Raw genomic sequence first — 182,978 nt, forward strand, 5'->3', positions numbered from 1 at the left:
ACGTCGAAGACCTGCTCGCACTGTGGCGACGACACGAAGTCAAACCGGGTCGAACGTGGCCTGTACATTTGTTCGTCGTGCGAATTGGTAGCCAACGCGGATTGTAATGGGGCGGAGAATATGCGCCAGAAGATAACTCTGAGTCCTCACGGTGAGGATAGGAGTAACGGCTGTGTGGCACAGCCATCGATACACCTGTTCGACCGCGAGAGCGGGACGTTTCAGACGAGAGAGCAGGTCGTGTTGTAGACCAGCAAATATCCCACCTGCGGTACGGGAAGCCGCGCCGTCGTCGGGCTTTGCCCGACTGCTTGAGGGATCTCCGATCCCTCTCCGTTTACGGCGCGGAGGATGTCACAGAACGCGACAAGGAGTCCGATCACCGCTAACCCATTAACGAGGAGCACAGTCACGTTCATCGTCAGGCTATGCCACTAATGGGTTTCCTGCACTCCGAGGATGGTAAGTAATTCTCTATACAGGATGCCTCACTGCTCGTCGGATTCGAGATAGAGGCATCACCGGCCGTTGGTTCGACGGGACCTTCGCTGGTAAACTCACCAGCACCTTCGATGGACATCATTTGAAACTGGTAGGAACCTCCACGGTATATTCGCACACATACTTATCGGCCAACGCTCCGTAGAAGTGGACGGAATTAACAGCGTGGAAAGACGCCTCCGACACCTAACTGCCACTCCCGCCTGCTACTCGGCGACGAGGTCACGCAGCCGGGGCAGGACGCTCGTCACATCTTCGCGAAAGACCAGATCGGCGAGGTCGTCACACGGCGTCGACTCGAGGTTGACGACCCCAACCGTCGCACCGCTCGACGCGGCGAGTCGCGGAAGCGAAGCGGCGGGTTCGACGACAAGCGAGGACCCGATCGCGAGGAAGACGTCGCTCTCGCGGGCGAGCGATCGTGCGCGCTGGATGACGGCGCCCGGCAGCTGCTGGCCGAAGAGGACGACGTCGGGCTTGAAGACGCCGCCACAGTCACAGGTCGGCGGCAGTTCGCCGTCGGCTGCGCGCTCGAAGATCGGCTCGCTGTCGCTGCGTCGTCCACAGTCCTGACAGCGAACCCGCTGTGCGTTTCCGTGGAGTTCGAGGATCGTCGTGTCGTCTGCGTCCGGTTTGCCATCGCCACCAGCGGCGATCCTGTCGGCGGCCGCGCCGTGTAAGCCGTCCGTATTCTGGGTGCAAATCGCCTCGAGGTCGCCGGCCCGTCCCATCGCGGCCAGCGCCTCGTGGGCCGCGTTGGGCTCGATCTCGCCGTCGAACAGCACGCGCTGGAGTTCGATGCGGTCCGCCCAGAACCCTTCAGGATCGCGCTGGAAGCGGCCGTAGGCGAACTGTCCCTCGTCGAATCGATCCCAGACGCCGTCGTCGCCACGGAACGTCGCCACACCCGAGGGGGCCGAGATGCCTGCACCAGTCAGGGCGACGACGGTGTCCGCGCGGCGGACGTCGTCGGCGAGTCGCTCGAGGTCGTCCATGTCGGAGAGTGCAACGGCCGATCGATAAAAGCGAGACGGATCGGACACTCGATCAACTCCTCGTCGATGTATACCGAGCAGCCAGCGTGGCCTCGATCCGCTGGAGGTGTTCGCTCACGGTGCCCGGCGCGAGATCGAGTTTCGCGGCTAACTCCCGGTGGGTCGTCTCGCGTGGCACCTCGTAGTACCCCTCGCTGACCGCGAGTTCGAACAGTTCCTGCTGGCGGGCGGTCAGCGTCGGCGCGGAGTGGCCGGTGCCGGGGTCGTACTCACCCAGCCGCTGGAGGTCGACGTCGATCCCCTCGGGAAGCGCCGCGGCAGCGTGCTGGATCGCCCGGCTTGTCCCGAGCGCCGTCACCTCGAGTCCGCGAGCCGCCTCGGTGTCGACGTAGGTCATCGGCCAGTCGAGGACGATTTCGTGCTCGCGGAGGATCGACAGCAGGTCGTCGACGGGCTCGACGATCCGACACTGCACGTAGGCGACACCGTGGCCGTCCGTGCCGGCGACATCGTACTCAAGCGCCACCGAGCAGTCGGCGAGCAACGCGCGGGCTCGCTCGAGATCGCCCCATAGCTCGAGGAGTTCGACGTATCGCCCCTCGTGAATCGGATTCAGATACCGGATCGCCTCGATCCCGACCGCGTCGCTGCGGCCGAAGCGGTCGTCGATCGCGTTGAGCCGACCGTCGGCCCAGGTCAGCACCATCGTGGCGTATCTCATCGCCGATCACCGCCGGCGTCGTCGGTCAGCGTGTTTGCGGTCGGATGGGCGGACGAACTCATAGCGGTCCGTATCGTCCGTCGACTTAAATACACCTAGCGTGCTCGGCTATAGAGAAAGGCGGCCGGCGTTCCTTCGTTCGACTACGAATGCGCCACGACACAGCTGCGACCGCCGACCGACAGCCGCCGGGGCCGGACGGGCTCCCACTGCTCGGCAATCAGGTCGCGTTTCTGCGCGATCCGTACGGCTTCATGACTCGAACGGCCCGTGAGTACGGCGATATTGCCTCTTGGGAGGATCCCAGCGGCCGAGTCTACCAACTGAATCACCCCGACTACATCGAACAGGTACTCGTCCAGAACAACGAGAACTACGTCAAAGGCGAACGGTTCCAGAGCGTCCTCGGGCCACTGACCGGCAACGGCATCCTCAACAGTGAAGGCGCAGTCTGGCGGCGCAACCGCCACCTGATCCAGCCCGCGTTCCATCCCGACCGGATTCAGGAGTACGCGACGATGATGACCGACTTTACCGAGCAGGCCCTCGAGTCCTGGGACGACGGCCAGACGCGGCTCGTCCACGAGGACATGATGGAGGTGACGCTGAAGATCGTCGCCCGGGCGCTGTTCGGTGTCGACGTCGACGACCACGTCGACACCATCGGCTCGGCCCTCGAGCGATTCATGGAGGCCTCCGAGAGCCTCTCGAACTACGTCCTCCCTCCGAACGTCCCGACGCCGGCCAGACGGCAAATCCAGCGCGCCCGGGCGGACCTCGACGAGGTCGTCTACCGACTGATCGAGCAACGGCGGGCCGACCCGACGGATCACGACGTCATCTCGAAACTGCTCGAGGCGATCGACGAACGCGACACCGGGATGTCGGACGACCAGATCCGGGACGAAGTGGTCACGCTGTTGCTGGCCGGCCACGAGACGACGGCACTGTCGCTGACGCTGACGATGTATCTCCTCTCGCGGAACCCGCAGGTCGAGCAACGGCTCGTCGCGGAACTCGAGGACGTCCTCGGCGATCGGACGCCAACGATGGACGACCTTGCTGACCTTCCGTACACCGAACGCGTCGTCAAGGAGTCGATGCGACTCTACCCACCCGTGCCGGGGATCGTCCGCGAACCGGTCAAACCCGACGTCATCGACGGCTACGAGATCGAACCGGGATCGACCGTCCGGATGCACCAGTGGGTCGTCCACCGCGATCCCCGGTGGTACGACGATCCGCTCGCGTTCCGGCCGGCCCGGTGGACCGACGACCTCGAAAGCGACCTTCCGAAACTGGCGTACTTCCCGTTCGCGGCGGGTCCGCGTCGCTGTATCGGCGACCGCTTTGCGATGCTCGAGGCGCGGCTCATCCTCGCGATGGTCTACCGTGACTACCACCTTGAGCTCGTCCCGGGAACGGATCTGGACCTGATGGCGACGGTGACCGCGCGGCCGAAACACGAAATTCCGATGACCGTCCACGAGCGGTGACGATACGGTCTGTTGTCTCGATTTCCCGGTGCAACTGCAGGACGGTCGCTGTTGCACCGGCAATGACTGACAGTAGTCCGTAGAGACCCGCGTCGTTCGCACACTCACGGACACCGGCTGCCGCGAGCCCGAACGGCTGCGTTTAAGTTCCGCCTGCGTGAATCGGGTGGTATGCAGGATAGAACCTACACTGCCGACGCCGAGCCGGGCGACGACGTCACCGTCGCCGGATGGGTCCACGAGATCCGCGATCTCGGTGGCATCGCCTTCCTGATTCTCCGAGACACCTCGGGCAAGATCCAGATCAAGTTCGAGAAAGACGAGATGGACGAGGATCTCGTCGAGACCGGACTCGGCGTCTCCCGCGAGAGCGTCGTCAAGGTCTCCGGCGCGGTCGAAGAAGAGCCGCGCGCGCCGACGGGCGTCGAGGTCACGCCCGAGTCCGTCGAGGTCGTCGCCCCTGCCGACCCCGAACTGCCCCTCGACCCCTCCGGGAAGGTCGACGCCGACCTCTCGACGCGACTGGACAACCGCACCCTCGACCTGCGCAAGGACGAGGTCCAGGCCATCTTCGAGATCCGCTCGGAGATCCTGCGCGCCGTCCGCGAGCAGTTCCGCGAGTTCCGCTGTACGGAGATCACCACGCCGAAGATCGTCGCGACCGGCACCGAGGGCGGCACCGAGCTCTTCCCGATCACCTACTTCGGCGAAGAAGCGTTCATGAACCAGTCGCCCCAGCTGTTCAAACAGCTGATCGCCGGCTCGAACGTCGAGCGCGTCTTCGAGATCGGTCCGATCTTCCGCGCCGAGGAACACAACACGCCCCGCCACCTGAACGAGGCGACCTCGATCGACTTCGAGGGTGCGTTCTGCGACCAGAACGATGCCATGGACGTCGTCGAGGGCGTCGTCAAAGCGGCCTACGAGGCCATCGACGAGAACTGCGGCGAGCAACTCGAGGCGCTCGGCCTCGAGGACGAATTCGAGGTTCCCGAGGGTGATTTCCCACGTCTCAGCTACGAGGAAGCCATCGAGCGCATCAACGCGACTGGCGAACTCGACGAGCAGCTCGTCTGGGGCGACGACCTGCCGACCGAAGGCGAGAAGGCACTCGGCGACGACGTTGGCGGCCACTACTTTATCACCGATTGGCCCAGCGAGATCAAGCCGTTCTACATCAAGGACCACGACGACGACTCCGAACTCTCGACCGGCTTCGACCTGATGCACCCGCGCATGGAACTGGTCTCGGGCGGCCAGCGTGAACACCGCCACGAGAAGCTCATCGAAGGCTTCGAACAGCAGGGCCTTGACCCCGAGCAGTTCGAGTACTACACGAAGATGTTCAAGTACGGCATGCCGCCCCACGCCGGCTTCGGCCTCGGTGGCGAGCGTCTGATCATGACGATCCTCGGGCTGGACAACATCCGAGAGGCTGTGTTGTTCCCACGCGACCGTCAACGTCTGAGCCCGTAGGGCAAAGACGTTGTGAGCCAGCGAGACGAACGGAGTGAGTCTCGACGGACCGGCAGCGACTGTCGCCCTGACGGTCCGAACCGATCGCTCCGATCGGTCATCGCATACTGATTTTCAGTTTCGAGGAACGATCACCGAAAGCTACGAGTCCTCGAGCCGTCTCTGTCGAGAGACAAGACCGGCTACTCGATTTACACGTCGAACGAGAGCCATGCGCTCGAGGCACTTTCATGAATCAAAAACGAACTCTCGGAATCGCACTCCTGGCTGTGACGGTCGTCGCCGCACTCTTGATCGGTGGGCTTGTCGTTCTCTCCGACTCGCTCGCCGAGGACAGTTACACGAGCGAGTACAGCTACGACGTCGAAATAACGACGAACGGGACGCTAACGAACGCGACGATGCTCGTCCCGGTGCCGGTTTCGGACGGTGAGGTGTCCGTCGCCGGTGCGCTCGAGGATGGCGACTACTACGCCCAGCCGGAGGCGTTCTCATCCCGAATCGTCGAGACCGACCGCGGCCCGATGCTTGAGGTGACCGTCGACGAGTTCGTCGTCGAACCCGAGTACTACCGGGTCGTCGAAGAGGGCGAGCTGGGGCGGACGGAACCGATTACAGCCGACGAGTACGATCCGGACGACCCCGACATGTTCGTCCGCGACACCGATCGATACGAACTGACCGTCAGGGTCGAGAGCGACGAACCGATCGAGACGCGCGAGCCGGTCGGCACCGAACCGGTGCTCGAGCCACGCGTCGACGCGACCGAGACGGACTGTCTCGATGGGCCGGAACGCTGTTACGAGTACACGGGCTTCGTCTACGCCGAGTACGACACTGATCCGTCTACCGACGTCTCGATCCGCGTCACCCACCACGGTGAGAACTCGTGGTGGGTCGGCGGCTGGAGCGGCAACTGGTACCGCGACGCGGTGGCTGTCGACCTCGCCGGGCCGCAGGCGGACTGGATTGCCGTCGACGGCTCCCTCGAGGCGGGCCAGGGATCGTACCGGTGACGACAACTGTGCCGAATCTTCACTGTTATATCGTCCCGGTCGCAAGGGTCCCCAATGCGTGAGGAGGCGACCGCGTTCGTACCAGGGCACATCACGGGCTTTTTCAGCGCACACCCGGACGAGAATCCGACGAAAGCAGGCTCTCGCGGGGCAGGGCTGACACTTACCGACGGTGTCGAGGTGACGGTCGAACCGGCATCCGGCGACGAGTCGACAATCGTTCTCGACGGCGACGAACTCGAGATCGACCCCGTTAGCACCGTTCTCGAGACGCTCGGCGTGACCGCTCGCGTCGAGGGCGAGTCCGACCTGCCGCTCGGTGCTGGCTTCGGCGTCTCGGGCGCGATGGCCCTCGGGACGGCGCTCGCGGCCAACCGCGTGTTCGCGTGCAAGCTCTCGACGAACGAACTGGTCACGATCGCCCACGGGGCCGAGGTCCAGGCCGGAACTGGGCTGGGCGACGTGGTCGCTCAAGCCCACGGTGGCGTTCCGATCCGCCTCGAGCCCGGTGGACCACAGGAGAACGTCCTCGACTCGATTCCGGCGCGGGCGCGCGTCGAGTACGTCTCCTTTGGCGAACTCTCGACGGCCGACGTGCTCTCGGGCGATACTGAGACGCTGACCGCTGCCGGACAGGACGCGCTCTCTCGCGTCGTCGAGGAACCGACGCTGCTATCGTTTATGTATGCTTCGCGGCGGTTCGCACGTGACGCAGAATTGCTGACGGAGCACGTGAGTGAGGCGATCGCTGACGTCTCGGCGGTCGAGGGACAGGCTTCGATGGCTATGCTCGGCGACACTGTCTTTGCGCTCGGGACGGGCCTGTCCGACGCGGGCTACGAGCCGTCGGTCTGTGCCACCCATCCGGCCGGTGCCATGCTGCGGTGATTGCAGGTAGACTGGTCCCGTGACAGTCCCTGCCGTTTCTTGAGAGCATCCCAGTGTGAACGATGCAAGTGCGGTACAGACGTGTGTGGATTCCTGACGGTTAGAATAAGGAGAAAACACTTATACGACGGGTTAGAAGTCGGCGATCAGCCCTGCTGGTCGCCATGCCTGCCTCCCATGCTCCATCGACGACCGCGACTGACGGTGATGCGGCGACAGCCACGTCGCTTCGAGGGCGCATCCAGTCACATCTCGGAATCGACCCGCGAGCGCTGGGCGCGTTTCGGATCGGGGTGGGTCTCGTCGTCATCGCCGATCTCCTCGTCCTTCGGGCGCCACAGTTGGGGACGTTCTACACGGACGACGGGGTCTTGCCTCGAGCGACACTCGCCGAGACGGCCCCGACGCTCGCGCGGTGGTCGCTATACGCGATCTCCGGCTCCCTATGGGTACAAGCCCTGTTGCTGGGTGTGACGACCATTTTCGCCGCGTGCCTGCTCGTTGGCTACCGACCCCGATTCGCAGCAGTTGGAACTGCAGTATTGCTCGCGTCACTGCACGCTCGCAACCCATACCTCGTCAACGGTGGCGATACGATCCTCATCTCGGTACTGCTCCTTGCGGCGTTTCTGCCGCTCGATGCGCGATGGGCGCTGCGCCGCCGTCAGCGACGGAACGACGATCGGGTTCTCTCAGTGGCGACCGCCACGATTCTCCTTCACGTCGTCGTCATCTATGCGATCAATGCAGTCCTCAAGTTCCAGAGCGACGCCTGGATGAGCGGCGTGGCCGTCCAGCGTATCTTTCACCTCGAGGACTTCGTGTACCTGCTGGGTCCGACCCTCGCGGAGTATCCCACAGTCCTCACCGGGATCAACTGGCTCTGGACCGCCGTGCTGTCCGCATCGGTGCTGCTCGTGGTCACAACTGGGTGGCTTCGGACTGCAACCGCCGTGGCGTTCATCGGCACACACCTTTCGATGGCGGCGACGATGCGGCTCGGCTCCTTTCCGTTCGCCATGTGTGCCGTCTTGTTGCTATTCCTCCCGCCGCGACGCTGGGACACCATCGATCGGCTCATCATCAAAAGCGGTGTTTCGTCTCGTCTAGAGCCCGTCCGCCGAGCAACCGGCGACTCGACGCGATCGGGGACGAGCCAGCACATTCGACGTGGACTGCGAGTGACTGCGACGGGTCTTCTCGTCTGCCTGTTCGTCGTGCTGGTCGGCTGGCAGCTCGTTGCGGCGGGTCTCGTCGAGTCGCCCTCATCGATGGCGGACAGCACGCTCGAGAGTGCGAGCTGGGCGTTTTTCGCGCCACAGCCGCCTGATTCGTACAGCTGGTACGTCGTCGAAGCCGAGCACGAGTCCGGAGCGTCGACCGATCTCGTCGACGGCAGTGATGTGACGTTCGACCGACCACCGAACGCCATGGATCGGTATCCAACGACGCTCTGGAAGCGGTACGGGGCGAAGACCCAGGGCGCAGGTGCTGTCGCCCAGCCGGCCACAGCGTACTTCTGTGAGCAGACGCCCGACGATGTCGAGTCGGTGACGATCTATCGCCTCGACCAACCCGTCGATGCGGACGGACCAGTTGGCAAACCGGTTCCACACGAGCGAGCCGCAGCCGTCTGCAACTGACGTGGTCGAGACGACCGACCGATTACATCGACCAGTGCTGTTTCGTCCTCTTCGGTCACGAACACGCGTATGGGTGGGGAGGGCACACCCGGTTCCGGCAGTTAAATACCCTCTATAATTATCAGCTAGTATAGGTTTCGTTCGACTGAACCGCAAGCAAGCGCGACGATACAGTTGGATTCGTCGCTCCTCTCGTGGATTCATCTCCGTTCGATCGATCACCGAGGTCGACACGCAGCCGCGAATCCTCTCGAGGTACCCATCAGACCACTCTATCGTTCGGCTGTCCGGCGTTTTCGATGCTCTCGGTTAATTCACGACGTTAACATAACCAATATGTTAATTATGCTTTTGATATATAACAACGATGGGACCAGTAGCCAGAACTTTATTATGATCCGTTCGAGTTATCCGGTCAAGTTTCGAAATGGCCTCCCGGACTGACATTCACCAAAACCTGTTTCAGCTGTACGAACATTACGTCGGAGAACCCGATTCGAGTAAGGACGTCTACGGCTATTGGCTGTTCATCGTCGGCTACATCATCGGGGCGGCGGGCGTGGCGACCTTCGTAATCGGATACGCGGGCGAGGCGAAATCCTATGCCCTGATCAGGATTTCTGGGGTCACGGCAGCAACGGGGCTCGCCCTCTGTCTGTTCGGTATCGTCCTCATGTTGCCGGTCCGAAAGCGGGGGATCCAGGCCAGCGTCGTCGGCTTACTCGTTGCGCTGGGAGGAGTCGGCTTTTTCGGCTGGGCGTATCCCTACAACTGGCGGGAACTCGGTACTGATTACAGCGTCGAGGTGATCTCCGTCTACACGCTCGGGATTGGGATCATTGCGGGCGTGACCGCACTCGTGCCCGTGCTCACGGGACGGAAAGGCATGTTCGTCGAGGAGGAAGGACAGACCGAGGACCCGGAGATCCTCACCGGCGACGCGATGGAAAGCGCTCAGTTCGCCGTCTTCCGCGACGAGAACGGCGACTGGAAGTGGCACGTCCTCCACCTCGAGGCGCTGGCCCGGAGCACCGACAGCGCCGTGACGCGGCCGGACGCCACGGAAAGCATCGAGCGCGTCAAATCCCAGATCAGCTCCGCGGGACTCATGGAGCTGACGACCTCGGCGTTTCGCCTCTACGAGGATCGCGACGGCACCTGGCAGTGGACGCTCGCGCGCGACGACGGCTCCGTCGTCGGTGCCTGTGCCGGCGAGTTCGACGAACGCGACGGGGCCGAGGAGTCGGTGAGTTTCCTCAAAGACGAGGGGCCCGATGCGGACGTCATCGAGATCGAGGACGCGGCGTTTACCTACGAGCAACGCCGCGACCAGTGGTACTGGCAACTGGTCGACGACGACCGCACGCCGCTGGCATCGAGCGAGACCGGCCACACAACCCAGGAACGGGCCGAGGAGGCTGCTCGGGCCTTCGCCGAGCGGTACGATCAGGCGCGGGTGCTCGATATCGAAAGCGTCGGCGTGGAACTGTGCGAGCGGGCCGCCGGCTGGACCTGGCGGTTCGTCGACGCAGACGACGAGGTTCTCGCCACTAGCACCGACGAGTTCGACACTCGGCGCGACGCCGAGAAGGCTGTCGAAGCGTTACTCCCCGAACTCGAGTCGGCGTCGGTCACCGTGGCCGGCGAACCGAGCTACGAACTCTACGCATCCGGCGAGGAGTGGCGCTACCGGCTGGTCGACGAAACCGAACACGTCGTCGCGTGCAGTCCCGGGGGGGCCGCCGACCGCGACGACGCGGCGGCGTGGACTGAGCGGTTCGGCGACAACGCCGTCGACGCGGAGGTCGTCGAGATCGAAGACGCGGCGTACGAGGTGTATCCGGCCGCGGACACCGCAGGGGACGAGTACACGTTCGACGAAACCGAGACGCTCCCGGCAGCGGTCGAAGGCCCCGAGCCGGCCCCGGACGGCGGGACGGTTGTAGACGCCGATACGGGAGTCGACGACAGCGGCCCGTGGAACTGGCGGCTCGTCACGGCCGACCGCGAGGTCGTCGCAGCGAGTACGGAACCCCACGCCGACGCCGAGACGGCGACGGCCGCGATCGAGCGCGTCCGCCAGCAGGCGAGCGAAGCCGACCTCATCGAGTTCGAAAACGCCGCGTTCCAGGTCTACGAGGCCGACTCCGGCGAGTGGCGCTGGCGACTCATCGACGAGGACGGTAACGTGCTGGCCGACAGCGGCGAGGAACACACCTCCCGTGGCGAGGCTGCCGAGGCGATGATGACGCTCAAAGAGCAGGCACCCGACGCCGAACTCCTCGAGATCGAGACCGCCGCCTTCGAGTTGTTCGTCAACGAGGACGACGAGTGGGGCTGGCGGCTCATCGACGAGGCCGGCAAACTCGTCGCCGAGGATCCGGCGACCCACCCGACCCGCGGGGCCGCACGACAGGCGATGAACCGTCTGCTCGAGCACCTCGAGTCGGACGTGCGGACGATGGATCGGGCGATCTTCCAGACGTACGCCGCCGAAGACTGGCACTGGCGGTTCGTCATGCCGGGCGGCGAAACGATCGCCGTCGACGACGAGGCGTCGCCGACCCGTGACGAGCTCCTCGACGCGATCGAGGACGTCCGCGAGACCGCTGCGTCGGCCCATCGTCACACGATCGGTGACGTCACCGTCCAGCTGTATGGCACCGACGAGTGGCACTTCCGCCTGCTCGACCGCGACCGCGAGCCAATCGCCGACTCGCCCGTCTCCTACGGCGACCGCGAGGCGGCAACAGACGGCGTCGCTGCCCTCAAAGCAAACGCGTCCGACGCGCCGATCTTCGCGATCGAGGACGCCGTGGTCCGTCTCGACGGCGACGACGGCTGGTCGTGGGAACTCGTCGACCGCGATCGTGAGGTGATCGCGGCGGCGGTCGACACCGTCACGAGCAAAGACGCCCTCCTCGAGGCGGTCGAGACGGTTCGTCAGCTCGCGCCGATGGCCGACCGGGTCAACTTCGACGTGGCCTCGTTCGAACTCGTCGCCGCCGAGGACGACCGCTGGCGCTGGCGACTCATCGACGAGGACGGCCACACCGTCGCGTCGGGCACCGAGACCCACGAGACGGCCGACGCTGCACGCGAGGCCCTCGCAGACATCCGCGAGTTGATCGAGTCGGCGAGCATCCTCGAGATCGACAGCGTCTCGTTCGAACTCCACACTGCCGAGGATGGCTGGGTCTGGCAGCTGATCGACGAGTACGGCGCGACGATGGCCGAGAGCACCCAGACATACGAGACCCGAACGGCCGCTCGCGAGGCGATGAACGACGTGAAAGCGCAGGCCCCAGACGGCTGGATCACCTTCACGGAGTGATAGACTCCCGGGTCGTGATCCGACTCGCGGTCAACTTGCCCCTCCTGTGACCGAGGTCGGCTTTCCGACCACGGTGGCCGCCGAACGATCGGGCCGCTTTTTATCGACCGATTCCAGTGATCGATCGTGAGCGACTACGACAGTGTCTCCGCCGACGTCAAGCACGAGGAGGAGATCCCGGAGGACCATCCCAGATATCAGGACCTGCTGACCCGCCATCGGATCGAGCAGGGCGTCGAGAAGGGGATTACACACCTTCAGGGGATGCACGCGGAGGGTCGGGGCAGCGCGTTCGATTACCTGCTGGGCGAGGAGACGATCCCGAGCGCCGACGAGGCCGAACGGGCGGCTGCGGCACACCTGCTGCTGGCAGAGCACCCAGTGCTTTCGATCAACGGCAACGTCGCGGCGCTGGTCCCCGGCGAGATGGTCGCTCTCGCCGAGGCCGTCGACGCCGACCTCGAGGTCAACCTCTTCAATCGCACGCCCGAACGGATCGACGCCATCGCAGACCACCTGCGCGAGCACGGCGCGGACGACGTCAAGGGACTCGAGGCCGACGCACGCATTCCAAACCTCGAGCACAAGCGGGCGAAAGTCGACGCCGACGGGATCTACGACGCAGATGTCGTGCTCGTGCCACTCGAGGACGGCGACCGCGCCGAAGCGTTAGACGAGATGGGCAAAACCGAAATCGTAATCGACCTCAACCCGCTGTCGCGCTCGCCGCAGGTGGCCGACGTGCCGATCGTCGACAACATCATCCGCGCGGTGCCGAACATGACCGAACACGCGCAGGAACTGGCGGATGCCGACGAGTCGGAACTGGAAGCGATTATCGCGGACTTCGACCGGGAGCAGGCGCTCGAGAACGCAGAGGAGCGCATCCGCTCGGGCGATCTCTAAGGCGCTCTTTCTACTGGTACCAAGTGGCGGCTCGCTCGAGTCCCACTGAAGTCCTTTCAGGAGGTATAAATTCCTCCTCCGGTTCCTGTCACACATGGACACCTACGAGTTACTCACGCGAAACGCCGAGGAGGTCGTCACTGACGAGGAGGTTCGCGACCTCGCCGACGATCCGGTGGGGAAACGCGCCTACGTCGGCTACGAGCCCTCCGGCGTGCTCCACCTCGGCCATCTCCTGACCGCGAACAAGCTCATCGATCTGCAAGAGGCCGGGATGGACGTCGTCGTCCTGCTGGCGGACGTCCACGCCTACCTCAACGAGAAGGGCACGCTCGAGGAGATCCGCGAGACGGCCGAGCAGATGAAAGCTCAGTTCCTCGCCTACGGCCTCGACGAGGATAAGACCGAGTTCGTCTACGGCTCGGAGTTCCAGCTCGATGACGACTACGCGCTCGATCTCCACTACCTCGAGCAGGCGACGACGATGAACCGCGCCCAGCGCGCGATGGCCGAACTGCAAGGCGACGAGACGGCCAAGGTGAGCCACCTCGTCTACCCGCTGATGCAGACCCTGGATATCGAGTACCTCGACCTCGATCTCGCGGTCGGCGGCTTAGATCAGCGCAAGGTCCACATGCTCGCCCGCGAGAAACTGCCCGAACTCGACTACGAGGTCCGGCCCGCGCTCCACACGCCGATCGTCGCCGACCTCACCAGCGGCGAGGGGAAGATGTCCTCGAGCGAGGGCATTACGATCTCGATGGAAGACTCGACCGAAGACCTTGAGGAGAAAGTCAACTCCGCGTTCTGTCCGCCAACCCGAGAGCCCGAGGACGACCTCGAGAATCCCGTCCTCGAACTCTTCGAGTACCACGTCTTCCCGCGGTTCGACGAAGTCGTCGTCGAGCGCCCCGAGAAGTACGGCGGCGATCTGACCTACGAGGACTACGAGCGGCTGGCCGAGGATCTCGAGTCGGGCGAACTCCACCCCGCCGACGCCAAGGGGACGCTCGCGACGTACCTCGACGAACTGATCGCACCCGGCCGCGAGAAACTGCGCGAACTGCGCGCCTGAACGCGACTGCTCGACCGGTTCCGAACCCCGGTTCTTCGCTCGATAGATCGGAACCGCATGATCCGAGCACACAGCCGCTGTGTTCCCAGCGTCGACCGCCCGTCAGAACTCGACCGCGCCGATCCACGTCTCCTCTCCACAGTGCCGACACTCGAAGGCCGTCTCGTACTCTTCGCACCGTTCGTGCACTCCCCGACCGCACGTCTCGCAGTATTTCACCTCCCGCCCCGATGCGCATGCCGCAGACCGTACAGCGGTCGCCGAGTTTCATGGTTGTTGCTAGGTCACCACACGCTAGATGGATGTCCAGTATCGGTCGAGAAAAGCCTAGAGATCGACAGGCGAGCCGATACGTCAGTGCGGCGTGACGACGGCTGTGGTGGTCCGACGCACAGCCGGACTACTGGAAGTCATCGTACGGGTAGCGATCGGCGATCCAGCCGATTGAAGTGTGAGCGACCCCCTTTGGAGGCTATGAACGAGACGCGACAGGAGATTCTCGAGGCGCTCGCCGACGGGCCGGTATCGGGGCCGGAACTGGCCGACGCCCTCGATATCTCGCGGGCGGCCGTCTGGAAGCATATCGAGGCGTTGCGTGAGGCTGACTTCGAGATCGAGAGCGGGTCGAACGGCTACGAACTCGGCGAGATTACGGCGTACAACGGGCCGGCAGTCGAGTTTGGACTCGAGGCCCCGTTCTCGGTCGAGTACCATGACTCCGTGAAGAGCACGAACGATCGGGCACGTGAACTCGCCGCCGACGGCGCGGCGGACGTGGCCGTCCTCGCAGATGAACAAGTCGGTAGCCGCGGCCGCCTCGAGCGCGAGTGGACCGCACCGTCGGGTGGTGTCTGGGTGAGCGTCATCTCCCGACCCGAGATCACACCCGCACAGGCGCCACTCTATACGCTCGCATCGGCGGTCGCTGCGGCGACGGCGGCTCGAGAGGCAGGCGTCGACGCACGGATCAAGTGGCCGAACGACGTGGTCGTGCCGGTCGGCGACGACGGCGACTACCGGAAGCTCACGGGGATTCTCACGGAGATGGAAGGCGAGATGGATCGCGTCGAGTGGATCATCGTCGGCGTCGGCGTGAACGCGAACATCGATGCCGACACGCTTCCCGAGGGCGCGACCAGTATTCGCGACGAAGCCGGCGACGTCGACCGGCGGCGCTTCGTCCAGCGCTTCTTGGAGGAGTTCGATCGCTACCGGAACGACCTCGAGGCAATCGTCCCGGCGTGGCGTGAGCTATCCCATACGCTCGGGCAGCGCGTCCGGGTCGATCAGCCATCGGGAGAGGTCATCGGGGACGCGGTCGACGTGACGGACTCGGGAGCACTCATAATCGAGACCGATGAGGGTCGAGAGACGGTTTCAGCGGGAGATTGCGAACATCTGCGTCCGGTGTGAACTACCCCACCCTACTCGCTCGCTCCTTGAGGGTGGGGCTTCCTGCTTCGATGACGTTGTCAGACTTCGTCTGACAGCCTGTCGAGGTTCCCTCGACAAACGCGCTTTGCAGGAACCGAAGTGGTTCCCGTAGGGAGCGCAGTCTCCACAGGCGGTGATTCGGAGCGTCCCGCTCCTAACTGCTTGATACCGCGAGAAAGAATGTTCCAAGCTGCATTCCAGTCCCTGTCGGCGGTGAAGCCGCACGAGGGACAGGAGTGTTCGCGAACCCACAGCGGTTTGTGGGTCGAGACACCGCACGCCGCACACTCTTTGGTCGTTCCGGCTGGATCGACCGCGACAAAATGCGTGCCTTCGCGTTCGCACTTGTACTCGAGCAGTCGAAGGAACGTTCCCCACGCTGCTCCGGCACGGTTCCGTGAGTTGCCGTCAAGTTCGACCAGACCTTTCGCGTCCAGGTCTTCGACCGCGACGAGATCGTACTCTCGTGCGTAGTACGCCGAGAGTTTGTGAAGGAAGTCGCGGCGCTTGTTCTTCAGATCGGCGTGGCATTCGGCCACGCGACGGCGTTGTTTCTCGTAGTTGCTCGACCCGTGCTCTTTGCGTGAAAGCTTCCGTTGCTCTCGCTCGAGTCGGTCGCGTTCGTCCGAGAGGTCGGCCGATTCGATCGCGTGGCCGTCGGTGTCGTGGGCGTACTTCAGAATACCCACGTCGATCCCGACGACGGTCTTCGGACGGTCGGGCTTCTCCGGCGGCTCTCGGTCAACTTCGACACCAAACGTAGCGAACCACTCGCCCGTCGGTTCCTTCTTGAGCGTAACCTGCTTGAGTGCGGCGTTGTCGGGGATTTCTCGATGGAGCCGGATCGGTATGTCCGCGAGTTTCGAAAGAGACAGCACAGTCTGGCCGCCCTTCTTGTCGAGCTTGAAGCCAGACTGATTGTACGTGAAACTGCGGAACTCGCGCGGTGGCTTCCACGTGAGCATCCCGACGCCGTAGCCGTTCTGCTTGAGCGCAGAAAGGCTACTGAGGTTGTTGAACAGGCGTTCGACGACGGTTTGGAGAACTTTCGAGTACACGTCCGAGAGTCCGTCCCACCACTTCTTGAGGTCGGGTAGCTCCGATCGAAGTGTGGTCATGGACGGCAGTTCGCCGTGGTTCTCTCGGTACTCGTTGAGGCGGTAGCGGGTATGGTTGTACAGTTGCCTACAGATATCGCGATGTCGGTCCAACTCCTCGCGTTGGGCGTCGGACGGCTCGAGACGATACTTGTAGGCGTAGTACATCAGCTCTCGCGTTCCTCAATGAGTTCGTCGAGTTGACCACGGACGAACGACGAGAGGTTCAGATGGTTCTCCTCAACCCACTCGGCTTGGTCCTCTCGAATGGTGATATTCTTCCGTCTCACGACATACGCACTATGCGTACAGATGCGCATAAGTCCTGCGGAACGTGGACCTGTGGGCCTGCCGTAGTAGAGTGTATGAAAAACGAGCGGCGCCGTATCCCCTCCCTGCTCGCTTCGCTCGCTGAGGAAGGGGGCTTAGCGCCTCGATTCAGCTAACTATAGTAGCCACTGAACGTCAATGCATACCCGATCGCACAGCCGTCGGGCGATCGGTGTGTAAGTCGTTTCAGTTGTTACTATAGCCGACGACACCTCCGTGTGGGCCCGTTGAGAAGGAACTGGCTCTCTGTCCATACGCACGATTAGGATTTATGCTTCGGTATCGATCGCACTGGATGCTGATGAGTGGTGCTCACGTCACTCGAGCGCGATCGGTGACCGTTCGGGTGATTCCTCGACACTATCCCGTTCGACCTGAACCGTCAGAACTGGGACCGGTGACCGACGGACGACCCGTTCGGTGACGCTGCCAAGCAGTAGCCGATCGATTCCGCCGCGGCCGTGTGTCCCCATCACCACCAGATCACACGCCACCGTGTCGGCCTCATCGACGATGACCTGGCTCGGAGCCCCCTTGCGTACTTCCGTCTCGACCGTCACATCCGCCGGCGCGAGTTCCTTGACGCGATCGACCGCAGCTTTCCCTTCGCCATGTAAGGCGTCGGCGATGCCCTCAAGGGCGGCTTCCATCTGTAGTCCACCGTAGCTGGCCGCGTTGATGACGTACAGCGCGCGGATCGTCGCGTTGTGCGTGGCTGCGAGGTCGAACGCATGTTCGAGCGCCTGCTCGACCTCTCGAGAGCCATCCGTTGGAACGAGAATGGTGTCATATGGTGTCATATGATAGCATACAACGGTCGCATATATTAACGTTATTCTGACATGAACGACGGTCAGTTCGGATGACGGCTTTTCGGTGGCTCGATGGGCCACACGCGGGAGGGAAACGCTGATACAGCCACCAGCCCAATCGGGAGCCATGAGCGACAGCCCGTGGACGGACCGGATCGTCGGCGAGCGGATGACCGTCGATCAGGCGTTCGCCGAGCGGATCCAGCAGTCGCAGTTCTCCAACCAGCAGTGGAGTCTGATCATGACCGCCACGGAGTTCGAGATCGAACATCCCGACGATCCCGACCGGGCACGGATCATCGCCAACACGGACAAACTCGACGGGATCATCCCTGAACTCGAGAACATTCAGTCGGGGATGGGCGCGATGGGCGGCTCTGGGGCTGGGAGCGGGAACTCGAACGCCTCGAGCGGCGGGCTCCTCAACTCGATCATGGGCGCCCTCGGGATGGGTGACGACGGTGGCTCAGACCACCAGGAACAGTTGGAGGCGGCCGAACGGCTCACACAGGAGTACGCCGACGAACTGCAGTCACACCTCGAGTCGAAGGGGCGATGGGAGATCGTTCGCGACGCCGCCTCCGACGGCCAGTAACGGGTTCGCCGGTCAGTCGCCGGCGTGAAACATCGTGAGTTCGCTCGCTTCGTGAAGCACCGCGGGGGCAAGCCCCGAGGCACTCTCGCTGTATCTCTGTAGATGTTGATGAGCTCCATGACGAGTTCGTCGTAGGACTCGTCCTCGACACGCAGTTCGTCGAGGCGCTCGGTCGTCTCTTCGTCGAGTTCGATGGATGGCATAGTCGGACCGTTCGCTGATCGACAAAAGTACCATGGCGGTGTGCCCTGCTCGGGATGGCAGCCATCCGGCGCAAGCCACAGCACCTTTACGGACGCTCCCCGACGGTAGGGGTATGACAGACGAAGTTCAGACGACGACCTTCTCGATCAGTTCCGACGACGGCGCGACCGACGATGTCACGGTTCCGACCGGCCTCGTCGACCTCGTCGCCGAGGGCGACCAGTCCGACGCTGAAACGGTCGGCGATCTCGTCCTTCTCTCCTTTGCCAGCCGTGCTCACCACATCGTCCACCACGGCGAAGACGCAGGCGAGGCGCTCCAGGCCCAGGAGTCCGAAGTAATGGACCTCTTCGAGGAGCGCTTCGGCGTCACGTTTGGCGAAGCGACCGGCCACCAGCACTGAGCGGCTGTCGACCAGCAATGGTGTGCTGGCGCTGATACCGCCGGACAACAGTCCGTGACTCCCCGCTCGTGTCTCGACACCGGTCGCCGCCGGCGGTGTCGGTAGCGCGATCGGTGTCCGAATCGTGTTGCCGACCGGATGCCTATTCAGTACCGGTCGTCTCGTTTTCACCGCCGATCGTCTCGTCGGCGGCTTCGGCCGTCTCTCCGGTAGTCGTCTCAGCGGTGCCGCCGTCCGTCGTCTCGGCTTGCCCCGTGTCCGGCGGGGACTCTACAGGTGGCTGCGGTGGTTGCGGCGGTTGCGGTTGTTCGGGCCCCGGCGGTTGCGGTGGCCCTGGCGGCTCCGGCTCAGGCGTCGCACCCCCGTCTGCTGGGACCGCCTCGATCGTCACCGATGCCTGATCGTCGTCGGTCGCGATCGTATGTGTCGACGTTCCTGGCGGCAACTGGGACGTGAACGAGATTTCCGTCGTTTCCCCAGCCGCGAGCGTCACGGACGACTCATCGACGACCTGCTCGTCGATCGCATAGGCGACTGTCTGGGTTCCCTCGCGGTCACCGACGTTCTCGAGCGTCGCGCTCACCGTTACCTCCTCACCGGGCTGGCCGGTCTCGGGCGCTGTCACGTCGGCGATGGCGAACGTCGCCGGCCGCTCGACGATCACCGTTGTCTCTGCTGTCTCGTTTTCGGTCGACACTGTAAGCGGGTACTCTCCAGGTTCGAGGGCCGCCGTATCGTAGTCGAGCGTGACCGTCTGTGACTCACCGGACTCGAGCGTCACCGCTATCGGCTCGCCGGGCGTGTCGTCGACGGCGATCTCGACGTCCTGTGTCCCTGCGCGGTCGCCGACGTTCTCGAGGGTGGCCTCGACTGCGAGCGGTTCACCCGGGATGACCGGGCTGTTGGTCTCGTCGATCGAGACACCGAAGGTTGCAGGCTCGCCCGGTTCCTCGACGGTGATCGTGGTCTCGGCCGTCTCGTTTGTAGTCGATACCGAGAGCGGGTACTCGCCCGGCTCGAGGTCATCGGTGTCCACAGTGAACGAGACTGTCTGGTTCTCGCCGGGCTCGAGCGAGACCTCTGTCTCGTTGACAACGGTCTCGTCGATCGCGAGCGAGACGTTCTGGGTCCCGTTTTCATCGCCGACGTTCTCGATTTCGGCATCGACCTCGAGTGGCTCACCCCGCACGACTGGGCTGTTCGTTTCTAGACTCGAGACGTTGAAAATCGCGGGCTCGGACGGCTCGACCTCGCCGGCGGGGGGCGTCGCGGCGGTGATCGGCTCCTCGTAGCCGAACGTCGAGAAGTCGGCCTCCCAGACGAGCCGTTCGTCGTCGCTTTCGGGTGTCCACTCGACGGTGAACGTGTGCTGTCCCGGTTCGAATCCGGACGGCGGTTCATCGGTCGTGGTTCCCTCGACGAACCGGCTGTACGACCCCATCGGAGCGTCGTTCGGGTTCTCGTAGCTGAACGTCACATCGATCCCGTCCGTGGTGGGCGTCGTCTCTTCGACGGCGATCGACGGCAGCTCGGGACGGGCTTCCTCGTCACATCGTTCTAATGGATTCGGATAGTCGATGCTGCCGACTTCGGCCGCTTCGGGCGAACTGATCCCGGAGATGTACGTCCCGAAGGTGCCGTAATCAGGCACCTCGACGAGCACCTGCTCGTCTTCAGTCGTGACGCGACGCTCGTCGCCGATCTCGAAGACGATCGTTCCATTATACGGTGCTGGAATCTCGTCACCGGCGGTGACGATGTCTTCCACGATGGTGTCCCCGGCACCGCCGGAGTCATAGAACCACGTGCTGGCGGCGACCCGATCGCCCTCTGCGAGCGATGCGGTGACGACTGCGCGCTGACAGCTCGGAAACTCCACGTCGAATCCCGGCGGTGGGCCGTCGACCGTGTATTCGACGCTCGCCGTCTCGATAGGCGTCCCGTCGTCGGCCGTGACGACCGCGACCTCGAGCGTCGTGTTCTCCTCGAGTGGCGGCTCGAGATCGAACTCCACGGGGCCGATCGTCTCGTTCGCAGCGAAAGGCTCGCTTGCCGCGAGCTGGGTGCCGTTCTCGTCGGTGACGGTGATGGCGTACTCGACGGACGCGTTCGCCCGTGTGACGGTCAGCGTCTCGCCGTCGCCGGTCTGATCGGGCACCGTGAGGTTTGCCGTCGGTTCGCCGGGATCCGGCTCCTCGACCGCGTACTCGATGGAGTCGTTTGCCAGCATCGCGTCGTCAGCCGCGGCACGAACGGCAACATCGACGGTCGTATTCTCCGTTATCGGTGGCTCGAGTGCGAGCGTCTCGTCCGCGACCGTCGTGTTCGCCTCGATCGTCTCGCTGTCGACGCGTTCGCCGTCGTATTCGGCCGAGAGAATGTACGGTACGGATGCGCTCGCCCCGTCGATCGTCAGCGTTTCACCGTCGCCCGTCTGGTTATCGACTGAGAGCGACGCCTCGGGTTCCGGCTCCTCGACTGTGTACTCGAGAGTGTCGTTTGCGAGCGCCTCGTTGTCCTCAGTCGCGACGACTGCGACCTCGAGGGTCGCGCTTTCCTCGAGTGGTGGCTCTAACTCGAGTGTCTCGTTCGCGATCGGTTCGCCGGCGGCGAACGCATCGCTTTCGGCGCGCGTCTCGCCGTCTTCGTCGGTGACGGTGAGCGCGTACTCGACGGAGGCATTTGCTTCGTCGACGGTGAGCGTCGAGCCGTTGCCTTCCTGGTCAGCCACGGTAAGCGTCCCACTCCGGTCGTCATCGGGCTCCGCTTCGACGGTGTACTCGACAGTCTCGCTCGCGAGCGTCGCCCCGTCTTCGCCGACCACGGAGACGTTGACGGTGGTGTTCTCCTCGATTGGCGGTTCTAACTCGAGCGAGAGATTCGTCACCGCCTCACCGGCCGCGAACGTGTCGCTTTCGACTGTCTCACCATCGTAGGTGGCGGTGATGATGTAGGGGACGGACGCGTTCGCCTCGTCGATGGTGAGCGTCTCGCCGCTGCCTTCCTGATCGGCGACCGACAGCGTCGCGGTGGCCTCGTCGGGTTCGTCCGTGACCGTCACGAACGCGCCGTCGATCACCGGCGCGCCGGCACCGGTGACGTACGGTACGTCCTCCTCGCCGCCCGACTCGGCGTACTCGAACTCCTCGTCGTCGTTCGTGTCGAGATGGACGGCTGCCACGAGCGGACCGCTGGCCGCGAGCGGCTCGTCGAGGTCGATCGTGACGTTCTGGTGATTACCCGGCTCGAGATATTCGGAGACGCCGACGATGGCAGCCGGGTCGGCGTCGACGGTGACGCCGTCGTAAACCGCGACGAACCCGCCCTCCGAGAGCGAGACGTTTGCGATGGTGACCTGCTCACCGTCCGACTCCTGATCGGGGAAGTCGATCGAGGCCGTCCCCTCTATCCGATCGATCGTTTCGATCCGCTGTTCGACGATGACCGTGACGCGCTGGGTGATTTGGGTCACATCCTCGGTGTCTTCGCTCACCGCGTAGGCGGTCGCCTCGGCTGCAGCCTCCTCGGTTAGCGTCTGTAGCTGCGTGATGCTGATCCGCTGGGACTGGACCACCCGGGCCGTCTCCTGACCGGCGGTTCGTGCCGCGGTCTGGATCTGCGTGACCGTGGCCGACTGTGACTGGACGAGGGCACCGCTCGCACTGCCCTGTGCGAGTCGCTGGACCTGCGTCACCTCGACGAGTTGCGTCTGGGTCACTGCGCCCTCGCCGGCACCGAACGCGGCCGCCTGGATCTGCTCGATCGACACCTCCTGGCGCTGGATCGCGGACGTGACCGCTCCCTCGGCGGCCCCGACCGCGGCGGACTGGATCTGCGTGATCGAGACCGACTGGCGCTGGACGAGTACGCCGCCCGCGCCCCCGTCGGCGGCAGCCTGAATCTGTTCGACGGTCGCATCCTGACTCTGCGAGATCGCGCCCTTCGCCGCGCCGAACGACGCCTCCTGCACCTGCGTGATCGACACCCGCTGGCGTTGCTCGAGACGCGTCGACTGGACCTGTTTCAGCGACCCCTGTCCGGCCCCGCGGGCAGCAGCCTGTGTTTGCTCGACCGACACCGATTGCTCCTGGACGAGCGCCCCCTTCGCCGCGCCGGCTGCGGCCTTCTGAATCTGCTTGATCGTCACCCGCTGGCGCTGCTCGACGTCGACGCGCTGTTCTTGCTCGAGCACTGCACGCGTACTTCCCGCAAGCGCGCCAGCCGCACCCCCGGCCGCCGCGTGCTGGACGTGCTCGAGCGTGACCTGCTGGCGCTGCTCGGCCGTAACCGACTGGTACTGCGTCAGCGCTCCGTAGGCCGCGCCCTGGGCGGCTTCCTGTACGTGTGGTGCCTTGCCGACATCTTTCGTGCCCGCTTCGTGTGCGGCACCGGCGGCTGCACCTCGACTCGCGACCTGAATCTGTTCGACGCTGACGCGCTGGCTCTGGGCAAGCGCGCCGTGTGCTGCGCCCCATGTCGCGCTCTGAAGTTGGGTTACGTTCGCGGACTGTGACTGTGAGAGTCCACCGTCGGTCGCCCCGCCCACCGCGGACTGGATCTGGGTCACGTTGACCGACTGGGACTGGATCAGCGAGCCGTGAACGGCTCCCGCCGTCGCTGCCTGGACCTGCTCGGCGTCGACGGTCTGATACTGCTGAACTGACGAGCGAGCGCCCTCGAGCGCTGCCGCTCGTTGTTCCTGTGTCACCTCGATGCCCTGGGACTGGGCGAGTTCGACCCCTTCTTCGACACCGGCTTCGACGGCGTCGTCGGTCTCCCCCTGGAGCGTCGCCTGCGCGTTCGCGTCGTCGTCTGGCCTGTCAGCACCGGCCGTCTCCTCTTCGTCTGCGAACGTGACGAGCTCCGACTCACCAACCGTGTCGGTGTCGTTCTGTGTCTGGACGGCAGTCGGCTCGAGCGCGGCCGCAGCCTGCGAGTCGCCTGGGGACGGCGGCGCGTCGCCCGTCTCGGTGGCAGCCTCGTCGATCGGCTCGGTTCCCCCGTCCAGCGCCGGCAGCGCGACGGCGCTGCCGACCATCGCGACTGCGATCAGCACGACGATTGCGGCTCGATCGCGTCTCATCGCGCGCCTCCATCCCGAATCGCCCGCCCGCGTGCGCGACGGAAGTGATCCGATGGTCCGGCCACAGGTATCGACAGCCTCGAATGCCACGTCCACCGTCCCGATTCGCCCCTGCCGTCGTGTGGCCGATTCCCCGGAGGTATCGCTCGTTCGCTCCGAATTTCGGCCGTCATCCGATCGCTTCGCATTTTCCCACCACGGGGCCGAATCAGTGCATAAGGTCGCCGGTCGTTTCGGTTAGCGAACCGAGACAACACGGAATTACTCGGGGGCCACGGCTGCAGTCGCCGGAGACGACCGATGTCCGAAGACAGCGACCGGCCATAGACCCGGAACGACTGCAACTGTCTCCAACACTGAGAGGAAGCGCACTGTTTCGACCCGTACAGTACTGCTCAGCGTCGCTGCTCGCCCACAAATGATAGACAAACGATGACGAATCTCGGAAACCGAAGTTTTGATCCCGGTTTACGAGAGAGCGAGGATATGGAAACGCAACGAAATTCGGTCGATGCCGTCGACGACACCGTCGTTCGGCAGTTCGCTCGAGCGGCCGTGCTGGCGGCGCTGATCGGTGCATCGGTCCTGGTCTCGATCCCGATCCCGCTCTCGCCGGCACCGATCACGCTGCAGGTACTGTTCGTCTTCCTCGCTGGACTCGTGCTAGGCCCGGTCTGGGGAGGGTTTTCGGTCCTGCTCTATCTCGTCGCGGGCGCCGTCGGGCTCCCGGTATTCGCCGGGATGAACAGTGGCCTTGGCGTCTTGGTCGGAAACACGGCCGGCTACCTGTGGTCGTACCCGATCGCCGCCTCACTGATCGGCGTCGTCGTCCACCGCGGGACGACGCTGCGAGACCTCCGTGACGTCCCGCTTTCGCTGGTCGTCGGTGCACTCGTCATGGCGACGATCCTTATCTACGGCATGGGGACGGCGTACATGACCTGGCTGCTTGACATGACGGCCTGGGAGGCGATCTCCGCCGGTGCGCTGCCGTTCATTCCGGGCGAGCTCCTCAAGATGGCTGCCGCGATCGCTATCGTCAGATCCGGCAGAATCACGCCAGTCCAGTCCTGATGTCGAGCCGATGATCGAGTTTCAGTCGGTCTCGTACGCGTTCGACGACGTCCCGGTCCTCCGGGACCTCTCGCTGTCGATCGACGACGGCGAGTTCGTCCTGCTGGCTGGCGCCAACGGAAGCGGGAAGACGACGCTGTTGCGCCACTGTAACGGGCTGCTCGAACCGGACTCCGGCGAGGTCCGCGTCAACGGCACGCCCGTCGCTGAAGATCTGATCGCCGCCCGCTCGAGCGTCGGCATGGTCTTCCAGCACCCACGCGACCAGTTCGTCGCCGCGACCGTCGGCGCGGACGTCGCCTTCGGCCCCGAAAATCTCGGCCTCGAGCGCGTGGAGATCGACCGGCGCGTGACGGCCGCACTCGAGGCCGTGAACATGGCTGGCCGCGAAGACGACCGCATCGAGACCCTCTCGGGCGGCGAACAGTCTCGCGTGGCGATTGCGGGCGCGCTCGCGATGGAGCCGACCCACCTCGTCCTCGACGAGCCCTTTACCGGGCTTGACGAGCCTGCGCGCCGCTCCGTTCTCGAGCGTCTCGAGGCGCTAGCGGCGGATGGCACCGGTATCCTACTCACCACGCACGATCTGCGCGACGTCTGTGGACTCGCCGACCGTGTGATCGCCATGCAGGACGGCCGTGTCGCCGTCGACGGGCCGCCCAAACGCGCGCTGGGGAAACTCGAGGGCCTCGAGGTGCGGGTCCCGAACCAGTGATGGTGATGGCCGACTCGAGACGACCGACGCCACACGCGGGGTGTGTTCGATGCTGACCTACGAGCCCGACGAGACGCTGGCCCACCGGCTCGATCCCCGGTCCAAGCTGGCGGTCCAGATCGGCTTTGCAGCTACTGCACTGGCACACACGACGCCGCGGGCGCTGATCGTCCTCTCTGCTGTGACGGCCGGGGTCTTGCTTGCGGCGCGTGTCCCGATCCGCCGAACCCTCGTCACCTATCGATTCGCACTGCTGATCCTCGCGCTCGCACCGCTGATCGCGGGCGTCACGTTCGGATCGCCCTGGTTCGACCGGCCCGACGCTGTCGCGTCGGGGCTCGCGAGCTACCGGGTCCTGCTTATCCTGCTCGTCAGCGCCGCGTACGTTCGATCGACGCCGGTTCGGGACTCCAGAGCAGCGATTCAACGGACGATTCCAGGAAAGCCGGGCCAGCTGCTCGGAATCGGCGTCGCACTCGTCTTTCGGTTTCTCCCCGTGTTACAGGGCGACCTCCGGACGATCCGCGAGGCGATGGCGGCCCGGCTCGGCACCGAACGGAGCGTCGTCGACCGTGCGAGCACGGTCGCGATTCTCGGCCTGACGCGGGCATTCGACCGCGCAGACCGGCTCTCGCTTGCGCTTCAGGCACGGTGTTTCGCGTGGAACCCCACGCTCCCGCCGCTCGCCTTCTCGCGACTCGACTATCCTGTCCTCGGTCTGGCTGTCGTCCTCGCCGTCACCGTGTTCTATTAACCACTCCGGAGGCGGCTCGGGCATGGGTGATCACCTGATCTGTAATGAGTGTCAGAATAGTATGTGAAATCTGCCACTATATCTTGTATCATATGTGGCTGACCGATGTAATTCATGGGTCTCGAAAATAGCATCTATACTATATGTTTGTTTTAATATTGGTAGTCAAAATATACAGATATAGTATAAATAGGCGGTCAATTCTTAATCCGAGACTAGTCCTTTGTATATTATACGTTATTGCCTATATTATTCAAGGAAAATAGAAAATATAGATTCTAAGCTGAGATTTGGTGTTTTACTGGCTTCTAGACTTGGGTTCGGAACAAGCGGCCCTGGACGCAATAGTGGTCGTTTTACATCTAATTAGAACCCTACCTATCTATTAGATATACATATATCAAAAATGTCTTTTCTGCCGACACGGCCGCCTAATTGGTGTTCGGCGGATGATCGTTTCCGGTGATTTTCCCTGGACTGATAACAGTCGCTGACACGAATGGTAAGATCGGATACGTTTTAGAGGAGGGGGAGTCAGCACCCGATAGTGCTCGAGCGATCAAGTTGCGGCAGCGGGGTTGAAGGGCATGATCCGTGACAATGAGCGACGAGCTACCATTACAATCGTATGGGTGTAATCCCATCAGCCAATCGAGTCATGTTAACTTGTGACGTCCCCTTACAGCTGTATGCGTGTAATGTTACCTCAGAACAGCTCGGCCGTCAGGGACTCGATCTCGTCGAGCAGCAATTGAACGATCTCGTCGGTCGTGCTTTCGTCGACAGCCATGCGATACGTCGGGCCGCCGACGGAGAACGCGCCGATGACCGCCCCGTCCGGGTTCGTCACTGCCGCACCGATCGAGCGGTATCCCTCGAGCAGTTCTTCCTCGTTAGTAGCGTAGCCGCGCCGTCGGATCGTCTCGAGTTCGTCGAACAGCGTCGATTCGTCGGTGATCGTCTGATCAGTCGTGGCCGGTAACCCCCATCGGTCGACGATCGCCCGGACGCGTGACTCCGCCATCGACGCCAGCATGGCCTTGCCCGAGGAGCAGTTGTGCATATAAAAGCGGTTTCCCGCACGAAACGGGCTCGATTCGGACAGTCTGCCGCGGGTCGACTCGCCGATCGCGTACTCGAGGGAGTAGGCACGGCCGTTCTCCTCGACGATGAAGTCGGCTTCGTTGCCCGTCTTTTCGGCGAGAGTGTACACACGCCGCCGCGCCGGCGCGTACAGCGGATTTCGTTCGCGCGCGTGTTCCCCGAACGGGAGAAACTGGAGGCCGACGTGGTAGGTATCACCATCGCGGACGAGAAACCCCTCGTCGACCAGCGTGTGCAAGTGATTGTACAGCGTGCTTTTCGCTGGCTCAAGGCGATCGGCTAGTTCGCTCAGCGTCGCGCCATTACTGTCGTGGATTTCGCGGACGACCGTGAGTGACGTCTTCGTCGTTTTCACCGGGCGAGGTTGATCGTCTGTCATGCTTCGGGTGGTTGCCTTACCGACGCATAAGCGTTCGGAATGTGTGAACTGATTTGTCGAGCAGAACCCACTTTTCGCGTCTCGTTCAGTAAATTCCGATAATTGAATTGTAAATTCATAGGGTGGGTGTATTGTCTTGTCCGAGCAGATGAATGTGGGCGATTGTCATTCATAATTAACCGTCTTCGACAGTCGATCGATACGTCTCTCGACGGAAACAGCGTTCGGAATACGTGAACAGCCGAAACCGACCGCTGTTTGTATTGACGGCCTCCGGTCGTGTACCGTGTTGCCACAGTTTGATCGCTGCCGACTCGTTCACGCATTCCGAACATCGCAGAAGCTGTTGTGATCGACTGCCGGCGACCGATTTCGCATGCGTGACCCTCGAGGCCGATCGATGACCGGCCCGATGGCCACTAATCGGCGCCGCAACGGAGCGTCCACCCGCAGTGTCGACACCACTCGCCCGAAACCGCGGTGGATCGGCCACAGAGGGGACAGTTCGTCTCAGTCATCGTCGGTCGTGATGTCTGCGGACAGCCCCTGGGCCATCTCGATGTCGTTCGAATTGTTCAGCGTCCAGGCGGTGCGTTCGGTGACGGCTTCGATCACTTCGCGGCCGCTCGGGTAACCGTTACCGGACTTCTTGACGCCGCCGAACGGCAGGTGAACCTCCGCGCCGATACACGGCAGGTTCCCGTAGGCGAGTCCGACCTCGGCGTTGTCGCGGTAGTAGTTGATCTCGCGGTAATCCTCGGAGATGATCGCGCCTGCGAGGCCGTAGGCGGTGTCGTTGTGGATCTCGACGGCGTCCTCGATATCGCCCGAGTACTTCAGCAGCGCGACGTGGGGGCCGAAGACCTCCTCCTGGGTACAGCGAAGGTCCGCGTCATGATCGGCCTCGTAAACGAACGGCCCGATCCAGTGGCCGTCCTCGTGGCCGTCCGGAATCTCGTCGTCGCTCAGATCGTCGCGGTCGACGAGCACGTTCACGTCCTCGTTGCGGGCGAGTTCGTTGTACTCGAGGACTTTCTCCTTGTGCTCGCCCTCCACGAGCGGCCCCATGAAGGTGTCTTCCGCGAGCGGATCGCCGACGGCGATGTTCGCGGCGATGTCGACGAAGCGTTCCTTGAACTCGTCGTAGACGTCCTCGTGGACGATCAGGCGCTCGCTCGAGACACAGCGCTGGCCGGTCGTCTTGAACGAGCTCATTACGGCCGAGTGGACGGCCGTGTCGAGGTCGGCCTCGTCGGTGATGACGACCGCGTTCTTTCCGCCCATCTCACAGGCCGCGAGCTTGCCGGGCTGTTCGGCGACGGTCTGGGCGACCTGCTGGCCGACCTCGGCGGAGCCGGTAAAGAGGACGGTATCGACGCGCTCGTCGTCGACGATGGCCGCGCCGGCGTCGCCGAATCCTTGGACCATGTTGAAAACGCCGTCTGGGATGCCGCTGTCCTCGAACATCTCGGCGACGATCTGGGCACACCATGGCGTCTGTTCGGCCGGCTTCCAGACGACGGTGTTGCCCTCGACGAGCGAGACCGCCATATGCCAGAAGGGGATCGCGACCGGGAAGTTCCACGGCGTGATACAGCCGACGACGCCGCGTGGTTTGCGCCGCATGTACGCGTCCTTGCTCCCGATCTCGGAGGGGACCACATCGCCGTGGGGATGGCGGGCGTTCCCCGCGGCCCACTCGACCATGTGTGCGGCCTCGACGACGTCGGCCTTTCCTTCGGAGATCTCTTTGCCACACTCCTTGGTGACGATCTCGCCGAGTTCGTCCGTCCGCTCGCGCAGTTCCTGGTAGATCTCCCAGAGGTACTCCGCGCGGTCGATGTGGGACAGCGATTGCCACTCGTCTTTGGCTGCGTCGGCGGCGGCGAGCGCCGCGTCGACGTCGGCGTCAGTTCCGCGATGGAAGGTCCGAAGCGTTTCGCCAGTCGCCGGGTTTTCGCTCTCGAACGTCTCTGTCCCCGCGCCGTCGGTCCACTCGCCGTCGATGTAGTGTCGGTCCGGCTGGGCTGTTGCCTGCTGACTCATACAGGAGAGATTACCGAACAGCATCGAATAATCACGGCCTCCCATGGTCGGGGCCGCCATAGAGGGAGTGACACACGTTTCCCAACTCCAGTATATTTATGCGACTGTCGCCGAAAGGATCGGGCAGAATCGACGCATGAGCAGCACGAGTTCGACGACGACAGCGGCGAGAACGACGGACGGAACGCGACTCACACTCGAGATCTGGCATCCGGACTGCTGGGGGTTGCAGGCGACGGAGTCGGTCGACGCCGGCCTGCTCGTCCACACGGTCCACCGGACCGTCGACGAAACCGTCAAGGGACACTTCACCGTCTACGCCGACACGACGGCACAACTCGACGAGTTCGTTGCGTTCACCGAAGCATCACCGCTGACCCACTCGACGGTCGAGGTGGGTAAGCGACCGGCCAGTACGGCACCGCACCCGGGCAACGCGGCCCGCGAACTGTTCGTCGAGTACGCGCCCGAACACAGCATCAGTGACACGCTCGTCTCACAGGGATTCATTCACGACGCGTCGGTTCGCGTCGAAGGCGGCGTCGAACACTGGCCGGTCTTCGTCGCCGACGACCGTGAGGCGATCCGCAACCGACTCGAGACCGTCCGTGCCGAGATCGACGCCGAAATCTCGATCAGCAAGATCGCCTCGGCCGACGGCGCCGCGCCGGATTCGACCGACCGGCTCGACCGTCTTACGCCACGCCAGCGGGAGGCGTTCGATCTCGCCTGCGAGCGCAACTACTACGCCTGGCCGCGCGAGATCAGCACGCGCGAACTCGCCGACGAACTCGGCGTCTCGAAGACGACGCTGCTCGAGCACCTCCGGAAGGCCGAAGCCAAACTCCTCAATCCCGACGACGCCTGATCGCACGCCGCCTATTATTCCCGGCATTTCGGCGCGAATCTTTTGGTCGGGTATCGATTTAGGGGGGATCCGTCCCAGCTAGCCGATATGATACCGCCGATCGCAAGCCGATTCGTCGCCGGAACGACCGCATCCGGCGCGCTGGATCACGTCACGGACTGTAACGCGGACGGAATGGGCGCCATCGTGAACCTCCTCGGGGAACACTACCACGACCCCGAGCCCGCTGCCGCTGACGCCGACACGTACTGTCACCTCGTCTCGGAATTGGCCGCTCGCAATCTGGACGGGTGTGTCTCGGTGAAACCGTCCCAGATCGGCATCGACATCGGCCCGGACGTCTTCGAGTCGAACTTCGAGCGCATCGTCGAGATTGCGGCCGACGAAGACGTCTTCGTCTGGTGTGACATGGAAGACTACACGACGACCGACACGACGCTCGATGTCGTCGAAGCGGCAGCTCAGGACCACCCCCATGGCGTCGGCATTGCCATTCAGGCGAACCTCAAGCGCACGCGCGAGGACTTGCAGCGGTTGGTCGACGTTCCTGCCGCAGTTCGGCTAGTCAAGGGCGCGTACGACGAACCGCCGTCGGTCGCCTACGAGACGAAAGCCGAGGTCAACGAAGCCTACGAAGACCACCTCGAGTTCCTGTTCCGGGAGTTCGACCGCGGCGTCGCCGTCGGAAGCCACGATCCGGCGATGCTCGAGCACGCAACCGACCTCCACGAGGAGTATGGGACGCCGTTCGAGATCCAGATGCTCATGGGGGTGCGTGAAGACGCCCAGCGCGAACTCGCGCGCAAGGGTTACGAGGTCAACCAGTATATCCCGTACGGCGACAAGTGGCTGCAGTACTTCTACCGGCGGGTTCGCGAGCGCAAGGAGAATGCGCTGTTCGCGCTTCGCGCCGTCGTTGGTGTGTAAGTTGGAACGCCCTGTTCCCCTCGATCCCGTGGTCAACCGGACGGCTGTCGTGCAATCGAGTGTGAACTGATCGACAGCGGCTGCCATCGCCACCCGCTCGTTTGTAATGATCCTGAACGGTTCTACATGAAAAACGCACAGATTCGGTATACTTATATGTGGAAAGTGAGCACACGGCAGTAATGCCTGAGAGTAGTTCGATGAACCTGCTCTGGTTGTTTGGACCGTTCGCCGTGTATCTGGTGATGCTCGGCGTGTACTACGTCTGGGAGGGAAAGCGCGAGAAAAAGCTTCAGGAACGGTACCAGGAGGCGGAGCATGGCCAGTAGCGGACTTGCCGGCTCGGCCGGTGCCTGGGTCCTCGGAACGTTCGCGACGTATCTCCTCATCCTGCTCGGGATCGGGCTGTACTCCTCACAGCTCATGGACTCCGTCGACGACTACGTCATCGGCGGCCGGAGCGTCGGCCCCGTCGTCACGGGCTTTTCCGAACGAGCCTCCGAGATGAGTGGCTGGCTCACGCTCGGCGTCCCCAGTGACGCCTTCGGCACGGGCGTGATGGCCTTTTATAACGGGCTCGGGATGATTCCCGCCGACCTGTTCGCGTGGGCCGGGCTCGCGAAACGCCTCCGGAAGTACACGGAGATCGTGAAGGCGGTCACGCTGCCGACCTTTTTCGAGACGCGCTTGCAAGACGATACCGGCCTCGTAAAGGGCGCCTCCGCGGTCGTGCTAATGATCTTCGAAGGCGGCTACGTGGGTGCACAGATCGTCGCCGCCGGGACGCTGCTCGAGGTGCTCACCGGTGTCGAGCCGCTGATCGGCATCCTCGGTGGTGGCGTCATCGTCGTCGGCTACACCATGCTCGGCGGCTACTTCGCCGTCGCGTGGTCCGACTACTTCCAGGGCGCGATCATCCTGATCGCCTTCATTATCCTGCCGATCCTCGCGTTTACCAACTACGGACTTCCGTTCAATGACCTCGCCTCGGTCGGCAGTTCGTACACGAGCGTCACGGCCGGGATGACCGGCTGGGCGGCGATCTTCGGCATCATCAGCTATGCTGCTATCGGGCTCGGTATCCCCGGCAACCCCCACGTGATGGTTCGGTTCATGGGGATCGACGAGGTCAAGAACATCCGTCTGGCGGCACTGGTCGCCCAGCTGTTCATGTTCGTCGCCTACATCGGCGCCGGTTTCGTCGGGCTGTACGCACTGGTCGCCTTCGGCCAGAGCGGCATCGACGACCCGAATAACGTCATGCCGATGCTCACGCTCGAGTTCTTCCCCGGTGCGATCGCGGGGATCATCCTGGCGGCCGCACTCGCCGCGATGATGTCGAGCGCCGACTCGCAGCTGCTCGTCGCGACGAGCGCCATCGTCGAGGACGTGTACCACGGCTACGTCAATCCGAACGCAAGCCAGGCGAAACTCGTCCGCTATTCCCAGCTCGTCACGCTCGCACTCGGGGCGGCGAGTATCGCTTTCGCCTACATCGCGAAGGATACGCCAATATACACGCTCGTCCTCGACTACGCCTGGGGTGGCCTCGGTGCAGCCATCGGTCCGACGCTGATCGCGTCGCTGTGGTGGAAACGCGTCACTGCCGAAGGCTCGGTCGCGAGCATGATCGTCGGCACGACGACGATGTTCGTGTGGACGCAGCTGTCGTCGCTTCTCGGCGTACTCGGGTTCCAGAGTGCGGTCGACGCGTCGCCGTTCCTCACGGGACTGGTGGGCGTCTACGGCCTCTTCCCCGCGTTCGTCCTTTCGACGACGACACTGATCGTCGTCTCGCTGCTTACGCGTCCGCCGGAAGGCGTCGACGATCACTTCAACGTGTTCGACAAACCGCTCTCGGCGCTCTCGAGCAGCGATCAACCGACCGGTGCGCCGGACTACGTCACCGACGGCGGTCGCGACGTCTCCCCGAAGGCCGTTACGGAGACCGACGCCATCCGTGCACACGTCGACGCGACCGACTACTGGGAAGAGGGTGACAACTAGATGGGCGAGACACGTCGTCCGCCGGCGTCGACACCGGATGTAGACGCCGCAGGCGGTCGCCGCGACCGGACCGAACTGTCGGTCATTACGCCGGCGATCGCACGCGAAGACGTCGACTCGAGCGGCCGTGTCGGGGTCGTCGCGTATCCGTACCGCGTCTACGACGCGGTCGCGACGGTCGAACGGCCGCTGATTGCGGATCGCGACATCGACTACGTCGTCACCGTCGATCGCACACGTCGGCTCGCGGTTCGGGCCGATACGTTCCCGGAGACGGAGACGCGAACGGTCGACGACGTGCTCGTGATCCCGTCGGAACTTTCCGACGCACAGACCCACCGGAAGGCCGAGGATGCCGTGTTCAAATGGACGCTCCGGAAGGTCGCGGTCGGCTCCGAGCCGGACGTGACCTTCGCACGCTCGGTCGACGCCTACAAACTCTACTGGATCGCGTCACGGCCCGACGGCGACGTGATAATCGACAGCGTCCGCGGGACCGAGTCGCCGCTGGCGGACTGACGGGACTCCGTTCCGCCGCGACGCCGTTTCTCTAGTGAGTAGTTGGTCTCCCGTTTTCGGACTCGAATGATTTACTGCCCCGGCGAGTTCACTAGCTTCCGCTCATTCCATTAGTTCATAATGGTTCTTAACTCGAATGGGTGTTCGGCTACTCTATTGATCGGTCAGTACAGGTGCTTACTGACCGGTGAGCGATGAATTACAGTGCTTACATTGATCCCGATCTAGTTTGTTCGGTGCACCACATTGCGAACAATTAATCCGAGCCGGTGGTTCATCGGTGTCGTTCCACGATAGAATCACCATAACGAGGAGAACGAGGTATACGAACAAAAACAGCTCTAATGGGCCGAATGGGAAGAGAACGAAGAAAACAGGGAAACCAACGAACGCGTATATCGGGAGGGTTGAGAGGCGATCCATGGATTCCATCTTAGAATGTAGGAACAAAAATATTGATACTCTAAATGAAGAAACCGTATTACTAACTACTGCTAACACAGTAATGGCTACGCCGTACTGATCGCTAACTCTTCGTGCTGTACCTACCGCAGAGGGTTCTGAGCCTATCACTACCTGAGGGTTTCAACAGAGCCAGTTACTCCTTAGTAAAGAACTCATCAGCCCCTCGATCAACCTCACTTCGTGAGCTGTTCGTCACATCTTCATCGAATGCATCGACATACGGGTCCGGATCACTACATCTGGCTATGGTTTCTCTGACATCGTCCACCCCTACTCACTTGATCAGCTCCCCTCCCCGTTCTCGACTTGTGCATGCATGTCCAGCATCGTCCGATACGCATGCTCCATCACTAACTGCTCTATCTTTCGAACAACGTACTGCCCCCGTTCGGTAATTCGGTATTGGTCACCGACTGAAGTTTTCTGTTCATCCACTCTTTAATTTCCTGTACGAGTGTACGATTAAAACGTCTGGCGGCTCGTCGATTTGCTGGTGAAGTTGGTGTTGCTGGCAGAGGCGGAATTCCGTTACAAGCCGCTGTGACTGCGGCCCTGTTCCTGACGATTGCGAAAGACTACGTCGGGTTCGATCCTCCCGACTGAAGATTTGTTTTCTGAGTCTGCTTATCCGTGAGTGGCAACACTCTCCACATCAGCTGATTTTCGACGTTCTTCCGCAATTTCAATGCTGACCGATAACTGAATCCGCACGCGGTTGATTGTTGCCGGTATAAACATGTGTAATTATGCCCAATGAGTCCTCTCTGTGCAGTTCTCTCGTGAAACTAGTGATCACCAACCGCTCCGTTTTGATATCGCACTATATAATTTATGATAGGGTTCGTGGATTCAGAGAGTGGTATCAAGAAGCGTAACACTCTGCCATCGGAGGCTTGCAGCACAGTTCTGCCGTCCTTATGGCTGAAATGACTCGGAAACAAACAGTTAGGATCTTTCACCACATCTCATATATTTCAACAATGTTTGAGTTTCCCGTTTCTTGTATCGGACCGGACCTCCACGTGGGCGAAGTTCGGTCTGAATTTATTTGTTTCCTCGACAAGAAACACGGCACATGATCGAATTCGTAGTCGTAGCGTTATATGAACGACTATTAGGCGATCTTAGTCTCCAAATGCAGCCTTATCTGATTTCAATTTATTTGTTTTGAATCAATATTGTATTGATAATAGTAGTGTTCACGATCGAGATCATAGTCCTGATAAATACATTGCAAGTCGGATTCATCAGCTACTGACTGAAAATCGCAGCTGTAGACTCAATCGTGGACTCTTTTCGATTGCGCTTGATACTAAACTCTCGAGATTCATAACAGTATCTGGATTCGATAATCTAGTACGCTGGAGTCGAATAGCCACTCCAGAGCCGGTGTGATACTCGACAATCCACAGCGATTCGGCCGCTACAACCGCTGACACGGGGTATACTACAGCAACTCGTCTCATTCCTGTTTCGCGCTATATCGACCACGAACTGCTGGTCTCACTCGAGTCTGGCTGGGCCGTCGGATACCAGCCCTGTGCGGGCAGCTAATATGACGGATTATTAAACTCTCTATCCGATAATATTCGTCGTGATTAACGAATACAGCGGTAGAGAACTACGACGGTATGCGCCGTCGAGAAATGCTGCTGGCAGGAGTGGGGATCGGGAGTTGTCTCGCAGGGTGTACCGGAAGCGAGACAGCGACGAACAGGACACGCAACGACTCGACCGTCTACGAACCGGCGACCGACGAACCGATCGATGATGCTCCCGACGACACCCAGCCCGACCGACCTGATCGGGCCACTACGCTCGACGATTTCGAGGACCTCTCGCTGTGGACCAGCTACGGTGGAACGCTGATCGCGGACGAATCGACGTACTACACCGGCTCGCAGGCCGCGCGAATCTACATTGGGCCATCCGACGACCGCGGGGTAATCAGCAGGACGTTCGACGAACCGGTCGACCTGACCGGCCAGGATCTGTCGATGGCACTCCGCGCGACCACGACCGTCTATCTTTGAACAGCGAGAGAATCCCGGCGTTTACGCCCGGCGTGAATCGCGTCACTCGACTACACAATCCACAGTCGATGGCAAGCTGGAGATGCAACGTGAATCCACACCTCTAAGTTGGATTATTTATATAGGCTATGTATGGCGATCCAGGTCACTCGCACCTCTGTTGGTTCCATTCAGAACCAGCGACAGGTCTGCGATGAGCTGGATTTGCTCGGAGACGCCGCCTCGAAGATCTGGAACGTCGCACGCTGGACAGCCGACCGCATCTGGGATGAAATCGACGAGATTCCCGATGAAGGGACGCTCAAAGCGTACATGAAGAACCAAGCGTGCTGGAAAGACCTAAACGCACAATCCAGTCAGAAAGTCATCGAAGAACTTTCTGACGCTTTCCAGTCGTGGTTCGATCTACGACAGAAAGACGGCACGGCGAATCCGCCAGGCTACCGCAAACACGGCGATGAACGACCACGTAGTACGGTCACGTTCAAAGCAGACGGCTTTAAACACGACCCCGAGAATAACCGCGTCCGACTCTCGAAAGGGTCGAACCTGAAAGAGAACTGGTCGGACTTCATCCTCTGTGAGTACCAGACCCGGCCAGACGTTGACCTCTCAGAAGTCAACAAGGTACAGAACGTTCGTGCGGTCTGGAACGGCGACGAATGGGAGCTGCACTTCGTCTGCAAAGTCGAACTCGAAACCGCGGATTCAGCAGGTGACGGCGTAGCAGGCATCGATCTCGGCATCACGAACATTGCCACGGTCGCCTTCCCGAACGAGTACGTCCTGTACCCCGGCAACTCGCTCAAGCAGGACAAGCACTACTTCACCCGAGCTGAATACGATACTGAAGGTGAGAACGGCCCATCAGAGAAGTCGATGTGGGCACGGAGAAAGCTCGCTGACCGTGAGACACAGTTCTACCACGTTCTCACGGATGCCCTCATCACTGAATGTATCGAACGGGGTGTTGGCAGGCTCGCGGTGAGTTGGCCTGAAGATGTGCGTGAGTCTGATTGGGGCAAGACCGGGAACAAGAAGTTGCACTCGTGGGCATTCGACCGCATTCACCAGTACCTCAACTACAAAGGCGAGATACGTGGCGTCGAGGTGCTGAAGGAGAACGAGTGGGACACGTCGAAGACCTGCTCGCACTGTGGCGACGACACGAAGTCAAACCGGGTCGAACGTGGCCTGTACGTTTGTTCGTCGTGCGAATTGGTAGCCAACGCGGATTGTAATGGGGCGGAGAATATGCGCCAGAAGATAACTCCGAGTCCTCACGGTGAGGATAGGAGTAACGGCTGTGTGGCACAGCCATCGGTACACCTGTTCGACCGCGAGAGCGGGACGTTTCAGACGAGAGAGCAGGTCGTGTCGTAGACCAGCAAATATCCCACCTGCGGTACGGGAAGCCGCGCCGTCGTCGGGCTTTGCCCGACTGCTTGAGGGATCTCCGATCCCTCTCCGTTTACGGCGCGGAGGATGTCACCCCGCATCGTCGTTCGTCAATCCGGCGAGTATCGGCGACTCCAGCGTCCTGAATCTCGAGCAGCTCAGCGAACTCCACGACCGCGGCTGGACGATCTGCAGCCACGCGTACCGACACGACTCTCTCGACGAACTCGAGCGCGACGCCCAGGAAGCGCGCATTCGCGATGCAAAGGAGTGGCTCACAGCCCATGGGTTCGCGGACGGGGCCGAGTACTTCGCCTATCCGTACAGCAATTACGACGCTACGACGCTCGAGCTCGCCGCCGAGTACCACCAGCTCGGATTCGCCGCCGGATGGCCGGCTGCTGGGCACGTCTCGAATCGCCTGCTGGCCCCCCGTCGTGGGGATCTCGAGCCGGCAGCTGCCGAACGGCTGCTCGATCTGGCAGTCCGCCACACTGGTGTCGTCACGTTGCTGTTTCACTCGATGTGGGACTTTGAGAACGCCGGCTACCACGTCGACTCCTTCGAGACGATCGTCGACGAGGTCGCCAAACGGGAACGCAAGGGCAACCTCGACGTGCTCTCCGTCTCGGAGTTCGACTCGCGGTTGGTCAAATCGACGCTGCCCGCCCCATACATTTAATGCGATTTTGGCGACGATGCGACGCCTCGCGTGGTCTGTCCGTCGCAGAACGGCTGACAGCGTCGATGTCGCTGGAAAGCACATCGGCAACGGGACCAAACGACCGAAATACGTCGCTCTCGCCTTCCGAGTCAGTTCGTCGCAGAAAGAGCCGGTGGAGGGATTTGAACCCTCGACCTAATCCTTACGAAGGATTCGCTCTGCCAGTCTGAGCTACACCGGCACACCGTTCGTGTGCGTTTATTCGTAGGGGCGATACCGGCCATAAGGGTTGCGAATCGATCCAGTTGTGACAGAGAGTTACGGACCCCGATCGCGTTACCGCTCGAGGCGCACGTCCAGACAGACGTTCAACTCGTGGGGGGCGTACGACCGGACGGTGTGGCGCGTCTCGACGGTTACGTCGTACTCGGGTTCGGCAGCCGCACGAATCGCGCGTTCGCCCGGCCCGAACGGGTCGTCTTCGTGCTGGATGTCGTAGTAGTGGAGGACGCAATCGTCGCCGGCGAGCGTCACGGCCGACTCGAGGAACTCGTCGGCGCTGTGGGGAAGGTTCATCACGATGCGGTCGGCCCAGCCCGCATAGTCGGTGGCGACCTCGCGGACGTCGTCGTTGATGGCAGTCACGCGATCGGCGACGCCGTTGCGGCGGGCGTTCTCGCGTAGGTACTCGATCGCGTCAGCGTTGATGTCGACGCCGACACACTCCGCGCCGCGTTTCGCGAACGGGACGACGAAGGGGCCGACGCCGGCGAACATGTCGAAGGCGTGTTCGCCTGCGTCGACTTGCTCGGCGACCCGGTGGCGCTCGGTCGCGAGCCGCGGCGAGAAGTACACTTCGGCGAGGTCCAGGAGAAACTCACAGCCGTACTCGCGGTGGACGACCTCAGTGTCTTCGCCTGCCAGCAGTTCCCAGTCGCGGATGCGCGTCTCACCTTTGACCTTCGAGGCCTTGTTCAGCACCGTCCCGACGGGAAGATCAGAGTCGAGGATGGCGTCCGCGATCTCACGTGCCCGCTCCGGATCGTCCTCGTCGATGAGTGCAGCCTCGCCGAGTCGCTCGTAGGACGGCTCGAACGAGAGGAGATCGGCGGGCGTCGTCTGCGTGTCGCGTTCGTCGACCGTTCGGGTGACGATCTCGCCGTCCTCGAGTACCGCTCGGACGGCGTCGGGATCGGTCACTGGAATGTAGAGCCAGCCGTCCTCGACGGCGATCTCGTAGTCGTCGTTGATCAGATCCGCGTCGGCGAGCGTCGCACGCGTCGCTTCGCCGGCTTCGCGCGCGACGCGGACGCACGGAACTTCCATACTCGCACTGGCCGGCGAACCGGTGTAACGCTGACGTTTCGGCGAAGCGAGCCACCGTGGTGTGATAAATTAAGTTACGCTATAGAAAATACACTGGCCAAAAGTTGAGGCTGCGTTGTTCACGGTGGGAGGAGGTCATTGACATCCTCCTCCGCGTTCACGCGGAGGAATTCCGAGCGGTGGGAGTTTCAGGTTTGCAACATGGACGCCGCCACTTCACGGGAGTTTGCATCTAACCCAGCCGTCGTGGTCGGTGGCTGACTGGCGGTGCCAAACCGCCGTTACTCCTATCCTCAGCGTCGTTGACTCCCAACTGTTGTTTTTGCCAGCAGGGAGTCGCTGACACGTTGACAGATTTGGAGTTATCGTCGTGCTTGCTCAGGCCGACGGGCACAAGACGAACCCTTCGAGGATTTGCGTTCACCGCGTCGGCGTTTCGGATACTACCTCGTTACGAGGGCGGACAGGCCGCCTCCGAAGGCCGTTCGGAATCCGCTCCGTTCCGACCTGACCTTGCCATTGTGTAGAGGTTCCTGTGAGTTGAACGTTAGGATTGGAAATTCGGACTATGCTATTGTCGGTGGAACGTATCACTGAGTGACGGCGCGTATCCACGGCGTGAACGCCGTGGTATTGCGCCTGTTCAGCGTATAAACACAGTGCCTTCTCTCGTGTAGGTTAGTTACATTTTTTGGGGCTATATTTAACTAATGCTGGGTTCAATTCTGTTGTAGTCACAAATGGCTCTCCAAGAGTTACCTGATAACGCCCCTGGACGTCTCGTCCCATATGATCGGCGTCCATATTATAAACCAGATCCCCTCCCACCAGATAACGAGTTACAGTTCGAGAAAGAGTTCTATGAGATGCTATCGGAGGCGACGTTTTGGCTCGGAAAACTCAGCGGATTTAGTCTGACCACTGAATTCGCACCTGTGTTGTACACATCGTTGCTTCGGAAAGAAGCAATGGAGTCCTCAGAAATTGAAGGTGCAGATATCGATTACAATGCGCTCTATAGTTTCGAGACCCGGTCGTTGGACCGATCCAATACGACTGATGAGCAAGCAACAGCTATAGACGAAACTAAAGACGTCCAAGAAGTTCTCAACTATGAGCGTGCCCTGAAAAGCGGAATCAACACACTCGATCACGGTGATGGAATCTCGATTGACCTTCTGCACACGCTCCATAAGATACTCCTGACCAACGTGCCTGAAGACCGTCGAGAAACGGACACTATCGGTGAGTTCAAGACCGTCCCGAATCACTTGGGTGAATTCGTCCCTCCCGTTCCAAGCGCCGTCGACGGACTGATGGATGCGCTGATGACGTACATCCGAACCGGTGGAAGCTACCATCCCCTTATCGATATTGCGCTTACGCATTATCAATTTGAAACGATTCACCCGTACGGGGACGGTAATGGTCGACTCGGACGCCTCCTGATCACATTACAGTTGTATGAACAAGACTATCTTGAGCAACCAACGCTCTACCTGAGCGAGTACTTCAATCGCTACAAAGAGACATATGTTGATCGTATGAACTCCGTCCGGAAGTACGGGGAGTGGGAAGCATGGGCTGAGTTCTTCGTGAGGGGTATCCGTCACCAGGCAGAAGAATCTTTACTCCGATCGCAAGAGCTGTACTCCTTGCAACAGGAATATGAAGTTACGTACGGTGACACCTCTGCTGCCTATGCAGAACTAGCGTGTAAACTCTTTGAGCGGCCATATCTAACTGCTAACGTTGCCAAGGAACTACTCAACGTAACGGGTCCAACAGCCTACCGAGCGATCGATCAGCTAGAGGATGAAGGAGTGCTCGAGGAAACGACTGGGAAGGAACGGAACCGTGAATATCGAGCACGGGAGATTTTTGAGATTCTTGAGCGGCCACCACGAACATATTGATACCCGAAGCAAGAACAGAGAACGATCGCTGGACCATAGAAAATATGTAATGGGGGACAACTAGGCATTACAGCCCCGCTAAACCAACTGTAATCTCAACTCCCCCACTGGCCGCCGAGAGCATTTTCCGGCCGACGTGTGTACGATCGTCTCGAGATGAACACGCGAACACGGTTGACGACCGTGGAAACGGTCCACGAGAAGCGATCGTGGCGGTTCACGGTCCGTGATCAGAGCGGTGAACCGGAGGAGGTGATTCTCGTCCCCTGCGGGGACGGTGTCGAGCACGGCTCGACAGGCAGTCGACCTGCGGCCGACAGCGTCAAAGCGTGGATCAATCGCTGCACTCACGAAGCCCAGCGATTCGATACGGGCCGCGGGGTCGCGATGCGTAATGGACAAATTATCTGCCCGAGACACGGCTCGATGTTCGATTCCTGTTCGGGCTACTGTGACAACGGCGAGGCAGCCGATACGACGCTTCCATCGATCGATATCAGCGTCGACGACGGAGTCGTCTACCTGATCGATGATGAGGTGAGGTTCGTCCACGAAGGTGGAATTGACGACGGGGACGATGACGACGACGGCAGTCCCACGTCGACGTCCCACATCGGGTTCTGATCGCCCGCGGACCGACGGACGTTCGTCTCGAAAGCGTATTCCGGCCGCTACGACTACGAGCGGCTATGCTCACCTTCATCGGTCTCGGTCTCTACGACGAGCGCTCGATCACCGTCGAGGGTCGGGACGCCTTGCAGGCGGCCGACCGCGTCTACGCCGAGTTCTACACCAGCCAGCTGATCGGAACGACGATCGACGACCTCGAGTCCTACCACGACCTCGAGATCGAGGTTCGGGATCGCGCCGGCGTCGAACAACACCCCGAAGACATGCTCGAGGCGGCTGAAGACGAGGACGTCGCCTTCCTGACGGCGGGCGATACGATGATCTCGACGACCCACGTTGACCTTCGGCTGCGAGCCCACGAGCGCGGCATCGAGACGCGGGTCATCCACGGCGTTACGGCCCAGACGGCGACCAGTTCGCTGACCGGACTTCAGAACTACCGGTTCGGTAAGGCGACGACCCTTCCCTTTCCCTACGCACACGGGGCCGACGGCCTCCCCGCGAGCGTGACCGAGACGATCGACGAGAACCGGGCGGACGGATTACACACTGTCGTCTACCTTGATATCAAGGCCGAACGCGAGGAGTACATGACTGCCGACGTCGGCGCGGAACTGCTCGCCGAGAAATATCCTGATCTCGTCGGCGTCGTCGTCGCTCGCGCGGGGAGTCCCGACCCGCTCGTCGAGGCCGGGACGATGGCCGAACTCGCACAGCGGGAGTTCGGCGACCCGCTGCATCTGCTCGTCGTTCCCGGTGAGTGTCACCTGCTCGAGGCCGACGCACTGGTCGAACTGGCTGGTGCCGATCGAGAGACGCTCGACATCGTCTGAGCTACTCGAGGACTCCAGTGACCTGTTCTAGGAAGTCGTTCGGAACCTCGACGTGAGGTGTATGCCCGACGTTGCTGAAGACGACTTCCTCGAACGTGCCACCCCGGTCAGCGTAACGCTCGAGGACGGCCCGGGTCTGATCGACCATCGGCTGGGGCGGGAAGACGTCCTCGCCTGGCCAGTCGGGAATCTGTCCCATCCGGCCGAGCGTCCCGATGTCGAAGACGGACTCGTTGGAGACGATCTGGTCCGAGTCGCCGCGGATCCACAGGACGGGCGGCTTCTCGTCGGGCTCGATGTCGGCGATCTCCTCAAGCGAGCAGTACTTCGGCGAGATGGCGTTGTTTACACCGTTCTCGCCGGGCGCGACGCCGGGCCAGTTTTGGCTTTCGGTCGCGTCGCCGGGGTAGTTCTCGTCGCCGGTGACGGTATCGAGCATCCCCTTCAAGTACGACTCCTCGCGTTCCTCATCGAACACGTAGCTCGGATCGACGTAGAACGTTCGCAGGACCTTTCGCGGCGAGGACTGCCCCTCCTCGCCGCGGTCCCGTTCTGCGAGTCCCGCGACGAACCCCTCGTTGCCCAGCCCGCCGCCGGAGCCGGCGTAGTCGCCGAAACACGGCGTCCCTTCCTTGTCTCTCGTCCCGCCGAAGCCGTACGGCGAGAGTGGATTGATCAGAACGAGGTTCGCGACCGCATCGGGGTTATCGATCGCGTATCGCATCGCGACGCCGCCGCCGTTCGACCAGCCGACCAGCGTCACGGGGTCGACGAGGTCGAGTTCCGAGAATAGCGCGCGAAGATCCGCCCCGAAGTCGCCGAGCCCGTTCGTCGCGTCGACCGGCTTCGTCTCCGAATCGCCGTACCCCCGAAGATCGGGCGCGATCGCGTGATATCCGGCCGGTAGGTCCGTCATCACGTCCTCGAAGAAGCGCGACGAGGAGACGTTGCCGTGGACGAAAACGACGGTTCCCTCGGAGTCGTCGGCCCCGTTCGGGGCGCCCGACTCGAGGTAGTGGGTCTCGAGGCGGTCGGTATCGACGAGACGCGAGTCGATGCCGGCGAGGGTGTCGTCTCGAGTCATGAGCCGTGATATCACGGCAAGTGTGATAGGTGTCGGTGTTGCAAAAGCCGCTCCAGCGGCGGATCGCCGAAACGAACGACGGCGATTGACCGACGGACCGGTCCCGCTCAGGAGAGGAGTCGCTTGAGTCTGGCGAACAGTCCCTTCGAGGGATCGCCGCCGCGACGCGGGGCCCTGGACTCGGCCGACTCGGCGTCGGAGCCGGTCGCGTCGGCCGATGCCCTCGGCTGGGCCGATTCGTCGATCGAGGCCGAACTCCCACCGTTAGCTTCCGCGATCGCTCGCTCGATGAGGTCCTCGACGTCGTTGACGGCGTCTTTCACCGGCGCCTTGACGAGGGGTTTGCCCTCGAATCGATCCCGGTTTACCGACGTGTCCGCGGCGATGATCACCGCGTCCGCCTCGGCGACCGCGTCGCTCGAGAGTTCGTTCTCCTGGCCCATGGCGCCCTGAACCTCGACGTCGATCTCGTGGCCGAGATCGGTCGCGGTCTGCTCTAAGTTTTCGGCCGCCATCTGGCTGTGTGCGATACCCGTCGGACAGGACGTTACTGCGGGCACTGTCTAGTTCAGCACCTCCTGGGCTGGTGTTCGGCCATTAAGCGCTTGATTCGGTCGATCGTGGTTGTAGTGGTGTCTAAACCGTCTCAGCCAGCGGCGAGCGCTGGCTGGACTGCCCCGCCAGAACGAGTGAAAGCGGTCAATCCGCATTGAGACCGTCTGAAACCATTTTTCGACGTGGTTTCGCTCACTGTAGTTGAGCTGACCGCTCAGGTCGTGACGAGCGAGGGCAGTCAGATAGCCGCCAGCATCGACAAGAAACTCTGTCTCGTCGGTTTCGTGTTTCTCAGTAAGTCGATGCAAGAACGTCGCCGCGGGATCAGTCCCGCGGCAGTTGAACACGTCGATTTCGAGCAAGAGCTTCGATTCCGTGTCGATCGCAGCGTACAGCCATTTCTTTTCGCCGTCGACCTCAATCTGTTTCTCATCGACCGCGACCCGCGACGGCTTTGCCGTCGGCGGGTCGCTCTGTGCTTCCGAAAGCGTGTGTGTCCAGTTCCAAATTGGCCGTGAGAACGGTCAATACCGAGTAAGTCGAGCACTGCGACGACCTCCCGAACTGACAATCCCATCGAATGCAGACGCACCCCGAACACCCTGACGGGTGTCGGGGTACGCTCGTTCTCCCAAACCTCATCACAATCCTCGTCTAAGGTCTCTCTGAGCAGGTCTGCGAGTTGCATGGTCACTTCTCGCTACGACCTGCTCGCTTCTCAAACACCCTCAACTAGACAGTGCCTTACTGCGACAAATTTCATTGGTCTGTGATAGTGTTGACGTGCTCTTGACATCCTCCACGCGCTAAAGCGCGAGGATTCCTCCGTTGGGGGTTCGGCTACCGGCCCACGGAGGCAACTTGCGGGTTTGTGCGCACTCCTTTGGGACTTTCGTGAGGGTGTGGTTTCCCCGACCAATCGTGGCCGTCCCACTCGAATCGCACGGGCCGTGCCATCGGCCTGACTTCCGCATCGCTGTTTTTTCGAAGGAACGTCTCTGACGCCGTGAGGTCGGCGTGGCCCTCGAATCCGCATGGACACGTCAGCGTATCCTCGTGGCGAACCGTTTCCTCGTGGTCGCCACATTCAGGACACGTCTGACTCGTCCACGCTTCCGACTCGGCTTCGAGGGAGATACCGTACTCCTCACAGACACACGCGAGACGGTGGATGAAATTCTTGAACGCCCAGAAGTTGTGCGTCTTCTCGTTCACCCTGACCGACCAGTGCGTTTCCAGCACGTCGGTCAAGTCGCCCATGTACACCGTCGCCACTCCCTCGTCGTACAGCCGTTCAACGAGGTCGCGCACCAGCGCGTTCTGTGCGTGGTCACGGCGCTTCGTCCGCTGTCGGTACAGCCGTCGAATCCGTTTGGAACTGTAGCATCCCTCTCGGAGCTTGGACTGTAGGCGGGCGATTTCGTCGGTCGTCTCACGGAACCGTCCGAACAACTCCCGTCCGTCGTAGAGGTACTGGGAACCAGTAGTCGTGGAACAGGCAACGAGATTGTTTGCGCCAACGTCGAGGGCGGCTTCGTGAGAAGCCAGTGGTGAATCCAGTCGAGAATCATCGACGGTGACTGGTTGGAAAGCCCTGAACGTGTCGCTCACTTCGTCGTACTCAAGTTCCAGACGACCTTGTTCGCCGTCCCATTTCGGGTTGCCTCGGACTTCGAGGCGGAGTCGTTCGTGGTAGCCGAGTCCGTATTCGTCTTTCAGTTCTTGCCCAACAGGAATTTCGAGACGGCTACGCTTGCCCCACTGAATCGTGTACTGGTTGTTGCGGATGTAGGTGCGGAGTTCGCGTCCATCCTCCTCATTGCCCCAGTACGACGGTGGGTTGGCGTCCTCGCCTTTCTCCTTGAGGGCGAAAAACGACCGCCACGCTTCGCTGTTCTTGCGTGTGACCTGTTGGACGGTCGCACTACCGACGACACCGTTGTACTGTCCACGGTAGTCGGAAGTGTCCCACACGTCGCCGTCTCCAAAATAGTTCTGACGACGTTCGTAGGTCAGCTCGTTCCACAGCGAAGCGGAGGCGTCGAGTAGTCGTAGAAGGCACTCTTTGTCATTCTCGGTCTGTGGAACCACCTTGAAGGTGTTGACGCGCTTCATGCGTCCTCACCCTCCTGTTCAGCGATGTATTGTTCGATGGCCTCCTTCGAGGCACTTCCCGCCGTACCAATGTAGTAGGAACGAGTCCACTTCACGCGGTCGTCGTACCGCTGGTTATACTTCCGCGCCGAGATGCCCTTGACCCAGTTGACGATGAGTGACGGGGCGTTCTTGGGTGGACTCCCGATGAACAGGTGTACGTGGTCGGGCATGACCTCGGACTCGGCCAGTTCGAGGTCTTTGTCTTCACAGATTTCCGCGAAGATGGTTTCGAGACGTTCCTTCGTCTTCCCCGTCAGGTATGAACGCCGATACTGAGCGGAACCCTGTTCCGCGAGGTCAGCGGAATCTTCGATTCCGCCAGACTTCGGCACGAACACTATGTGGTAGTAGAGTTCGTATTTCGCGTGACGGGTACTCTTTACCATCTATGCATACTATCACGGTAGAACGCCTTAACGATTGCGTTGGAACCCCGTCTCTGCCATCGTCGGCGGTTGAATACTATTGGTCGGCTTCATCCCAGTCCTGAAGGGCGAGGCTTTCGCCTCGAATTTTCCGTAAGAATGTGTTTGTATCTGATCGAATATGATCGATTCGCCGATTGGAACGATCGGATCCGTCTGCGTCGCCGCTACAGTCGGTCGATGACCGCGGCGGTCACGTCCTCGGTCGACGCGTCCCCGCCCAGATCGGGCGTGCGCGGCCCCTCGGCGAGCGTGGCTTCGACGGCCTCGTTGACGGCCTCACTTTCCTCGTGGTAGCCGAGGTACTCGAGCATCATCGCGGCGGAGATGATCTTCGCAGCCGGGTTCGCGACGTTCTCGCCGGCGATGTCGGGTGCGGTCCCATGGACTGGCTCGAACAGGGCACGCTCGGGGCCGATGTTGGCCGAGGGAAGCAGGCCGAGGCCGCCGACGAGTCCAGCAGCGAGGTCCGAGAGGACGTCGCCCGCGAGGTTCGGACAGACGACGACATCGAACTGTTCGGGGTCGAGACAGACCCGCGTCGCGAAGGCGTCCATCAGCACTTCGTCAGTGTCGACGCCCTGCTCGTCAGCGACCGACTTGACGGTGTCGCGGAAGAGCCCGTCCGTCTCGCGCATGACGTTGGCCTTGTGGACGATCGTGAAGCTGTCGTGCTCGTCGCTGTCGGCGACGTAGTCACAGGCGAACTCGGCGAGCCGTTCGGAGGCCGACTCCGTGACGACGCGGGTAAGCGTCGAGACGTCGTCGGTCAGTCGATCCTCGTGGCCCGAATAGACGCCCTCGGTATTCTCCCGGAGGAAGACCAGGTCAGTTTCGGGGCGAACGGCGTCGATCCCCGGATACGCCTTCGCAGGCCGAACGTTGACGAACGAGTCGACTGCCTCTCGGAGCGGCAGGATGACGTCCGCGGCCGTCTCGCCGGCTGCGCCGAACAGCGTCGCGTCGGCCGACGCCGCGAGGTCGTAGGTCTCCTGTGGGAGCGCCTCGCCGGTCTCTTCTTTGACCGCGTCGCCGGCGTCTGCTTCGACGAACTCGAAGCCGATGTCGAGCGACTCGAGGACTTCGATTGCAGCGGGTGTTACTTCCTGTCCGATTCCGTCGCCCGGAATGACGGCGATTTCGTGAGTCATGCCCAACCATCGTCGCGGGGCCGAAAAGAGGGTATCGATTGCCGGACTGGTCGTCGCTTAGGGACTCCCGATGCCAGTGCCGATTCCAACTGCGTTGGCGATCGCACGTCGTTTGAGCAACGCGAATCCGACGACGACCAGTCCGAATCCAGCGACCGTCACCGTACTGATCGACTCCTCGAGAAACACGACGCCAGCGACCGTCGCGACGATCGGAACCGCGTAGCCGACCAGCGCCGCCTCGAACGCGCCGTGTTTCTCGAGGATCCGGAAGTAGATCAGGAAGGCGATGGCAGTCGCGAAGACGCCGAGATAGACGAGCGCGCCGACTGCGGTGGGGACGACGAGCGACGGTGACGGAAACTCTCCAGCGGCGAGACTGGCGGCGTGTAAGACGACGCTGCCGATGCCCATCGACCAGCCGACCAGCGCCCCACGCTCGATAGTCGGGCCGGCACGCTGAATCAGAACCCCGCCGAGCGCGATACTGCACACCTGTCCGACGACGAGCAGTCGGCCGAGGGTATTGCCCGCCATCAGATTACTCGGATCGGGCTGGACGACGAGCGCGACGCCGAAAAAGCCGATCGCGGCCCCGACGGCACCGACCGGCGAGAGTCGCTCACCGAGCAGCACTACCGCCCACAACGCGGTGATGATGGGAACCAGTCCCTGAATGATCGCAGCGACGCCGCTCGGGACGGTCTGCTGGGCCAGAAAGAGCAAGCCGTTGCCGCCGATCAGAAAGATACCGCCGCCGGTCACAGCTGCCAGATCGTTCCGACGAGTCGGCAACCAGCCATCGACTTGAGTGGCAGCGTAGGCCAGGAGCAAAATTGCCGCGATGTCGTATCGAACGGCTGCAAACAGCAGCGGTGGGAGATGCTCGAGGCCGATCGAAATCGCTGGAAACGAAAGCCCCCAGAGAACGGCGAGGAACACAAAAAGGGGCACATCGAGGGAGCGAGACATACACGTTATTCCGGGCTATCGTCCGAAGTATCTCGCGATTCCGGGGCCTCTCACCGCGTTCGTAACAGCAAGTGAAGAGTGGCGACTCGAGGCCCGTTTGTGACTCGACTCAGAACGAAAACGGAGCGACCGGTCGAAACCGACTCCTTACTCTGCTTCGGGGATCGCTTCGTCCTCGACGTAGGGGAGTTCCTTCGCCTTCTCGCGGACTGCGTCGGCGTTGGACTTCATCAGCGCTGTCGTGTCCCAGACGCCTTCGACGAGAGCCTTGCGCTGGGCCTCATCGACGGTGACGTCGATCGTAGTGTCGCCGTAGGTCACTTCCTCGGCTTCGACGTCGATCTCGATCTCGCCGTCGGGGTTTGCGTCGACCCAGTCCTGCAGTTCTTCGATCGTCTCGCTGTCCGCCGTGACGGTCGGGATACCGAGTGCCAGGCAGTTGCCAGCGAAGATTTCGGCGAAGCTCTCGCCGATGATCGCGTCGATGCCCCAGCGCATTAGCGCCTGGGGTGCATGCTCGCGCGAGGAGCCACAGCCGAAGTTACTGTTGACGACCATCACCGATGAATCCTGGAACCGCTCCTCGTTCATCGGGTGGTCCTTCTGGTTGTCGTCGTCGTCGAATCGCAGGTCGAAGAAGGCGAACTCGCCCAGCCCGTCGAAGGTGACGACCTTCATGAATCGCGCGGGGATGATCTGGTCGGTGTCGATGTCGTTTCCGCGGATCGGGACGCCCGAGCCAGCGACGTAATCGACTTCCGGAATTTCGACTTCGTCGCTCATGCCAGATTCACCTCCTTCAGATCGCGCACATCAGAGACCTCCCCGGTGACCGCCGCTGCGGCGACCATCTGCGGGTTCATCAGGACGGTCCGTCCGTCCTTGCTGCCCTGCCGGCCGACGAAGTTCCGGTTCGAGGAGGAGGCACTGGCCTCGTCGCCCTCGAGTTGGTCTTCGTTCATGCCGAGACACATCGAGCAGCCGGCGTTGCGCCACTCGAAGCCAGCTTCCTCGAAGGTGTCTTTCAGCCCTTCTTCCTCTGCGGCCCGCTGGACGCGCTGACTACCGGGAACGACCATCGCACGGACGTCCTCGTCGACCTGCCGGCCCTCGATGATCTCCGCGGCGCGTCGCAGGTCCGGCAGGCGGGCGTTCGTACAGGAGCCGAGGAAGGCGACGTCGATGTCGTAGCCTTCCATCGTCTCGCCGGGCTCGACGCGCATGTGTTCCTGTGCGCGTCGGGCCGTGTCCTGTTTCTCCTCGGGCAGGTCATCGGGTGCCGGGATCGGCTCGGTGACGCCGACGCCCTGGCCGGGCGTGGTGCCCCAGGTGACGACCGGCTCGAGCTCGCTCGCGTCGATGTGGACGACGTCGTCGTACTCGGCGTCCTCATCGCTCCGGATCGACTCCCAGTAGGGTTTGAGCTCGTCGAACTTCTCGGGGTTTTCCTGGAAGTAGTCCGTCTCTTCGAGCCACTCGTAGGTGGTCTCGTCGGGGTTGACGTAGCCCGCGCGAGCGCCGCCCTCGATGGACATGTTACAGATCGACATCCGACCTTCCATGTTGAGGTTCTCGATGGCCTCGCCGGCGTACTCGTAGACGTAGCCGACGCCGCCTTCGGTGCCGAGTCGGCGGATGATCTCGAGGATGATGTCTTTGGCTTCGACACCCTCGCCGAGTTCGCCGTCGACCTGGATTTTGCGGACCTTCTGTTTCTCCATCGCGACGGTGCCCGTCGCGAGCACGTCGCGGATCTGGGAGGTACCGATGCCGAAGGCGAGCGCGCCGAAGGCACCGTGCGTGCTGGTGTGGGAGTCCCCACAGACGATCGTCTTGCCGGGCTGGGTCAGCCCCTGCTCTGGTCCGATGACGTGGACGATCCCCTGATCGCCCGTCGTCGGGTCGGAGAACTCGATGCCGGCCTCGCGGACGTTCTCCTCGAGTTCGGACATCATTTCCTCGGCCGCGTCCTCCTCGTAGGGGCGGGACTGGTCGGCCGTCGGGACGATGTGGTCGACCGTCGCGTGGGTCAGCTTCGGATAGGCGACCTCGAGGTCGCGCTCGCGAAGCATCCCGAACGCCTGCGGGCTCGTGACCTCGTGGATGAGGTGCAGGCCGACGAACAGCTGATCCTGTCCGGTCGGCAGCGTGGTGACTTTGTGTCGGTCCCAGACCTTATCGTACAGTGTTCCCTCGCTCATTCCTCGTCCTCTACTACCGTCTCACGGTCGGCTCGCTTCCCGTGTTCGGTCCCGCGCTCGAAGACGCGGTTCGCGTCGTCGGCCTCTTTCGGCGGCGTGTGGTCGACGTCACGCATCGTTCGTTTCGTGTCGGTACGTCCGTTCCCGTTGGCCTCTGCCTCGCCCCCGTCGGCGGCGACGATCGGCCCGCGGTTGAACAGCCGGCCAGCCGTCTCCCCGGTGTAGGGGTTCGTGTGGCTGACGTCGGCCATCGTGTCTGTCGTGTTCTCGGTGTCGTTCATGGGTGCTCGTGCTCGGTAGTCGTTCGTTAGTCGTCGGCCTGGACCTGGACGGACTCGTCTTCCGTCTCGTCGTCTTCCTCAGCCCAGGCGAACAGGTCGCGCAGTCGTTCGCCGACGTCTTCGATCTCGTGGTTCTGTTCTGCGTTGCGGAGTTGGCTGTAACTCGGGCGGCCAGCCTGGTTCTCGAGGATCCACTCGCGCGTGAACTCGCCGTTTTGAATCTCTTCGAGAATCTCGTCCATGTTTTCACGGACGGACTCGTCGACGACGCGGTCGCCGCGGGTGAGCCCGCCGTACTCGGCGGTGTCGGAGACGGAGTTCCACATCTCCATGTTGCCGCCTTCGTACATCAGGTCGACGATCAGTTTGAGCTCGTTGAGACACTCGAAGTAGGCGATCTCGGGCGAGTAGCCCGCGTCGACCAGCGTCTCGTAGCCGTGTTTGACCAGCGAGGTGACGCCGCCACAGAGGACGGCCTGCTCGCCGAAGAGGTCGGATTCGACCTCCTCCTGGAACGTCGTCTCGATGACGCCGGCGCGGGTACAGCCGATTCCCTTCGCGTACGCGAGGGCGCGCTCCTGAGCGTCGCCGGTCGTATCCTGGTAGACCGCCAGCAGACCGGGTGTCCCTTCGTCGTTCTCGTAGTTCCGGCGGACGAGGTGGCCCGGGCTCTTGGGCGCGACCATCGTCACGTCGACGTCTTCCGGCGGCTCGATCTGGTTGTAGTGGATGTTCAGCCCGTGGGCGAACTGGAGCGTGTCACCCGCCTCGAGGTTGGGCGCGATGGCGTTCTCGTAGACCGACGCCTGAACGGTGTCGGGGACAAGCACGGAGACGTAGGAGGCCTGTGCGACCGCGTCGCCGGGCGTCGTCACGGTGAGCCCGTCGGCTTCGGCGGCCGATCGCGAGGAGGAGTCCTCGCGCAGGCCGACGACTACGTCGACTTCACTCTCATGGAGGTTCAGCGCGTGGGCGTGACCCTGGCTGCCGTAGCCGAGTACGGCCACGGTCTCGTCGTCGAGCGTCGATACGTCTGCGTCGTCGTCATAGTAAATGTCGGTGGTGAATTCGTCAGTCATCGTCTGCTGGTTGGGTATAGTCGCCATAGTTCGCCTCGTCGGCGGACTGTGCTGTCAGGTCGACGCCAGCGGTCTGATCCGTGCCGCGAGCCATCGCCGTCAGCCCCGTCCGGGAGATCTCACGGATGCCGAACTGGCTGAAGGTGTCGACTGCGGCCTCGATCTTCTGGCGCGAGCCGGTGATTTCGAAGGTGGCCGTCTCCGGACTCGAGTCGACGGCCGTCGCGTCGTACATGTCCGCGACGGCGCTGACCGCTGCGGGATCCTCGGCAGCGACTTTCACGAGCGCCAGTTCGCGGCGCATCGCGTCGGGCTCGAGTTCGCGCACGGAGATGACCGGCACGAGCTTGCGCAGCTGTTTCTCGACCTGGTCGATTCCCGGGTCGGGCTCCTCGACGACGATCGTGATTCGCGCGCGATCCTCGTCTTCGGTGGGCCCGACGGTCAGGCTCTCGATGTTGAACTGCCGTCTCGAGAACAGTCCCGAGACGTCAGAGAGCACGCCGGGTTCGTGCTCGACCAGCGCCGAGATGACGGTGCGCCGGGGCTCGTGGGTCGCCTCGACTTCGGGGTCGATGCGAATGCCCTGTTTGTTGCGCCGTCCCGCTGGCGTCGGTCGCTCTTCCGGTGGTGGGCCTTCGAGTCCTCGTTTCATAGCTGATCCTCCGTCAGTGCGAACTGACCGTTGTCGCCGCCGCTTGGCACCATCGGGTAGACGTTGGCGTCGGGATCGATGTGGACGTCGATCACCGAGGGGCCGTCGTAGGCGAGTGCGTCCTCGATGGTCTCGGCGACGTCGTCGTAGTCGTCGATGCGGAAGCCACAGGCGCCGAAGGCTTCGGCGAGCTTGTCGAACTCGGGCATCCAGTTGTAGTCCGAGGCGGCGTGGCGGCCCTCGAAGAAGGCGTCCTGCCACTGCCGGACCATGCCGATGTACTCGTTGTTGAGCACGGCGACCGTGATGTCCAAGTTCTCACGGACGGCCACGGAGAGTTCCTGCAGCGTCATCAGGAACGAGCCGTCGCCGTCGATACAGACGACCTCCTGATCGTCGTCGGCCGCCAGCCGCGCGCCGATGGCGGATGGCAGGCCATAGCCCATCGTCCCGAGTCCGTGACTCGAGACCCAGGTGCGCGGTTCGGTGTAGGTCCAGTACTGGCAGGCCCACATCTGGTGCTGGCCGACGCCGGTAGTGACGATCGCCCGGTCGCTCGTGGCTTCATCGAGGGCTTCAACGACGAACTCCGGCTGGACCGGTTCGTCCTCGGGCGCGTCGTAAGCCATCGAGTAGTCGGACTTCCACTGCTGGCACTGGGCGCGCCACTTCGTGGCTGCCGGCGACTCGTCGACCGCCTCGGCGAGTTGCTCGACGACGGTTTCGGCGTCGCCGACCAGCGGATAGTCCGCGTGGATGTTCTTCGAGATCTCGGCGGGATCGATGTCGACGTGGATGAGCTCCGCGTCGGGCGCGAAGGTCTCGATGCCGCCGGTCAGGCGATCGTCGAACCGGGTGCCGATCCCGATCAGCGTATCACAGTGGGTGATCGCCATGTTGGCGTAGCCGGTGCCGTGCATCCCCGCCATCTCGAGGGACAGTTCGTGGTCCTCGGGGAACGCGCCGATGCCGGGCATCGTGGTGATGACCGGGATATCGTGTTCGATGGCGAACTCACGGCAGGCCTCGCTGGCCTCGCCTTTGATGACGCCGCCGCCAAGCAGCATAACGGGGCGATTGGCGTTTTCGATTCGGTCGGCCGCAGCCGCGACGATTTCGGGGTCGGCCCGTTCCTGCACCTGATAGGTGTCGGGCGTTTTCGGCTCGTCGGGCTCGCGGTCGGTTTCGCTTTTGGTGACGTCTTTGGGGAGGTCGACCAGGGTCGGTCCCGGTCGCCCCTCACGGGCGAGGGCGAACGCCTCGCTGACGTCGCTGCCGACGCGGTCCGCGTCGCTTGCGAAGGTGTTGTCCTTCGTGATCGGCGTCGTGACGCCGGTGGTGTCGGTCTCCTGGAAGGCGTCGTTGCCGACGAACTCCGTCGGAACCTGTCCCGTCAGCGCGAGCAGCGGATCGGAGTCCATGTCGGCGTCGGCGATGCCGGTGACCAGGTTGGTCGCGCCCGGCCCTGACGTCGCGAGACAGACGCCCGGTTCGCCCGAGACAATGCCGTAGGCGTCGGCCGCGTGGGCCGCGCCCTGTTCGTGGGCCATCGTCACGTGACGAATGTCCGAATCGTACAGCGCGTCGTAGACGGGCATGATCGCCCCGCCCTGCACGCCGAAGGCGTACTCGACGCCCGCGTTCTCGAGTGCGCGGACGACGGACTCGGCACCCGACGTGACGGGCTCGGTCGTCGCCTCGCCCTCGGACTCGGTCACCGCGTCGGGTGCGGCGCCGTCGGTGATCTGGTCGTCGTTCTGTTCGTCTTCCGGTGGTGTGACCTTTGCTGCGCGTTCGCTCATCGATTGCCTCCCGCCGGTGTGCGGCGATCGGGTGGTGTACGGTAGTGTGTCATCTGGTGGATTGCTGATCGCTCGGAGAACGATGCGGATGCCGGTCCGGAGCTGCGAGGTACTGAAGATGGGGCTAGAACGCCCCTACAATACGAATCGGAGCGAGCGCGCTGGTGTCGACTGTGCGAACACGAGCCGACAGGGGAGCGCGAACCGTCATTAGTGGTTACGTAGCTCTCTCGAGGATCATAATGCTTACGAGTCGCGCCAGCTTTCGGGAGCAAACGCGATAGCAGGGGCTCGCGGCCGGTGGCAAACGGGGAGGACATCCCTCAGACGCGCACCTCCTCTTCCTCGGACTGGCGTTCGACGCCAGCTTCCTCGGCGAAGCGCTCCAGGACGTCGACCGTGACGCGGCGCTTCTCTGCCCCGTAGTCTTTGACGCGGCGGGTGACTGCGCGTACCTGCTCGTCGGTGGGGTCGAAGCCACACTCGACGAGCCGTTCGCGGACCGAGTGAGTCCCGGTGTGTTTCCCCATGACGAGCTTGCGCTCGGCACCGATCATTTCGGGGGTCATCACGCCGGGCTCGAAGGTGTCGGAGTTTTCGATGACGCCGGCGGCGTGGATACCGCTCTCGTGGGAGAAGGCGTTGTCGCCGACGACGGGCTTGTTGCCCGGAGTCGGCATCCCGCTTTTCTCCTCGACGATTTCCGAGAGCTCGGTGATACGCGTCGTGTCGATCCCCGTGTCGGTCTGGTAGAGCGACTCGACGGCCATCACGAACTCCTCGTAGGCGGCGTTGCCGGCCCGCTCACCGATGGAGTTGACCGAGACCTGTGCCTGGGAGGCACCCGCTTCGATGCCGGCCAGGGCGTTGGCGGTGGCCAGCCCGAAGTCGTCGTGTGCGTGGACGTCGACCCGAGCGTCGGTGTGGGCCAGGACCTTCTCGATCATGGCCTTGAACCGGGTCGGGGTTGCGACACCGGTGGTGTCGGGAATGTTGATCCAGTCGGTTCCGGCCTCGGTGACCGCCTCGATGACCTCGATCAGGAACTGTTCGTCGGTTCGCGTCGCATCCATCGGCGAGAACATGCAGGTTGCGCCCGCCTCAGTGATGCGTTCGACCGACTCGACTGCGCGTTCTACGACCTCCTCACGGGTGGCGTGCATCGAATCCTCGATCTGGACGTCGCTGGTGGACACGAACGTGTGCACCATCTCGACGCCGGAATCGAGCGCCGCTTCGATGTCCTTGTCGACGACGCGGGCGAGGCCACAGGTCGTCGAACTGGTTGCCGAAGCGATGTCACGAACGGCCTCGAACTCGGCGTCCGAGTTGACGGGGAACCCGGCCTCGATGACGTGGGTTCCCATCTCGTCCAAGATGGACGCGATCTGCCGTTTATCGTCGTAAGAGAACGAAGTGCCGGGCGACTGCTCGCCGTCCCGGAGGGTCGTATCGAAGACACGTGCTGACTCTATTTCGTCAGTGGAATCTAACGTGCCCTGGAAGAACTCGACCCCCCTGACTGTTGTCAGAGGATGGGCTGTCTTGTGAAGACATTGTATCTGAATCCCAGGTGCGACGACATATATAAAACTACCGCTGTCTCCGACGGTGGCCGTCGATCGATACCATCACAATCGTTTATTGAGTTTCGAAAATCGCCAGACGGCGTCGACCTATTATCCGACCATACTTCCTAATACTGTATAGCATGAGTCCGCTGATCGCCGTGGTTCTCGAGCAGTAGCCACGAATTCTTACCCGCTTGGCCCCGATCGAGCTCACTCGAGCACTCGCGCGCGCTCGCTGATCGACGAACGGTCACCGTGTCCGATTGCGAGGGGACCGGATTGTGGCATCTCGCGATTTTTAATCCCGTTTCTGGATGAGCGTTCAGCACGCTGTAGCGCGGAGCCTCCTTCCTCAACGAGCGTCGGAGACGCGAGTAGGGAGGAGAGGAAGCGCGTTCGTACAAGAGTAATACACTCGGCAACGTACCTGGTGTTACTGTCGCCCTCGCACATGTCGGGGGCGAGAGGAGCCACCAGTAAACTGGTTCCTGTGGTGCGGGAGTACCGTACCCTATACTCGGGAACGACGACCGCGAACGTGACGCCACTGGCCTCTCCGTCCCCATTTTGGGGTAGAGCGAGAGAACACCGGGAATTAAATCGGCGGGACAATCCACGAAACAGGTTCGGTAAGTCCGGGCCGCAGCAACAACTTCGGCCCGCTGCCCACTTCGTGGACGATAAAAGGAAGTCGGGCCGCGTCCACGCATGGGGTCACGGGGCACAATGTCGTTGCGGTAAAGCCCCGTCCTCAAGGAGTGACCGACCGCCGCAAGGCGGGAGGGAGCGAGTAGGGCGGGGTAGTTTACTCATTGTGAGTTTTGTGGACCACGGGTTTATGGAATGCGATGAGTCAATGGAATGGAACAAGCATGTACACATGTCAATACTTTATACGTGGCCGCTGTAGAAGCGGCCGCATGACGACCGACGAGATCACTGACCTGCTGACGAAGGCGTATATCGACGAGTTCGAGACCGTAATGAACTACCAGACGAACGCGATCGTCCTCGATGGTATTCACGCCGAGGAAGTCAAAGAGAGCCTCGAGGCAGACATTCAGGAGGAACTCGACCACGCGCGAATCCTCGGCGAACGACTGAAACAGCTCGACGAGTCCCCGCCGGGCTCGGAGTCGTTCGAGGCCAACCAGCACAGCCTCCAGCCGCCCGAAGACACAACCGACGTCCAGTCGGTCATCGAGGGCGTCCTTGAGGCTGAGGAGGCCGCCATCGAGACCTATCGGTCGTTGATCGAGGCGGCCGACGATGCGAACGACCCGGTCACCGAAGACGTAGCGGTGACGATCCTTGCCGACGAGGAGGCCCACCGTACCGAGTTCCGCGGGTTCCAGAAAGAGTTCCCCATGGATTGACACGGTCTGCTGTCACTGTGTACCGGCGCACCCGTGTAGGAGGTCGCGGCTGGCCGGCACTGACCGACAGGAGTCCGTATGAACATCCGCGAGCGAACGGAGATGCAGCGCGCCGCAAGAAGGCGAACGGCGTAGTCGTGAGCAGTGAGCGAGCCGGCCGAGGAACCCTCGAAGCCGCGCCAACGGCGCGGCTGAGGGGGTAACGCTGTGCTTTTGATCGATCTTTCACCGAGCGAACGAGCAACGCGAGTGAGCGTCGCGTAACAGGTTGGAGGCGAACGTTTTTCTCATCGCGGTTCGACCCACCCGGTATGAGCGATTTCGACCTCGACCTTCGGGCCGTCGAGGAACACATCGACGAGGAACTCGAGATCGAAGGCAGCATCGTCCTCGGCGTCCTCGACGGAGAGACGCCGGCTGAGGAGTGGATCGAGGCGATCTCGAAGGGGAACGTGCTCGTCCTCAACGTCGAGGGGAACGTCAACGAACTGGCGTCGGGCTTCGCACGCGACGTCAAGGAATCGGGTGGGAATCTCGTTCACTTCCGTGGCTTTCTGCTCGTGACGCCGCCAGGCGTGGACGTGAGTACGAGCCGGCTGTGATCGCCTCGGAGAGCGAGCACAGTCAGGTGAACTGTTTCTTAGGCTGACTCGAGTTCGTCGAACAGCCGGCCGACTCGATGCTCGATCTCGTCACGGATCGTCGCGACCGCTTCGGGTGATTTTCCGTCCGGATCCTCGAGGTCCCAGTCGCGGTTCTCGCCGGCCCAGCCTGCTGGACAGACGTCGGAGGCCGAACAGCCCATTGTGATGACGTAGTCACTCGCCTGGAGGTCCTCGAACGTGACCTCGCGTGGCGTCCGATCGGCGATGTCGATACCCGCTTCGGCCATCGCGTCGACGACTTCGTCGTGGACGTGGTCGGCCGGTCGCGTGCCGCCGGTGAGGAGGTCGATCTCGTCTGCGAGGTCTCGCCGTTTCAGTTCCTGTTGCGCGAACGCATAGGCCATCTGTGAGCGGCCCGCGTTCTGGACGCAGACGAAGGCGATGCGAGTCGGGTCGGTGGAATCGGTGTGTGAAATCATTGGCGTGGTATCAGTCGTCGTCAGGGGTCGATCCTGGGGGTGATGTCTCGAGGCGGCCGGTCGTGGCACCGGTCCAGTCGAAGCGTCGCTGGAAGTACAGCGCAACGTTGACCAGCGCAAGTAGGACGGGGACCTCGATCAGTGGGCCGACGACTGTCGTGAAGGCGACGCCGGAGCCGACGCCGAAGACGGCGACCGCGACTGCGATCGCGAGTTCGAAGTTGTTCGAGGCGGCGGTGAAACCGATCGCAGTCGTCGTCGAGTAATCTGCGCCGATCCCTCTGCCCATCCCGAAGCTCACGAGGAACATGACGACGAAGTAGATCGTCAGTGGGACGGCGATCAGGAGGACGTCACCGGGCGATGCGACGATGGTCTCGCCCTGGGTCGCGAACATCACGATGACGGTAAACAGGAGCGCGACCAGCGTCACGGGATCGATTTTGGGGACGAGCGTCTCGTCGTACCACTCCTCGCCTTTGGTTCGCGTTCCGACGTACCGGGTAAGGAAGCCGCCGGCAAAGGGGATACCGAGGAAGACGACGATCGCCCTGAATACCTGGGTTGGCGTTACGTTGAACGTCTCGATGCCGGCAACGAGTGTCTCCATCCCGAGCAGTGGTGGGAGAAACAGGCCGAAGAACCAGATGTACACCCCGTAGGTGATGATCTGAAAGAGGCTGTTAAAGGCGACCAGCCCGGTGACGTACTCGGTCGAGCCCTCGGCGAGTTCGTTCCAGACGAGCACCATCGCAATACACCGTGCCATGCCGATGAAGACGAGCCCGAGGAAGTACTCCGGGCGTGCGGGAAGCCCGGGAACGAGCCCGCTGAAGAAGACGACCGCGAGCCCGAACATCAGTGTTGGGCCGATGAGCCAGTTTTGAATGAGGCTCAATCCGAGGACGCGCCAGTTGCGAAAGACGGTCGGAAGCCGCGAGTAGTCCGCTTTCGCCAGCGGCGGATACATCATCGCGACCAGCCCGATCTCGACGAGGTGGAATTCTCGGATCGGCCCGGTGACCGACGGCGCGACGAACCCGAGTCCGACGCCGACGGCCATCGCCCCGAAGATCCAGACGGTGAGGTACTTATCGAGGAAATCCATCGACCGCGGGTCACCACAGCTCTCGCAGCCACAGTTCGGGCCGTGTTCGTGCGCGTCGGCGCTACTCATCCGTGATCACCCCATCCAGTAGCGTCAGGATCGAAACCGCAGCGTTCGAGGCACGATACTTCCGCCACCGGCCGTCCTTTCGGCGTGTCACGAGACCGGCGTCGGTTAACTCCGAGAGCGCGTGGCTGATGGCGCTTTCGCTCGTCTCAACCATCGCGTTCAGTTCACAGACACAGAGCTCCCCGTCGGCGGCGACGAGCAGTCGAACGAGCTTGTACCGCGTTTCGTTCGCGAGCGCCGACAGCACGTTGAGGTCCGACTCGATCCGCTCGGTCGAGAGCACCGCTTCGAGCGTGTCGAGCTCGTCGATCCGTTTCTCGACGTCTTCGGGACGGCAGTCGTCGAGTTCGTCCTCGAGATAGCGGTGGAGACGTTGCGTCGCTGTTGACATCACTCTCAATTGAGAGTCCTCTCAATTAATGCTTCCGACCGCCGGCCGATAATACCGATTGTATCGGTGTTTGCGATCTAGTAACAGACTTGTGCGTGTCCCCCAACACTCCTATAAGTGAGGAGCTATTCAATCGTAGTGTGCAACAGTCGAATATCGATCAGCATCAGTTGCCGTCTCGTGCAAGCGTCTCGAGTCGCAAACAGCGTGCTGGCACCGCGTTCACCGGCGGCTACGGCACGAAGACCGGGGGTTCCGACCTCCTGTTTCTGGAAGGCCAACTCCCGACCGAGGACGGTGTGGTCGACGGCGATCAACCGGCGGCGGCACAGATGAACCGCGCGCTCTCGAACCTCGAGATGGCACTCGAAGAACAGGGCCGAACACTCGACGACGTGCTCAAAGTGACGGTGTATCTCACCGACCTCGAGCAGTACGACGCGGTCAACGAGGTCTACCGTGAGGCGTTCGGCGAGCAGCTCCCGGCGCGCGCCGTCGTCGGTGTTTCGGAGTTACTTGGCGGTGCAAGCGTTCAGCTCGACGCGGTTGCGGCGATCGAGTGAAGATTTCGTTCTCGAACGGTTCTCGTGGGATAGCTGAACGCTATCCGAGAAACAGTGTGCCGAAGTAAGTCGCCCGTGTAGACGGTGTTGATCTCTACATCGATATTTCTCGATTCAACCGAAGCTCGATTCGAGTCCAATCACACCCGGTATGAACCTGCGAGGATCATATGAGTACTTGCGTTTCCCGGATGTATTACCTGCTATTCTCTCGAATGAGCCAGCTATCCGCAATATTTTGTCTTTCCCGAACTAGTAATACATACCCGCTCTCGAGGACTACCTCTGAGTAAGCCCCGGCCGAACAAATCGGATTTTATCGAAACGTACTAATACCGAACCGGACTTTGTCGATATGTATGGCAGATCCAATGGTCGACAAGACCGCCAACGCGCAGGCTGGAACAGGTTTGACGGCAGATGACTCCCGGCGTTGGAGCGTCGAAATCGAAAAAGTCGGTGGTAACCGATGAAAATCACCGTTTACGGACCGGACGGTTGTAGCAACTGCTCGCGGCTCAAGGAGAAAGCGCAGAACGTCGTCGAGGAAAACGGATTCGACGCAGACGTAGAGAAGGAAGGAGACATGGCGAAGCTGGCAGAGAAAGGCATTATGTCCACGCCAGGCTTCGAAATCGACGGCGAAATGGTCTTCACCGGGTCGAATCCGCCTGAAGACCAGTTACAGGAGCTCATCGAGGAACGGTTGTAAGAAACCATGGTTTTCGAACAGATAGCCACGTACGTAGTCGACGCTCTCGGACTCACGGGTTCGCTGAGAGCGGCGGCTCATTTCTGGATCTACGACACGCTGAAGATCCTCTCAATACTCATCGTCGTGATTTTCGGCGTGACGTACCTCCGAACGTACTTTCCACCGGAGAAGATCCGGGACTATCTCGCCGGGAAGCGAGCAATAACGGGGTATGCACTCGCCGCGTTGCTCGGAATCGTCTCCCCATTTTGCTCCTGTTCGACGATCCCGATATTCCTCGGAATGGTCGGTGCGGGAATCCCGTTCGGGGTCACGATAACCTTCCTCGCAGTCTCACCGATGATCAACGAAGCCGCGCTCGTCGTGCTGCCGGGCGTCGTCGGACTCAAACTGACAGCTCTGTATGCGGTGAGTGGGATCGTGATCGGAATGTCCAGCGGCTACACGCTCAATAAACTGGGCTTTGACAGATACATCGAGGAGTTCAATTTCGGCGAGTCGGATGTCGAAATCGATGAACCCTCCCGGAAAGAGCGTGCCAGAGAGGCCTATGTCGAGGCAAAAGACATCATCGTCGAAATCGTTCCATACGTGATCGTTGGCGTCGGAGCGGGTGCAGCTATCCACGGCTACCTGCCCGGCGAACTGGTAACACAGTATCTGTCGGGGCCGCTTGGCGTCTTCGGCGCGGTCGCCGTCGGCGTCCCGATGTACACCGACATCCTCGGCGTCATACCGGTCGTCGAATCGCTGATCGGGAAAGGACTGCCGGTTGGGACGGGCCTGGCGTTCATGATGTCGGTCGCCGCACTCTCGTTCCCGCAGTTCATGATCCTGAATAAAGTGATGAAGAAGGAACTGATCGCGGCATATGCGACCACACTAGCGGCAGGTATCTTGACCATTGGATTGCTCTTCAATCTCCTACTCTAGATTCGCAGTCGGCTGTTTACCTGAAATCAGGCGCTAATGCCCCGTCCTCAAGGAGCAACGCAGGGAGCGAAGCGACCGAGTAGCGCAGTAGCGGGGATACAGTGCTTGATGACGGCAGCGTCCAGCGCGATGTCGGCACCGGAATTGACCGCACAGTGACTCTTTCCAGTAGAAGAGAACGATTCATCCGATATTGCATCCGGTAGTACGTTCCGAGATCGCCGTATCGTATCGGGAATCCCTGAATTGAAAAGACAACGTTCAACACTGGAATGAGCAACATTCAGCCCATATACCTCTCTCTGATCGAAACCTTTAGTGTTAAAACGACCTTTATCGATATGTATGGCTAATTCGCTGTTTGGCAAGATCGTGGCTGCACTGACCGGCGCAGGATCGACTGACGATGGAGAGTAATAAACAACGATGAGTGACTCAGTACCCGAATCGACGCGGCAGACGCTGGATCGACTCTACGAGGACCCTGAAAACCGACTGACGTCGCTGTTCGAACTCGCACCGGACGACGAACAGGTGGACGCACAGCTTGGCGTGTTCAAAGCGCTGGCGAACGAACACCGGATCCGAATCCTCGAGGCCCTCAAAGAGGGCGAACTGTGTGCATGTGAGTTACAGGTCGTCCTCGACGCGCCCCAGTCGACGGTTGCGAGCCATCTACGAGAGCTCAAAGACGCTGGGCTTGTCAAGACGCGACGCCAAGGCAAGTGGACCTACTACCGGATCGGTGACACCGCAGCCCTCCAGTTGCTCGAGATCGCACATGCGCTCGCGGGGGGTGAATAATCGCTAGTTGTCCACTCAACCAATCGCAGCGGCAACAAAAACTTCACCGTGGATCGACACCTACGAGATACTGACAAAATCAGCTGGGTTTACTGTGTGCCACGTACTTGTCGACCAATTCATCATAGAAGTGGATGTAATCAACATCGTGTGAAGAGGTATATGATTCCTTCCTGTCACTTCGATCTGCGAGACCGAAGCCATGGTTCGCCGGGTAAATGACTGCCACCGATCTCGATTATTCGGAATTTGTGAGCGAGTAGATAGACTGCGAGTGCGCCGAGGATCGTTGCGGGAGTGAATGAGAGGTGCCAGACGACCAACGAATCAATAGCGTACCCCATTGACTCCAGTGTCTCACGGAAAGCTCGAAGGAGTGCAAATACCATTGGATGGGTCACGTATATCCCGACAGCGTAAATGCCCAACGTGGGAAGCGGCGTATCGGTGAAAAGCGTCGGCCGTGAGAGAAGAAACAGGAACAGCGAGACACTTAGTAGCGCTGTGGAGATCCCGTAACTCGGGGCGTAAACGTACGACCCGAACGGCTCGTCGCGAAGAGGGTATCCCAGAACGTAGAACTCCGCGAATTGTAACACGATGAATAAGCCGACGAAACCGAGGAGGAGCCAGGCTTTGTCTGTCGATGGGGTCCAACTTCGTTTGCGAATAGTGTATCCCACACTAGTGTAAAAGAATCCGAAGAATAGAGCGTCTCGGGTCTCGAAGGGGATGTCGACGAACATCGTGTAGGTCCCGTCGAGAAGCCCTATGAGGTGAAAACACAGCGCAACTGGAAGTACGTAGGTCGGCCTTCCAAGTACCGTGACAAAATAAACGAAAAACAGCGAGAAGAGGAGAGCAGGAAGGAACCAGAGGATCTCAGAAACTGACGTACCGTAGTACAGGAGTTCGACTGGATCAAGGAACTCAACAACGCTGCTGACTGCTGTAGCTCGAAGTGACTGCCCGGCAAACTCTGCTTGAGCAAGGTCTTCTCCGAAGAACATCGGAACGACAAGCATGAGTCCAAAGAGGTAGAGGGATGTGAGTTTGACAATTCGCTCGGCGAGGTACGTGGTGGGATCGCGGTGGGCCGTTTTGAGCGCAAAAAAGTATCCCGATGCGATGAAAAAGAAGGGGACAGCGAACCGCGAGACCGTTTTCGTTCCAAAATTTATCATATTTCCGTATGTATTAACACCCTGAAACGGATCAGTGTGTACCAGTACGACGAACACGATCGCAATGGTTCGCATTGCATCGATACTGTGGATCCGATCAGTCATTACGGAGATTGTCTTTGATGAAGTCCTTATCAACCTTTTTTTGATTCCAAGTGTGTTAGGATCCCCTCTACAGGGCTTGATGGCCATCTTCTGCTCTCGTCATTCTCTCATTCGCTCAATAGAATTACTTGATAGTCGCTAGCTGCCCATTCAATCAATCGCGGCGGCAGCAAAAGCTAGGTCTCACTCGGTAGGGGCACCGAAACGAGACGAAGAATGACTCGAACGCTATCGAGTGTCGAGAAGATATCGAATCACTCACTTGTTTCCGCTGTGGCTGTCGCTCAGACCACTCTCAGAACACAGCTATCGCTACTCGCCAGCCTCGATTTGCCTGCGGTAGGCGGCTCAGCCGAGTCCGTGCTTGCATTCCACCGGTAGTCAAACGCCGTTCGTCCGATGTTTCTTTTCCCGCTTACGGCCGGTGCTCGAGTCGGAAACCAAAAGCATGGCAGAACGGTCAACTACTTCTCTTTCCGATAAACGGGTAGGCGGATCCCTATCCCACGAGATCGAAGGAACCACCCGAGTTCGGTGCTTCCCCAGATCAGTGCCGTGGCGAGGCCGACGATAATTGGGCCAAGGTCGGACGGAGTCACCCACGGGGGACTGGACTGGATAACGAACGTGACGACGTGAGACGGAGCGAGCGTTCGGACGCCATCGACGATCGGATCGAAGAAGTCGAGGTCGACATCCCGATGGCCGTCATTGTCGTCGGAACTGCTTCGTTGCGATGTGAGCCCGAGCGCCGCCGCGCTCTGCCCGCCGGTGCTCTCGTCGCCGGTCTCGAGTCGTTCGGCGTCGTAGGGATGGGGCACGTCGAGTTGCCAGACGATGTCGCCGCTCTGGTTGACCTCGAGGACGCGCTCGCCCCCGGTGTCGGTGACGAGCGTGTTGCCGTTGGGCAGCCGATCGGCGTCACGAGGCCACTGCATCCGGTCGTCGGACCAGACCCAGCTCCGATTCCAATCTCCGTTTTCGCGCTGGAATTCCTGGACGCGGCCGTTTTCGGAGTCAGCGACGACGACGGCGGGGCCGCCGCGTGACTCGGGGATGTAATCCGGATTGTGTTGTTCGTTCAGGATCGAGTACTCGTCTTCCGCCCCGAGCGTCCAGTCGTCTGCTAGTCCGGTTTCGGGATTGATGAAGACGACCTGGTCCTGATTCCGGAGACTGGCCATTACGCGCCCGTCCTCGAGGACTTCCACGTCGTTGAGATGCACCCAGTTGCCGGGGTAGGAACCGCCGCCCGTGACGGGAAAGTCACTCTGGGCGTCCCAGGTCCACTCGATCATCTCCGTTTCGGTGTCGACCATGAACACCTGATCGGCGGCGATATCGGCGACGACGATGTGTCGGTCGTCGATCCGGTCGGCGTCGTGCCACTCGCCGGCGGTCTCCCGGTGGACGTACTGGGCGTAGACCTCGGTCACCTCACCCGTCGAGAGGTTCGCTCGTTCGATGACGTTGCGGGCACAGGGGGGATCCTGACACCGTGGACTCTCGGCGTACAGCGTGTCCGTCGCGGCGTACTCGACGGTCATCGACTCGTTTTCGACGGGATCGACGTCGTAGTACTTCGTGTGCGTATCGTTGGAATAGACGAGGCTTCCGTTGGGCGCGTACGCGAGGATATTACCGACCCGCCCCGACTGCGTGATGACAGTGTAGTTGTCGGCCGCCGGTGCATCGGTCGGGGCGTCCGTGTACTCGGCCGCGGATTCACCGCCCGTCCCGTAGGCGATTCCCGCAGCACACGCCAGCAGCACCACGAGGAACCCGATTCGAAGGTGATTCCGGGTGAGCCGTTCCCGCACCGCCACGACTGTCGATCGAACCATTCGTGTCTCGCCGTCTGCCGTCCTTCCACGGGGCGGATAATAGGGGTACGGGCACGTTCACGGACCGATGAACGTCAGGAAGTGCCCGTCCGGATCGCGAACGACGATCTCGTCGTCCGTCTCCCGCTCGAGCGAACCGATTCGATCGCGCACGGCCGCGAGTGCGGCGGTCGGGTCGTCGGTCTCGAATCCCAAATCGACGTGGACGCCGCCGCGGGCGTCGGCGATCCCCAGATGGGGCTCCCAGAGCTCCAGCGCCATCGGGCCGTGGAGTCGTACCCGCGTTCGGTCGTCGCCTTCGTCGACGGTCTCGAACCCCAGGGCCTCGTAGAAGGCCATCGCGCGCTCGAGGTCCTCGACCTCGAGGACGACCTCGAAGATCCCGTCGATTCCAGGGCCGCCTACGTCCTGTTGGCCGAGCTCAACGCAGTTGCCGTCGGGATCGTACAGATACAGCGACCGCGCGGGGCCGAACCGGGCCTCCTCGAGGTCGTACGACTCCGAGAGCCGATCCCACCAGTCGTCGTACTCGGATTCGGGGATCGAGAACGCATAGTGGGTGTGCAGGCCACCCCGAGGGAGCCCGCTTGGCCGGCGGAGCACGAGATCGGTCTCGCCGGCCGCGGCGACGAGTTCGTCGTCTCCGCGCTCACGGATAGGCAGTCCCAGCGTCTCCTCGTAGAACGCCCGCGCTGGCTCGAGATATTTGACCTCGAGTGCCAGCCAGGCAAGCCCTGTTAGCATGACGCAGGCTACTCGAAGGAGGAATAAAGAATCGTCGGCAGTCGGCGATCGAACCAGACGATTCGATGGTTGGACGAACATTCGATCGATGGACGCGAAATGATAGATAAGCCAGTGAGCTATCTGCACCTGTCCCATGAGAATCCCAGTTCCGACGAACAGACTCGTTTCGCTCACGCTCGCCGGCGCGGTGTTGACCAGTGTCGTCGCGCTCTCGCTGGCGGCGCCCGGACTCGGCGTCGACTCGCTGGCCGATACCGAGAACCCGCCTATCGCGAGCGATGCACCGACACCGAACGAAGACTTCACACCGGCGGTCGGGACGCAAGGCGACGGTGAACACGAGGACAACGAGTACGAAGAACACGAGGACGACGAGTACGAAGACGAATACGAGGAACACGAAGAGGAGGACGACTAGCGATGGACGTGGCGGGCACCCTCACTGCCGCTCGCACGCGACTCGGTGATGCCAGACTGGAGTTTCGGTGCTGTGACACCGACTTCGTGGTTCGGACGACGGGCTACCGTGCCGATGTCGCGGCCGAGCGTGCCCGGGAAACCGCGCTGTCGCTCGAGACCGAACTCGACGCGTTCGATCCGGACAGCGCGGTCGCGCGTCTCAACCAGACCGGACGCGTCGAGAACGAACACGTCGCTCGCCTGGTTCGGCGCGGCCTCGAGTACGGCGAGCGCACCGACGGCGTCTTCGACATCCGGCAGGGGGCAGTCGAACACGACCTGAAGGCGTACCTCCGCGGTGATCGAGAGACGGTGTCGGCGACGTTCGAGACCGGATCGGTGCGCGTCGACGGTGACCGCGTCGTCACCGAGACGGAACTCGACTTAAACGGGCTCGCGAAAGGGTACATCGTCGACCGCGCGACCGCCGCGGCGGCGGGGCCGGGCCGGCGCGGCTTCGTCAGCGGCGGTGGCGACATGTCCCCGCCGACCGGGCCGATCGCCATCGAGAGTCCCTACGGGGATTCGCGTCCGCTCAAGATCCTCGAGACCGACTGGAACGTCGCCACCTCTGGGAACTATCGCCGGGCCCGCGACGGCGTCGACCATGTCTACGATCCGACGACGGAGCGACTCGGCGCACGCCACGAGTCAGTCACTGTGGTCGCACAGCGCGACTGTATGGAAGCCGACGCGCTCGCGACGACGCTGGCTGCACTGCCGTTGTCGGACGCGCTCGAGCGTGCAGCCGCGAGGCCGGAACTCGAGGCGTTCGTGGTTCACGACGGCGTCTTTCGGACGACGGAGGGATTCGATGAGCACGTCGCATAGCGGGACGATCACGGTCGTCGCTGTCGTGTTACTCGTCGCCACGGTACCGGTGCTATGGGGAATCGCGGACGTTCGCGAGGCGCAGGCGGTCGACCGCGAGCAGGCGGACCTCGTCGACTCGACGGTGCCGACGAGACAGGCACCGAACGATTACGACGGCGACGGGATTCGTGACAACGCAGATCAGTGCCCGACGCGACCGGAGACGACGAACGGCTTTCAGGACGGCGACGGTTGTCCGGATGTCGTCGAGACGACGGGGGCCTCGTGATGGAGATTATCTGGTATCTCGACCGTGGCGCGGCGCTCGTCGCCTATCCCGCACTGTATATCGCGGTCCTGACGGGGATTCTCTACACTGCCCGGTCGTTCGGCCCGCTCTACCGGCTCGCCCGCAAAATCCACATCGAAGTGTCGGTGTTCGCGATGCTCGTGACGCTCCTTCACGGCGTCCTCGGCGTCCTCGACACCTGGTTCATCGTCACCGGGTCGGCCCCCCAGCCCGCCTACTCGACGACCTACCTGCTCGCCGGCGTCGTGGTCGGCGTCGGAGCGCTGCAGGTACTCGTCGTCGCAGTGCTTGGCTTTCTCGATGCACAGCGGTTCGATCGTCCCTGGGGTCCACAGGTCGTCCACGCGTTCGCCTACGGCGGCTTCGCGTTCGCGACGATCCACGCCGTCGCCATCGGAACCGACGTCGCGGGGCTGATCCGTCCGGTCTTCGGCCCGGCAATCGCGTTCCTCGCCTACGTCCTGCTGTTGCGTCTGCTGGTGGCTAGCGGACGGCTGTCGACGCCCGCAACGACGAAGCAGTAGTTAGTAGCTGTCCCACAGGTCGAACAGCCGGTCGACGACTCGATCGGTGAACGTTCGCCGGTGGATCGTGTAGAGATACTGCACGCGCTCCGGATCGCGCAGCTCGTATTCGACGCTGCGACCCTGTCGCTCCTTGGTCACGAGATCCGCATCCTCGAGTTTCGAGAGGTGCCACGACACCGTCGAGGGCGAGCGCTCGAGGCGGTCGCTCAACTCGGCGGTCGACAGCGCTCCTTCGACGGCCAGGTGGGCGATGATCCGGCGGGCGTACTCGCGTCGCAGCGCGTTCATGACGGCCTGATCGGCCTCGTCGAACTCCTCTGCCGGGTAGTATCGTGTGTACTTCCCGTCGTCCGACTCCTCGAGCAACCCCTGGGCCTCCAGCCGGCGGAGGTGGTACTGTAGCGTTCCCTGGGCGTACTCGAGCGCCTCGAGGAGGGCCCGAAAGTGGATCCCGGGATTGTCACGGACGTGCTGGTAGATCGTTCGCCGCGATCGCAGTTCCAGCGCCGGGTCCGCGTCAGGGTCGGAGTCCGTCATGGTCAGTCCCGAGTCAACGCGACGAAGAACGCGAGCAGTCCCACGAGGATGAGTGCCGCCGCGCCGTGCTCGAGCAACTCGACGGTCCGCACGGAGAGATACGGGAGGAGGAAGTACTCGAGGAAGACGACGAACCCGTAGATCGCGAACATGAGATAACCGACGGCGACGACGGCCATGCGCCGGTCGCGTTCGCGTCGCCACGCCAGCGCGCTGAGCAGTGCCAGCGCCGCGCCGAGCACGAAGATCCCGAAACTGATCGTTTGCTCGAGTTGCTGGGCGAGCGTCAGTGCAACGGCCATCGTGACGAATCCCGGAACGAGCCCTGCCATTCGGTACGACTCGACCGAGGTGTCGGGAAAGAAAAAGGATTGTCGTCCAACCGTCGAATCGGTCGGACTGGTTCCGGCGTCAAGTCGGCGGGTACGATGTTGCTGTCGGCCGGCACCTTTCCTGCGGTCGGGACTTTATGACCACTGCGTTCCTAGACAGCGGTATGGCCTTTCGCGCCGACGAGCGTGCGACCGACTTTCGTGAGATCGACCGTTTCGAGGGCGGCGTCGGCTGGATCGCCCATCCCGACGAACGCATGCAACGCGCCAGCCACGCCCTCGTGGTCGACGGTGAAGTCTGGGTGATCGATCCCGTCGACGCCGAGGGAATCGACGAACTGTTCGCCGAGTTCGGCGACGTGGCCGGTGTCGTCGTCACGCTGGATCGGCACACACGCGACGCTGCCGCCATCGCGAAACGGCATCGCGTTCCCGTCTACCTCCCCGCGTTCTTCGACGGCGTGACCGACGACATCGACGCCGCAGTCGCCCGCTTTGGTGACGAACTCTCGGATACCGGCATCCGTGCGCTCACGGTCGTCGACAGCCGCTTCTGGCAGGAAGTCGCTCTCTACAATCCGTCCGACGGAACGCTCGTCGTTCCTGAAACAGTCGGGACCGTCGACTACTTCCTGGCCGGTGACGAGCAACTCGGCGTGCATCCGATGTTGCGACTGAACCCACCACGGGGAGCGTTTCGCGGTATCAGGCCCGAGCGCGTCCTCGTCGGCCACGGCGCCGGTGTGGTAGAGGGTGCTGGACGCGCCCTCGAGGACGCGTTCGACGGTTCCCGCAAGCGGGCCCCCCGGCTGTACGTTAAGACGGCTTGGGACATGCTGCCGATTTGAGCAGTGATGGCAAGCCAGCCCAATCGCTGGAGGATACTTCTAAAAGAGTACAGCGAGAGTTCCACGGGTCACCTGACCCGTGGGTGAATCGCGTATGCTTCCCGCCACAATCTACAGTTTTATTTTACGGTACGTCGTTGAATCAGGGAGGGACCGACGGTAACAGCCTCTCAAAACCCACGCACTGAAACATGGTAAGACGTGGTGAGATGGGCAGTGTCGGGCCGAGTAAAGCGGCCAGCCCTCACGGACACCAGCCTTGTGCTGGTGACGGGGCGGAATACTCCGTCCAGATAAGCCACACTCGCGTCGGCGGTGATAGCACCCCTATTACCGGGCGCGAATCGTTGTGGTGAACGTGTTCGGGTGCTACTGGTTCCACGCAAGCCCTACGGTGAGCGTGAGGGGAATTAACGCATCGTAGGAGCCATCGTCCGTTTCTGGACGCTGGCCAACCGCGAACGCCACGGGTCACCCGACCCGTGGTACTTTACTTACTTCCCACCCAAAGCAGACCTGTGGTCTACGTCACCCGTGCGCTCGTCGATGTTCTGCTGGATCTGGCCAGCGACGCAGATCCTGACGACGTGACGACGGGCGTCTCAATTACCGTGGCCGACGAACTCGAGGGTGCGGACGGCCTCGATCCCGAGACGCCGGTCTTTACCGACTTCTTTCTGCCCGATCCCGGCAACCCCGTCAACGCCGTCTTCGGCGTCGACCTCTCGACGCCCGTTCGCCAGGCGCAGGGGCGGTTCGTCTCCCACCCCGTCGGCGAACTCGAGGTGTCTCGGCGAGACGACCTTGCCGAGATCGTCTTCGTCGCCGTCCCGCCTTGGCAGGCCGACGAACGGTCGTTCGCCGCGTTCGATCGCAGCGGCGAGCGCCAGCCCCTCGAGATCGTCGACGCCGCGCCGCCGGACCAGTCGCTCACGGACTGATGCGACGCGACGGGAATCGCGGACGCAGCGCTGAGCGGCGGTGCGCGTTCTCAAAAAAAGCCGGCCGTGTGAGTCACCCGGTCGGAATGGGGACTTCATCGTCGCCGATGATCCGGTCGATGATACCGCCGGGGTTCCGATCACGTCCAGCGTCATCATCGTTGTCGGATGGGAAGTCCGGAATGTATGGCATGGTTCGCCCCCACGTGTAGGTATGATCTCGAGGCCGAAAAGCGCTGTTCCCCTTGAGTGGTCGCCGTCGGATACCGGTCAGGGCCTCGCTCGAGTCGGTCGCTTACTCGAGATAGCCCAGCCCGCGGAGCTGTTCGGTGATCTCTTCGAACTCGGCCTCGGTGAGTTGGCCCTCCTTCTGGTGCTGGATGACGATGCTACGCAGCAGGAACCGGACGAGATCGCTCGTGCTCTGGAAGCTCGTCCCCTCGATGGTCTCCTCGACGCGGTCGGCGAGGTCCTTCGGGATCGACACCGTGGTGTATTCGGTCATACGCCATACTCCGTCGCGGGCCCCAAATGCGTGTCGGCAGCGGTATCGATCGCGCGTGTGCATCACCCGCTCGCGGCCACCGTCTGTGATGGTTGACCACAGGTACCGTCCAGTGACTGTCGTCGACCGTCTCCACAGACATTTTTATATCCGGCTCCGTACCGAGAGGTAAGGCATGGGAGTCCGGCCACCATCGAGCGGAGACGACGAGGAACCCGACAGTATCGAGTTCGGCATCGCGGCCGTCGACGCTCATCTCAAGGGCGCTGACCTGTCCTTTCCGGCCACGAAAGACGACGTCAGAGCCGAACTCGGTCACGAGCGTATCCCCTACGACGTCCACGGGAACGACGTTGCGCTGGGTGAGATACTCGAGGACGTCCCGACGGACCGCTTCGACTCCCGACAGGAGCTCTTGAACGCACTCCACGAACCGTTTGAGGAGTACCGACGGAACCGCTCGGGGGGCGTCATCGGACAGGTCCGATCGCTGTTGCCGTTCTGATCGTGGGTTTGGTGGCGTTCGAGCCTCTTTTCCGCTGCTATCCAGCTTCAGTCAGCAACCGTCCGATCATGGACAGCTGATTGTCGCGTCACTCGTCGCGCTCTTCTCGAGCGATCCGTTCCAATCGACGGCGCTGCTCGCGGTGGAGGGTGACGAGCATATCCGAGAGCACGCCGAACATGAGTAACTGGACGCCGAGGATGATCGCGGCCGCCGAGACCACTGCCAAGACCTCGTGGCTCCGGGTGTACTGAATCCACTCCCAGAGGACATACATTGCAATGAGGGCACCGGAGGCGATACCGCTCACACCGAGGCTCCCGAAGTAGAATAGGGGGTTGTTGGTTTTGGCCAGCGAGTACAGCGCCAGCAGGATCGTGCCGCCGTCTTTGACCGGGTGCAGGTTGGTCTCGGATTCGTCGGGTCGCGCTCGATAACTGATCGGGACGACTGTCGTGTCGATCCCGTGTTTAACACACTCGACGGCGAGTTCGGTCTCTATCGTAAAGCCGTCCGAGTCGAGTGAGAGCCGTCGGAACGAGTCGACGGTGAAGGCTCGATATCCCGAGAGGATGTCCTGGTAGTTGGCCCCGTGGACGAACCCGAACGCGCGGTTGATCATCCGATTGCCGAAGCCGTTCAACGCCCGCATCGCGTCGTCGTCCATGTCCGCGAAGCGGTTCCCGATCACGTGGTCGTACCCGCGTGCGAGCGGCTCGATCATCTTGTCGGCGTCGGCTGGATCGTAGGTGCCATCGCCGTCGACCATCAACACGTAGGGCACTGTTACGTACTCGAGGGCCTCACGAACCGCCTGGCCCTTGCCGCTGCCCGACTGGACCAGTACCTCCGCGCCGTGTTCGCGGGCGATCTCGCGGGTGTCGTCTTCGGAGTCACCGTCGATGACGACGACGTTCGTATAGCCCTGCTCGTAGAAGCCCTCGATCACGTCGCCGATCGTGGCCGCCTCCTCGAGCGTCGGGATGAGTACGCAGACCTCGTCGGGCGAGATTTCGCGCGTCTGCTCGGTCACGGCGACGACGTCGCCACCGTTCGAGCGAGGGCTTGAGGCCGCGCGAACCGCGTCGTCTTCCATTGGGCATTACTCCCCCACCGAACCGCAAAAGGCTACTGATCGACCAGTGCTGGTTTTATACCGGCCTCTCCTTGTCGTGTCGCTACCAAGTCTGCCCCTCGTAGACCTCGAGTGTTTCTTTGTTGACGTCAAGCCGGCGACCGTCGACGAGCACCTTGTGGGCCATGTTCTCGAACGAGAGGCCGTCGAACTCGGGCCAATCGGTCGCGACGACGGCACCGTCTGCGTTCTCGGGTGCGTTTTTGGTTGATTCGGCATACTCGATGTCGGGATAATCAGGCCGGACGTTTTCGATTGCAACTGGATCGTAGGCGACGATAGCCGCGTCGCGGTCTTTGAGGTAGCCGATCACGTCCAGCGCGCGAGATTTGCGTATGTCGTCTGTGCCGGGCTTGGAACGACAGACCGAGGACGGCGATGCGGGCTCCCTCGAGGGCGACATGATTTTCGAGTAAGTTGATGAGCCGTCGTGGCTGTTCGTCGTTGACTGCGACGGTCGCATCGAGCAGTTCCGTCTTGTACCCCTGCTCGCGTGCGCCGGCCCGCAGGGTATTGACGTCCTTGGGGAAACAGGAGCCGCCCCAGCTCAGTCCGGAGCGGATAAACCTTCGGAGATTCGATCATCGAGGCCAACTGCTTCGAGTACCCCGTAGGCGTCTGCACCGTACTCTTCAGCGACTGCTGTCGCTATCCAGTGTGATGCCCAATAAAAGAAAACCGCGGAAATTGAAGGCCGGCGGAAGCCGGTAGTTCTACAGCTTAGTTCTGACGGCGCAGGGCCAGCATGGCAGCGCCGAGCAGCGCGACGAGAGCGAGACCGACACCGAAGCCGGGCGTGCTGTCGTCGCCGCCGTCGTCGGAGCCGGTGGAGTCGTCCGTGCCGGAGTCGTCGGAGCCGGTGGAGTCGTCCGTGCCGGAGTCGTCGGAGCCGGTGGAGTCGTCCGTGCCGGAGTCGTCCGTGCCGGAGTCGTCGCCCTTCTTCTCAGGCTCTTCGACGGTCAGCGTACCGGAGTCGACTTCGTCGCCGTCAGCGGTCAGCGTCCACTCGTAGTCGCCAGCGGAGGCGTTCTCGAGCAGCGTTTCGCCGTCGACGATGGTGTCGGAGGCAGCGCCTTCGAGTTCGACGGTGTCGTTGTAGACTTCGTCACCGTCGAAGGTGAAGACGACGTCCTCGGAGGACTCAACGTCGTTCGGGTTCTCGACGTCGACCGTGCCGGTCACGTCGTCACCCTCTTCGGGTGCCTTGGGCGCGGTGGAGACGTCGTAGTCGAAGGACTGGAGTTCGTCACCTTCGATGGTGGTTCCTTCGAGGTCGTCGCTTTTGTCACCGGCCTCGGCTTCGAGTTCGTAGTCGATACCAGCACTGTACTCGCTGAGGTCGTGCTGGATCGAGTAGGTACCGTCCTCGGTAACGTAGCCAGTCTCGGACTGGGTGAAGTTACCGGCCGAGCGCAGGCGGTCGCTGACTTCCGTGTGTGGTGCGAGGTTGGTCTCGCCCGTCACGGTTGCGTCAGCCGACGCGGGCAGCTCTTCGTTGCTGTCGTCGAGTTCGAACTCAGGCACCTCGAACTCGAAGGAGTCCGAAGCGACTTCGTTCTCCTCGTCTTCGTCAGCCTGTTCGCTCGCGTAGTCCCATTCGTAGTCGACGGTGAAGTCGACATCGTAGCTTTCGTCAGTTTCGATGCCGCTGATATCGTCTTCCTGGATGTTCAGGAGGACCACACCTTCGGACTGGTTAGCGCCGACAATCTCGACTTCGTCACCGATGTAGTCGGCATCGCCATCATCGTCTGCTTCAGCATCATTGGTGGTCCAGACTGGCGGGTCAGCGTTCGGGCCGCTTTCCTCACCAGTGATGTTGAGAGAGACAGTGTTCTTGTTTTGGAACTCGCTGATGTCGCCGAACGTGCTGTGCGTGTTGCCATCTTCATCCTCGAAGTAGGCGTGGAGACTGTCAGTTTCGACACTGACGAGCATGCCATCGCCGTCTGCGATGGTGTCGGCGTCACTGATGTTCTCCTCGGAGACGACATCTGCGATGGTTTCGTCGTCGTCGAGGCTGTCTGTGACATCACTAAGCTCGCCCTTCGGTGCGGTGTGCACCGTGGTGGCGTCCTCGTCAAGCGGCTGACGGTTCTCGAGCGTCAGGTACGAGGTACTTTCTTCACCGTCCTCGAAGCTGTCCGTGTAGTCCTCCGTATCTTGGATATTGGCGACTTCAGGACCGTCGTCAACAAGGTCGGTGTCGATATCAGTCGAGAGGGCAAGTGGGTAGTCACCAGCCTCGAGTTCCGTGCCTTCGCCCTCGGTGTCAACTGCCACGAGGGTGACATCGTCGTCACCGTCGGCGGTCGAGAAGGCGTTTTTGACGCCATCAGTGTCGTCAGCGGCGGCGACAGTGTCCATCTCGACGTTGACGACGCCGGTGCTGTCCTCGTTATCGTCGTCGTCTTCGACGTGGAGGAAGACGTCGTAGCTGGCGTCATCCATCGTACCGACGCGGAGGTAGGCCTCGTCGGTGTTCTCCATTTCGACCGGAATCTCGGCCGTGTTCGTTCGTGTCTCGATCGCTTCATCAGCGAACGAGAGGGTGCCGTCCTCGCCCTCAGTCACGTTGATCGAGGCGTCGGATTCGGCGGAGGTGTCAGTCGACTCGAAGTTGAACTCGTACTCACCAGTGTCGATGTCGGTGAAGTTCGCGACGTGGTCTTCTGCGTCGCTGACGCCGGTAAGGGTCAGGACTTCTTCGTCCTCGTCGTTCTTTTCGATGCCGAAGTCGTTTTCAGCGTCGCCGCCGTTCTGACTTCCGAAGATGTCCTCGAGATCGTCCTCGTCGAGACCGTCAGCACTGACGTTCAGGTCGTAGGGGTCTCGGTTAGTGTTAATCTCGAGGTCGACGGTTTCGTCATCGTCGACTTCGTCCTCATCGAACTCCAGAGTCCGGAAATCCATGGTCCGGAGTTCAAAGGATCGCTCTTCGTCCGAAGTGTCACCGTTGTTCGGACCGTCGAGGTAGTAGTATCCGGTTTCGTAGCCGTCGGTGTCGAGTTCGTACTCACTGCCGCTAGCAGTGAACTCGTCTTCGAACCGGTCTCCCTCGGCGTCGCCATCACTATCGAAGTCATCAGCGTACCGGATCTCGTAGGAGTCACCATCATTGAGGTCGGTGATAGTGACGGTTTCCCCTTCGTAGAAGCCGGTTGAACTACCGTCTTCGTTTTCGAAACTTGCGTTCTCAGCTGCGGCCGCCCCGCCCACAAACGCAGTGGACATGGCGACAACAGAGAGAACCATAAGCGCGGCCAGGATCACTGCACGACCCTTGTCGCGATAGGTTGTGTCGTCTGTCATTTATTGTTGTGTTAGCATTGTATTTCGGTTGGTTAGCGCACGATTCGGAGTGCGAGTCGTCGCCGACACCGCAGCGCACGACTGCCGGCTTTGGAGACTCACACCGGGTAGGGGTGTTCGATGTATATTAAGCATCCAGTAATAAGCTTTCTGGAAACATACCAGATTCCTATTACTTAGTAAAATAGTAATAATCGCATGACGGCGTCGCCATTCTCGAGAAATATATGGTACTCGTACACACGTTTGACTGTCCGGAAAATATTTTCTTACCGCCTCGAGCCGGCCCCATCCTGCGGAACGGCGGATCACCATACAACCGGCTCAGCCGAGTCCTCTGGCCGGGTTCCATTGTCTCGACTCGAAAACGCCGACCATCGCCAGCCCTCGGTCGTCGCTCACCCGCAACTCCACGAGTGGGGTCTCCGAGTCCGTGACGGCGATGCGGTTCGCTCGAGCCGTCCCCGAACCGCTGTGTCAGCGCGAGGGGTCGTGGCCGGTGATAAACGGGCCCACGTCGGTATCGGTGCTCAGTAAGAAACTATTACCATCAGTAAAACTGTATTTCGGGGCTAGAAAGCGGGCCAGCTTCGTCGCCGGCATCTGATAGTCTTCGACGGAGACTGGTCCGCCGAGCGATCGCTTACTTCTCGTCGTACACGCGCGTCCGAAGATACATCCCTAATTCGTCGCGAACCGCATCCAGCCAGTCGTCGCCATCGGTGCTCGAGCGCCGCAACACAGTCCCAAGGATGGTCGTCTGGATCGTCGCCGCGACGGCCTCGGGATCGCACTCCTGGAAGTCGCCGGTCTCGATGCCCGCGCGGATCACCGCCGCAATGGAGTCCGCAAAGACCCGATCGCTCCGGGTGAAGTGCTCCCGATAGGCCGGATCGCGGATCGCCTGGGTCCGGAGCTCGACCATCGCTGTGACGAACCCCATCCACTCGTCGTCGGCATCCGTTGCGAGCCACCACTCGAGAACCTCTTCGAGCCGTGCGGGCGGGTCGTCGATTTTCCCATCGCTGAGTTCGCCCTCGAAGTACTCGAGCAGGTACTCGAGACAGGCCAGTACGAGCGCGTCCTTGTCCTCGTAGTGGTGGTAGATCAGCGACGGGCTCCGCTCGAGTTCCGTCCCGATCTTCTTGATCGTCAACTCGGCGTACCCGTGGTCTCGCAGGCTTCGGTAGGTCGCGGCCAGGATCTCCTCGCGGGTGTCTGCCGGCTCTTCGAACACGTCGATGGTCACGCCAGATCACCCCGCCGTCGGATCGCGTTGTCCGGCGGGTTCGTCCGGTGGGTCGCCACGGCGTACGGCTCGGCTGCGTTCATTACCGGGACCTCACCAGCAGGCATCATAACCGGTTTGATTGAACGTTCATTCAAAACGGTTATCCCTCGTGCCTCCCGGATAGTGAATAATGAGCGACAGTCATTCCGCCGAGCCGATCCTGCACGCGGCAACACTGACGATCGGTGCGCGAGCCGCCCCCGGAACGTCCGACAGGTGGTCCCTGTGACCGGACGCCGAACCGCGGCCCTCCTCGCGGCCGTCGCTGTCGTCGGGTTGGTCGCCCAACTCGGCGCGACGGCTGCGCTGGCACAGCAACAGACCGGCGGCGAGTTGACCCGCGGCGAACCGGACCTCGAGCTCGTCGACTCCAATCCCGAGGTGACGCCCGGGACCGAGACGACGCTCGAGGTCGACATCAAGAACGACGGCGATCTCCATACCGGTGCCCAGGCCGAACGGGTGCTCACGGCCCGTGGCGTAACCGCCGAGATCGCCGATGCCGGTCCGTTCGAGGCCGCAGGTGGCGAAGTGGCAGTCGGCCCGATTCAGGACGGCGCGATCGCGACGGCTCCGCTCGCGATCGAGGTCCCCGAGGACGTCGAGTCCGGCACTCACGAGATCGAGGTCGACGTCGAGTACTCCTACACGAACCGCGTTTCGGACGCCTCGAGTTCCCAGCAGCGACTCACGAAGACCGAGACCCTGGATCTGCGGGTGACGGTCCCTGAAGAACCCCGCTTTGAGGTGTCGAACGTCGCGACCGATGTCGCCCCCGGCTCGAGCGGTGACGTGACGATGGAGATTCGAAACACGGGCGGCGAGCCTGCAAATTACACGCGGGCATCCGTCACCGGCTCCGGTGGTGTGACGATCGATGGCGGGACCAGTGAGAACGTGATCGGTGACCTCGAACCCAACGAGTCGACGACAACGACTGTGGAGGCCGCGGTCGCCGAATCGACCAGCGCGGCGGACAAGCCACTCGAGGTGGCGTTCACCTACGAGGATGCGTCCGGAATCGACCGAACCGCCGACCCCGTCAGAACCTCGCTCTCACTGACAGACGAACAGTCGTTCAGGATGCAAAACATCGATGAAACGCTCTCAGTCGGCTACGAGGGCGACGTCTCGGGCGAGGTCGTCAACGACGGCCCCCGCCCCGTCGACGATGCGGTCCTGGTCGTCGAGCCGATGAGTGACTCGCTGTTCGTCGAGGACACCCGCTATGCGTTGCCGGAACTGAAGCCCGGCGAAGCCGCCGACTTCAACTATCCGATCGACGTCAGCGGCCAGGGCGATCCGGGCGCGCGGCAGCTCCGCTTTACCGTCGAGTACACCGGTAGCGGCGACACGACACTGACCGACGGCCCGATCTCCGAGCGGGTCGTCGTCGACGAACGGCGCGACGAGTTCTCGATCACCGATGACGACGTCACCGTTCAGCAGGGCGAGGCGAACGAAGTCGTCTTCGAAATTACCAACGAGCGTCCGAAGACCCTGTCGAACATCGACGCCCGACTCTACACTGACAGCCCCCTCGATGCGACCGACAGCGAGGCATTTGTCGACGAACTCGAGCCCGGCGAGTCAGCCGAGATCCGCTTTGAGATCGAAGCTGGCAAGGACGCAACCGTCGAGACCCACCCGGTGGAACTCGACTTCGAGTACGACACCGAGCGAGGCGAGTCGGTCCTCTCTGACGTTTATCAACATCCCATCGAGGTCACACCCAGCGAGGATGACGGCGGTGGCTTCCCGTCACTGATCGTGGGACTACTGGGTGCACTCACCGTTAGTGGGATCGGCGTTGGACTCTGGGTTCGACAAAGCTGACGGATGAACGAACCCGAGCAGCGTCACGCACGCGATGATTCAAATGATCGGTCCCTTATCAACCGAGTCGAGGCGACGATCACTGCCCATCCCTGGCGGGTAGTCCTCACTTTTGCGGTAGTGACGGCGCTGTTTGTCGCCGGAATCGGTGGGGGCGGTGAGCAACAGGCCGGGACGGATCAGTTCACCGACGGACTGGACGAACAGGAGGCCTACGAGGACATGCAAGACGACTTCGAACGCGACGACCGTGGTTCGGGCGGTGCGTCCGCGAACCTGTTCTTCGAGGATCAACGGAACACGCTCTCGAAGCCGAATCTCCTCAGGATGCTCGAGTTCCAAGAGCGGGCCGAAAACGAGGACGGGCTACGAGTCACGTCGACGACTAGCCCGGCTTCGCTCACCGCACAGCAGCTCGACCCGACCGCGGAGACGCCCGAAGAACAGTACCGTGTCATCGAGCGGGCTTCCCAACGTCAGCTCGAGGCGGCGATCGCAGACGCCGACGAGGCGGCCGGGTTGCCGGTGAGCACGGACTTTACCCGCGAGTCGGCCGCGGCTGACGTCGCCCAGATCGCGGTCACGTACGATGTGCCCCCGAACGCCGACACGGACGACACGGCCGAACTGCAGACCCGAACCGTCGAGTTGGCAAACGAGATCGACGGCTACGAGTCGGGCGAGAACGTCGTAGTCTTCGGCGACGCGATCATCGAGGAGGAGACGCTTCAGTTGCTCGGCGACACCGCGATGGTCGTCTTCCCGGCAGCGCTCGTTCTGATTCTGTTCTTCCTGCTGGTCGCCTACCGCGACCCGATCGACCTCGGACTCGGTCTGGTCTCGCTGTTGATGACGATGGTCTGGACCTTTGGGTTCATGGGCCACGCGGGGATCCCCTTCTCGGATTCGCTAGTCACGGTGTTCCCGCTGTTGCTCGCCGTCGGCATCGACTTCGGGATCCACATCATCAACCGTTACCGCGAGGAACGGGCTGCTGGCGCAGCTATCGGCGATGCAATGGGGATTACGACGGGCCAGATGTCCGGTGCGTTCCTGATCGTCACCCTCACGACTGTCATCGGCTTCGCCGCGAACCTGACGAGTTCGCTGTCGCAGCTCCGTGACTTCGGGATCGTCGCCTCGGTTGGCATCATATTCACGTTCCTCATCTTCGGCGTCTTCCTCCCAGCCGGAAAGGTCGGCTTGGACCGACTCCGAGAGGGTACGCGGTTCCCCAAATTCGGCTCGAGCCCGCTCGGAAACGAAGACTCCATCCTTGGTCGTATTCTCCCGGTCGGGACGCGACTCGCGCGAATTGCGCCGGCCGTTGTCCTCGTGACCGCACTCGTCTTTGGAACGGCAGCTGCCGGCTACGGCGCGGGCGTCGATACGGAGTTCTCCCAGGAGGCGTTCTTCCCGGACGAGGATCGGATCGCCCAGTACGAGCGGTTGCCCGAGCCGTTCGCACCCGGAGAGTACACGTTCATGACGGTCCTCGACTACCTCGAGGAGGACTTCGATCAGGGGTTCGTCGGTTCAGTGACCGTCTATGTCGACGATCCCGATGTTAGGTCTGCTGCTGCATTCCGGGATGTTGACCGGGCGGTCACGGACCCGCCCGACGCGTTCGTCGAGACCGATCGGCGCGCCGACGCCGACAGCGTCGTCAGTGTGATGGAGCAACGCAAAGAGACCGATCCCGAGTTCGCAGCGACGGTCAAGCGAACCGATGCGAACGGCGACGGACTCCCTGACCGCGACGCTGATCTCGTCTACGACAAACTGCTCGAGGGCGATCAGGCAGCCCAGTACGTTACCAGTGATCGGGGTTCGACGCGAATCGTATATCAGGTCGACGCCGACGCTGATCAATCCGACGCGACCGCCGCCGCCAGAGAAGTCGCCGGCGATATGTCCATGGACGCAACTGCGACCGGCGAGCTAGTGGTCAATCAGGCCGTCATCGACCGGGTCAGCGAGTCGGCCATTACGAGCTTGATTGTCGCTTTCGTCCTCACTGCGGTCTTTCTGATGCTTTCTTACTGGTGGCTCGAGGGCCGGATGATCTACGGCGTCATCAATCTGGTCCCAGTCCTCGTGACGGTCGCGATGCTTGCAGGCTCGATGCGACTGTTCGACATCCCGCTATCGCCGTTTAATGCCCCGATTCTGTCGGTCTCGATCGGACTCGGCGTCGACTACACCGTCCACTTCATGCATCGGTTCGTCGATGAGTACGAGTCGGGTGCAGACGTCCACGAGGCCCTTTCGGTGACCGTTCGCGGGACCGGCGGTGCCCTGACCGGCAGTATGCTGACGACCGTCTGCGGGCTCGGCGTGTTGTATCTCGCACTGATCCCGCTGATCATGGAGTTCGGCCTCTTGCTCGCGCTGGGCGTCTTCTATGCCTATCTCACGTCGATCTTCCTGTTGCCGTCGACGATCGTCGTCTGGGACCGTCTCGAGCGGCGATACGATTCAGTGGGCAACATCGCTTGGCAGTGAGCGGTCCCTGATTGGGAACTGACACAGCTGTTTCTTTTTGCTTTAGTTCCGGACTCTAAATCATTGATGGACGCCAACCTCGGCGGGATGTTCAGCAGTACTCTGGTGTTCTACGACAATATCTGGAACGCCCACGAGAGCCGGCTGCTCAGCATCTCGAGCGTCGTCGGCAAACAGGGCAACTTCGGGCAGGCCAATTACGCCGCTGCGAAAAGTGGCATGTTCGTCTTAACCCTGACGATCGCTCTCGAGTTCGCCCAGGGCGGCTCGACGGCCAACTGCGTTGCGCCCGGCTTTATTGCTACTGGCACGGTCGAGAGTGTCCCAGATCACGTGCCCGATCATATCATCGCGGAGATCTCGCTCGCCGAGCCGAACCCACCCCCGGCGACTGAATCGATCTACGCAACGAGATTGGCGAGATAGTCGCGGTTGCGATCCTTCCAAATCGTCAACGTGGCCTTCCGGTCGTGTTCGGTCGCCCGATTCTCGAGATAGGCGTAACGCTCTTGTGAAGCACATTGTTGGTTTGAGGGCTTTTCGACCCGGTTTAAAGGATTTGTCATCGGAGGTGGAGCGGCCTGAGATACACTGTCAGTTTGTCCTTTGAGATATCTCGATGCGGCGAGAGCCACCGTCGCGCCAGCGACGCGTGGCTCTCGCAGGTGTTGACGTGTGCATCACCATCTACGTATTCATCGTCTCCGTGAATCACTGCTTCCCGGTGGAAGTTCTCATCGTTTTCTATTGGATCATAGGCCCGAAATCCATCCGTGTAGACGGTTAGCGACTCCTCCTCGTGAGTGTCGAGGAGGAGTCGCACAGTCGATTCGGTTGCGGATTTCGCAGGGACGATGTATCGCTGATCGCTTCCACGATCAACGAGCGTGAATACTGGCGGCTTGTCCTCGTCATACGTTCCTCGTCCACGTTTCGAGAGACCACGCGAGCGCGGCTCTTGGTCGCGCCCGCGACCTTTCTTCCCGGCAGAGACATAGAACTCATCAATCTCGACCGGACCAACGAGAGAGATGACTGGCGCGTCGAGCGTTCTCGCGAACTGCTCGACGCGCCGATGAAGCGTCCGGTAGGAAACGTCGGTTTCCGCCGCTAACTGGTGGATACTCGTGTTGAACCGAAGAAACGAGTAGAACGCGAACAAGAGCGTATCGAGGCCGATCTTCGCGTGCGCGAAGATCGTGCCGGTCTTGTCGTTGAACGTGCGGTCGCAATCCTTACAGAGATACCGCTGATACTCTCGATAGCTGCCGTGTTTGATCACTGAGTCGAACCGGCAGCGCGGGCACTCAAGGCCATCGCGCCAGCGAACCTGCTGGAGCAGGTTCGCGGCGCTTGCCTCTGAGTTTAGCACTTCAAATGGGAACATATCGGGTGACGCGAACGCGTCACCCTTGCCCGCTACGCTTCTACAGCGACAGCTCTACCCGACCAACAATCTGCTTCTGAAGAGCGTAGGCGTAAACGAACGTCTCACGAGTTACGTCGGGTGCTCCCTCGAGATAGACCGGCAGCGAGAGATCGGCGTCGCCCTTCGGGCCGATCGGTGCCCCCAGTACGGCAAGTCGGCTGGTAGTACGTTTGTTCGATCGAGCCCACAGAAAAGACGTTGGCGACGAGGGCGTTCAGGGCGCGAAATTCTGGATCGCCGTAGTCGGCGTCGATCCACCCATACTCGCGGGCCGTACCGATCGCTTGCACCGCGTCGGGAGCGCTCCCATCGAGCCACGACCGAATCCGCCCACGCGGGAGTTCGAGCCGCAAGGCGATTGCACTCGAGCCCTTCTCAGGGTGACGCGAGGCGTATGCCATGATCTGTTCGTAGTCCGTGACGGCATCGAAGAGGTCGGTATACGAGGGCGTGTTGTAGGTCCGCGCCAGCGCGCGTTCATCGATGAGCGAGTTGTCGGTCGAACTGTCATATCGATGGTGGTTTTCTCAAGTCCGCGAAATCGGCCGCGAAAAGTGTTTCAAGCCGTCGTTGTAGTGGTTCCATTAGACGCTGGTTATCACATGTGAAACCGCTAGAGGTTCCACAGAACAAGACTATCAGGTAAATATATATGGTCGCCCTCGAGTCTGTGGATTAGCATCGGTTACGGCACGTCGAGAAAGCGGGGACGGTGGGTGGCTCCTCAATCCCCTGTTCCGCAGTGTCCAGTTTGTCGTGGGCGCTGATAAGTTTTCTCACACGCCGGTTTCGATGCGTGAGAATACATGTTAGATGGCAAATCGATTCAACGGAAATTGGTTGGAAACGACGACGAACGCGCGGTATCACCAGTTATAGGGGTCATACTCATGGTGGCGATAACTGTTATCCTTGCGGCTGTGATTGCTGCGTTCGTGCTGGACATGGGCCAAGGGCAGACTCAAAATCCGCAGGCAGGGTTCGATGTTACTCAGGAAAACGACACTCACTCAGAAGTCCAGATCGTGAGTATCGACCGCCTGGATTCCGCGGAGGTCACGTGTGATAGCAACAGCAATACGGCGTCGTTCGATAACCCCGGCGTTGGGAATACAACGTCGATCGAATGTAACGACGAAAACGTGAGTATTACTGGGACCTACGAAGGTACCAGTAACGTGATGAACTAACAGACACGAGCCGTTTTGTCGGCGGTATTTCTTTATTTGTAGTCCAGTAGCTCGTGCTACTCGAATAGGATATCTCGGCCATCCAGCGCTGAGAGTAGCCTTTTGCCCGGATGAGCGCGTTATGTCTCTTCGTGAGCGCTTTCGATCCACGTTGTGAGATGAGCGGTTCGACACTAAGCGCGTAGAACTCGTATTTCGTGTGCTAGTTATGGAAAGCTTTGTCAGCTGTAACGGACAGCAGGTCGCTTCTCCAACGCTTGTTTGGCTAAACGACACTGCTCAATGAAGTTGAAGAAATCAATTCCCATTGACAGAATAGATCTCCTCGTCTCAATCCTTCTAAACCTATGATATCGGCTGATTAGACAGCCATTCAGCATATAAGAATATTGATGGAATGGACGGTAGTGTTCAGATAAGCTGATTCCATGCAAAGCTAAACGATCTGATCCATTCGTCGGCGGTTTCTGCTTCGGCGTTGCTAAAACAGTTCGAGAAACAGATGGTTCTGCGTTTTATCTCTCTGAAGACACGTTCGACAGCATTCCGATTTCCATGTTTCTCGTATCTGAAATCGAAGCCGTGGCGCTGGCACGCAGCTTGCAACGAGTGCGATCCATCGACGAGAAACACGGCGTCATCGACGTCGTGTTTCTCGGAGAGTTCAGTCAGAAACGAATGAGCGAGAACCTTCGTTGTCGTCGGTTCAAGCTTTGTATGGAGTAATTCGTTCGTCTCAGGGTCGACCGCAGCGTACAGCCAATACTGCTCGTCGTTAAGTCGGATCACCGTCTCGTCAACCGCAACGTGATCCGGACTTTGCCCCTCTTCGGGCTGTAGATCGGCCTTGTGAACCCAGTTATGAACGGTTGATCGAGCACGTTCGACACCGAATACCTCAAGAACAGATACAGTATTCGAAAGAGAGAGTCCAGCAAGATGGAGCTGAATACTCAGCTTCATCAGCAATCGCGGTGTCGCTTCTCGTTCGACAAACTCTAAGTTGATCTCGTCTAAACAACCGTTGAGGCGAGCGTTTTCGGGCATAGAGCACTCGGAAAACGCTCCGCCTCACTTTTCAATCCTTATCTGAACACCGCCGAATGGACATATTGAAGCGATGCTGTAGCACCGGTGAGCGGCGGTGGATCACCTTACGGCTGGGTTCCGAGGCGATTCACCAGGTTAGTCCTTCATAGACGATTCCATCGCGGCGCTCGATACACTGTCGACCATCGATAACGACCGGCGTCGCCATCTCGTCGAATTCGGTATCGAGGTTGCGGAACTCATCCCAGTCAGTGACAACGAGTGCGCCCTCTGCATCACGAAGGGCAGCTGCGGCCGTTGACGCATAGTTAATCTCGGGGAACCGGTCGGCCATTTCGTCGGCAGCAACTGGATCGTACGCGACGATCTCGGCACCATGCTCTTGGAGACGTTCGATAATGGGGATCGCCCGCGAGTTCCTGATGTCGTCCGTCTGTGGTTTAAACGACAGGCCGAGGACCGCGATGCGAGTACCCTCGAGGGAAACGTGCTGCGCGAGCAACTCGAGCATTCGCCTGGGCTGCCGGTCGTTGATCTCGACGGCAGCCTCGAGCAGTGCGGGATCGTAGTTTTCCTCGCGCGCGGCTGCGATGATTGCGTTCACGTCCTTTGGGAAGCACGAGCCGCCCCAGCCGACACCGCTGCGGAGGAACTGTTCGGAGATCCGGTCGTCGAGGCCGATGGCCTCCATCACCTCGTAGGCATCAAGCCCGAACTCCTTGCAGATGTTTCCGAGGTCATTGATCAGGCTGATCTTCGATGCGAGGAACGCATTGTTCGCGTACTTGATCATCGCGGCCGTCTGGGGGTCAGTTTCGACGACCGGCGTCTCGGCGTCGAGTACCGGCTCGAATACCTCGTGGAGGCGGTTCGATGCCCACTCGGAGTTCGTGCCAAAGACTAGCTTGTCGGGGTTTTGGAAATCAGCAACTGCGCTTCCCTCTCGAAGGAACTCGGGGTTCATGCCTACTTCGACGGCGTCATTGTCGTCGGCGCCATTGCGGATCGCCGGTTCGAGTTGCTCTGGGATACTCGGCGGCGTCACCGTACTCTTGATCACGACGAGATGGCGTTCCGATTTCGTGGCGAGCGCCTCGCCGGTCGCCTCGGCGGCTGCTTCTAACGCACCGAGATCGATGCTGCCGTCGTCGTTTGATGGTGTGCCGATCGCCAGAAAGGTCACATCCGACTCGGGGATAGCGTCATACGAGGTCGTCGCTGTAAGTCGATCGCCGGCGTGGGTCTCGAGAAGGTCATCCAGTCCGGGTTCGGTGATCGGTGCCTGTCCGTTGTTGAGCGTCGCGACGATATCTTCGTCGATATCGATCGCGGTCACCTCGTGGCCAAACTCTGCGAAACAGGCAGCGATCGTCGTCCCGACGTAGCCGCTCCCGATGACAGTAATATGCATTACCTGACTCAGGCGTAGCCACATAGATCATCCTTGTGATCGCTCCCTTTCTCTCGCTTGAGGTGGGTTCTTCCAGCGTGAAACCAACCGTGCTTCGGCCAGAAAACACATATAGATGGCATTATCATGTAAGATATAATGAAAGCAGTCGTACTCGCTGCGGGGGAGGGGACGCGACTCCGGCCGCTGACGGAAGACAAGCCCAAAGGGATGGTGGAAGTCGACGGAAAACCGATCCTCACGCACTGTTTCGACAATCTCGTCGAACTCGGCGCGGAAGAGTTCGTTGTCGTCGTCGGCTATCTCAAAGAGGTGATTATCGACCACTACGGCGACGAATATCGTGGTGTGCCGATCACGTATGCCCACCAGCGTGAACAGAAGGGGCTCGCACACGCACTGTTGACTGTCGAAGAGTACGTCGACGACGACTTCATGCTCATCCTTGGGGACAACATTTTCAACGCGAATCTCGAGGACGTCGTCCGACGCCAGCAGGAGGATCGCGCAGATGCGGCGTTCCTCGTCGAGGAGGTGCCGTGGGAAGAAGCATCGCGATATGGGGTCTGTGATACCAACAAATACGGCGAGATCACGGACGTCGTCGAGAAACCCGAGGATCCGCCATCGAACCTCGTGATGACCGGGTTTTATACATTTACGCCGGCGATCTTCCACGCCTGTCAGTTGGTGCAGCCATCGAACCGCGGCGAGTACGAGATCAGCGAGGCAATCGACCTGCTGATCCAGTCGGGGCGGACGATCGATGCGATCGGGCTCGAGGGCTGGCGCATCGACGTCGGGTATCCAGAAGATCGCGACGAAGCAGAACGGCGCTTACAAGGAGAAGAGGACAAATTGGCCATCGAGGCCGCTTCTGATTAGTTTCAGACGAGCGATTCCTACAGCATTAGTGATGGAGCAGGAAGACAAGAAGATTCATATATCGCTTACTACGCGGATACATTACGATGAAGCGGGGGAATCGCTATCGGATACTGAGCGCAACTGGTGTCGCCGGACTTACTGCACTGGCAGTTCTGATAGCGAATCACCGATTCCCCCAACGGCTCTTCACCACCTACGTACCGTTTTTTAACCGGCTTCCGATAACGGTCCTTTCCGGCGACGAGCTTGGGCGAATACTTCTACTCAGCGTCGGGATCAGTAGCATCGCACTCGCCCCACTCTACCGACCACGACCGCGACGCCCCATCGATACAATCGTACTCGTCCAACGTCGCGTAGTCGTGGCGAGTTTAGCTCTCGCAACAATCGGCTATTTCAACTGGTCGCATCGGCTCCCGCGGGCAACCTTGGTACTCCTGACTGGGACCCTCGCCGTGCTCCTCCCGCTCTGGTTCCTCACAGTCAGTCGACGACCGACGGATGAGCCCGATCGAGCACTGATCGTGGGGAACGATCCGGCGCAGATCAAACAGCTCTCCGCCGAGACGACGCTTCCGTACGTCGGATATCTCTGTCCGTCGACCATCGTTCCTCGTCGCGACAGTCATCGACAGAGACTTCCCGTCGCTGACGGTGGCGAGCAGATTCACGAACTCGAGCGATTCGGTGGGCTCACACGACTCGAGGACGTTCTGCTGGCCAACGACATCGACACGGTCGTCCTCGCGTTCGAGGAGGCGAATCGCGGTGACCTCTTCGGGGTACTTGACACGTGCTACGAACACGGCGTCGCCGCGAAAGTACACCGCGACTACGCCGACGACGTACTCGTATCAGGGGCGCCGACCGGGACGCTCGTCGACGTTGAGGTCGAACCGCTCGATCTACAGGATCACCTGTTGAAGCGTGGGTTCGATGTCGCGTTCGCGCTCGCAGGGTTGCTCGCGTTCGCACCGCTGTTCGCCGTGATCGCAGTGGCGATCAAGCTCGACAGCGACGGGCCGGTGTTGTACAGCCAGCGTCGGACTGCCGGGCTGGGCGGTACGCTCACCGTCTATAAGTTTCGAACGATGCACCCCGAGGGTGAGTCACCAGAGCCGATCGACGACGACGAGAACGATCGGATCACGCGCGTCGGTCAGATACTTCGGTCGACGCATCTCGACGAGCTCCCCCAGCTGTGGCTGATCTTCGTCGGGAAGATGAGCGTGGTCGGTCCGCGCCCAGTCTGGACCGACGAGGAAACGCTGCTGGAGGCCGAGACCGACGCTTGGCGTAAGCGCTGGTTCGTCAAGCCAGGGTTGACGGGGCTGGCACAGGTACGCGATCTAGGAAGCACTGATCCAGAGGCGAAGCTCCGATCGGACCTCGAGTATATTAGACGACAATCGTTCAGACTAGATATCTCGATCGTTGTACGACAGATAGCAATGGTATTCGAAGACATCGTTGATTTCATTCAATAGGAATGCGCATTCTCAGAATCGCACAGAAACTGTACCCGGACGTTGTCGGAGGCGGGCCATATCACGTCCACGCGCTGAGCCGAGACCAAGCGGCTATGGGCCACGATATCACCGTTGCGACCGTTATGAGCGACCAGTCATTGCCTGCTACTGAGGAGCGGGACGGATACACTATCAGACGGTTTCCTGCCATCGCGTCGCCGTTAGGAAACGCTATCTCGCCGGCGCTGATCGACTTCGTTCGAAACAGCGACGAGTACGGCGTCGTCCACGCTCATTCCCATCTGTATGCCTCGACGGTGGCGGCAGCGATCAACCGTCTGGTCGGCGAGACACCGCTGGCGATCACTAACCACGGACTCTACTCCCAAAGCGCTCCTCGAGCCGTGTTCGAACTCTACCTCCGGACGATTGGACGGATGACGTTCCAAGCGTCCGATACCGTGTTCTGCTACACTACTATTGATCGAGACCGGCTTCGAGCTCGCGGGATCACCAGTTCGATCGAAGTCATCGCGAACGGGATCGACACGACTCGTTTTACGCCGACTGGTCCGACGGCGGACAATATTGACAAGACAATGCCGACGATTCTCTTTGTCGGTCGACTCGTTAAAGGTAAACGACTGGACCGCGTAATCGACGCACTCCCCGCAATTCAGTCGGCAGTTCCCGATACACGATTGGTCGTCTGCGGTGACGGGCCGTTACGACCAGAGCTCGAAGACCTAGCAATCGACCTTGATGTAGCGGGCACCCTCGACTTTCTCGGCACAGTCCCGTACGATGAAATGCCGACCGTATACCGAAGTGCTGATGTGCTTGTCCTCCCGAGCGAATCGGAAGGTTTACCAAGGACCGTGCTCGAAGCGCTCGCGACCGAGACACCAGTCATTACGAGCGACCTGCCGCAACTGAGAGAAATCGTAGAGGACACCGGAAAGACGGTCCCGATCGATGAAGATGTTGGCCTGGCAGATGCTGTTATCGAACTGCTTACTGACGACCACATGCGTGAGTACTGTGGTATGCGCGGTCGAGAACGTGTCGAGGAACAATTTGACTGGGAAGAGACGGTCCGCAAAACGACAGCAGCGCTGGAACGGCTCGCTATTCGATAATCGTCTGGATCCGGTACGGCTCTTGGTCCTGGTAGTAAATTCGGGTCAGTATTTCTGCGAGGACACCGAAAATGAATATCTGAAGCCCGAACAGGACAAGAGCGGTAACGAGCAATAGACGAGGGAGGTGCGGTTCGAGAGCGTTTCCAAGAACGAGCCGTGTGAACAACATGTGTATGCCGAGTAAGCCGCCAACGCTGAACACCACTGTACCAATGCTTCCGTACAGGTGTAGTGGACGCGTCGAAAACCGGTTCCAAAAGGCGTGAAACAGTAGATCGAGTGATCCCTTCATCAAGCGCTTGGCACCGTACTTCGAGCTACCGTACTTACGCTCACGATGATTTACTTCTGTTTCTGTGATTCTATATCCCTTATTGTAGAGTTTCGCGGGGATATAGCGATGTCCCTCACCATAGAGGTCAATGTCACGCAGGCTGTCCGCGTTATAGACTTTTAATGTGCAGCCGAAGTCGTGAATATCTGGACCGGTCCGTTTGGCGAGATAGGTCTGGATAGTTGATGGAAGACGCTTCGTTATCGGATCTTGACGATTAACTCGTCGACCACTTACACAGTCGTAGCCTTCCTTATACTTCTTGAGGAGGCGAGGAATATCATTGGGATCGTTCTGTCGATCCGCGTCCATCGTGACGATTATATCTCCTGTCGACGCGTCGATTCCGGCGGCCAGTGCAGCCGTCTGGCCGAAGTTACGACTGAGAAAGAGAGCACGAACGGTATCGTGTCGTTCGGCGAGCTCGCGAAGTTGTCTGCGCGATCCATCGGTACTCCCGTCATCAGCAAACACGAGTTCGAACGGGGTGTACTCTTCCAGTTCCGACGCCGATAGGACGTTGAGTATCTCGTCTATGAGGGGTTCGATATTTCCCTGTTCGTTATATACAGGAATTACTATTGATAAGCCGCCATAGTCTACCTGATCGGAAGTATCTCTTTTGAGTTCTACTCCATCGCTACTCATTGGTCATCCGATACTCTCCGATCCAAATAACATCTCTGACTTCTCGCTATCCCATCGAGTATTCGTATGCGGATTCTATCTCGGTGGTGATCTCCTCCCACGCGAATCCCTCAAGAATTCGTTTGCGAGCGTTCGATCCCAGTTGCTGCTGTAGTTCGGGTGAGCGTACTGCCCGAATCAGATTGTCTGCGAAGGCCTCTGTATCGCCCGGTGGTGAGAGGAGCCCAGACTGGCCGTTTACGAGGTACTCCCCCACCTGACCGACGTCCTCAGCGACGATACACTGTCCAGCGAGCATTAGCTCGGTCAATTTCGCTGGGCATTTGGCTCGGTTTACGAGCGTATCGTCGAACGGATAGACCGCGACATCTGCTAGCTCGAAGACCCTTGGTAATTCGTCGAATTCTACCCACCCCGTGAGATGGACCGATTCGCCGATGCCAGCGCTTTCGGCGAGCTGACCGAACACCTGGCCGTCATCGTCTCTGCCTTCGCCGACGATGACGAACTGGACGTTCGGAATCCGCTTGCGGACCTGCCGAAACACTTCGATGACTCGAGCGAGTTCGTACTCGAAAAAACGCGTATACAACAGGACAATTGGTCCATCTCCAATGCCGTACTCCGTTCGGAGATTAGACGGGGTGGTATCGACTTGTTCGAATCGGTCGGGATCTTGGCCGTTCGGCACGTAGAACACCCTCTCTGGATCAATACCGAGACCCCACATCTGTGTCTCCAAGGTCTTACTGGCGACCGTCACGGCGTCGACGACTCGAGGAGCGAACCGCTCTTGATAGTGCATGACGAGTTCCTCGAGGCGCGATCGCCGTGAGCGCTCGTTTTGACCGCCGTCCCCCTCCCAGTCGTCGCTGTCGAGGACGACGGGACAGTCGACGCCAAGCCGCCGGAACTGCGAGAGGACCACCGCGACGATACCCGCGTGAGCGATGGGCTTGAATACGTGGACCAGATCGGGGCCCAGCGCTCGCACAGCGCTGACGAGTCGCCTGACGACTCGTACGTGCTCGAGACCGCCGCCCTCGAATCGGAGGTTCACCACTTCGACGCCGTTGACTTCCATTCGCCGTTCCGAGTATTCGAGGTTATCCCAGGGCGGAACGACAATCGTGACGTCGTGGCCGCGCGCCTGCAACTCCCGGGCGATCGGGATCATCCGGGCGCTGACCGTCCCTCGCGGCTCGAGGGCGAACGGCGCGACGAAGACGATCCGTCGTGGGGCAGTAACGGTCATGAGCGTTCTAGGTCCTCGAACAACTGTACCCACTCTTCCGCTCGTTGTTCGGTCCAGAATCCCTGATCTTCGACGGCCTGGTGGGCGTTCTTGCCGAACTCCCGCCGCTTCTGCTCGTCTTCGATGAGTTCGCAGACGTAGCGCGTCCACTCTTCGGGCGAGTCCGCATGATACCCCGAGTGGCCGTGTTCGATGATCTCCGTAATCATCCCGACGGGCGTGGCGACGACGGGAATGCCGAGCGCCATCTTCTGGACAACAGACGTGTACCCTCCTTTCCCGCGGGTCCATTCGTCGTCAAACAGCGGTCGGATGCCGATGTCGACCTCTGTGAGGAGATCGAGTTCGTCCTCGAGAGTCCAGGTCTGGTAAGTCACGTCCGGATGGTCCCGGAGCGGAGTAACGGGTAGGTCGCCCGCCGTTATCACGTGGAGTTCGGTATCGTGCTGCTCCAAGATTGCCGCTAATGGTTCAGTGATGGACGCGAGATAGTGGAGGTTCTGGGGGTTGCCGATCCAACCCAGCGTGATCGTCTCAGATGGCTCAGTTTCCGATATCTGCTGCCTGTCGGGATACTTGTCTGTTGGAATCGGTGTCGGCAAGCAGACGACACGATCACAGTGCTGTCGAGCGTAGTTCTTGAGCGTCGGACTGCCGACGATCACCTGCGAACTGCACTGCAGCGTTTGGTCCAACAGCGATTTCCACTGATCCTCACAGTCTTCCCATTTCGGAGCCGTGTACACGGCATCGTCGAAATCATAAACGATGTCATCGCACAGCCTCTGCAAGAGCGCAACATAGTGGAACGGCAACGGAACGCGCTGCAGGAAGATGACATCGTAGAGGGGAGCACGAGCTAGCAGCTCGCCCATGAAGAGTACGTAGCCGAGCTCGTCGGGCCCAGGCAGGCGTTTTGAGAATTTTTTCGCGGAGAGAGTCTTATAGCTGATTTCGGCGTCGTCCAGAGCGGGGAGAAGGTTGAGAACTCGAAATCGGGTACTTGCCCGTGTTTCGTCTCCAGCGAGAATAAATAGGACATTCATTGCGAGAGGGAATCTCCTTCGGAAGATATGGATTTTTCGGATCGTTAGTTTTCCAGCCGTCGGCCATTTGGTCGGTTGCAGACAGTAAATTAGAAGACAGTACAGTTCGGACTACAGGATCAAATACTGGCCGCTTAAAGCACAACGCGGTTTGCAGAACCCTACGGAAAACGTTTAAACGCCGGATTCTAGAGTGCAGGTATGCCTAACCAAGAGACGAAGTCGGGATCACCTCTCGTCTCAGTTACGATCTGCAGTTATAATGCAGAAGATTTCCTGGAGAATACCTTAAGATCTGTAATTAAACAGACGTATAGTAATATGGAGATCTTAGTTCTGGACAATAATTCGACAGATGGCACACGTTCAATTCTCCGCGAGTATGAAGATCAGGACGACCGAATTGAAGTATTCTATTCAAACGAAAATAAAGGAGCTTTCAGAGGCCTTAATCACTTGATCGAAATCTGTGAAGGTGAATACATCGCAATTCAGGACCATGATGATATTTGGCACCCAGAAAAGATAGAGCGACAGGTTGAAGCACTCGAGAATAATGAACAATATATCGGGTGTGGTACTAATCTTATCAAGTTATTTGAAAACGAAGATAAAGTGGCATTTCGTCAATATTCTAAGTGTTCAAAAGTTGTGCCACACACCTCACTAATGTTCAGGAATGAAGGCTTCTACTACGACTCATCTATTGGGTATAAAACAGATGTGTACTTTATGAAATATATATTGTGTTCTGAAAATAGAAATTTATATGTACTACAAGATGCGTTAAGTATGCACCTAGTTAGAAGTGACAATAATAATTTAAGCAAAAAGTGGACAAAAGGGATACCAAGGAACGTAATTCGTTATTTCAATGCTACCGGGGAATTTAAAACACTTTGTTGGGGAATCATCGCGCATTTATTACCGGATGCTGCCATAAATAGAGTTAAGTATCAAATTTTAGATTTCGAATTTCAGAACATCGCTACCATTGCAGAGGACAATTTCACCAGACCATATCTAGGATATATAAAGAGCTATTGCCAAGCCCCAGAAAAGTAGTCACCGGCCGTAGTGCTCTACATTTCTAGGAACGCTCTTATGGCGTAGATTGTTGGTGAGTTAGAGTGCTGTTTCGAGGATGGCTTTTAGCGCTTCTTTCCCTGGTTTTCGGAAGACTTCGCGGCGGAGCTGGAACGCTCTGAGATACGGTGTGAGTCTGTCTTTGGAGACGCCTCGATACGGCGAGAGCCACTGTCGCGTCAGCGACGCGTGGCTCTCGCACGTGTTCACATGCACGTCTCCGTCAAAGTACTTACCGTCGCCGTGGATGACGCATTCGACCGCGAATACGTCGTCCTCGTCGAGTGATTCGTATGCCCGAAAGCCATCAGTATAGACGGTCAACAGCTCCTGCTGGCGGTCGGCCAGAAGGAGTCGAATCGTCGATTCATCCGCAGCTTTCGCCGGGATCACATACCGGTCACCACTACCATGATCCGCGAGAATGAACACAGGAGCTTGTCCTCAGCGTACGTTCCACGTCCGCGTGTGGACAGGCCACGCGAGCGCGACGGAGAGTGGTCTGTATAACCTTTGAAACTTCTCTTTGAGGCTGCAAAAGACGGACGTAGAACCGATACGAGGGAGAATGCTGTTCTCTCCGAGCACGGTTAGAATAATAATGGATATTCAACAGGGATTGTATTTGTGTGGAAAGTATGTAACGGCAATTAAATTAAGGAGTGAACTATTCATCGAGACGGCACATTACAACAGTTCTGGAAAAACAGCTCCCAGGAGTATATAAATAAGGATCCGCCAGCCCTAGACATACAACCATCCGTCTTTAGTTAGGAGACGAATCGCGTGACAGCGGCGGCTTATAGAGGTATGTTTGCGGAAGGAACGAGGAGGCGGCAAGTGTGCACCAAGACGCCTCCTCATCTCGGATTATGCGTCGGCTCACTACATTGTTTCCCTCTGAGTTCCTCAAAGAGCACGCCGAGGAACTCGGCGTGGTCGAACGTGACCGCAAGCTCCAGATCCCTGCCTTCGTCTGGGCGTTTGTGTTCGGCTTCGCCGCAGGCGAAAGCCGAACACTCGCTGGCTCCAGACGAAGCTACAACGCCACCGCTGACGAGCCGATCTCTCCAGGCGGTTTCTATAACCGGTTAACGCCCTCGCTCGCGGAGTATCTCCGCGACCTCGTCGAGGTCGCACTCGACGAGGTCGCTGTCCCGGATACAGTCGATGCAGATTTTGACCGATTCCGTGATGGTTGCTGACGGGACAATCCTGCGGTTACATCGGTTTCTCGCTGATGCGTACGAACCACGGAAAGGGGAGCAGGGTGGAGCGCGGCTCCACCTGCTCCACAACGTCACTAATCAGACGATCGACCGGTTCAGCGTCACTGACGAAAAAGCACACGACAGCACGGAGTTTGACACGGGTCCGTGGCTCAAAGACCGGTTGGTACTGTTCGATCAAGCGTACTTCAAGTACCGCCGTTTCGCACTGATCGACGAGAATGACGGCTACTTCGTGAGTCGGCTCAAATCAAACGTGAACCCGGTGATAACCGGAGAATTACGGGAATGGCGTGGCGACGCCATTCCCTTGGTGGGTGAGAAAGTCCACGACGTGGTTGATGAGCTCTATCGGCAGTATATCGATGTTGAGGTCGAGGCAGAATTCTAGCGCAGAGAGTATGCAGGGACGCAGTCGTGGGACACGAAGACGTTCCGCGTCGTCGGCGTCCTTGTTGCGGACGCCGACGACTACCATCTGTATATCACGAATCTCCCGCGAGAAGAGTTCTTACCGGCAGACCTAGCGATGATCTACCGCTGCAGATGGGAAGTTGAGTTGTTGTTCCGCGAACTCAAGACGCAGTACTCGTTGGACGAGTTTTCCACGAGCAAGAAGCACGTCGTTGAGATACTGCTGTACGCGGCGTTGCTGTCACTGCTGGTTAGCCGTGATCTGTTGGATCTGGTCACCGAGCAGGCAGATGATGAGCTCGTGTTTCCACCAGAACGCTGGGCGACGACCTTCCGGTCGCACGCCCAGCTCATCCTTCACGAACTCGGTGAACACCTCGGCTACTCTCCGCCACCGTTGCTGGAACGGTTGATCGACGACGCTCAGAAGATACACCAACAACGACCGATACTCCAAGAGAGGCTCGCTACCGCTACACAATCGAGGGCTGGGGCCTAACTAAAGACCAATGGACATACAACATGGGCCGGAGTAGCCATATTCCACGCTCCTCAGGACTGCATGTTCAATAGTTTCGCTGATCACTCATTGTCGCGCTCGCAGCCCTTGAGCCCGGCTTTCACGTACAGTTCATCAATTTCGACCGGACCTTCGAGGTGTGGCCGAGGCGCATCCAGCGCTCGCAGGAAGCGCTGGACGCGCCGGTAGATCGCCTTGTAGGAAACGTCGATCTCCACGTCTAACTGTCTGAGGCTCGTGTTGAACCGGATGTAGGTGTAGACGGCGAGAAACCACTTTCTGAGTGCCACCGCCGAGTGTTCGAAGACAGTGCCGGTCCGGTCGTTGAACATGCGGTTGCAATTCTTACAGCGATACCGCTGAAACACTCGATAGCTGCCGTACCGAATCACAGATTCGGCACAGCAGCGGGGGCAATAGACGGCGTTACGCCAGCGGACCTGTGCCAGCAGGTTCGCGGCCCGACGCTCCGAGACGAACGTCTTGATTGGGAACATCGTTCGTCGGGTGACGCGGTCGCGTCACCCTTGCCCTCTATGACTTCCAGCAACTGCTGAGAACAGACCAACAGTCTTCTACTCAAGAGCGTATGAAGTGACAGAGTTCGAGAGTGTAGTTACTTCACACCACACCTGTGTTATTTCGTCGGTCATCAACCGAGGTACATAGCGTGTATTCCATATGGGGTATCACTCGTTCAACCTCTTCATATATTCCTATGACAATCGGGCGCTCTCCGATAGTTTGAAAACTAAGCATCTTTTGCTAATCAGTGTCAACAAAACCGGTCGATGCCCAGGCTGAAAACGACTCCACAGAACAATACATAAAACACGCCGATTATAACAATGATACAAATTAGAAGAGTATATGTCTAGATGAATCCAATGTTGATTAAACAAAAACTACAATCGAAAACAGGTCGGTGGAACCAGATCCTTCGGAAAGGATGGGAGGTCTACCTCAATGAAGGAATAACAGAAGTATTAAAAACTGCTCCACCGTTTGCCGGCGCCGTCATTTTCAATTCGTACCTTCGAAACACACATAGTCGACAAGATTTTATTGATTCAGACGACCTACTCAGGTTTGATATTCCTCACGCTTGGCTATCTCAAAATGATGACGAAGCTGAAATCACGCTTAAACCACCAGATCAAGCAAATTTCGAAACAAGGTGGAAAACCGGCCCAGAAAAATTCTCACCAACGTATGTCTCTGAATTGCGTGATGTCGTATTAATCGGGCCAGACGCATTGAGGACTCTTGAGGACGGGCGGTTCCTCATCGAGGACCCGTATGATGCGATGGGTGATAAAAGAATATATACCTCAATTATTCGATTACTCAAACAAAACGGACGTAACAGTAAGTCGCAATTGTCTGCTATTCTCGAACCGTCAAATAGCGATTTTGATGCAGTCGAACCGGGACCAGTGTTCTCACTTGTTGGGTTCCCGCAATCATTCTATCATTGGATTATTGAATTTCTCCCCCGTATAAAATACCTGAGACAGTACCGCCGCGAAACAGGAAAGAACCCGACAATACTCATACCTGAACGGCCCCCGCAGTACATTATAGAATCATTAGAACTGCTTGGAATCGATACAGACACTTGTCATCCGTGGAAGGGGGGGGTCAAGAAATTTGAAAGATTTGTATATACATCGAACCCTCGAAACCCAAATGGGCTTCCGCACATAGTTGCCTGCCACTGGCTTCGGAACGAAATGCGTAGCAATGTCGAAATTGATGAAGCAGATTCTGAGTCACGTAATATATATATTTCTCGAGAAGACGCAGATGCGCGCCGAGTTATTAATGAGGACGCTCTTCTCTCCGTGCTATCGGCATACGGTTTCGAAAAGGTTGTTCTGTCAGAACTGAGTCTGAAAGATCAGATTCAGTTATTTGCAACAGCTGACACCGTTCTGGCACCTCATGGGGCTGGAATTGTAAACATAATTTATGGAATTAATATTGATGTAATAGAACTATTTGGGAAAAATATTCAGCAACACTATTATAATCTCTCCAATCTCATGGGACATAATTATAATTGTTTGAAATGTATGCCGGAAAACCAGATTGACATTGTGGTCGATACTGCCGAGGTCGAGTCTTGTTTGGACGAAGTTCTCACCGCAAGTGAATAAGCTGGAACCTCAGTTCGACTTCTAATGGTTATACACGTGACACTACTGTAGTATTTGCACTAATAGCCAGAGGACTAACAAAATGTTTACATCGTAGGGGGGGTAGCCATATTATAAGATGTCGCATAAGGTACTTGTAACGGGAGGTGCTGGTTTTCTCGGAAGCCATCTGTGTGAACAACTCCTTTCTGCTGGCCAAGAAGTGTATTGTCTCGATAATTTCAGCAGTGGTCGCCGACATAACATCACCTCTTTCGAGGGCAACGATTCATTTCATCTCATGGATCGGGATGTTCGAACCCCCAGTTCACTCCCTCAGATAGACCGAATATATCACCTGGCATCACGTGCATCCCCTGCTGATTTCCAAGAGTACCCTGTCCAGATAGCGCTTGCAAATACTCAAGGAACTCGTCAGTTGCTTGACCATGCTCGTGCGTGTGGTGCAAGAATTCTCTTTGCAAGTACGAGTGAAGTGTACGGGGACCCGGAAGTGCATCCACAGCCTGAAACATATAATGGGAATGTGAACATTCGAGGTATTCGAGGGTGTTACGATGAGTCGAAAAGATTCGGAGAAACCCTTGCAGTCGCATACCGACGAAAATACGATATTGATGCCAGAGCCGTCCGAATTTTCAACACATACGGCCCACGGATGCGACCAGATGATGGGCGAGTTATTCCTACGTTTATAAACCAGGCGCTGAATGATGAAGATCTCACAGTATACGGTGACGGGGAGCAAACCCGTAGTTTCTGCTATGTCGATGATCTAGTAGATGGGTTGATATCAGTGATGAATCATTCCAATCCAAACTACGATGTATATAACATAGGCAGAGCAAATGAGCGGACCATTTTGGAGCTCGCAGAGGAGATAACGGAGTTAATTGAGACAAATTCAGGTATCGTTTTTGAACCGTTACCGGAAGATGACCCTACCCGACGAAAGCCAGATCTCAGTCGGGTTCATAACGATATCGGTTGGTACCCAGAGATCGACCTATCATCAGGACTTGAAAATACGATCAGTTATTTCCAAGAACACGAAGAATAAGCAACTTATCGAGGGTGTCATAGAACGAGTGGCACACCAAAGAGCAGGGTGAACGCTGTGGTGGATGAGCCCAGCGACCCTGCAAGAGCATTCTTCGGTAGAGACGTTCTTCAATGTCGTGGAGACAGAGACGCTAGCGTTGTTTGAGCATCTCTCCTTCGATTTTCTCGAAGAGTTCGACGTGTTCGCCCCGGCGGAGACGGGGCGAACACGAGATCATGAGCCACCAGAGATGATGCGTGGCTTCCTCCATTGCTACTACAAAGACATCTACGGCATCCTCCCCGTTGAACGAGAGCTTCAGAATACAGTTGTCTGGCTCAGTTGTGGCTTCGATCGACCGCCGTCGAGAGACGCGGTCGATCGCTTTCTCACCGATCTCGAACACGTCGTTGACGAAATCTTCGACCACCTCGTCGAGCAGGCCGCCCGCCGGGGCCTGCTCGACTTGACCTACTGCATCGATTCGACTGAGGTGAGAACGATGCCAGCCGATCAAGATGCGTCGAAATGCTACGATCCAACCGCCGAAGAATACTACTACGGCTGTACGATCGTCTCAACCGGACAAAAGATCCCTATCGCCGCGGAATTCACCGAGAGCAAACAAGCACCAGAAGAGACGGCGATGCGCGTCACGCGTGACGCGCTCGCCGTCGAACAGCCGATCTGGATGGTCGGTGATAGTGCCTACGACACGCTTGACTGGCACGACCACCTGCTGGCCGCAGGGGTCGTGCCAGTCGCTCCGTACAACGCACGAAACACTGACGACCCGAAAGACATCGAGTACAGGGTCGAAGACCGCATCACCGAGCACAGTAAGGACGTTCAGCTGAAGCAGTCGACGTTAGACGAGACGTACAACCGCCGCACAGGAGTCGAACGAACCAACAATGCAGTCAAGGACTGCGGCCTCGGGCACGTCCGAGCCCGAGGCCGCGTCCATGCACGAGCGCAGGTGTTTCTTGCTCTATGTCTCCGTCTCGTCGTTGCGATCACCAACTATGAACGTGGAGACAATCCAGGAAGCACCGTGATATCGGTGTGAGAAGACTTCTATCTGTACTTCCGAGGTTTAACGCTACAGTTAACGGTTAGCGACCAGGTTCTACAGGTTGAGCTGGTTGAGAAAAAGAACGGCGGAATCAGTAGTGACTGGGAGTGGCACTCTAAGAACAACTCAGAGATGTGGTCGCGCACATGCGTGTACTTGCCTGGAATTCTGGTGGTAGAGAAGAACCAAGAGAGCGCTGCCGCTACAGCGGCAGGCGCTCTCGTCGAGGAGGTAGCTACCACGGGGAGTAGCTCTGAAGCATATACTCTGCTAACTCCTCTGCTCGGTCTCGATCACACCCCTTGTCCTCCATCAGCCCCTGAATCGCTGATTCTCGAACGATCTGGCCGATTACTTCTTCGAATGATGAGAAATCAGAGTGATTTGTACCGGTCTCAAGCCGCCGCCGTACCACGAACGCATGGGCTAACATCACCACCGCTAGTGATTAACGCAACTTTTGGATATACTCGCCGAGATGATTCTCGATCCACGAGCTCGCAAAGCTCAACCGTTCGGTCAGTTTCGTGAAGATCTCATCGAGGAGGGCGCGGTACTCATCCGCGCCCTCCACGATGAGTGGTGACGACTCCTATTTGAGACTCTTCCAGACGGATTCGATCGGATTGAGGTGTGGAGAACCGACCGGAAGAAAGATGAGATCTATTCCAAGTTCGTGAGCGCGTTTCCGCGTGTATTCACATATGTGTGAGGAGAAATTATCCAAGACGAGCAGAATCCGCTTGCCGGGATTCTGCTCGCGGATCCGTCGAAAACACTCACAGATCTGCTCTTTTGTCTGATCCACGGGGAACTGGAGAACACTCTCGCCAGTAAGCGCATAGAACCCGGCCGCTGGTGTATCGATTTTCACCAGCGGCCGGGTGATCGTCGGCTCGCTGACGGTATAGAGCCGCTGAGAATTGTCCCATGGTTGCGGGTGAGAGATGTCAAAGAAGCCGATTGCTGTGCCTCCATCTGTACAAATATCGTCATCAATCTCCCAGTTTTCGCTACTGTCGTCGTTAGAGAGTTTGTTATGGGGCTTCTCAGGGCCCTCCTCGTCGAACGCGTCTGCAGCGCGTTCGTCGAGGATCTTGTCAGCGTTGTCTGGTCGATCTGGCCGCTCTGTCCGCGGAATTGCGTACGAGAGCCCGAGGTCGGCCAGCATTCGTGGAAGATAATTCGGATGATACTCGATGTCGAATTCAGTGTTCAGGAGGTGCTGTATCTCCTGTTTTTTCCACGGTTCGCCTTCTCGAAGGAGTTTGACGAGGCGCTCTCGTTGGCCATCGCCGAGCTTCGGGGGCCTGCCGCCCCCGAAGTTCGGCATCACTGACCAAGACCACCTTCATTCCAAAGATCTGCCCAGCGACTTCCGGTTGACTGGGACATTCCGACATCATCGGCTGCATCTTCGAGCGTCGCACCCTTGTACAGCCGCTTGATGAAGGTGAGGCGCTTGCTCATCTTCTCATTATCTGTCTGCGTGAGCAAGCGGTCGAGATCGTCCTCACTCAGGTGACGGACGATCTCTTTTTTTTACCAGCCATGACGTCACCGACTCAGAGTACACCCAACTCTTCTGTGAATCACTAGAGGTGGTGATGAACGCCCTTCCAGGTTCGCCCCTGGAACTCGTCAGCACCGAGGTTTTGCTTGACATCTCTGTGGAACTGCTCTACGCACCAGCGGAGTTGTGCCCAAGACACTAATTCCTCCAGTGACGCCTCGTCGACGCCTCAGCATATCCATGCTCTGAGTACACTGTTTTCTTCGTCCTCGTCATCGTTCTTCTCGTTCTTCAGGAGCAACCAGCCTGTTTCATCGCTCACCCACCCTGTATCCCGACATTTTACCTCTCGAACTCGTGTTCGATAGAATTCACTGGAGAGGGGTTCTTTGGTCCCTTCATTCCACGTAATCTCGGTCCAAGCGTCGTCGCCGAGTGCCTCGGCGACTTCCGCTGGCATCTCCGACGTCACGTCTTCAGGATGAGCAGCGTGCTTCCGATTGGGATGCGCGTCTGGATGGATAAGGTCGGTGTCCTCAGGAACGGTCCGGAACTCCGTCGGCGACACTTCCAAGACATATGGCTCAGAAATCGCCCGGAGTTTCAGACGGAAACTCCGGGCTTCGCCGAAGAATCTGTCAGCAACGACACAGCCGTGATCGATCTCGGTTGAGACTGCCTGTTCGACGAGTTCCAAGGCTAGCTCAGGCTTCGACTGGTGTTTAATGTCGGCGAGGACAGCTGTGTTTTTCTGCCACTGAGCGTAGCGTTCTCGTTCTTGCTGGCTCTCGTAGTCTGCATCGTCGTCGCCAGTCCACTTTTGGGACAGGAACAATCGCATCCCCAGTGGCCAGGTAAGTTGGTCAGCATTCTGCCGCTCGCCGGGTCTGGCGAGCGTGCAGTTGACCGTCACCTGGCAGTTGTCAAGTTTTCCAGTCACACCACACCACTGACGAGCGACGCCAACACTGTCCTTTCCCGTCTTCGGGATGCCCATACCATCGACGATCAGTGCAGCTTCGTGCCCTTGGATCGCTTCGGGAACGCGTTCCCGAAGCTCAGCCTCGACGCGTTCGTGTTCCCATGGACTCTCACGGACAAACCGTTCGAGCCGTTCCTGATCGGTGTGCATTTTCTTGGCGATGTCGGTGATGGTGTTGGTACTTCCGGGGCGCAGCAGGCCCCGGAAGTACCGGCCTGCGTTCAGCCATGTCCGTTCGTTTTTCGGCCATGTCGATCCATCTATCCGAGTCGTGAATGCTGAACGGTAGCCACTGAGAAACTGTAGTCCTTCGGCCTGACTGCGTGTCACGTTGTTCATCATACCTCATCTAAGGCGTTCTGTGACCGAAAACCAACTGTCGAAGCTAAACCTCGGAAGTACAGTTATGACACCCTCAACTTATCTGCTACCCAGTTCTTCCCTTCTGGGATGTACTGTATCCCGAATTACTCGAACATATCGGCCAACCATCGGGCGCGGTCCCGAAGTTCACGGAGGTGTTGCTCGTTCGTATTCCAGTTACCTATACCATTGTTGAACCGGATGTAGGTGTAGACGGCGAGAAACCACTTTCTGAGTGCCACCGCCGAGTGTTCGAAGACAGTGCCGGTCCGGTCGTTGAACATGCGGTCGCAATTCTTACAGCGATACCGCTGAAACACTCGATAGCTGCCGTACCGAATCACAGATTCGGCACAGCAGCGGGGGCAATAGACGGCGTTACGCCAGCAGACCTGTGCCAGCAGGTTCGCGGCCCGACGCTCCGAGACGAACGTCTTGATTGGGAACATCGTTCGTCGGGTGACGCGGTCGCGTCACCCTTGCCCTCTATGACTTCCAGCAACTGCTGAGAACAGACTAACAATCCTCTATTCAAGAGCGCCTCTAGAAATAAAATAAGCTCCTGTCAGTTTGCCATTTCCAATTTCTGCTGCCAAACTTCAGGGTTTCTTCTTCGCAACTAGAAGGCAATTCAATGGGAAATACTCAGAATTGCCAGTAAATTTGTCTATTAACACTAATAATTTCTGCATAGTATTATTTATCTTGAGAGTTATCGTTGACGCCACAGGAAGATGATAAGTCGCGCCCAGTAGGAACGTCGCTAAAGAGTAACCAAGAAAACTAAATAACCCACCTACAGGATCCACTCGGACAACTTCAAAGCCAACATCTTCGGCCAGTCTTCGGATACCGTGTGGGGTGTACCGATTGTAATCGTGAGGTTCGTTGTGTAGATACGCTAAGTGGGGCACCGTCACAACGGCTGTGCCGTTGGACTTCAACACTCGATGGATCTCCGCCATCGCTTCATCAGGGTTCGGCACGTGCTCTAACACGTTCCTGCAGAACACCGTATCGTATGTACCGGACCCGAGATCCATATCCTGAATATCTTGTTGATAGTCCAGATCTGGATTGTCAATGATATCCAGACTTTCATAATCTGTACAGTGTTCTTCGACTACCGGTTTATAAAGTAGGTCGCCTGCCCCGGCGTCGAGTAGTTTTCCTTCCGCGTGTTGATCTAAAGCAGTCTGAATAGCCGGGAGGAGAGTCAGACTGGAGGCAGACGTTTGCCAATACTTCCGGCCCAGTTCAGATTGCATATCGCTAATGTTCTGTTGGATAGTTTCTTTTAGACCCATTATATCTCCCTGTATTTTGCCTTGTAACGATCTGCCACTTTGCCCCAACTCATTTTTTCTACTATCTGTCGGGACTCATTGCCTGCAGCACGAATCGACTCCTTATCGTATCTACTGATTGCCTCTGAGATTGCATCCGGGTCCTCTGGAGGCACGACCATTCCATTACCATGAATCAACTCTTCCGTGCCGCCCGTGTTGGTCGTGATTATCGGTAAACCGGCAGCCATCGCTTCTAATACAGTGTTGCTCATACCTTCGTTTTTCGATGGTAGGACAAACAAGTCTGCCGTTTCATAGTATTCGTTGATTTCATCGTGCGGAATGTAGCCTGTAAAAGTTATACGTTCTTCAATGCCGAGATCCACGGCAAGGTCTTGCAATGCCTCTGCTTGTTCTCCATCTCCTACGATCGTCAACTTGACGTCGAGATCATCAACAGCCTTGATCAAGTCGTCGACTCCTTTCCTTTCGATCAATCGGGAGACACACAGTATATGTAACGTGTCTCTATTATGGTACTCCGGGTTGAATTCGTCGACAGAAACACCATTGGGGATCACATCAATCAGTACATCTGAAGTTTCCAACGCCAGCTCACGGAGTCCCTGCGAATTAGCAATCACCGACTCCGCGTCCTGCCACACTTTTCGAATCAACGGCTTCAACACAACGTATTGCCACGAGAATCGCTCGTTGTAACCCGGGACATCACTTCCACGAAGGGCTACAATGTATGGTATTCCGAGGAGGTTTGCAATGATTCCCGAGGGTACGCCGAACCAGGCATGAACAAGGTCGTAGTTCGTGTGCCTAATCAACTCACGGGATTTCTGATATGCTTTCCAGCTGTAACGGAGAATCTCTGCTTGAGTCCAATAATGAATAGCATTTTTGTTAACATTGAGCCGATACAGAGTGATATTCTCCGCGATCGACCTCTCTTGATACTCTCCCTGAGAGGAGGTCACAAGATCAATTACAATATCATCTTGATCTGCGAATTCATCTAGGAGATATTTATTAGCGTTTGCTGCACCACCTCCAAGAGGTGGGTACTCGTAGTTTAACATCAAAATCTGCTTCCGGGTCACTTCACTGTCTAAGTTGTGGTACCTATAATAGGTTTTATTATCTTTATTTCGTGGTAGTCCAAAACCTATTTATAGTAGCCACTGATGGTGTGGACCAATGGGAAACAGAACTGGTCTCAACTTTGATTTTCCAAGACCAGCACAATGGAAAAGGCCTCCTAATATTATATTGATAATAGCTGTTGGAATTCTCGCTAGACTTCTTATATTTGATATAGCATCCGTAAATGCCGATACTGGACTATATCTCTATGACGCCCAGCGCTTTTTGGAAGGGGGTATTCCGATCGCTGATTTCCCTTCCCGTTCACCGTTCTTTCATGCGATACTGTCATCTATATTATTAACTGAAATCGACCCAATAGTTACGACTAGGTTGGCGATGATATCTATCTCCGCCATGAGTGGCTTCGGTGTCTACAAAATAGTTGACTTTCTATCTGGCCAAAAACCGGCTGAATTCGCTACTATACTCTATCTGTTAACTCCACTTCCCCTATTTTGGAGTTTATGGCTAAAGACCGAGCCTGCACTAGTTCTTCTAACCATAATGGTTTCTTACATATATGTTTCTAGATTCACTGAAGAGCGTGTCCGACTTATTTATCTCTTCCTAGTTGGGATCCTTCTAGGATCTGGTTACCTGATCCGACGATCTGCTATTTTCTACGCTGTGTTAATTGGACTTCATTTCTTATACTACCGTACCGTCAAGAGAGACGAGCATATACTGAAAGAGATTCCCGCAGTGGTGGTGCTTGCAAGTAGCATGCTCACTACAATTCTGGGGGGTTACGTAATTATTTCTAGGGGTGATTTGAGTGCTACTGCTGAACTAGCCACATATCATTTGTTTGGTCTCATGCCGTTATCACCAGGACCGCTGACTAGTAACCTTGTACCATATTATATATTGATATCTGTTCTCGCAATCCTTGTTTCATCATATATACATTCCAGTGATACATACTACTCGTTGTTTCCAAGCAATATGATCAGCCCAATAAATCAGGTGATTATCGGGGTGGCATCCATTGGAATCATTTCTCTCCTACTCATCACTCCAGAGTTCTCTTACCAGTCTATCAAGTCAGATATGCAGGAAGACTTCATATTAGGAATTATATATTTATCTTTACCAATATTCCTTATATTTATGGTTTATTTATTTACCTATATTAGATCATCTAATATTAATAAACACGCTAGTGTGCTGGCTTATCTGACTCTAACCGGGATAATGATACAGTTTCTAAAAGGCATATATACTCCATCATACCCGCTCACGGGATATCAAGGACGGGAGGTGTTAGTGGGTGTGATATCGATTCTATTCATAACAGCGATATTGGTGACAATGTTCCTTCCAGATATAAACTTGAATATCTTTCAGGAGGAAAATAGTTCTTTCTTGATAATTCTTCCTGTTGGCATATCTGCCATGTACATATTTAGAGATGACCCAATGCTCATTACATATTCTCAGGAGATACTTCCATACCTATCAATAATCAGTGGGATCGCAGTGGGTCAACTTAGAGAAGCCACCTCGAGGTTTGCGTTTCATGGAATTGCGTTCATATTAGCCTTGTCCGCAGTTGTAGGTGTATTAGCAGCTCCGGTCATGATTTCAAATATGGGAGGTACCGTTCAACCATATGACTCAGATCGAGGATCCATTAGCAATGTGCAAGCGGTCGGTGATCTTGTTGAGAAGAAGACTTCTGAAAATGATCTGGTCTTCACTGCTCAGCCGCTATATGCGATACAAGCAGACCGTGAAAATGTCCAAGACTTCTCACGAGAGTGGGGAGACTATCGCAATGGAGAAGGGCAGCAAGTAATGACTAATAAAATAGTCGATTCTATGGAAAAGGGAGAGGTGGTTCTTGTCATCAAGGAGCGCCGTACGGAAATGGTTATGAAACCGTCTGACGAGATTCGAACTACCTTTGAGAGCCACTACTGTCGAATAGATAATGATAGATTAGAGCTTTCAAAAGCCCAAATTTATATTCACAAGGATTATGGTTGTTAGTAATGCCTGAATCAAAGCACATTGCGGTATATACTGCTGTTTTCGGAGATTACGATGTAGTTCTCCCACCCCTGGTAAATGAGGATAGAATAGACTACATCTGTTTCACTGATAATCCAAGCAAAATACCGTCCCCGTGGGAAGTGCGTGAGATATCTGTTGATGATTTGTCGCCAAAGCTAACTAGTGGGAAAGTGAAAGTGCTCCCTCACAAATATCTACCGGAATATGAGCGGAGTATCTGGATTGACGCCAACATAGCTATTAGTGATCAGATCGCTCCTCTTGCTGACGAAGTCTTGCAAGGTGCTGATTTAGCTGTTCCCCAGCATCCACTCCGGGATTGTATCTATGAGGAAGCAGAAGTATGCGTTGACCAGAAGCTTATCGAGCCGGATATTACGGAACAAAAAATGGATAAATACCGCGAAATCGGCTTCCCTCAAAATTTTGGCCTTAGTGAAACTCGTATATTGATTCGAGATCACCAAGACCCACAGGTCGTAGAGACTATGAGAACTTGGTGGAAGGAGTACAAAGAAGGCCCGGAGCGCGATCAGCTAAGTTTTGACTACTCACTCTGGGAATGTGACCCACAATATTATCGCTTACCGGCAGATACTTCAACCAACTCTAAGCATTTCGAGTACTCCAATCATAAAAAATGTATGATGTTTGAGAATACATATGAATATCTGCTGCGGGTAAAATGGAAAAAAAGAGGATCACTCCCGCATGTATTCTATGTGGCCATCTATATCTTATATTTACTATTTGAACTATTTATCAGGGCAATAAACACCATTAGGAACGAAGGGGTTGACAGCCTAAGGAAAAAAATCATTCGAAAAATTAATAAAACAGAATTCTTTCAGTGATCTGCAACCTCTTCTACTAGAGCCGCTAATTTAGGAGAAAATCTCTGATAGCTATAGTTTCTAACACATTGGACCCGGGCTTTTGATCCCAATTCATCCCTTTCATTAGGATCATTAGCTAAGTCCTCAATCTTGTTAGCCAGCTCGCCTGGTGAATCAGGACTCACGATGACTCCACAATCTTCTAGAACCCTAGGGAGATCAGAAACCTCAGTCGCAATTATGGGTTTCCCCATTGACATTGCGTCGAAGACCTTGGCTGGCATTTGTCCTCTTGTACTTGATGTCTGCTTTTGAGGGATAACGAACAGATCCGAAGCTGCAATCCACTTTGGTAGCTGTGTGAACGGCTGTTGAGAATAGAATACCACTCTGTCATCGGACATAGATTTTAGTTTTCTAACATATCTCGATTCGTGGACACCGACAATAAGAAGTAAGATATCGTCTCGTTCTATCGATTGTACTGCTTCAACCAAATCGCTAACACCTTTATGCGGACGAGGAGTTCCGCTGAAAAGGACTATAAATTTATCCTCTGGAATACCTAATTCATTCCTTGCCTTCTTGCTATCGTAGTTATCTGGATTGAAAAAGTCCGTATTTCTAACATGAGGGACATATGTCCCTCCGAATTTTTCTTTCAAGAAAAAATTGGAAACAGTAATTTCGTCTGCCCAGACAGATGCCTTTTCCATCATTCTCATATATCCGAGAGAGTTCAGATTAACCAACATTGGGATAGACTTTAAATATGACAAATACTTTCTCATCCCATCTCCAGATTTGAAGCCAGACTCCCAATCATCTATATCCAGAATTATCGGCTTATCTTTTTCTATTGAATTCAATAATCCATATCCGTAACTTAGCATACGGGGCTTTACTGCGTAGACTACGTCTCCAGAAATTTTTCTAGATATTGATTGATAATGTAGGGGAAAATCTAAAATTGAGGATCTCATATCCACAGACTGGTATTCATACTCGTCCCGAACTGGTTTCCAGATGTTTTGGCGAGTCTTGGGACCCACAATCTCGATTTCGTAGTGAGGTTCTAGCAGTTGAGCCAGTAAATAGGATCGCCCAAGCGAATTATCGGAGAGATCAGGGGTGAGGATCGTAATTTTCATTCTACTATCTACTACTATGCGTAGACAATATGTTTTACGAAGAGTAAAAGTATCTTTCTACAGCAGCCTTCTCAAGTCGCTTTCTTGAACCGTGGAGGTTATATTGCTCACTAATCGAAACTGATTCCATGAATGACCGCCCCGCCTTCAGTATTATATGCGTTTATAATGACCGAGAGACGCTCGATGAATTCCTAGATACTGGGTTGAAAAATCAAACATGCAGGAATTTTGAAAAGATATACATTGATAATCGAGATTCAACATATGAATCAGCCTCAGAAGCCTTAAATGAAGGGGCATTCAAAGCGAGTGGAAAATACTTAGTATTTATTCACCAAGATGTGAGGCTCACACCTAGATACCTATCATATTCCCTATCATACCTAGATGAGATTGACAATCTAGGTGTTGCAGGCGCAGCTGGCGTACGCAGCACAGGGAATTGTCGATCTGAGGGCGTGAATTTGATACATCATGGTCAAGAAAGGAAAAAGTGGGAGCGTGGTACACATATTGAATCTCCTAAAGAAGTTGATTCTCTCGATGAGCTAATCTTGATCGTTCCAAAAAAAGTATTCGAAGAAGAAAGGTTTTCAACATCTGTTTGTAAGGGTTGGCACCTATATGGGGTGGAGTACTCGATCCGGATGAAAAAATCCGGGAAAAAAGTGGTGGTACTTCCATTAGACTTGTGGCACTATTCCGATGGAGGTTGGCGCGATGTGCGACATGACCTTACGCTACTTCGGATAATACACCAGTACCCAGATCTGCAGTGTATTCACACTACTGGCGGTTCATGGCCAGCAGCAAGATGGTATGTGGCATTACGCATCTTACGCAAAACTCTTGCAGGGTCGCTCTTTAAGTGGCCGCAGAGATTAGCTGATTAAACACCGAGAAGATCCATTAATTAGCAGAGCGGTCAGTTCCTGACAAGGAGCTAAAGTATATGTCCAGACAGTTTATGAATGAATACCTGCTCAGAATCAGGACATCAGCTATTAACGGCGTTCTGGTGAGTGGGTGCGGTTCCTCGATCATCATCCCCTGGTAGTTAGGACATTCCTGCCCAGACGCTTATGAGTCACAATCATTGAATACATCAGGAACACACGGGAAGAAGGATAATCGTGGAATCACGCGTCCACGAGGAGTCACCATCTGAATTGGTCGCTGAGAAATTGGAGTCTCTCATATGAAATAGTGGCCGAAATCCAGCAGAAGGAGATTCGTAAGCAGAATGATATAGGGAGGAAGATATCCCTTTATATCATTAGTAAATAGAACCTCTGAGAACACTAAATGACTTTTCGCGTAGGTCTTTAGACGACAGTAACATGAGTCCGTAAACTACTGCCCCAACAATCACTACGGAGAAAACGGAGATCAAGGACTCGACACCAATCGATATTTTATATACATACACGACCACAGACATGATGACAGAAGATAAAATACACCACCTAATATTCTTCCAAGGCATTTCGATCGCTATGAATTTAGATAGATAATAAACATGTAAGATGTTATTGACCAGAGTAGCAGCTACTGTCCCAATCGCTGCGCCAACAATACCTATTTTCCAAACTAATAAGATGTTCAGCACGAGATTCAATACAAGACTGATCGCAGAAGACCGTGCGGCGAGATTAGGCTGGTTGATACCTAATAATGATTGTCCAGCGATTTTATGTACTCCTTGGAAAATCTTACTCACCATTAATATAATTAATACCTTCGAGGCAATATTGTATTCCTGGCCAAAAACAAACGTCAATATGTCATTTGATAGTAACAACACCCCAAAGAAGGAGGGGATTATGAGCATTAAAGAGGGAATGATCGATTTTGTAAAGACAGCTTCGATACGAGCAGTCTCTCCCTCCTCATTCCATTTGCTAATTTGCGGAAAGATAGAAGTTGCAATAGCTGTACTTAACAACATAACGATGCCCGACACACGCCAAGCCGTTTCATAGGCACCAACATCAGTTTGGGTCAGGAAATACCCGATAGCTATCACATCAAACCAATTGAATAAAAGCCCGCCGATAGAAGATATAAATGCATATTTTGAATAGTTGATCAATGATTTAGAATGTACGTATGAGGGGGGTTTTAATTCCACTGAACTCCTGTGCAACGCCAGAACCATCATTATGAACAAACCGAGCAACTGAGCATATACGAGAGAATAGACACCAAATTGGAAAATAAAGATAAGGATAGCACCGACGATTACGTAAATAAAGTGTTGAGAAAGCGTTGGAAGCGCTGTTAAACCTACGCGAAGTTCCCCCTTAAGTATGGAGATCGACAGGTTTGCAAATTCCTGCAATATGAGCCCAACTACTAAAAGTAGCGCTAATTCAGCCCCCAAATACTGGTTAATAACTTGCCGGAATATTAGTATAGCGGCACATATAGGGAAGAGGAGAATAGATTTAAGTATAATTGCAGATGAAATGAATTCGTAAGATGTTCCGCTCTCGCTCAAACGCTTCACTAGACTGAATCGGATACCAAAATCAGTTGGAATTGCTAATATTCCTAGCAGAGCCTGATAAAGGAAAAAGATCCCAAGCTGATTTGCGCCTAATTCTCGGGCAAAGAAAATAAGACCAACAAACCCTAGAAACTTACTTAATATTTGTGATAGAAATAGCTTGGCACTTGAACGGGAGAGGTTCATTTTCGAGTAGTTGGTTTGTCGCTAGAAATCCGGACATAATACACTTTTGTTTTTAATTAGTCCTCTATTTAGAAATCACCTATAATTTTATATGTTCTAGTAAGTTAGGAAACACTGACTATCCCCTAACCGCGATAAAATGTCAGATATCGATATCAACAGAGGTAAAAACAGGCTTAGCAAAAACAGTACCGATGATCGAAGGCGTCGAAGTACGTGATCTACAGGTAAACGCGGACGAACGCGGCCATCTCGTCGAGATGTTCCGCAAGGACTGGCCGGAGTTCGATCCGGAGCCGGCGATGTCCTACTACTCCATGAGCTACCCCGGGGTAATCCGAGCCTGGCACCGTCACACCCGCGGGCAGATCGACCACTTCGTCTGTCCGAAGGGACGCATCAGGGTCGGCATCTACGATGACCGTGAGGACTCTCCAACACAGGGCGAGCTGAACACGTTCGTCATCGGCGAGCACGACCAGCAGGTCGTCCGGATCCCGGGCGCGTGCTGGCACGGGTTCAAGATCGTCGGCGACGAACAGGCGATGCTGATCAACTTCCCGACGAACCTCTACGACTACGAGGATCCTGACGAGGAACGCCTCCCCCATGACACAGACGAGATTCCACTCGACTGGGATGCGGAGGTGCATGGATGAAAGGCGTTCTGCTCGCCGGCGGGACCGGTTCCCGACTCCGGCCGATCACCCACACTGGGCCGAAGCAGCTCGTCCCCGTTGCGAACAAGCCGGTCATCCAGTACGCGATCGAGGATCTCAAGGAGGCCGGGATCACCGAGATTGGGATCATTCTCGGCAACAAGGGCCGCGACGAGATCCAGGAGTTCCTCGGTGACGGTAGCGAGTTCGGCGTCGAGATCACGTACATCGTGCAGGGCCGTCCACTCGGCTTAGCCCACGCGGTCGGCTGCGCCGAATCGTTCGTCGGCGACGACGATTTCGTGGTGTACCTGGGCGACAACATGCTCAAGCAGGGTATCGAAGGTGTCGTCGACAGCTTCCGTGAGGGTGCGTATGACGCCGGCATCGCACTCCAGCGCGTCGACAACCCCCAGCAGTTCGGCATCGCTGCCGTCGATGACGATGGCACAGTCACGCAACTTGTCGAGAAACCGGACGATCCGCCGTCGGATCGCGCTTTGATCGGTATTTACGTCTTCTCTCCGCGCGTGTTCGACGCGATCGAACGCATCGAGCCGTCGTGGCGCGGCGAGCTCGAGATCACGGACGCCATCCAGATGATGCTCGACGACGGTGCCGCAATCGACTCCCAGATCGTCGAGGGGTGGTGGAAAGACACTGGGAAGCCACAAGACGTGCTGGAAGCCAATCGATTGGTGCTTGAAGACGAATTAGCTGTGCTGGCCGGGAATGTCGACGAGGACGCCGATGTCAGTGGACGCGTTGATCTCGCTGAGTCAGCCAGCATCGAGGCCGGCGCTGTCGTTCGTGGCCCCGTCTCGATCGGAGCCAACACCACGATTCAAGCGAACACCTACGTTGGACCGTACTCGTCAGTTGGGCCGAACACCGTCGTTGAGAACGCACACTTAGAAAACAGCGTCATCGTCGGCGATGCAACGATCACAACTAACGGACGGATCATCGACAGCCTAATTGGCCGCGGCGCGTCGATCGAGAGCGCAGAGGATCTCTTGCCCGAGGGGCGTCGGCTGGTCGTTGGCGAGAACTCACAACTCAAATTATGAAGATCATCACTCACGAGTGTCCGGAGTGTCGCACCGTCGTCGCAGCCAACGAACTCGAGGACAATCGCGTCATGAAGTGTCCAGGGAGGGACTGCGAAACCGTCCTTCGGTTCGATGACCTACCTGAATTTGACCGCGACTTTTTTCTCGAAAACCGCGACCAGTATCGACTCTAAAATAGCGCGGTGATGTCCTCAGTGAGCGTCGGCTGAGGACGACCAAGCAGCGACTCGACTTTCGCGGTATCCAGACAGGTGTACGCGGGGCGTGACGCCTCGCGGTTGATTGCCTCGAGCGAACTCGGCTCGAGTAGATCGGCCGATCGGCCGAGTTCCTCGAGGAGTGTCTCACCAAACTCGTAGGGAGTGACATAGGATCGACATGCTACGTTGTATGTCCCCTGGGCACCGATATTGAGCAGTTCGAGCAGCGTTTGTGCTGTCGTCTCTGCCTGTGACGGAGTAATATACTGGTCGGTAAACAGCGGGACTGACTCTCCTGTTGCGGCCGTCTCGCGGACCCACGCTGGGAACCCTGACAGTTCACCCGCAGGTTGCGTACGGCCATAGACGAACGAAAGACGGGCGATCACGGCGGACCGGTATACGTCCCGCACTGCCTTTTCGCCCGCCAGTTTCGACTCTCCATACGTCTGTAACGGGTTTGTCGGTGCCTCCTCTGGGTACGGTGACTCACGGTTACCATCGAATACGTAGTCCGTCGATGTATGTAGGAACTGAATATCCCAATCGTGAGCTAATTGTGCCAGCGTTCTCGCGCCCTCAACATTGACGGCGTTCGCTTGCTCTGGATTGGTTTCACACCCGTCGACGTCAGTGACGGCTGCACAGTTGATAACCGCGTCCGGGCGAACGTTCTCGAACACTGCCTTGCAGTCACTCCGCGAACGAACATCGAGTTGATAGAGTGGACAATCAAACTCTGGTGCCGCTGAATGGTAAGTCCCTACGACTTCCCATCCGCGTTCAATGGCGGTACTTACGACGTTTCCGCCGAGAAGACCGCCAGAGCCAGTTATGAGTACTCGCATGCTGCGTGCTGAGATGGACAGTTGTAAATAATTGACGAGACATTCTCACCAGCATGCACGTACTCGTAACCGGTGGTGCAGGCTTCATCGGATCGAATTTCGTCCATTACCTGATCAATCAGACCGACCACTCCGTCACAACTGTCGACGCACTCACGTACGCGGGATCGAAGGATAATCTTTCCAGCGTGCTTGATCATGACCGCCATCAGTTCGTCGAAGGAGATATTTGCAATCAGGCGTTGATAGGTGAACTACTCGATGATGTTGATAGCGTAGTCAATTTTGCAGCTGAATCTCACGTTGATCGGTCAATCGACGACGCTGAACCGTTCGTCGCAACGAACGTCGAGGGAACACGGGTATTGCTAGATGGTGCACTAGATCACGATATCGAGCGATTCGTTCAGATCTCGACTGACGAGGTCTACGGGACGATCGAAACGGGGAGCTTCTCCGAAGACGATCCACTTTCGCCGCGAAACCCCTATTCGGCGACGAAAGCAAGCGCGGATCTGCTGGCGCTCAGTTATTATACGACTCACGGATTGCCGGTCGTCGTAACACGGTCTTCGAACAACTACGGACCGCGGCAACACCGGGAAAAACTCATTCCGAAGTTTCTCACGCGAGCAGCTGCAGGGGAAACGCTACCGGTCTACGGCGATGGGTCGAACGTCCGAGAGTGGTTGTACGTCGAAGATAACTGTCGCGCGGTCGAGACCGTGCTCGATGAGGGCAACGCCGGCGAGGTATACAATATCGGGAGCAGTGAGGAGTTGACGAACTTGGAAGTAACCGAGAAGATTCTCACGGCTGCAAACGGCGATGAGAGCCAAATCGAGTTCGTCGAGGATCGTCCCGGCCACGACCAGCGGTATTCGCTGGATACGTCGAAAGTACGTTCGCTAGGCTGGGAACCGAAATGGTCGTTCAAGGACGGGTTGCAGGAAACAGCCGAGTACTATCTCGCATAGGGGACCACGCCTCCGTAGGTCGATATCCTTTTTTATCGCGTTGGCAACAGATGAGTATGCAGATTCTCATTACTGGCGGAGCGGGTTTCATCGGCGGCCACCTCGCTGAAACGTTTGTGGGTGAGGGACACTCGGTTACCGTCTTTGACAACCTTGATCCCTACTACGATGTCGGGATTAAAGAGAAGAACATTCAAGCGGCACGAAATACGGCGGACCGCACCGATGGCAATTACGAACTCGTTAAAGGCAGTGTAACGGACGGAGAGACGGTAACAGGCCTCGTTTCGAACGCCGATATCGTCTATCATCAAGCTGCACAGGCCGGTGTCCGAACCAGTGTTGACAATCCACGTAAGCCACATGAGGTGAACGTTGACGGCACACTGAACATTCTCGATGCTGCGCGCAATTCCGATGTCGAACGTGTCGTCCTCGCTAGTTCCTCCTCGGTCTACGGCAAGCCGGAGTACCTTCCCTACGATGAGGACCATCCGACGAACCCGGTCAGTCCCTACGGCGTCTCGAAACTCGCCGCCGAGCAGTACGCTCGCGTCTACAGCGAGATCTATGGCCTCCCGACCGTCTCGCTGCGCTACTTCACCGTCTACGGGCTGCGGATGCGTCCGAACATGGCGATCACGAACTTCGTCTCTCGCTGTATTAATGGGAAGCCGCCGGTCATCTACGGCAGCGGGGAGCAAACCCGCGATTTCACGTACATCGACGATATCGTCCGGGTGAACGAACAACTCTTAAGCGACGACAGCGCCGACGGCGAGATTCTTAACGTTGGCAGCACTGACAACATCGACATCGAGACGCTCGCGGCGGTTGTCCGCGACGAACTCGCTCGGGATCTCGACATAGAGTACGACGAGGCCAGGACCGGTGACGCGGAGCACACCCACGCCGATGTCTCAAAGGCGAATGAACTGTTAGGTTACGAGCCAACTGTTGATATCCGTGAGGGTGTCACGAACTTCATCGATTGGTACCAGAAGAACCGGGACTGGTACGAGCCTCTAGTACTGAATTCCTGACGGAGGTTCCAACGAGAACGCGATGTTCAAAATCTAATATCAGACTGTACGTCTTAGTGCTCGAGCTCGACCACGGTCCCGTTCAGTACGTCCTCCTCGCTGACTGCCACCTGGCGGTCGTCGATCGAATACTCCCCAGAGTACGGAACTGTCACCTCGCCGTGTCCAGTCTCTTCGATCGTTATCCCACGTTCGTAGATGAATGATTCATCTCCCACGGTGACATTCGTACTGACAACTACTGTCTCACCTGGCGCGCCAGACGCACGGATTGTCGCACCAGGGACCACTGCGAACGCCGCAACGTCGTCATCGACCAAGATCGCTTGGTAGTGGGCAAGCCCATCAGTGTCATTTCCATCCGAATCTAGATCCTTGAGTAATCGGACCTGCGTCTTTTCGGCCGGTTCTTTGCCGTCAACTTCGGTTACGACGTACCCGACTCGTCCCTCGAACTGATCGTACCAGCTATCCGGATCGGAAGCCTGGAAGGCCATATAATTGTTCTGGGCGTAGCTGTAGGTTCTCGACTCCCCGCTCACAAGGTAATTATACATTCGGTTGTCACCCCACTCGCTCAGCACGAAGTTTTCGGGGTAAGTTCGGTCCGCCGCTGCGGCGTGATCGTCGATAGCGCTCGCTGCCTCGACCTGCGACTCGCTATGAGTCACGTCTGCTGTCAGGCCGGGTACGTAGATGAGACTGAGCCCAAGTATGAGTAGACCGATGCCGACCACGTAACCGATCTTTCGGCCGTCCGGGATCGAAATCGAAGGTTCGAGCGACTGCCCACCGTCGGTGGCGACTGTATCTCCATCTCGAGCGTCATCCCTAAGCGATGAAGCTGTCCCCTGAAACGGAACTGGCGTTCGTGCTAGATCGACGACTGCAAGCAGCTGGACGAGTCCGAGGCCGGTGAGTACAGCGAGCGGAATCGCAAGCTGGCCAGCGAACCGGACTTGAACTCCCGCCAGAATGAGCAGATAGGTCGCGTAGGTGCCAACGAGCAACCAGCCCGGTTTGTATCGGCGGGTGACGAGCCAGACGACCCAGCCCAGCGCGATCAGCGCGACGTAAAATCCCATGCCAAGCTGATACATCGGTCCGAAAAAGACGGCGTATTCCGTCGAAAACAGTGAGAGAGTCTCGGTCGCCCCGCTGCGGAGAAACAGATCATCGAGACGAGCAGTCACTTCGGTCCAGTCAGCAGGTCGAAGAACCCGAAATACGAGTAAACCGCCGGCTGCGACACCTCCCTCGAGTGCAAGCAATCCCCGAGAGCGGATCTTGAGACGGTACCACACCTCGCCGAGAGCGGTCACGGCGGTCGCTCCACCCAGAACCAGTGTCGGCGTAGCTGCGACGAACGTTGCATGCCAGCCCCAACGGTAGTGAAGGATGAGCGAGAGTATGCTTCCGACAGCCAACCCGACAAGGAGCGGCAAGTTCGCACGCGCCGGCGACACCCGCGCTCGCACGTCTAGCGCGACTCGCAAGCCGACATAACCCGCAAGTGGGATCAGCAACAGAGGAGAACCGCCCCAGGTATGTGTTCCAGCCGCGACTGAGAGCCCGAAGGCAACGGCGACAGCCCACGTCACTAGCTCCTGGAGGTGCTCCTGAACGGCTGTATCCTGGCTTGTACTACTCGCGAGTCGCCGCTGAAGGTCGACAGCGAGCCATGCCAGCGTCAACAGTGTGATCCCAAGCCAGAAGTACTGGTGAAGCTGGTGATCGATGAATCCAAGGCCCGTGTAGACTGCGTGGATCGGCGTCACGGCGAAGACGAGCACGGACGCAACACCGACCCGGATATCTCGAGTCAACAGGACGGTGAGCTTGTAAATTACGAGGCCGAGGACGACGGAGGCGACGACAGGCAGCTGCGCTGCGACCGTGTCTGCGGCACCCTGGCCACCGCCGAGTAACTCGGCGACGAACCAGTTGGTCGCATGTGCGAGCGGTCGCCGAGCAGCGACACCAGCTGACGGCTCTACCAGCACCCCGTAGTCCGTCGGTCCTGACGACTTTTCGAGCAGGTTCTCCATCCAGTATCGGAAGTAGTACGGGTCGTTCGCCGGCGAGACGACGTACCCGTTCTGAAAGACTGACTGATACGCCGTCATTCTAGCTGCGGCGACGACCAGCAGTGCTCCGAATAGTCCTGCCAGTGCGCGGAGATCGACATCGTTCCAGAACCGATTGAAATCGGCCGCGAAATCATTATCGTCCGTGGGCTCATCGAGCTCTTTGCCCGTCAATACAGATTCAACGACTGCTGGGTCCGCGACCCGATATGCGCCATCAACCTTCGTGACGATGCCGCGGGATACAAGTTCTCCGAAGGTTCCCGAATCAAGATCAACATCATCGAATGTCCAAGTTCCATGGTCGGCGTCGACTGCAAGGACGGCCTCAAGAACAGTCTCCCCGTCGGATCGGTCGTCCAGAAACTCCTGCACCGTCTCGAGGTCGTCGGCCGTCATTCAGAAAGAGTGTAACAGTTATCGCACATGGACCTTTCGTTCTGCGTACTCAAGGATAGTCGATCTGATCTCCTGACTATGCTTGCGCTTACTCAACTCACTGCCACTGGATACCGAGGTCTTTCTGTCGCAACGGACTGTAACACAGCCTTCCGAATTCACACATCACTTCTCATGAGGGTCTTTTTCTCGAGGCAATACGAGGTTCCTCCAACAAGAGCTGATATCCTCAGACGACCCACTGAATGGGGGTTCGAGTCCGGACTGACGACCGATCAACGAAGAGATCAACGACTACTTGGCCGAAGTGGCATAAAAGAACCCGATTAGACGAATTTAGTTTTCATCACGTGGATCCTCAACGAATTCGTATAATCCTCCCTTATTTAATCGCTGTATCCATCCTGCAGTGGTGAGATTTCTTAGAGCGTACTCAACTTGTCCCTTTTCGAGATCCGTTCGTTCACGAAAGAACTGGGGATTCGCGCGTCCCCACGGCTCACCGGATTCTTTGCCTTCTTTAAATAGTTCGAGAATAATTTCTTCTCGTTCATTTGGTTCGTAGTTCTGATTAACCATTATTAGCGTCTCGTGCATCACAGAACATAAGACTGCATCTTATGCTAAGAAATTGGTACAGAATATGTCTGGGCATTTTGCTTAGCAAAACACTAAGTAGATGGCAGAAGTAGGCCTATACGAGAAGCACGATGGCTGCAGAAACTCTGCGGCCCGGTGCTGGTACACCGGCCCGTGCTTCTCTGAGGAACGAGAAGCAATGACGAATTCAACTACTGCCCTATTAAAACGTACTGACAACAAACAATGCGATCACGACTGGTGTGACGGTTTAACTGGTGATCGACTATCCTGCGTTGCGTGTTTTGAACCGTCGTCTAGCGAGGTGAGTAGTGAGAATGACCGCTGACAATCATCGTCATTCTTTCGCCAAAACAAGCTCAACGTATGAAAATGGTCGATCCGTTATCTCGACGCCGAAACAGGTTCTGCAGGGTCACCCTGTCGGATCCAGGTCAAATACCACTCTTTGTATCGGATGTGGGATGGTACTACATGAGACAAATATTATGTTCGCGTACCCCTGCCGGTGTGCCGACTCCGTAGAATGGGATGTTCCACGGGTATACTGCTATGACTGTGCACCCGACAAGATCAGTTCACCCACGCTTGGCACGACGGAAGTGCTTGTTGGTGGTCGCCTTGGGACGATCGCATTTCCCACGCCACGCAACCAGCAACTCTGTTTAACCGAACTCGCAACTCGAGCGCTTAGCCCGCCAGTGGAGGGATCAGCACTATGAGGGCAATTTCAGAGATGCTAGAGCCTGCTGAGCAACCCCGCAAGAACGGTGCTGTGGAGTTCGACGATCCGACGACGCGAGGATACGAGTGGACAAAGCGCTCCAAGGAAATCAAGAAACGAGACAACAAGGTCTGTCAACGCTGTGGCGATCACAACGGGAACTACGAGTATCACCCATTGGTGATGGAGACGCATCACATCGTTTCTGGAAAATATCTACCCAAAGCGGATGCACGCGTCGACCTCAATCTTGTTACCGTCTGCGGGACGTGCCACAGTCATCTTGAGAGGGCACCCGTTGAACAGCAGTTCAAAGAAATCGGTCGAGACAATGCTCTCACCATCCTTCGGACGCTAAAAGAGCAGGAATACTCACTCCACTTCCTGTGTCGCAATCTTGATTTGTCAGACGAACAGATTCAGACGATCGTGCCGCAACTCGAGCAGATGAACTGCATAACGAGCCGAGGTAGCGCACGCTATCGGGCAACCTGCCCAGCAACGTCGAAATCAGCCGCTGAACGCGCAAGAGTGCAGTGGCACCTCGAACAGGAACGACGGCAGCAGCTCGAAACCGCACTCGAGAAATTTCGACGACAAGTTACCTGTGACCTTGACGAGCTTGAGTACGCACTGGAATTGGGAGACGTTGAGCGATTTGAGTTAACACTCGAAAGAATACGGGACGCGCTTCGGATAATCCCTTCACAACAGTAGCGCTCGAGCCGGGGCCACTTGCCTCAACGCGTTGCGCTATGCCTGTATGGGTGTCACTGGGCGCTAGCCGACCCTGGCGCGCTGGCGAGCGCCGGCGGTCCCAGCGCGGGCTGGCGCGTAACCCCGTTCGAGCGTGGCCGGGTCGCCAGCTACGGGACCTCTTACCGATTGTCGCTGCTGACCGGCCCGGGCCACAGCCCTCCCGAAGGAAGGAACCCAAGAGATTCCTCCGATATGCTGCCGGTTCCCTTGGAAGTGCGGGCTGAACTCTCGAAGGCCGCGGCTGGCCGATATCTCATGGTAGGATTCCACGTCGTTCACGGTGAGGAGGAGGTCAAGCAAGCAACCCTCAAATATCACTAGAATTCGCTGTATTTACTAACCTCGACACTATCTAGACTTATCCTCATTACTCGTCGTGCGTCTCTTCCTCTCGAGGATCTTCGACGAGTTCGTACACACCTCGACCGATGTTCTGGACGTAGTCCGCAGCCTCGAGTAACTGTAATCGCTGCTGAACATACTGCCGCGTAACATCTAACTCATCGGCGATGTTTGACGGTACGTTTCGTCCTTCTGTCAAGACATCGAGGATCTTGTCATCAATCTCCTTTCGGTCGAGGCCCATTGACTGCTGGTTGCGTATCGACATAGATGATTGTTGTTTTCACAGCGGCAAGAGCATTACTATCGTCCAGGGTTTCGTAATTGACGATAGTAAACTATAAGCGAATAACGGAACCACTGTAGAGTAGAGGCACAGGTTGGCTACAGAATGTCTGTGGCCCGGTGTTCCAGCACCGGACCCGTGCCTTAGGCTAAAGGCAATGTCAACTACGACTACTACGCACGAAACAATTTCGGATGGACAGCAGGACGACATCGTCCTCGAGCAATCGGGCAGCTACTACGGCTACCTCGGGCAGGATGGCGAGGGCTACCACCATCACGTCGATGAGGTCACGAACACGGTCTACGTGACGCCAGCCCGCGCTGAGCGATTCCTCCCCGACAACGCGGGAGTGTACTGGTTTCGCGTCCATGGCGAAGCAGATCATATCGAAGAGCTCGAGCAGGACGAAGACCGCGATAGATGGATCGCGTATGTCGACTCGGTCAGAGGCTGGACAGACCGTCCAATTCACCTCGACGTCACGGAAATCTTCGCCGAGATGCACGAGGGTGATCGGCGATGACCGACGAACGCCGAGTCACCATCACACTCGAACTCGAGCACCCAATCACCCCCGGCGATCTCGAACGCGCGTACTGCGAAATCTGCGAGCAGGTGGAGGTAGACCGATGAGAGACGGGTTCACGCTTCAGTGGACGCCCGTCCATGGTCCGATGCGAAAGTTCGTCTTCGAACCCCAACTCGAGGGCGATTACGCGTGGGCTCGCATCGAGTTCGAACTCTGCGAGTCTCAGTGGCGAGAGGTCGGGATCGAGTATCTCGAGGAACTTTCGTTCGTCAGTGCCGACGGAAACGAAACCGCGCCATCCCACGCTCACCCCCATCTGAACGGAGGCGACACCGATGCGTAGTCTCTCCGAATGCGGTGAGGTCGACATCGATACACTCATCCAAGCGATCGAGCACCTCCAAGAACAAAACAGACAACTCACGGAGCGCGTCGACACGCTCGAGGACGATCTTGAACAGACCCACGATAAACTCGAGGGCCTCGAAACTGAGAAAGCAACTCTCCAGGAGACGAACGACTGCCTTCACGACCAGCTCGACGACTGCGAACAGGAGACCACTCGGCTCGACGCACTTACAGATGCCGCACGCAAGCGCTCGGGCGTGAACAAACAGCGGATCGAAGAACTCCAGGCCCGCGAACTCGAGAAGGGTGCTCACCTCCACACTGAGACCGTCGATCATCACGAGATCGCTGTCGACGGCGATCACCTCGAGCGAATTACCAAAGCCGACGGCCACACCTACTATCGACTTCCTGAGTCGGACGATCCACTCGACCGCGGTGGGAACGTCGCACTTGCCCACGGTGACCTGCTGCCAATCCAGCAACTCGCCCGAATGGACGAAGAAATGCTTCGTTCGACGGCGAATGCGTTACCAACGCGGTTGGCTGCAAAGCTGTGGAAAGCACGGACCGACTCGAGCATCGGTGACAACCCCTGGGAGTCCGGTTGCAAGGGAACCAAAGAGTACGTCAAAGCGAGCGACCTGAAACACTGGATCCGCAGACAAGAGCCAGGAACAAGCGAGACGTATGCAAAGAAGCTCGTCTCCCGGACGATCGACGCCGTCCTCGACCTCTCGAAGCATCGTGTCGCAGTTCGCAAACGGACCGAGCGAAAGAACGGTCTCGAGTACACCGAACGCCGGCTCGTACTCCCCGCCGATGCAGAGATCCCAGGCGAGATATCGAACTCAAGCGAACCAGACCAGTCCCCGGAGACAGCTGGTGTCCACGGTCATCCATAGACACCGAGCAAAACACACTCTCGAGAGAGCCTAACTCTCTCAGCACACAACACCCACACATCACGCAGGCGGTTAGTTTGGTGGTTGGTTAGCGATGGGTGGATCTCTCGAGCGGTCCTCGGCGGTCACTTCCGAATACGGTCTCGGAAGGAGTGTCCGAAGACGACGGCTGTCCACAGATGCCTTGACCACACACCCCTCAGCTTTCGGAGACTTCCTCGATTGCCCTGACGAAGTCCTCGGGGCGTTGCGATCCGATCAGAACTGCGCGCCCGTTTGCTCGTTCGATCCAGACGCCTCGGTTGCCACTAACATTGTATGCGAGCTTCCCGGGCGCCCAGCGAATTCCCCATCCGCCGAACTCGCGAAGTGGCCTGTACTGCCTGGGTTCGTATCGCTCAATCTCCGACCAAGTAATTCGCCGGAATGACCAGTGAAGCGGCCACATCTTGAAGTGAAGTACCACGGGTCGGGTGACCCGTGGCGTCTGTGTCTACCCTCACGTCGGGGCAACAGTCTTTAATTCCTCTCGCACTTGGCTCTCACCTTGCGCCGACGTTCCGTGTCGGTGAACACCCGAACCAAATATTGGTCCGTGAGAGTCGGCTTCTTCACACAGGCCCGATGCCGTCCGTCTCACCTTCTTCACGCGGGGAAGGGTTTCGAGAGACGGCACATTCTCATTCTGCTTGGTGAACCACTCTTGGGCCACACAAACTGCCGCTTTCCGGTCAGCGTGGTCTTGGAATCCGCACTTCTTGCACTTGAACCGCTTCCTGTGGCGGTTGGCTCGTCCTTTGTGCAAACAATCCGTTCGTGGACATCGTTGGGAAGTGTACTCTGGCTTCACGTCGTCTGAAGGAACCCCATTCCACGTGGCTTTGTACGTCACCATGTCCCGAAGGGCAGCGAACGGGAGGCTGTGTAAGCGACGGTTCATGCGCGTGCCGTAGTTGATGGATTCGCGCATGTCTTTGAGGTCTTCAAAGACAATAACAGGGTCGTTGAATTGCGAAACCCATCGCGTTACGTCGCGCGATACTTTGTGGAGTTGGTCGTGAACGAAGTCACGTTCTTCTGTTCGAACAACAGTCTCGAAGGCGGTTTGCCCAACTTTCTGCATCCGCTTGCGTTTCGTGAAGTACTCGTGGCGAACGCGTTTGATGTCGGGGTACTCGATGACCACGGAGTCGAGTACGTCACCTGTCGTCCGATTCATAGCGGCGAGCGCAACACAGTCCTCGTTGATGTCCACTCCAACCACCGTATCGGCCTCTTCAGGAACACCAACGGTGTGTTGTTTGTGTGTGACGGTCATGTGGAGTTGCCACTCGTCGTGTTTGTAAACGAGTTCGGCAACTCCAACTCGCCACGCTTCAGAGGTCAGAGCGTTCTTGACTCGTTCGAGGTGGTCGGGATTGCCGCGAAGCACGCCTTTGACGTAGTTGTACGGCTTGCAACTGACCCGGAACCGAACGTCTCCTGAATCATCTACTGTGAGGGCGTATCCTTCATTGTGGTTCATTCGCATCGGATACGGTTCATGGATGTATGGGAAGGGGCGGCTCCAACCGTCGTCTTTGTTGGCGTGGTACGTCTCAATCTCCTTGAATGCTTTTTGCACGAGGAGTTGAGTCGTGTTCTTGACGAGGGTGGCGTTATCAACCACAGTGTCGTGGATGTCGTTCCAGTCCCATCCCTCGTCGTCGAGGCGGTTGACTTCGTTGCGGACTCGCCGGGCTTCGAGACAGCCTTCGTGCAAGTTCTCAGACCGCCCTTCGTGGAGGGTTAACCCAAATAAGAGCGTATGGGTTGGTTCTGAGTCTTGCATTATCAATCACTTGCCGTAAATCGTTGTAAAGATAGTGATTTGTCGGCATTCACCACGGGTCAGGTGACCCGTGGTACTATGCCTTGACCGCCTATAGACTGATTGCCGTCCCCCTCCGAAGAACACCTACAAGGCTAGACAAAGAAGCAACAGCCATGACGACCTACCGATTCTGTGTGTGGCTGTTGCCGAACCCGCCGCTGGAGTTCGAGCCAGAATCCGAGGTCTGGCGGGATATCGAAGTCGATGGGGCACATACCTTGGCGGAATTTCACGAGGGAATCTTCGAGGCGTTCGAACGCTGGGACACGCATGCCTACGCGTTTCGTACCCGCGACGAACACGGCATCGCCACTCGGAGCTATGTCCATCCCCAGATGTACAGCGGCGACCAGAGCTGGCCCTCGATGAACGACGAGGACATCGATCAGTTCATCGAACAGGCTGTCCCTGACGACGTTCCCGAGGAGGCCAAAGACCGATTCAGAAACCTCCGAAAGAATCCACCGGACGAAGGCAACGCCGCTAAAACCACCATCGACGACCTTGATCTCGAGCAATCGCAGTCGCTATTCTACGAGTTCGACTTCGGCGACGGCTGGGAACATCACATCGAACTGCAGGAAATCCGTGAGGGGTCGCTTGACGGCGAGCCAGTCGTCGTCGACGAGCAGGGCGATGCACCGCCACAGTATCCCGAATACGATGAGTGATGGTGAGTAGCCCACCCTTGGAGGCGCTCGAGGCGGTGGTCGGTCACTCTTGGGCTTCGGCGAGCTTCTTGAGAACCCGCTCGCGTGGTTCGGTGTCCAATCCTTCCAGGTGCTCGTCGGCTTGCGGCGTAATCTCGACGTCGGTCATGATCCCTACTACTTGTCAGGATCACTGTCGTCACCGTCGACGCCGTATTTGTGCATCACACTCTCGAGCGAGCGGGTCTCGTCACGGTCGCGCTGCTCGCGACTCGTCGCGAGATCCTCGAGGACGTCGTCGGACAGCTCGACACTCGGGTTCAGCCAGTCGCGGAGGGCGTCGCGGATCGCTTCGGATCGGGACGCATACCCGCGGCGGCCGTATTCCTTGTTGATCTGCTCGAGAAGGTCGGCGGGCACCCGGACGTCGATCTTTTCCATGCGGTCGCCGTTGTGGGACCCATCGGTTTCTGTGCTCATATCTTGTGAGACACGTGTGAGACAGACAAGTCCTCAGTCGACTCATGTGATCGCCTGGGCGGCGACAGCGTTCACGCCTCGAGCGAGGTAGAAGGAATCCCACCGCGACGGAGATACCCAGCGCGAGCAGGCCGTAGTTCTCGAGCGTACTGTCGGCCTGACACACGTCGTTGGAGATATGCGGCCCGTCGTCGCCGAGTGGCTTGATTCCCATCGGCATAGGGCGTCCGCTGCGATATGATCAAGGATCGCCACTGCGCCGGTCACTGCGCCGAAGAGAGCCGCGCCAGGAACAACAAGTAGGATCTCGTCCGGAGTCAACACCACGCCCCCATTCCCGCGCCGAGGAGCCCCGTCGCGAGCGCCACTACCACCGCAAAGTGAACTGTGCGCGTTATATTCCCACACTGGAGAAACACTTATTCGATATGCATGCATAAGTGCATACATGAGCACCTCAATTCGACTTTCGGAGAAGGCTAAATCGCGCTTAGACCTCTTCAAAAGAGATGATGAGAGCTATAACGACGTAATAATCCGTCTCACATCGGACGATAAGTGGGCTGGATTTGGGATCGCATCGAGCACAGATGACGAGGGAATGGATGAGATCCGGGAGCAGATGCGTAGTCGGATGGACGATCACATCGAGGAGACGGAGCAGTGACGCTGCTCGTTCTCGATAACAATCTGTTGAGCGACTACCTGAACGGTGAAGATGACGCAAGGGAGTTCCTCGAGGAGTACGAGCAGGATCGGTGGGGAGTCTCCTCTATCGTCCTCTTTGAGTCTCTCATGGGTAGCCTCTACGGGTATATCGATGCTTCTCCGGGCGAAATCACCCGGGCTGTGAACGTCTCAATGGAGATCCTCGAGACGACAGAAGAGACTGCGATGGAGGCACACGGCTTACAAGAAGAACTCCAGGATCGAGGAGCACCAGTCGATCAACTCGATGCACTGATCGCTGCCTCTGCTCAAGAACATGTGGGACGGTTCGCGACGGCGGAGAAGCAGTTCTGGACGGATGACGTTCAGGAAGTCATCCCCGTCGCTAAGTACGATCCATACTAATAGCATCAATAGAGACGGATTCCAGACAACAGCAACGGAGCGAATCAGAATCCTGCCATGTCAAGTTCGTCGAGAAACGCCGGCCGGTTCGAGTGTTTCTCACGAAGATGCTCAACGAACGCTGCCAGCTCCGCATCCAACCCGAGTTCCTCCATGTCTCGCAAATATTCAATAACGGTCTTGTAGTGGTCGCGTCCGGTATCGGCCGCCAGATACGGTTCTAGCAGGTCTCGATACGTCTCAAAGTACGCTTCTGGATCGACCTCGGCGACGGGCTCTCGATACCGCCGAAGCGTCTCGAGGTCGTCACTCTCCAGAACCTTCTCGAAGGCGTTCTCGAGGTCACCCTCCCGGACGTACAGCTCGATCAGTCGGTCGGGGTCGATCCGGCCAAGTTGGGTTCGCAACCCATGGGAGATCGAGTCCCACTCCTCGGCAGAACTGGCCGACCGCAGATCATCGTAGGCATCCCAGTCCTCGAAGCGGACGAACAGAGTCCGCAACACCTCCTGGTAGCGCTCGTCGTCTCGTCCCTGGAAGAACTCGGCTGCCAACTGATGGACGTCGACAGCGTGTGGAAACTCCTCCAGTCCGTCCTCAACGACCTCCCGCGCTCGCTCGTCCTGCCCATCGGCTTGTAGCACGTCGACGTATTGGCGGTAGAACTCGCTCCGTTCGGTATAGACATCCTCGAGGACAGCAGCTACCTGCTCGCGTTCCTCGAGTTCTGAGAGGATCCACAAATAGGTCGACAGGAGCTGTTGCTCATCCACAGAAAAATTCGACTGTTGTGCAGGACGATCGTCATCGCCTCGAGACCCGGCCGTCCCCGCGTTCTCGCCCGGTCGTGGCTCCATGTCCTCGAGAATCGTCGTGAGCGTCTCACCGACAAAATCCGTCACCTCGAGCGGGCCGACAGCTAGATGTTCGACATCCAGTTCGCCACCGGTGAACAACTCGACCTCGAGTCGCCACTGGGTTGGGTCTGGAAGCCACTCGTCGGTCTCGACGGCATCGTCGATGTCTGCTTGTGGTGTCCCACTCTCTGGTCCGGACTCGGCTGTAGCGCCCGCTCCTGTCTCGTCACTGGCGATACCATCCAGCACTGGAAGATCAGATTGGACGAGCGAGAGCAGGTACTCGAGGTCGTCAGCTGTGGTACACACCTCACGGAGGGCACTACTGTAGTAGTCACGGACAAAGCGGAATTCGGCGGACCGGTATTGCTTGTAGAGGTACTCGAGGTGCTCACGCCTCGTCTCGGGATCAAACTCTGCCTCGCAAAGACACGCAGCGTAAGCATCGATGGCAGACTCGAGTTGGCGACCGTAGTGGCCACTACTGTCATCGATTCGTTCCAGATTCTCGCGTATCGCCTCTGCCAAAGCCCGGTAGATCTCGAGGGCACGCTCGTACTCGCTGTTTTCCCGATAGGTCGCTGCGAGGTCGTCGTAGTCGGTGAACTCGAGATGGGTATCGTATTCGACGATCCCGCGGCGGTCGGTGGCGTTCTCGAATCGGCGGTCGATATCGCGCCTGTAGTCGGCAACGCTCTTTTCGACCGACTGGCCGACTGTCGCGAGAAACCGCTCTCGAAGAGACTCGTTGTCAGCGAGGACCGAACGCAGAAAGTTCCGGAGCGTCTCGACATCCGCAGTCTCGAGTGCTGACTCGAGATCGTCGCCCACTCTCGACGGCTCGAGGGACACGGAATCCGACGTACTCGATGGTTCGTCTGAGGTCGCATCCCCCTGATCTTGGAACTGCTCAACCATCTCGTCGTATCGGTCTCGCACCGCCAGCAACACGGCGACGATGTGTTTGCAGTCGCCGGCATAGTCGTACGGACAAGAACACCAGCCATCAAAGTTCTCGGCAGAGAGGTCCACCGTCGTTCGATATTCCCGGCTCCCCCGTACCTTTGCAGTCACCTCAGATCCCTCAATCGTGAGGTCCCGTATACGCCCTTCTTCGAAGTAGGAGACGCCGCGCTGGAACGACTGTGCGGTACAGAGATTTCGAATCGCGTCGCGGGTCGGCTCGTGAACCTCGGTGACGGACACGTCAGCGCTGGTCCTGTTTCGGTCTCGAGATTCAGAGCACGAGCCTGAATCGGAACGAGAACCTGAACCGGACGAGCCGGGAGACCATGACCAGTCTTCGAGTGGCACACGATCGGCAACTGCGGGCGTCCCCCTTGCCTCGACCTCCTCGAGAAAGCCGATGGCGGTTTCTGTCGGGTCGACGTTCCCCCAGCCGTGGTGGGTCCCCCAGAACTCCGTTGCCCACACGAGTTCGTCGTCGACGACGATACCGACATTTCCCACGATGTCCTCCCGGTCGCGATACCGTTTGGAGGGGGCACCGCCGAGCCCTTTTTGGAGTGTTTGATTATACGTGAAATCGTCCCAGGCGTCCTCGAGTGACCGGGTCTCTGTCTCACCGACGAACTCTGGCGGCGGCGCTCGCTGTGGATCGACCTGTACAACTTCGACTGGGATCGCGTGTTCCTCGTGGATCGACTCAAGTAACTCGAGTGTCCGACGGTGATCGACCCCGACGTCCGCTTCGGCGTAGTACCGGAGTTTCATTGTCACCTTGAGTGCGTACGCGAGAGTACAAACGATCGCGTCTTGGTGGCTTTGGTATATGGGAAAGAAATACGGCCATATATAAGATTTCAGGGACCACCGGAAGAAAACCGCTCTTGGACCTACAGCGGTGTCGATGGTCGTCTGATGCCCCCTTCTCCGGGCTCACCGTCCGACCGGTCCGTATTGCGAACATCGTCGGCGCCCGACTCTGGGACACCCTGATCTCCGACGTCATCAAGACACTCCGCAAAAACGCGAGCCACCGTGTAGGGGCGAGGCGACGGGGTACGAACCGCCAGGTCGCGGCGGCCACGCTTCCTCACTGGTGTCGGTCGCGACGCTGGCTCACGCTGACGTGCGCTCGTCGATCAGCCACATCTGTTCTTCAGTGATCGTCCCGTCCGTGCCGATCACCCAAGCAATGATCGGACAGCCGTGACAGCCGCTGTCGAGAGACAGCGCTGCGGTGTCGGCGGCCCCGCTGACGTCGCTCACGCCAGGGATGCGGTCCGCATGCCCGAGCCACCAGATAACGCGATCGAGGCGCCCGTTGGGATGCGTTACGGCCAGTTCGAGGTCGCGAGCCGCATCACGACTGACGGAAAGCGAGTCGGCGGCCGGCCGTTTCCCGTCGATAGCCGGCGCTGGAGTCCCGGTCGGAGACACGTGGACCGTCCAGGTCGCTCGGTGGTTCGTCTCGTCGCCGTCGACGGCGGCCGCCACCTCGTAGGTTCCCGGCGATTCGAAGGTGTGACGCCAGTACTCGGCCCCCTGATGGCTGTAATAGGCGGTGTGCCACGGCCCCAGTGAGTGTCCCTCGTACGTTTCATCGACAAACCAGTGTGTTCTGCCGCCGTATGCACCGAGTGCGTCGGATTCGATGTCAAATAAGACATCTGTATCCGGCTGCACAGTGATCTCGCGGGCGGGCGTTGTCTGCGCGGCGGCCAGTTCATCGACGGCGCGCACGTTGACCGTGCGTTCGGCCACAGCGGTCGCGGTCTCGAACCGAACCGTCACGGTATCGGGTTGTGCACCAGGATACGTTCGATAACTCCCTGGGTCGAGCGGTTTCGTCTCTCCGGGCGCGACCGTCGTCGTGATCGTCACTCGCTGCTCGCCATCGACAACGTAGTCGATTGCTGGGCGGATTTCTGTCTCACCTGTGTTCTCGATTTCGGCGGCCACCTCGAGCAGGTCGCCGCCCACAACGGGCCCGTTCGTCGAAGTGATCCGCAGCGACTCAGCACCTGTTGATTCCGTCTGATCCGCCGTTGTATCGTCCTCGCCACGATCCTGATCTGCGGTTGTGGTGCCCTCACTCTCAGCCAGAGCCGCCGGCGTCTCAGCGTTGTGCCCAGTCTGGCCTGTGATCGTCTCGTCCTTGCCGCCATATCTGCGGCCCGCAACGAGTGAGCCCACACCCAGGGCGCCGAAGAGATACGATCGGCGGCCGAGATGTGATCGGTCGGGGTCAGTTCCGTCCATAGCAGCTCGAGCCAACAGCCCCGTGACCTTCAGTATGCACTGCCCGTCACTGGCCGTGAGATATTCATCAAGACCCTTCTACTTTCAGGAAGTCTTTCTATTCGCCTGAATCCTCTACGAACGGGACTGTTCTAGACAGCTGTCTCCAACGGCGCGTCTACACGAAAACAGACAGGTGACAGGTAGAGCTCTCCCCGTTTACATTGTCCTCTAAATAGAACAGCAACTCAATTATGTATTGGAGCGACTGTCAGGTCAATCAAGACAATCGTTTGGTCGGTTGAAGCGCGATGATACACAGAAACAGTGTGTCGCTCCGTCGGCCCGAGCGGCGACGGCCGGCACTGTCACGCCTGACCACCGAAGCCACACCTACGCTCGAGACAATATCAGAGAGGATTGCAACGAGTTCGAGAACCACATTGCGAGCGAGGGCACGTGGGGCATCAGTAACGGGCGTCAGCGTTTGCGGAGCATCCTGCAACGCAGGTCTGTGGCGTTTCTGCGTCGATCATATGTGACCGGCACCTTCAGTGACTATGATACTGGTTGGCAAGAACAGTCACGGATCAGGTGGGTGACTCGGTTGTCCTGCCACCACGCATTCGTGTTACCGGCTCTGACGTCGCGCTTCGATCACCCGGTGTCGCCGTTGACGACAGCACGGTTCGCTCAGGGGGAAATGTAGCTGATTAACTGTGTGCGCCGCGGTCCAGTTCACCGAACGCGGTCACCGCACTTCCTCCATCTCGTCAGTTTTCAACTCCTCGAGATGCTCCTCACCGTACTGCTCGTCTGCAGTCTGGTGGTGCTGGTGAAGCCGGTAGGCGGCTCGAAGCCGGTCCTCGTTGTCTGTGATTGCCCAGTACGGCCGCTTGTGCCGCACAAGACCTCGTTCCTTCAGTCGCGAGAGGATCGCACTGACGGCGTCCGTATCCAGTTCGAGTTGGTCAGCAATCGTCGCCGCCTTCCACGCTCGGTCGTCGTTCTCATCAAGGAATAGCACGATCCGCTCGGTGTCGTTTTGTTCCTCGAATTCGTCGTCGTCGGCGTTCTCGAACTCGTCGATATCGATGGTGCCGCTCGACATAAATCACTGTTGGTACCATGGGACAATAGCTGTTTGGGTGTTTGTTACAGGGTTAGAAAGCTCACATCTAAAGGCCAGTCTGACTCTGTCATTCACTCTGTCGGCGTCGTAATGAGGTGCTCCTCAAGGTCGCGCGTCCAGTACGTCGCTGGTCCTCCGGGACTACAGTGCACAGAGAACTGGAGTGATCCCTCGAGTGGTTCTCGGCGGTCACTTCGAAATACACCCTCGAGTGGTTCTCGGCGGTCACTTCGAAATACACCCTCGAGTGGTTCTCGGCGGTCACTTCGAAATACACCCTCGAGTGGTTCTCGGCGGTCACTTCGAAATACACCCTCGAGTAACTATACCGGAGACAACAGTTGTCCGTGGATTCCATCGAACGTCTCCCCCTCTGCCACTCATAGCCGTTGGTCCCAAGTCGGTTTCTTACCGATACGTTCAAAAGAGAGATGATTGAACACTAACCAGTGGCCAATATCGAACTCGACCTCAATGATGAAGTGATTATGGTTGAGGATCACGACCAGCAACAGCAACTGATAGCCACAAAAAGCGGCAACACATGGCGTGTACTCGTGGGGCCGATCAACGAATCGAACCAACTCGCAAATCGAACGACTGTGAATACGCCCACACAGGCCCTCGTCGAAACGTTGCGGTGGCTTGCTGAAGATGAGTGAAGAGAATCATGTCCGAACACCCATCCAAGTGAAAAATCCAGCGATAGATGGTGTCTGCCGACGAATCAACTATCGCGAACTGAGCTTCTTCTGAGAGCTACTGCTGTCTAGTGCAGGTTCTTTGGCCCAGGTGGGCACTGTCTAGATAAGGAAAACCGCAGGACTGAGAGATAGTGAAGTGGTGGCATCAGCTGTGAAACCACCATCTATATTCTGACAGAACGACACACTGTTCCATGAGCGTCGAAAATTCAGCTGTTTCAGCATATTTCTCACAAAAAGTGACTATTCCCGATTTCACTGCGACGCCGAAGCAGACGCTAAAGCGTCGATATACGCCGGAACCTCTTAACTAGACAGTGCCGGCAGGAACCGACTTACCTCGTCCGGTGGCGTTCCTGGACTACATCGAATACCATCCTCGAGACTACTCTTCATCATTCAACCCTGGCAGTTACAGGGTTCTTACTGAAGCCAACAGCCGTCGACCAGCCTCACAACCGGCGCACACCAATGGCACCAGCAATCACTCACTTTCTCGTCGGTGCATCGCTTCTCTTGTTGCTCACCATACCCATAGCGCTCCGATACAGACTGGCTCCATGGATACCGCTATGGCTCGTCGCGCTTGGTGGAATCTGGGGCCTAGGGCCTGATATTCATCATATCGTATCAATACACAAACCCGAGTTGCGCATGTTTCACGATTCGTCCTGGGCCAACCTCTTCGCATTCCACCATATGCTTGACCGGCCAGTTGTCCGCGCACAGTATACTGCGAGCGTCTTCGGCTCGATCTTGGGCTTTCTCGGCACCGCCACGATATTCATGGTGGCAACGGAACTCCGTGCCCGAACTAATCTTACCGATACAGCCGCCCCCCACCTCGTCGCACTTGGCGTGGCACTGCTTCTCCTCTTGTTGGTTGTCGCCGCTACGAGCAGTTGATCCGACCAAGAGCGCCATAGAATTCGTCCGCGGTGGTGGTCATACACGTCTACAGCGAATTGACCGGTAAGTCGGTGTGCGAACAGACCAGAATGACACATCCACAGTGATCGTCAGTCGTGAACTTCTGCGCCGGTTCGAAAACTCGTCAGTTCGTCGATGCGGGTTTCCAGGTCTTCGATCTCTTCGCGTAGCTCTTCGGCACCCTCCTCTTCTGAGGCGGCAAGTTGATCCTTGAGCCCTTGGAGGCGCGTCTCTTTGCGTTCTTCATTCACATCGGCCTTGCGGACGTACTCGGATTCTTCAATCTGGTAGATATCGCTCTCGGCCACCTCGGTAACTTCCAGTGCGTCGTCTACCTTGTCGCGGTCCACGCCCAGTACGCGCTCGCGGTCGATCCCGGCTGCCTCAAGCGTTTCTAGTACTTCCTCCTCATCTCGAAGTGAGCGATTCCGGCGTGTCGTCCGCTGAACGGAGCCGAACGGACCACTGACCGGTCGATCATGGTGGAGCCGATTGAGGAGGACGTCAGCCACGTCCTGACGGAGGGCGTTCGCGTTGCGCTGTACATCCGAGAGGAGAGTGTAGATGTTCACTAATGCGTCAGTCTCTCTTTCCTCCAGCGCAGTTACATCGTGTCGCTCGAGTGCATCAATGAGCAAGAGCGCGTCCGCATACACGTCCAGATCCGGCTCGGTTCGCTCTTGCTCGTCAGTCTCTGGTTTATCTTCGGTGTCAAGTCGCTGGCTGGTGGTCGGTCCCTCTTTCTCGACGATCACCCCCTGATCCTCGTCGATCTCGAACCGTGGATGAAGACTCAGTACAGCAGGATACGGATCGGCATCGGAAGGGAGTCTGTCGAGTTCGAAGCCGCCTGGTTCCTTGGTGATCCGTCGATAGAGCGTTTCGAACTGATCGCGCTGAAGTGGCCGTGTCTCGTCGATATCACGCTCGAGAAACTTGATGATAACCCGTTGCTCTTGAACGTCAGTAATCCGAAACCGGTTGTGCGACAGTGGCGTAATCAGCGTGGCTCCTTCAGGGAGATCGTCAAGTTCGTCGAGAAGTGTGTGCCAAGAGACGCTGAATGGCATACCAAGAGTTGGTCAGCAATTGTCAAAGACCTGTGGGTCACCGTTCTCTGTGGCGTAGTTGAATAACAATTCACCCTCAGAACGCTTCTCGAGTCATCCTGGTGAACGCCTTCACAGAACGACCGGCGGTCAAATATATCCAGCAAACCCAAGTACGGCATCGGCCGTAGACGGTTGTAGTTGCATGCGTCTGACGTTCGATGATGGAACACTGCTACTCGAGGGCGCTCCCGACAGTGTTCCCTACGCCGAGTGGGACGACCGCATCGACGAGTATCGAGCGCAGGCCTATCGCTATCACGACCTCCATCAGTGGGCAACTCCCTCCAGTCGCGACCGCGACCAGCAGACCCTCGCGCAGGCCACGATGGCTAGCGAACCCCTTGAAGACGATGCCAGAGCCTACAGTGATCTTGCCCTCTCACCTGCCGTCGCGATCGAACCTCGAGGCTACCAGCAAGCCTCTCTCGAGGCCTGGATCGATCACGACCGTCGGGGGAGTGTCGTCCTCCCGACCGGCAGTGGGAAAACTTTCCTTGCGATCCAGGCGATTGCCGACGCCGGCGTCAGTACGCTCGTGGTTGTTCCAACGATCGATTTGCTTAACCAGTGGCATGCGACACTCACCAACGCGTTCGGAGACCAGCTTCCCGACGATGTCGGCGTTCTTGGTGGCGGCAGCCACACGATCACGGACGTGACGGTGACGACCTACGATTCGGCCTACCGGTACATCAACGAGTACGGCGACCAGTTCGGTCTGCTGGTCGTCGACGAAGTCCATCACTTGCCCGCCCCCACGTACCAGCAGATTCCCGAGATGATGATCGCGCCCTATCGGCTCGGATTGACTGCCACCTACGAACGAGCTGACGACCAACACGAGGTCCTCGACGAGTTGCTCGGCCCCGTCGTCTACGAGGAGGACGTCGACGAACTCACCGGTGAGTACCTCAGCGACTACGAGACAATTCACCTTGAGGTTGAACTCACCGCCGACGAGCGTGACCAGTACAATGAGGAGTACCAGTTGTATCGCGACTACGTCGACTCCCACGACTTCGACATCTGGAAGGAACGGGGCTACCAAGAGTTCCTCAAGCGCAGTTCCTACGATCCACAGGGGCGACGAGCCCTAGTCGCCAAACAGCGGGCCGAAGAGATCGCTCGAACTGCTGAGAAAAAACTCGAAACCCTGGATAACCTCCTGAAACGCCACTACGACGACCGGACGATCATCTTCACAGCGAATAATGACTTCGCCTACGAGATTTCCCAGGAGTTCATCATCCCGTGTATTACTCACCAAACGGCTACCGAGGAACGCACAGACCTTCTCGACCGATTCCGGACCGGGGAGTACTCGATGCTCGTGACCTCACAGGTCCTCGACGAGGGTATCGACGTGCCTGCAGCGAACGTCGGGATCATCCTCTCGGGAAGTGCCTCGAAACGCCAGTACGCCCAGCGGCTTGGACGGATCCTTCGCCCGACGGAGGATCGCCAGCCAGCGCGACTCTACGAGATCATTGCCGCCAATACCAAGGAAACGTACGTCTCTCAACACCGTCGCCAAGGAGTTCGAACCGATGCTGACAGCTGACCTCGCTCGCTCGCGCACGCGAAACGGATCTGTTGAGCCACTGTTTATTGATCCTGCCAAGCCCCAGTATCGGGAGACGGCTCAGGAACTCATCGACATCTTCGAAGACCATCTGGGCGAACCCAAAGGTGATCTCGAGGAGACGATCGACCAGCTGACGATCGCCGATACCGACTACAAGATCGTCCAGGGGCTGGCGAAGCTCCTCACGGATGAGTGCGAGTTCGAGACGGTGGCTGCGGCTGATCCTCAGGAGATCCGTCAGGCGTTGTTCGCGAAAGCCAACGAGTCGTACCCGATCGTCCGACAGCCCACCCTTGGAGATGACACGCAGCGCCTCGAGGTCTACAGTGCCGTCGCTGATCAGCTTGGGCTCAGTCTCGAAGAGTGTCACCGAGGAATGTACGCCGATCTCGAGGACAACAAGCTGCTGGTGCGATTTGGCGATCTGTGGGTCGACGAGTACGCTGGCGACAATAGTTCATCGACGACCCGCTTGACCGGGGATAGCGAGGAGACCTACGCTGAGGACACGATCAGCGTTGACTGGCTTCTCACGCGGTACAATCTCGCGCTGGCTCAGGCGGTCCTGTACGACGCAACGCAGATGCGAATCCGTGTGTGGGACCACTTCAACACGGTGTTCAGCTACGTCAAGTTGTTCGGGTTGATGCACCGAATCTATCCCATTGACGAAACCGGCGAGCGGGTCGACTCGACGGATGTCGCTGCAGGCTACGAGGCAATTCTGGATGGGCCCGCGTCGTTGTTCTCGAAATCCCGGAAATACGGTATTCGGATGGCGAATTTCCTGCCAGCACTGCCGCTGTGTGACCGCTGGGAGATGACGGCCGAAGTCCTCGATCGGGACGAAGGATCGACAAACAGTGGACCACTGACGTTCGAGCTCGATCAGACCGGTGGATTGTCCTCCCACTACAGCGCACAGGACGAGTTCGACAGCGATCTCGAGCAAACACTGGCCCAGAAGTGGGAACGGGCGACCACCGACTGGGAGTTACGTCGCGAGGACGACGTGCTGGATTTGGGTGCCGAGGTGATGATCCCTGACTTCGCAGTTGAGCATCCAGACGGCCGACGGGCGATCCTCGAGGTCGTGGGCTTCTGGACGCCCGAGTACCTCGAGGAGAAGCTCGCGAAGATCGAGGCCGCCGAGCTTGACCATCTCCTGATCGCGGTTTCCGATCGACTCGAGTGTTCAGCGACCGATGTCGAGAAGGTAAGTGATCAGGTGCTGTGGTTCAAGTCTGGGATCCACGTTTATGATGTCGTTGACCTTGCAGAGAAGCATGCTATCCAGACCGGTGTAGATCGGTCTCACGGCTAATCGTTGGACGATGTTCCAATCGAATGAGGTCGACTAGCTCGCTTCCGAATCCTCAGACAAGGTTGGAGACTTCGACCCCAGTCTCTTCTGCTATCGGCCGAAAATCCCACGTAACCGCCGAACGAGAGACTTCGACTGCATCTCCCTCAAGCACTCAGACTCCTCTTCTCGAGCCACGGGTCTTCCCTCATATGCCTCGAGTCGCCGTTCAAGCCGTTCGATCCGCGCCGTCTTCTCCTCCACTTCTTTCTCGAGAGATGTCGTCTGCTTTCGAAGTAGGGAAACCCTCTTTTCGAGGTACACATGCTCGCGATCTCGCGAAGGCCCCGCTTCCTGCGCCTCTACCTCACTCTCAGATGGCTCGTAAAACTCAGAGGTGTGTGCAATCGCTCGAGCAATGGTCTTCTCACCATACGTCGACCCATCTGCATAGTGTTCCTCTCCCCACTTCGGACGGTTCAGTTTCGATCGCCGAAACAGTCGGTCCATCTGGCCGGCATGACCTCCTGTCCAGAACGCAAGCAAACAACACAGCGCCATATCCGCTTCCGACTGGCTCGTATACCCGACAGTCGACCCGTTCCAGAGCCGTTCAAACTTCTCGCCATTCGCCGCATTTCGAGCCTTCTCGAGCAACTCGTCATCCGAGAGCCGAGCTTTCGAACCCGGCTCCGACGTAGATCCCTCCTGACCGCCGTCATCACTCTCACGAACGTACGCTGAATGAACCTCCTCGAGTTCGCGTTGCCGAGATTCGATTTGCGTTGGCGTCCCCGAGACGTGCTCGCCAGTGACAGTAAAGTATCGAGCATGATCGTATATCTCGATGTGGCCACGTCGATTGCGGCCCTCAGGAAGCTCACCAGCCACCAAGACGTGATAGCCAGTCCCCGATGGCGAGACCTCCGTATACGAATCCAGCCGACCAACGATGGTCTTCGCTTGCTCAGTCGGCTGTCCAGTATCTGGGTCACGACAGTCGTCTAGATCAACTCCAACGAATGGATCTGACTTCGTGAACGCGAACCCGAGCCCATTGACCGCAGTTGAGTCCGATTCCACGCACTCGAGAGCAGTCTCGAGATCACACCATGTCCCCTCATCCGTTGTCGATGCGAACCCTGCCGTCTGTGGATCAACCGGAATCTTCGTCGTCTCCCCGTTGCGCTCGGCTTGCTTCCAGCAGATCCACTGGTTTCGAGTACACAACGCCTCCGGAACAGTAATTCCATCAACCATCTCAATCCGAAAGCCCGAGGGAACCCTGACCACCACTCGTCACAGAGCCAGAAACACTACCAGACTGCCCCGGCAACTCCGATCGAGACTGTTCCTTCGGGTCGAAATCGATCACTGCGGTCTCGTCGTCCATCGCCCGGACTTCGATCCCACGCCATTCACCGTCGACACCAACAAGTGCTTCAGAATATCCCGTCCGATCGTTCCCTGGAACGGCCTCCTGGACGAAGCGCATCTGTGCGGAATTGAGTCCGAACTCGTTGGCCCACTCACGATCCATTCCATCGAGATGGTGGAACTGCTTGATCGCACACTGGTCGATGATTGCCTCCGACTCTGGATGCTGGAAGAACTCGTCGACAGTCTGCGTGACAAGCCGAATCGAGAGGTTGTGATGACGGTGATGCCGGAAGACAATCTCGAGATACTCGAGACTTGCTGCATCCTGCATGATATACCGCGCTTCGTCGATGACGAAGACGACCTCCTTGTCCGTCTCCTTCGCACGCTCGTAGACCAGCGAGATCAACAACTGCATGATCAAGCTCGTACTCCCACCGAGACTTCCCTCCTGTTGGGCGAGATCCAGATAGATCACCTTCTCATCGCGGATATCGAACGCCGTCTCCCGACCTAAGTTCTCGTAGCGACCACCCACGGCAAACGGCCGCAACTGATCGATGAGCCACGTCGCGTCCTCTCGAATCTTCGTCGTCTCTTCGTCCGTCCTGACGACGTACTCCGTGGGCGTCTCCACCATCTTCTCGAGGATGTCGAGCACGTCCCGCATCGTCGGACTCTCGTTGTGATGAGTCGCGATATCGTCGGTGATGCCATTCCTCGCATACGCCTTCTCGATCGCCGTCTCCAGCGTAGTCCGTCGATCCCCGAGTGAAATCCCACGGGTCGCAAAGTAGTTCGACAAGAAGCTCATCACGCTATCGAGCTTCTCCCGATACGGACTCGCGTCCTCACCCATCGCCTGCTGGACACGCTCGGGCGTGCGCTTGATCTCGAGCGGATTCAGTCCCATATCCCCACCAATCGTGATTCGCTCGCCACCGACCGCCTCAGCAACACCGGCCCAGTTGTTCAATGGCTCGAGGATGATCCCAATCCGATCCTCGCTCTGCTCGATCGACCGAACGAAATTCTGCTTCGAGCCGAACGATTTGCCAGAGCCAGGATCGCCGATCGTGAACATCGCATACCCATTTTCTCGAGCAAAGGGATCGATCACGACCGGACTCTGATTCTTCCAGTGGGTCCCGAACTCGACACCGCCGTCCTCGAGAATCGTCGCGTTATGCGGCGACGCAAGCAACGCACCGATAGCACCACCAAGCGCCGTCGCCTCTCGACCAAACGGATTCGGTCCCACCGGTGCCGCAGCCTGAATCGCGAGATCCTGCTTACAGATCGCCGTCTTCGGCGAGAGACCCGCTGGCTGTTCACGAAGCCGACTACGGATCGTCCGAACATCCTCACGCAACTCATCCCGGGAATCCGCACGGATCGTGATGAACATCCCCTGATCGAAGACCCGACTTCCGTTCTCGACGCTTTTGTACGTCGAGAGCGCCTCGTTCGCTCGTTCCTGTAGATAGCTCCCTCGAACGGTTCGCTCGAGGTCTGCATCAGCCTGGAGGTCGTCGGCAACATGCTGGAGTTCGTCTCGTGCTTGCTGCTGACTCTTCGGTGTGATGTGCACCGTCAGATCGAACTCGATATCTGTGAGCTCGAAGAGTTCCGTCAGATAGCCATCTTTCGGATAGTCGGGATAATCAGCAATGTAGAGTGTCGATGTCCAGTGATCTCCAACACGAGCAGTCCGCGTATCCCACTCGATCGCCGCCGGTGCGATAACGTGCTGGTGATGCTCTGCAATATCATCGAGGAGCTCGCCTTCACCAATGCCGTCGTCCACAGTGGTCTCCTCGAGGAGATCAACTAACTCGACTTCTTCAACCTCCTCCGCTCGCCAGTAGTCCCACGCAATCTTCACGAGAAGCGTGAGCAGCGCCGTTGCCCCAACAGAGAGAGCAAGCCCTGCTCGAGTCCCTGTATCTGGAAGCAAATTTTGCACCTGACCCACAACCGAAACAACCGAATCGATCACTGGTCGGCCCTCCGTTGATGATCGACCGCCGGATGGTCGCGAATCGCATCCGCACCATCGTCGTATTCGTGTTCCTCTCCGTTCCAGAAGTCCATCGAGAGAACGAACAACTCGACCGTCGTGAGCCGATGAGCAGACCACCCAGATACCTTCTGGATGAACTCCGTCTGGAGGCTATGACATCGATTTTCAAGCTTCTCGAACATGGCCGCTCGAATCTCTGCGTCAGTCATATCATTGCGCCGGGTCACGAACGGGTTGAACAGAAACCCGATCACCGGAAACGAGGTGAGTTTCTCTGCAGGAGAGCGCTCATCCTGATAGCGGTCATAGACCTCGAACGGATCGACTTCGACACCGATGAAATAGCGGATCTGCTGGGCTCCCTCGAGATCTCGCGGCCGTTGCTCGCGATATTCCTCGAGTAACCCTCTAAAAATCGGATTCTCCTCAACATCACTATCAGAGAGCCGCCCATCGATTCGCTCGATCAATCTCTCCACTGGGAACGAACGAGTCGTCGCATGGAACTTCAGCGTAAAATCGAGCTCTTTATTCGCGAACTCTTCGCCGAGTTGCTGGATCTGTGCCCAGTCACCGGACATCGCGAAGTCCATGTTCCCAGGATCGATCTCGAGATAGGCCTCCATCGCCCCATCCGAACGCTCGATCGCACCGGTACCAGGCCATGCACGCCTGATGTTCGTGAGATCCTGCGTTCGCTCGTCCGGTTTGAACGGCGTGTAACTCACGAGCCCACCATCAGTTCCAGACTCACCGGACTCGACTGCACTGTACGTGACTCGAGGTCGTTTGCAGTAGTAGCGATAGACGTCTCCCAACCACGTCGACGCGGGGAGATGATTCGGCGATGCATAGACGACTGCACCACCAGCCACGATTCCCAGGAGAACGAACGGTAAGATCGCCCCCTCGAGCCCAATCAACCCGCCCACGAGAAGTCCCGCGATCGGGAAGCCAAGGAGAACGTAAACGTCCCCCTCCTCGATATTCAGAATCGGGATGCGACTCTCTTCGCCCAGTTCGTCCATGATTCGCCGGCCAGCTGCACCGCTTTCTTGTGTCATTTGAAGTATCCCGGATCGTTCTCAGTGCGACGGTACGCCGGGGCATCGTCCCAGCCATACGCGTCTCCCACGACATTATCGTGGGCCGCTCGTTCTCCATTATCACCGCTCGAATCTCCAGATCCACCACTTTGGCGCATCTTCGACGCAGCAGAATAGCCAACAGCCGCCTTCGGGCCCCACATCGCAGTCGTCGTTGCAGCAGCGGGACCAGCAATCACACCAGCACCGACTACTGCACCTGCAGTGACGCCAGCCTTTGTCGTTGCACCCACGATCTTCGTCGTCATCGGACTGGCGTACTTGAACAGCTTCCAGACGATAACGATCGAAAGCAGTGGCAGCGTGACTGCAATGAGGTAGCTCAAAAACGCACTCTCTGGAATCAATGCCGACTCTGTCCCGTCACTGAAGAGCAGTTCATAGCCTTTGAACAGCAACGCCACTGGAATCGGCATGATCGCAAGTGGCACGAATTTCAAACAAACCGTTCTCGCGATGTGCGAGACGACAGGAAGGTTTCCGTAGGCCAACGCAAGCCCGATCGGCATGGCATAAACCAATATGTACAATATGATTTCGCGAAGGAAGAACAGCGCCTGCAGGGCCCACATCGCAACGGCACCAACGCCCGTGAGAAAGAGCGCAAGGATTGGATTCGTGATACTCAACGAGAGTAGACTCACCATCGCACTCGTCACGGCTGCAATGTCCGGAATCAGCGCAATCGTGAAGCCGTCGACCAGATAAAGCGCCAAAACCGCGACCCAGTACCAGGTTACGATCAAGAACCCGCCAGTCCACGCACTCCGCTTCGTCTTTCGTGTCTCGTATGCACTGCTGATATTGAAAATTCGAATCGCATGTCGACCCTGTACACACATCACCAGTAACAACAGGGAAACGAGCATGATCTCGCCGCTGACAAGGCTGCTGTGGATACTATCCCAGGGAGTATTCGACGGCTGGCCGAACACGAACGCACCGTCCGTTTCCGGCGTTGGTGTTCCAAACACCTGAGCAGTGATCGCAGCATACCCATCCGCCAACCCCTCTTGGAACCATTCAATGAGCTTGTCGATTGCGTCTTCGAACCACTTGATCCCGACATCGGAGAGCGACCACGAGGGCATTATGCAACCCTCTCGAGTTCGATCACACAGCCAGAGCCCTCGAGCTCAACCAGCTCACCGGCACTCTCGAAATCTACACTCGAGGCACGTACAACATACTCGAGTCTCCAAGCAAAATCCTCGAGAGCAGTACAACTCCAAACCAACAATCCGGTAGCACCCCTCCATCGAAGTGTTCGAAGAACAATACTTCCCCACACCGTTTCTAACCCGTTAGTCATATCTCATCTCTTAGTTTCAAGAAGTTCCCCAGTCGCTTCGCCGCATACAGCGCAATCACGAACGGAATCGCATACCGAACAACGTCCACCAGAAGCGTGAACCAGCCCGTCGGCGTCGCAAGCGGATGCCACGTTTCGGTCGCCGTATCACCGAGATACGACGGGCTATGTGATCGCCACGAGCCCGGATGATACTCCGCAGTGTAGATCCCTGGCTGGGAAACAGTGACTTCAGCAAGACCCTCAGAATTCGTCCGCACGCGCTGATCACCGATCGTGATATAGCCCTCACGAACATCGTGGCCGATCAGCCAGAATCGTGGACCATCGTATTGATTCTCGAGCATGATCGGCTCGTCAGTCGCTGTATCGCGAAGTTCGATCTCCAGGGTTACCGCCGTCGCGTTTGAATCGACGATCTCGAGCGATAGCTCACTCTCGCGAATCTCTCGTTCTGTCCCACCGTCAGGTTCGACAATATCTGCAGAGACGCCTCGAACGATCCCGTCCACAGCAACGGCATCCCGATCAACACCATCGTGACGAAGCGCGAGACCAGACGATCTCGTATAGGGCGCAGAAACCACGTCGACCTCGACGTTTTCGTGAAGTGAGGACTCCGGTGAGGTACTCTCTGTTCCCCACACCTCGAGGATCTCCGGCCCATCTCGAATCGGCTCCGCGCGTGGTCCTAACTCGGATGGGTACGCATGGACGTACACCGGCAGTGCATCGGAGGCAACGGTCTCTCGTCCCCCTCGAGTTGCATGCGTGAGTTCGTCCCAGCCGGTCTCTCGAGCGGTATAGTAGCGCCACACCCCACGGACCTTCGTCTCACCATCATCCGACAGCGTATATCCATGCCACGGCTGGGCCTGATAGATCGCAACGCCGCTGTCGCCGTTGGGGTACGAGGCATAGTAGATCGATGCTCGAAGATCGTAGACCTCGATGTCGAGATCCTCGGAGACAGTCACCTGGTCGGTGATCACTTCCGTCTCGTTGCCAACCTCCTGCTCGACTCGAGTACTGATGTCTGCCTCGAGCGTCAGCGTCGCCGACCCACCTCGATCAAACGCATACTCGAAGATCGGTGTATGCGTCCCACTCGTAGCGTCAACCAACTCCCCATCACGTAGCAGCCGGACGTCTTCGATCCCGTGATTTCGAATCGATGAGTTCCCATCAAGCCGGATGCGATAATCGACGAACCCACGGAGTTCACCCTCCGGAGCGATGTAGTGGACCGTCTCGTTCGCATCCAGATGCGTCCTCGTCGACGGATGGATCGCAAACGTCGTCACATGTGCGTCTGCGATAACTACGGAATCCGTACGCGACGCATGCGTGGGATAGATCGAGGTCTCTGCATCGCCTCCCTCGAGCGACTCATAGTCACCTGCTGTCCAGCGCTCGGCCGTATCGGGAGGCGCTTTGAACGTGATATCGGTGCAGTTGCCGAGTTCTTCCATCCCAGTTCGCGTTTCGCCGTATCGTCGCTCGTACTCGGCAGTGCTAATGCACTCATCCGGCGTTTTCGACCACAACGTCGCTGTCTCGTTTTCGTCCAGGCCGTGTTCGTCGCCCCTCTCGAGAGAACTGCTGGCACTGCCGATCTCGGTTCCACCAAGAACAACAGCGATACCGACGACTGTGAGTATGACCGCAACGCTGAGTTTTGGCCCCTTGAGTCCCATTAGGGCCTCTGCCTCGAGTCGGGCTGTTTACCGATCGGCATTACCACGGCACGAAATCCACACAGCCAGCTAACGGAAGACCCATCGTCGAGCCAACAACCGTATACAGCGGTCCAAGGACCACCAGAATAACCGTCGACCGCAACGCCGTTCGCTTGTGTGCTTTCAGGTCTTTCTTCTGCTCGGTGGTCGTCGTGAATATCTCAGCGAGCGAATCGGCTTGCCAGACGACAATTAAGCCGATAAGGCCGATCCCGGTCGAGATCTGGAAGAACCCGGAGATCATCTCGGGTAGTCCTTCGGCATCGCAAACGACACTCTCCTGTGCCAAGGCCGGCTCAACAGCAAGAACGGATAGCAATATGAGTGATCCAAGACCAGAGCGTGTTATTCGGCGTCGTACGTTTGAAGATTCATCTGTCTCGAGTGTTCGACTCGAAACTGGAATTTTTAGATTCATTTAGTGAATTTCAGACCTACTGAGAAATCTCGTGAGAACCAACAGATTGGTTCAGAAATTCATTCATTAGATCGTCAAATTCACTCGCCGATGATTGAGTATATATCTTGTGTATTATATTGGCTCGGAATTATAGTGCATGGATGAAGAACTGTTTTTGTATCGGCCATGAAAATATCTGTCTGAAACTGAGTCCACTTTGCTGTCATCGATCACCTGACCCCATCATCAGAAGTAGAGATAGTGGGTTATCGTGGGCAATCTAATATATGCGAGTGGGCTATGGTGAGCAATATGAAGATTAATGCAGACGAACTCCAGACCAACGAAACCGACGACAGGGGACGCATTTTCCTTGGTACAGAGTACGCGAACAAGCGCGTCACGGTTGCGGTCGTTAGCGTCGAGAACGACCACCCTGAAGAAGACAAATTAGCTGCGGCCTATCGAGATGCGTCGGAGAGTGCCACCGCTCTCTCCGAGGAGTGGGACAAAGCATCCAATGAAGCGTGGAACGGGCTCGATGGATGAGCGGGGGCTCGAGCGTCCGGCGCGGTGACGTCGTAATATCCCAACGCTGAGCAAATCAGAGATTTGTGAGGTACGCAATCTTTGATTCGCTTGATTCGGGAAACCTCGGTGTGAACGCCGAAGAGAACGTCATCTGTGCAATGTCTGAACGCGGTCTTCAATCCATTCAAGCACAGCGAAGAGGACATCCAGATGATGCTCAGATTCGATCAGGGAAGGCTCCACCACTGAGGATGCATCTGGGGGCGGATGAAAGTGTTCTCGAGGTTCCTTTGGCTTTGGATGGCGATCCCAGCGACACTGCCAGATCTCATCTTCACGCCTCTCGAGATAGTGGACTGTGTAGTCACCACCGACAAACCACCGAATATCAATCCGAACTTCATCCACAGCAGACGGGTACTGTGCTCCATCCAATTGAATCTCGAGAACACGGGGAGAAATTGTATCGGGCCGGAACTCCCAGCTCGAACTGAGCGGATGTGTTGCTGCGCGCTGTGCGAGTACCTCGAGTGTTGGGACATCCAGCGGCCCACTTGGGGCTTCGTCTCGCCCCGTCACGTCTTTGATTGTACTTGACCGTTGTTTGACGATTCGGATCGTTGAACGGCGCGTTTCAAGATTGTGATGTCCTGACGAATCGTCCGCCATTCTGTGAGGTCATTCCATCGGTCATGAATCATATCATGATCCTCGGCCGGGTCATCGGTGACGACAACAGCGTCCGGATCTGGAACATCGTATTTCTGCTGGAGTTCCTGATCTGTCTCGAGAAGATCCTCTAGCCGAGCACGAAGCTCACTCGAGCTGTGTTCACGCGCAAGTCTCTCAACACGCTTCCACTGGAAATACGACGGATTCCGCTGATATAGCGCTGGACGGGTTTCTGTTTGCTTTGCGATTCCCATCTCGACAAGTTGCTCGAGTGCTTGCCGAGCACCGTTCTCAGAGCACGCTGCCCACTCCGAGAACTGTTGTGCAGACACGGGCTCGGTCGTGCCAACGAGGACATCGTAGACACGCTGGAACGTCGTCCGATCCGCCTCCCACTGTTTCGTGGAATCGTTTGAAGTCCCTGTTCGATCTGGCATGGTACCATCTTCGATGAGGTAGCTCATATATCTTCTCTAAAGGTCAGATATATTCCTACCTGTAGTGCACTCAACTCGCGGTGAGCTGTGGCACTGTCAAGGATGCTTCCATCCTGTGGCGAGTCATCGCGTCCGGATAGCCGATAAACGCTCTCTCGCCACGGCTAAAGCGACTGACGATGTTCGCAGCCGCATTGATGTTCGTCTGATTTTCTAGCTCATCCACGAGAAGAGCAATCTAAATCACGATTTTACTAACGACGATTTTACTAATCATGATTTTGCTAATCGGCGTTTTGCCCGTAGAATTCTGCTCCGGTTCTTCGAACAGCACGTTTCAAGATCATAATGTCCTGACGAATCGTCCGCCATTCTGTGAGGTCGTCCCATCGGTCGTAAAGCATGTCATGATCTTCAGCTGGGTCATCACCAACAACGACAGCGTCCGGATTTGGAACACCGTATTTCTCTTGGAATTCCTGATCTGTCTCATGAAGATTCTCTAGCCGACCACGATGCTCACTCGGGCTATATTCCCGCACAAGCCTCTCGATGTGCTTCCACTGAAAATACGATGGATTCCGCTGATACAGTGCCGGATCGGTTTCTGTTTGCTCTGCGATTTCCATCTCAACGAGCTGCTCGAGTGCTTGCCGAGCACCGTTTTCAGCTAAAGCACACGAAATGTACTCTCATACTCAACCCACTGGTTTGCTTCCCTGCCTCAGTGAAGCACACGAAATGTACTCTCTCACTGCAGCGTGAAGCAATATTCAATGACAGTCTCTATAGCACCTCGAGCGTCAACCCGATTCTTTCCCCTTTCAGTCTATCGACGGAAAAGACAGTTCACTCACCCCTAACACGCGTTTATATAGGTCGAAACTATTCTCCGCGTATTGAGAGTCACAGTATCAGAAGCGTTCTCGAGGACGGTATCTCAGCGCTGGCTGCATCTAACTCTCCTTCTGACCAATGGCGACAGAGAAAGACACCACGCCGACTAGTGAAGAGACGACTGTACCATCCCAAAACTCGAATCCGACTCCTGATGAAGACCATCCCAGCGACTCGAGTACCCAGTCACACATCACAGACGTCGATTCCACGACGCCTACACCCACATCCCTCGAGTCACGAACGTATATCGAAATCCGGCCATCGACAAAGCCACTCAACCGTGCAGCGGTCTCACAGGCAACGACTATTCTTTACGAGAGCCTCTACAACCTCTCAAACTCGAGCACGTGGCCGTCCCTCCGAAAGAAAACCCAGCAACCGCTCATAGAGTGGCTGCTCGTTGCTGACGGACAATCAGATACGAGCATTCGGTACCTCGTCGGAACGACACACGATGCATTCCTTGACGAACTCGAGGCGATCCTTCGGACGGCGTTTCCAAATACGTACGAACTGACGCAAGTCGAGTGGCATCCACACCAGCTCCAACCATCTCGTACTCTCCCCACAGACAACAGTTCGATATCAGCCACCGCTGATACCCAAAATCAGCCACATACCGCTGGCGTCGAGTATCGCGGCTTAGCGAAAATCCGCCAAGACTGGCAAACCTCGCTCGCATCGTTCGATGAACTTACCAACCACTCTCGAAAGACGCAGCCAGAGAAACAGAAATCAAATTCCCGTCGTGTCCCACTGGCAACGCTCGTCGAAACGCTCTGTGACTCCGCAGTCCCCGTCGTGTACCAGGTGATCTGCAGTCCACTTGGCGATCAGCGAGTAGACGTAGAAGGATACCGCTATGATCTCGAGCGCGCCCTCGTCACACCAGCTGATCGACTTCTCAATTTCGTCTTCCCTCGATCGGAAGAGAAACTCGAGCCAAAAAACCTCGCTCGCACATATCGTGACCGTCTCACCGAGCTCGAAACGCGTGACCTCCGACGGACGTTTTGTCTCTCGGCTCGAGCAGTGGCACTTACAGACAGCACGAACCCACAACAAGCCGAGACAGTCGCTCGAAGACTCACAAACGTGTTCGGCCATCTCAGTGGTCCCTTTCACTCAATCCGCGGATACCTCATCACGGATACCGACCGCCATACGCCTGCAAGTCAACTCTTCGAGGACATCTGTCAACGAACCTATCCCGAACCAACATACGAAACGCTCGAAAGCCGTCTCCCATGGAAGTCACACGAGAGTGCTGGGATCGTCGTTGCACCAGATGAACTCCCCGGGTTCTGTCTGATCGACGGCGTCGGTCTCACACCATCCGGGCAACGAGCACTCGGCGCTCGACAATCCGAACGAACTGGTATTTCTCTGCCATCGCCGGATCACCTCGCACAATACACGGGACCCGGACAGGCGCTCTGCATGCCACTGACTGATGACCGTCAACCCTACCAAAACCCGTTCGTCCTTCCACCAACACTCCAGGACAGGCACCTCTTCGTCATCGGCGATACGGGCTCAGGGAAATCCGTCCTCACGACTAGCGCAATGCTGTCGAACGTCGAGGCCACAGATGGCCCCGAGATCCTCTTCGATTACAAAGGAGGGGGAACAGCCGAGGAGTACCTCCAAGCCCACTACACAGCATATGACGGCCTCGAGGACGTCAGCTACTTCGATCTCACCGAAATCCTACCCGCGCTGTCGATTTTCGATATCAGGCCGCTGCTCGATTCCGGCCTCTCACGAGAAGAAGCACGCTCGAGAATCGCAGGCCATTACGAAGAGATCCTCGCGGGGCTGATGGGCGAAGAACAGTACTATGGAGCGACGGAATCGACGAAGGCGATTCGCAATCACCTTCGAGCATTATACGACCCGATTCACGGTACCGATGCCGTTTCACACAAAGATCTTTACCGGGCGCTCCAGCGCACATTGAGCGATCGAACACCGCCACCGACTTCGGATGAACGACTCACCGAGTACTTCGCCGGATTGCTCGAGCGCGATCGAGACGTCTTCAACATGGTCCTCGGTGGTGCCGTGGCTCGAGTCGAAATAATCGCGACCGATGATCGACTTGCACCGCTGTTCGATCACGTCTATACTCCACCAGAATCAGACGAAAGCAACGAAAGTGACGAACACGAGACGATTGATGATTCGCCTCCCCACTTCGATTTCACAGATGTCATCGACGACGATACAGTCGTTATCTTCGATTTCGGTGGAATGGAAGAGCGAATCAAACGCGCACTGACCCTCGTCTTGCTCTCGAATCTGTGGATTGCGCTGAAAGCACGTTCAGAAGCCCAGAAAACGTCACACCAACAGCCGCCACGAGTCAACCTCTATCTCGAGGAGGCAAAAGACATCGCCGCGACACAACTGGTCGACACCCTCCTCTCGCAAGGGCGATCGTTCGGTCTCTCCCTCATGCTCGGCGTTCAATTCCCGGGGCAACTCGATTCTCCAGATCCATCGAATCACACCTACGAGGAAGCGCTCAACGAGATCGGGACGTTCGTCGTCGGTAACGTCAGCATCGAAGACGACCTTGCGAAGGCGCTCGCGACCGACGATGTTCCACCGAGAAACGTCGCTAGAAGACTTGCAGCAATTCGTCATGGTGAGTGGCTCGTCCGCCCTGCAGCCACATTTGGCTCACCTGCCCCACGGCCGTTTCTTGGCCGATCACTCCCCGCTCCCGATGGTCACCCGGCAAGTGAGACTCCGCTTGGCGACGAGCAGTATCAGGCCTTCAACACAGCATTCGAACTCACCGCACTCGAGACGTGGAACGAAGCCGGACTCAAATATGAAAGCAACCATCCAAGCACCGAGAGCGGATCGGGTGACGAGGACACAACGGAAGAAGCGTCACTCCGGGTTGACTCACTACTGCCACACACGAAGCGACTCCCCGAGTACGTGAGCTACGACGAATCGATACATGCCCTCTGTTGTGGATCATGTGAGAACCGCTACGATCCGACTATCGAAGGAATGAAGCGGTCGATTGAATGCTGTCGTTCACTCACAGAGGTCGAGCCTGATGATATCCCAGTCTGTGATATCAATCTCAAGCTCACAGCCGAAGAGCGAGATCTCTCTGACTGGAGTGACCGTCAATTGCTCTTCTTACAAACAGTGTACAACGCACAGCAGCTTCGGTATGATCCGCTCGAGTACGATCTCCTCCACGACTCGATGATCAGACTGCAGGAGTACGTCGGGATCGAAACCGACGAGATCGCCCCACTGCTCGAGGCCGACCTCCTCAGACACGATACGGATCATCCACATCGTCTCTACACTGTCTCGTCGGAAGGTCGGTCTACAATTGGTGAGAGCTATCGCAAAGGCGTCGATTACGGCCACGGAGTCGGTGATCTCGATGAATCCAGCGAACACATCCTTGGAGTCGAAGTCGCCCGGAAACATCTCGAAGAGGCGTACGCGGAGGATCCCCAGTCGGAGGTCACCGAAGTCATTCCGTATTACGAACTCGACGATCAACATCGACTCGATCTCGCAGGTGTGGATGCCGATGGCGAGATCATCGTCACAGCCGAGGTTGAACGTATCAACCACGACGTTCGACGTGCGGTACCCGCCGATTTCGACAAAATGGCCGCTTGCGAACCCGAAGCTGCAATCTGGGTCGTCATGAAACAGGCCGATGGCCACAAAATACTCTCCGCACTCAACGACCCGCTCGAGGGCCCGCCTCGGATCGAGAAAACGTATGCAAAGACCACGCCACCCCAACAGTTCCGGATCGATACGCCAGGGATGACGGCTGTTTATCCTGCAGAGTGGCTCCGAGATCGATCACCTGATCTCCCGTAGCCCGTGGGGCTGTTATTTTCTTCTGCGGCGTCTCTCTATCTTGATTCAGCAAGAGAATCCCGCCCTTCACGTGAGTGACGAGTGTTCCGACGCTCAGTCGGAACCGAGAAGCAAACAGGGCGGGAGTGAATCGCGTAAGCTCTGTTGGCGAGCGCGAGTCGACCGCTTTAGGGTCAAGCCCCGAGGCCCTCAGCCTGCTCCGCCTGTAGACCCCCTCCGAAGATTGTTCGGAATCCGCTTCGTCCCGACCTGACTTGTCGTTCGATACGAGTAATACCGTTTTAGATATTCTCCAAGCCAGTGTTTCACCGCGTAATCAGAGAACTCGATCGAGCCGAGGAAATATGCCACCCGACTAGTGGGTCGAAGGCGGCTAGGGGCTGTGTTTCACGTGTGAAACACATGGTTGGGTCGATGCTTTCTGCTTTTATTGGCATTAAAAATAGCTAGTGGAAACACCACGGCTGCAATATGAGTTCAACTTTACCAGCAATCTCGCCGACTCTTGCTGTTCTGTTTCCTTTTGAAACGGTCCAGCCCCCTTTTCAGAAACACCGGCCATCTCGTGACCGAAATATGAGTGAGAGAAAAGCGGACACGGCGATTTCAGACCGGGCGACTGTAGGCCATCCATATGAAACGGAGAGTCGGGAGCCGGTCATCGGTACGAATCCAACGATCAGACCGGGAACGATCATCTACGACGACGTCGTCATCGGCGACCGACTCAATACTGGTCACTTCGCGTTGATTCGCGAACGGACTGAAATCGGCGACGACGCCCTCGTTGGAACAAACGTGACCATTGATGGAACGTCGACGATCGGCTCGAACGCGAATTTCCAGACCGGTGCGTACGTCCCTGCGGAGACCACGATCGGAGATCATGTCTTTCTCGGACCGAATGCCGTCCTAACGAACGATCCGTATCCGCTCCGGCGCGACGCAGATCTCGAGGGCCCATCGCTCGAGGATCACGTGTCGGTCGGTGCGAACGCGACAATCCTTCCGGGCGTGACTGTCGGCCGCGGATCGTTCGTCGCCGCTGGGGCCGTCGTAACGCGGGACGTCCCCCAGCAGACGCTCGCGATCGGCGCACCGGCGAGTCACGAGCCGCTTCCGGACTCTCTCTGTGGGGGGAACGCCGAATGATCCCGGTTGCGAATCCCGTACTCGGTGAGCGGGAGATTGAGCGCGTCTCGGCCGTCATCGAGAGTGGCATGCTCGCCGACGGCGACGAAGTCAGAGAGTTCGAGCAGGAGTTTGCCGATTATTGTGGCGTCGAACACGGAGTGGCGACCTCGAACGGGACGACGGCGCTCCACGCGGCGCTTGAGTCCCTCGGCATCGGTGAGGGCGACCGAGTCCTCACGACGCCGTTTTCGTTCGTTGCGACGGCGAACGCGATCAGACATACCGGGGCGAAACCGGTATTTGCCGATATCGATCCGGCCACGTACAATCTAGATCCGACGGTCGCTCGCGAGGCAGCGACAAAAGAGGATGTCGATGCGATACTCGTCGTTCACCTCTACGGCCACCCAGCCGAGATGGATGCGCTCACGGACCTCGCAGACGATCTCGAGATTCCGCTGATCGAAGACTGTGCGCAGGCTCACGGAGCGACCTATCGGGGCGACCGTGTTGGGTCGTTCGGCGACGTCGCCTGCTTCTCGTTCTATCCAACGAAGAATATGACCACCGGCGAAGGCGGAATGATCTTGACCGACTATTCTGAGGTCGCCGACCGCGCTGAGCGGTATGTCGATCACGGCCGAACAGACGATGGAACCCACGCTACCGTGGGACATAACTTCCGAATGACCAACCTTGCGGCCGCGATCGGTCGCGCTCAACTCGAGCGCCTTCCCGTGTTTCTCGAGCGGCGACGAGAGAACGCCGCTCGGCTGACCGATGGTCTCTCCGGCACGTCGCTATCGCTTCCGACCGAACCCGGGTATACCCGTCATACCTACCACCAGTATACCGTCCGCGTTCCCGATCGTCGAGCGTTGCGGGATCACCTCGCGGCACACGATATCGGGTCGGGCGTCTACTATTCGGACTGTATCCACGACGAACCGGCGTACAACGATGTTACTCACGACGCGCCCGAAGCGGAGCAGGCAGCCGCCGAGGTACTGTCGCTACCGGTCCATCCGAACATCTCTGCCGACGATATCGACCATATTACCGAGGTAATCACTGACTATGCAGCCTGAATTCCAACTAGATGTCGGCGTCATCGGCGTCGGATCGATGGGGGAAAACCACACTCGAGTGTACAACGGACTCCCGACCGCGAACCTCGTCGGCGTCTTCGACATCGACGAGAGTCGAGCAACGGCAGTCGCGGACGAATACGGCGGATCTCCGATGGCACTCGAGGACCTTCTCGCCTCCGTCGACGCCGTCTCGGTCGTCGTCCCCACCCGCAACCACGACGACGTGGCGACGAAGTGCATCGACGCCGGGGTTGGGATGCTCATCGAGAAACCCGTCGTCGAGGACCCCGAGGTCGGACGGAAACTCCAGTCGGAGGCGCGGGCGGCTAACGTTCCGGTACAGGTCGGCCACATCGAACGATTTAATCCGGCCGTCCAGATGCTCGAGGAGCTGATCGGCGATCTGTCGATCATCAGTATCTCGGCCGAACGGCTCGGACCACCGCCGGGCCGCGTGATCGAAGACAGTGCAGTGCTCGACCTGATGATCCACGACATCGATATCGTCCTCTCGCTCCTCGGGGAGAAACCCACCAGGATACAGAGCAGCGGCGTAAATGGCAATCGCCACGCGACCGCGCTACTCGAGTTCGATTCGGGCACGATGGCATCGTTGACAGCGAGTCGATTAACACAGCGGAAAGTACGGACGCTCACGGTGACCGCCGAGGAGTGTGTCGTCGAACTCGATTACATCGATCAGTCGATCGAAATCCACCGCCAGTCAGTCCCCGAGTACGTCGCGGACAACGGCGATATCCGATTCAAACATGAGAGTCTCGTCGAACAGCCGCGTATTCCGAACGAAGAACCGCTTCGCGCCGAACTCGCCTCGTTCCTCGGGGCGATCGCGTCGAACGAACCGCCGAAGGTGACGATCGACGACGGGATCACCGCGCTCGAGATCGCACAGCAGATCGAGGCGCTGGGAACCGGTGATCGACTGGCCGCGGAGGTCGCGGATGACTGAGCAACGCCGGCAGTCCGACCACAACATCGATAGCCTGTACGGTGTCGAGAAACCGTCGAACCGACAGCGAGACGCGTTCCTGAGCGGTTCGATCCCGGTCGGCGTCTACGGCCTCGGGAAAATGGGGCTGCCCCTGGCGGCAGTGTTCGCCGAAACGACGGGAAACGTCATTGGCGCCGATATCGATCCCGCCGTCGTCGAGGCGGTCACCGACGGCGACTGCCACGTGAAACGGGAGCCGGGGCTGCCGTCGCTCGTCGCTGAAACGGTCGCCGAAGGCGCGTTTACCGCAACGACGAGTCCGCTCGATGCCGCCAAGCGCGCGTCGGTTCACGTCGTTATCGTGCCGACGCCAATCACCGAGGACAACGAGCCCGACCTCTCGATCCTCGACGCCGTTGTCGAGGAGATCGGGACCGGGCTCGAACGGGGAGATCTCGTGCTCATCGAGTGTACCGTTCCGCCGCGGACGACAGCCGACCGAGTCCTGCCCGCGCTTGAGGGCACGTCGGGCATCTCGCGCGATGAGTTCGGACTGGCGTTCTGTCCGGAGCGGACCTCGAGCGGCCGGGCACTCGAGGACATCCGCGGCTCGTACCCGAAAATCGTCGGTGGCGTTGATGAGGAGAGCACCCGCGCAGCGAACCTGGTCTACGAAACGATCAACGATGACGGTGTGATTCAGGTGACCGACGCGACGACGGCGGAGGCCGTGAAGGTCTTCGAGGGATTGTACAGGGACGTCAACATCGCGCTCGCCAACGAACTGGCGACGTTTACCGACGAGTTTGGAATCGACGTCAGGGAAGCGATCGATGTCGCCAACACGCAGCCGTACTGTGACATTCACGACCCCGGGCCCGGCGTCGGCGGCCACTGTATTCCCTTCTATCCGTACTTCGTAATCGATCCCTTCGAGACGGATGCGCCACTGTTGCGGACCGCTCGAGCGGTCAACGATTCGATGCCGTCGTACACGGTCGACAAACTCCGCGAGGAGTTCGACGCGGAGCGAACTGAGTTGGCCGATACCTCAATCCTGCTGCTCGGATTAACTTACCGTCCCGGCGTCGAGGAAATCAGGGCGTCACCGTCGCTTTCCATCGCCAAGGAGCTATCTGCGGCGGGGGCAGACGTCTATGGCGTCGATCCGGTGCTCGAGTCGTTCGAGGAGTTCGAGGAACGGGGTCTAACCTCCCTCTCACTGGACGACATATACGATCTACCCGTCGATAGTGTGGTCCTCGTTACGCCACACGAAGAGTTCGAATTGATCCGCTGGGACAAACTCGATCGCACTGACGGACGACTGATCGTTATCGACAGCCGCGATGCACTCGACCAGAAGGTGCTTTCGCAGACGAGCCATCGTGTGTATACGCTCGGAACGGGGTTCACGAACGATGTATAGGGGCCATACGGTCGCCGTCGTCGTCCCGGCATACAACGAGGAGGGATTCGTCGGCGAGGTGCTTGAAACGGTCCCGGACTATGTAGATCGGATTTACGCGATAGATGACGATTCGTCTGACGGCACATGGGCGGAGATTCGTCGCGCGGCTACCGTACTGAACGAAATAGAAGGCGGTAGCGATCGCTCGCCGACCGTCACAACAACCAACAGGGGACCGGGAACGACGAACCGCGTCGTCCCGATTCAGCACGAGACGAACCGGGGTGTCGGCGGCGCGATCAAGACTGGATATGTCCAGGCTTGCGACGATGTAATCGACATTACAGCGGTGATGGGCGGTGACGGACAGATGGATCCCGATCTGCTTTCGCGGTTCCTCGATCCGATCGTGGAGGGGGAGGTCGATTACACGAAGGGGAACCGACTCCTCTACCCGGAGTATCGCCGCGGTATGTCCGCCTGGCGATTATTCGGCAACTCGATACTATCCTATCTAACGAAGATGGCCAGCGGCTACTGGAAGATGATGGATCCACAGAACGGGTATACGGCTATCTCGCTGGATGCTCTGCAGACTATCGATCTCGACGGAATGTACGAAGATTACGGCTACTGTAACGATCTTCTGGTGAAACTCAACGTCGAGGAGATGCGCGTCGCAGACGTACCCATGCCCGCGGTATACGGCGACGAAGAGTCGGGGATTCAATATTCGACGTATATCCCGAAGGTTTCGGGGATGCTCTTCCGGAACTTCTGTTGGCGGCTGAGAACGCGGTACCTCGCCTCGGGTTTCAACCCGCTCGTGCTAGGATACATTTTCGGTGTGTTTGTATCGCTGGCCGGTGCAGTGAGCGGTGCGCGGGCGCTGCTCTCGGGGCTGCAACGAGAGGACACCGCATTCGATCGCATCGCAACCAGCGGCCGCCTCCTACTCAGTGGCACAGTATTCCTCTCGCTCGCAGTGTTGTTCGACATGCGAAAGAACGAGGAGTTAGAGGTACATCAGTATGAGTGACGCACCCCGTATCATCGTCACGGTCCAGCACCCGGCGCACGTTCACTTCTTTCGGAACGCGATAACTGACCTGGAGGCCCTTGGATATGACGTCTGCGTGTTCGCCCGGGAGAAGGACATCGCGTGTACGCTCCTCGACACCTACGGGATCGAGTACGAGACACTCGCCGGGACCGCCAGTTCACCGATCGGTCTCGCGAAGACGCAGGCGATCTATGAGTACCGAATCCTAAGTCGAGTTCGTGCGCTGAAGCCGGACGTACTGCTCGCAATCGGTGAACCAGCGGTCGCTCACGCATCGTCGCTCGTCGGGGGTCAAAGCATCATATTTACTGATACGGAACACGCGGCGGTGTCGAACGGGATTACGTTCCCCTTCGCAGACCTCCTCTGTACGCCGGACGCGTTCTGGGACGATCTCGGGGAACGACACCGCGTCTACAGCGGGTTCCACGAACTCGCCTATCTCCATCCGGACCGGTTTACGCCCGATCCGATGATCCTCGAAGACCTCGGCGAAAGCGATAACGAACAACTCGTCGTGTTACGACTGGTTTCGTGGAACGCCGCACACGACTTCGGCCGGAGCGGCATCGATGGAATCGAAACGCTAATCAACGAACTCGAGCGCGGCGGCGCGACAGTCCTCGTCACCGCCGAAGGACAGCTCCCGCCGTCGTTCGCGGACCGAGAGGTCGATGTACCTCCACACCGGATGCACGATTTACTCGCCGCTGCGGACCTGTTTCTCGGCGAGAGCGCGACGATGGCGATCGAAAGCGGACTTCTCGGAACGCCGGCACTGTACGTATCCGACCTCCAAGCAGGCGTCCTCGGTGAGCTCGAGACCAAATATCGGCTGCTTCGATGGCTCTCGCGTCGCGCCGGTCCGACAGAGATCGCGGATCACGCCTGTGGACTACTGTCAGTCGACGATTCGACGTGGTCCGAACGGCGGCGGACCGTCCTTGAAGAGACGATCGACACAACGCAGTTCATCGTCGATACCGTCGAGGAGGTTGCCCGAGGATGACATTAAACGACTCCTTCGACGATCACGAATTCGCACTCTGTCTGACCCACGACGTCGATCGTGTTTTCAAGACGTTTCAGGCCCCTTACTACGCAGTGACCGAGCGCGACCCCTCTCACTTGCGATCGTTGATAACCGACGAGCGACCGTACTGGCAGTTCGAGGAACTCATGGCGCTCGAGGAGGAACTCGATGTTCGGTCGTCGTTTTATTTCCTCAATGAGAAGCGGCTCTTCGAACAGTCGCCACGAGAGTGGTTCCGGTGGAAAAATTGGATGCTGTATACCGGCCGATACGAGATCACCGATCCGGAGATCGTCGACGTCATACGCACCCTCGATCGCGGTGGCTGGGAGATCGGACTTCATGGTTCGTACAACTCGTACGACGATGCCGATCGACTCCGATACGAAAAATCGGTCCTCGAGGACGTTCTCGAAAAATCGGTCCTCGGCGGCCGACAGCACTACCTCAATACGATGCTGCCTCAGACGTGGGACCATCACCGATCGATCGGGCTGCGGTACGATGCCAGCTACGGCTCGAGTACAACCTACGGGTTCGACGGTCGGTACGATGTCATCCGCCCGTTCGACGACGACTTTCTCGTGTTCCCGCTGACGGTCATGGAGACGCCGCTGCTCTCAAACGCGTCCTCGGTCGAGGCGGCATGGCGGGAGTGTCGCCGACTGCTCGAGGAAGCGCACGAACACGACGCGATAATGACCGTTCTCTGGCACCCTCGGTACATGAACGAGTCGGAGTTCCCCGGCTACCGGACAATATACGAGCGGCTGATCCGGGAAGCGAAGGCCATGGATGCCTGGGTCGGCCCGTGCCGCGAGTGCTACCGGCGACTCGAGGCGACAACACCGTCGTCGTTCGAGTAAGACCGGATGATAATCCTGCCTAGTACGGGCCGACTTGACTCGGAACGCTACGGACCGGCGAATCGGCGATCCGGCGAAAAGAACGTCTCAATGCGGTCAGCGAGCAGTCTCCGTGTCAGGATCTAGCTATAATCGGCGGGGTGGATGCGGTCCCGACCGACGTAGACCTGTGTCTTGCCCTCCGTAAACGTGAACTCGACAAGGTTGCCCGAGAAACGAAACCGGTGGACATCGCGTTCGATCGTGCCCCTGACGCTGCTGTCCGAGAGCGATTCCGCCCCGTCACCCGAGACGATCTCGATAGAGCCGTCGACCGTCGCTTCGTAACTCACCTCGTTTCCGTTGCCGACGATAGTGAGCGTCGACAGTTCGTCATCATCGTCGGACGTGTCGATCTCCTCCCCGTTGAGGGAGACGTCTGCGTCACCGTCGACGGTGATCTCCTGGAGTTCGCCGCTGAACTTGTAGGCGTCGCGCCAGCCGCCGACGGTACCGGTGACGTGACCGTCATCGATGACGTCGTCGTCGTTGATCGAGGCAGCCCGGTAGTTTGACTTCTCCACGCGGCCGCTGACTCGGAACTCGTAGCGGCTACTTCCAGAGGAACCAATCCCGTCGATCAAGAGCACGTTCTCGAGCGGAGTATCGTCGTTCGTCGGCGGTTCAGAGGGGTAATCCGACAGGTAGACCTGCTCACCGGAAAGCCACATGCTCCCGGGCTCGTGTTCCGAGTACAGCGCGACGATGTTTCCGTTGATGAAGTAGCCGTCGACCGAGTTCGGTTCGCCGACGGCTTCGAGCATCGTGTATCCGCTCTCGCTCTCGTCCGCGGGAGTGACCGAGACCGTGTCGTTGTAGGTCGCCTGGCTCCAGTCAGACTGAACGATCTCGCCGTCGACGTAGATCCGGTACGTCGAGGTCTGAGACGGATCTCGGTACGTGAATTGATGTTCGTACTGGTCGCTGTTGGCAGGATCTTCGAAGTAAGGATCGTCCTCGTAGGGTGATGTCGGGTCAGTCGGTTCGTCGGTCGAACTCGTCTCGTCGGGCATGCCACCGATAGTGATCTCGTGACCGTCGTAGATCAGTGCGCTACCGGAGAGGTCGGAGCCGACGACGTAGCCGAGGGGGCCGACGCCCTCGATGAGGTTGTCTTCCGAAGTCGTGAACCGGAAATCCGTGCGCTCGTAAGCCAACTCGCCGTTTACCCAGTAGCGCATCACGCCGTCGGCGTTGGCCGACCCTCCCGAGAACGTGTTACAGCGGACGTACCCCTCAATGAGGTTCCACTCGTCCATCCAGACGGGCGTGCTCGTCATCTCGAAATCGCCAGACCCGCTCCGGTCCATGTGGTATGAGTAACTGAAGAGATTGTAGCCGTCAGGTGCGGGCGAGTCGTTCCGGTGGGCGAATCCGATCGCGTTCGACCAGCCGTTCGTCCCGTCCGTCCCATCACCGCCGGAAGAGCCGGATCCGTTTGTCAGTGGCAACCAGAAGATACGAACCGTGTCGTACTGATCGAGTTCGATGTTCTCGGGGTATAGGTAGAACCGCGTGTACACCTCACGAGGCATCCCATGCCCGTGCTCTTCGAACCGATACTCGAGGTTCGCTGTCTTCTGTGCGCTCGAGAACTCCGTTCGTAACGCCTGATCGTTGACCTTCGTCGGTGATGAGACGAACTCCGGGGCGATGCCGCTCCGGTTGTCATTGACGTTGTAGAGGTCGGACGGACTACTGTAGTCGTCGTAATCAAGTGTTAACTGGGTTGTACTCTCAGCGGCCGAGACACTGGAAACCCCGGCAGAAGCGCCGAGGACGGTCGCGGTCGCGCCAGCCAGTTTCAGATACGATCGCCGGTTGATGCTGTTCTTCTCGCCGCAGTAATAATCTGTTTCGGACTGAAACTCTTCCAGTTCCGATCGGTCGCGTGCCATGCAAGCCGAGTAATAAGATTATACCGCCATAAACTTTTCTGGCCGTTGATTGTTAATACATTCGTATATTTATTCAGAACATGAGTTTTCGTCTAACGATTTTAGGATTCATACAGTATTTTTTATATATGGAGATCATTCTATTGTCGGAACGGGAGCGGTTGGGAGACTCAGGAACGGCCGAGAAAAACAGTATTACTGGACCGAAGAACGAAGGGAAGCTCCGAGCAGTTATTCGGCGGCGTTCGTACTGACGCTGATCTCGTGCTCGTCGTAACGGAACGACTGGTCCTGCGGTGCAACTTCACCGCCGCCGTATCGGACGATCGGACCGACGTATTCGATCGCTTGTCCGTCGGTCGTCGTCCAGCGGTAGTTCTCACGCTCGAAGGCGAGTTCGCCGTCGAGCCAGTACCGAACGACGCCATCGTGGTTCGCCGTCCCACTCTCGTGGGTGTTCATTCGAACGTAGCTCTCGAGCGAAACCCACTCGCCGACCGGAATCGCCGTGTCGGTCACCTCGAATTCACCGGCACCGCTGTCGTAGTCCATGTGATACGTGTACGTCGCGAGGCGATAGGTTCCGGCCGGCGGATCCTCCCTGTTCGTGACGCAGATCACGGACGACCAGCCGTTATCGCCAGCGGGCGGCCCTCGAACGCCCGACCCCGCCGTTCCGGCCTCCGTGTTGAAGCCCATCGCCATGACTCGGCAGACGTCGTTCGGCTGCATCGTCCAGTCGTCGCTGAGACGAACCATAATCCGCTGATAGGCCTGTGTCGGTTGCCCGTACCCGTTCTCCGGCAGTGAGTACATTGCGTTCGTCCCCCAGCTATCACCCTCTTTTACCGCCATCTCGAGTGCCTGTGAACTCGCAGTCGTCGGCGTATCAATGAATGACGCGGTCGTTTCGTCACCGGTCCAGACATCGTAGATCTCCGACGGCTGGGTGTACTGATCGTAATCAATTGTTATCGCTTCTGAATCACCCTCGAGTGAATCGACGGGGCGGGTGCTCGGTGTAGCGCTTACAGCGTTCGTTGCAGTCGTGAAGGCTGCAGCCGCAACTCCCATTTTCTGGAGGAACGACCGTCGCTGGACGCCTTTACTACCGTCTTGGCCATGCCGTTCAGATGTGTCGTTCCTGTCATACAGTAATCTTTTACCGTTCATCTCGAACAGGAAACGACACCATACCGTTATAAACTTTTCAAGTTAGAAGGTATAAAAGTATTGTATACTACCTATATATCAATATAGTAATAGCGAAAATAAGAGTGTGCTGCTTCATTATATGTCGACCGGAGATTTGAACGGGACCCGCGATCAGGAGGTGGTCAACCGCCGTTCAGCACGCGGTAGCGCGGAGCCTCCGTCCTCAAGCGCGAGCGAAGCGAGCGGTAGGGCGGAGAGGAAGCGCGTTCGCAGAGATTTAACAGCACCCACGACGTATCTCGTCGTACTGCCGTCCTCGCACACGTCGGGGTCGAGAGGTGCCACCAGTAAACTGGCACCCGTGGTGCGGGAGTACCGCATCCTGAACTCGGGAACGACGACCGCGAACGGGTTGAAGTCCCGTTCCCAGCTTGGGGATAGAGCGCGAGGACACCGGGAATTAAATCGGCGGGACAATCCTCGCCGTCGGTCGAAGTGGGAGGTGTCAAAAACGCGCCCATGCCGACGGCAGGACGGTAAGAGGAAGCCGGATCACGTCCTTGCATGGGGTCGCGGGGCACAATGTCGTTGCGGTAAAGCCCCGTCCTCAAGGAGTGACCGACCGCCGCAAGGTGGGAGGGAGCGAGTAGGGCGGGGTAGTTTACGTAAACACGTACCAACAGGGACGCGCCAAGCACGTCGAACGTGTCGAACGGTGGTTCTATACCGTTCTTGGAGCGGTTCGGACACAGCGGTCTTCCTCGACAATCGTACTAGATTTGATCAGGCGTCCTCTGGAGACGACGGAACAGTGGCAGGATCGACTTGGTCGCCGGAGATCCATAACTCGGCTGGATCGGGATCCGCATCTAGGGCGACGAACTCGCCGTTGAACAGGTAGCCGTCGACGGTATGTGGCTTCGCCGTCGCCTCGGCGATCGCATACCCGCTCTCGCTCTCGTCGGCTGGCGTAATCTGGACCGTTTCGTTGTACTTCGACTGATGTCCGTCAACGTTGCTCCAGTTCGAGTGAGCGACGAATCCGTCGATGTACAGTCGATACGTCGACTCCTCGTCACCGTTCACATACGTAACCCGCCCGTCGTAGTCGTCTAAATTCGCCGGATCTTCGAAGTACGGATTGTTTTCGTACGGAGGTATTTCGGGAATGCCTGCGGCGAACAACTCGTGTTCGTCGTAGAAGACGGCCAGGTCGATCGGCGCGACTTCGCTGCCGCCGTACCGGACCAGTGGTCCGGCGTATTCAATCGCCTGTTCGTCGACCGTCGTCCACCGAAAGTCAGTCCGTTCGTAGACGAGCTCACCGTTGAGCCAGTAGCGCCCCTTCCCGTTTGGATCAGCCTCACCGTCGCTCACCGTGTTCATGACGACTTCAGTCTCGAGTTCAAACCACTCGCCGGAATGCACTGGCGAATCGACGACTTCGAACTCACCAGTGGATCCGGACTGATCCATGTGATACGTATACGTAGCGAGGTTGTACCCACCGTTCTCACCGTTTCGTCTGTCGGTGACTGCCAACATAATCGACCAACCGTCGTTACCCGACGGTCGTCCGCGACCACCGGAACCGTGCGGCCCAGCCTCCGTATTTAAACCGGCAGTCCAGAATCGACAGACGTCGTTCTCTTCCATCGTCCAGTCCTCACTGAGCCGGATCATCGATCGCTGACGGACCTTATTGGGTTGGCCGTAGCCGTTGGCAGGAAACCAATAAGCGGCGTTGGTGCCGTTACTCGTCTCTTTTAGGATGTCACACCGTAGTGATTTTTCGCCGTCGAACGCGACGCTGTCATCAAACGACATCCTGTTCGGTTGGCCGGTCCAGACGCGGTACGCGTCTTCCGGTCTGCTGTGTTCGCTATAGTCGATTTCGATCAGTTCGGCGTTCTCTCTTTGTACGTCAACGGTGTCAGCAAGCGAGTCGTCCGATTCGTTACGTTCGTTTTCGTCAGAGCCGTCGTTCGATTGAAGAGAGGCTGCACCGACTATTGTTCCACCCACGACAGTTGTCACACCAGATATTTTTAGAAGTGAGCGTCGACTAACCATCACCACTTCTTCGCCTCTACGACGTTGTATAGTGGGTGTATCGTTCTATCACAGAATCACGGCATTACATTCAGGTCAGCATACTAGTTCTTTACTTACACACGTCGGATTCGAACACACGAACTCGTTACGGTCGCTGAAACTGCTGCGTAAGCAAAGCGCGCACGCCGTGTTCGCTCATTATGGCCACTGAATCTGACTCGCTCCCTGTTCGCATTCGCAGCCGTCTCGAAGGATTTCGTGACCGCGGACGAGACGGTCGTCGGGTGCCCCTCGAAACACACCATTTCAGTGACGCAGAGCGGCGTCACTCGGGTCGGTCGACGATCCAGCAAGCGGCAAGCCATTGATTAATCAGTGAGTATAGCATTACGTTTCAAAATCTAATTACTAGTATATTCTATCGCGATGGCCGATAAAAGTACTTTCTTTTTCGGCGATAGGAAAGCAGTGTACAACAGAAGATCGAACACGACCAGTATTCAGGTCGGTTTCTGATACTGGCCGCTGTCACTGTGTACCGTGATCGAGACGAAAGGCGCTCATCCAGCAGCCCGCAGTTGCGCTGGTAATAACCGCCAGCGGCCTGTATGAGACAACCGGCGAGCAGTCTCCGGTTCAGGATCGATTCCATCTTTGAGCCGGGTAAAACTGGATTTCAGGGAATCGTATTTTTACGCTCGAGGTAGTGAATACCGCAAATGAAAGACCGTGATTTCGTATTGTATCCGACGCGCGATGTTGATCGACCGTACAAGACGTTTCAGACGCCGAAAGAACGCAACCGATCATACCTGCCGTCCATGAGTCGCGACGACGGTTCCTACCGGCAGTTCGACGAGCTGTCCCGTGAACGGGTGAGCCCATGAGCATCGAGATCACCGAGTTCGACGCGGCCGATCGCGACGAGTGGAACGAACTAGTGAGTCGGTCGGCAGCGGGGACGTTCTTTCACCACTACGATGTTCTCGAGGTGATCGAAGAACACGCGTCCGCACGCCTGTATCCGCTGGTCGGTCACAAGGGGCAAGAGCCCGTCGGGCTCTTTCCATTCTTCGAACTGCGGAACAAGGGTATCACGATGGCGTTCTCACCACCGCCCGAGCTAGGACTTCTGTTTCTAGGCCCCGCGACATTGATGCACGACGGTCTCAAGCGGCGGAAACAGGAGCGCCGGCGAAGACGCTTCATTGAGGGCTGTCTCGACATTATCGAAGAGAGAGTGAATCCACGGTACTACCGGTTTTGTACCCCGGTCGGGTACGAGGATCCACGACCGTTCACGTGGAACGAGTACGAGACGTCACCACTACACACCTATCGGCTCGATCTCGAACGCGATACCGAGGAAATCAAGCGATCGTTTTCGAAGTCGCTCCGGCGGTACCTCGATCCCGACGAGGACAATCGGTTCGTGATTGAAGAGGGTGATCAGGATGCGATCCGATTCATACACGAGCAGGTAACAGCACGCTACGAAGCCCAAGATAAGACGTATTCGATTCCGCTCGAGTTCTTGTTGGACCTCTACGAGCAATCCGCCGACGGGCACGTTAGACCGTATATCGCTCACGTCGATGGCGAGCGTGTGAGCGGTATCATCGTGCTCGAAGACAAGTCGACCATCTACTTCTCGGAAGGTGGCGGCAAACCTGACATCGACTTTCCGATTAACGATATCCTCCACTGGCGGATCATACGAGACGCGCGCGAGCGTGGGATCGAAACATACGATCTTTATGGTGCGAATACGCCCCGAATCTGCGAGTACAAATCGAAGTTCAACTCGGACTTAGCAACCTACTACGAGGCTGAGAAGGGATCGCTAGTCATGAGTACTGCCGCAAAGTTGTACAAAAAATACGGATAGCGTCCGAAATCGGTTGGCAGAATCATACCACTGGTCGTACTGGATTGAAATTCGAGCGATATGTCTCCGTGATAAATTACTGATACAGTCTGAGCGGTCGGCGAGCAACGGACGGTCCGTGCCGTCTACAGAAAAAGCAGGTCGAGTGCCTCGGGGCTTGACCCCGAGGCGGTTCACTGTTCCGACTCAACGAAAGTACGTGGTTCTGGTCGGGTAAATCAGCCTGACTATCGATGTTCGCTGGTACAGATCGCAGGCAACGTTCACGTATGCATGAAAGACGGGGGATAGCTTTTCTGACGTGGTTCACGTTGCCCTGAACAACCGTGACTATTCATACAATCGTTCCAGGTCCCGCCGTCCGAACCGAGAGGCATGTCGTCCCATCGAGTTACCACTCTGCGGCCGCCGCACCGCCGGTCACCAGGGAATGAGCCGACGCACCGCTGTCCTCTACGCCAGTGCGATAGTCGCCTTGCCGATCGCAGCGATCATCGGTATTGCCGCGCCACTTTGGCTGGGACTTACTAACCTCGCCATTCTGGGCCTGTACTTTGCAATTCCGATGCTCGTTTCGCCGGTTATCGTCCGACGGGTGTGGACTGACCGAACGAAGAGCCACTCTTTCATCACGTCCGTCGACTGGCGCGCACTATCGATACTGTTTCATGTGGTTCTGAGCGTGCTCGTTCTCGTCGTGGCCGTCTCCGATGTCCGACCCACTACGTTCTTTCTGGGAATCGGCGTCCTCTACACACTGTGTTTCCTGCTCGCCGTGTCGGTCGACGGGAACGCAAGTCAGTCGGTCGTCCTCTATCATATCGCAATCGCTCTGTTACTCGTTATTTTTAGCGTAACCCTCAAATACGGCTTTTTCGTCGGTCGGACCGATCTGTCGACGCACATCTCACTGACGAACATAGTAATTGAGACGGGATCAGCGCCGTCACAGCCCGCAGAGTACGAGTCGTTCGTTCTCTGGCACGTCCTCTCGGGGGCCACCTATCAGGTGTTCGGCGGGTGGATTACCCCTCACGCCACGATGTACCTCCTCTCCGGGCTGATCTTCGGCGCTGGCGTCCCGATGATGCATTCGTTTGCTTGCCGGGTATACCCGAACAAGCGGGTCGGGCTACTGTCGTGTCTCCTCCTGATTTCGTTTCCAATATACATTTTTTACGGCATGTACTCGATCCCCCGAAGCATCACGTCCATACTCTTTCTCATGTTACTCCTCACGGTCGTGACCCCACCATCACCACGAACGAGGATCTTGTCTGTGCTCTTTCTCATCGGAATAGTCGTCTACCATCCGGTATCGATCCCGTTCGTCTTGGTAATACTCGTGATTCTATTCGTTGTGGAACGACTCCTCGGTCGACAAACCAGAATTGTCGATGTTTTCACGCTTACCTCGGCGGTCCTCATTACGAGCATATACTGGCTGTATCGCGCAGAGTTTATCATCACGCGAATCGCCGGCGCGATTGTCACGAGTTTCTTCGGTGCCACCGAGGAAACTGCGCCCTCGAGCGTGCTCACCGAGCCATGGGTTGAACTCGCAAATTATGTCCAGTACGCATTTCTTCTGGGATTCATTCTCCTCGGCATCTTGTTCTGGCTTCGATCCACTCGAACACACGGCTCGACGTTCGTCGCGGTCGGACTTCTGACCGTGTTGATGATCCCACTCATCTTTCCAGGACCGACACTCCTACTAGACTCGCTGGTCGGAGTGAACGTCGGTCGGTTCGGACACTACAGTTTCATGCTCGTATCAATCACCGGAGCCGTGGGGCTACACTACCTGCTGAAACTGGGTGGGTTCAGAACCTTCGTCGTCCTTCTCGTCGTAATATCCTGTCTTTCCGTCGCGGCCGTATCTAACGACTTCGTTGCCACGGACAATCCGATGGTTGAACGACCGTTCTATACGTATTATCTTACCGATCAAGAACGACAGTCATTCGAAACTATCGACGAGCACCATACCGGTGAGATCGGTGCTGACCGAGTCACCTGTCGCTATTTGCGGGAGATGCGTTCGTCGGAGTGTGCGAGAGTCGAAGTCGCGGACGGCAATCTATTCGAAGGATACGACGGTGTTATCATCCGTGAGGGAGAGCTAACACGACGGCCGTTACAGTTCACCGAGTACGTCTATGCCGATGAGTTCCCGTGGGAAGAGCTGGACGACCGAGACAGAGTATACGATTCGGGATCGGTGTCGTTCTACGCGTAATGGGCAACCATCATCTTCTTCCCGTTGAGCTGGACGAAGTACCACTGGAGGAGCAGTTAGTAATCCGAATACTGTCGAAGTTCCGAACGGATGGACTGGTAGTTGCCGGCGAGAACCGATTCGTAGACTACTGAATCTGCATCGTAAAATAACTTCGAGAGGAGCGTCCTGAACTGTTCGTCGAGGGTGGGATCCGAGGTAACTCGCTGACGAAGGTCGTTACACTTCGAAATGTAGCGATCGGGGAAGTCGCCATCGTAATCGAATACACCACGACAGACGAGATGGGCGAGCGCGTCGGGTGGCGCAGGGATGTAGAACCCGTCGCGTTTGACCCGACGATCGAGCATCGCGGCTTCGACGTCCGGGTCGACTCGGATCTGCGACCCATCGAGCGTCGACTTGTAGGCCAAGTGGTTCTCCAGATCGATGACAATAGCGCCGCTACGGAACGTCCGTTCGACGTAATTCCTATTGGAGAAATCCGCCGTAGTGACGGTCTCTTTTACGATTTCGAGGACGTGTGATGGCGAGGTCGTGATCGCCTCTATGGTTTGCTGCGGTTGGCTTACCCCAGCGGATGCGAGTTTGAGGACGTTTCGGGCTGTCGGCTCGTCCAGTTCGAAGTCGTCCTCACAGATCTGGACCGCGGCATCGAACGAAGACACCTCGGCGAGCACGTCGATGTCGCTGCCCGCGATCGCCTCCGGGAGGTCGTCGTATCCCCGGAGAACGACGTATCGTATATTTTGCTCTTCGAAAGAATCAAAGACGTTGAAGATTGCCTTCTGCTGCTTAAGGCTGATACTCATTTTATTTTGTGAAGTGTCTCGTTCGCTTCTCGAATGACGGTCGCGAAATGATCGAACTCATCCGGAGACAGCTCGATTCGACAGCTATCGAGATGGATGTGAATCACGCCAACGGTGTTGTACTCGATGCGGCACGTATCGATCTCGGAGAGTTCGAACACGGCGAGTTCTTCTTCAACGATCCCCATGGTTGAGTTGCTTTTGAGCCGCGGTCACGTTTTCGGTAAAGGTCTCGAAGTCATCGATGCTCATTTCGATCCGCGTGTTTCGCAAGTGGACGTGGATTCCCTCGCCGATGTTATCTTCGACGACGAACTTAGTGGGTACGATGTCCGGTGTTGGGTCGACGGAATCGGAAGCCAACATTTGAATGAATACGTTCATACTGATGTCTGGATAGCCACGTCCCTTGAGAACATAAAGCTCTCCCCAGAAACTGAGGCGGCTATCATCACGCCTGGTCCTCGTCCGTAGCCTCCGAGACCACGACCGGTTCGATACCATCTCCGTCGGTCTTCGAGTCTTTATAAAGACTGAGCCAGTATCCTATCTGACCGAGAATCGGGAGAGGGTCGTCTTTCGAGACGATGTCGTAGCAACAGGGCTTCGACGATGGGGTAAAGAACTCGCGCATTGCGACGAGTCGGTTCTCGCGCTCCATCGCCTGTAACCAGTCGTGAAAGAGGGACCGTGCCTGTACGCCGACATCGTACGTGAGGTCCTGTTCGAGGGGCTCATCGGTAGCGAATCGATAGAGCTGATAGGGGAAATCGACCCCCGCAAAGACAGACAACGCCAGACTCCCCCACAGGCGCGGGTTGATTTCCATTAGCTTCGGTTCGCCGTCTCGCCGATCGTATCGATATTCTGCCATAGCGACGCCTTGCCACTCGAGCGACGAGAGCAGTCGATCCGAGATTGCCACCAGCTCCGGATCCGAGATCGTCTCGCGGAACGTGCTTGCGCCGCCACCGGGTGGACGCGACCGGAGACGGTGTTGGACCGTGATGCCTGACAGCGTTGACGAGCGATCATACATCGTATAGACACCACGTTCGCCTCCGTTTGGTATGAATTCCTGAAGAATCACCGGGCCGTGTTGACGGAGTGTCCGCCGGTAGACACGGACGAGTTCCTCGTGTGAATCACAGACGGAAACCCCCTTTCCGCCGCTTCCTCGCCGCGGTTTTACGACTACCGGATAGCCACCGAGCGTCGATTCGATCGAATCGAGGTCAATCTCGTCGGACAAACGAGATTTCGGATGGGGAATGTCGTATTTCCTCGCGGCCTTGATCGTCGCTTCCTTGTCCAATCCAACTTTCAGCTGGTCGTACGGGAGGAAGGGGACGTTCGTGTGCTCTTCTAACTGTGATTTGTGCCTGACTACGACTTCTACTGTCTTCTGATCGACGGGCAAGATCATGCCGTAGTCGTGGTCCTGTAGTTCCTGCTGTATCGATCGAACGAACTCGCCTGGTTTTTCTGCCGGTTTCGGATACGTTACGCGCCGAGAGACGTATTTGGATGTTTTGCCAGCGTTCCACCGAATGGAGCTCCCTGCGGTTACGGCAAACCCTCGATTCCCCAAGCTCCGGATGGCAACGAGACCGTGTTTCGCGTGAGCGTCCAGAACAAATACGCGGTCCATAGTAGTCGATACCGCTTCTACCTCCTCAATCACCCGCAGCACGCATAAGAGGCTGGCATACATATACTGGCTCGAGTTATATTAACTTTATATCGAACATAATATGTAGTGTATTAATACCGGGAAACATTTCGGAAAGAAATCCAGTAGTCTGCCATCCCAAACTCACTCTAGATAGCCGAGATCAGAAAGGCGGTCTTCGACTCGGTGGTCCTCGGTCGCGACTGACTCAACTCCAGTAAAACGCGGGTAGTTTTGCGTCCCGATGGGCTCGACGCATGAGAGGGGCGCTCCATCCATTCGCTCGTCATACGGAATATTTAGCGTCGATAGGACGGTCGGTGCCACGTCAAAGAGTTGCGCACCCTCGAGGTCAGCGTCAGGCATGATATCCGCGCCGATTGCCGCAAAGATCCCCTCAAATTTGTGATTCCACGGTTCCGTCGGGGGCCCGAACTGCTCGCCTCGGAGTTTGGTGGAGAGGAAATGATCGAAGTCCGCCGGAACAGTCACGATATCTACACTGCGGTCGCTCTCCGGCCCGTGGAAGTGTTCCTCGCGCGGTAGAACAGCTTCGAAGACTGGCTTACCGTCGGGAGTCGTGACAGATCGGAGCACCTCCATCAAATCGGTACGCACCGCTTCGTATTCTGATGGTGGAACCACCCCGTCCGGGTCGCGCCCTTCAAGGTTAATGCGAACGCCGAGTTCGATCCGGGCACGCATGTACGCCACTGAGTCGGGAAAAGAGACCCGGGTTTCGCCAGCTTTGACGAGCGTCGAAGGTACGCGTTTCGCGACCGGTTCTGTAATTCCGAGCCGATCGAGCAATGTACCGACCCGCTGGCTCGTGACCCCTGCTTTGGCGGCGGCCGCGATAATCCGCTCGATGGCACCCTGTTCGTGACGCGTGGCCGACTCCCCTTCCTTGAGGTTCGCGTCCCGAACTGTCGCCCACGTCGGCATTCCGCGTCCGCCGCTTTCGATTTCGACGTACCCCTCCTCGAAGAGGTAATCATTCACCCGGAATTCGTATCCGTTGTACGGGCCGATCCCGTGATCGCTGGCGACGATCACGTTGTCCGGGTCGCAGATCTCGAGTAGGTCGTCCACCTGACGGTCCACCTCGCGATAGATCGTCCGGATCGCGTCGTCATCGTCCGGACGCGCGTGAAAAATCGAGTCCGTCGCTTGGAACTGCACGAACCCGAACGTCGGATCAAAACGATCCGCGAGATACTGAAACGCTTCTCCACGCATACGGACGCACGACTGACACGATTCGGTGAGCCCTACAACGTCGTTCTCGGGTGGATAGACACGATAGGTACCGATCGCGTTCCGAACCTCATCGAGTAACCCTTCGGGGTGACACTCGGGGTCTTCCGGCGCAGTGTAGCCAGGAATGAGTGCGCCGTCGAACGCACGCGGAGGATGGGTCACTGGCACGTTTACGATGACGCTCGTCGTATCGTGTCGCTCGAGCATCTCCCAGAGGGTTCGCTCTCGGACATCCGTCGCGTTGACCACATCCCACTCGTAGTCGTCGAAAGAGAGGAAGCTAAAGACGCCGTGCTTTCCCGGATTCATCCCCGTGTAAAGCGACGGCCACGCTGACGCCGTCCACGGTGGAATCTGTGAATCGAGCGGGCCGCTCGCTCCGTTTTCGAAGATCGATGCCAGTGTCGGTAGCTCCCCATCCTCGAACAAAGGCTGTAACACTCGATCACAGGCCGCATCGATGCCGATCAGCAGTGTCTCCAACGAAGTGCTGTGATCCATCGGTCGTTTTCGGCTGGTGGAGGATTTCGTTATACGCTTGATACAGATACTCTGCTACGTGCTTGGCGTGATCCGCTGCAGTAATAGTATTTTAGCTCGACAACTTCTGTCGCTCCTACGGCGATATCATCTATTTCGACGATCGAGCAGTCATAGTCAGTCATAGTCCCTTAATTCCTGGTAGAATGACAAACTATAGAGACATTGATCCAATGAGCACGCCTTTTGGCTAGCGAAAACGGTCGTACAGAGATTTGAGGACGTTCGTTGTCTTGGATGACCGTTCGAGAGAGAAATACGATCGAACGTCGGGGTTGAACTTCGATTTGTATTTACAGATCCGGCGGTTATTCGCGCCGACGAGATCGTATCGTTCGATGCCACGGTTACGCGCGTCTTGGATTACGTGCCAGTCAAGGATGTCAGTCGCTGGCACGTCGTGATCGCGATCATTGACAGACTGCCAACGGTATATCGTCTCGTCGTCCTCCAACGTGATCAAACCGCCGACAAATACTCCATCGGAGCGGCAGACGTAGCCACGCACGGTCCCCTCCGGCAGTTTTCGGTACAGATCGGAGGCGAACGACGGTGGAACGTCGTATGTGATGCCCTGCTCAGCATGGCGATCCTGTACGTTGGTTATTATTTCCTCGATATCGTCCGCTCTCCCCTCCAATAGCTCATAACTATCCTCGTTCGTTCGGCGAACGTTCCGCCGAACATCGCTGCTAAAGGTCATAAATAGCTCATCGGGGGAGCGTGAAATATCAATCTCGTAGGTATAGCGCGGAGTGATATCGAAACCACTCCAAATGAACGGGCGGGGGTCAGTGTACTCTGTTCCAGTTCTGACGTGGACGTACTGAGGGTTGATTTCGTGCTCTATCTCCTCGTAGACCGCCTCGTTGAATCGGCGGTGGCGTTTTTCGGCTTTTCTCTGTTTCGCTTTTCCTTGATTGAGCAGCGTCGGACCGAGATACGATATCTTCAGGTCAGGTGGTGGCGAGAACGCGGCTTGGATCGGTCCTCGCGACAGAGAAAACACCGGAAAGAGGCCGACGGCTTCCTGTCCTTTGTATCCAACGAACGGGTACAAGGTCGTGTTCGAATAGTCCGTAAATATATCTAGAGCTTCGAACCGATGAAACGGCGTTCGTTGCTGAGAGCGATCGACTAATTCGTTCCATTCATCGGCATCGTCTGCGAGCGAAACATCGATACTCATCGTTCTACCTCGAATTCCGGAGGCCTCCTCGAGTGGGGCTTACACAGTGACGTCCTCAATGTCGGCTAGGCTATGTCGTATACAATCAATCGACAAAAGACTATGTGATGCCGACTATATTATGCCGAATTAATCCTATCATGCAAATATATTTCATTTCCTACAGAACATTTGTATTGGTCTCTACTGTATTTTAGAATACAGTTATAAAATTGGGAGAGGTACCAGTACATAACAGGTGTGATCGAATTCTGCCCTGTGAACCTTAGCGAAACAGATTCGACAGGCTCGATCGGTGAGACGTGTGCGAGGTCGGACGGAAGGAAGATCCAATATCGAAGTACTTCCAGAATCTATCGTCCAGCATCAACAAAACGTCGTGCGAAGCTCTTCTCATTGCTCCCAAATACATATTACCTCTTCTCGAAATGAGTAATATCTCGATGGAGCGCCGACCTGTATCGTCCAGGTCGATTACAAAGTCGATCATTTATTACGGCATGGGGAATACGACCGCTGAATCGGAACGATGAGGGCTACAGAAATGAGAGTCAGGTTCCCCTATCTTGCGTCTCAAGAAGCTGCTTCTGTACCCGCATAGTCTCGGCCTCAGATCACAAGATGCTGCTATCATTACTACACTCGGCGAACACGCCTGCAATGAACCCGTTGCGTTCTTGCGCGATCGAGAAGCCTCCGACCGACCCGGGCAGAATCAGGGGACGGGACTCCGAGAGCGAATGAGGGGGACTCATCCGCCGTCGCTCTCCGTTCACAAAGGGGGGGATGCAAGTCGATCCTAATCGATGGCAAGATCACTCTCTACAACGGCGCTCTCGATCTTCGCCTCGAGGATGTTCATCCTCACCATCAGCATAATTTTCACGCCGATTCTCGTCCGCCTGCTCGGGCCCACGCAGTACGGGCAATACGCGGTGATCCTGTCCGTTTATGGACTGATCAGTATCGTCATGCGGCAAGGAACGCAGGAGTCGATTCGTAAGTACATCTCCGAGCGGACCGATTTGGAGTGGCAAAGCGCCGTTTTCGGCTACGTTCTTCGACCGGTAGTCGTACTCGGCCTCGTCGTCGGCAGTGGATTCGTGTTCGCCGCCTGGTCCGGGCTGGCCGCACGCGTGTTCGGCGACGCGTTCACCTCTCTGTTTTATCTTCTGGGTCTCTACGCGATCTGTCGACAGTTCCGCACTCACATACTCTATACACTCATGGGACTGCAACTCGAGTCCCGCTCCGAGCTGCTTTATATCGTCCGGAAAGTGCTGTTCGTGACGCTTGCCCTCACGCTCGTCTATCTCGGTCACGGCGTCGAAGGGGTTCTGATTGCCGATATCACGACCAATACGGTTGTTGCCGTCATCGGATTGGGATTCGTCTCACGGAAGATTTCGCTACGGTCGGCTATTTCACCGGCGGACGTCGGGCTGCCGAAAAGACAGATCTTCAACTACGCCATTAGTTCGGTCTTCTTTTTTTTATTTCTCACCTCGCTGTATCACGTCGATGTCCTCCTGCTTCAGTACTGGACCAGTGACGAGGTCGTCGGCTACTACAAAGGCGCGCTGGCGATCGCCGAGGTTCTCTGGTTAGCGCCGAAAGCCGTCCAGCTCTCGATATTACAGCGCGTCTCGATGCTGTGGAATCGGGACGAGATCGATGCGATCCAGCGAAAGGCCCAGTTGGTTACGCGGTACGTCTTTTTGTTCACCGCACTCCTCACGCTCGGGATGGCCGTGCTGGCCGCCGATTTTGTTCCCCTCTATCTCGGCGAGTCGTTCGATTCAGCAGTCACACCGCTGCGACTCCTCCTTCCGGGGGTACTCGGCTTCGCCATGGCACGTCCAACGCTCGCTATAAATCAGGCACGTCGCTCCCTCCGACCGTTGCTCGTTGCGACCGGCGCCTGCTCGCTCGTCAATCTCGTCTTGAATCTCCTCCTGATACCCACGTACGGAATGATCGGTGCTGCTATCGCCACGTCCATTGGTTACGGTAGTCTCGTGGTCTTTCAATCGCTGGCTGCGCGTCACATGGGATACGACCCGCTCGGTGGACTGCAGGTGCGACCGACGCTTCTCACACTAGGTGCGACTGCCGCGGTGATATTCCCGCTCGCCAGTGGACTCTCTTCGTCACTGATCGCACTAATTGTCGTTCCACCGGTCGGGGCCATGATTTATGTGACGACTGCGGTCGCAACCGGCACTGTGACCGTTACCGACATCGAGAACATTATCAGCAGCATCGAACTCATCCCGAATCGAGTCGAACGACGAATCGTCTTGGTTCTCGATCGGATTCCGAAGATTTAGACGGAACCGTCTCCACGTGCACGTCTCATCTATTGTCTTCAGCATTTCATCGGCCCGATTTCACTGACGTCGGTAGCGCGGAGGCCCCACCCTCAACGAGCGAAGCGAGTAGGGTGTGGAGGAAGCGCGTTTGAATGCTTCTTTGCCATTGAACCCGCACTGAACGATACAGTGCGAAGCGGCCAAAACGGACGCTTTGCACGGGCCATCGTAGACTGGCCCCGAACTCGGGGACGAGGACACGTCTCTGCACCGCAAACGTGCCCGTCCGAGTCCACCGAGAATTAAAGTTGAGTGAGCCGACCACCCCGTTTCTGGGGCGTCCGTCCCGCACACGTCTTCGAAGGCGGTGTGGAGTAGCGAGGCCGGGACGAACACTCCCCGCCCGTGAACCGTCGGCGTATATCGACGCCACGCCCAGCACGGGGACGGGACGGAAAGTGCAGAGATCCACGGAAAGCCCCGTCCTCAAGGAGCCGCCGTAGGCGGCGAGTAGGGCGGGGTAGTTTACTGACGTCGCGCCTGACTCGTTCTGATAAATAGTTGGCTTTGATGTGACCCGGTGGTACCGTATCGGCGAGACTTTTTGCCGGTAGCATAGAACGCAGTGGGTTCCTACCGGACGATCCTCCGCCACAGACGGACTAGCGACTTAGTATAAGATATAGAATCTGTGTTCGGATTCGGGGCGCGAAACGAGCGTAGTGCCTTCATAGAGGACCGATCACTGGACTGAGACCTGCGCCAGTTAGCTCTGAGGACTCGCTCGAAGCCCGATAAAAAGGGGCGGGGGTCGTCGATCCGGAAGACGTCAAAATGCGGTGTCGTGTAGCACGATTCGAGTATCTCCCACGCCCTCCCCGCGAACGACGGTCGGTCGGCTAACGTCGGTTCATCGTTGAGGACGCTAAAAAGGTGCTTCAACTCGCCGTGGAGGAAGTGACTCCTCACACCCACCTCGTAGTGAGGATCGATCAAATCCTGCCGTCCCGTCGCCTGGCACCAATAATCAAACGGGAAATCAGCGCCAGCCCGAACAGCGCACGGGAGCGACTGCCACATCCGGGGATTGATCTCGAGTAACTTGTACTTGCCCGTCTCCGTGTCCTTCGCGTACTCCACGCAAGCGAGGCCGTGCCAATCAAGGCTATCCAAGAGTTGTTCGCCGACCGATTTCAGTTCGGGGTCCTTGATAGACTCCCGATAGACACCGCCACCGTTGGCATAGGTGTTGCCGCGAATTTGTCTGTGCTGAAACGTGGTCACCGGCTCGCCGTGGTCGTAGAGGGCACCGAATACGTACTGTGATTCGCATTGGACGTACTCTTGCGCGATCGGGACGTGATCCATCTCCGCAGCGATCGCAGCAACATCGATATCGCTACCGGATTTAACATACCGTATCCCGTCTGCGAAGTCGGATTCGGTTGGCGAGTACGATGGCAGGTACTCCTCTGCGAGGAGATTGTATCGGGATTTGATGACGTAATCAGAGTCCCACTTGTCGACCTCATCGA

General features: G+C 58.0%; 155 protein-coding genes, 1 tRNA gene and 13 pseudogenes. 83 read left to right on the forward strand and 86 right to left on the reverse strand.

All coding sequences use genetic code 11. The annotated features are described in order from the left end of the window. A partial coding sequence (locus ACFR99_RS03890; RefSeq protein ID WP_390284574.1) for a zinc ribbon domain-containing protein occupies positions 1 to 249 on the forward strand: 249 nt, incomplete at its 5' end. A 458-nt stretch (positions 250 to 707) separates the two neighbouring features. Here the strand turns inward: ACFR99_RS03890 and ACFR99_RS03895 are convergent. Both ACFR99_RS03895 and ACFR99_RS03900 read right to left on the reverse strand, forming a co-directional pair. Next, on the reverse strand, positions 708 to 1,496 hold the full coding sequence (locus tag ACFR99_RS03895; RefSeq protein ID WP_390285379.1) for an SIR2 family NAD-dependent protein deacylase: 789 nt from the start codon (positions 1,494 to 1,496) through the stop codon (positions 708 to 710). Between the two features lie 52 nt (positions 1,497 to 1,548). Next, positions 1,549 to 2,217, reverse strand: coding sequence for a helix-turn-helix domain-containing protein (locus ACFR99_RS03900; protein ID WP_390284576.1), 669 nt, complete (start codon positions 2,215 to 2,217; stop codon positions 1,549 to 1,551). 149 nt (positions 2,218 to 2,366) lie between these two features. On the opposite strand from ACFR99_RS03900, the gene ACFR99_RS03905 reads away from it, so the two are divergent. The 9 genes from ACFR99_RS03905 to ACFR99_RS03945 all read left to right on the forward strand — a co-directional run bounded on the left by ACFR99_RS03905 (position 2,367) and on the right by ACFR99_RS03945 (position 15,464). Then, positions 2,367 to 3,713 carry a cytochrome P450 gene (locus ACFR99_RS03905; RefSeq protein WP_390284578.1) on the forward strand — a complete coding sequence of 449 codons (1,347 nt, stop codon included), beginning with the start codon at positions 2,367 to 2,369 and terminating at the stop codon, positions 3,711 to 3,713. A gap of 171 nt (positions 3,714 to 3,884) precedes the next feature. Continuing rightward, complete coding sequence (aspS, locus tag ACFR99_RS03910) at positions 3,885 to 5,189, forward strand: aspartate--tRNA(Asn) ligase (protein WP_390284580.1); 1,305 nt, start codon at positions 3,885 to 3,887, stop codon at positions 5,187 to 5,189. 230 nt (positions 5,190 to 5,419) lie between these two features. Next, entirely contained in the window at positions 5,420 to 6,205 is a 786-nt protein-coding gene (locus ACFR99_RS03915; RefSeq protein ID WP_390284582.1) for a hypothetical protein, read from the forward strand. Positions 6,206 to 6,259: 54 nt separating this feature from the next. Continuing rightward, the gene (locus ACFR99_RS03920) at positions 6,260 to 7,093 is read left to right on the forward strand and encodes a pantoate kinase (protein ID WP_390284584.1); all 834 of its coding nucleotides are present in this window, start codon (positions 6,260 to 6,262) and stop codon (positions 7,091 to 7,093) included. A 164-nt stretch (positions 7,094 to 7,257) separates the two neighbouring features. Continuing rightward, positions 7,258 to 8,736, forward strand: coding sequence for an HTTM domain-containing protein (locus ACFR99_RS03925; RefSeq protein WP_390284585.1), 1,479 nt, complete (start codon positions 7,258 to 7,260; stop codon positions 8,734 to 8,736). Between the two features lie 427 nt (positions 8,737 to 9,163). Continuing rightward, the gene (locus ACFR99_RS03930; RefSeq protein WP_390284587.1) at positions 9,164 to 12,070 is read left to right on the forward strand and encodes a DUF1508 domain-containing protein; all 2,907 of its coding nucleotides are present in this window, start codon (positions 9,164 to 9,166) and stop codon (positions 12,068 to 12,070) included. A gap of 126 nt (positions 12,071 to 12,196) precedes the next feature. Next, positions 12,197 to 12,976: a 4-phosphopantoate--beta-alanine ligase gene (locus ACFR99_RS03935; protein WP_390284589.1), complete on the forward strand. Its 780-nt coding sequence runs from the start codon at positions 12,197 to 12,199 to the stop codon at positions 12,974 to 12,976. 94 nt (positions 12,977 to 13,070) lie between these two features. Then, positions 13,071 to 14,051, forward strand: a complete 981-nt coding sequence (locus tag ACFR99_RS03940) for a tyrosine--tRNA ligase (RefSeq protein ID WP_390284591.1) — start codon at positions 13,071 to 13,073, stop codon at positions 14,049 to 14,051. Positions 14,052 to 14,525: 474 nt separating this feature from the next. Continuing rightward, positions 14,526 to 15,464: a biotin--[acetyl-CoA-carboxylase] ligase gene (locus ACFR99_RS03945; RefSeq protein WP_390284593.1), complete on the forward strand. Its 939-nt coding sequence runs from the start codon at positions 14,526 to 14,528 to the stop codon at positions 15,462 to 15,464. Between the two features lies 1 nt (position 15,465). Here ACFR99_RS03945 and ACFR99_RS03950 read toward each other — a convergent pair. From ACFR99_RS03950 to ACFR99_RS03960, 3 genes and pseudogenes are all read right to left on the reverse strand, one after another. Continuing rightward, positions 15,466 to 16,750, reverse strand: a pseudogene (locus ACFR99_RS03950) (RNA-guided endonuclease InsQ/TnpB family protein). Next, positions 16,750 to 16,872, reverse strand: a complete 123-nt coding sequence (locus tag ACFR99_RS03955; RefSeq protein WP_255542762.1) for a hypothetical protein — start codon at positions 16,870 to 16,872, stop codon at positions 16,750 to 16,752. Before ACFR99_RS03955 ends, ACFR99_RS03950 begins: the two are co-directional and overlap by 1 nt. A 357-nt stretch (positions 16,873 to 17,229) precedes the next feature. Beyond that, positions 17,230 to 17,712, reverse strand: a complete 483-nt coding sequence (locus tag ACFR99_RS03960) for a universal stress protein (RefSeq protein ID WP_390284595.1) — start codon at positions 17,710 to 17,712, stop codon at positions 17,230 to 17,232. A gap of 139 nt (positions 17,713 to 17,851) precedes the next feature. Here ACFR99_RS03960 and ACFR99_RS03965 point away from each other — a divergent pair, with 139 nt between their 5' ends. Then, on the forward strand, positions 17,852 to 18,319 hold the full coding sequence (locus ACFR99_RS03965; RefSeq protein ID WP_390284597.1) for a DUF5799 family protein: 468 nt from the start codon (positions 17,852 to 17,854) through the stop codon (positions 18,317 to 18,319). A gap of 98 nt (positions 18,320 to 18,417) precedes the next feature. Here the strand turns inward: ACFR99_RS03965 and ACFR99_RS20325 are convergent. Further along, positions 18,418 to 18,522 (reverse strand): annotated as a pseudogene (locus ACFR99_RS20325) (DUF7557 family protein); the annotation flags it as partial. Between the two features lie 113 nt (positions 18,523 to 18,635). On the opposite strand from ACFR99_RS20325, the gene ACFR99_RS03970 reads away from it, so the two are divergent. Then, the gene (locus ACFR99_RS03970; protein ID WP_390284599.1) at positions 18,636 to 18,926 is read left to right on the forward strand and encodes a DUF7545 family protein; all 291 of its coding nucleotides are present in this window, start codon (positions 18,636 to 18,638) and stop codon (positions 18,924 to 18,926) included. 142 nt (positions 18,927 to 19,068) lie between these two features. Here the strand turns inward: ACFR99_RS03970 and ACFR99_RS03975 are convergent, their stop codons facing one another. Continuing rightward, on the reverse strand, positions 19,069 to 24,009 hold the full coding sequence (locus ACFR99_RS03975; protein WP_390284601.1) for a DUF7282 domain-containing protein: 4,941 nt from the start codon (positions 24,007 to 24,009) through the stop codon (positions 19,069 to 19,071). A 486-nt stretch (positions 24,010 to 24,495) separates the two neighbouring features. On the opposite strand from ACFR99_RS03975, the gene ACFR99_RS03980 reads away from it, so the two are divergent. From ACFR99_RS03980 to ACFR99_RS03990, 3 genes are read left to right on the forward strand one after another with little or no spacing between them, the layout of a single operon-like run. Further along, positions 24,496 to 25,083 carry a biotin transporter BioY gene (locus ACFR99_RS03980; RefSeq protein ID WP_390284603.1) on the forward strand — a complete coding sequence of 196 codons (588 nt, stop codon included), beginning with the start codon at positions 24,496 to 24,498 and terminating at the stop codon, positions 25,081 to 25,083. 10 nt (positions 25,084 to 25,093) lie between these two features. Beyond that, positions 25,094 to 25,798 (forward strand): energy-coupling factor ABC transporter ATP-binding protein, encoded by a 705-nt coding sequence (locus tag ACFR99_RS03985; protein WP_390284605.1) that lies wholly within the window; start codon positions 25,094 to 25,096, stop codon positions 25,796 to 25,798. A 49-nt stretch (positions 25,799 to 25,847) separates the two neighbouring features. After that, complete coding sequence (locus ACFR99_RS03990; protein WP_390284607.1) at positions 25,848 to 26,552, forward strand: energy-coupling factor transporter transmembrane component T family protein; 705 nt, start codon at positions 25,848 to 25,850, stop codon at positions 26,550 to 26,552. Between the two features lie 706 nt (positions 26,553 to 27,258). Here ACFR99_RS03990 and ACFR99_RS03995 read toward each other — a convergent pair. Both ACFR99_RS03995 and ACFR99_RS04000 read right to left on the reverse strand, forming a co-directional pair. Continuing rightward, positions 27,259 to 28,035 carry an IclR family transcriptional regulator gene (locus ACFR99_RS03995; RefSeq protein WP_390284609.1) on the reverse strand — a complete coding sequence of 259 codons (777 nt, stop codon included), beginning with the start codon at positions 28,033 to 28,035 and terminating at the stop codon, positions 27,259 to 27,261. A 510-nt stretch (positions 28,036 to 28,545) separates the two neighbouring features. After that, the gene (locus ACFR99_RS04000; RefSeq protein ID WP_390284611.1) at positions 28,546 to 30,081 is read right to left on the reverse strand and encodes an aldehyde dehydrogenase family protein; all 1,536 of its coding nucleotides are present in this window, start codon (positions 30,079 to 30,081) and stop codon (positions 28,546 to 28,548) included. A 136-nt stretch (positions 30,082 to 30,217) separates the two neighbouring features. On the opposite strand from ACFR99_RS04000, the gene ACFR99_RS04005 reads away from it, so the two are divergent. From ACFR99_RS04005 to ACFR99_RS04040, 8 genes are all read left to right on the forward strand, one after another. Next, positions 30,218 to 30,949 carry a helix-turn-helix domain-containing protein gene (locus ACFR99_RS04005; RefSeq protein ID WP_390284613.1) on the forward strand — a complete coding sequence of 244 codons (732 nt, stop codon included), beginning with the start codon at positions 30,218 to 30,220 and terminating at the stop codon, positions 30,947 to 30,949. A gap of 87 nt (positions 30,950 to 31,036) precedes the next feature. Further along, positions 31,037 to 31,876 (forward strand): proline dehydrogenase family protein, encoded by an 840-nt coding sequence (locus ACFR99_RS04010; RefSeq protein ID WP_390284615.1) that lies wholly within the window; start codon positions 31,037 to 31,039, stop codon positions 31,874 to 31,876. Positions 31,877 to 32,058: 182 nt separating this feature from the next. Further along, on the forward strand, positions 32,059 to 32,205 hold the full coding sequence (locus ACFR99_RS04015; RefSeq protein ID WP_390284617.1) for a hypothetical protein: 147 nt from the start codon (positions 32,059 to 32,061) through the stop codon (positions 32,203 to 32,205). Continuing rightward, a complete protein-coding gene (locus ACFR99_RS04020; RefSeq protein WP_390284619.1) occupies positions 32,195 to 33,883 on the forward strand; it encodes a sodium/proline symporter in 1,689 nt (562 codons plus the stop codon). Before ACFR99_RS04015 ends, ACFR99_RS04020 begins: the two co-directional genes overlap by 11 nt. Beyond that, on the forward strand, positions 33,884 to 34,402 hold the full coding sequence (locus tag ACFR99_RS04025; protein ID WP_390284621.1) for a hypothetical protein: 519 nt from the start codon (positions 33,884 to 33,886) through the stop codon (positions 34,400 to 34,402). It abuts the gene before it with no gap. A gap of 2,096 nt (positions 34,403 to 36,498) precedes the next feature. Beyond that, positions 36,499 to 36,900 carry a hypothetical protein gene (locus ACFR99_RS04030; protein ID WP_390284623.1) on the forward strand — a complete coding sequence of 134 codons (402 nt, stop codon included), beginning with the start codon at positions 36,499 to 36,501 and terminating at the stop codon, positions 36,898 to 36,900. A gap of 132 nt (positions 36,901 to 37,032) precedes the next feature. Next, positions 37,033 to 38,283 (forward strand): RNA-guided endonuclease InsQ/TnpB family protein, encoded by a 1,251-nt coding sequence (locus tag ACFR99_RS04035; protein WP_390284625.1) that lies wholly within the window; start codon positions 37,033 to 37,035, stop codon positions 38,281 to 38,283. Then, positions 38,207 to 38,980 (forward strand): polysaccharide deacetylase family protein, encoded by a 774-nt coding sequence (locus ACFR99_RS04040; protein ID WP_390284627.1) that lies wholly within the window; start codon positions 38,207 to 38,209, stop codon positions 38,978 to 38,980. The genes ACFR99_RS04035 and ACFR99_RS04040 overlap by 77 nt, the downstream gene beginning before the upstream one ends. A gap of 149 nt (positions 38,981 to 39,129) precedes the next feature. Here ACFR99_RS04040 and ACFR99_RS04045 read toward each other — a convergent pair. Both ACFR99_RS04045 and ACFR99_RS04050 read right to left on the reverse strand, forming a co-directional pair. After that, a tRNA-Thr gene (locus ACFR99_RS04045) sits at positions 39,130 to 39,203 on the reverse strand. Positions 39,204 to 39,298: 95 nt separating this feature from the next. Continuing rightward, positions 39,299 to 40,288 (reverse strand): class I SAM-dependent methyltransferase, encoded by a 990-nt coding sequence (locus ACFR99_RS04050; RefSeq protein ID WP_390284629.1) that lies wholly within the window; start codon positions 40,286 to 40,288, stop codon positions 39,299 to 39,301. A 740-nt stretch (positions 40,289 to 41,028) separates the two neighbouring features. Here ACFR99_RS04050 and ACFR99_RS04055 point away from each other — a divergent pair. The 3 genes from ACFR99_RS04055 to dph5 all read left to right on the forward strand — a co-directional run bounded on the left by ACFR99_RS04055 (position 41,029) and on the right by dph5 (position 43,667). Then, a complete protein-coding gene (locus tag ACFR99_RS04055; RefSeq protein ID WP_390284631.1) occupies positions 41,029 to 42,204 on the forward strand; it encodes a Fic family protein in 1,176 nt (391 codons plus the stop codon). Between the two features lie 156 nt (positions 42,205 to 42,360). Beyond that, complete coding sequence (locus tag ACFR99_RS04060) at positions 42,361 to 42,828, forward strand: Rieske (2Fe-2S) protein (RefSeq protein WP_390284633.1); 468 nt, start codon at positions 42,361 to 42,363, stop codon at positions 42,826 to 42,828. Between the two features lie 65 nt (positions 42,829 to 42,893). Then, on the forward strand, positions 42,894 to 43,667 hold the full coding sequence (gene dph5, locus ACFR99_RS04065; protein ID WP_390284635.1) for a diphthine synthase: 774 nt from the start codon (positions 42,894 to 42,896) through the stop codon (positions 43,665 to 43,667). Position 43,668: 1 nt separating this feature from the next. On the opposite strand, the gene ACFR99_RS04070 is transcribed toward dph5, so the two are convergent. The 14 genes and pseudogenes from ACFR99_RS04070 to ACFR99_RS04135 form a co-directional block, all read right to left on the reverse strand. Beyond that, positions 43,669 to 44,751, reverse strand: a complete 1,083-nt coding sequence (locus ACFR99_RS04070; RefSeq protein WP_390284637.1) for an alpha/beta hydrolase — start codon at positions 44,749 to 44,751, stop codon at positions 43,669 to 43,671. Between the two features lie 107 nt (positions 44,752 to 44,858). Beyond that, positions 44,859 to 45,266, reverse strand: coding sequence for a PTS fructose transporter subunit IIB (locus ACFR99_RS04075; RefSeq protein WP_390285381.1), 408 nt, complete (start codon positions 45,264 to 45,266; stop codon positions 44,859 to 44,861). Positions 45,267 to 45,314: 48 nt separating this feature from the next. Then, positions 45,315 to 45,994: pseudogene (locus ACFR99_RS04080) on the reverse strand (IS6 family transposase). Between the two features lie 152 nt (positions 45,995 to 46,146). After that, complete coding sequence (locus tag ACFR99_RS04085) at positions 46,147 to 47,421, reverse strand: RNA-guided endonuclease InsQ/TnpB family protein (protein ID WP_390284639.1); 1,275 nt, start codon at positions 47,419 to 47,421, stop codon at positions 46,147 to 46,149. Beyond that, positions 47,418 to 47,849, reverse strand: coding sequence for an IS200/IS605 family transposase (gene tnpA / locus ACFR99_RS04090; RefSeq protein WP_390284641.1), 432 nt, complete (start codon positions 47,847 to 47,849; stop codon positions 47,418 to 47,420). Before tnpA ends, ACFR99_RS04085 begins: the two co-directional genes overlap by 4 nt. A 206-nt stretch (positions 47,850 to 48,055) precedes the next feature. Beyond that, complete coding sequence (leuB, locus tag ACFR99_RS04095) at positions 48,056 to 49,039, reverse strand: 3-isopropylmalate dehydrogenase (RefSeq protein WP_390284643.1); 984 nt, start codon at positions 49,037 to 49,039, stop codon at positions 48,056 to 48,058. Between the two features lie 57 nt (positions 49,040 to 49,096). Continuing rightward, positions 49,097 to 50,011: a DMT family transporter gene (locus tag ACFR99_RS04100; protein WP_390284645.1), complete on the reverse strand. Its 915-nt coding sequence runs from the start codon at positions 50,009 to 50,011 to the stop codon at positions 49,097 to 49,099. A gap of 147 nt (positions 50,012 to 50,158) precedes the next feature. After that, complete coding sequence (gene leuD / locus ACFR99_RS04105; RefSeq protein ID WP_390284647.1) at positions 50,159 to 50,794, reverse strand: 3-isopropylmalate dehydratase small subunit; 636 nt, start codon at positions 50,792 to 50,794, stop codon at positions 50,159 to 50,161. Continuing rightward, positions 50,791 to 52,212 (reverse strand): 3-isopropylmalate dehydratase large subunit, encoded by a 1,422-nt coding sequence (gene leuC / locus ACFR99_RS04110; protein ID WP_390284649.1) that lies wholly within the window; start codon positions 52,210 to 52,212, stop codon positions 50,791 to 50,793. The genes leuD and leuC overlap by 4 nt, the downstream gene beginning before the upstream one ends. Next, complete coding sequence (locus tag ACFR99_RS04115) at positions 52,209 to 52,493, reverse strand: hypothetical protein (RefSeq protein ID WP_390284651.1); 285 nt, start codon at positions 52,491 to 52,493, stop codon at positions 52,209 to 52,211. Before ACFR99_RS04115 ends, leuC begins: the two co-directional genes overlap by 4 nt. 26 nt (positions 52,494 to 52,519) lie before the next feature. Further along, complete coding sequence (gene ilvC / locus ACFR99_RS04120; RefSeq protein WP_390284653.1) at positions 52,520 to 53,572, reverse strand: ketol-acid reductoisomerase; 1,053 nt, start codon at positions 53,570 to 53,572, stop codon at positions 52,520 to 52,522. After that, complete coding sequence (gene ilvN, locus ACFR99_RS04125) at positions 53,565 to 54,227, reverse strand: acetolactate synthase small subunit (protein ID WP_390284655.1); 663 nt, start codon at positions 54,225 to 54,227, stop codon at positions 53,565 to 53,567. The genes ilvC and ilvN overlap by 8 nt, the downstream gene beginning before the upstream one ends. After that, positions 54,224 to 56,029, reverse strand: a complete 1,806-nt coding sequence (ilvB, locus tag ACFR99_RS04130; protein WP_390284657.1) for a biosynthetic-type acetolactate synthase large subunit — start codon at positions 56,027 to 56,029, stop codon at positions 54,224 to 54,226. Before ilvB ends, ilvN begins: the two co-directional genes overlap by 4 nt. Before the next feature lie 323 nt (positions 56,030 to 56,352). Next, on the reverse strand, positions 56,353 to 57,597 hold the full coding sequence (locus ACFR99_RS04135) for a LeuA family protein (RefSeq protein WP_465260892.1): 1,245 nt from the start codon (positions 57,595 to 57,597) through the stop codon (positions 56,353 to 56,355). Positions 57,598 to 58,520: 923 nt separating this feature from the next. Here ACFR99_RS04135 and ACFR99_RS04140 point away from each other — a divergent pair. Both ACFR99_RS04140 and ACFR99_RS04145 read left to right on the forward strand, forming a co-directional pair. Further along, positions 58,521 to 58,976, forward strand: coding sequence for a ferritin-like domain-containing protein (locus tag ACFR99_RS04140; protein ID WP_390284659.1), 456 nt, complete (start codon positions 58,521 to 58,523; stop codon positions 58,974 to 58,976). 311 nt (positions 58,977 to 59,287) lie between these two features. Then, positions 59,288 to 59,578, forward strand: coding sequence for a DUF5779 family protein (locus tag ACFR99_RS04145; RefSeq protein WP_390284661.1), 291 nt, complete (start codon positions 59,288 to 59,290; stop codon positions 59,576 to 59,578). A gap of 38 nt (positions 59,579 to 59,616) precedes the next feature. Here ACFR99_RS04145 and ACFR99_RS04150 read toward each other — a convergent pair whose 3' ends face one another. From ACFR99_RS04150 to ACFR99_RS04160, 3 genes are read right to left on the reverse strand one after another with little or no spacing between them, the layout of a single operon-like run. Next, positions 59,617 to 60,060: an arsenate-mycothiol transferase ArsC gene (locus ACFR99_RS04150; RefSeq protein WP_390284663.1), complete on the reverse strand. Its 444-nt coding sequence runs from the start codon at positions 60,058 to 60,060 to the stop codon at positions 59,617 to 59,619. 10 nt (positions 60,061 to 60,070) lie between these two features. Then, positions 60,071 to 61,237, reverse strand: a complete 1,167-nt coding sequence (gene arsB, locus ACFR99_RS04155; RefSeq protein ID WP_390284665.1) for an ACR3 family arsenite efflux transporter — start codon at positions 61,235 to 61,237, stop codon at positions 60,071 to 60,073. Beyond that, positions 61,230 to 61,628, reverse strand: a complete 399-nt coding sequence (locus ACFR99_RS04160) for an ArsR/SmtB family transcription factor (protein ID WP_390284667.1) — start codon at positions 61,626 to 61,628, stop codon at positions 61,230 to 61,232. Before ACFR99_RS04160 ends, arsB begins: the two co-directional genes overlap by 8 nt. 140 nt (positions 61,629 to 61,768) lie before the next feature. Between ACFR99_RS04160 and ACFR99_RS04165 the strand changes: the two genes are divergently transcribed. The 4 genes from ACFR99_RS04165 (at position 61,769) to ACFR99_RS04180 (ending at position 64,643) form a co-directional block, all read left to right on the forward strand. Further along, positions 61,769 to 62,191: a RidA family protein gene (locus ACFR99_RS04165; protein WP_390284669.1), complete on the forward strand. Its 423-nt coding sequence runs from the start codon at positions 61,769 to 61,771 to the stop codon at positions 62,189 to 62,191. Between the two features lie 469 nt (positions 62,192 to 62,660). After that, entirely contained in the window at positions 62,661 to 62,903 is a 243-nt protein-coding gene (locus ACFR99_RS04170; protein ID WP_390284671.1) for a thioredoxin family protein, read from the forward strand. Positions 62,904 to 62,909: 6 nt separating this feature from the next. After that, a complete protein-coding gene (locus ACFR99_RS04175) occupies positions 62,910 to 63,839 on the forward strand; it encodes a permease (protein WP_390284673.1) in 930 nt (309 codons plus the stop codon). Between the two features lie 426 nt (positions 63,840 to 64,265). Beyond that, positions 64,266 to 64,643, forward strand: coding sequence for an ArsR/SmtB family transcription factor (locus ACFR99_RS04180; protein WP_390284675.1), 378 nt, complete (start codon positions 64,266 to 64,268; stop codon positions 64,641 to 64,643). 176 nt (positions 64,644 to 64,819) lie between these two features. On the opposite strand, the gene ACFR99_RS04185 is transcribed toward ACFR99_RS04180, so the two are convergent. The 3 genes from ACFR99_RS04185 to ACFR99_RS04195 form a co-directional block, all read right to left on the reverse strand. Further along, positions 64,820 to 65,932 (reverse strand): acyltransferase family protein, encoded by a 1,113-nt coding sequence (locus ACFR99_RS04185; protein WP_390284677.1) that lies wholly within the window; start codon positions 65,930 to 65,932, stop codon positions 64,820 to 64,822. A 464-nt stretch (positions 65,933 to 66,396) separates the two neighbouring features. Continuing rightward, the gene (locus tag ACFR99_RS04190) at positions 66,397 to 67,776 is read right to left on the reverse strand and encodes an arylsulfotransferase family protein (protein WP_390284679.1); all 1,380 of its coding nucleotides are present in this window, start codon (positions 67,774 to 67,776) and stop codon (positions 66,397 to 66,399) included. A 57-nt stretch (positions 67,777 to 67,833) separates the two neighbouring features. Further along, positions 67,834 to 68,520, reverse strand: a complete 687-nt coding sequence (locus ACFR99_RS04195; RefSeq protein ID WP_390284681.1) for a VOC family protein — start codon at positions 68,518 to 68,520, stop codon at positions 67,834 to 67,836. A 136-nt stretch (positions 68,521 to 68,656) separates the two neighbouring features. Here ACFR99_RS04195 and ACFR99_RS04200 point away from each other — a divergent pair, with 136 nt between their 5' ends. From ACFR99_RS04200 to ACFR99_RS04215, 4 genes are read left to right on the forward strand one after another with little or no spacing between them, the layout of a single operon-like run. After that, complete coding sequence (locus ACFR99_RS04200) at positions 68,657 to 68,941, forward strand: hypothetical protein (protein WP_390284683.1); 285 nt, start codon at positions 68,657 to 68,659, stop codon at positions 68,939 to 68,941. A gap of 2 nt (positions 68,942 to 68,943) precedes the next feature. Further along, positions 68,944 to 69,813 (forward strand): FAD:protein FMN transferase, encoded by an 870-nt coding sequence (locus ACFR99_RS04205; protein WP_390284685.1) that lies wholly within the window; start codon positions 68,944 to 68,946, stop codon positions 69,811 to 69,813. Next, positions 69,797 to 70,084 carry a thrombospondin type 3 repeat-containing protein gene (locus tag ACFR99_RS04210; RefSeq protein ID WP_390284687.1) on the forward strand — a complete coding sequence of 96 codons (288 nt, stop codon included), beginning with the start codon at positions 69,797 to 69,799 and terminating at the stop codon, positions 70,082 to 70,084. The genes ACFR99_RS04205 and ACFR99_RS04210 overlap by 17 nt, the downstream gene beginning before the upstream one ends. Beyond that, on the forward strand, positions 70,084 to 70,629 hold the full coding sequence (locus ACFR99_RS04215; RefSeq protein WP_390284689.1) for a hypothetical protein: 546 nt from the start codon (positions 70,084 to 70,086) through the stop codon (positions 70,627 to 70,629). Before ACFR99_RS04210 ends, ACFR99_RS04215 begins: the two co-directional genes overlap by 1 nt. On the opposite strand, the gene ACFR99_RS04220 is transcribed toward ACFR99_RS04215, so the two are convergent. Together ACFR99_RS04220 and ACFR99_RS04225 are read right to left on the reverse strand one after the other, a co-directional pair. Next, positions 70,630 to 71,169, reverse strand: coding sequence for a winged helix-turn-helix transcriptional regulator (locus tag ACFR99_RS04220; protein WP_390284691.1), 540 nt, complete (start codon positions 71,167 to 71,169; stop codon positions 70,630 to 70,632). Positions 71,170 to 71,171: 2 nt separating this feature from the next. Beyond that, the gene (locus ACFR99_RS04225; protein ID WP_390284693.1) at positions 71,172 to 71,501 is read right to left on the reverse strand and encodes a hypothetical protein; all 330 of its coding nucleotides are present in this window, start codon (positions 71,499 to 71,501) and stop codon (positions 71,172 to 71,174) included. A 164-nt stretch (positions 71,502 to 71,665) separates the two neighbouring features. Here ACFR99_RS04225 and ACFR99_RS04230 point away from each other — a divergent pair, with 164 nt between their 5' ends. Continuing rightward, a complete protein-coding gene (locus ACFR99_RS04230; RefSeq protein WP_390284695.1) occupies positions 71,666 to 72,349 on the forward strand; it encodes a hypothetical protein in 684 nt (227 codons plus the stop codon). A gap of 518 nt (positions 72,350 to 72,867) precedes the next feature. Beyond that, positions 72,868 to 73,290, forward strand: a complete 423-nt coding sequence (locus tag ACFR99_RS04235) for an MPN domain-containing protein (protein WP_390284697.1) — start codon at positions 72,868 to 72,870, stop codon at positions 73,288 to 73,290. A gap of 295 nt (positions 73,291 to 73,585) precedes the next feature. On the opposite strand, the gene ACFR99_RS04240 is transcribed toward ACFR99_RS04235, so the two are convergent. Beyond that, a complete protein-coding gene (locus tag ACFR99_RS04240; RefSeq protein ID WP_179260673.1) occupies positions 73,586 to 73,795 on the reverse strand; it encodes a ribbon-helix-helix domain-containing protein in 210 nt (69 codons plus the stop codon). A 175-nt stretch (positions 73,796 to 73,970) separates the two neighbouring features. Between ACFR99_RS04240 and ACFR99_RS04245 the strand changes: the two genes are divergently transcribed. Then, positions 73,971 to 74,300, forward strand: coding sequence for a DUF5789 family protein (locus ACFR99_RS04245; protein ID WP_390284699.1), 330 nt, complete (start codon positions 73,971 to 73,973; stop codon positions 74,298 to 74,300). A gap of 88 nt (positions 74,301 to 74,388) precedes the next feature. Here the strand turns inward: ACFR99_RS04245 and aglJ are convergent, their stop codons facing one another. From aglJ to ACFR99_RS04265, 4 genes and pseudogenes are all read right to left on the reverse strand, one after another. Then, on the reverse strand, positions 74,389 to 75,396 hold the full coding sequence (aglJ, locus tag ACFR99_RS04250; protein ID WP_390284701.1) for an S-layer glycoprotein N-glycosyltransferase AglJ: 1,008 nt from the start codon (positions 75,394 to 75,396) through the stop codon (positions 74,389 to 74,391). Between the two features lie 82 nt (positions 75,397 to 75,478). Continuing rightward, positions 75,479 to 76,075 (reverse strand): annotated as a pseudogene (locus ACFR99_RS04255) (UDP binding domain-containing protein); the annotation flags it as partial. A gap of 80 nt (positions 76,076 to 76,155) precedes the next feature. Beyond that, positions 76,156 to 78,747: a BGTF surface domain-containing protein gene (locus tag ACFR99_RS04260; RefSeq protein WP_390284703.1), complete on the reverse strand. Its 2,592-nt coding sequence runs from the start codon at positions 78,745 to 78,747 to the stop codon at positions 76,156 to 76,158. Positions 78,748 to 79,390: 643 nt separating this feature from the next. Further along, positions 79,391 to 79,996 carry a TetR/AcrR family transcriptional regulator gene (locus ACFR99_RS04265; protein WP_390284705.1) on the reverse strand — a complete coding sequence of 202 codons (606 nt, stop codon included), beginning with the start codon at positions 79,994 to 79,996 and terminating at the stop codon, positions 79,391 to 79,393. Between the two features lie 267 nt (positions 79,997 to 80,263). Here ACFR99_RS04265 and ACFR99_RS04270 point away from each other — a divergent pair, with 267 nt between their 5' ends. The 3 genes and pseudogenes from ACFR99_RS04270 to ACFR99_RS04280 all read left to right on the forward strand — a co-directional run. Then, positions 80,264 to 81,874, forward strand: a complete 1,611-nt coding sequence (locus ACFR99_RS04270; RefSeq protein ID WP_390284707.1) for a COG1361 S-layer family protein — start codon at positions 80,264 to 80,266, stop codon at positions 81,872 to 81,874. A 3-nt stretch (positions 81,875 to 81,877) separates the two neighbouring features. Next, complete coding sequence (locus ACFR99_RS04275; protein ID WP_390284709.1) at positions 81,878 to 84,379, forward strand: efflux RND transporter permease subunit; 2,502 nt, start codon at positions 81,878 to 81,880, stop codon at positions 84,377 to 84,379. A 51-nt stretch (positions 84,380 to 84,430) separates the two neighbouring features. Beyond that, positions 84,431 to 84,745, forward strand: a pseudogene (locus ACFR99_RS04280) (SDR family NAD(P)-dependent oxidoreductase); the annotation flags it as partial. Between the two features lie 162 nt (positions 84,746 to 84,907). Here ACFR99_RS04280 and ACFR99_RS04285 read toward each other — a convergent pair. Both ACFR99_RS04285 and ACFR99_RS04290 read right to left on the reverse strand, forming a co-directional pair. Continuing rightward, a pseudogene (locus ACFR99_RS04285) lies at positions 84,908 to 85,766 on the reverse strand (IS1595 family transposase); the annotation flags it as partial. A 104-nt stretch (positions 85,767 to 85,870) separates the two neighbouring features. Further along, complete coding sequence (locus ACFR99_RS04290) at positions 85,871 to 86,209, reverse strand: hypothetical protein (protein WP_390284711.1); 339 nt, start codon at positions 86,207 to 86,209, stop codon at positions 85,871 to 85,873. Positions 86,210 to 86,614: 405 nt separating this feature from the next. Here ACFR99_RS04290 and ACFR99_RS04295 point away from each other — a divergent pair, with 405 nt between their 5' ends. Further along, the gene (locus ACFR99_RS04295; protein ID WP_390284713.1) at positions 86,615 to 86,998 is read left to right on the forward strand and encodes a type IV pilin domain-containing protein; all 384 of its coding nucleotides are present in this window, start codon (positions 86,615 to 86,617) and stop codon (positions 86,996 to 86,998) included. Here the strand turns inward: ACFR99_RS04295 and ACFR99_RS04300 are convergent. The 3 genes and pseudogenes from ACFR99_RS04300 to aglM all read right to left on the reverse strand — a co-directional run. Then, positions 86,958 to 87,257, reverse strand: a pseudogene (locus tag ACFR99_RS04300) (hypothetical protein); the annotation flags it as partial. The gene ACFR99_RS04295 and the pseudogene ACFR99_RS04300 overlap by 41 nt on opposite strands. 152 nt (positions 87,258 to 87,409) lie before the next feature. After that, positions 87,410 to 88,045 carry an IS6 family transposase gene (locus ACFR99_RS04305; protein ID WP_390284715.1) on the reverse strand — a complete coding sequence of 212 codons (636 nt, stop codon included), beginning with the start codon at positions 88,043 to 88,045 and terminating at the stop codon, positions 87,410 to 87,412. Between the two features lie 130 nt (positions 88,046 to 88,175). Beyond that, on the reverse strand, positions 88,176 to 89,459 hold the full coding sequence (gene aglM, locus ACFR99_RS04310) for a UDP-glucose 6-dehydrogenase AglM (protein WP_390284717.1): 1,284 nt from the start codon (positions 89,457 to 89,459) through the stop codon (positions 88,176 to 88,178). 138 nt (positions 89,460 to 89,597) lie between these two features. Between aglM and aglF the strand changes: the two genes are divergently transcribed. The 3 genes from aglF to ACFR99_RS04325 all read left to right on the forward strand — a co-directional run bounded on the left by aglF (position 89,598) and on the right by ACFR99_RS04325 (position 92,955). After that, positions 89,598 to 90,344 carry a UTP--glucose-1-phosphate uridylyltransferase AglF gene (gene aglF / locus ACFR99_RS04315; RefSeq protein WP_390284718.1) on the forward strand — a complete coding sequence of 249 codons (747 nt, stop codon included), beginning with the start codon at positions 89,598 to 89,600 and terminating at the stop codon, positions 90,342 to 90,344. Positions 90,345 to 90,430: 86 nt separating this feature from the next. Continuing rightward, entirely contained in the window at positions 90,431 to 91,834 is a 1,404-nt protein-coding gene (locus ACFR99_RS04320; RefSeq protein WP_390284719.1) for a sugar transferase, read from the forward strand. Between the two features lie 2 nt (positions 91,835 to 91,836). Further along, positions 91,837 to 92,955 carry a glycosyltransferase family 4 protein gene (locus ACFR99_RS04325; RefSeq protein WP_390284720.1) on the forward strand — a complete coding sequence of 373 codons (1,119 nt, stop codon included), beginning with the start codon at positions 91,837 to 91,839 and terminating at the stop codon, positions 92,953 to 92,955. Here the strand turns inward: ACFR99_RS04325 and ACFR99_RS04330 are convergent. The 3 genes from ACFR99_RS04330 to ACFR99_RS04340 are packed head-to-tail and all read right to left on the reverse strand — an operon-like array spanning position 92,945 to position 95,890. Further along, the gene (locus ACFR99_RS04330; protein ID WP_390284721.1) at positions 92,945 to 93,940 is read right to left on the reverse strand and encodes a glycosyltransferase family 2 protein; all 996 of its coding nucleotides are present in this window, start codon (positions 93,938 to 93,940) and stop codon (positions 92,945 to 92,947) included. The two genes, ACFR99_RS04325 and ACFR99_RS04330, sit on opposite strands and share 11 nt — an antisense overlap. 46 nt (positions 93,941 to 93,986) lie before the next feature. Next, positions 93,987 to 95,195 carry a glycosyltransferase family 4 protein gene (locus ACFR99_RS04335; RefSeq protein WP_390284722.1) on the reverse strand — a complete coding sequence of 403 codons (1,209 nt, stop codon included), beginning with the start codon at positions 95,193 to 95,195 and terminating at the stop codon, positions 93,987 to 93,989. After that, complete coding sequence (locus ACFR99_RS04340; protein ID WP_390284723.1) at positions 95,192 to 95,890, reverse strand: glycosyltransferase family 4 protein; 699 nt, start codon at positions 95,888 to 95,890, stop codon at positions 95,192 to 95,194. The genes ACFR99_RS04335 and ACFR99_RS04340 overlap by 4 nt, the downstream gene beginning before the upstream one ends. A gap of 552 nt (positions 95,891 to 96,442) precedes the next feature. On the opposite strand from ACFR99_RS04340, the gene ACFR99_RS04345 reads away from it, so the two are divergent. Continuing rightward, positions 96,443 to 97,306 carry a glycosyltransferase family 2 protein gene (locus ACFR99_RS04345; RefSeq protein WP_390284724.1) on the forward strand — a complete coding sequence of 288 codons (864 nt, stop codon included), beginning with the start codon at positions 96,443 to 96,445 and terminating at the stop codon, positions 97,304 to 97,306. A gap of 60 nt (positions 97,307 to 97,366) precedes the next feature. On the opposite strand, the pseudogene ACFR99_RS04350 reads toward ACFR99_RS04345, so the two are convergent. Further along, positions 97,367 to 97,824: pseudogene (locus ACFR99_RS04350) on the reverse strand (IS1595 family transposase); the annotation flags it as partial. Positions 97,825 to 98,199: 375 nt separating this feature from the next. Here ACFR99_RS04350 and ACFR99_RS04355 point away from each other — a divergent pair. Next, a pseudogene (locus ACFR99_RS04355) lies at positions 98,200 to 99,469 on the forward strand (IS4 family transposase). Between the two features lie 92 nt (positions 99,470 to 99,561). Here the strand turns inward: ACFR99_RS04355 and ACFR99_RS04360 are convergent. Next, positions 99,562 to 99,987, reverse strand: a pseudogene (locus ACFR99_RS04360) (transposase); the annotation flags it as partial. A 381-nt stretch (positions 99,988 to 100,368) separates the two neighbouring features. Between ACFR99_RS04360 and ACFR99_RS04365 the strand changes: the two are divergent. The 3 genes from ACFR99_RS04365 to ACFR99_RS04375 all read left to right on the forward strand — a co-directional run bounded on the left by ACFR99_RS04365 (position 100,369) and on the right by ACFR99_RS04375 (position 103,760). Further along, positions 100,369 to 101,649 carry a glycosyltransferase family 61 protein gene (locus ACFR99_RS04365; protein ID WP_390284725.1) on the forward strand — a complete coding sequence of 427 codons (1,281 nt, stop codon included), beginning with the start codon at positions 100,369 to 100,371 and terminating at the stop codon, positions 101,647 to 101,649. Positions 101,650 to 101,767: 118 nt separating this feature from the next. Beyond that, on the forward strand, positions 101,768 to 102,709 hold the full coding sequence (locus tag ACFR99_RS04370) for a UDP-glucuronic acid decarboxylase family protein (protein ID WP_390284726.1): 942 nt from the start codon (positions 101,768 to 101,770) through the stop codon (positions 102,707 to 102,709). A 64-nt stretch (positions 102,710 to 102,773) separates the two neighbouring features. Then, positions 102,774 to 103,760, forward strand: coding sequence for a transposase (locus ACFR99_RS04375; protein WP_390284727.1), 987 nt, complete (start codon positions 102,774 to 102,776; stop codon positions 103,758 to 103,760). 454 nt (positions 103,761 to 104,214) lie between these two features. Here the strand turns inward: ACFR99_RS04375 and ACFR99_RS04380 are convergent. From ACFR99_RS04380 to ACFR99_RS04405, 6 genes and pseudogenes are all read right to left on the reverse strand, one after another. Further along, positions 104,215 to 105,299 (reverse strand): annotated as a pseudogene (locus tag ACFR99_RS04380) (IS630 family transposase). Between the two features lie 62 nt (positions 105,300 to 105,361). Then, a complete protein-coding gene (locus tag ACFR99_RS04385; RefSeq protein WP_390285385.1) occupies positions 105,362 to 105,490 on the reverse strand; it encodes a hypothetical protein in 129 nt (42 codons plus the stop codon). A gap of 18 nt (positions 105,491 to 105,508) precedes the next feature. Next, positions 105,509 to 106,603: an IS701 family transposase gene (locus ACFR99_RS04390; protein WP_390284729.1), complete on the reverse strand. Its 1,095-nt coding sequence runs from the start codon at positions 106,601 to 106,603 to the stop codon at positions 105,509 to 105,511. Between the two features lie 203 nt (positions 106,604 to 106,806). After that, a pseudogene (locus tag ACFR99_RS04395) lies at positions 106,807 to 107,073 on the reverse strand (transposase); the annotation flags it as partial. 150 nt (positions 107,074 to 107,223) lie between these two features. Further along, complete coding sequence (locus tag ACFR99_RS04400) at positions 107,224 to 107,931, reverse strand: class I SAM-dependent methyltransferase (RefSeq protein WP_390284731.1); 708 nt, start codon at positions 107,929 to 107,931, stop codon at positions 107,224 to 107,226. Continuing rightward, positions 107,931 to 109,025 carry a glycosyltransferase gene (locus ACFR99_RS04405; protein ID WP_390284733.1) on the reverse strand — a complete coding sequence of 365 codons (1,095 nt, stop codon included), beginning with the start codon at positions 109,023 to 109,025 and terminating at the stop codon, positions 107,931 to 107,933. The genes ACFR99_RS04400 and ACFR99_RS04405 overlap by 1 nt, the downstream gene beginning before the upstream one ends. A gap of 97 nt (positions 109,026 to 109,122) precedes the next feature. Between ACFR99_RS04405 and ACFR99_RS04410 the strand changes: the two genes are divergently transcribed. After that, entirely contained in the window at positions 109,123 to 111,063 is a 1,941-nt protein-coding gene (locus tag ACFR99_RS04410) for an ArnT family glycosyltransferase (protein ID WP_390284735.1), read from the forward strand. A gap of 2 nt (positions 111,064 to 111,065) precedes the next feature. Beyond that, positions 111,066 to 111,941 carry a glycosyltransferase domain-containing protein gene (locus ACFR99_RS04415; protein WP_390284737.1) on the forward strand — a complete coding sequence of 292 codons (876 nt, stop codon included), beginning with the start codon at positions 111,066 to 111,068 and terminating at the stop codon, positions 111,939 to 111,941. Here ACFR99_RS04415 and ACFR99_RS04420 read toward each other — a convergent pair. Further along, entirely contained in the window at positions 111,935 to 113,074 is a 1,140-nt protein-coding gene (locus tag ACFR99_RS04420; RefSeq protein ID WP_390284739.1) for a glycosyltransferase family 4 protein, read from the reverse strand. The genes ACFR99_RS04415 and ACFR99_RS04420 overlap by 7 nt on opposite strands. A gap of 128 nt (positions 113,075 to 113,202) precedes the next feature. Between ACFR99_RS04420 and ACFR99_RS04425 the strand changes: the two genes are divergently transcribed. Then, positions 113,203 to 113,970, forward strand: coding sequence for a glycosyltransferase (locus tag ACFR99_RS04425; RefSeq protein ID WP_390284741.1), 768 nt, complete (start codon positions 113,203 to 113,205; stop codon positions 113,968 to 113,970). A gap of 383 nt (positions 113,971 to 114,353) precedes the next feature. On the opposite strand, the gene ACFR99_RS04430 is transcribed toward ACFR99_RS04425, so the two are convergent. After that, complete coding sequence (locus ACFR99_RS04430; RefSeq protein WP_390284743.1) at positions 114,354 to 115,772, reverse strand: flippase; 1,419 nt, start codon at positions 115,770 to 115,772, stop codon at positions 114,354 to 114,356. Positions 115,773 to 115,966: 194 nt separating this feature from the next. Here ACFR99_RS04430 and ACFR99_RS04435 point away from each other — a divergent pair, with 194 nt between their 5' ends. Genes ACFR99_RS04435 through ACFR99_RS04445 form a run of 3 tightly spaced genes read left to right on the forward strand, consistent with a single transcriptional unit; the run spans position 115,967 to position 117,677 of the window. Then, positions 115,967 to 116,431 (forward strand): dTDP-4-dehydrorhamnose 3,5-epimerase family protein, encoded by a 465-nt coding sequence (locus tag ACFR99_RS04435; RefSeq protein ID WP_390284745.1) that lies wholly within the window; start codon positions 115,967 to 115,969, stop codon positions 116,429 to 116,431. Beyond that, positions 116,428 to 117,501, forward strand: coding sequence for a glucose-1-phosphate thymidylyltransferase (locus ACFR99_RS04440; protein ID WP_390284747.1), 1,074 nt, complete (start codon positions 116,428 to 116,430; stop codon positions 117,499 to 117,501). Before ACFR99_RS04435 ends, ACFR99_RS04440 begins: the two co-directional genes overlap by 4 nt. Further along, a complete protein-coding gene (locus ACFR99_RS04445; protein WP_390284749.1) occupies positions 117,498 to 117,677 on the forward strand; it encodes a hypothetical protein in 180 nt (59 codons plus the stop codon). Before ACFR99_RS04440 ends, ACFR99_RS04445 begins: the two co-directional genes overlap by 4 nt. Here the strand turns inward: ACFR99_RS04445 and rfbD are convergent. Next, positions 117,674 to 118,552, reverse strand: coding sequence for a dTDP-4-dehydrorhamnose reductase (gene rfbD, locus ACFR99_RS04450; RefSeq protein ID WP_390284751.1), 879 nt, complete (start codon positions 118,550 to 118,552; stop codon positions 117,674 to 117,676). The two genes, ACFR99_RS04445 and rfbD, sit on opposite strands and share 4 nt — an antisense overlap. Before the next feature lie 53 nt (positions 118,553 to 118,605). Between rfbD and rfbB the strand changes: the two genes are divergently transcribed. Together rfbB and ACFR99_RS04460 are read left to right on the forward strand one after the other, a co-directional pair. Further along, complete coding sequence (rfbB, locus tag ACFR99_RS04455) at positions 118,606 to 119,529, forward strand: dTDP-glucose 4,6-dehydratase (protein WP_390284753.1); 924 nt, start codon at positions 118,606 to 118,608, stop codon at positions 119,527 to 119,529. Between the two features lie 56 nt (positions 119,530 to 119,585). Continuing rightward, entirely contained in the window at positions 119,586 to 120,572 is a 987-nt protein-coding gene (locus ACFR99_RS04460; RefSeq protein WP_390284755.1) for a GDP-mannose 4,6-dehydratase, read from the forward strand. 53 nt (positions 120,573 to 120,625) lie between these two features. Here the strand turns inward: ACFR99_RS04460 and ACFR99_RS04465 are convergent, their stop codons facing one another. Together ACFR99_RS04465 and ACFR99_RS04470 are read right to left on the reverse strand one after the other, a co-directional pair. Continuing rightward, on the reverse strand, positions 120,626 to 123,058 hold the full coding sequence (locus tag ACFR99_RS04465) for an MFS transporter (protein WP_390284757.1): 2,433 nt from the start codon (positions 123,056 to 123,058) through the stop codon (positions 120,626 to 120,628). Positions 123,059 to 123,394: 336 nt separating this feature from the next. After that, positions 123,395 to 123,637, reverse strand: coding sequence for an aldo-keto reductase family protein (locus tag ACFR99_RS04470; protein WP_390285387.1), 243 nt, complete (start codon positions 123,635 to 123,637; stop codon positions 123,395 to 123,397). Between the two features lie 338 nt (positions 123,638 to 123,975). Between ACFR99_RS04470 and ACFR99_RS20330 the strand changes: the two genes are divergently transcribed. Beyond that, positions 123,976 to 124,380 carry a DUF8112 family protein gene (locus tag ACFR99_RS20330; protein WP_465260888.1) on the forward strand — a complete coding sequence of 135 codons (405 nt, stop codon included), beginning with the start codon at positions 123,976 to 123,978 and terminating at the stop codon, positions 124,378 to 124,380. Next, on the forward strand, positions 124,377 to 125,099 hold the full coding sequence (locus tag ACFR99_RS04475; protein ID WP_390284759.1) for an HNH endonuclease: 723 nt from the start codon (positions 124,377 to 124,379) through the stop codon (positions 125,097 to 125,099). Before ACFR99_RS20330 ends, ACFR99_RS04475 begins: the two co-directional genes overlap by 4 nt. Before the next feature lie 409 nt (positions 125,100 to 125,508). Here ACFR99_RS04475 and ACFR99_RS04480 read toward each other — a convergent pair whose 3' ends face one another. Next, positions 125,509 to 125,751 carry a hypothetical protein gene (locus ACFR99_RS04480; protein WP_390284761.1) on the reverse strand — a complete coding sequence of 81 codons (243 nt, stop codon included), beginning with the start codon at positions 125,749 to 125,751 and terminating at the stop codon, positions 125,509 to 125,511. 175 nt (positions 125,752 to 125,926) lie between these two features. On the opposite strand from ACFR99_RS04480, the gene ACFR99_RS04485 reads away from it, so the two are divergent. The 3 genes from ACFR99_RS04485 to ACFR99_RS04495 all read left to right on the forward strand — a co-directional run bounded on the left by ACFR99_RS04485 (position 125,927) and on the right by ACFR99_RS04495 (position 127,554). Beyond that, positions 125,927 to 126,295: a hypothetical protein gene (locus ACFR99_RS04485; RefSeq protein ID WP_390284763.1), complete on the forward strand. Its 369-nt coding sequence runs from the start codon at positions 125,927 to 125,929 to the stop codon at positions 126,293 to 126,295. Positions 126,296 to 126,401: 106 nt separating this feature from the next. Then, positions 126,402 to 126,644 carry a hypothetical protein gene (locus tag ACFR99_RS04490; RefSeq protein ID WP_390284765.1) on the forward strand — a complete coding sequence of 81 codons (243 nt, stop codon included), beginning with the start codon at positions 126,402 to 126,404 and terminating at the stop codon, positions 126,642 to 126,644. Next, positions 126,637 to 127,554, forward strand: a complete 918-nt coding sequence (locus ACFR99_RS04495) for a DUF8008 family protein (RefSeq protein WP_390284767.1) — start codon at positions 126,637 to 126,639, stop codon at positions 127,552 to 127,554. Before ACFR99_RS04490 ends, ACFR99_RS04495 begins: the two co-directional genes overlap by 8 nt. A gap of 499 nt (positions 127,555 to 128,053) precedes the next feature. On the opposite strand, the gene ACFR99_RS04500 is transcribed toward ACFR99_RS04495, so the two are convergent. Beyond that, the gene (locus tag ACFR99_RS04500; RefSeq protein WP_390284769.1) at positions 128,054 to 129,385 is read right to left on the reverse strand and encodes an RNA-guided endonuclease TnpB family protein; all 1,332 of its coding nucleotides are present in this window, start codon (positions 129,383 to 129,385) and stop codon (positions 128,054 to 128,056) included. A 155-nt stretch (positions 129,386 to 129,540) separates the two neighbouring features. Here ACFR99_RS04500 and ACFR99_RS04505 point away from each other — a divergent pair, with 155 nt between their 5' ends. Beyond that, positions 129,541 to 130,098 carry an IS1096 element passenger TnpR family protein gene (locus ACFR99_RS04505; RefSeq protein WP_390284771.1) on the forward strand — a complete coding sequence of 186 codons (558 nt, stop codon included), beginning with the start codon at positions 129,541 to 129,543 and terminating at the stop codon, positions 130,096 to 130,098. Between the two features lie 156 nt (positions 130,099 to 130,254). Here the strand turns inward: ACFR99_RS04505 and ACFR99_RS04510 are convergent, their stop codons facing one another. Continuing rightward, complete coding sequence (locus tag ACFR99_RS04510; RefSeq protein ID WP_138781161.1) at positions 130,255 to 130,557, reverse strand: ribbon-helix-helix domain-containing protein; 303 nt, start codon at positions 130,555 to 130,557, stop codon at positions 130,255 to 130,257. A gap of 448 nt (positions 130,558 to 131,005) precedes the next feature. On the opposite strand from ACFR99_RS04510, the gene ACFR99_RS04515 reads away from it, so the two are divergent. Together ACFR99_RS04515 and ACFR99_RS04520 are read left to right on the forward strand one after the other, a co-directional pair. Further along, the gene (locus tag ACFR99_RS04515; RefSeq protein WP_390284773.1) at positions 131,006 to 131,224 is read left to right on the forward strand and encodes a DUF7557 family protein; all 219 of its coding nucleotides are present in this window, start codon (positions 131,006 to 131,008) and stop codon (positions 131,222 to 131,224) included. Next, entirely contained in the window at positions 131,221 to 131,631 is a 411-nt protein-coding gene (locus ACFR99_RS04520; protein WP_390284775.1) for a PIN domain-containing protein, read from the forward strand. The genes ACFR99_RS04515 and ACFR99_RS04520 overlap by 4 nt, the downstream gene beginning before the upstream one ends. Positions 131,632 to 131,675: 44 nt before the next feature. On the opposite strand, the gene ACFR99_RS04525 is transcribed toward ACFR99_RS04520, so the two are convergent. From ACFR99_RS04525 to ACFR99_RS20335, 4 genes and pseudogenes are all read right to left on the reverse strand, one after another. Beyond that, positions 131,676 to 134,222 carry an SWIM zinc finger family protein gene (locus tag ACFR99_RS04525; protein WP_390284777.1) on the reverse strand — a complete coding sequence of 849 codons (2,547 nt, stop codon included), beginning with the start codon at positions 134,220 to 134,222 and terminating at the stop codon, positions 131,676 to 131,678. 348 nt (positions 134,223 to 134,570) lie between these two features. Beyond that, positions 134,571 to 135,713, reverse strand: a complete 1,143-nt coding sequence (locus ACFR99_RS04530) for a hypothetical protein (protein WP_390284779.1) — start codon at positions 135,711 to 135,713, stop codon at positions 134,571 to 134,573. A 730-nt stretch (positions 135,714 to 136,443) separates the two neighbouring features. Further along, positions 136,444 to 136,803 carry a MarR family transcriptional regulator gene (locus ACFR99_RS04535; RefSeq protein ID WP_390284781.1) on the reverse strand — a complete coding sequence of 120 codons (360 nt, stop codon included), beginning with the start codon at positions 136,801 to 136,803 and terminating at the stop codon, positions 136,444 to 136,446. 92 nt (positions 136,804 to 136,895) lie between these two features. Further along, positions 136,896 to 137,000, reverse strand: a pseudogene (locus ACFR99_RS20335) (DUF7558 family protein); the annotation flags it as partial. 273 nt (positions 137,001 to 137,273) lie between these two features. Here ACFR99_RS20335 and ACFR99_RS04540 point away from each other — a divergent pair. Next, positions 137,274 to 137,486 (forward strand): hypothetical protein, encoded by a 213-nt coding sequence (locus ACFR99_RS04540; RefSeq protein WP_390284783.1) that lies wholly within the window; start codon positions 137,274 to 137,276, stop codon positions 137,484 to 137,486. 513 nt (positions 137,487 to 137,999) lie between these two features. Continuing rightward, on the forward strand, positions 138,000 to 138,434 hold the full coding sequence (locus tag ACFR99_RS04545; RefSeq protein ID WP_390284785.1) for a hypothetical protein: 435 nt from the start codon (positions 138,000 to 138,002) through the stop codon (positions 138,432 to 138,434). A 113-nt stretch (positions 138,435 to 138,547) separates the two neighbouring features. On the opposite strand, the gene ACFR99_RS04550 is transcribed toward ACFR99_RS04545, so the two are convergent. Then, a complete protein-coding gene (locus tag ACFR99_RS04550; RefSeq protein WP_390284786.1) occupies positions 138,548 to 139,528 on the reverse strand; it encodes a DUF7983 family protein in 981 nt (326 codons plus the stop codon). Positions 139,529 to 139,712: 184 nt separating this feature from the next. Here ACFR99_RS04550 and ACFR99_RS04555 point away from each other — a divergent pair, with 184 nt between their 5' ends. Continuing rightward, positions 139,713 to 141,131, forward strand: coding sequence for a DEAD/DEAH box helicase family protein (locus tag ACFR99_RS04555; protein WP_390284788.1), 1,419 nt, complete (start codon positions 139,713 to 139,715; stop codon positions 141,129 to 141,131). Further along, positions 141,118 to 142,479, forward strand: a complete 1,362-nt coding sequence (locus ACFR99_RS04560; RefSeq protein WP_390284790.1) for a DUF790 family protein — start codon at positions 141,118 to 141,120, stop codon at positions 142,477 to 142,479. Before ACFR99_RS04555 ends, ACFR99_RS04560 begins: the two co-directional genes overlap by 14 nt. A gap of 90 nt (positions 142,480 to 142,569) precedes the next feature. On the opposite strand, the gene ACFR99_RS04565 is transcribed toward ACFR99_RS04560, so the two are convergent. From ACFR99_RS04565 to ACFR99_RS04590, 6 genes are all read right to left on the reverse strand, one after another. After that, positions 142,570 to 143,718 (reverse strand): phage NrS-1 polymerase family protein, encoded by a 1,149-nt coding sequence (locus ACFR99_RS04565; protein ID WP_390284792.1) that lies wholly within the window; start codon positions 143,716 to 143,718, stop codon positions 142,570 to 142,572. Between the two features lies 1 nt (position 143,719). Further along, entirely contained in the window at positions 143,720 to 145,804 is a 2,085-nt protein-coding gene (locus ACFR99_RS04570) for a VirB4 family type IV secretion system protein (RefSeq protein ID WP_390285389.1), read from the reverse strand. 29 nt (positions 145,805 to 145,833) lie between these two features. Next, a complete protein-coding gene (locus ACFR99_RS04575) occupies positions 145,834 to 146,925 on the reverse strand; it encodes a hypothetical protein (RefSeq protein WP_390284794.1) in 1,092 nt (363 codons plus the stop codon). Continuing rightward, complete coding sequence (locus ACFR99_RS04580; RefSeq protein ID WP_390284796.1) at positions 146,922 to 148,058, reverse strand: hypothetical protein; 1,137 nt, start codon at positions 148,056 to 148,058, stop codon at positions 146,922 to 146,924. Before ACFR99_RS04580 ends, ACFR99_RS04575 begins: the two co-directional genes overlap by 4 nt. 217 nt (positions 148,059 to 148,275) lie before the next feature. After that, entirely contained in the window at positions 148,276 to 149,976 is a 1,701-nt protein-coding gene (locus ACFR99_RS04585) for a DUF8186 domain-containing protein (protein ID WP_390284797.1), read from the reverse strand. A 40-nt stretch (positions 149,977 to 150,016) separates the two neighbouring features. Next, on the reverse strand, positions 150,017 to 150,436 hold the full coding sequence (locus ACFR99_RS04590) for a hypothetical protein (RefSeq protein WP_390284799.1): 420 nt from the start codon (positions 150,434 to 150,436) through the stop codon (positions 150,017 to 150,019). Between the two features lie 294 nt (positions 150,437 to 150,730). Here ACFR99_RS04590 and ACFR99_RS04595 point away from each other — a divergent pair, with 294 nt between their 5' ends. Further along, a complete protein-coding gene (locus ACFR99_RS04595) occupies positions 150,731 to 150,967 on the forward strand; it encodes a hypothetical protein (RefSeq protein ID WP_390284801.1) in 237 nt (78 codons plus the stop codon). Positions 150,968 to 151,096: 129 nt separating this feature from the next. Here ACFR99_RS04595 and ACFR99_RS20340 read toward each other — a convergent pair whose 3' ends face one another. From ACFR99_RS20340 to ACFR99_RS04610, 4 genes are all read right to left on the reverse strand, one after another. Beyond that, a complete protein-coding gene (locus tag ACFR99_RS20340; protein ID WP_465260889.1) occupies positions 151,097 to 151,618 on the reverse strand; it encodes a toxin-antitoxin system TumE family protein in 522 nt (173 codons plus the stop codon). Continuing rightward, positions 151,525 to 152,058, reverse strand: a complete 534-nt coding sequence (locus ACFR99_RS04600; RefSeq protein ID WP_390284803.1) for a DUF7342 family protein — start codon at positions 152,056 to 152,058, stop codon at positions 151,525 to 151,527. Before ACFR99_RS04600 ends, ACFR99_RS20340 begins: the two co-directional genes overlap by 94 nt. A 284-nt stretch (positions 152,059 to 152,342) precedes the next feature. Next, positions 152,343 to 152,744 (reverse strand): DUF7342 family protein, encoded by a 402-nt coding sequence (locus tag ACFR99_RS04605; RefSeq protein WP_465260893.1) that lies wholly within the window; start codon positions 152,742 to 152,744, stop codon positions 152,343 to 152,345. 949 nt (positions 152,745 to 153,693) lie between these two features. Continuing rightward, positions 153,694 to 154,065: a hypothetical protein gene (locus ACFR99_RS04610; protein ID WP_390284807.1), complete on the reverse strand. Its 372-nt coding sequence runs from the start codon at positions 154,063 to 154,065 to the stop codon at positions 153,694 to 153,696. 333 nt (positions 154,066 to 154,398) lie between these two features. Here ACFR99_RS04610 and ACFR99_RS04615 point away from each other — a divergent pair, with 333 nt between their 5' ends. From ACFR99_RS04615 to ACFR99_RS04650, 8 genes are all read left to right on the forward strand, one after another. Further along, positions 154,399 to 156,831 carry an ATP-binding protein gene (locus ACFR99_RS04615; RefSeq protein WP_390284809.1) on the forward strand — a complete coding sequence of 811 codons (2,433 nt, stop codon included), beginning with the start codon at positions 154,399 to 154,401 and terminating at the stop codon, positions 156,829 to 156,831. Positions 156,832 to 157,407: 576 nt separating this feature from the next. Beyond that, positions 157,408 to 157,983, forward strand: a complete 576-nt coding sequence (locus ACFR99_RS04620) for an acyltransferase (RefSeq protein ID WP_390284811.1) — start codon at positions 157,408 to 157,410, stop codon at positions 157,981 to 157,983. After that, positions 157,980 to 159,053, forward strand: coding sequence for a DegT/DnrJ/EryC1/StrS family aminotransferase (locus ACFR99_RS04625; protein WP_390284813.1), 1,074 nt, complete (start codon positions 157,980 to 157,982; stop codon positions 159,051 to 159,053). The genes ACFR99_RS04620 and ACFR99_RS04625 overlap by 4 nt, the downstream gene beginning before the upstream one ends. After that, entirely contained in the window at positions 159,043 to 160,026 is a 984-nt protein-coding gene (locus ACFR99_RS04630) for a Gfo/Idh/MocA family oxidoreductase (protein WP_390284815.1), read from the forward strand. Before ACFR99_RS04625 ends, ACFR99_RS04630 begins: the two co-directional genes overlap by 11 nt. Further along, positions 160,019 to 161,437 carry a nucleotide sugar dehydrogenase gene (locus ACFR99_RS04635; RefSeq protein WP_390284817.1) on the forward strand — a complete coding sequence of 473 codons (1,419 nt, stop codon included), beginning with the start codon at positions 160,019 to 160,021 and terminating at the stop codon, positions 161,435 to 161,437. Before ACFR99_RS04630 ends, ACFR99_RS04635 begins: the two co-directional genes overlap by 8 nt. Continuing rightward, positions 161,430 to 162,458 carry a glycosyltransferase family 2 protein gene (locus tag ACFR99_RS04640; RefSeq protein ID WP_390285391.1) on the forward strand — a complete coding sequence of 343 codons (1,029 nt, stop codon included), beginning with the start codon at positions 161,430 to 161,432 and terminating at the stop codon, positions 162,456 to 162,458. The genes ACFR99_RS04635 and ACFR99_RS04640 overlap by 8 nt, the downstream gene beginning before the upstream one ends. Continuing rightward, positions 162,451 to 163,491 carry a DUF354 domain-containing protein gene (locus ACFR99_RS04645; RefSeq protein ID WP_076609424.1) on the forward strand — a complete coding sequence of 347 codons (1,041 nt, stop codon included), beginning with the start codon at positions 162,451 to 162,453 and terminating at the stop codon, positions 163,489 to 163,491. The genes ACFR99_RS04640 and ACFR99_RS04645 overlap by 8 nt, the downstream gene beginning before the upstream one ends. Continuing rightward, positions 163,488 to 164,381: a polysaccharide deacetylase family protein gene (locus ACFR99_RS04650; protein ID WP_390284819.1), complete on the forward strand. Its 894-nt coding sequence runs from the start codon at positions 163,488 to 163,490 to the stop codon at positions 164,379 to 164,381. The genes ACFR99_RS04645 and ACFR99_RS04650 overlap by 4 nt, the downstream gene beginning before the upstream one ends. Before the next feature lie 122 nt (positions 164,382 to 164,503). On the opposite strand, the gene ACFR99_RS04655 is transcribed toward ACFR99_RS04650, so the two are convergent. The 3 genes from ACFR99_RS04655 to ACFR99_RS04665 all read right to left on the reverse strand — a co-directional run bounded on the left by ACFR99_RS04655 (position 164,504) and on the right by ACFR99_RS04665 (position 169,498). Next, positions 164,504 to 166,318: a hypothetical protein gene (locus tag ACFR99_RS04655; RefSeq protein ID WP_390284821.1), complete on the reverse strand. Its 1,815-nt coding sequence runs from the start codon at positions 166,316 to 166,318 to the stop codon at positions 164,504 to 164,506. Between the two features lie 231 nt (positions 166,319 to 166,549). Further along, positions 166,550 to 167,392 (reverse strand): hypothetical protein, encoded by an 843-nt coding sequence (locus ACFR99_RS04660; RefSeq protein WP_390284823.1) that lies wholly within the window; start codon positions 167,390 to 167,392, stop codon positions 166,550 to 166,552. 864 nt (positions 167,393 to 168,256) lie between these two features. Further along, positions 168,257 to 169,498, reverse strand: a complete 1,242-nt coding sequence (locus tag ACFR99_RS04665; protein ID WP_390284825.1) for a heparin lyase I family protein — start codon at positions 169,496 to 169,498, stop codon at positions 168,257 to 168,259. Between the two features lie 913 nt (positions 169,499 to 170,411). On the opposite strand from ACFR99_RS04665, the gene ACFR99_RS04670 reads away from it, so the two are divergent. Together ACFR99_RS04670 and ACFR99_RS04675 are read left to right on the forward strand one after the other, a co-directional pair. Continuing rightward, complete coding sequence (locus ACFR99_RS04670; protein WP_390284827.1) at positions 170,412 to 171,416, forward strand: GNAT family N-acetyltransferase; 1,005 nt, start codon at positions 170,412 to 170,414, stop codon at positions 171,414 to 171,416. Positions 171,417 to 171,846: 430 nt separating this feature from the next. Next, positions 171,847 to 173,658: a hypothetical protein gene (locus ACFR99_RS04675; RefSeq protein ID WP_390284829.1), complete on the forward strand. Its 1,812-nt coding sequence runs from the start codon at positions 171,847 to 171,849 to the stop codon at positions 173,656 to 173,658. A gap of 56 nt (positions 173,659 to 173,714) precedes the next feature. On the opposite strand, the gene ACFR99_RS04680 is transcribed toward ACFR99_RS04675, so the two are convergent. From ACFR99_RS04680 to ACFR99_RS04700, 5 genes are all read right to left on the reverse strand, one after another. Then, complete coding sequence (locus ACFR99_RS04680) at positions 173,715 to 174,470, reverse strand: hypothetical protein (protein WP_390284831.1); 756 nt, start codon at positions 174,468 to 174,470, stop codon at positions 173,715 to 173,717. A gap of 174 nt (positions 174,471 to 174,644) precedes the next feature. Next, positions 174,645 to 174,833 (reverse strand): hypothetical protein, encoded by a 189-nt coding sequence (locus tag ACFR99_RS04685; protein ID WP_390284833.1) that lies wholly within the window; start codon positions 174,831 to 174,833, stop codon positions 174,645 to 174,647. A gap of 88 nt (positions 174,834 to 174,921) precedes the next feature. After that, a complete protein-coding gene (locus tag ACFR99_RS04690; protein ID WP_390284835.1) occupies positions 174,922 to 176,184 on the reverse strand; it encodes a carboxylate--amine ligase in 1,263 nt (420 codons plus the stop codon). A 102-nt stretch (positions 176,185 to 176,286) separates the two neighbouring features. Continuing rightward, the gene (locus ACFR99_RS04695; RefSeq protein WP_390284837.1) at positions 176,287 to 177,903 is read right to left on the reverse strand and encodes an alkaline phosphatase family protein; all 1,617 of its coding nucleotides are present in this window, start codon (positions 177,901 to 177,903) and stop codon (positions 176,287 to 176,289) included. Between the two features lie 229 nt (positions 177,904 to 178,132). Continuing rightward, positions 178,133 to 179,131: a lipid II:glycine glycyltransferase FemX gene (locus ACFR99_RS04700; RefSeq protein ID WP_390284839.1), complete on the reverse strand. Its 999-nt coding sequence runs from the start codon at positions 179,129 to 179,131 to the stop codon at positions 178,133 to 178,135. Positions 179,132 to 179,937: 806 nt separating this feature from the next. Here ACFR99_RS04700 and ACFR99_RS04705 point away from each other — a divergent pair. Next, complete coding sequence (locus ACFR99_RS04705) at positions 179,938 to 181,461, forward strand: lipopolysaccharide biosynthesis protein (protein WP_390284841.1); 1,524 nt, start codon at positions 179,938 to 179,940, stop codon at positions 181,459 to 181,461. Between the two features lie 615 nt (positions 181,462 to 182,076). On the opposite strand, the gene ACFR99_RS04710 is transcribed toward ACFR99_RS04705, so the two are convergent. Beyond that, on the reverse strand, positions 182,077 to 182,978 hold a 902-nt coding region (locus ACFR99_RS04710; RefSeq protein WP_390284844.1), incomplete at its 5' end, for a hypothetical protein.

Origin of the sequence: Haloarchaeobius amylolyticus (genome assembly GCF_042678045.1) — an archaeon.
GTDB lineage: Archaea > Halobacteriota > Halobacteria > Halobacteriales > Natrialbaceae > Natrinema > Natrinema amylolyticus_A.

What these genes read in the sequence shown, in the direction of transcription:
- ACFR99_RS03895 (WP_390285379.1), bottom strand. Translation starts at nt 1,496, where the DNA reads ATGGACGACCTCGAGCGACTCGCCGACGACGTCCGCCGCGCGGACACC.
- ACFR99_RS03900 (WP_390284576.1), bottom strand. Translation starts at nt 2,217, where the DNA reads ATGAGATACGCCACGATGGTGCTGACCTGGGCCGACGGTCGGCTCAAC.
- ACFR99_RS03905 (WP_390284578.1), top strand. Translation starts at nt 2,367, where the DNA reads ATGCGCCACGACACAGCTGCGACCGCCGACCGACAGCCGCCGGGGCCG.
- aspS (WP_390284580.1), top strand. Translation starts at nt 3,885, where the DNA reads ATGCAGGATAGAACCTACACTGCCGACGCCGAGCCGGGCGACGACGTC.
- ACFR99_RS03915 (WP_390284582.1), top strand. Translation starts at nt 5,420, where the DNA reads ATGAATCAAAAACGAACTCTCGGAATCGCACTCCTGGCTGTGACGGTC.
- ACFR99_RS03920 (WP_390284584.1), top strand. Translation starts at nt 6,260, where the DNA reads ATGCGTGAGGAGGCGACCGCGTTCGTACCAGGGCACATCACGGGCTTT.
- ACFR99_RS03925 (WP_390284585.1), top strand. Translation starts at nt 7,258, where the DNA reads ATGCCTGCCTCCCATGCTCCATCGACGACCGCGACTGACGGTGATGCG.
- ACFR99_RS03930 (WP_390284587.1), top strand. Translation starts at nt 9,164, where the DNA reads ATGGCCTCCCGGACTGACATTCACCAAAACCTGTTTCAGCTGTACGAA.
- ACFR99_RS03940 (WP_390284591.1), top strand. Translation starts at nt 13,071, where the DNA reads ATGGACACCTACGAGTTACTCACGCGAAACGCCGAGGAGGTCGTCACT.
- ACFR99_RS03945 (WP_390284593.1), top strand. Translation starts at nt 14,526, where the DNA reads ATGAACGAGACGCGACAGGAGATTCTCGAGGCGCTCGCCGACGGGCCG.
- ACFR99_RS03960 (WP_390284595.1), bottom strand. Translation starts at nt 17,712, where the DNA reads ATGACACCATATGACACCATTCTCGTTCCAACGGATGGCTCTCGAGAG.
- ACFR99_RS03965 (WP_390284597.1), top strand. Translation starts at nt 17,852, where the DNA reads ATGAGCGACAGCCCGTGGACGGACCGGATCGTCGGCGAGCGGATGACC.
- ACFR99_RS03970 (WP_390284599.1), top strand. Translation starts at nt 18,636, where the DNA reads ATGACAGACGAAGTTCAGACGACGACCTTCTCGATCAGTTCCGACGAC.
- ACFR99_RS03975 (WP_390284601.1), bottom strand. Translation starts at nt 24,009, where the DNA reads ATGAGACGCGATCGAGCCGCAATCGTCGTGCTGATCGCAGTCGCGATG.
- ACFR99_RS03980 (WP_390284603.1), top strand. Translation starts at nt 24,496, where the DNA reads ATGGAAACGCAACGAAATTCGGTCGATGCCGTCGACGACACCGTCGTT.
- ACFR99_RS03985 (WP_390284605.1), top strand. Translation starts at nt 25,094, where the DNA reads ATGATCGAGTTTCAGTCGGTCTCGTACGCGTTCGACGACGTCCCGGTC.
- ACFR99_RS03990 (WP_390284607.1), top strand. Translation starts at nt 25,848, where the DNA reads ATGCTGACCTACGAGCCCGACGAGACGCTGGCCCACCGGCTCGATCCC.
- ACFR99_RS03995 (WP_390284609.1), bottom strand. Translation starts at nt 28,035, where the DNA reads ATGACAGACGATCAACCTCGCCCGGTGAAAACGACGAAGACGTCACTC.
- ACFR99_RS04000 (WP_390284611.1), bottom strand. Translation starts at nt 30,081, where the DNA reads ATGAGTCAGCAGGCAACAGCCCAGCCGGACCGACACTACATCGACGGC.
- ACFR99_RS04005 (WP_390284613.1), top strand. Translation starts at nt 30,218, where the DNA reads ATGAGCAGCACGAGTTCGACGACGACAGCGGCGAGAACGACGGACGGA.
- ACFR99_RS04010 (WP_390284615.1), top strand. Translation starts at nt 31,037, where the DNA reads ATGATACCGCCGATCGCAAGCCGATTCGTCGCCGGAACGACCGCATCC.
- ACFR99_RS04015 (WP_390284617.1), top strand. Translation starts at nt 32,059, where the DNA reads ATGCCTGAGAGTAGTTCGATGAACCTGCTCTGGTTGTTTGGACCGTTC.
- ACFR99_RS04020 (WP_390284619.1), top strand. Translation starts at nt 32,195, where the DNA reads ATGGCCAGTAGCGGACTTGCCGGCTCGGCCGGTGCCTGGGTCCTCGGA.
- ACFR99_RS04025 (WP_390284621.1), top strand. Translation starts at nt 33,884, where the DNA reads ATGGGCGAGACACGTCGTCCGCCGGCGTCGACACCGGATGTAGACGCC.
- ACFR99_RS04030 (WP_390284623.1), top strand. Translation starts at nt 36,499, where the DNA reads ATGCGCCGTCGAGAAATGCTGCTGGCAGGAGTGGGGATCGGGAGTTGT.
- ACFR99_RS04035 (WP_390284625.1), top strand. Translation starts at nt 37,033, where the DNA reads ATGGCGATCCAGGTCACTCGCACCTCTGTTGGTTCCATTCAGAACCAG.
- ACFR99_RS04050 (WP_390284629.1), bottom strand. Translation starts at nt 40,288, where the DNA reads ATGGAAGTTCCGTGCGTCCGCGTCGCGCGCGAAGCCGGCGAAGCGACG.
- ACFR99_RS04055 (WP_390284631.1), top strand. Translation starts at nt 41,029, where the DNA reads ATGGCTCTCCAAGAGTTACCTGATAACGCCCCTGGACGTCTCGTCCCA.
- ACFR99_RS04060 (WP_390284633.1), top strand. Translation starts at nt 42,361, where the DNA reads ATGAACACGCGAACACGGTTGACGACCGTGGAAACGGTCCACGAGAAG.
- dph5 (WP_390284635.1), top strand. Translation starts at nt 42,894, where the DNA reads ATGCTCACCTTCATCGGTCTCGGTCTCTACGACGAGCGCTCGATCACC.
- ACFR99_RS04070 (WP_390284637.1), bottom strand. Translation starts at nt 44,751, where the DNA reads ATGACTCGAGACGACACCCTCGCCGGCATCGACTCGCGTCTCGTCGAT.
- ACFR99_RS04075 (WP_390285381.1), bottom strand. Translation starts at nt 45,266, where the DNA reads ATGGCGGCCGAAAACTTAGAGCAGACCGCGACCGATCTCGGCCACGAG.
- ACFR99_RS04085 (WP_390284639.1), bottom strand. Translation starts at nt 47,421, where the DNA reads ATGAAGCGCGTCAACACCTTCAAGGTGGTTCCACAGACCGAGAATGAC.
- tnpA (WP_390284641.1), bottom strand. Translation starts at nt 47,849, where the DNA reads ATGGTAAAGAGTACCCGTCACGCGAAATACGAACTCTACTACCACATA.
- leuB (WP_390284643.1), bottom strand. Translation starts at nt 49,039, where the DNA reads ATGACTCACGAAATCGCCGTCATTCCGGGCGACGGAATCGGACAGGAA.
- ACFR99_RS04100 (WP_390284645.1), bottom strand. Translation starts at nt 50,011, where the DNA reads ATGTCTCGCTCCCTCGATGTGCCCCTTTTTGTGTTCCTCGCCGTTCTC.
- leuD (WP_390284647.1), bottom strand. Translation starts at nt 50,794, where the DNA reads ATGAGCGACGAAGTCGAAATTCCGGAAGTCGATTACGTCGCTGGCTCG.
- leuC (WP_390284649.1), bottom strand. Translation starts at nt 52,212, where the DNA reads ATGAGCGAGGGAACACTGTACGATAAGGTCTGGGACCGACACAAAGTC.
- ACFR99_RS04115 (WP_390284651.1), bottom strand. Translation starts at nt 52,493, where the DNA reads ATGAACGACACCGAGAACACGACAGACACGATGGCCGACGTCAGCCAC.
- ilvC (WP_390284653.1), bottom strand. Translation starts at nt 53,572, where the DNA reads ATGACTGACGAATTCACCACCGACATTTACTATGACGACGACGCAGAC.
- ilvN (WP_390284655.1), bottom strand. Translation starts at nt 54,227, where the DNA reads ATGAAACGAGGACTCGAAGGCCCACCACCGGAAGAGCGACCGACGCCA.
- ilvB (WP_390284657.1), bottom strand. Translation starts at nt 56,029, where the DNA reads ATGAGCGAACGCGCAGCAAAGGTCACACCACCGGAAGACGAACAGAAC.
- ACFR99_RS04140 (WP_390284659.1), top strand. Translation starts at nt 58,521, where the DNA reads ATGACGACCGACGAGATCACTGACCTGCTGACGAAGGCGTATATCGAC.
- ACFR99_RS04145 (WP_390284661.1), top strand. Translation starts at nt 59,288, where the DNA reads ATGAGCGATTTCGACCTCGACCTTCGGGCCGTCGAGGAACACATCGAC.
- ACFR99_RS04150 (WP_390284663.1), bottom strand. Translation starts at nt 60,060, where the DNA reads ATGATTTCACACACCGATTCCACCGACCCGACTCGCATCGCCTTCGTC.
- arsB (WP_390284665.1), bottom strand. Translation starts at nt 61,237, where the DNA reads ATGAGTAGCGCCGACGCGCACGAACACGGCCCGAACTGTGGCTGCGAG.
- ACFR99_RS04160 (WP_390284667.1), bottom strand. Translation starts at nt 61,628, where the DNA reads ATGTCAACAGCGACGCAACGTCTCCACCGCTATCTCGAGGACGAACTC.
- ACFR99_RS04170 (WP_390284671.1), top strand. Translation starts at nt 62,661, where the DNA reads ATGAAAATCACCGTTTACGGACCGGACGGTTGTAGCAACTGCTCGCGG.
- ACFR99_RS04175 (WP_390284673.1), top strand. Translation starts at nt 62,910, where the DNA reads ATGGTTTTCGAACAGATAGCCACGTACGTAGTCGACGCTCTCGGACTC.
- ACFR99_RS04180 (WP_390284675.1), top strand. Translation starts at nt 64,266, where the DNA reads ATGAGTGACTCAGTACCCGAATCGACGCGGCAGACGCTGGATCGACTC.
- ACFR99_RS04185 (WP_390284677.1), bottom strand. Translation starts at nt 65,932, where the DNA reads ATGACTGATCGGATCCACAGTATCGATGCAATGCGAACCATTGCGATC.
- ACFR99_RS04190 (WP_390284679.1), bottom strand. Translation starts at nt 67,776, where the DNA reads ATGGTTCGATCGACAGTCGTGGCGGTGCGGGAACGGCTCACCCGGAAT.
- ACFR99_RS04195 (WP_390284681.1), bottom strand. Translation starts at nt 68,520, where the DNA reads ATGCTAACAGGGCTTGCCTGGCTGGCACTCGAGGTCAAATATCTCGAG.
- ACFR99_RS04200 (WP_390284683.1), top strand. Translation starts at nt 68,657, where the DNA reads ATGAGAATCCCAGTTCCGACGAACAGACTCGTTTCGCTCACGCTCGCC.
- ACFR99_RS04205 (WP_390284685.1), top strand. Translation starts at nt 68,944, where the DNA reads ATGGACGTGGCGGGCACCCTCACTGCCGCTCGCACGCGACTCGGTGAT.
- ACFR99_RS04210 (WP_390284687.1), top strand. Translation starts at nt 69,797, where the DNA reads ATGAGCACGTCGCATAGCGGGACGATCACGGTCGTCGCTGTCGTGTTA.
- ACFR99_RS04215 (WP_390284689.1), top strand. Translation starts at nt 70,084, where the DNA reads ATGGAGATTATCTGGTATCTCGACCGTGGCGCGGCGCTCGTCGCCTAT.
- ACFR99_RS04220 (WP_390284691.1), bottom strand. Translation starts at nt 71,169, where the DNA reads ATGACGGACTCCGACCCTGACGCGGACCCGGCGCTGGAACTGCGATCG.
- ACFR99_RS04225 (WP_390284693.1), bottom strand. Translation starts at nt 71,501, where the DNA reads ATGGCAGGGCTCGTTCCGGGATTCGTCACGATGGCCGTTGCACTGACG.
- ACFR99_RS04230 (WP_390284695.1), top strand. Translation starts at nt 71,666, where the DNA reads ATGGCCTTTCGCGCCGACGAGCGTGCGACCGACTTTCGTGAGATCGAC.
- ACFR99_RS04240 (WP_179260673.1), bottom strand. Translation starts at nt 73,795, where the DNA reads ATGACCGAATACACCACGGTGTCGATCCCGAAGGACCTCGCCGACCGC.
- ACFR99_RS04245 (WP_390284699.1), top strand. Translation starts at nt 73,971, where the DNA reads ATGGGAGTCCGGCCACCATCGAGCGGAGACGACGAGGAACCCGACAGT.
- aglJ (WP_390284701.1), bottom strand. Translation starts at nt 75,396, where the DNA reads ATGGAAGACGACGCGGTTCGCGCGGCCTCAAGCCCTCGCTCGAACGGT.
- ACFR99_RS04260 (WP_390284703.1), bottom strand. Translation starts at nt 78,747, where the DNA reads ATGACAGACGACACAACCTATCGCGACAAGGGTCGTGCAGTGATCCTG.
- ACFR99_RS04275 (WP_390284709.1), top strand. Translation starts at nt 81,878, where the DNA reads ATGAACGAACCCGAGCAGCGTCACGCACGCGATGATTCAAATGATCGG.
- ACFR99_RS04290 (WP_390284711.1), bottom strand. Translation starts at nt 86,209, where the DNA reads ATGGCATACGCCTCGCGTCACCCTGAGAAGGGCTCGAGTGCAATCGCC.
- ACFR99_RS04295 (WP_390284713.1), top strand. Translation starts at nt 86,615, where the DNA reads ATGTTAGATGGCAAATCGATTCAACGGAAATTGGTTGGAAACGACGAC.
- ACFR99_RS04305 (WP_390284715.1), bottom strand. Translation starts at nt 88,045, where the DNA reads ATGCCCGAAAACGCTCGCCTCAACGGTTGTTTAGACGAGATCAACTTA.
- aglM (WP_390284717.1), bottom strand. Translation starts at nt 89,459, where the DNA reads ATGCATATTACTGTCATCGGGAGCGGCTACGTCGGGACGACGATCGCT.
- aglF (WP_390284718.1), top strand. Translation starts at nt 89,598, where the DNA reads ATGAAAGCAGTCGTACTCGCTGCGGGGGAGGGGACGCGACTCCGGCCG.
- ACFR99_RS04320 (WP_390284719.1), top strand. Translation starts at nt 90,431, where the DNA reads ATGAAGCGGGGGAATCGCTATCGGATACTGAGCGCAACTGGTGTCGCC.
- ACFR99_RS04325 (WP_390284720.1), top strand. Translation starts at nt 91,837, where the DNA reads ATGCGCATTCTCAGAATCGCACAGAAACTGTACCCGGACGTTGTCGGA.
- ACFR99_RS04330 (WP_390284721.1), bottom strand. Translation starts at nt 93,940, where the DNA reads ATGAGTAGCGATGGAGTAGAACTCAAAAGAGATACTTCCGATCAGGTA.
- ACFR99_RS04335 (WP_390284722.1), bottom strand. Translation starts at nt 95,195, where the DNA reads ATGACCGTTACTGCCCCACGACGGATCGTCTTCGTCGCGCCGTTCGCC.
- ACFR99_RS04345 (WP_390284724.1), top strand. Translation starts at nt 96,443, where the DNA reads ATGCCTAACCAAGAGACGAAGTCGGGATCACCTCTCGTCTCAGTTACG.
- ACFR99_RS04365 (WP_390284725.1), top strand. Translation starts at nt 100,369, where the DNA reads ATGAATCCAATGTTGATTAAACAAAAACTACAATCGAAAACAGGTCGG.
- ACFR99_RS04370 (WP_390284726.1), top strand. Translation starts at nt 101,768, where the DNA reads ATGTCGCATAAGGTACTTGTAACGGGAGGTGCTGGTTTTCTCGGAAGC.
- ACFR99_RS04375 (WP_390284727.1), top strand. Translation starts at nt 102,774, where the DNA reads ATGAGCCCAGCGACCCTGCAAGAGCATTCTTCGGTAGAGACGTTCTTC.
- ACFR99_RS04390 (WP_390284729.1), bottom strand. Translation starts at nt 106,603, where the DNA reads ATGATGAACAACGTGACACGCAGTCAGGCCGAAGGACTACAGTTTCTC.
- ACFR99_RS04400 (WP_390284731.1), bottom strand. Translation starts at nt 107,931, where the DNA reads ATGGGTCTAAAAGAAACTATCCAACAGAACATTAGCGATATGCAATCT.
- ACFR99_RS04410 (WP_390284735.1), top strand. Translation starts at nt 109,123, where the DNA reads ATGGGAAACAGAACTGGTCTCAACTTTGATTTTCCAAGACCAGCACAA.
- ACFR99_RS04415 (WP_390284737.1), top strand. Translation starts at nt 111,066, where the DNA reads ATGCCTGAATCAAAGCACATTGCGGTATATACTGCTGTTTTCGGAGAT.
- ACFR99_RS04420 (WP_390284739.1), bottom strand. Translation starts at nt 113,074, where the DNA reads ATGAAAATTACGATCCTCACCCCTGATCTCTCCGATAATTCGCTTGGG.
- ACFR99_RS04425 (WP_390284741.1), top strand. Translation starts at nt 113,203, where the DNA reads ATGAATGACCGCCCCGCCTTCAGTATTATATGCGTTTATAATGACCGA.
- ACFR99_RS04430 (WP_390284743.1), bottom strand. Translation starts at nt 115,772, where the DNA reads ATGAACCTCTCCCGTTCAAGTGCCAAGCTATTTCTATCACAAATATTA.
- ACFR99_RS04435 (WP_390284745.1), top strand. Translation starts at nt 115,967, where the DNA reads ATGATCGAAGGCGTCGAAGTACGTGATCTACAGGTAAACGCGGACGAA.
- ACFR99_RS04440 (WP_390284747.1), top strand. Translation starts at nt 116,428, where the DNA reads ATGAAAGGCGTTCTGCTCGCCGGCGGGACCGGTTCCCGACTCCGGCCG.
- ACFR99_RS04445 (WP_390284749.1), top strand. Translation starts at nt 117,498, where the DNA reads ATGAAGATCATCACTCACGAGTGTCCGGAGTGTCGCACCGTCGTCGCA.
- rfbD (WP_390284751.1), bottom strand. Translation starts at nt 118,552, where the DNA reads ATGCGAGTACTCATAACTGGCTCTGGCGGTCTTCTCGGCGGAAACGTC.
- rfbB (WP_390284753.1), top strand. Translation starts at nt 118,606, where the DNA reads ATGCACGTACTCGTAACCGGTGGTGCAGGCTTCATCGGATCGAATTTC.
- ACFR99_RS04460 (WP_390284755.1), top strand. Translation starts at nt 119,586, where the DNA reads ATGCAGATTCTCATTACTGGCGGAGCGGGTTTCATCGGCGGCCACCTC.
- ACFR99_RS04465 (WP_390284757.1), bottom strand. Translation starts at nt 123,058, where the DNA reads ATGACGGCCGACGACCTCGAGACGGTGCAGGAGTTTCTGGACGACCGA.
- ACFR99_RS04470 (WP_390285387.1), bottom strand. Translation starts at nt 123,637, where the DNA reads ATGGTTAATCAGAACTACGAACCAAATGAACGAGAAGAAATTATTCTC.
- ACFR99_RS20330 (WP_465260888.1), top strand. Translation starts at nt 123,976, where the DNA reads ATGACCGCTGACAATCATCGTCATTCTTTCGCCAAAACAAGCTCAACG.
- ACFR99_RS04475 (WP_390284759.1), top strand. Translation starts at nt 124,377, where the DNA reads ATGAGGGCAATTTCAGAGATGCTAGAGCCTGCTGAGCAACCCCGCAAG.
- ACFR99_RS04480 (WP_390284761.1), bottom strand. Translation starts at nt 125,751, where the DNA reads ATGTCGATACGCAACCAGCAGTCAATGGGCCTCGACCGAAAGGAGATT.
- ACFR99_RS04485 (WP_390284763.1), top strand. Translation starts at nt 125,927, where the DNA reads ATGTCAACTACGACTACTACGCACGAAACAATTTCGGATGGACAGCAG.
- ACFR99_RS04490 (WP_390284765.1), top strand. Translation starts at nt 126,402, where the DNA reads ATGAGAGACGGGTTCACGCTTCAGTGGACGCCCGTCCATGGTCCGATG.
- ACFR99_RS04495 (WP_390284767.1), top strand. Translation starts at nt 126,637, where the DNA reads ATGCGTAGTCTCTCCGAATGCGGTGAGGTCGACATCGATACACTCATC.
- ACFR99_RS04500 (WP_390284769.1), bottom strand. Translation starts at nt 129,385, where the DNA reads ATGCAAGACTCAGAACCAACCCATACGCTCTTATTTGGGTTAACCCTC.
- ACFR99_RS04505 (WP_390284771.1), top strand. Translation starts at nt 129,541, where the DNA reads ATGACGACCTACCGATTCTGTGTGTGGCTGTTGCCGAACCCGCCGCTG.
- ACFR99_RS04510 (WP_138781161.1), bottom strand. Translation starts at nt 130,557, where the DNA reads ATGAGCACAGAAACCGATGGGTCCCACAACGGCGACCGCATGGAAAAG.
- ACFR99_RS04515 (WP_390284773.1), top strand. Translation starts at nt 131,006, where the DNA reads ATGAGCACCTCAATTCGACTTTCGGAGAAGGCTAAATCGCGCTTAGAC.
- ACFR99_RS04525 (WP_390284777.1), bottom strand. Translation starts at nt 134,222, where the DNA reads ATGAAACTCCGGTACTACGCCGAAGCGGACGTCGGGGTCGATCACCGT.
- ACFR99_RS04530 (WP_390284779.1), bottom strand. Translation starts at nt 135,713, where the DNA reads ATGGACGGAACTGACCCCGACCGATCACATCTCGGCCGCCGATCGTAT.
- ACFR99_RS04535 (WP_390284781.1), bottom strand. Translation starts at nt 136,803, where the DNA reads ATGTCGAGCGGCACCATCGATATCGACGAGTTCGAGAACGCCGACGAC.
- ACFR99_RS04545 (WP_390284785.1), top strand. Translation starts at nt 138,000, where the DNA reads ATGGCACCAGCAATCACTCACTTTCTCGTCGGTGCATCGCTTCTCTTG.
- ACFR99_RS04550 (WP_390284786.1), bottom strand. Translation starts at nt 139,528, where the DNA reads ATGCCATTCAGCGTCTCTTGGCACACACTTCTCGACGAACTTGACGAT.
- ACFR99_RS04555 (WP_390284788.1), top strand. Translation starts at nt 139,713, where the DNA reads ATGCGTCTGACGTTCGATGATGGAACACTGCTACTCGAGGGCGCTCCC.
- ACFR99_RS04560 (WP_390284790.1), top strand. Translation starts at nt 141,118, where the DNA reads ATGCTGACAGCTGACCTCGCTCGCTCGCGCACGCGAAACGGATCTGTT.
- ACFR99_RS04565 (WP_390284792.1), bottom strand. Translation starts at nt 143,718, where the DNA reads ATGGTTGATGGAATTACTGTTCCGGAGGCGTTGTGTACTCGAAACCAG.
- ACFR99_RS04575 (WP_390284794.1), bottom strand. Translation starts at nt 146,925, where the DNA reads ATGACACAAGAAAGCGGTGCAGCTGGCCGGCGAATCATGGACGAACTG.
- ACFR99_RS04580 (WP_390284796.1), bottom strand. Translation starts at nt 148,058, where the DNA reads ATGCCCTCGTGGTCGCTCTCCGATGTCGGGATCAAGTGGTTCGAAGAC.
- ACFR99_RS04585 (WP_390284797.1), bottom strand. Translation starts at nt 149,976, where the DNA reads ATGGGACTCAAGGGGCCAAAACTCAGCGTTGCGGTCATACTCACAGTC.
- ACFR99_RS04590 (WP_390284799.1), bottom strand. Translation starts at nt 150,436, where the DNA reads ATGAATCTAAAAATTCCAGTTTCGAGTCGAACACTCGAGACAGATGAA.
- ACFR99_RS04595 (WP_390284801.1), top strand. Translation starts at nt 150,731, where the DNA reads ATGAAGATTAATGCAGACGAACTCCAGACCAACGAAACCGACGACAGG.
- ACFR99_RS20340 (WP_465260889.1), bottom strand. Translation starts at nt 151,618, where the DNA reads ATGGCGGACGATTCGTCAGGACATCACAATCTTGAAACGCGCCGTTCA.
- ACFR99_RS04600 (WP_390284803.1), bottom strand. Translation starts at nt 152,058, where the DNA reads ATGCCAGATCGAACAGGGACTTCAAACGATTCCACGAAACAGTGGGAG.
- ACFR99_RS04610 (WP_390284807.1), bottom strand. Translation starts at nt 154,065, where the DNA reads ATGGCCGAACACGTTTGTGAGTCTTCGAGCGACTGTCTCGGCTTGTTG.
- ACFR99_RS04615 (WP_390284809.1), top strand. Translation starts at nt 154,399, where the DNA reads ATGCCACTGACTGATGACCGTCAACCCTACCAAAACCCGTTCGTCCTT.
- ACFR99_RS04620 (WP_390284811.1), top strand. Translation starts at nt 157,408, where the DNA reads ATGAGTGAGAGAAAAGCGGACACGGCGATTTCAGACCGGGCGACTGTA.
- ACFR99_RS04625 (WP_390284813.1), top strand. Translation starts at nt 157,980, where the DNA reads ATGATCCCGGTTGCGAATCCCGTACTCGGTGAGCGGGAGATTGAGCGC.
- ACFR99_RS04630 (WP_390284815.1), top strand. Translation starts at nt 159,043, where the DNA reads ATGCAGCCTGAATTCCAACTAGATGTCGGCGTCATCGGCGTCGGATCG.
- ACFR99_RS04635 (WP_390284817.1), top strand. Translation starts at nt 160,019, where the DNA reads ATGACTGAGCAACGCCGGCAGTCCGACCACAACATCGATAGCCTGTAC.
- ACFR99_RS04640 (WP_390285391.1), top strand. Translation starts at nt 161,430, where the DNA reads ATGTATAGGGGCCATACGGTCGCCGTCGTCGTCCCGGCATACAACGAG.
- ACFR99_RS04645 (WP_076609424.1), top strand. Translation starts at nt 162,451, where the DNA reads ATGAGTGACGCACCCCGTATCATCGTCACGGTCCAGCACCCGGCGCAC.
- ACFR99_RS04650 (WP_390284819.1), top strand. Translation starts at nt 163,488, where the DNA reads ATGACATTAAACGACTCCTTCGACGATCACGAATTCGCACTCTGTCTG.
- ACFR99_RS04655 (WP_390284821.1), bottom strand. Translation starts at nt 166,318, where the DNA reads ATGGCACGCGACCGATCGGAACTGGAAGAGTTTCAGTCCGAAACAGAT.
- ACFR99_RS04660 (WP_390284823.1), bottom strand. Translation starts at nt 167,392, where the DNA reads ATGGGAGTTGCGGCTGCAGCCTTCACGACTGCAACGAACGCTGTAAGC.
- ACFR99_RS04670 (WP_390284827.1), top strand. Translation starts at nt 170,412, where the DNA reads ATGAGCATCGAGATCACCGAGTTCGACGCGGCCGATCGCGACGAGTGG.
- ACFR99_RS04675 (WP_390284829.1), top strand. Translation starts at nt 171,847, where the DNA reads ATGAGCCGACGCACCGCTGTCCTCTACGCCAGTGCGATAGTCGCCTTG.
- ACFR99_RS04680 (WP_390284831.1), bottom strand. Translation starts at nt 174,470, where the DNA reads ATGAGTATCAGCCTTAAGCAGCAGAAGGCAATCTTCAACGTCTTTGAT.
- ACFR99_RS04690 (WP_390284835.1), bottom strand. Translation starts at nt 176,184, where the DNA reads ATGTATGCCAGCCTCTTATGCGTGCTGCGGGTGATTGAGGAGGTAGAA.
- ACFR99_RS04695 (WP_390284837.1), bottom strand. Translation starts at nt 177,903, where the DNA reads ATGGATCACAGCACTTCGTTGGAGACACTGCTGATCGGCATCGATGCG.
- ACFR99_RS04700 (WP_390284839.1), bottom strand. Translation starts at nt 179,131, where the DNA reads ATGAGTATCGATGTTTCGCTCGCAGACGATGCCGATGAATGGAACGAA.
- ACFR99_RS04705 (WP_390284841.1), top strand. Translation starts at nt 179,938, where the DNA reads ATGGCAAGATCACTCTCTACAACGGCGCTCTCGATCTTCGCCTCGAGG.